The 230,686-nt window shown below is 73.1% G+C and carries 107 protein-coding genes and 5 pseudogenes (1 of these 112 running past the window's edge); 52 read left to right on the forward strand and 60 right to left on the reverse strand.

The features are described 5' to 3' along the window. Positions 1-180, forward strand: the end of a protein-coding gene (gene pip, locus ACFY1H_RS08875; RefSeq protein ID WP_386945582.1) for a prolyl aminopeptidase. Its footprint begins 768 nt before the window's first position; the window shows 180 of its 948 coding nt (coding positions 769-948); its start codon lies beyond the left edge, outside the window; the stop codon is at positions 178-180. A gap of 183 nt (positions 181-363) precedes the next feature. Here pip and ACFY1H_RS08880 read toward each other — a convergent pair whose 3' ends face one another. Both ACFY1H_RS08880 and ACFY1H_RS08885 read right to left on the reverse strand, forming a co-directional pair. Next, the gene (locus ACFY1H_RS08880) at positions 364-702 is read right to left on the reverse strand and encodes a hypothetical protein (protein ID WP_386945584.1); all 339 of its coding nucleotides are present in this window, start codon (positions 700-702) and stop codon (positions 364-366) included. 1 nt (position 703) lies between these two features. Beyond that, positions 704-1,375: a class I SAM-dependent methyltransferase gene (locus ACFY1H_RS08885; RefSeq protein WP_366590144.1), complete on the reverse strand. Its 672-nt coding sequence runs from the start codon at positions 1,373-1,375 to the stop codon at positions 704-706. A gap of 129 nt (positions 1,376-1,504) precedes the next feature. Between ACFY1H_RS08885 and ACFY1H_RS08890 the strand changes: the two genes are divergently transcribed. From ACFY1H_RS08890 to ACFY1H_RS08905, 4 genes are all read left to right on the forward strand, one after another. After that, positions 1,505-1,906, forward strand: a complete 402-nt coding sequence (locus tag ACFY1H_RS08890; protein ID WP_366590142.1) for a DUF6924 domain-containing protein — start codon at positions 1,505-1,507, stop codon at positions 1,904-1,906. Between the two features lie 208 nt (positions 1,907-2,114). Continuing rightward, positions 2,115-6,422, forward strand: coding sequence for a GH92 family glycosyl hydrolase (locus tag ACFY1H_RS08895; protein WP_386945586.1), 4,308 nt, complete (start codon positions 2,115-2,117; stop codon positions 6,420-6,422). Between the two features lie 128 nt (positions 6,423-6,550). Continuing rightward, a complete protein-coding gene (locus ACFY1H_RS08900) occupies positions 6,551-9,694 on the forward strand; it encodes a GH92 family glycosyl hydrolase (RefSeq protein WP_386945588.1) in 3,144 nt (1,047 codons plus the stop codon). After that, complete coding sequence (locus tag ACFY1H_RS08905) at positions 9,691-11,796, forward strand: FUSC family protein (protein WP_366590136.1); 2,106 nt, start codon at positions 9,691-9,693, stop codon at positions 11,794-11,796. The genes ACFY1H_RS08900 and ACFY1H_RS08905 overlap by 4 nt, the downstream gene beginning before the upstream one ends. Here the strand turns inward: ACFY1H_RS08905 and ACFY1H_RS08910 are convergent. Continuing rightward, on the reverse strand, positions 11,780-12,142 hold the full coding sequence (locus ACFY1H_RS08910) for a VOC family protein (RefSeq protein ID WP_366590134.1): 363 nt from the start codon (positions 12,140-12,142) through the stop codon (positions 11,780-11,782). The two genes, ACFY1H_RS08905 and ACFY1H_RS08910, sit on opposite strands and share 17 nt — an antisense overlap. Beyond that, a complete protein-coding gene (locus tag ACFY1H_RS08915; RefSeq protein ID WP_386945590.1) occupies positions 12,142-12,540 on the reverse strand; it encodes a nuclear transport factor 2 family protein in 399 nt (132 codons plus the stop codon). Before ACFY1H_RS08915 ends, ACFY1H_RS08910 begins: the two co-directional genes overlap by 1 nt. A 106-nt stretch (positions 12,541-12,646) precedes the next feature. On the opposite strand from ACFY1H_RS08915, the gene ACFY1H_RS08920 reads away from it, so the two are divergent. The 3 genes from ACFY1H_RS08920 to ACFY1H_RS08930 all read left to right on the forward strand — a co-directional run bounded on the left by ACFY1H_RS08920 (position 12,647) and on the right by ACFY1H_RS08930 (position 14,753). Then, positions 12,647-13,087: a MarR family winged helix-turn-helix transcriptional regulator gene (locus ACFY1H_RS08920; RefSeq protein ID WP_386945592.1), complete on the forward strand. Its 441-nt coding sequence runs from the start codon at positions 12,647-12,649 to the stop codon at positions 13,085-13,087. 81 nt (positions 13,088-13,168) lie between these two features. Next, complete coding sequence (locus tag ACFY1H_RS08925; protein WP_386945594.1) at positions 13,169-14,158, forward strand: malate dehydrogenase; 990 nt, start codon at positions 13,169-13,171, stop codon at positions 14,156-14,158. A 1-nt stretch (position 14,159) separates the two neighbouring features. Beyond that, a complete protein-coding gene (locus ACFY1H_RS08930; protein WP_386945596.1) occupies positions 14,160-14,753 on the forward strand; it encodes an AAA family ATPase in 594 nt (197 codons plus the stop codon). Between the two features lie 119 nt (positions 14,754-14,872). Here the strand turns inward: ACFY1H_RS08930 and ACFY1H_RS08935 are convergent, their stop codons facing one another. From ACFY1H_RS08935 to ACFY1H_RS08945, 3 genes are all read right to left on the reverse strand, one after another. Continuing rightward, positions 14,873-15,907, reverse strand: coding sequence for an RNA polymerase subunit sigma-70 (locus ACFY1H_RS08935; protein WP_386945956.1), 1,035 nt, complete (start codon positions 15,905-15,907; stop codon positions 14,873-14,875). 112 nt (positions 15,908-16,019) lie between these two features. After that, positions 16,020-17,012 (reverse strand): zinc-binding dehydrogenase, encoded by a 993-nt coding sequence (locus tag ACFY1H_RS08940; RefSeq protein WP_386945598.1) that lies wholly within the window; start codon positions 17,010-17,012, stop codon positions 16,020-16,022. A 130-nt stretch (positions 17,013-17,142) separates the two neighbouring features. Next, entirely contained in the window at positions 17,143-18,024 is an 882-nt protein-coding gene (locus ACFY1H_RS08945) for an alpha/beta hydrolase (RefSeq protein ID WP_366590118.1), read from the reverse strand. An 81-nt stretch (positions 18,025-18,105) separates the two neighbouring features. Here ACFY1H_RS08945 and ACFY1H_RS08950 point away from each other — a divergent pair, with 81 nt between their 5' ends. Continuing rightward, positions 18,106-18,630: a helix-turn-helix domain-containing protein gene (locus tag ACFY1H_RS08950; RefSeq protein ID WP_386945600.1), complete on the forward strand. Its 525-nt coding sequence runs from the start codon at positions 18,106-18,108 to the stop codon at positions 18,628-18,630. A gap of 99 nt (positions 18,631-18,729) precedes the next feature. Here ACFY1H_RS08950 and ACFY1H_RS08955 read toward each other — a convergent pair whose 3' ends face one another. Together ACFY1H_RS08955 and ACFY1H_RS08960 are read right to left on the reverse strand one after the other, a co-directional pair. Beyond that, positions 18,730-20,781, reverse strand: coding sequence for a M3 family metallopeptidase (locus tag ACFY1H_RS08955; RefSeq protein WP_386945957.1), 2,052 nt, complete (start codon positions 20,779-20,781; stop codon positions 18,730-18,732). A gap of 109 nt (positions 20,782-20,890) precedes the next feature. Next, positions 20,891-21,598, reverse strand: a complete 708-nt coding sequence (locus ACFY1H_RS08960; RefSeq protein WP_366590114.1) for a histidine phosphatase family protein — start codon at positions 21,596-21,598, stop codon at positions 20,891-20,893. A gap of 286 nt (positions 21,599-21,884) precedes the next feature. On the opposite strand from ACFY1H_RS08960, the gene ACFY1H_RS08965 reads away from it, so the two are divergent. Then, positions 21,885-23,102 carry a glycosyltransferase family 4 protein gene (locus ACFY1H_RS08965; protein ID WP_386945602.1) on the forward strand — a complete coding sequence of 406 codons (1,218 nt, stop codon included), beginning with the start codon at positions 21,885-21,887 and terminating at the stop codon, positions 23,100-23,102. Positions 23,103-23,239: 137 nt separating this feature from the next. Here the strand turns inward: ACFY1H_RS08965 and ACFY1H_RS08970 are convergent, their stop codons facing one another. Together ACFY1H_RS08970 and ACFY1H_RS08975 are read right to left on the reverse strand one after the other, a co-directional pair. Continuing rightward, positions 23,240-24,082 (reverse strand): undecaprenyl-diphosphate phosphatase, encoded by an 843-nt coding sequence (locus tag ACFY1H_RS08970; RefSeq protein ID WP_366582098.1) that lies wholly within the window; start codon positions 24,080-24,082, stop codon positions 23,240-23,242. Further along, a complete protein-coding gene (locus tag ACFY1H_RS08975; RefSeq protein WP_366582097.1) occupies positions 24,082-25,125 on the reverse strand; it encodes an LLM class F420-dependent oxidoreductase in 1,044 nt (347 codons plus the stop codon). Before ACFY1H_RS08975 ends, ACFY1H_RS08970 begins: the two co-directional genes overlap by 1 nt. A 123-nt stretch (positions 25,126-25,248) precedes the next feature. On the opposite strand from ACFY1H_RS08975, the gene ACFY1H_RS08980 reads away from it, so the two are divergent. From ACFY1H_RS08980 to ACFY1H_RS08995, 4 genes and pseudogenes are all read left to right on the forward strand, one after another. After that, positions 25,249-26,217, forward strand: a complete 969-nt coding sequence (locus tag ACFY1H_RS08980) for an aldo/keto reductase (protein WP_386945604.1) — start codon at positions 25,249-25,251, stop codon at positions 26,215-26,217. A 98-nt stretch (positions 26,218-26,315) separates the two neighbouring features. Further along, positions 26,316-27,332, forward strand: coding sequence for a YncE family protein (locus ACFY1H_RS08985; RefSeq protein ID WP_386945606.1), 1,017 nt, complete (start codon positions 26,316-26,318; stop codon positions 27,330-27,332). Next, positions 27,329-27,553, forward strand: a complete 225-nt coding sequence (locus ACFY1H_RS08990) for a DUF5703 family protein (RefSeq protein WP_285967049.1) — start codon at positions 27,329-27,331, stop codon at positions 27,551-27,553. The genes ACFY1H_RS08985 and ACFY1H_RS08990 overlap by 4 nt, the downstream gene beginning before the upstream one ends. A 129-nt stretch (positions 27,554-27,682) precedes the next feature. Further along, positions 27,683-28,405, forward strand: a pseudogene (locus ACFY1H_RS08995) (SDR family NAD(P)-dependent oxidoreductase); the annotation flags it as partial. A gap of 186 nt (positions 28,406-28,591) precedes the next feature. On the opposite strand, the gene ACFY1H_RS09000 reads toward ACFY1H_RS08995, so the two are convergent. The 5 genes and pseudogenes from ACFY1H_RS09000 to ACFY1H_RS09020 all read right to left on the reverse strand — a co-directional run bounded on the left by ACFY1H_RS09000 (position 28,592) and on the right by ACFY1H_RS09020 (position 32,921). Further along, positions 28,592-29,338, reverse strand: a complete 747-nt coding sequence (locus ACFY1H_RS09000) for an SRPBCC domain-containing protein (protein WP_366582094.1) — start codon at positions 29,336-29,338, stop codon at positions 28,592-28,594. A 1-nt stretch (position 29,339) separates the two neighbouring features. After that, on the reverse strand, positions 29,340-29,930 hold the full coding sequence (locus ACFY1H_RS09005) for a helix-turn-helix domain-containing protein (protein WP_366582093.1): 591 nt from the start codon (positions 29,928-29,930) through the stop codon (positions 29,340-29,342). 31 nt (positions 29,931-29,961) lie between these two features. Beyond that, positions 29,962-30,856, reverse strand: a pseudogene (locus ACFY1H_RS09010) (alpha/beta fold hydrolase). Between the two features lie 18 nt (positions 30,857-30,874). Then, the gene (locus ACFY1H_RS09015; protein WP_220240646.1) at positions 30,875-32,197 is read right to left on the reverse strand and encodes a M20/M25/M40 family metallo-hydrolase; all 1,323 of its coding nucleotides are present in this window, start codon (positions 32,195-32,197) and stop codon (positions 30,875-30,877) included. A gap of 49 nt (positions 32,198-32,246) precedes the next feature. Continuing rightward, positions 32,247-32,921, reverse strand: a complete 675-nt coding sequence (locus ACFY1H_RS09020) for a GntR family transcriptional regulator (protein ID WP_366582091.1) — start codon at positions 32,919-32,921, stop codon at positions 32,247-32,249. A 134-nt stretch (positions 32,922-33,055) separates the two neighbouring features. Between ACFY1H_RS09020 and ACFY1H_RS09025 the strand changes: the two genes are divergently transcribed. Continuing rightward, positions 33,056-33,865, forward strand: a complete 810-nt coding sequence (locus ACFY1H_RS09025; RefSeq protein WP_386945609.1) for a carbon-nitrogen hydrolase family protein — start codon at positions 33,056-33,058, stop codon at positions 33,863-33,865. 11 nt (positions 33,866-33,876) lie between these two features. Here the strand turns inward: ACFY1H_RS09025 and ACFY1H_RS09030 are convergent, their stop codons facing one another. After that, positions 33,877-34,488 (reverse strand): enoyl-CoA hydratase-related protein, encoded by a 612-nt coding sequence (locus ACFY1H_RS09030; protein ID WP_386945611.1) that lies wholly within the window; start codon positions 34,486-34,488, stop codon positions 33,877-33,879. A 205-nt stretch (positions 34,489-34,693) separates the two neighbouring features. Between ACFY1H_RS09030 and ACFY1H_RS09035 the strand changes: the two genes are divergently transcribed. From ACFY1H_RS09035 to ACFY1H_RS09085, 11 genes and pseudogenes are all read left to right on the forward strand, one after another. After that, on the forward strand, positions 34,694-35,554 hold the full coding sequence (locus tag ACFY1H_RS09035) for a TetR family transcriptional regulator C-terminal domain-containing protein (RefSeq protein WP_386945613.1): 861 nt from the start codon (positions 34,694-34,696) through the stop codon (positions 35,552-35,554). Beyond that, on the forward strand, positions 35,554-36,447 hold the full coding sequence (locus ACFY1H_RS09040; protein WP_386945615.1) for a 3-keto-5-aminohexanoate cleavage protein: 894 nt from the start codon (positions 35,554-35,556) through the stop codon (positions 36,445-36,447). Before ACFY1H_RS09035 ends, ACFY1H_RS09040 begins: the two co-directional genes overlap by 1 nt. After that, complete coding sequence (locus ACFY1H_RS09045; protein ID WP_366582086.1) at positions 36,440-37,384, forward strand: 3-hydroxyacyl-CoA dehydrogenase NAD-binding domain-containing protein; 945 nt, start codon at positions 36,440-36,442, stop codon at positions 37,382-37,384. The genes ACFY1H_RS09040 and ACFY1H_RS09045 overlap by 8 nt, the downstream gene beginning before the upstream one ends. Beyond that, a complete protein-coding gene (locus ACFY1H_RS09050; RefSeq protein ID WP_366582085.1) occupies positions 37,377-37,811 on the forward strand; it encodes a thioesterase family protein in 435 nt (144 codons plus the stop codon). Before ACFY1H_RS09045 ends, ACFY1H_RS09050 begins: the two co-directional genes overlap by 8 nt. Before the next feature lie 46 nt (positions 37,812-37,857). Then, entirely contained in the window at positions 37,858-39,453 is a 1,596-nt protein-coding gene (locus ACFY1H_RS09055; protein ID WP_386945617.1) for an ABC transporter substrate-binding protein, read from the forward strand. Continuing rightward, on the forward strand, positions 39,450-40,406 hold the full coding sequence (locus tag ACFY1H_RS09060; RefSeq protein ID WP_220240637.1) for an ABC transporter permease: 957 nt from the start codon (positions 39,450-39,452) through the stop codon (positions 40,404-40,406). The genes ACFY1H_RS09055 and ACFY1H_RS09060 overlap by 4 nt, the downstream gene beginning before the upstream one ends. Then, a complete protein-coding gene (locus tag ACFY1H_RS09065) occupies positions 40,403-41,302 on the forward strand; it encodes an ABC transporter permease (RefSeq protein ID WP_386945619.1) in 900 nt (299 codons plus the stop codon). The genes ACFY1H_RS09060 and ACFY1H_RS09065 overlap by 4 nt, the downstream gene beginning before the upstream one ends. 5 nt (positions 41,303-41,307) lie before the next feature. After that, a pseudogene (locus ACFY1H_RS09070) lies at positions 41,308-42,882 on the forward strand (ABC transporter ATP-binding protein). Continuing rightward, positions 42,879-43,979, forward strand: coding sequence for a serine hydrolase domain-containing protein (locus ACFY1H_RS09075; RefSeq protein WP_386945621.1), 1,101 nt, complete (start codon positions 42,879-42,881; stop codon positions 43,977-43,979). Before ACFY1H_RS09070 ends, ACFY1H_RS09075 begins: the two are co-directional and overlap by 4 nt. Before the next feature lie 162 nt (positions 43,980-44,141). Beyond that, positions 44,142-45,092 carry an ATP-binding cassette domain-containing protein gene (locus tag ACFY1H_RS09080; protein WP_386945622.1) on the forward strand — a complete coding sequence of 317 codons (951 nt, stop codon included), beginning with the start codon at positions 44,142-44,144 and terminating at the stop codon, positions 45,090-45,092. A gap of 17 nt (positions 45,093-45,109) precedes the next feature. Then, on the forward strand, positions 45,110-45,943 hold the full coding sequence (locus tag ACFY1H_RS09085) for an ABC transporter permease (RefSeq protein WP_366582078.1): 834 nt from the start codon (positions 45,110-45,112) through the stop codon (positions 45,941-45,943). Between the two features lie 691 nt (positions 45,944-46,634). On the opposite strand, the gene ACFY1H_RS09090 is transcribed toward ACFY1H_RS09085, so the two are convergent. The 3 genes from ACFY1H_RS09090 to ACFY1H_RS09100 are packed head-to-tail and all read right to left on the reverse strand — an operon-like array spanning position 46,635 to position 104,000. Continuing rightward, positions 46,635-67,385, reverse strand: coding sequence for an SDR family NAD(P)-dependent oxidoreductase (locus ACFY1H_RS09090; RefSeq protein ID WP_386945624.1), 20,751 nt, complete (start codon positions 67,383-67,385; stop codon positions 46,635-46,637). Between the two features lie 54 nt (positions 67,386-67,439). Further along, positions 67,440-72,857 (reverse strand): acyltransferase domain-containing protein, encoded by a 5,418-nt coding sequence (locus ACFY1H_RS09095; protein WP_386945959.1) that lies wholly within the window; start codon positions 72,855-72,857, stop codon positions 67,440-67,442. 6 nt (positions 72,858-72,863) lie between these two features. Further along, positions 72,864-104,000, reverse strand: coding sequence for a type I polyketide synthase (locus ACFY1H_RS09100; protein WP_386945626.1), 31,137 nt, complete (start codon positions 103,998-104,000; stop codon positions 72,864-72,866). A 174-nt stretch (positions 104,001-104,174) separates the two neighbouring features. On the opposite strand from ACFY1H_RS09100, the gene ACFY1H_RS09105 reads away from it, so the two are divergent. Further along, the gene (locus ACFY1H_RS09105; RefSeq protein ID WP_386945627.1) at positions 104,175-105,827 is read left to right on the forward strand and encodes a flavin monoamine oxidase family protein; all 1,653 of its coding nucleotides are present in this window, start codon (positions 104,175-104,177) and stop codon (positions 105,825-105,827) included. A 99-nt stretch (positions 105,828-105,926) separates the two neighbouring features. Here ACFY1H_RS09105 and ACFY1H_RS09110 read toward each other — a convergent pair whose 3' ends face one another. Continuing rightward, positions 105,927-106,892 carry an ACP S-malonyltransferase gene (locus ACFY1H_RS09110; protein ID WP_386945629.1) on the reverse strand — a complete coding sequence of 322 codons (966 nt, stop codon included), beginning with the start codon at positions 106,890-106,892 and terminating at the stop codon, positions 105,927-105,929. Further along, positions 106,889-108,295, reverse strand: coding sequence for a class I adenylate-forming enzyme family protein (locus tag ACFY1H_RS09115; RefSeq protein WP_366582072.1), 1,407 nt, complete (start codon positions 108,293-108,295; stop codon positions 106,889-106,891). The genes ACFY1H_RS09110 and ACFY1H_RS09115 overlap by 4 nt, the downstream gene beginning before the upstream one ends. A 223-nt stretch (positions 108,296-108,518) precedes the next feature. Here ACFY1H_RS09115 and ACFY1H_RS09120 point away from each other — a divergent pair, with 223 nt between their 5' ends. From ACFY1H_RS09120 to ACFY1H_RS09135, 4 genes are read left to right on the forward strand one after another with little or no spacing between them, the layout of a single operon-like run. After that, positions 108,519-109,931 carry a glycosyltransferase gene (locus ACFY1H_RS09120; protein ID WP_386945632.1) on the forward strand — a complete coding sequence of 471 codons (1,413 nt, stop codon included), beginning with the start codon at positions 108,519-108,521 and terminating at the stop codon, positions 109,929-109,931. 27 nt (positions 109,932-109,958) lie between these two features. Continuing rightward, positions 109,959-111,017 (forward strand): DegT/DnrJ/EryC1/StrS family aminotransferase, encoded by a 1,059-nt coding sequence (locus tag ACFY1H_RS09125; protein ID WP_366582070.1) that lies wholly within the window; start codon positions 109,959-109,961, stop codon positions 111,015-111,017. A gap of 27 nt (positions 111,018-111,044) precedes the next feature. Next, positions 111,045-112,214, forward strand: a complete 1,170-nt coding sequence (locus tag ACFY1H_RS09130; protein ID WP_386945634.1) for a cytochrome P450 — start codon at positions 111,045-111,047, stop codon at positions 112,212-112,214. Between the two features lie 14 nt (positions 112,215-112,228). After that, complete coding sequence (locus ACFY1H_RS09135) at positions 112,229-112,411, forward strand: ferredoxin (protein ID WP_386945636.1); 183 nt, start codon at positions 112,229-112,231, stop codon at positions 112,409-112,411. Positions 112,412-112,462: 51 nt separating this feature from the next. Here the strand turns inward: ACFY1H_RS09135 and ACFY1H_RS09140 are convergent, their stop codons facing one another. The 5 genes and pseudogenes from ACFY1H_RS09140 to ACFY1H_RS09160 form a co-directional block, all read right to left on the reverse strand. Further along, positions 112,463-112,927: a hypothetical protein gene (locus ACFY1H_RS09140; protein WP_386945638.1), complete on the reverse strand. Its 465-nt coding sequence runs from the start codon at positions 112,925-112,927 to the stop codon at positions 112,463-112,465. Between the two features lie 148 nt (positions 112,928-113,075). Further along, the gene (locus tag ACFY1H_RS09145) at positions 113,076-120,977 is read right to left on the reverse strand and encodes an SDR family NAD(P)-dependent oxidoreductase (RefSeq protein WP_386945640.1); all 7,902 of its coding nucleotides are present in this window, start codon (positions 120,975-120,977) and stop codon (positions 113,076-113,078) included. After that, positions 120,971-129,817 (reverse strand): annotated as a pseudogene (locus ACFY1H_RS09150) (SDR family NAD(P)-dependent oxidoreductase); the annotation flags it as partial. The gene ACFY1H_RS09145 and the pseudogene ACFY1H_RS09150, both read right to left, overlap by 7 nt. A 30-nt stretch (positions 129,818-129,847) precedes the next feature. Next, positions 129,848-157,252 carry a type I polyketide synthase gene (locus tag ACFY1H_RS09155; protein ID WP_386945642.1) on the reverse strand — a complete coding sequence of 9,135 codons (27,405 nt, stop codon included), beginning with the start codon at positions 157,250-157,252 and terminating at the stop codon, positions 129,848-129,850. A 165-nt stretch (positions 157,253-157,417) separates the two neighbouring features. Continuing rightward, positions 157,418-158,452 (reverse strand): GDP-mannose 4,6-dehydratase, encoded by a 1,035-nt coding sequence (locus ACFY1H_RS09160; RefSeq protein WP_366582063.1) that lies wholly within the window; start codon positions 158,450-158,452, stop codon positions 157,418-157,420. 281 nt (positions 158,453-158,733) lie between these two features. On the opposite strand from ACFY1H_RS09160, the gene ACFY1H_RS09165 reads away from it, so the two are divergent. After that, positions 158,734-159,495, forward strand: coding sequence for an alpha/beta fold hydrolase (locus tag ACFY1H_RS09165; protein ID WP_366582062.1), 762 nt, complete (start codon positions 158,734-158,736; stop codon positions 159,493-159,495). Positions 159,496-159,548: 53 nt separating this feature from the next. Here ACFY1H_RS09165 and ACFY1H_RS09170 read toward each other — a convergent pair whose 3' ends face one another. The 6 genes from ACFY1H_RS09170 to ACFY1H_RS09195 form a co-directional block, all read right to left on the reverse strand. Continuing rightward, positions 159,549-162,296, reverse strand: a complete 2,748-nt coding sequence (locus tag ACFY1H_RS09170; RefSeq protein ID WP_386945644.1) for an AAA family ATPase — start codon at positions 162,294-162,296, stop codon at positions 159,549-159,551. A 4-nt stretch (positions 162,297-162,300) separates the two neighbouring features. Next, entirely contained in the window at positions 162,301-162,987 is a 687-nt protein-coding gene (locus ACFY1H_RS09175; RefSeq protein WP_366582060.1) for a LuxR C-terminal-related transcriptional regulator, read from the reverse strand. A 533-nt stretch (positions 162,988-163,520) separates the two neighbouring features. Then, a complete protein-coding gene (locus ACFY1H_RS09180; protein WP_386945645.1) occupies positions 163,521-166,328 on the reverse strand; it encodes an AAA family ATPase in 2,808 nt (935 codons plus the stop codon). 6 nt (positions 166,329-166,334) lie between these two features. Beyond that, positions 166,335-168,980 (reverse strand): AAA family ATPase, encoded by a 2,646-nt coding sequence (locus ACFY1H_RS09185; protein ID WP_386945646.1) that lies wholly within the window; start codon positions 168,978-168,980, stop codon positions 166,335-166,337. A 223-nt stretch (positions 168,981-169,203) separates the two neighbouring features. Further along, complete coding sequence (locus tag ACFY1H_RS09190; protein ID WP_386945648.1) at positions 169,204-172,032, reverse strand: ATP-binding protein; 2,829 nt, start codon at positions 172,030-172,032, stop codon at positions 169,204-169,206. Positions 172,033-172,138: 106 nt separating this feature from the next. Beyond that, positions 172,139-172,900 carry a DeoR/GlpR family DNA-binding transcription regulator gene (locus ACFY1H_RS09195; protein ID WP_366582056.1) on the reverse strand — a complete coding sequence of 254 codons (762 nt, stop codon included), beginning with the start codon at positions 172,898-172,900 and terminating at the stop codon, positions 172,139-172,141. Positions 172,901-173,244: 344 nt separating this feature from the next. Here ACFY1H_RS09195 and ACFY1H_RS09200 point away from each other — a divergent pair, with 344 nt between their 5' ends. After that, positions 173,245-174,153 (forward strand): cobalamin-binding protein, encoded by a 909-nt coding sequence (locus ACFY1H_RS09200; protein WP_366582055.1) that lies wholly within the window; start codon positions 173,245-173,247, stop codon positions 174,151-174,153. A gap of 7 nt (positions 174,154-174,160) precedes the next feature. On the opposite strand, the gene ACFY1H_RS09205 is transcribed toward ACFY1H_RS09200, so the two are convergent. The 5 genes from ACFY1H_RS09205 to ACFY1H_RS09225 form a co-directional block, all read right to left on the reverse strand. Continuing rightward, positions 174,161-175,021 (reverse strand): hypothetical protein, encoded by an 861-nt coding sequence (locus tag ACFY1H_RS09205; protein WP_366582054.1) that lies wholly within the window; start codon positions 175,019-175,021, stop codon positions 174,161-174,163. Positions 175,022-175,056: 35 nt separating this feature from the next. Beyond that, on the reverse strand, positions 175,057-175,911 hold the full coding sequence (locus tag ACFY1H_RS09210) for a LysR substrate-binding domain-containing protein (RefSeq protein WP_366582053.1): 855 nt from the start codon (positions 175,909-175,911) through the stop codon (positions 175,057-175,059). Positions 175,912-175,999: 88 nt separating this feature from the next. Further along, on the reverse strand, positions 176,000-176,368 hold the full coding sequence (locus tag ACFY1H_RS09215; RefSeq protein ID WP_366582052.1) for a DoxX family protein: 369 nt from the start codon (positions 176,366-176,368) through the stop codon (positions 176,000-176,002). Between the two features lie 115 nt (positions 176,369-176,483). Beyond that, positions 176,484-178,844 carry a glycoside hydrolase N-terminal domain-containing protein gene (locus tag ACFY1H_RS09220; protein WP_366582051.1) on the reverse strand — a complete coding sequence of 787 codons (2,361 nt, stop codon included), beginning with the start codon at positions 178,842-178,844 and terminating at the stop codon, positions 176,484-176,486. Between the two features lie 218 nt (positions 178,845-179,062). Further along, on the reverse strand, positions 179,063-180,310 hold the full coding sequence (locus ACFY1H_RS09225; protein WP_386945651.1) for a lipase family protein: 1,248 nt from the start codon (positions 180,308-180,310) through the stop codon (positions 179,063-179,065). 107 nt (positions 180,311-180,417) lie between these two features. Between ACFY1H_RS09225 and ACFY1H_RS09230 the strand changes: the two genes are divergently transcribed. Beyond that, a complete protein-coding gene (locus tag ACFY1H_RS09230; RefSeq protein WP_366582049.1) occupies positions 180,418-181,101 on the forward strand; it encodes a TetR family transcriptional regulator in 684 nt (227 codons plus the stop codon). Here ACFY1H_RS09230 and ACFY1H_RS09235 read toward each other — a convergent pair. Both ACFY1H_RS09235 and ACFY1H_RS09240 read right to left on the reverse strand, forming a co-directional pair. Further along, a complete protein-coding gene (locus tag ACFY1H_RS09235; RefSeq protein WP_386945652.1) occupies positions 181,043-181,819 on the reverse strand; it encodes an SDR family oxidoreductase in 777 nt (258 codons plus the stop codon). The two genes, ACFY1H_RS09230 and ACFY1H_RS09235, sit on opposite strands and share 59 nt — an antisense overlap. A gap of 97 nt (positions 181,820-181,916) precedes the next feature. Continuing rightward, complete coding sequence (locus ACFY1H_RS09240; RefSeq protein WP_386945654.1) at positions 181,917-182,354, reverse strand: winged helix-turn-helix transcriptional regulator; 438 nt, start codon at positions 182,352-182,354, stop codon at positions 181,917-181,919. A gap of 152 nt (positions 182,355-182,506) precedes the next feature. Between ACFY1H_RS09240 and ACFY1H_RS09245 the strand changes: the two are divergent. Next, positions 182,507-183,699 (forward strand): annotated as a pseudogene (locus ACFY1H_RS09245) (thiolase family protein). 60 nt (positions 183,700-183,759) lie between these two features. Next, positions 183,760-185,058: a serine hydrolase domain-containing protein gene (locus tag ACFY1H_RS09250; RefSeq protein WP_386945656.1), complete on the forward strand. Its 1,299-nt coding sequence runs from the start codon at positions 183,760-183,762 to the stop codon at positions 185,056-185,058. A 3-nt stretch (positions 185,059-185,061) separates the two neighbouring features. Here the strand turns inward: ACFY1H_RS09250 and ligD are convergent, their stop codons facing one another. From ligD to ACFY1H_RS09275, 5 genes are all read right to left on the reverse strand, one after another. Beyond that, positions 185,062-186,003 (reverse strand): non-homologous end-joining DNA ligase, encoded by a 942-nt coding sequence (gene ligD, locus ACFY1H_RS09255; protein ID WP_386945658.1) that lies wholly within the window; start codon positions 186,001-186,003, stop codon positions 185,062-185,064. Between the two features lie 35 nt (positions 186,004-186,038). Continuing rightward, positions 186,039-187,556 carry a hypothetical protein gene (locus ACFY1H_RS09260; RefSeq protein WP_386945660.1) on the reverse strand — a complete coding sequence of 506 codons (1,518 nt, stop codon included), beginning with the start codon at positions 187,554-187,556 and terminating at the stop codon, positions 186,039-186,041. A 13-nt stretch (positions 187,557-187,569) separates the two neighbouring features. After that, positions 187,570-189,105, reverse strand: coding sequence for a hypothetical protein (locus ACFY1H_RS09265; protein WP_386945662.1), 1,536 nt, complete (start codon positions 189,103-189,105; stop codon positions 187,570-187,572). Positions 189,106-189,139: 34 nt separating this feature from the next. Next, entirely contained in the window at positions 189,140-190,627 is a 1,488-nt protein-coding gene (locus ACFY1H_RS09270) for a hypothetical protein (RefSeq protein ID WP_366582041.1), read from the reverse strand. 157 nt (positions 190,628-190,784) lie between these two features. Further along, positions 190,785-192,833 carry a DHA2 family efflux MFS transporter permease subunit gene (locus tag ACFY1H_RS09275; RefSeq protein WP_386945664.1) on the reverse strand — a complete coding sequence of 683 codons (2,049 nt, stop codon included), beginning with the start codon at positions 192,831-192,833 and terminating at the stop codon, positions 190,785-190,787. A gap of 149 nt (positions 192,834-192,982) precedes the next feature. Here ACFY1H_RS09275 and ACFY1H_RS09280 point away from each other — a divergent pair, with 149 nt between their 5' ends. After that, positions 192,983-194,095, forward strand: coding sequence for a pyridoxal-phosphate dependent enzyme (locus tag ACFY1H_RS09280; protein WP_366582039.1), 1,113 nt, complete (start codon positions 192,983-192,985; stop codon positions 194,093-194,095). A gap of 12 nt (positions 194,096-194,107) precedes the next feature. Here ACFY1H_RS09280 and ACFY1H_RS09285 read toward each other — a convergent pair whose 3' ends face one another. Then, positions 194,108-195,046, reverse strand: coding sequence for a catalase family peroxidase (locus ACFY1H_RS09285; protein ID WP_366582038.1), 939 nt, complete (start codon positions 195,044-195,046; stop codon positions 194,108-194,110). Between the two features lie 287 nt (positions 195,047-195,333). On the opposite strand from ACFY1H_RS09285, the gene ACFY1H_RS09290 reads away from it, so the two are divergent. The 7 genes from ACFY1H_RS09290 (at position 195,334) to ACFY1H_RS09320 (ending at position 206,576) form a co-directional block, all read left to right on the forward strand. Further along, positions 195,334-196,731, forward strand: coding sequence for an amino acid permease (locus ACFY1H_RS09290; protein ID WP_366582037.1), 1,398 nt, complete (start codon positions 195,334-195,336; stop codon positions 196,729-196,731). Between the two features lie 145 nt (positions 196,732-196,876). Further along, the gene (locus ACFY1H_RS09295) at positions 196,877-197,848 is read left to right on the forward strand and encodes a LacI family DNA-binding transcriptional regulator (RefSeq protein ID WP_366582036.1); all 972 of its coding nucleotides are present in this window, start codon (positions 196,877-196,879) and stop codon (positions 197,846-197,848) included. Between the two features lie 97 nt (positions 197,849-197,945). Beyond that, complete coding sequence (locus ACFY1H_RS09300; protein ID WP_386945667.1) at positions 197,946-199,235, forward strand: ABC transporter substrate-binding protein; 1,290 nt, start codon at positions 197,946-197,948, stop codon at positions 199,233-199,235. Next, on the forward strand, positions 199,232-200,203 hold the full coding sequence (locus ACFY1H_RS09305; protein ID WP_386945669.1) for a carbohydrate ABC transporter permease: 972 nt from the start codon (positions 199,232-199,234) through the stop codon (positions 200,201-200,203). The genes ACFY1H_RS09300 and ACFY1H_RS09305 overlap by 4 nt, the downstream gene beginning before the upstream one ends. Next, the gene (locus ACFY1H_RS09310) at positions 200,200-201,024 is read left to right on the forward strand and encodes a carbohydrate ABC transporter permease (RefSeq protein ID WP_366582033.1); all 825 of its coding nucleotides are present in this window, start codon (positions 200,200-200,202) and stop codon (positions 201,022-201,024) included. Before ACFY1H_RS09305 ends, ACFY1H_RS09310 begins: the two co-directional genes overlap by 4 nt. A 9-nt stretch (positions 201,025-201,033) precedes the next feature. Next, entirely contained in the window at positions 201,034-203,898 is a 2,865-nt protein-coding gene (locus ACFY1H_RS09315; RefSeq protein WP_386945671.1) for a glycoside hydrolase family 2 TIM barrel-domain containing protein, read from the forward strand. Then, on the forward strand, positions 203,895-206,576 hold the full coding sequence (locus ACFY1H_RS09320; protein ID WP_386945673.1) for a glycoside hydrolase family 38 C-terminal domain-containing protein: 2,682 nt from the start codon (positions 203,895-203,897) through the stop codon (positions 206,574-206,576). The genes ACFY1H_RS09315 and ACFY1H_RS09320 overlap by 4 nt, the downstream gene beginning before the upstream one ends. 3 nt (positions 206,577-206,579) lie before the next feature. Here ACFY1H_RS09320 and ACFY1H_RS09325 read toward each other — a convergent pair whose 3' ends face one another. Continuing rightward, positions 206,580-207,266: an NUDIX domain-containing protein gene (locus ACFY1H_RS09325; RefSeq protein WP_366582030.1), complete on the reverse strand. Its 687-nt coding sequence runs from the start codon at positions 207,264-207,266 to the stop codon at positions 206,580-206,582. Between the two features lie 83 nt (positions 207,267-207,349). Between ACFY1H_RS09325 and ACFY1H_RS09330 the strand changes: the two genes are divergently transcribed. Beyond that, positions 207,350-208,351, forward strand: a complete 1,002-nt coding sequence (locus ACFY1H_RS09330; protein WP_366582029.1) for an SPFH domain-containing protein — start codon at positions 207,350-207,352, stop codon at positions 208,349-208,351. After that, a complete protein-coding gene (locus ACFY1H_RS09335) occupies positions 208,348-209,202 on the forward strand; it encodes a hypothetical protein (RefSeq protein WP_366582028.1) in 855 nt (284 codons plus the stop codon). Before ACFY1H_RS09330 ends, ACFY1H_RS09335 begins: the two co-directional genes overlap by 4 nt. Here the strand turns inward: ACFY1H_RS09335 and ACFY1H_RS09340 are convergent. After that, positions 209,135-210,007 carry a helix-turn-helix domain-containing protein gene (locus tag ACFY1H_RS09340; protein ID WP_386945675.1) on the reverse strand — a complete coding sequence of 291 codons (873 nt, stop codon included), beginning with the start codon at positions 210,005-210,007 and terminating at the stop codon, positions 209,135-209,137. The genes ACFY1H_RS09335 and ACFY1H_RS09340 overlap by 68 nt on opposite strands. Before the next feature lie 91 nt (positions 210,008-210,098). On the opposite strand from ACFY1H_RS09340, the gene ACFY1H_RS09345 reads away from it, so the two are divergent. Continuing rightward, positions 210,099-210,926 carry an SDR family oxidoreductase gene (locus tag ACFY1H_RS09345; protein WP_386945677.1) on the forward strand — a complete coding sequence of 276 codons (828 nt, stop codon included), beginning with the start codon at positions 210,099-210,101 and terminating at the stop codon, positions 210,924-210,926. 527 nt (positions 210,927-211,453) lie between these two features. On the opposite strand, the gene ACFY1H_RS09350 is transcribed toward ACFY1H_RS09345, so the two are convergent. Then, positions 211,454-213,664 (reverse strand): glycoside hydrolase family 15 protein, encoded by a 2,211-nt coding sequence (locus ACFY1H_RS09350; RefSeq protein ID WP_386945679.1) that lies wholly within the window; start codon positions 213,662-213,664, stop codon positions 211,454-211,456. Positions 213,665-213,859: 195 nt separating this feature from the next. Between ACFY1H_RS09350 and ACFY1H_RS09355 the strand changes: the two genes are divergently transcribed. Next, positions 213,860-214,336, forward strand: coding sequence for a single-stranded DNA-binding protein (locus tag ACFY1H_RS09355; protein WP_386945680.1), 477 nt, complete (start codon positions 213,860-213,862; stop codon positions 214,334-214,336). Between the two features lie 595 nt (positions 214,337-214,931). Here ACFY1H_RS09355 and ACFY1H_RS09360 read toward each other — a convergent pair. Both ACFY1H_RS09360 and ACFY1H_RS09365 read right to left on the reverse strand, forming a co-directional pair. Beyond that, on the reverse strand, positions 214,932-215,429 hold the full coding sequence (locus tag ACFY1H_RS09360) for a MarR family winged helix-turn-helix transcriptional regulator (protein WP_386945682.1): 498 nt from the start codon (positions 215,427-215,429) through the stop codon (positions 214,932-214,934). Positions 215,430-215,494: 65 nt separating this feature from the next. Then, complete coding sequence (locus tag ACFY1H_RS09365) at positions 215,495-215,857, reverse strand: metalloregulator ArsR/SmtB family transcription factor (protein ID WP_364177866.1); 363 nt, start codon at positions 215,855-215,857, stop codon at positions 215,495-215,497. 67 nt (positions 215,858-215,924) lie between these two features. Here ACFY1H_RS09365 and ACFY1H_RS09370 point away from each other — a divergent pair, with 67 nt between their 5' ends. After that, positions 215,925-216,929, forward strand: coding sequence for a cation diffusion facilitator family transporter (locus ACFY1H_RS09370; RefSeq protein WP_386945684.1), 1,005 nt, complete (start codon positions 215,925-215,927; stop codon positions 216,927-216,929). A gap of 184 nt (positions 216,930-217,113) precedes the next feature. Here ACFY1H_RS09370 and ACFY1H_RS09375 read toward each other — a convergent pair whose 3' ends face one another. Both ACFY1H_RS09375 and ACFY1H_RS09380 read right to left on the reverse strand, forming a co-directional pair. After that, the gene (locus tag ACFY1H_RS09375) at positions 217,114-217,821 is read right to left on the reverse strand and encodes a cation transporter (protein ID WP_386945685.1); all 708 of its coding nucleotides are present in this window, start codon (positions 217,819-217,821) and stop codon (positions 217,114-217,116) included. A 953-nt stretch (positions 217,822-218,774) separates the two neighbouring features. Then, the gene (locus tag ACFY1H_RS09380; RefSeq protein WP_386945687.1) at positions 218,775-219,119 is read right to left on the reverse strand and encodes an ArsR/SmtB family transcription factor; all 345 of its coding nucleotides are present in this window, start codon (positions 219,117-219,119) and stop codon (positions 218,775-218,777) included. A gap of 137 nt (positions 219,120-219,256) precedes the next feature. Between ACFY1H_RS09380 and ACFY1H_RS09385 the strand changes: the two genes are divergently transcribed. Both ACFY1H_RS09385 and ACFY1H_RS09390 read left to right on the forward strand, forming a co-directional pair. Beyond that, the gene (locus ACFY1H_RS09385; protein WP_386945689.1) at positions 219,257-219,874 is read left to right on the forward strand and encodes a hypothetical protein; all 618 of its coding nucleotides are present in this window, start codon (positions 219,257-219,259) and stop codon (positions 219,872-219,874) included. A gap of 10 nt (positions 219,875-219,884) precedes the next feature. Continuing rightward, positions 219,885-220,697 (forward strand): helix-turn-helix transcriptional regulator, encoded by an 813-nt coding sequence (locus tag ACFY1H_RS09390; protein ID WP_366582017.1) that lies wholly within the window; start codon positions 219,885-219,887, stop codon positions 220,695-220,697. Positions 220,698-220,891: 194 nt separating this feature from the next. Here ACFY1H_RS09390 and ACFY1H_RS09395 read toward each other — a convergent pair whose 3' ends face one another. From ACFY1H_RS09395 to ACFY1H_RS09425, 7 genes are all read right to left on the reverse strand, one after another. After that, on the reverse strand, positions 220,892-221,782 hold the full coding sequence (locus ACFY1H_RS09395) for a 2-hydroxy-3-oxopropionate reductase (RefSeq protein WP_366582016.1): 891 nt from the start codon (positions 221,780-221,782) through the stop codon (positions 220,892-220,894). After that, positions 221,779-222,606, reverse strand: a complete 828-nt coding sequence (locus tag ACFY1H_RS09400; protein ID WP_366582015.1) for a TIM barrel protein — start codon at positions 222,604-222,606, stop codon at positions 221,779-221,781. Before ACFY1H_RS09400 ends, ACFY1H_RS09395 begins: the two co-directional genes overlap by 4 nt. A 97-nt stretch (positions 222,607-222,703) precedes the next feature. Continuing rightward, positions 222,704-223,783, reverse strand: coding sequence for an acyl-CoA dehydrogenase family protein (locus tag ACFY1H_RS09405; RefSeq protein WP_366582014.1), 1,080 nt, complete (start codon positions 223,781-223,783; stop codon positions 222,704-222,706). Between the two features lie 121 nt (positions 223,784-223,904). Continuing rightward, positions 223,905-224,828 carry a 2Fe-2S iron-sulfur cluster-binding protein gene (locus ACFY1H_RS09410; protein ID WP_366582013.1) on the reverse strand — a complete coding sequence of 308 codons (924 nt, stop codon included), beginning with the start codon at positions 224,826-224,828 and terminating at the stop codon, positions 223,905-223,907. Positions 224,829-224,862: 34 nt separating this feature from the next. Further along, positions 224,863-226,644 carry an NAD(P)H-dependent oxidoreductase subunit E gene (locus ACFY1H_RS09415; protein WP_386945692.1) on the reverse strand — a complete coding sequence of 594 codons (1,782 nt, stop codon included), beginning with the start codon at positions 226,642-226,644 and terminating at the stop codon, positions 224,863-224,865. 10 nt (positions 226,645-226,654) lie between these two features. Further along, the gene (locus ACFY1H_RS09420) at positions 226,655-228,592 is read right to left on the reverse strand and encodes a molybdopterin oxidoreductase family protein (protein WP_386945694.1); all 1,938 of its coding nucleotides are present in this window, start codon (positions 228,590-228,592) and stop codon (positions 226,655-226,657) included. Positions 228,593-228,624: 32 nt separating this feature from the next. Next, the gene (locus ACFY1H_RS09425; protein ID WP_386945695.1) at positions 228,625-229,611 is read right to left on the reverse strand and encodes a 2-dehydropantoate 2-reductase; all 987 of its coding nucleotides are present in this window, start codon (positions 229,609-229,611) and stop codon (positions 228,625-228,627) included. Between the two features lie 292 nt (positions 229,612-229,903). Here ACFY1H_RS09425 and ACFY1H_RS09430 point away from each other — a divergent pair, with 292 nt between their 5' ends. Next, a complete protein-coding gene (locus ACFY1H_RS09430; protein ID WP_366582009.1) occupies positions 229,904-230,641 on the forward strand; it encodes a GntR family transcriptional regulator in 738 nt (245 codons plus the stop codon). Positions 230,642-230,686 lie beyond the last annotated feature (45 nt).

A 230,686-nucleotide genomic window follows, 5' to 3' on the forward strand; every position in this document is an offset into this window, starting at 1 on the left:
ATCCCGGCTGTGCTGGCGCAGGGTGTGCTCGACACCAGCAACATCGTCGGCACACCGTGGCTGCTGCACCACGCCTGGCCCGGCAGCGAACTGGTGATGCTGGACGACGTCGGACACACGATTTCCGCCGCGTCGATGCAGGACGTGCTGGTCGGCGCGACGGACCGATTCGCCCGGTGACGGACGGCCGCGGTGGGGCGCTCGACGGATGGAGTCCGCGAAGCTGACCGATGCGGGGTATCTGCCCGCCACTGCGGAGGTGACGCCGTTGCAGGCGTTGGCGTGCGCACGCCGGCTCGCGCGGATGATCACGGGTGGTTCTCAGGGAGAGTGTCCGTGCCATGCGGCGACCTTCCGGCGCCGCTAGGCCCGCCAGGCGCCCGGCAGGTTCTGCGGGTGTGTGCGCTCGAGTTCGGCTTCGAGGGTGGCCTGGCGGTGTTCGGCGGCTTCGGCGCTGGGGAGGCCGGGGCGGTCGGCGATGCGGTCCCAGGACCAGCCGCGCCGGCGGGCCTGGGTGATGAACTCGGGTTCGGACTGGTCGACGACGCGGCGGGTGATGACGACTTCGCGGCCCCAGGCGTCGAGGACGTCGTCGGGGACGTCGTGGCCGAGCTGAGCCGTCATGAGCAGGGCGGTGAGCACCTCGGTGGGTGCCAGGTCGGGGAGGTGCTCGGTGAGCCAGCGTTCGAGGATCGGGTTCACGTCAGGTCTCCCGGGTGAACTGGGCCCACCAGCGGCTGCCTTCGCGGACGCGGTCGACGGTGGTGGCCTTGACGCCGTCGCGGGCGAAGGAGTCGAGTTCGGCGCGGTTGAGCGGCCAGGGTGGTCCGGACCAGGTGGCGAGGTCGATGCTCTCCTCGGCGAACGCGCCGACGACGAGCGTGCCGCCGGGGGCGAGGAAGCCGGCCACGGACGCGATCGCCGCGTCGCGCACGGACTTCGGCATGGACTGCACGGTGAGGATCTCGACGACGACGTCGAAGGCGTGGTGCCAGGCGGCGGGCGGGTCGAGCAGGTCGGCGGTGCGGTAGGAGACGCGCGTGTCGGGGAAGCGGTTGAGCACGGCCTTGATCGCGCTGGGCGAGACGTCGAACGCCGAGGTCGCGTAGCCGGACTCGGCGAGCAGTTCCGCGTCGTCGCCCAGGCCGCACCCGACGACGAGCGCGCTGCGGCCCGCGCCGGGGTTCGCCGCCGCCCAGGCCGCGAGCTCGGGGCCCGGTTCGCCCCGGTACCACGGCACGACGGCCTCCCCCGCTTCGGCCGCGGCGTACAGGGGCTCGAACCACCCCGTCGGGTCGCCTTCGGCCAGCGCGGCCTCGGCACGGCGGCGCGCGGCGTCGTCGGCCGCCGCCTGGTCGATCGCTTCAGGGGGCATGCTCCCCTTATACCGGCGGCGGCCATGCGGTGTGCGGGATTTCCGGATGCGCCACCCGGCCGCGTACTCGAGCGCCCCCGCGTGCGTGCGGTGCCGGCCCGGGTGCGCGGCTGCGGTTCACTGATCACCATGGACCGACTGCCCGACCTCCACACCAGCCTGCTGATCCGCACGGACTTCGCCGACCCGGCCGGGTGGGACGCGGTCCGCACCGCGGTGACGACCCCGAACGAAGACGATTTCCTGCCGAACCTGCACGTGGTCGACGACCCGGCCTACCGCGACGCGACCGCCGACCAATTGATCGCGCTGGCGCCGGAGTGGGCGCTGCTGGTGCTGGCGGATCGGACGGCGCTCGCGTCGGCGGAGCTGCCGTTGCTGGTGGTGCGGGTGAGCCCGCGGGTGAACGGGCGCCTGCGGGTGGTCGCGGAGCACCTGTGGTCGATCGAGAACAACATTTCGCTGGCGAACATGGACTGGGAGGAGTTCACGGCGTCGGCGGACGAGGACGGGGTGTTCCGCGGGTTCTGACGCGCCGCGCCGCTCGGCCGCAGTCCGCTCGCCGGCGCGGCAAGGCCGGATGCGCCAGCGGGTACGTCCGGCGTTGTCCGTTTCCGGTCAGGTTTGCCCGCCGGATCTTGACATCGATGTCACGCCCGGGTTTCCCTTCCGTAGCGCCGCCGCCGGGAGGGTTCCCGCGCGGGCGTGCCCGACCCGCCCCGACAAGCTGGGAGCAACGATGCCCCGAAGCGCCAGATCCGTCCGCGCCGCGCTGGTCGCGGTCGTGGCGGCGGCCGGATTGGTCGCCGCGCCGGTGACCTCGACCGCCGCGGCGGACGCCCCTCCGCCGGATTTCTCGTCCTCGTTCGAGCCGTCGGATCCGCAGCCGACGTGGCAGGACACCGTTGACACCGATGCCGCGGGGCAGCCGCGGACGTCGGGGGTCAACGGCGCGAACGGTGCCACGATCCCGGGTGACATCCGGGGCAAGGTGACCGACGTGAGCGCGAGCAGCGAGAACACCGACGGCGGTGAGGTCTCGGCGAACCTGGTCGACGGCACGACCGACACGAAATGGCTTTCGTGGGACCCCACCGCGTGGGCGCAGCTGACGTTGTCGGAGCCGGTCGCGATCACGCACTACGCGATCAGCTCGGCCAACGACTTCCCCGGCCGTGACCCGCAGGACTGGACGCTGCGGGGGTCGAACGACGCGCAGCAGTGGACGGACCTGGACAAGCAGTCGGGCCAGTCGTTCGACGCGCGGTTCCAGACGAACCAGTACAAGCTCGCGGCACCGAGCGCGGCGTACCGCTACTACCGCCTCGACGTGACGCGCAACCACGGCGACGACATCCTGCAGATGTCGGAGCTGCTGCTGGCCAACGACGACGCCCCGCCGCCGCCGTTGCCGAACATGCGCAGCTTCGTCGACTCCGGGCCCACCAGCGGGTACACGAGCAAGAACCGGGTGGGCTTCACGGGCAAGAAGGCGTTCCGCTACGCCGGTACGCAGACCGCGGCCGGGCACGGGTACTCCTACAACAAGGTGTTCGACGTGAACCTGCCGGTGGTCCCGACCACCGAGCTGTCCTACAAGGTGCAGCCGCAGCTCGCGGGCAACGACCTGAAGTACCCGAGCACGAACGTCGCGATCGACCTCGCGTTCACCGACGGCACGTACCTGTCGGGGCTGGGTGCGACGGACCAGTACGGGTTCCCGCTGACGCCGCAGGGCCAGGGCGCGAGCAAGATCCTGTACGCCAACCAGTGGAACCTGGTGCGTTCGGCGATCGGCACGGTCGCCGCGGGCAAGACGATCGACCGGATCCTCGTCGGCTACGACAACCCGAACGGGCCGGGTGCGTTCCAGGGCTGGCTCGACGACGTGAAGATCTCGGCGACCCCGACGCCGCCGGCGAGCCAGCGCCCGAGCGACAACGTGCTGACCACGCGCGGCACGATGGCCAACGGCACGTTCTCGCGCGGCAACAACTTCCCGGCCACGGCGGTGCCGCACGGGTTCAACTTCTGGACGCCGGTCACGGACGCGGGTTCGGACAGCTGGCTGTACAACTACTCGACGCAGAACAACGCGGACAACCGGCCGCAGTTGCAGGCGTTCTCGGCGAGCCACGAGCCGAGCCCGTGGATGGGTGACCGGCAGAGCTTCCAGGTGATGCCGTCGGCGGCGGCCGGGGTGCCGGACGCGAACCGCGACGCGCGGGCGTTGTCGTTCTCCCACGACAACGAGGTCGCGCGGGCGCACTACTACGGCGTGACGTTCGACAACGGGATCAAGACGGAGATCGCGCCGACCGACCACGCGGCGGTCATGCGGTTCTCCTTCCCGGGCAGCGACTCGAGCCTGATCTTCGACAACGTGAACAACTCCGGCGGGCTCACGCTCGACCCGGCCACGGGCACGCTGACCGGGTACTCGGACGCGAAGAGCGGGCTGTCGGCGGGCGCGGGGCGGATGTTCGTGTACGCGAGCTTCGACAAGCCGGTGACCGCCGCGGCGAAGCTGACCGGCCAGGGCCGCGACAACGTCACGGGTTACCTGCGGTTCGCCGCGGGTGCGGACAAGACGGTGACGATGCGGATCGCGACGTCGCTGATCAGCGTGGAGCAGGCGAAGAAGAACCTCGAGCAGGAGGTCTCGCCGACCGCGACGTTCGCCTCCGTGCGTGACGCGGCGCAGCAGGCGTGGGACAAGCAGCTGCGGGTGATCGAGGTGCAGGGCGCGTCGAAGGACCAGCTGGAGACGCTGTACTCGAACCTCTACCGGCTGTTCCTCTACCCGAACGAGGCGTTCGAGAACACCGGCACGCCGCAGGCCCCGGCCTACAAGTACGCCAGCCCGGTGGCCGCCAAGACGGGCGCGGACACCGCGACGCAGACCGGGTCGAAGGTCGTCGACGGCCAGATCTACGTCAACAACGGGTTCTGGGACACCTACCGCACCACGTGGCCGGCGTATTCGCTGCTCACGCCGGACATGGCCGGGAAGATGGTCGACGGATTCGTGCAGCAGTACCGCGACTCGGGCTGGATCGCGCGCTGGTCCTCCCCCGGCTACGCGGACCTGATGACGGGCACGAGCTCCGACGTCGCGTTCGCCGACGCCTACCTCAAGGGCGTGACGAACTTCGACGTGAAGTCGGCCTACGACGCGGCGCTGAAGAACGCCACGGTGACGCCGCCGAACTCGGCGGTGGGCCGCAAGGGCCTGGACCAGTCGATCTTCCTCGGCTACACGCCGAACACCACGGGCGAGGGCTTCTCGTGGGCGATCGAGGGTTACGTCAACGACTTCGGCATCGCGAACCTGTCGAAGAAGCTCTACGACGAGGCCCCGGCGAGTGACCCGCGCAAGGCGGAGTACCTGGAGAACTACCAGTACTTCACCAGCCGCGCGCAGCAGTACGTGAACCTGTTCGACCCGAGCATCGGGTTCTTCCAGGGCAAGGACGCGTCCGGGAAGTTCACCAAGACCGCGGCGCAGTACGACCCGCGCGCGTGGGGCGGGGACTACACCGAGACCGACGGCTGGAACATGGCGTTCACGGTGCCGCAGGACGGGCAGGGGCTGGCGAACCTCTACGGCGGCAAGGACAAGCTGGCGCAGAAGCTGGACGCGTTCTTCGCCGACCAGGAGACCGCGACGATGACCGGGTCCTACGGCACGGTGATCCACGAGATGCGGGAGGCGCGGGACGTGCGGATGGGCCAGTACGGCCACTCCAACCAGCCCTCGCACCACCTGCTCTACATGTACGACTACGCGGGTCAGCCGGCCAAGACGCAGGCGAAGGTGCGGGAGGCGCTCTCGCGGCTCTACACCGGCAGTGAGCTGGGCCAGGGTTACGCGGGCGACGAGGACAACGGCGAGATGTCCGCGTGGTACGTGTTCGGCGCGCTCGGTTTCTACCCGTTGCAGATGGGCAGCCCGAACTACGCGATCGGGTCGCCACTGTTCACCAAGGCGACGCTGCACCTGCCGGGTGGCGACGTGGTGATCAACGCGCCGAAGAACTCGGCGAAGAACGTCTACGTGCAGGGCCTGAAGATCAACGGCAAGGCCTGGACGTCGACGTCGCTGCCGCAGGACGTGCTCTCCCACGGGGCCACGCTCGACTTCGACATGGGCCCGAACCCCTCGGCCTGGGGCACGGGCGCGAACGACGCGCCGAAGTCGATCACCACGGGCGACGCGGTGCCGACGCCGCTGCACGACGAGACCGGCGCCGGCAAGGGCACGCTGTCCACTTCGGACGGTTCGAACGCGGCGGCGCTGATCGACAACTCCTCGCGCACCGAGGCGAAGGTGACCGGCGCGGTGACGTATCAGCTGAACTCGACGGACGAGGCGGTCACGCACTACACGCTGACCTCGCCGAAGGGCGCGGGTGACCCGAAGAGCTGGAAGCTGGAGGGTTCCTACGACGGGAAGACGTGGGCGGTCGCCGACCAGCAGACCGGTCAGACGTTCCCGTGGCGGCAGCAGACGCGGGCGTTCGCGGTGGCCAACCCGGCGCACTACGCCTACTACCGGCTCACCGTCACCGACAGCAGCGGTGGTCCCGCGTCACTGGCGGAGTTCGAGCTGCTGGGCCGGCCGGACGCGTCGTGCACGAAGACGCTGACGGGCGCGCAGAAGGGCCCGCTGACGGTGTCGAGCGGCACGGTGTGCCTCGCCGGCGCCACGGTGTCCGGTCCGGTGACCGTGGCCGCCGGTGCGTCGCTGGTGGTGCGGGGCGGCTCGATCTCGGGTCCGCTCGCGGCGACGGGTGCGGCGCAGGTCGTGCTGAACCGCACGAAGGTGTCGGGCCCGGTGGCGATCACGGGCACGACCGGCTCGGTCTCGGTCGAGCTGACCGACATCGGCGGCCCGGCGACGTTCACGGGCAACCACGGGCCGGTGCTGACCAGCAGCACCGTGGGCGGGCCGCTGGCCTGCACGGGCAACACGCCCGCCCCGACCGACCACGACCTCGCCAACACCGTCCGCGGCCCGGCCGCGGGGCAGTGCGCGAAGCTGTAGCCGGCTGACCCGCCGTGGGGCCTCTTTCCGCATCGGAAAGAGGCCCCACGGTCGTTTCCGGGGGCGGGCGGCGTCAAAGATCATGTCCGTGGCGGGCCGGTGGGCGTCCGAGCGGCTACCGTGTGCGCGTGACCAGCGCCGGGTTCTTCTCATCGTTCGAGGCGGGTGACCCGCAGCCGGTCGCGGCCGGTGTCCGCGTGGACAGCGGGCCCGACCGGTCCCCCACCGCGAAACCGGGCGTGGGGTTCACCGGCGTGCGCGCCCTGCGCTACAGCGGCGTGGCGCGGACGGTGCTGTTCGAGACCGACGTCGAGGTCACCGCCCACAGTGCACTGTCCTACGTGGTCTTCCCGGCCTCGGACGCGACGATCCCCTCCTACCGGAGCACGTTCGTCGCGCTGGACGTGGAGTTCGACGACGGCGGCAGCGCCGGCTTCTCGGCCACTGAGCAGGGGCACGCGAAGACGCTGCTGGTGGACCAGTGGAACCTCGTGCGCCGGCCGCTGTGCGCGTTCGCCGGGCGCCGGGTGCGGCGGATCGTGCTGCTCACCGACGCGCCGGGCGGCCGTGACATCAAAGGCTGGCTCGACGACGTGCGCGTCGGCGAGCACCACCCGCGCACGGGCGACCCGGTCGACCACGCGCGCACCACCCGCGGCTCGCACTCCGGCTTCGCCTTCTCGCGCGGCAACACGTTCCCGGCCACGGCCGTGCCGCACGGCTTCAACTTCTGGACCCCGGTCACCGACGCGCGGTCGCTGGACTGGTTCTACTCCTACCACCGGCACAACACGGCGGCGAACTCCCCGGCGCTGCAGGCGTTCGCGGTGAGCCACCAGCCGAGCCCGTGGATGGGCGACCGCCACACCTTCCACCTCATGCCCGGCACCGGTCCCGTCGAGACCGACCGCCGGCGCCGCGCGCTCACCTTCACCCACGCCGACGAGACCGACCGGCCGCACCACTACGGCGTGCGGTTCTCCACCGGTGTCACCGCCGACATCACGCCCACCGACCACGCGGCGATGTTCCGCTTCACCTTCCCCGACGGCGCCGGCTGGGTGGTCTTCGACAACGCCCGCAACCGCGGCGGCCTGCGCGTGCACCCGTCGACCGGGGTGGTCACCGGCCACACGTGGGTACGCAGCCGCCTGTCCACCGGCGCGCGGCGGATGTTCGTCTACGCCCAAGCGGACGTGCCCGCCTCCGGCGGGGGCCGCGGCTCGATCTGGCGCCGGGTGAGCGGGCACCTGGAGTTCGCCGCGCCCGAGGTGACGCTGCGGATCGCGACGTCCCTGATCAGCCTCGCGCAGGCACGCCGCAACCTGGAGCTGGAGATCCCCGCCGGCACCACGTTCGACGAGGTCCGCGACCGCGCGCGCCGCAAGTGGCAGGACGTGCTGGGCCGCGTCGAGCTGGAAGGCGCGAGCGAGGACGAGCTGGCCACGTTCTACTCCAACCTCTACCGGCTCTACCTCTACCCGAACCGCGCGCACGAGAACACGCCCGACGGCATCCGCCACGCCAGCCCCGTCGCCCGCGGCCGCGCGTTCAGCACCCGCAAACGCACCGGCGCGAAGATCGTCGACGGCGAGCTGTACGTCAACAACGGCTTCTGGGACACCTACCGCACCACCTGGCCCGCCTACTCCCTGCTCACCCCCGAGCGCTGCGGCCGGATGATCGACGGGTTCGTGCAGCAGTACCGCGAAGGCGGCTGGATCGCCCGCTGGTCCTCCCCCGGCTACGCCGACCTCATGACCGGCACCAGCTCCGACGTCGCCTTCGCCGACGCCTACCTCAAGGGCGTGCGCAACTTCGACGTCGAGTCCGCCTACGACGCCGCCCTGAAAAACGCGACCGTCGCCCCGCCGCGCGCCGGCGTCGGCCGCAAAGGCCTCGACACCGCACCGTTCCTCGGCTACACCCCCACCTCCACGAAGGAAGGCCTGTCCTGGGCGCTGGAAGGCTGCCTCAACGACTTCGGCCTCGCCAACCTCGCCGACGCACTCGCCCGCGAAAGCGAAGGCCCCCGCGCCCGCCGCCGCGCCGACAACGCCGCCTACCTGCGCCAGCGCGCCCAGCACTACGTGCACCACTTCGACCCGCGCATCGGGTTCTTCCAGGGCCGCACCCCCGACGGCGGCCGCCACTTCCCGGCCCACGGCTACGACCCCGAAGCTTGGGGCGGCGACTTCGTGGAGACCAACGCGTGGAACACCGCGTTCTCCGTGCCCCACGACGGGCCCGGCCTCGCCGCCCTGCACGGCGGCACCGCCGGCCTCGAAGCCAAGCTCGACACGTTCTTCACCACCCCCGAGACCGGGCAAAAACCCGGCTCTTACGGCGGCCTCATCCACGAGATGACCGAAGCCCGCGACGTGCGCATGGGCCAGTACGGCCACTCCAACCAGCCCTCGCACCACATCCCGTTCGTCTACGCCTTCGCCGGCGCGCCCGCGAAGCTGCAGCGCACCGTCCGCGAGGTCCTGCGCCGCCTCTACCTCGGCAGCGAGCTCGGCCAGGGCTACCCGGGCGACGAGGACAACGGCGAGATGTCCGCCTGGTACGTCTTCGCCGCCCTCGGCCTGTACCCGCTCACGGTCGGCAGCCCCCGCTACGTGGTGTGCGCGCCGCTGTTCCGCCAGGCGACCCTGCACCTGGAGAACGGCCACGACCTCGTGATCCGCGCCCCCGGCGCCGCCGGCCCGGGGGACGCCGCGGACACGCCCTACGTCCACGGCCTCACCATCGACGGCCGGCCCCACCAGTCGGCAACCCTCTCCCACGCTGTGCTCGCCCGCGGCGCCGTGCTCGAGTTCGACGTCCGCAGCGAACCCGGCACCTGGGGCACCGAACCCGTCACCCCGAAGCAGCCCGAGCCGCTGACCGACCTCGTCGGCACCGCCTACAGCTCCCACGGCCCCGCCGCGCTCCTCGTCGACGACACCAGCCGCACCGAAGCCACCTTCACCACCCGCACCCCCGTGATCGAGTTCTCCGTGCACGGCACCCCCCGCGAAGTCACGATGTACACGCTCACCTCGGGCAGCCGCGACGGCGACCCCACCGCGTGGGTACTGGAAGGCTCCGCCGACGGCCGCCGCTGGACCGTGCTCGACCGCCGCGACGACGAGCTGTTCCGCTGGCGCCGCCAGACCCGCCCGTTCGTCCTCGACAGCCCCGCCGCCTGCGAGCACTACCGTTTGCGTGTCACGGCGGCGAACCGCCGCCGCGTCACCCTCGCCCAGTGGGAGCTGCTCGCCCGATGATCGCCGACCTCCGCGACGCCACCCTCGACCGGCTGGCGGCAGCCGATCCCGGCCTCGTCCGCCTGCGGCTGGCCGGCTCCGCCGTGCTGGGCATCATCATCGCCATCCTCGCGCTGCAGCCCCTGCACTTCCCGCTCACCACGTCACTGGTCGCCGCCATCGCCGCCATGATGAGCGCGTTCACCGTCAACGACCCCACCAGCGGCGGCCAAGCCATCACGCTCTGCCTCGCCGCCGTCGTCGGCGCCTGCTCCATCACCCTGGCCACCATCGGCGCCGCCTACCCACCGCTCGACAGCATCATCTTCGTCCTGCTGATCTTCGTCGCCGTCTACGTCCAGCGCTTCGGCCCCCGCGGCACCGCACTGGGCTCCATGGCGTTCTTCCTCTTCTTCTTCCCCATGTTCCTGCAGGCCCACCTCGCCCAGGCCCCGCAGCTGCTCATCGCCATGGCCACCGGCGTCGCCGCCAACGCCCTCGTGCGCTTCGTCCTCCTGCGCCGCAACGCCGAAACCGAGTTCATCCGCATCCGCCGCGCCTTCCGCGCCCGCGTCGCCGCCGCCGTCCGCGCCACCGAGGCCTACATCGCCTCCTCCGGCAGCGACCGCAGCAACCGCCAGATCCGCACCGCACTGGCCCGCCTGCACGAATCCGTCCTCCTCATCGAAGACAACGCCCCCGACGTCGTCGACGCCCGCAACGCCGACCTCCTGCGCCGCCGCGCCATCGAAGTCGAGCTCGCCGTGCAATGGCTCACCATCACCGTCCAGCGCACCTGCTCCCACCCGATGCCCGAAGGCGTCGCCGACGACCTCGTCGCCCGCCTGGCCAAATTCCGCTCCCTGATGGAACGCGACCCCCGCGAACTGCCCCTGATCAGCGAAACCGGCGAGTACAGCCGCATGCTCGTGGAAGGCAGCCGCATCGACGAGAAAGCCCACCCCGGCGACGGCGTCCGCCGCGCCATCGCCGAGCTCGCCGTCGCCGACGACCGCGCCCAGCGCGTCGCCGGCCGCGAAGCCACAGTGGACTACTCCCTCGACGAAGACGACGACGAACCCGAACCCACCAAAGCGTTCGCCTACGACAACCAGACCCGCAGCGCCATCCAGGCCGTGATCGGCGGCGGGCTCGCCGTCCTCGCCGGACAGCTCATCTCCCACCAACGCTGGTACTGGGCCGTGCTCACCGTCTTCGTCGTCTTCGTCGGCACCTCCAGCGCCGGTGCCCGCTTCGTCAAAGGCGTCCGCCGCACCGGCGGCACCCTCATCGGCATCGTCGGCGGCGTCGCACTCGCCCTGCTCGTCAGCGGCAACACCCTCGCGATCCTGGCCCTGATCATGGTCTGCGTCTTCGGCATGGTCTACATGTCCCGCGTCTCGCAGTTCCTCATGGCCTTCTTCGTCACCAGCATGCTCGGCCTGCTCTACAGCCTGCTCGGCACCTTCAGCATCCAAGTCCTCTGGATCCGCGTCGCCGAAACCGCCGTCGGCGCCGCCGCCGGCCTGCTCGCCGCCGTCGTCATCGTCCCCGTCCGCACCCGCTCGGTGATGCTCGACGACATCGCGACCGTGCTCGACGAGCTCCACGACTTCGTCGAATCAGCCGACACGCTCCTCTCGGGCCGCGACAACGTGAACATCATCGAGATGTCCCGCGACCTCGACCGAGCCGTCGAACAGGTCCGCAAGACCATCGAACCCCTCACCCACCCCATCAACCTCCGCAGCGCACGGCGCGACTACGGCTGGCACGTGCTCACCACGCTGGAAACCATCGCCTTCCGCGCCCGCCACGTCGCCGCCCGCGCCCAGCCCGGCCAGCTCGACGGACCCGTCGCCGACCGGCTCGACCTCTTCGCCGGCCGCGTGCTCGCCAACATCGACCTCGTCGGCGAAGCCGTCCGCCACCCCAACACCACACCCACCGAAAAGCTCATCCGCGACGACGGCACCCCCGTCGTCGACCGCATCGACGACGCCGAAACCCGCGCCGTCGTCTCCAGCTTCAGCCACCTCGACGAAGGCGTCGTCGCGCTGGGCCGCGTGTTCAACGTCGACGCGACCCAGCCCGCACCGGCCGGCGCTAACCGGCCTTCGTGAGCAACTCCATGTTGTGCCCGTCCGGATCGTCGAAGTAGAACCCCCGCCCGCCGAACATCCCGTTGACCCCCGCCGTGCGGTGCAACGGATCGGCGTAGATCGCCGTACCGGCAGCAGTCAGCCGCGCCAGCGCGGCGTCGAACTCCTCGTCGCTCACCAGGAACGCATAGTGCTGACCGGCGACCGTGTCGGCCTGCGCGAAGTCCAGCGTCACCCCGTTGCCCAGCACCACCGGCAGGAACGGAGCCGTCTCCGCACCCACGGTCAACCCCAGGACCCCCGCCAGGAACTCCGCCGACGCGCTCCGATCCGTCGCCCACACGATCGTGTGGTTCAGCTCCGCCATCACGCACCCCCGCGCGCGAACGCCGGTGGCGCACCGAGCGGGCTCAGGTGCATCCCCGCCAGCAACCACCGGCCGTCCTCACGCACCAGCACGTGCGTCGACCGGAACCGCCCGTCCACCGCGTTGCCCCGGTGCGTCGCCTCCTGGTCGTGCACGCCGACCGCGATCGCCGAGTCACCGTGCTCGCGCACCTCGACATCGCGCCAGTCCAGCCGGCGCGTGACGAGCCCGCCGCCTTCGTAGCGCTGCAGCCACTGGTCGCGGTCCAGCACGAAACCCAGCGGGCCGACCAGCGTGAAGTCACCCGTGGTCATCCCGGCCAGCGTCGTGGTGTCCCCCGCCGTCTCGGCCGCGACCCAGCGCCTCCCCGAGTCGGTGATCTCTTCGGTGGTGCCCATGATCCCTCCCGTGGTCAGTGGAGCAGCTTGACGCGACAAACGTTAGAACTCGAATCGTTAGATGTCAAACGCTTAGTCTTCGATCAATCTGCGCTACGGTGCACCCGTGCCCCGACCCACCACCGCCCCCATCGGCGTCCTCCTCGCCCGCACCGCCAAAGCCGCGGGCCAAGCCTTCGACCAGGCCCTCGCCGCCGTCGGCGGCTCCCAGCCCGTCTGGCAGATCCTCATCGCCCTCAAAACCCACCAGCACACCAGCCAACGCGAGCTCGCCGACGCCGTCGGCATCCAAGGCGCCACCCTCACCCACCACCTCAACGGAATGGAAACCTCCGGCCTGCTCACCCGCACCCGCGACCCCGAAAACCGCCGCGTCCACCACGTCGAGCTCACCGAGTACGGCGAAACCACCTTCCACCGCCTCGCCGAAGCCGCTGTGGCCCACGACAACCGCATGCGCACCGGCCTCACCGACCACGAGATCGCGACGCTCGCCACACTCCTGGGCCGCCTCGCCGCCAACGTCACGACACCCGCCGGAGAGTGACTGGACGCACCCGAACGAACGCACCCGCGAGTACTAGAGTCGCGGTACTAGCCAAAGTCGTCTCAAGCTGGAGAACCCGCTATGACCCAAGCCCCTGTCAACGTCACCGTCACCGGTGCGGCCGGCCAGATCGGCTACGCGCTGCTCTTCCGCATCGCGTCCGGTCAGCTCCTCGGCCCGGACACCCCGGTGAAGCTGCGGCTCCTCGAGATCCCGCAGGCGGTCAAGGCGGCTGAGGGCACCGCGATGGAGCTCGACGACGGCGCCTTCCCGCTCCTGTCCGGGATCGACATCTTCGACGACCCCAAGCAGGCGTTCTCCGGCACCAACATCGCCCTGCTCGTCGGCGCCCGCCCCCGCACCAAGGGCATGGAGCGCGGCGACCTGCTCGAGGCCAACGGCGGCATCTTCAAGCCCCAGGGCGAAGCCATCAACGCCGGCGCGGCCGACGACATCCGCGTCCTCGTGGTGGGCAACCCGGCCAACACCAACGCCCTCATCGCCAAGTCCCACGCACCCGACGTCCCGGCCGACCGCTTCACCGCGATGACCCGCCTCGACCACAACCGCGCCCTCGCGCAGCTGTCGAAGAAGCTCGACGCCCCGGTCTCGGACATCAAGCGCCTGGCCATCTGGGGCAACCACTCGGCCACGCAGTACCCGATGATCACCCACGGCACCGTCGGCGGCAAGAACCTCGCCGAGGCCGTCAACGACCAGAAGTGGGTCGAAGAGACCTTCATCCCCACCGTCGCCAAGCGCGGCGCCGCCATCATCGAGGCCCGCGGCCTCTCCTCCGCCGCCTCCGCCGCGTCGGCCGCCATCGACCACGTCTACACCTGGGTCAACGGCACCGACGAAGGCGACTGGACCTCCGCCGCGGTCATCTCCGACGGCTCCTACGGCGTGCCCGAGGGCCTCATCTCGTCCTTCCCGGTCACCGCCAAGGACGGCAAGTACGAGATCGTCCAGGGCCTCGAGATCGACGACTTCTCCCGCGCCCGCATCGACGCCACCGTCGGCGAGCTCGCCGAGGAGCGCGACGCCGTGCAGAAGCTCGGCCTCATCTGAGTTGAGCACTGCTTCTTCTGAGGGCCGCCCCGGATCCGTCCGGGGCGGCCCTCGCCTCATTCACCTCAACGGTCCGTCGGGCATCGGGAAGTCCACCGTCGCGCGCCTCTACGCCGACCGCCACCCCGGCGTGCTCGACCTCGACACCGACCACGTCGTCTCCCTCATCGGCGGCTGGCGCGACGACTTCTTCGCCACCCTGCCCGTGGCCCGCCGGCTGGCCGTCGCCATGGCGGAAACCCATCTGCGGTCCGGGTTCTCCGTCGTGATGCCCCAGCTGGCGACGCACCTGAAAGAGGTCGCCGGGTTCGAGGCCGCCGCCCGCGCCGCAGGAGTGCCGTACGTCGAGATCGCGCTGACGGCGGCGAAGCCCCACGCGTTCGACCGCTATTCCTCCCGCTCCAGCGACACCGGGCCGGCCCGCGACATCGACGAGATCATCACCCGCGCCGGTGGGCTCGAGCTGGTCGACCGCGTCCACGACCATCTCGCCGCGTACCTGCGGCAACGTCCGAAGTGCACGGTGGTCGACACGGAAACCCTTGGTGTGGAACAGACCTACGATGCCGTGGTCGAGATCCTCTCCGGTCTTTAGCGTATTTTTGATGGTGCGGCGAAGCGCTCGAGCTGAGGATGATTTTCGCCATCCGGCCCGCCGTATAGGTCGTTATACACTTCTGAATTGACTGCCTACAGGGAGCTGGGCACGGTCGGTCAGGATCCGTCCGTGAGTGATTCGGGAAAGCCGAACAGGGTGACCAGGGCTTCGTCGTGGAACGCCACGACTCGGGCGACCCCGGTGGCGGTCGGAGCCAGGACCACGATGCCGATCCCCCGGAATACGCCGGCTTCGTCTCGGCGGTACTCGACGGCGGCAGGCTGGCCGTTCGCTGTGGTGCGGAGCATTCGCCAGTCCCCCGGCGCGCCCAGCACGTCCGCGGCGAGCATGCGGATGCAGTTGACCAGCCCGGCCTGCCACTCGCGGAACGGGGTCGCCTCCAGCGTCGCGTCCGTGCGCAGGACCTGTTGCAGGAGACCGGCATCCGAGCGTTCGAAGGCCGTGATGTAACCGTCGAGCAGGGCCCGCGCCCGCGGGTCGGCCGGTTCGAGCAACCGCTCCGGCCGTGGTTCGAGCTCACCGAGCCGCGCGCGGGCCCGCTGCAGTCCGCTCTTCACGGCAGCGGTGGTGGTCCCGAGCAGCTGCGCGGTTTCGGCCGCGGAGAACGCCAGCACGTCACGCAGGATGAGGATCGCGCGCTGGCGGGCGGGCAGGTGCTGAAGGCTCGCGATGAGCGCCAGGCGCACTGACTCGCGCGCGACGACCGACGTGGCCGGATCGTCGTCGGCCAGGGCTGTCCTCCGGTCCGGCCACGGCTCCAGCCACGAGACCTCACCCGGCGCACCAGGGTCGGCCGGCCGTTCGGATCGGTTCTGGGGACCGCCCAGGCCCGAGGGCAGCATCCGGATCTTGCGCTGCTGCACCGCGGTCAGGCAGACGTTGGTGGCGATCTTGTAGAGCCAGGACCGGATCGGCGCACGGCCCTCGAACCCGGCGTAAGACCGCCAGGCGCGCAGGTACGTTTCCTGCACCAGGTCCTCGGCGTCGTGCGCCGAGCCGGCCATCCGGTAGCAGTGCGCCAGCAGCTCCCGGCGGAACGGCTCGGTTTCGGCGGCGAACCGGTCCGCCGGTTCCCGCGCCTGGGCCGTCACGCGGCGAGCCCGGGTCGCGGCGCGCGGTTGACCGTGGATCGCCTGGTGACCATGCCTGCTCCTCGTCCGGACCGATCCCGCGGATCGGGACCGTCGCCCACTATGACCCCGGACGCGGCCCGAAGGAATCGAACCGCAGGTCAGCCCGGAGTCAGGGGCGCAGGGCGAGCTTGCCGACGGTCGCCCTCGACTCCAGTGCGGCGAGGGCGTGCGGGCCGTCGGCCAGGTCGTGGACGACCGGTCGTTCGGGCGGAAGGACACCGGCGGCGACAAGCACCGACAGCTCGCCCATGACCTCTCCGAAGATCCGGGGAGCCGCCTGGCTCAGTACCCCGAGATTGAGCCCGACGACGTGGACCTGGTGGCGGTAGACGAGGTCCCAGTTGGTGATCGCGGCCTGGCCGCCGGCCAAGCCGTAGACGACAACCCGGCCGGTGACCGGTTTGGCCGAGGCCAGGGCGGCCGCGAAGCCGGCACCGCCGGCCGACTCCAGCACCAGATCAGCACCGGCGCCATCGGTCAGCCGCCGGACTTCGGCGGCGAGATCGGCGTCCCGGGAGTCCAGGACGTGATCGGCACCGAGTGCCCGCACGATCTCGTGCTTGGCCGGGGACGCGGTCGCGATGACCGTCGCGCCGTAGTGCTTGGCCATCCGCACCGCGGCCTGGCCGGTCGCGCCCGCCGCGGCGCGGACCACCACCGTCTCCCCCGAGGTCAGCCTGCCCAGCGGCTTGAGCGCGGCGAGGGCGGCCGGACGGTTCACGACCAGGCCGAGCACCTGCTCAGCCGACCAGCCGGCCGGCACCGGCAGCGCCGCGGCCGCCGGCAGCAGCGCATACTCGGCGAACGCACCGGAGCCGACACCGACGACCGGATTCCCCGGCTCGAGGCCGGTGACGTCCGGGCCCAGCGCGACCACTTCGCCCGAGGCTTCGAAACCCGCCAGGTACGGCGGCTGCGGGCCGCCTCGGAACAGCCCGCGGGCTTGCGAGAGGTCGGCAAAATTGACCCCGGCGGCCCGGACCCTGATCAGCACTTCACCCCGCCCGGGCGCCGGTACCGGCGCGTCGGTGATCAGTCGCAGGTCTTGCGGTCCCTCGAGCGACGTCTGCTCCAGGGCGCGCATGGTGGCGGGAATGCTCACGGCGATCAGCTCTCTTCCGGCTTGCCGAACCCGGCGAGCTCGGGGCGAGCCGCACCGTCGAAGAGGGAGACCTCGCGCCGAGCCGAAAGGAATCGGCGGTCGTCCGGGTGCCATCCCGCGCCAGTCGTCCTCAGAAGACTGAGCGGATCGCCTCCACGACCGCGTCCTCGTGGTCGAGGTGCATCGTCTGGTGGGCCGCGCCGTCGAGGACGCGGTGCTCACCTCGCGGAACCGAAGCGGCGATCGACGCGTGCAGTGCCTTGATCCCCGCGAGCATCTCCCTCATCAGCTCCGGCGACGCGAACTGCGCCCAGTACGGGTTGGCGCCCAGTGCGCTCAGCACGACGAGAGGGACGTCCGGCAGCCCTCCCCCGGCGCGAACCTGGTCGTACACCGTGGTTTCGAAGTTCTGCGTCTCCAGGACCGCCGTAAGCCACTCCGTGAGGTGCTTGTCCACCAACTCTTTGCGGACGTCGTCAGGCCAGGCGGCGTAGAGCGCCAGCAGGGCGTCGCGGGAGGCGGCCAGCTGCTCGGTCGTCGGTTCAGGCAGGGTGGTGGGGTCGGGTTTGAGGCTCTCGTTCAGCTCCGCGGCCTCCGCCGGCAGGAACTCCAGGATGTCCTCGTGGCCCGGATCGAGGAACACCAAGCCGGCGACCTCCTCGGGGAAGCGCTGCGCGTAGCGGCGGGCGTACAGCGCCCCGAGCGAATGCCCGGCCAGCACGTACGGTCCCGACACGTCCGCGGCCGCCAGCAAGGCCCGCAGCTCGTCCGTCACCTCGTCCGGCGTGCGCGGCAGCCCGGCTGTGGCGCTCCAGCCCGTGCCGGCCCGGTCGTACACCACGCTCGTGGTGAACTCCGCGACGCGCTGCTGCACGTTCAGGAAGTCGTACGCCATCAAGCCCGCGCCGGGCAAGAACACCACCGCGGGGCCGCCCGCACCGGAGCGGTGCAGCAGCAGCCGGCGCCCGGCGATCTCGTAGTGCTCGCCCAGTGGTGCCCCATCGACCTTCATCGCCGAACCTCCCGTCACGGACCCCCAGCGGCCCACCGTTCTCAACATTGAGAACGGTAGCAGATGTGCGAACATAACGGCGTGGACGATCTCGAACTCCTGGTGCACCCGGTGCGGCTGCGCGTGGTGCACGCCCTCTCCGGCGGGCGCCCCCTCACCACCACCGAGCTGGCCGAGCGCATCCACGACGTGTCGAAGGCGACCCTGTACCGCCACGTCGGCCTGCTCGCCGAAGCCGGAATCCTCGAAGTGGCCGAGGAACAACGCGTCCGCGGCGCCGTCGAGCGCAGCTACCGGCTGCGCCGTGACCGCGCGGTGGTCGACGCGGACACGGCAGCCTCGGCGACGCTCGACGACCACCGCAAGGTGTTCGCGACCGCGATGACGACGTTGATCGCCGAGTTCACCGCGTACCTGGGCCGCGCCGGCGCGGATCCGGCCGAGGACCTGGTGGGCTACCGCCAGCACTCCGTCTGGCTGAGCCACGAGGAGCTCGCCGACCTGATCACCGATCTCCGTGAAGTCCTCCTCCCCCGGCTGCACAACGAGCCCGCCGCCGGCCGGCGTCAGCACCTCATCAGCCCGATCTTGTTCCCTTTGGAGTGACCACGGCTGGAACGATGCCCGGCTGTATAGGTCGTTATACAGTCCACAAGAGACAAAAGTGGGGCCGACCGTTCCCGATCGGCCCCACCCCGAAAACGATCAGGCTCCCGCGAGACCCCGGCGCTCCAGCAGCGGCTGGATCTCCGGCTGACGGCCGCGGAAGTTCGCGAACGCCTCCATCGGGTCCACGCTCCCCCCGCGGCCCAGCAGGGTCGAGCGGAAGTGGTCGCCGTTCTCGCGCTTCAGCCCGCCGTTCTCGCGGAACCACTGCACGGTGTCGGCGTCGAGGACCTCGCTCCAGATGTAGGAGTAGTAGCCCGCGCTGTAGCCGCCGCCGAAGACGTGGTTGAAGTACGTGGTGCGGTAGCGCGGCGGGACGCTTTCCAGGGCCACGCCGGTCTTCTCCAGCGCGTCGGCCTCGAAGCGCTGGACGTCGTCGACGCGGTCGTCCACGCCGAGGCGGTGCCAGGCGAGGTCGAGCAGCGACGCGGCCAGGTACTCCGTCGTCTTGAAGCCCTCGCCGTACTGCTGCGCGGCTTCCAGCTTGGCGACCTGCTCGGCGGGCAGCGGCTCCCCCGTCACGTGGTGCTTGGCGTAGTGGGCCAGCACCTCCGGCCACAGCATCCACATCTCGTTGACCTGCGACGGGTACTCCACGAAGTCACGCGGCACGTTCGGGCCGGAGAACGTCGGGTAGACGACGCCCGAGAGCAGCCCGTGCAGGGCGTGGCCGAACTCGTGGAACACGGTGGTGACCTCGTCGAGCGTCAGCAGGGTCGGCTCCCCCGCCGGCGGCTTCGCGACGTTGAGCACGTTGACCACCACGGACTTCCGCCCCAGCAGGTCCGACTGGCTCACGAAGTTGTTCATCCACGCGCCGCCGCGCTTGGAGTCACGCGTGTAGTAGTCCACGAGGAACAGGCCCATGCCGCTGCCGTCGGCGTCGAAGACCTCGAAGGTCCGCACCTCCGGGTGGTACTTGGGCAGGTCGTCGCGTTCGGTGAAGGTCAGGCCGTACAGGCGGTTAGCGGCGAAGAACACGCCGTCGGTGAGCACGCGGTTGAGCTCGAAGTACGGGCGCAGCGCCGCGGTGTCCACCTCGTAGCGCTCGCGGCGCACCTTCTCGGCGTAGAACGCCCAGTCCCACGGCTTCAGCGTCGCGCCGGGAACGTCGGCCTCGAGGTGCTGCTGCAGCTCGGCGGCCTCCGCGCGGGCGTTGGCCACGGCGACCGGCGCCAGCCGCTCCAGCAGGCCCGAGGCCGCGTCGGCGGTCTTGGCCGTCTCGTCGGAGATCACGTACGACGCGTGGTCGGGGTAGCCCAGCAGCGCCGCGCGCTCGGCCCGCAGGCGGACGACCTCGGCGGCGACGGAGTTGTTGTCGTACTCGTTGCCGCGGTTGCCCCGCGAGACCGACGCGGTGAAGACGCGCTCGCGCACGGCGCGGTTCTCCAGCGACTCCAGGGCCGCCTGCGCGGTCGGCAGCGTGAGGTTCAGGACGTACTTGCCCGCTTCGCCGCGAGCCGCGGCCGCCTCGGCGGCGGTGGCGATCGCGCCCTCGTCGAGCCCGGCCAGGTCGGCGACGTCGTCGAGGACCACGGCGAGCTCGTTGGTGTCGCGCAGCAGGTTCTGCTGGAACTTCGTCTGCAGGGTCGAGAGCTGCTCGTTGAGCTTGCGCAGCTTCTCCTGCTCGGCCGCGGGCAGGCCGGCGCCCGCGCGGCTGAAGTCGGTGTGGCGGCGCTCCAGCAGGCGCAGCGACTCGGCGTCGAGGCCGAGGCTCTCGCGGCGCTCGTACAGCGCGCTGATCCGCGCGAACAGCTGCGGGTCCAGGTGGATCGCGTCGGAGTGCGCGGCCAGCTTCGGCGCCAGCTCCGCCTGGATCTCCTGGATCTCGTCGGTCGAGTCGGAACCGGAGACGTTGAAGAACGTGCCGGACGCCCGCTCCAGCAGCTCCCCCGCCCGCTCCAGCGCGGCGATGGTGTTCTCGAACGTGGGCTCCGCCGGGTTCTCGGCGATGTCCCGGATCTCCGCGGCGTGGGCGATCAGGCCCTCTTCGAACGCGGGCCGGTAGTGCTCGACCTTGATCTTGTCGAACGGCGGCAGGGCGTAGGGCAGCTCACTCGGGGTGGCGAACGGGTTGTCCGGCGAAATCATCGGGTTGTGCTCCTGGTTCTTCACGTGCTTTCCCGCGCTGATCCCGCCCACCCTACGGGTTTCGCGGCCCTGGTCGAGCCGCTTTCCGCCGAGGGCGTGTCCGCCCGGCTCAGCGCCCGGTGCTGCCCCCGACCACCGCGTCGCTGTCGCCCGCCTTCTTGCCGCGGGACTTCTTCTTCGGCGGCGGGGGCACGATGCCCTTGAGGTCGCCGCCGTTCTCGTTCACGCGCAGCACGAACGGCCGGGTCTCGGTGTAGCGGACCACCGACACCGACGCCGGGTCCACCACGATGCGCTGGAACGCGTCGAGGTGCTGGCCCAGTGCGTCGGCCAGCACCGCCTTGATCACATCGCCGTGGCTGCACGCGATCCACACCGCGTGGTCACCGTGCTCGGCGGTGATGCGGGCGTCGTGGGCGCGGATCGCGGCCACCGCGCGCGCCTGCATCGCGGCCAGGCCCTCACCGCCGGGGAACACCGCCGCCGACGGGTGCGACTGGACCACCCGCCACAGCGGCTCCTTGACCAGCGTCTTCAGCTCACGACCGGTCCAGTCGCCGTAGTCCACTTCGGACAGGCGCGGCTCCACGGTTTTGTCCAGACCCAGCGCCGTCGCCAGCGGCGTCACCGTCTGCTTGCACCGCAGCATCGGCGACACCACCAGCTCGGCGACCGGCACGCCGGCCAGCCGCTCGACCAGCTTCTCGGCCTGCGTGCGGCCGGTGTCGTCGAGACCGACCTTCGGCGTGCGCCCCGCCAGGACGCCGGACCCGTTCGCGGTGGACTTCCCGTGCCGCAGCAAGATGACCGTACTCACGAAAGCAACAGTAACTGTGTCTTCGGCCTCGGCTCCGCCGAGGCGTGCGAGATCGCTGAGTCTTTGGCCCCGGCTCCGCCGGGGCGTGCGAGATCGCCTTTGAGCCGGCTTCCGGATGGAGCGGTCGGATCGGCCGGGGGCCGATCGCACCGCCCCATCCGGAAGCCGGCGCGATCTCGCGGTGGGGGCGACTTCGGATGGTTCAGCGCGTTGTCTGGTGGGAACCTCGTGTTCGGGTGTTGTTCCCGGGGATGTGCGGTCGGTGTCATGGGTTTGGATCAGCCGAATGACGTCCACGCAGAGCGCGGGATCTTCGTTGCGGGTCCTCGTCGTGACCGAGTCGTACCCGCCGCAGGTCAACGGGGTCGCGCACACCGCGTCGCGGGCCGCGGAGCACCTCGTGCGGCGTGGTCATTCGCCGCTGGTCGTGGCGCCGACCGCGCCGGCCGGGCTGCGGACGGGCACCGACGCGGAGAGCGGGGACTCCCCGGTGGTCCGGGCGCCCGCGCTGTCGTGGCCGGGTTACCCGGACGTGCGCATGGCGCTGCCGACCGGCGTGGTGGGCCGCGCGATCGCCGCGCACCGGCCTGATGTCGTGCACCTGTCGAGCCCGCTGCTGCTCGGCGCGCACGCCGTGCGGGCGGCCCTGAAGCGGCGGGTGCCGATCGTCGCGGTGTACGAGACCGACGTCGCCGCTTACTGCCGGTCCTACGCGCCCCGGGTGCCGGGCGGCTCGCGGTACGTGTGGCGCCGGCTGCGCGGGATCCACCGGCCGGCCGATCGCACGATCGTCTCCTCCAGCGCGTCGAAGCTGGCGCTGGAGGAGCAGGGCATCCCGCGCATCCACCTGCTCCCCCACGGCGTCGACGCCGTGCGCTTCGACCCGCGGCACCGGGATCCGGACCTGCGCCGCCGGCTCGCGCCGAACGGTGAGGTCCTCGTCGGGTACGTCGGCCGCCTCGCGCCGGACAAGCACGTCGAGCTGCTGCGCGGCGTCTGCGGCCTGCCGGGGGTGCGGGTGGTCGTCGTCGGCGACGGCCCTAACGGTCCCCGACTGAGGACGGCGCTGCCCGACGCGACGTTCCTGGGCATGCGCGTCGGCGACGAGCTCCCGCGCATCTACGCGTCACTCGACGTCTTCGCGCACACCGGGCCGTTCGAGACCTTCGGCCTGACCGTCCAGGAGGCGATGGCCAGCGGCCTCCCGGTGGTCGCGCCCGCGGCCGGCGGCCCGCTCGACCTCGTCGAGCACGGGCGGACGGGCTTCCTCGTACCGCCGCTCGACGAAACCGCCCTGCGCGACGCCGTGCGCTGCCTCGTCGAGTCGCCTGCGCAACGCGCCACCTTCGGCGCGGCCGCGCGGTCCTTCGCCCTCCGCCACACCTGGGAAGCCGCCGGCGACAGCCTGATCGCCCACTACCGCCAGGTCCTCGACGAACGCGCCCAGCTCGCGCCGCGCACGCATCCCCCCGAAAACCACGTCACCCTGGCCACGGCGGACTGACGCCACCACAGCGCGAGATCGCGCCGGCTTCTGGATCGGGCGGTGCGATCGGCCCCGGCCGATCCGACCGCCCGATCCAGAAGCCGGCTCAACGGCGATCTCGCACGCGGCGGCGGAGCCAACGCCAAAAACACAGCTCAGCTTCCGACCGGTCCTGCGTTCGGGTCGAGCACGCCGCCGATGATCAGTCCGAACAGCAGCAGGCCGAGCACGATCCGGTAGATCACGAACGGCACGAAGCTCTTGCGCTTGATGTAGGACATCAGCCACGCGATCACCACGTACCCGACGCCGAAGGCCACCAGCGTCGCCAGGATCGTGGGGCCCCACTGGGCGGTCTCGCCGTTCTTGCCGATGTCGGTGAGCTTGTACAGGCCCGAGCCGAACACGGCCGGCAGGGCCAGCAGGAACGAGTACTCCGCCGCGTCGGCGCGGGTGTAGCCCATGAGCAGGCCGGCGCTGGTGGTGCCGCCGGAGCGCGAGACGCCCGGGATCAGGGCCAGGGCCTGGGCGAAGCCGAAGCCGAGGCCGTGCGGCACGGTGAGGTGGTCGAGGGTGCGCCGCTGTGAGCCGACGCGGTCGGCGATGAGCAGGATCACGCCGAAGACGATCAGTGTCGACGCGGTGATGCGCAGGTCGCGGAAGGCCTCGTCGATCTGGTCCTGCAGCAGCAGGCCGAGCACGACGATGGGGATCGAGCCGACGATGATCAGCCAGCCCAGCCGCGCGTCGGGGTCGCGGCGCCAGCTGCGGCGGTAGAGCGAGAAGAACCAAGCCTGCAGGATGCGGCCGATCTTCTTCCCGAAGTACAGGATCACCGCGAGCTCGGTGCCGATCTGCGTCACGGCGGTGAACGCCGCGCCCGGGTCGTCCCAGCCGACGAGCGCGGCCACGATCCGCAGGTGCGCGCTGGAGGAGATGGGCAGGAACTCCGTGAGTCCCTGCACCAGCCCCAGCACCAGTGCTTCGAACCACCCCATCAGGCCACTCCCGCCAGTTCGATCGCTTCCACGGCGGTCCGCAGGGCCGCCTCGAATCCCGCGGACTCCCCGTACGGAGTCACGGACAACGTCGTCACGCCCGCCTTCGCGAACTCCGCCATGCGCTCGGCGATCCGCTCCCGCGGACCGAGCAGCGACGTCGCGTCGAGGAATTCCAGCGGCACGGCCGCCTGAGCCCCCGCGTAGTCGCGCGCGAGGTATTTCTCCTGCACCTCGGCTGCCTCCGCCTCGAACCCCATCCGCACGGCGAGGCGGTTGTAGAAGTTCTGCTTCCGGCTGCCCATCCCGCCCACGTACAGCGCGGCGTGGGCGCGGACGGCGTCGGCGCACTCGCGCCAGTCGTCGCCGACCACGAGCGGCACGGACGGGGCGATGTCGAACCCGTCGAGCGACCGCCCGGCGGCCTCGGCGCCGGCGCGGATGTGCGCGAGCTGCTCGCCCGCGTGCCCGGGCGAGAAGAACACCGGCAGCCAGCCGTCGGCGATCTCGCCCGTCAGCTCGAGGTTCTTCGGCCCGATCGCGGCGAGGTACACCGGCACCTGCTTGCGTTCGGGCCGGAAGGTCAGGCCCAGCGCGAGCCCGGGCCCGTCGGGCAGCGGCAGCTCGAAGTGCTCGCCGCTGAACCGCACGCGGCGGCGCGACTGCACGGCCCGCACGATCTCCACGTACTCGCGGGTGCGGCCCACCGGGTCGGCGAACCGCACGCCGTGCCAGCCCTCCGACACCTGCGGGCCCGAGACACCCAGGCCGAGCCGGAAGCGGCCGCCCGAGAGCGTGTCGAGCGTGGCGGCGGTCATGCTGGTCATCGCCGGCGTCCGCGCCGGGATCTGCAGCACGGCGCTGCCGACGTCGATCCGCTCGGTCCGCGCGGCGATCCAGGTGAGCATCGTCACGGCGTCGGAGCCGTACGCCTCGGCCGCCCACACCACCGAATACCCGAGTTCGTCCGCTCTCCCGGCCAGCGCCAGGTTCGCGGAGTTGTCCCCGGTGCCCCAGTAACCGAGGTTGAGTCCCATTCGCACGGCCGGAAACGTACCGAGGGCACGACTCGCGCCGTGCCCTGGGTGCACCGACGGGGTGGCCGGTCGCGACACGGCGTCACCTTGGTCAAGTACGGGCCGGGCCGACGGCTAGGCTCGGTGGTCGTGGAAAAGCGACAGCTCGGCCGGTCGGGACTGCGGGTCTCGCGCCTGGCGCTCGGCACGATGACGTGGGGCGGCGACACCGACGCCGAGGAGGCGGCCAGCCAGCTCGTCGCGTTCGTCGACGCCGGCGGCACCCTCGTGGACACCGCGGACATCTACGCCGAAGGCGAGGCCGAGCGCGTGCTCGGGAGCCTGCTGGGCGATCTCGTGCCCCGCGACGACGTGGTGGTCGCCACGAAGGCCGTCGCGCGGCGCACCGAAGGCCCCTTCGGCGGCGGGGCTTCCCGGGGCGCGCTGCTGAACGCGCTCGACGGCTCGCTGCGCCGGCTCGGCGCCGACCACCTCGATCTGTGGCAGCTGCACGCGTGGGACGCCGGGGTGCCGATCGAGGAGACCCTCTCGGCCCTGGAGTACGCCGTGACCAGCGGAAAGGTCCGCTACGTCGGCGTCTCCAACTACGCGGGCTGGCAGCTGGCCACGGCCGCCTCGCGCGCGAGCGCGGTCGCGCCGATCGTGTCCTGCCAGTACGAGTACTCGCTGCTGGAGCGCGGGGTCGACCGCGAAGCCGCGCCCGCCGCGCTGCACCACGGCATCGGGCTGCTGCCCTGGGCGCCGCTGGGCCGCGGCGTGCTGACCGGCAAGTACCGCACCGGCACGCCCGCGGACTCGCGCGGCGCGTCCAGCGAGTTCGCCGGGTACGTGGAACACCACCGCACGGACCGCGCGGCGCGGATCGTGCAGGCCGTGGCCACCGCCGCCGACGGGCTCGGCACCTCGCCGCTGGTCGTCGCGCTGGCCTGGGTGCGCGACCGGCCGGGGGTGGTGGCGCCGGTCGTCGGCGCCCGCGACACCGGCCAGCTGACCGGTTCGCTGGCGGCGGAGGAGCTCACGCTCCCGCCCGCGATCCGCAGCGCGCTCGACGACGTGAGCTGCGTCGACGTGGGCTACCCCGAGCGGGGACCGAAATGAGGCGCAGGTGTCTGTTGGATGACGCACACGTGACGGCACGGGAATCGTGGGGGATGCTGGTGAGGACACCTCGCCGAGGAACTGCAGGAGGCTTCAAGGTGCGTCGGCTCACCGCCGCGTCGCGGATCGCGATTCCGCTCGTCGGTGCCCTCGCGCTCTCGGCATGCTCGGCTTCGGGCCAGGACAACTCCGACTCGCTGCAGGTGGTCGCGAACCCCGTGGCCGCGAAGCCGGCGGTCTCCCCGGCCGTGACGACCAAGCCCGCGGGTCAGGTACTGGCGACGCCCGCCGTGTCGGCGATGGCGACCGATGAGAAGACCCGCACGCTCGTGGTCGCGGTCACGCAGCCGCCGTCGGTGCTCGTCTACGACCTCGACTCGCTGAGCACCCCCCGGGTCACCGTGCCCCTGCCCGGACCGGCCGAATCGCTGACGACGTCCGACGGCCAGGCGATCGCGAGCATCCCGACCAAGGGTGAGCTCGCGAAGATCACACTGCCCGGTGGCGGACTGACCACGCAGCCGGTGGCGGGCCAGCCCACCGCCGGGGTGGCCGACGGGCCGGACACGATCGTGGCCGTCCGCGACCGCAAGGCCGTGGAGGTCCTGGCCGGCGGCGCGGTCACCAAGACCATCACCGGCCAGCTCTACAGCGCCGACGACGTCGTGGACACCGGGCAGGGTGTGGTGGTGCTCGACCGCCTGCGCACCGCCGTGTTCAGCGTCGACGTGAACGCCGGGACGATGGGCGAAGGCCTGCGCGCCGGCGACGGCGCGGCTAACGCCACCAGCGACTCGTACGGGCGCGTGCTGGTCACCGACGCCCGAGCGGGCGCGCTGCTCGCGTTCTCCGTCGGCCCGCTGATCCTGCGGCAGCGCTACCCGGTGCCCGGCGGGATCTACGGCATCGCCTACGACCACCAGCGCAACCTGGCCTGGGTCACCCTGACCGGGCAGAACCAAGTGGTGGGCTTCGACGTCCGCGGCGGCGAGCCCACCGAGAAGTACCGATTCCCGACCGTGCGCCAGCCGAACTCGGTGAGCGTCGACGACCGGAGCGGCCGAGTGCTCGTCGGCTCGGCCGCAGGAGAAGGGACCCAGGTGATCCAGCCATGACGACGGTCGACGAGGCGGTGGTCGAAGGGGATTGGGAGTACCGCCGCCTGCGCCTGCCCCCGGGTGTGTCCCGGCGCGCGGCGGCGATCCAGCTCTCGATCCACGCCGAGTTCGCCGGCTGGGAGCTGCGCACGGTGCGGCTCTACGCCGACGGCACCCGGCGGGTCTGGTTGCGGCGCAAGCGCACGGCCGCCGACCGCCTGCCCGGGCTCGCCACGTAACACCAATAAGTCCAGACCAAGATTTTCGCGCGCCTTTTCACCCTGATCCGGCCCGTTAGCGTACGCAGTGGATCTTCGCGTACGACCAGGTCTTCGGCCGGCGGCCGAATCATGCCAAAGAGGGTGAACATGAACAGGCTGGACGGAAAAATCGCCGTGGTCACCGGCGCCACCAGCGGCATCGGGGCCGCCATCGCCCACCGGTTCGTCGCCGAGGGCGCTCAGGTCGTCCTTTCCGGGCGGCGCGCGAAAAACGGTCTCGCGATCGCGGAACGGCTGGGCCCAGCGGCCAGTTTTCACCGGGCCGACGTGTCGGTGGACACCGAGGTCGAGGACCTGGTCCGCTCGACCTCGGACCGGTTCGGCCGCATCGACGTGCTGGTGAACAACGCGGGGGCACCCGCCACCATCAGCTCGGTCACCGACGTCGACCTGGCCGATTTCCGGCGGGCGTTCGACGTGAACGTCTGCGGTCCGCTGCTCGGCATCAAATACGCCGCCGGGTACATGTGCGCGCAGGGCGCGGGCAGCATCATCAACATCGGCAGCATCGCGGGAACGCGGGTCGCCAATTCGGGCCTGGACTACTCCGTGTCCAAGGCCGGCCTCCACCACTTGAGCCAATGGGCGGCCGCCGAGCTGGGCCAGCACGGAGTCCGCGTGAACACCATCAGCGTCAGCGGGGTCACGACCGGGATTTTTGCCAAGGTCGCCGGGTACGGCGACGAAGAAGCCGAGACCCCCGAGGTGCTGGCCGCGGTGGGCGAAAAGATCACTCCCCTGGTCAAGGAGGTCAGCCCGACGCCGCGCGCGGGAACGACGGACGACGTCGCCGCCGCCGCGGTCTATCTGGCGAGCGACGAATCGGGCTACGTGATCGGGCACAACCTGCAGGTCGACGGAGGGCACTCCCTGGGCCAGCCCTACTCGGTGCTGCTGGCACAGCGGGCCAGGATCGCTTCGGCGCTCAAGCCCGGCGCCCGGTGGCCCCGCGAGCCGGCTGACCGGGGCGCCGGCAGCGCGAGCCCGGTGTCCGGGTCAGGCGGCGAGCCGCCCGAGCCACTCCTGCCAGCTCTGCTCGTCGCCCGCCTCGGCGGAGAACACGTGGTGGCAGGCGATGAGCGGGCCGTGGAAGCCCTGCAGGAAGCAGTAGAGCGCGTCGGCTGTGCGCACGCCCACCGTCTGCGGGTTCACGGCGTAGACGACGCCTTCGACGGCCCGGCCCGCCAAATCGATGCGCACGCGGTCGCCCTCCTCGGGCCGGCCCGCCAGTCCCAGCCGGTTCCCGAGCGCCGCCCACAGCCGGTCCCAGTCGGACACCGGCGGGCCGAACACCGTGACCGGGGTGGCCGTGCGGCCGGCGAAGTACGTGACGTACTCGGCGAGGTTGCGGAAGAACAGCGCGCCGCCCGCGGCCATCGCCTCGAACTCGTCCTCCCAGTCGTCGCCGGGCAGGAAGCCGCTGGTGACGCAGCGGACGACCGAGCTGCCGCCGTCGCGGCCCTCGATCAGGAACTCATAAGCGATCCGCCGCCCGTCGGGCTCGGTCTGGGTGCCGTAGACGAGCCGTTCCAGCGGGTCCCACGCGGTGATCGCCATCTCCGGCTCGTAGCCCGCGAACGAGCCGCGCACGACGCCGCCGAGGCCGCCTTCGACCTCGTTGCGGCCCATGTACCACGAGTCGATGCCCGGCCCGGTCGCGATCGCCGCCCAGATCTGCTCCGGGGTCGCGGCCACCTCGGCCGCCCCGGGCAGCTCGAACTCTTTCCCGCTGAACTCCGCCACTTCAGGCCTCCTCGTCCGGCACGCTCGGGTGCACGGCCACGATCACGCGGTGCGCGCGACCGTTCTCCGCTCCCTCGTCGTGGTACTTCCCCACCAGGCTCGTCACGGCCACCGCGAGCTCCTCGGCGAACGCGGCCCGGTCCGCCGCCGAGGCGAACCGCACCTCGCCGTCGAGCGCGAACGTCGCGACGCGCTTGCGCGCCTTGGCGGCACCCGTGATCAGGATCCCGACGTCGCGCACCAGCCGGCCCGCCACGGCGAGCAGCCAGCGCGCCGACAGCCGGTCGGGCGATTGCGCCGGGTCCGGCTGCACCGCCGCCAGCGCCGACGGCGAGATCACGTAGGACGCCGCGGTCGCGCGCATCATGCGCTCGGTGACGTTGCCCTTGCGCCGCTCCTCCACCAGCTCCACGAGCCCGTGCTTCTCCAGCGCGCGCAGGTGGTAGTTGACCTTCTGGCGGGGCAGGTCGACGCGGGCCGCGAGCATGGTCGCCGACGCCGGCTCCACCAGCTCGGCCAGCAGCCGGGCGCGGACCGGGTCGAGCGACACCTCGGCCGCGGCCGCGTCCTCGATCACCGCAACGGGAAACATGCGCCCATCGTGCTGCCGAAAAACGAAGTTGTCAAGAACCACGATGTTGTCGGTACGCCTCGCGTACCTGAGCCACGATCCGGGGCACGACCTGGGCGGCGGCTTCCAGCGGCACGACGTGGCCGACGCCCGGCAGCACCACAGCCGTGCCGTGTTCGAGGCCCCGGACGAGGTGCTCGACGTCTGTGGCCGCCACGATCCGGTCCCGCTCCCCCACGATCGCCGTGACCGGCAGGGCACCCACTCGCGCGAGCGCCGCTTCGCGCGCGTACGCGTCGAGCGCGGGACGGAACACCGCGACGGTGTGCGGCCAGTTGCGCCGGATCATCGTCACGGTCAGCTCCACCAGGTCCGGATCCGGGTCGTCACCGAAGAGCCACCAGCGCAGGCCGGCGCTGACCGCGCGGCTCGTGTGCTCGCGCACCAGCCCGAAGAACTTGGCGCCCAGCACCAGTTCCAGGTCCTGCGCCAGCATCCCGAGCGCGCCCGGCCACGCCGCCGAAGCCTCCGTGGCGAGCCGCCCGGACGACGTCGCGAGCAGCACCAGCCCGGCCACGCGCGCGGCGAACAGCTCCGGATGGCGTTGCGTGAGCGACATGATCGCGAGCCCGCCCATGTCGTGGCCCACCAGCACCACACGGCCCTCGGGCACGGCGCGTGCCAGCACTTCGGCGAGGTCGTCGCCCAGCTGCGCCATGGTCGCCGTGCCGCGGCCGGCGCGGCCGGACTTGCCGTGGCCGCGGTGGTCGTAGCCGACGACCGACAGCGGCTCGTCCACCGCCTCCGGCAGCAGCGGCGCGATCCGGCCCCAGCTGCGGCGGTCGAGCGCGTAGCCGTGCAGGAGCACCACGGTCACGCCGGGCCGACGGGTCACCCCAGCGCACGAGGTGCAGAGGTGTCCCGTCGGCGAGCGTGAACGCGGGCAACGCGGTCGTTTCCGGCGCTCAGGACGAACGCACGAACCGGTCCAGCACGCGCGTGCCGAACTTGAGCGCGTCCACCGGCACGCGCTCGTCCACGCCGTGGAAGAGCGCGGAGAAGTCGAGGTCGGCCGGCAGCTTCAGCGGCGCGAAGCCGAAGTTGCGGATCCCGAGCTGCTGGAACGACTTCGCGTCGGTGCCGCCGGAAAGCATGTACGGCAGCGTGCGCGCGCCCGGGTCCTCGGCGAGCACCGCGGCGGTCATCGCGTCGACGAGCGCGCCGTCGAACGTGGTCTCGACCGGCGGGAGCTCCATCCACTCCTTCTCGATGTCCGGGCCGAGCAGCTCGTCGAGCTCGCGGTCGAACGCCTCGATGCGCCCGGGCAGGATGCGGCAGTCGACCGCGGCCTCGGCGACCGACGGGATCACGTTCGACTTGTAGCCGGCGGTGAGCATCGTCGGGTTCGCGGTGTCGCGCAGGGTGGCGCCGATCATGCGGGAGATGTTGCCCAGCTTGGCGACCGAGCCCTCGAGGTCGTCCTCGGGGAAGTCCCAGCCGGTGATCTCGGTGACGCCGGCGAGGAACTCGCGCACGGAGTCGGTGAGCACGAGCGGGAACTGGTGGCTGCCGAGCTTCGCGACGGCCTCGGCGAGCTTGGTGACCGCGTTGTCGCGGTGGATCATCGAGCCGTGGCCCGCCGTGCCGCGCACGCGCAGCTTCATCCAGCGGATGCCCTTCTCGGCCGTCTCGATCACGTACGCGCGCACGTCGTCTTTCAGCGTGATCGAGAACCCGCCGACCTCGCTGATCGCCTCGGTGACGCCTTCGAACAGCTCGGGCCGGTTCTCCACCAGCCACTGCGCGCCGTACTTGCCGCCGGCCTCCTCGTCGGCGAGGAACGCGAAGACGATGTCGCGCGGGGGCACGATGCCGTGGATCTTGTAGTGGCGGGCCAGGGCCAGCGTCATGCCGACCATGCCCTTCATGTCCACCGCGCCGCGGCCCCAGACGTAGCCGTCCTGCACGGCGCCGGAGAACGGGTGCACCGACCACTCGGCCGGGTCGGCGGGCACGACGTCGAGGTGCCCGTGGATCAGCAGGGCCCCGCGCGACGGATCGGCCCCGGCCAGCCGGACGATGACGTTGTGGCGGTCTTCGCCACCGGACTCGACGTAGGTGATCTCGTAGCCGGCGTCGGTGAGCTGCTCCGCGACGTACTCGGCGGCGGCACGTTCGCCGATCAGGGTGTCGGGGTCTCCGGTGTTGGTGGTGTCGATGCGGATGAGGTCGCTGGTGAGCGTGACGGCCTCGTCAGCGGCGGCGTCGATCGAGTTCGGTTCGGTCACTCGACCTTCCTATCATTCGCACCCGCGGGGCCGCGCCGCTCACGCCCGTTCAGGTGCGGTCAAGAGCCGAGACCACCTCGGAAACCGGCCGCAGGTGCTGGTTCAGGATCCGCAGCGCCGTTTCCGCGTCCCCCGCGTCGAGCGCGGCCACGAGCTGCCGGTGCTCCTCGTCGATGATCGACAGCCGCTCCGGCCGCGCTTCCAGCGCCCGCACGGCCACGCGCTGCTGGCGCGAGCGGAGTGTGTCGTACAGCTCGGTGAGCACGGTGTTGCCGGCGGCGTTCACGATCGCCCGGTGGAACCGGCGGTCGAGCCCGGACACGGCGAACCAGTCACGTTCCGCGCCCGCGCGGCCCATGTCCTCGATCAGGCCGGCCATCTCGGCGGGGGCACCCGCGCCCGCGGCGCAGACCTCGGTGATCGCGTGGCCCTCGATGAGCCGCCGGCTCTGGTAGACCTCTTCCAGCTCCCGCGCGGTCACCGTGCGGACCTGCGCGCCCTTGCGCGGCAGCAGGCTGATGAACCGCTCGGCCTCGAGCCGGTGGAACGCTTCGCGCACCGGCGTCCGCGACACGCCGACCACCCCGGAGACCCACAGCTCGTCGAGGAACCGCCCGCCTTCCAGCTCGCCCGAGATGATCCCGTCGCGCAGCCAGGCGTACACCCGATCCCGAGCCGGTCCGCCGCCCTCGACCGGCACCGGTCCCGGTGCGGTGGTGGTCATGCCTCTCCCCTCGTCGCGCGCCTGCGTCGGCGCGCTGGCGAGCCTACACCGCTGGACCGGGGCCTCATCCGTCATGTATGCACGGAGTACACAGACCGGTGACGGTTCTCGTCGCTCCTGAAAGGACACTCGGCATGGTGCAGGTCGCCGTCGCGCAGTTCGCTCCCACCGACGACAAAGCGGGCAACCTGGCGGTGCTCACGCGGCTCGCCGGTGAGGCGGCGGAGCGCGGAGCCGAGGTCGTGGTGCTGCCCGAGTACTCGATGTTCACGGTACCGGCGATGGACGAGCGGTTCGTCGCCTCGGCCGAGAGCCTCGACGGCGCGTTCGTGACCGGGCTGCGCGAGGTCGCGGCCCGCCGCGGGATCACCGTCGTCGCCGGGATGAACGAAGCCTTGCCCGAAGGCGGGCGGATCTTCAACACGCTCGTGGTGGCCGGCCCCGACGGCGAGCTCGCCGCGGTGTACCGCAAGCTGCACCTCTACGACGCGTTCGGCTTCCGCGAGTCCGATTTCGTCCGCGCCGGGGAGATCACGGAGCCGGCCACGTTCAAGGCCGCGGGCCTGACGTTCGGCCTCCAGACGTGTTACGACCTGCGCTTCCCCGAAGTGACCCGGCGGCTCGCGGACGCGGGCGCGCAGGTCGTGGCGCTGCCGGCGGAGTGGGTGCCGGGGCCGCTGAAGGAGTACCACTGGACGACGCTGGTGAAGGCGCGGGCGATCGAGAACACCGTCTACGTCGCCGCGGCAGGGCAGATCGCGCCGATGGGGTCGGGTTCGAGCCTCGTCGTCGATCCGATGGGCGTGGTGGCCGCGTCGCTCGGCGAAGCGCCGGGCGTGGCCGTCGCGGAGGTCTCGGCCGACCGCGTGGAGCAGGTCCGGACCACGAACCCGGCCTTGGCGTTGCGACGGTTCACGGTGGCGCCGCGGGACAGCGCCTCCTGATCCGCGAGCCGCTACTCGTCGTCCGCGCGGTGCGCGCCGAGGCCGATCTCCTTCACGGCCGCGGCCGCGCCGGGCGTGCCCGCCAGCGACCGCGCAAGCTCCAGCGCGACGCCGAGCTCGGTGCCCGCCGACACGACCCGGTGGACCACACCCCACTTCGCCGCCGCGGCGGCCGTGAGTTTCCCGCCACCGCGGCGAAGTTCGGCAACGGCCTCTTCGGACAGTCGCGCCGGCAGCGCCGTGCCGAGCGGGCCGGCCACCACGAACTCGGCGTGCGGGGCCGCCACGATGAGATCCGTCATCAGCGCCAGCTCGAAGCCGCCGCCGCGGGCGAGGCCGTTCACCGCGGCGATCATCGGCTTGCCGATGCGGAAGAAGTCCGCGACGCCGGCCAGCCCGCCGGCTCCCGGCGCGAGGTCCCAGCCCGCCGAGAAGTACTCGCTGCCCGCGCCCGTGACCACGCCGGCGTGCACCGCGGGGTCGTCACGCAGCCGCGCCCAGGCGGCGTAGAGCTCGAAGCTGACGCGGGAGTCGATGGCGTTCCCGCCGGGCCGGTCGATCGTCGCCACGAGCACGCCGTCGACTACCTCGGTGCGGACAGCACCCGGGGGCGCGGTGGTCATGGTTTTCCCGGTGGTGCGGAGGGATTCGGTCGAGCGTTCCGGACGTTAGCCGCACCGCCGCCGGCGGTCAAACCGGGGCCTCGACTGACCCAGCAGTCAAGCCAGGATCGCAAATCCGGTCCACCGCAACGAAACCCGGCAAACGTTACGCCACAGGTGGCGTGAGTATTGCGATAATCGCAACGCGGGGTTACGGTCTTCCGGCATGGACGAGTCGGAGGAGCTGCGGACCAGGGTCCGGGAGCTGATCCGGTCCATGCCGGGAGCCCAGCGGGAGTTCGCCGCAGCCATCGGGCTCGACGAGACGAAGTTGTCCAAGGCGCTCACCGGCACCCGCCGGTTCTCGCCGCACGAGCTCGTCCGGGTCGCCGAGTACTGCGGCGTCACGGTCAACTGGCTGCTCAACGGCAGCGACGACGCGAAAACCGTGACGGCGGTCCCCGCGCTCGCCGCGCGCCCGGAGAGCGATCCCGAGCACCACACGCAGTCCGAGCCGCGGCGGCGGATCCTCGAGACGGCGTGGCTGCTCATCGCCGAACGCGGGTACCACCGGGTACGCATCGCCGACATCGCGAAAGCGTGCGGCACGAGCACCGCCACCATCCACTACCACTTCCCCAGCAAGGCGGAAGTGCTCAACGAAGCGTTGCGGCGCAACGTGAAGCTCGCCTTCGATCGCCAGGTCGCCGAGCTGCACGCGGTCGCCGATGCCCACGACCGGCTGCTCAAGCTGGTCGAACTGCAACTCCCGGCCGACGGCGTGCTGCGCGCCGAGTGGTCGGTCTGGCTTCAGGTGTGGAACGAGGTGTCCCTCGCCCCGGAGCTGCGGTCGCTCTACACCGATTCCTACGACCGCTGGTACCGGACGATCCTCATGACCATCCGCACCGGCCAGGAGCAGCACGCGTTCCGCGTGGCCGATCCCGAGGCCGCCACCGAGCAGCTCACGGCGCTGATCGACGGTCTCGGCATCCAGGTGCTGACCCGCAAGCCCGGCAGCACCGTGGCCACCATGCGCGCGCACCTGCACGACTTCATCGAAAGGTCGATCGTCAAGGGAGCCTGATGAACCACGAGGTCATCGTCACCTGCGCCCTCACCGGCGCGGGCGACACCGTCGGCCGGAGCCCCCACGTGCCGGTCACGCCGGCGCAGATCGCCGCGAGCGCGATCGAAGCGGCGGAAGCCGGGGCGGCCGTCGTCCACATCCACGTCCGCGAGCCCGGGACCGGGGCCCCGTCGCGCGAGGTGGCGCTGTACCGCGAGGCCGTGCGGCTGATCCGGGAGTCCGGAGTGGACGTGGTCGTGAACCTGACCGCCGGGATGGGCGGCGACCTCGCGCTCGACGAGGAGGATCCGCTCAAGCCGGTCGACGGCACGGACCTGGTCGGCGCTCTCGCCCGCCTGCCGCACGTCGAGGAGCTGCTGCCCGACATCTGCACGCTCGACTGCGGTTCGCTCAACTTCGGCGAAGGCAACCAGCTCTACGTGTCCACTCCGGACATGCTGCGCACCGGCGCGAAACGCATCCAGGAGCTCGGGGTGAAGCCGGAGCTGGAGATCTTCGACACCGGGCACCTGTGGTTCGCCTCGAAGATGGTGGCGGAAGGGCTGATCGACGCGCCGCCGCTGTTCCAGCTGTGCATGGGCATCCCCTACGGCGCGCCCGCCGATCCGGGTCTGCTGCAGGCGATGGTGAAGCTGCTGCCCGAGGGCGCGCAGTGGGCGTCGTTCGCGATCGGGCGCGACCAGATGCCGTGGGTGGCGCAGTCGGTGCTGCTCGGCGGGCACGTGCGCGTCGGGCTCGAAGACAACCTCTACCTCGCCCGTGGGGTCAAGGCGACCAACGGGCAGCTGGTGGAGCGCGCGGTGCGGATCGTCGAAGACCTCGGCGCCACGATCGCGAGCCCCGGCCGGGCCCGCGAGATCCTCGGCCTCAAGGAGCGGGTCCGTGCCTGACGTATCCACTGTGGACACGGTCGCGTGCGTCGGCGCGGGCGTGATCGGCGGCGGCTGGGTGGCGCACTTCCTCGCCCGCGGTTACCGCGTCCGGGCCTGGGACCCCGCACCGGACGCCGCGGCGAAACTGGGACGGCTCGTCGACGCGGCGTGGCCCGCCCTCACTTCGCTCGGGCTGGCCGACGGCGCGAGCCGTGACGCGCTCACGGTCACCGCCACGCTCGCCCAAGCGGTCGAGGGCGCGGGGTTCGTGCAGGAAAGCGCTCCCGAGGACCTGCCGCTCAAGCAGAAGCTGCTGGCCGACATCGACGCCGCCACCCCCGCCGGTGTCGTGATCGCGTCGTCCACCTCGGGCTACGGCATGACCGAGATGCAGGTGGCGGCGAAGACGCCGGAGCGGCTCGTGGTCGGGCACCCGTTCAACCCGCCCTACCTCATCCCGCTGGTCGAGGTCGTGGGCGGCAAGCTCACCGCGCCGTGGGCCGTGGCGTGGGCGAGCGAGTTCTACCGGCACGTCGGCAAGACCGTGATCACGATGGATCGGGAGGTGCCCGGGTTCATCGCCAACCGCCTGCAGGAGGCGCTCTGGCGCGAGGCCCTGCACATGGTCGCGAACGGCGAGGCCACCGTGGAGCAGATCGACACCGCGATCACCGACGGGCCGGGCCTGCGCTGGCCGGTGCAGGGGCCGATGCTCACGTTCCACCTCGCGGGCGGTGAAGGGGGCATGGCGCACATGCTGGACCACTTCGGACCGTCGCTGAAGGCGCCCTGGACCCGCCTCGATGCGCCGGAGCTCACGACCGAGCTGCGCAACGCCGTGGTCGACGGCTGCGAGGACGAAGCCGCGCCGCGCACGATCGCCGACCTCGTGGCCGAGCGGGACCGGGCGATCATCGCCATCCAGCGCGCCGTCGGCGAGGCCCGCCGTGGGTGAAGCCCTGGTCCACCACGACCGCGTCCGTCCCGAGTGGATCGACTACAACGGACACCTCTCCGAGCCCTACTACGTGCTGGTGTTCGGAGACGCCACCACGGCGCTGATGGACGCCGTCGGCCTCGATCCCGCCTACCGCGAGTCCACCGGCGCTTCGCTGTACACCGTGGAGGCACACGTGCGGTACCTGCGTGAGGTCGGGCCGGACGCCGAGCTCACCGTGACGACCTCCGTGCTCGCCGTCGGGGCGAAGAAGGTGCGGCTGTGGCACGAACTGCACGTCGGCGGTGAGCTCGTGGCCACGGAGGAGCTGCTGTGCCTGCACGTCGCCGAGGGCAGAGCCTCGCCGTTCCCCGAAGCCGTCGCCGAGCGCCTCGGCGCCCACCTCGCGCCACTGCCCGACCACGCCGGGCGCGCCATCGCCTGACGCTCTCCCGAACCCCACCCGGCCCGCCTCCCACCGGAAGACACCCATGGAAGAACGATGTGAGCCGAACTCCCTCCCGCGCCGCCGGTTCCTCACGGCGGCGCTCGGCGGTGCCGCCCTGCTCGGCGCCGCTCCCCTGCTCGCCGCGTGCGGCGGCTCGGGCGTCGCGGCCGCCGCGCCGACCGGGCCACCGCGCCGCGGCGGCACCCTGCGCGTCGGCGTGACCGGCGGCGGCGCGTCCGACACGCTCGACCCGCACGTCCCGGTGGCGAACCCGGACATCGCCCGGGTGGTCAACCTCTACGAACCGTTGCTGCTGCGCGACCACGACTACAAGCTGCAGATGCTGGTCGCCGAATCGCTCACGTCGTCGCCGGACGCACGGACGTGGACCGCCGTGCTGCGCGACGGGGTGCGGTTCCACGACGGCCGACCGGTGACCCCCGCCGACGTCGTCGCGACGTTCAAGCGGATCACGGACCCGAAGGACCCCAAGAGCGGGGCTGCCAGCCTGACCATGCTCGGCCGGGTGGTGCCGACGGGCGAGCGGACCGTCGAGTTCCGTCTCACCGAGCCCGATTCCGGCTTCGACGACCTGCTCGGCCAATACTCCCTCGGCATCGTGCCTGCCGACTTCGACGTGAAGCGCCCGATCGGCACCGGCCCGTTCCGGCTGAAGGAGTTCACCGCGGGGCTGCAGAGCACGTTCGTGCGCAACGACCACTACTGGCGGCCCGGCCAGCCCTACCTCGACGAGCTCGTGCTGATCAACTTCGCCGAGGACGACGCCCGGATCAACGCGCTGCTCTCGTCCCAGGTGGACGCCATCGACCAGGTGCCGGTGGCGCTCATCGACGTGCTGCGCAGCGACCCGCGGATGCGCGTGCTGCGCTCGGCCACGGGCACGTGGCTGCCGTTCACGATGCGCGTGGACCGGCCGCCGTTCGACGACGTGCGCGTCCGCCAGGCGCTGCGGCTGGTCGTGGACCGCGACCAGATGATCAACCAGGTCCTCAGCGGCCAGGGCCGGCCCGGCAACGACCTCTACGCGCCGTTCGACCCGGCGTACGACTCGCAGCTGCCGCAACGCAAACAGGACATCCCGGCGGCGAAGCGGCTGCTGGCCGAAGCCGGGCACGAGAACCTCGACATCGAGCTCGTCACCGCGCCCATCCAGGCCGGCGCGGTCGAGGCGGCGCAGGTGTTCCAGCAGCAGGCCAAGGCGGCGGGCGTCACCGTGCGCATCCGGAAGGTCGACACCACCACGTTCTACGGCGAGAACTACCTGTCCTGGGACTTCGCGCAGGACTTCTGGTACACGCGCAACTACCTGCCCCAGGTCGCGAACGGTTCGCTGCCGAAGTCGCCGTACAACGAAACCCATTGGCAGGACCCGCAGTTCACCGACCTCGTCACGCGCGCGAGCGCCACTGTGGACACCGCGGCGCGCACGGAGCTGCTGCACCAGGCGCAGCGGATCGAGTACGAACGCGGCGGCCTCATCGTGTGGGGCTTCGTCGACCAGGTGGACGCCCACCAGGTCTACGTGGCGGGACTCGTGCCGGACCGGACGGGGATCTCGCTGTCCGGCTACCAGTTCCGCGAAGCGTGGCTCGGCACAGCACAGGGAGGTGCGGCATGACCCGGATGATCGTGAAACGGCTGCTCGTGAGCCTCGTGGTGCTCTGGCTGGTCACCTTGCTCGTCTTCGTGGCGACACTGCTGCTGCCGGGTGACCCGGCGCGCGCCATCCTCGGCCAGCAGGCGACACCGGAGCGGATCGCCGCGCTGCAGCACCAGCTGCACCTCGACGAGCCGGTCTGGCAGCGCTACCTCACCTGGCTCGGCGGGCTGTTCACCGGCGATCTCGGCACCTCGACGTCCACGCAGGGCCCGGTGACGACGTTGCTGGGCGACCGGATCGTGGCCTCGCTCGTGCTGCTCGTGCTCGCCGCGGTGATCGCGACGCCGCTCGGGCTCGCGCTGGGCACGTGGAGCTCGATGCGGCGCGGCCGGGCCGCGGACCAGACCGTGTCCGGCATCAGCCTGGTGATCGCCGCGCTGCCGGAGTTCGTGATCGGCGTGGCGCTGATCGTGCTGTTCGCGACCACGGTGTTCAAGGTCCTGCCCTCGGTCACGCTCACCGCGCCGGGTGAACCGGTGTGGCGGCAGCCGAGCCAGCTCGTGCTGCCGGTGGCGACGCTCGTGCTGGTGGTGACGCCGTACATCACGCGGATGATGCGGGCGACCATGAACGAGGTCCTCGACTCCGGCTACGTCGAGATGGCCCGGCTCAAGGGGGTGCGCGAGCGGACCGTGCTGCTGCGGCACGCCTTGCCGCACGCGGTGGGTCCCGTCGCGCAGGTCGTCGCGCTGCAGCTCGCGTGGCTGGCGGGCGGGGTCGTGGTGGTCGAATTCCTGTTCCGCTACCCCGGAATCGGGCAGTCGCTGATCGACGCGGTGAGCAAACGCGACGTCGCCGTGGTCCAGGCCGTGACGCTGATCATCGCCGCGGTGTACATCGTGGTGAACCTGCTCGCCGACGTGGTCGGCATCCTGGCGAACCCCAAGCTGCGGACGGAGGCGAGCCGATGACCGCCGTCGACGACGAGCTCGCGCCGGCCACCACGGCCGGCGAAGCACCTGCCAAGGCCCGCGGGCTCCTCCGCACGGCGTGGCGGTTTCCGCAGGCGAAGGCCGGCACGGTGCTGGCCGGGGTCGTGGTGCTGGTGGCGCTGCTCGGCCCGTGGCTCGGGCCGGTGCTCACCGGCCACACCACCACGGACTTCGCGGGCAAACCGTTCAAACCGGATGGGCTCGCGGGCACCGACGGTCTCGGCCGCGACGTGCTCACCCGTTTCCTCGCCGGCGGCACCACGCTGCTGCTCTACGCGGTGCTCGCCACCGTGCTCGGGATCGTGCTGGGCGCGTTGCTCGGCATGGTCGCCGGCTACGGCGGCGGGTGGCTCGACAGCCTTCTGATGCGCGGCAACGACGTGCTGCTGTCTTTCCCGCAGCTGGTGATCGCGTTGCTCGCGATCGCGGTGATCGGGCCGAAGGGCTGGCTCCTCGTGCTGGTGATCGGCCTGACCCACGCGCCGCGCACCGCCCGCGTCGCGCGCCAGGCCACGGTGGCGGTGCGCGGCGAGGACTACATCCGGGCCGCGGAGATGTACGGCGTGCCCCGCAGCCGGATCCTGCTGCGCGAGATCCTGCCCAACATCACCGGCCCGCTCATGGTGGAGCTCGGCCTGCGGCTGACCTACTCCATCGGCTACATCGCGTCGCTGTCGTTCCTCGGGCTCGGCATCCAGCCACCCACGGCCGACTGGGGCCTGATGATCAACGAGAACCGGATCGCGCTGGTCGTGCAGCCGTGGGGCGTGCTGCTCCCGGTGGTGGCGATCGCGCTGCTCGCCGTCGGCACGAACCTCGTGGCCGACTCGCTCGCCTCGGCCGCGGCCGGGCGCACCCGGGAGGAACGCTCGTGACCGCCGTGGACAGTCCCCAGCTCGCGCTGGAAGTGACCGGCCTGCGCGTGAAGACGGCCGCGGGCCGGCCGGTGCTGCACGACGTCTCCTACCGCATCGCGCCCGGCGAGGTGCTGGCGCTCGTCGGCGAGTCCGGGTCGGGCAAGACCACGGCGGGGCTGGCCGCGCTCGGCCACTTCCGCCGCGGCCTCGTCGAGGACGGTGGCGAGGTGACGCTGCACCCGCGCGCCGGCGAACCCGTCGACGTGCTCTCGCTCGCGACGCCGGAGCGGCGGAAACTGCGCGGCGCGACCGTTTCCTACGTGCCGCAGGACCCGGCTCTGTCGCTGAACCCGTCGTTGCGGATCGGGCTGCAGATCGCCGAGGTGCTCCAGACCCACGGCTACCCCGGCCCGGTCGAGGAGCGCGTGGCCGAGGTGCTCACGGAGGTGGGTCTGCCCGCCGATCCGGCCTACCGGCGGCGGTACCCGCACCAGCTCTCGGGCGGGCAGCAGCAGCGCGTGGGGATCGCGATGGCGTTCGCGTGCCGGCCGAGTGTCGTGGTGCTCGACGAGCCGACCACCGGGCTCGACGTGATGACGCAGGCGCTCGTGCTGGAGACCGTGCGGCGGCTGACGGCCGAGCACGGCGTGGCCGCGCTCTACATCACCCACGACCTGGCCGTGGTCGCGCAGCTCGCCGACCGCGTCTCGGTGATGTACCGGGGTCGCGTGGTGGAGACCGGGACGGCCGAGGACGTGCTGAAGCGACCAGAACACGCGTACACCCGCGAACTGCTGGGCGCCGTGCCCGATCTGGGCGCGGAACCGGGTGCCGCTCCCCCGCCGTCGGACGCGGTGCTGGCCGCGCGAGGCATCCGGGTCTCCTACGGGCGCCAGGAGGTGCTGCGCGGGGTGAATCTGGAGGTGACGCGCGGCGAGTGCGTGATGCTGCTGGGCGAGTCCGGGTCCGGCAAGACCACGCTGTCGCAGTGCGTCGCGGGTCTCACCCGTGGCTTCACCGGCACCGTCGCGCTCGACGGGACCCCGCTCGCGCCCGGCACGCGCCAGCGCAGCAACGACGAGCGGCGGCGGATCCAGTACGTGTTCCAGAGCCCGTTCTCCTCGCTCAACCCGCGCCGCACGATCGCGCAGTCGATCGAGGTGCCGCTGGTGCACCTGACCTAGCTGTCGCGCCCGCAGCGGCGCGAACGCGTGGCCGAGGTGCTGGACCGCGTGCGGCTGGGCCGGTCGCTCGCGAACCGCCTGCCCGACCAGCTCAGCGGCGGGGAGCGCCAGCGCGCGGCCATCGCGCGGGCGCTGGTCACGACGCCCGACGTGCTGGTGTGCGACGAGGTGACCTCCGCGCTGGACGTGTCGGTGCAGGCGACCATCGTGGAGCTGCTCGGCGAGCTGCGCCGTGAGCTGGGGATGGCTGTGCTGTTCGTGACGCACAACATCGCGCTCGCGCCCGAGGTGGCCGACCGGATCGCCGTTCTGCGCGGCGGGGAGATCGTGGAAGAGGGTACGGTCGAAGCCGTGCTGACCGCGCCCGCCCACTCCTACACCGGCGAACTGCTGGCCACCACGCCGCGCCTATGACCGGCCACGGCGAGGTGCGGCCGGGGTTCGAGGCGGTGCGCGAAGCGTTCGACGAGGTCGCCGCCGCGGCCTCGGGCGGCGTCGCGTTCAGCGTCTTCCGGCGGGGCCGTCTCGTGGTCGAGCTGTGTGCCGGATCGGCGGCGCCCGGTGTGCCGTGGACCCGGGACACGCGCGTGGTGCTCTTCAGCGGTACCAAGGGGATCGTGGCCACGCTCGTCGCGATGCTCACCGCCCGCGGCCAGCTCGGCCCGAGCGAACGGGTGGCGCGCTACTGGCCGGAGTTCGCGGCGGCGGGCAAGGCCGACGTGGCCGTGTCGCAGGTGCTCGCGCACACCGTCGGGCTGCCCTATGTGGACGCCGACGTGCCGATGACGGACAACACCGCCAACGCGGCCGCCCTCGCCGCACAGAGTCCTTTGTGGACACCTGGCTCCCGGGTCGCGTACCACGCCCTGACCTACGGTTACCTCGCCACGGAGCTGATCCGCCGCGTCACCGGCCAGCGCGTCGGCGAGCTGCTGCACGAGCTGCTCGCCGCTCCGCACGGGCTGGATCTGCGGCTCGGCACCCCGCCATCGATCCCGGTCGCGACGCTGCAACGCGCGCCCGGCTACCGGATCAGCACGTTCCTCCAGGATGACGAGCGCCGCCGCGTCGTCGAGCGCATGTACCGCGGCCTGCTGGACTCCACCGACACCATGAACTCGCCCGGGTACCGCGGCGCCGAGCTCGCGGCCGGCAGCGGCGTCGGCACGGCCACGAGCATGGCGCGGCTCTACGACCTGCTGCTGGCGGGTTCGCTCGTCCCGTCGGCCGTGCTGACGCAGGCGACCCGCACGTGGAGCGAGGGCGTCGACGCGATCAACGATCGGCCGCTGCGTTTCGGTCTCGGCTTCGAGCTGGCCGACCCGATCGGCACCTACGGCCCGGACGGCGCCGACCCGGGCGCCTTCGGCCACTCGGGCGCGGGCGGCGGCCGGCACGGCGCGTGGCCCAACCGCGGTGTCTCGTTCTCCTTCACCACCAACGAACTGCAGGCCGAGGACGTGGACACGCGCGCCGCGAGGTTGCTGGCGGCACTGCACGAGGCCGCCTGACCGGGGTCTTTCTCTAGCGGTCCACCGAGAGTTTTGCTGATACGGCGCGGTGGACCCCTCGTCGTCCCCGGGTGAGACTCGGCTCGTCGAAGCACCGCCGGCGGCTGTCCGGAAGGACCGAGAAGCTCGCTGCCGGCCCGAGGCGAGCCCCGGAGGGCACGAATGAGCACCGGCGACCCGATGATCGAGGCCACCGGCATCACCAGGACGTTCGGGTCGGTCGACGCGTTGTCCTCGGTGAGCCTGAGCGTCGAGCGCGGCACCGTGCTGGGCCTGCTGGGCCACAACGGCGCGGGCAAGACCACGTTGGTCAACATCCTCACCACCATGCTGCCGGCCAGCTCCGGCACCGCGCGCGTCGCCGGGTTCGACGTCGCGCGCGAAGGCGGTGAGGTCCGCTCCCGCATCGGCCTCACGGGGCAGTTCGCCTCGGTGGACCAAGAGCTCACGGGCCGCGCGAACCTCGTGCTGCTGGCCCGGTTGCTGGGTTCGGCCCGCACGCAGGCGCGGGCGCGCGCCGACGAGCTGCTCGAGGCGTTCAGCCTCACCAAGGCCGCCGACCGCGCGGCGCGCACCTACTCCGGCGGCATGCGCCGGCGGCTCGACCTCGCCGCGAGCCTCGTCGGCCGGCCGGAGGTGATCTTCCTCGACGAGCCGACCACGGGCCTGGACCCGACGAGCCGGCTCAACCTGTGGCAGATCGTCGAGAGCCTGGTCGGCGAGGGCGCGACGGTGCTGCTCACGACCCAGTACCTCGACGAGGCCGACCGCCTCGCCGACATCATCACGGTGCTCTCCGCGGGCGCCGTCGTCGCGTCCGGGACCGCGGCCGAGCTGAAGGCCCAGGTCGGGCAGCGCACGGTCACCGTGCGCCTCGACTGGCTCCGCAGCACCGACCTCGCCTGCGCCGCGCTGCGTGGCGCGGGCCTGCACCCCGCCGTCTCCGAGCCGGGTGTCATCGTCGCGCCCATCGGGTCGTCCCGCGAGATCGCCACCGTCTTCCGCGCCCTCGACGGCGCCGGCATCGAAGCCGACGACGTGGCCCTCGCGGAACCCACGCTCGACGACGTCTACCTGACCCTGGCCGACCAGCACGCTTCGCGCGTCGCCTGAGCTTCCTGGAGTACCCGATGACGTCGACCCTCACCCGCGGCGCACCCACGGCCGCGCCGCCCCGCCCGCGGGGCAGCTCGTTCACCACCCAGGTGGCGGTGCTGACCAGCCGCTCCCTGATGACGTCCGTGCGCGATCCGCAGATGATCCTGTTCAGCCTGCTGCAGCCGGCCGTGCTGCTGTTCATGTTCACGCAGGTGTTCGCCGTCATGGCCACCACGTCGAGCTTCCCGCCCGGCATCACCTACATCGACTACCTGATGCCCGCGATTCTGCTGAACAACGCGGTGCAGCAAGCCATGCAATCCGGCGTCGGCCTGGTGGAAGATTTGAAGAACGGCTTCCTCGCCCGCCTGCGCTCCATGCCCATCCACCGCTCGACACCCTTGGTCGCCCGCAGCTTCGCCGATCTGGCTTACTGCGCCCTGCAACTCGTGGCCCTCCTCGTCGCCGCCGTCGCCGTCTTCGGCTACCGCCCCGGCGGCGGCTTCCTGGGCGGCGTCGTCTCGGTCGCCCTGGCCCTGGTCGTCAGCTACGGCCTCAGCTGGGTCTTCCTCGCCCTCGGCGCCTGGCTGAGGCGGGCCCAGACCATGCAGAACATCAGCATCGTCGCGGTCTTCCCGCTCATGTTCGTCTCCAGCGCCTACGTGCCCCTCGCAGCCCTCCCCGACTGGCTCCGCGCCGTCGCCCAGGCCAACCCCCTGACCTACGCGGTCGACACCATCCGCTCCATCGCCCTCGGCATGCCCGGCGGCGGCTTCTCCGCCGCCGGCACCACCCTGCTCATCAGCGCCGCCCTGGCCGCCGTCGGCGCCTTCGCCGCCAACCACTTCTTCCGCCGCCCCTTCTAACCTCACGGCCGCGCCCTTCCCCACGCCGCCGTGACCGCGCGCGGTGCCCCTCCCTCCGCTCCACTCCGCGCGCTCGGAGCCCCGTCCCAGGTGACCACCCCCTTCACCTGGGCCGGGGCTCTTTCACGCCCACCCACGGCACACCTCGGGCAGGCATTGGCCGCGGTCGGAGTTCGAGCCACGCGGGATGGCCGACGAGGCCAACGAATCGGGGCCCGGCACGCTGGATGAATCGGCATGGCCGGCTAGATCGAATGTGCTTAGCCGGGCCGACGCTTGACTCAGCGCCCTACCTGGCGAGTCAAGCACGCTCGGGCACATCACATGGATCGAACGGCGTGCCACGTCAGGTGAGTCACCGGACCAGGATCGCCAGTCAGCCAGTCACTCAAACCACCCGCCACCCGCCACCACAAACCCACCACCCACCCAGCCAAGCGCGCCCTTGCCCCCACCCAACCACCACCCGGCAACACAACAAACGCTCCCCCAACCCCTCCCCGCAACCTTCCCCCGCCCGGCCCCCCGATTCTTTTCCCCAACACAGTAGAGATCGGCTTGTCAAGGTACTCTTTCCCGCCTTGACAAGCCGATCTCTACTGTCGTGACAATCAAAAATCGGGGTGCCCACCTCCACCACCGACATCCGGCAATGGCGCGCCCCGCGCGCCGAGCCGGACAACTACCTACCTCAACTCAACCCCAACTCATTATCCAACATATCAAACACCTCATCATCCGAAGCCCCCTCAAAATCAAACTCCGAACCAGAACCCCCAGCACCCCCAGCATCCCCAGCCACCTTCCCCCACCGACTCCTCAACACCTCAATCCTCCCGGCAACCTCCTCAACCATCCCCGGCTCAACCACCATCTCCCCCATCACCACCGCAATCCGATCCAACTCCGCCAGCAACGCACCAGCCCCGGCCTCCTCCGGAACCAACCGCTCCCGCAAATACCCCACCAATTCCACCGGCGTCGGATAATCGAACAACAACGTCGCCGGCAACCCCATCTCCACCACAGCCCCGAGCCGATTCCGATACTCGACCGCAGTCAGCGAATCGAACCCCAGACTCTGAAACTCACTCTTCCCCGAAATCTCCCCCGCATCGGCATGCCCCAACACCTCCGCAGCCTGCCGACACACCACCTCGAGCAACACCTCCGTCTGCTCCGCTTCACCGAGCCCACTCAACCGCTCAGCAAGCCGCCCACCACCAGCCACCACAGCCGCCCGCTTCACCGGCACCCGGACGAGCCCACGCATCAACGCCGGCACATCCCCACCAGCCCTGAACACCCCGAACTCAATCCGCGCCGCAACGACCGCAGCAGACGACACCGACAACCCCGCATCCATCAACGCCAGCCCGTCATCAACCGCCAGCATCGGGAACCCGGACCGATTCATCCGCTCGGCCTCATCGGCACCCAACGCACCGACCATCCCGACCTCACTCCACGGCCCCCAAGCCAACGACACCGCCGGCTTCCCCTCGCGCCGCCGCAGCTGCGCCAACGCATCCAGGTACGCGTTCCCCGCCGCATAGTTCCCCTGCCCGGCCCCGCCGAACACCCCGGCCACCGACGAGAACAGCACGAACGCCGACACCTCACCGACCAGCGAATGCAGATTCCACGCCGCGTCCACCTTGGCCCGCAACACCTTCTCCATCCGCTCCGGCGTCAACGACGCGATCACCCCGTCATCGACAACCCCGGCGGCGTGCACGACACCATCCACCGGATACCGCGAGAGCAACTCAGCCAAGGCCGACCGATCCGCCGGATCACACGCCTCCACCAACACCTCGGCCCCGAGCCCGCGAAGCGACTCGACGAGCGCATCAGCACCGGGAGCAGCCGGACCACGCCGGCTCACCAGCACCAGCGACCGCACCCCGTGCTCAACCACGAGATGCCGGGCCACCGCACTCCCGAGCCCACCGGTCCCGCCGGTCACCAGCACCCGGCCACGCCACGAGACGCGCTCCTCCGGCGCGGGCTGCCTCTCCAGCCGAGCCGCCAGCACAGCCCCGTCCCGCACGATCACCTGCGGTTCGCCACCGTCCAGCACCCGGCCCCACGCCTCCGCGGAGACCGGCCCGGAATCCAGATCCACGAGCCCGAAGCGACCCGGGTTCTCCGCCATCGCCGACCGCACCAACCCGTGCGCGGCCGCTGCGGCGAGGTTGTCCCCCTCGACCGCACCACGGCTCACGAACACCACCCGGGTGTCCCCGGTCAACGCCGGCTGCAGTCGCTCCAGCACCGCGTTCGTCACATCGGCCACGGAACCGTCCGGCATCGCCACCACCTCGACCGGCGCGTCGTCCGCCACAGCAACTCCGGCGTCCGAAAGCGACGAAGCAAGAGCAGCATCCGACACCGACACCGACACCGACACCGCGGCCGGCAGCTCTCCACCGGACGTCACCGGCACCCAGCCGACCCGGAACAACGCCGTGTCCTCGATCCCGCTCGGCGCCACGACCCGCGTCCGCAGGTTCGCGATCGACACCACCGGGTTCCCGGCCGGATCGGTCAACGCCACCGCCATCGCATCGGCGCCCCGCGGCGTCAACCGCACCCGCACCGCCGAAGCGCCACCGGCGTGGACCGTCACGCCCTCCCACAGGAAGGGCAGCCCACCACCGTCCTCTTCGGACCCCGCGAGCAGCGAGGCGTGCAGCGACGCGTCCAACAGTGCCGGGTGCACCCCGTACCCACGGCCGTCGACGCCGTCGGGCAGCGTGACCTCGGCGAAGATCTCGTCCTCGGTCCGCCACGCCGCCCGCAGCCCCTGGAACACCGGCCCGTACCCGAACCCGGCGTCCGCGAAGGCCTCGTAACACCCCTCGAGCTCCATCGGCTCGGCCCCGGCCGGCGGCCAGCTCTCGACCGCGGGCGCGGCCGGCTTCGGCGCCACCGCAAGCAGGCCACTCGCGTGCTGCACCCACTCGCTCTCGCCTTCGGGTCGCGAGTGGACGGTCACCGGCCGGCTGCCCGCCGCGTCCGGAGCGCTGACCCGCAGCTGCACCTGCAGCGCGCCTTCCGCCGGCAGGATCAGCGGCGCCGCGAGCGTGAGCTCCTCCACGGTCTCGCACCCGACCTCGGCACCCGCCCGCACGGCGAGCTCCAGCAGGCCCGTGCCCGGCACCAGCACCGCGTCACCGAAGGTGTGGTCGGCCAGCCACGGGTGCGACCGCAGCGAAAGCCGGCTCGTGAACAGCAGCTCCTCACACCCGGCGAGCTCCACCGCCGCACCGAGCAACGGGTGGTCCGGCGCCCCCAGCCCGGCCGCGCGCACGTCCCCGGACGCACCGGCCACCGGGGCCGGCCAGAACCGCTGGTGCTGGAAGGCATACGTCGGCAGGTCCACCTGGTGCGCGCCGCGGAACAGCGGCGCCCAGTCGACTGCGGTGCCGTGGACGTGCAGCACCCCGAGCGCGGTCACCGCAGCCTGTTCCTCGCCCCGGTCCTTGCGCAGGAACGACACCGTCACGGCGTCCTCCGGCACGGAGGCCGCGGCCATCGCGGTGAGCGTGCCGTCGGGACCCAGCTCGAGGAACTTCCGCGCGCCCTGGTCCGCCAGCGCCCGCACGCCGTCGGCGAACCGCACGGCCTCGCGCACATGGCGCACCCAGTAGTCCGCGGAGCACAGCTCGTCGGCCGTCACCGGCGTGCCCGTGAGCGTCGAGACGAACGCGAGCTTCGGCGGGCGGAACGACAACGTCTCCACGACCGCGCGGAACTCGTCGAGCATCGGGTCCATCAACGGCGAGTGGAACGCGTGCGACACGGCCAGGCGCCGGGTCCGGCGGCCGCGCTCGGCGAGCTGCTCGGCCACCGCCGTCACGGCGGCCTCGGCACCGGCGACGACGACCGAGTCCGGACCGTTGATCGCGGCGATCGTCACGCCGTCGGACAGCAGCGGCGCGACCTCGTCCTCGGCCGCCTGCACCGCGACCATCGCCCCTCCGTCCATGCCCCCGCCGCCACTCTCAACGGAGTCGCTGCGCGACGCTTTCCTGCTTCCGGGCAGCGCCTGCATCAGCCGACCGCGTGCAGCGACCAGCGCCGCGGCGTCGGCCAGCGACAGCACCCCGGCCACGTGCGCGGCCGCGATCTCGCCGATCGAGTGGCCCGCGACCAGGTCCGGTGCGACGCCCCACGACTCGGCGAGCCGGAACAACGCCACTTCCAATGCGAACAACGCCGGCTGCGCCCAGCCGGTCTGGTTCAGCTCGGCGTCGTCAGAGCCCCAGACCACGTCCCGCAGCGAGCCGTCGAGGTGCCGGTCCACTTCGGACACCACCTCGTCGAACGCCGCCGCGAACACCGCGAACCGGTCGTACAGCTCGCGGCCCATACCGAGCCGCTGCGCACCCTGGCCCGGGAACAGCACGGCCAGCTTGCCGGTACGCACCGAGCCCGTCACGGCGTTGCCCTCACCGGCCGCGAGGGCGGCCAGCTCGGCGAGCGCCGAGGCCCGGTCCTCGGCCGGGACGACGGCGCGGTGCTCGAACAGCGAGCGCCCGGCCAGCAGCGTCCAGCCGACGTCGGCGGGCGAGAGCGTGTCCTGCTCCGCCAGCGCCGTGTGCAGCCGCGCGGCCTGTGCCCGCAGCGCGGCCGGCGTCCGGGCCGACAGGACCCAGGGCACCAGTCCGTCGCGGGCCGCGTGGTGGCCGGCCGGTTCCGGCTCGTCGTCCAGCTCGGGCACGTGGACTTCGTGCGGCAGCTCGACGATGAGGTGCGCGTTGGTGCCGCTGATGCCGAACGACGAGATCCCCGCGCGGCGCGGACGGTCGGTCTCGGGCCACACCGTCGGCTCGGTCACCAGGCTCACCGCGCCCGCGGTCCAGTCGACGTGCGTCGACGGTTCGGTCACGTGCAGCGTGTGCGGCACCCGCCCGGCCTGCATTGCGAGCACCATCTTGATCACTCCCGCGACACCGGCGGCCGACTGCGTGTGCCCGATGTTCGACTTCACGGACCCCAGCAGCAAAGGGGTCTCGCGGTCTTGCCCGTAGGTCGCCAGCAGCGCCTGCGCCTCGATCGGGTCGCCGAGTGTCGTGCCCGTGCCGTGGGCCTCCACCACGTCGACGTCCGCGGTGGACAATCCGCCGCTGGCCAGCGCCTGCCGGATCACGCGCTGCTGCGAAGGCCCGTTGGGCGCGGTGAGGCCATTGGACGCACCGTCCTGGTTGATCGCGGAGCCACGCAGCACGGCGAGCACGTGGTGCCCGTTGCGGACGGCGTCGGACTGGCGCTCCAGCACCAGCACGCCGACGCCCTCGGCCCAGCCGACGCCGTCGGCCGACTCGCTGAACGCCTTGCAGCGCCCGTCCGGCGAAAGGCCGCGCTGGCGCGAGAACTCGACGAACGCCGCCGGCGTCGACATCACCGCGACGCCACCGGCCAGTGCCAGCGAGCACTCCCCGCTGCGCAGCGCCTGAGCCGCCCAGTGCATCGCGACCAGCGACGACGAGCACGCCGTGTCGACCGTGACCGCCGGGCCTTCGAAGCCGAACGTGTAGGAGACTCGGCCCGAGGCCACGCTTCCGGCACTCCCGTGGCCCTGGTAGCCCTCGTACTCCGACGACGACAGCGTCGAGCTGTAGTCGTTGTACATCACGCCGGCGAACACACCGGTCGGCGAACCACGCAGGCCGGCCGGGTCGATCCCCGAACGCTCCAGCGCCTCCCACGAGACTTCGAGCAGCTGGCGCTGCTGGGTGTCCGTGGTCATCGCCTCGCGCGGGCTCATCCCGAAGAAGCCGGGGTCGAACTCGGCCGCGTCGTGCAGGAAGCCGCCCGAGCGCGTGTAGGACGTGCCGAGGTGCTCGGGGTCCGGGTCGTAGAGCGACTCGACGTCCCAGCCGCGGTCGGCGGGGAACTCGGTGATCGCGTCCGCGCCCTCGGTCACGAGCCGCCACAGGTCCTCGGGCGAGGCGACCCCGCCCGGGTAGCGGCAGGCCATGCCGACGATCACGATCGGGTCGTCGGTCAGCGACGGCATCGCCGCCGCCGGCACCGACGTGCCGTCCGCCGAGCCCGCCAGGTCGCCGAACAGCTCCGTCCAAAGGTGCTCGGCCAGGGCGTAGGAGGTCGGGTAGTCGAAGATCAGCGTGGCCGGGAGCCGCAGCCCCGACACGGCGGTGATCCGGTTGCGCAGCTCGACGGCGGTGAGTGAGTCGAACCCGAGGCTCTGGAACGCCCGGGCCGGCTCGACCGCACCCGCGTCGGCGTAGGCGAGCACCCCGGCGACTTCGCGGCGCACGAGGTCGAGCACAGCTTCGCGCCGGTCGGCTTCAGGCAGGCCCAGCAGCTTCTGCACCAGGGTCGCCCCGGCCGCGGCACCGGCGGCGGCGCGGCGCACGGGTGTGCGCACCAGACCCCGCACCAGCGGCGGGATCTCCGGTGCCGCGCGGAAGGCGCCGAGGTCGAGCCGCGCGGGCACGACGACGGGCCGGCCGGTGGCCAGGGCTTCGTCGAACAGCTCGAGGCCCTGTTCACGCTCGAGCGGCGGCAGGCCCGAGTCCTGCATGCGCCGCAGGTCGGCACTCGTGAGCACGCCGGTCATGCCGGAGTCCTGCGCCCACGGGCCCCACGCCAGCGACACCGCCGGCTGCCCCGCGGCCCGCCGATGTTCGGCGAGGGCGTCGAGGAACGTGTTGCCGGCCGCGTAGTTGCCTTGCCCGGCGCCGCCGAAGAGCCCGGCGACGGAGGAGAAGACCACGAACGCGTCGAGGTCGCTCGTGAGCTCGTGCAGGTTCCAGGCCGCGTCGACCTTGGGCCGCAGCACGGTGTCGAAGCGGTCCGGGGTCAGGGATTCGAGCACGCCGTCGTCGAGGACGCCGGCGGTGTGGACCACGGCGGAGACCGGGTGCTCGGCCAAGACCGCGGCGAGCGCGTCGCGGTCGGCGACGTCGCAGGCCACGACCTCGGCACTCGCGCCGGCTTCGGCGAGGGTCTCGACGAATCGCGCCACCCCGGGGGCGTCCGGGCCGCTGCGGCTGAGCAGCAGCAGGTTGCGCACGCCGTGTTCGGTCACGAGGTACTCGGTGAAGATCCGGCCCAGCCCGCCGGTGCCGCCGGTCACGAGGACCGTGCCGTCCGGGTTCCAGGTCACGGGCTCGCCCGCCGAACCCGCACGCGCCAGGCGCGGTGCGAACAACGCACCGTCGCGCACGGCGACCTGCGGTTCGCCCGAAGCGACCGCCTGGGGCACCAGCACGCTGTCGGTGTCGAGGTCCACCAGGCCGAACCGGCCCGGGTGCTCCGACTGCGCCGAGCGCACCAGGCCCCACACGGCGGCGGCCGCCGGGTCGGCGCCGGTCGTGGCGCCGCGGGTGACGAACACGAGCCGGTCGGTCTCGGCGTGGTCCTCGGTCAGCCAGCTCTGCAGACGGGCCAGGACATCGGCCGTCAGCGTCCGCACGGCGGCGGGCACCGGCAGGTCCGGAGTGGACAGTCCGACGAGCGCGACGACCGGGCCGGCCGCCGTGGCCACCACGTCCGTCGGCACGCCCGCCGCGGCGAACGCGTCGGCCAGGCCCAGCCCGTCGTCGTCGAGAATGACGGCCGCGGCGGGCAGCGGGCTCTCGGCTCCGAGCGGCGCCCAGGCCGGTTCGAACAGCGCGTCGGACCCGGCGCTCAGGCCGGTGCCGATTTCGCGCAGCTTGAGGGAGCCGACGGAGGCGACCGGCGCACCGGTCACGTCGGCGAGCTCCAGCGAGATCTCGTCGTCCGCCGCGCGACTCAGCCGCACGCGGACCTCGGCCGCGCCGGCCGCCCGAAGTGTGGTGTCGCGCCAGGAAAACGGGACCACCCCGCGGTCCAGGCCGGCGAACGCCGCCGGGTGCAGGCACGCGTCCAGCAGCGCCGGGTGCAGGCCGAAGGCGGCCGCGGCGTCCGCGGTGTCCTCGGGCAGGACCACCTCGGCGAACACGTCGGCACCGAGCCGCCAGGCCGCGCGCACACCCTGGAACAGCGGGCCGTAGGCGAAGCCGGCCTCGCCGAACTCCTCGTAGAACCCGTCGAGGCCGATCACCTCGGCTCCGGCGGGCGGCCACTCGGTGGCGTCGAACGACGGCGCCGTGACCGGGCCCCCGGCGAGCACACCGGTGGCGTGCTGACGCCAGTCGTCGTGGCCCTCCGGTCGCGAGTGGACGGTCACGGTACGCCGTCCGGTTTCGTCGGCGGCGCCGGTGCGCAGCTGCACCTGCACGGCGCCGTCTGCGGGCAGCACGAGCGGTGCCGCGAGCGTGAGCTCTTCGACGACCGCGCAGCCGACCTCGTCGCCGGCGCGGACGACCAGCTCCAGCAGCGCCGTCCCCGGCACGAGCACCGCGCCGTGCACGGCGTGCTCGGCCAGCCACGGGTGCGACCGCACCGACAGCCGGCTGGTGAACAGCGCGCCCTCGCCGTCGGCGAGCTGCACGGCGGCGCCGAGCAGCGGGTGGCCGGCCGAAGTGAGGCCTGCGGCCCGGACGTCGCCCGAACCCCCGGTGGCCGCGGCGGGCCAGAAACGCCGGTGCTGGAAGGCGTACGTCGGCAGGTCCACCACACGGGCACCGGGGAACAGCGACGCGAAGTCCACGGCCACGCCGCCGACGTGCAGGCGGCTCAGCGCGGTGAGCACCGAGACGTCCTCCGGGCGGTCCTTGCGCAGCAGCGGAACGAGCACGGCCCCTTCGGACACGCTGTCCTGCGCCATCGCGGAGAGCGTGCCGTCCGGTCCCAGCTCGACGAACACGCGGGCACCCTGGTCGGCCAGCGTGCGGATGCCGTCCGCGAACCGCACGGTTTCGCGGACGTGCCGCACCCAGTACTCGGGGTCGGTCAGCTCTTCGGCCGCCACGAGCTCGCCCGTCACCGTCGAGACGAACGGGATCTCCGGCGCGCGGAAGGTCAGTTCGCCCACCACCGCGCGGAAGTAGTCGAGCATCGGGTCCATCAGCGGCGAGTGGAACGCGTGCGACACCCGCAGCCGGCGGGTTTTGCGCCGCCGCGCGGCGAACTCGTCGGCGATCGCGAGCACGGCGCGTTCGGCACCGGCGACGACCACGGAGTTCGGCCCGTTCACCGCGGCGATCGAGACCTGGTCGGTGAGCAGCGGCGTGACCTCGTCCTCACTGGCCTGAATCGAGACCATCGTGCCGCCACGCGGCAGGCCCTGCATGAGCCGGCCGCGCGCGGCGACGAGCACCGCGGCGTCGGCCAGCGACAGGACACCGGCGACGTGGGCGGCCGCGATCTCGCCGATCGAGTGCCCGGCCACCAGCTCCGGACGCACGCCCCACGACTCGACGAGCCGGAACAGCGCCACTTCGAGTGCGAAGATCGCGGGCTGCGCCCAGCCGGTGCGGTCGAGCTGGTCGGCGTCCTCGCCCCAGACGACCGCGCTCAGCGGGCTTTCCAGCTGCCGGTCGAGCTCCGCGACCGCCGCGTCGAAAGCCTTCGCGAACGCCGGGAAGCGGTTGTAGAGCTCGCGGCCCATGCCGAGCCGCTGCGAGCCCTGACCCGTGAACAACGCCGCCGTACGGCCGCCGAGCACCGTGCCCTCGACCGCGCCCGGCTCCCCCGCCGCCAGCGCGGTGAGCGCGGCGACGGCCTGGTCGTGATCCTCGGCGAGCACCACGGCGCGGTGGTCGAACGCGGACCGCGTCGAGGCGAGCGACCAGCCGAGGTCGGCCGGCGACGAGCCCTCGGCCGAGCCGTCGAGGTGCTCCGCGAGCCGCGCCGCCTGGGCGCGCACGGCTTCCGGCGTGCGGCCGGACAGCACCCACGGCACCACCCCGGCGGACGGCGCCGGCTTCGGCACCGCGACGGCGGGCGGCTGCTCGAGGATCACGTGCGCGTTGGTGCCGCTGATGCCGAACGACGACACGCCGGCGCGACGCGGCCTCTCGACCTCGGGCCAGGGGCGCGGCTCGGTGAGCAGCTCGACCGCGCCCTCACTCCAGTCCACGTGGGACGACGGCGCGTCGACGTGCAGGGTCCGCGGCAGCACGCCGTGGCTCATCGCCTGCACCATCTTGATCACGCCCGCCACGCCGGCCGCGGCCTGTGTGTGGCCGATGTTCGACTTGATCGACCCCAGCAGCAGCGGGGTTTCGCGGTCACGGCCGTAGGTCGCCAGCAGAGCCTGGGCCTCGATCGGGTCGCCCAGCGTCGTGCCGGTGCCGTGCGCTTCGACGGCGTCGACGTCCGCAGTGGACAGTCGGCCGCTGGCCAGCGCCTGGCGGATCACGCGCTGCTGCGCGGGCCCGTTGGGTGCGGTGAGGCCGTTGGACGCGCCGTCGGAGTTGATCGCGGAGCCGCGGACCACGGCGAGCACACGGTGGCCGTTGCGCAGCGCGTCGGACTGGCGTTCCAGCACCAGCATGCCCACGCCTTCACCCCAGCCGGTGCCGTCGGCGCCCTCGGCGAAGGACTTGCAGCGGCCGTCGGCGGCGAGGCCGCGCTGGCGGGAGAACTCGATGAACGTGCCCGGTGTGGACATCACCGTGACGCCGCCGGCCAGCGCGAGCGAGCACTCGCCCGCCCGCAGGGCCTGGGCCGCGAGGTGCAGGCCGACCAGCGACGACGAGCACGCGGTGTCGATCGTCATCGCGGGACCTTCGAAGCCGAACGTGTAGGACACGCGGCCGGACGCGATGCTGCCCGCGCTGCCGCTGCCCTGGTAACCCTCGTACTCCGCGTCGGACAGCAGGCTCGAGTAATCGCTGTACATCACGCCGGCGAACACACCCGTCGGCGAACCACGCAGGCCCGCCGGGTCGATCCCGGCGCGTTCCAGGGCCTCCCACGAGGTTTCCAGCAGCAGGCGCTGCTGCGAGTCGGTGGTCAGCGCCTCGCGGGGGCTCAGGCCGAAAAACTCCGGGTCGAAGGCGGGGGCGTCGTGCAGGAACGCGCCGAAGCGCGTGGTCGTGGTGCCCGGCCGGTCGGGGTCGGCGTCGTACAGCGAGTCGACGTCCCAGCCGCGGTCGTTCGGGAACTCCGTGATCGCGTCGACGCCCTCGGACACCAGGCGCCACAGGTCTTCCGGCGACGACACGCCACCCGGGTAGCGGCAGCTCATGCCGACGATCACGATCGGGTCGTCGCTCACGACCTGCCCGGTCACGGCGGGCACGGCTTCGTCGAGTTCAGTGCCGAACAGCTCGTCGAGCACGAACGCGGCGAGCGCCTCGACCGTCGGGTGGTCGAACACCGCCGTGGCCGGCAGCCGCAGTCCGGTGACGGCGGAGACACGGTTGCGCAGCTCCACCGCCGTCAGCGAGTCGAAGCCGAGCTCGGAGAACGCGCGGGTCGCCTCCACGGCGCTCGCGTCGGCGTGGGCGAGCACGACGGCGACCTGCCCGCGGACGAGGTCCACCAGTTCGCGCCTGCGTGCGGCGCCGTCGAGCCCGGTGAGCCGCTGGGCCAGCGCACCCGCGGTCGCGGCCCCACCGGCGGCGGCGCGGCGGGCCCGGGTGCGGACGAGCCCGCGCAGCACCGGCGGGATCTCGCCGGCCTGCCGCAGGGCGGCCAGGTCCAGCCGGGCGGTGACCACGGCGGCGTCGTCCGCGGCGACACCGGCGTCGAACAGCGCCAGCCCCTGCTCGCGGGTGAGCGCCGGCATGCCCGAGCGGGCCATGCGCCGCATCTCGGCCTCGGTCAGCGCACCGGTCATACCGGCCGCCTGGGCCCACGGGCCCCACGCCAGCGACACGGCGGGCAGCCCGGCCGCGCGGCGGTGTTCGGCCAGCGCGTCGAGGAACGCGTTGCCGGCCGCGTAGTTGCCCTGCCCCGCCCCGCCGAAGGTGCCCGACAGCGAGGAGAAGAGCACGAACGCGTCGAGGTCTCCGGCGAGCTCGTGGAGGTTCCACGCGGCGTCGACCTTGGGGCGCAGCACGGTCGTCATGCGCTCGGGCGTCAGCGCGTCGAGCACGCCGTCGTCGAGGACACCGGCGGCGTGGACCACCGCCGAAACCGGGTGCTCGGCGAGCACGGCGGCGAGGGCTTCGCGGTCGGCGGCGTCGCAGGCGACCACAGTCGCGTCGGCGCCGTGCGTCGCGAGTTCCGCGACCAGTTCGACGACCCCGGCGGCCTCGCCACCGCGGCGGCTGAGCAGCAGCAGCTTCCGCACGCCGTGCTGGGTCACGAGATGCTCGGCGATGATGCGGCCCAGGCCGCCCGTGCCGCCGGTGATCAGCACGGTACCGCCGGGGTTCCAGGTCACCGGGTCGGCGGGCGCGGCGCGTTCGAGTCGGGCCGAGGTCACGGCGCCGGCGCGGATCGCCACCTGTGGTTCGGTGGTGCCCAGCGCGGCGGCGAGCAACGTGGTGTCGTCGTCGGTGAGGTCGACCAGACCGAAGCGGCCCGGGTGCTCGACGTCGGCCGCGCGCACCAGCCCCCACACGGCGCCGGCCGCCACGTCTTCGCCGGTCGTGGCGCCGCGCGTCACGAAAACCAGGCGCGCCGCGGAGAACCGCTCCTCGGCAAGCCACTGCTGCAGCAGCGCCAGTACTTCGGCCGACTCGGCGTGGGCGGCTTCGGGGACGGTGCCGGTGGCGACGCCGGCGTCGACCGGGATCACGACGACGGCGGGCACGGTGTCCACATCGGACAACCGCGCGTACGACGTCACCGCAGTGCAGTGTTCGATCGCGGCCGCCAGACCCAGCGTGTCCGGGCCGACGACGGCGACGTCGCCCGGCACCGCCGGCTCGACCGCGATCGGCGGCCACGCCAGCCGGAACAGCGGATCACGCGATCCCGCGACCGATGCGGTGCCGAGCGCGGAGACCGCGCGCAGCGCGAGGCCGCCGACCGACGCGACGGGTGCCCCGGCCGCGTCGGTCAGGTCGAGTGAGAGCGTGTCGTCACCGGTGCGCGTCAGCCGCGCCCGGACCGTGGCGGCGCCGGACGCGCGCAGCGACACACCGGACCACGAGAACGGCAGCGAGCCGCCTTCGTCGCCGATGCCGAGGTGGCCCGCGGCGTGCAGGACGGCGTCGAGCACGGCCGGGTGCAGGCCGAACTCCGCGGCCGTCTCCTCGGCGCGGCCCTCGGCACCCGGCAGCGTGACCTCGGCGAACACGTCGTCGCCGCGTCGCCACGCGGCGTGCAGGCCCTGGAACGCGGCTCCGTACGCGAACCCGGCCTCGGCGTAGCGCTCGTAGCAGCCGCCGAGGTCGATCGGCTCGGCGCCGGCCGGAGGCCATTCGGCGCTCGAGTAGCCACCGTCGTCGGCCGCGCCGGAGCTGAGCACGCCGGTGGCGTGCAGCGTCCACGCGTCGAGCTCACCTTCGGCTCGCGAGTGGACGGACAGCGCGCGCCCCTCGCCGTCGCCGGGCGCGCCGACGTGGACCTGCAGCTGGACCGCGCCGCGTTCGGGCAGCACCAGCGGGGCCGCGAGCGTGAGCTCGTCCACGTGGTCGCAGCCGACCTCGTCGCCGGCGCGGAACGCCAGTTCGAGGAACGCGGTGCCGGGCAGCAGAACCGTCCCCTGAACCGCGTGCTCGGCCAGCCACGGGTGCGACGCGAGGGAAAGCCGTCCGGTGAAGAGCACGCCGTCGTTTTCGGCCAGCTCGACCGTGCCGTTGAGCAGCGGGTGCTCGGCCGGGCGCAGGCCCACGGCGGCCGCGTCGCCGAGGCCCGGCGTGGCGGCCGGCCAGAACCACTGGTGTTGGAAGGCGTAGGTGGGCAGGTTCACGACGTGCGCGCCGGGGAACACGGCGGTCCAGTCGACCGGCGTGCCGGCAACGTGCAGCCGCGCGATCGCGGCCACGGCGGTGCGCGCCTCGTCGCGGCCCCTGCGCAGCAGCGGGACGAACACCGCGTCGGCGTCCTCCAGCGACTCGCGGACCATGGCCGAGAGCACGCCGTCCGGGCCGACCTCGAAGAACGTGGTGGCACCGAGGTCGGCGAGGGTGCGGACGCCGTCGGAGAACCGGACGGCCTCGCGGACGTGGCGGACCCAGTACTCGGGCGAGCACAGCTCCTCGGCCGTGGCGGCGGCGCCGGTCAGCGTCGAGACGACCGGGATCTTCGGCTCGTGGTAAGTGAGTTCTTCGGCGATCCCACGGAAGGCGCGCAGGATCGGCTGGATCAGCGGCGAGTGGAACGCGTGGCTCACCGGCAGCTCACGCGTGCGGCGGCCTTGCGCGGCGAAGTGCTCGGCCACCGCGGTGACCTCGGCCTCGACGCCGGAAACCACGATCGACGCAGGTCCGTTGATCGCGGCGATCGACACGCCTTCGGTCAGCAGCGGCGTGATCTCTTCCTCGCTCGCGCGGATCGACACCATCGCCCCTCCGCGGGGCAGCGCCTGCATCAACCGGCCGCGGGCGCACACGAGCGCGGCCGCGTCTTCGAGGGTGAAGACCCCGGCCACATGGGCCGCTGCGATCTCCCCGATCGAGTGGCCCGCGACGAAGTCGGGCCGCACACCCCAGGACTCCGCGAGGCGGTAACCCGCGACCTCGACGGCGAACAGGCCCGGCTGGGTCCAGCCGGTCTCGTCGACGGCGGCCGCGTCCTCGCCCCAGATCACGGTCTTCAGCGGTGTGCCCAGGTGCGCGTCGAGCGCGGCGACGGTCTCGTCGAACGCGGCGGCGAACACTGCGAACCGGTGGTAGAGCTCGCGGCCCATGCCGAGCCGCTGCGCGCCCTGGCCGGTGAACAGCATCGCGAGCCGGCCGGTGCGGGCCACCCCCTCCACGGCGTCGGCGTGCGGTTCACCCGCCGCGAGCGCGCCGAGGCCGGCGAGCAGTTCGTCGCGGGTCTCGCCGACCACGGCGGCGCGGTGCTCCAGGCCCGCGCGGGTGGTGGCGAGGCTGAACCCGACGTCGGCGAGCGAGTGCTCCGGCTCGGCCTGCGCCGCGGCGAGCAGCTTGCCCGCCTGGGCGCGGACCGCGTCGGGCGTGCGCCCGGAGACCACCCACGGTACCGGGCCGGTGACCGCCGACGGGGGCCGCTCGGCGACCGGGGCAGCCTGCTCCAGGATCAAGTGCGCGTTGGTGCCGCTGATGCCGAAGGACGAGACACCGGCGCGGCGCGGGCGGTCCGCCTCCGGCCACGCGGTGGTCTCGGCGACCAGCTCGACGTCGCCGGCCGTCCAGTCCACATGCGACGACGGGCCGTCGACGTGCAGGGTCGAGGGCACGAGCCCGGCCCGCATCGCCTGCACCATCTTGATCACACCGGCGACCCCGGCCGCGGCCTGGGTGTGGCCGAGGTTGGACTTGATCGAGCCGAGCAGCAGCGGGGTCTCGCGGCCCTGGCCGTACGTGGCCAGCAGGGCCTGCGCCTCGATCGGGTCGCCCAGGGTCGTGCCGGTGCCGTGGGCCTCCACGACATCGACGTCCTGAGTGGACAGTCGCCCGCTCGCCAGGGCCTGGCGGATCACGCGCTGCTGCGAAGGCCCGTTCGGCGCGGTCAGCCCGTTGGACGCACCGTCCTGGTTGACCGCCGAACCGCGCAGCACCGCGAGGATGTGGTGGCCGTTGCGGACGGCGTCCGACTGGCGTTCGAGCACGACCACGCCGACGCCCTCGGCCCAGCCGACCCCGTCCGCCCCGTCGGCGAACGACTTGCACCGGCCGTCGGCCGACATGCCGCGCTGGCGGGAGAACTCGACGAACAGGTCCGGAGTGGACAGCACGGTCACGCCGCCGGCCAGCGCGAGCGAACATTCCCCGCTGCGCAGCGCCTGCGCCGCCCAGTGCATCGCGACCAGCGAGGAGGAGCACGCGGTGTCGACCGTGACGGCCGGTCCTTCGAAGCCGAACGTGTAGGACACGCGACCGGAGACGACGCTCGGCGAGCTGCCGTTGCCGCGGAAGCCTTCGAACTCGCGGCCGCCGAGCAGGGTGCCGTAGTCGTTGTACATCACGCCGGCGAACACCCCGGTCGGCGAACCACGCAGACCGGCCGGGTCGATGCCCGAGCGCTCCAGCGCCTCCCACGAGACCTCCAGCAGCAGGCGCTGCTGCGAGTCCGTGGCGAGGGCCTCGCGGGGGCTCATGCCGAAGAACGCGGGGTCGAACTCGCCGGCGTCGTGCAGGAAGCCGCCCGAACGCGTGTACGAGGTGCCGGCGTGGTCGGGGTCCGGGTCGTAGAGCGCGTCGAGGTCCCAGCCGCGGTTCTCCGGGAACGTCGTGATCGCGTCGGTGCCCTCGGCGACGAGCCGCCAGAGGTCCTCGGGTGAGCGCACGCCGCCCGGGTAGCGGCAGCTCATGCCGACGATCACCACGGGGTCGTCGGCCGCGGCGCGGCTCGTGACGGCCGCGGCAGTCACTTCCGGTGTGCTGCCGACGAGTTCGTCGTGCAGGTGCTCGGCGAGCACGGCCGGGGTCGGGTAGTCGAACACGGCGGTCGCGGGCAGCCGCAGGCCGGTGGCGGCGCCGAGGCGGTTGCGCAGCTCCACCGCGGTCAGGGAGTCGAAGCCGAGGTCGCTGAACGCGCGCGCCGGGTCGATCGCGGCGGACCCCGCGTGTCCGAGCACGATCGCGACCTGGGTACGCACGAGGTCGACCAGCTCGCGCAGCCGGTCCGCTGTGGACAGTCCGGACAGGCGCGCGGCGAGTCCGTCGGCCGCGGCCGACGTCGCCACGGCGCGGCGCGACGACGGCCGGACGAGCGCGTGCAGCAGGTGCGGCAGCTCGCCCTGCGCGCGCAGCGCCGGGAGGTCGAGCCGGATCGGGTGCAGCACCGGCGCGCCGGAGGTGACGGCGGCGTCGAACAGCGCCATGCCCTCCTCGGCGGCCAGCTCCGGGATGCCGGAGCCGGAGATGCGGCGCAGGTCGGTTTCCGAGAGCGTCGCGGTCATGCCCGAGGTGCTGGCCCACGGCCCCCACGCCAGGGAGACGGCCGGCAGCCCGGCCGCGCGCCGGTGCTGGGCGAGCGCGTCGAGGAAGGCGTTGCCGGCGGCGTAGTTGCCCTGGCCCGGGCCGCCGAAGGTGCCGGACACCGAGGAGAACAGGACGAGCGCGGTCCGGTCGCCGATCAGCTCGTTCAGGTGCCACGCCGCGTCGACCTTGGGGCGCAGCACCGTGGCCATGCGGTCGGGCGTCAGGGAGCCGAGCACGCCGTCGTCGAGGACGCCGGCGGTGTGGACCACGGCGCTCAGCGGACGGTCGAGCCTGGCCAGCAGGGCGGCCGTGGCTTCGCGGGAGGTCAGATCGGCGGCCTCGATCGTGACGTCGGCGCCGAGCGCGGTCAGCTCGTCGCGGAGTTCGGCGGCGCCGTCGGCCTCGGCACCGCGGCGGCTGACGAGCACCAGGTCCCGGACGTCGTGGCGGGTCACGAGGTGGCGGGCCAGCAGGCTGCCGAGCCCGCCGGTGCCGCCGGTGACGAGGACGGTGCCGTCCCAGTCGTGCGTACCGGCACCGGCTTCGGCGCGGACGAGCCGGCCCGCGAGCGGGATGCCGCCGCGCAGCGCGAGCAGGGGTTCTTCGGAGCCGAGCGCCGCGGCCAGCCCGTCGGTGCTGCCGTCGGGCAGGTCGACCAGGCCGAAGCGGCCGGGATTCTCCGACTGGGCCACGCGCACCAGGCCGTGCACGGCGGCGGCGGCCAGGTCGGCGCCGGTCGTCGCACCGCGGGTGACGACCACGAGGCGGGCGTCGGCGAACCGATCGTCGCCGAGCCACTTCTGCAGCAGGGCCAGCACTTCGGACGTGCGCTCGTGGGTCTCGGCGACGACATCACCCGTGGATTCGGCCACGGGCAGCACCACGACGGACGGCACGGCGGCCAGCTCGTCGAGTCCCTCCGCCACGGCGGCTTCGGGCAGCAGGGTGCCCTCGCCCAGAACCGTGAACGACTCGGGCGCCGGCGGGGCCGAGCGCAGGGGCAGCCAGTCGAGGCGGAACAGCGAGTCGCGGTGAACCGAGCCGGTTTCGGGCCCGGTCGTGATCGCCCGCATCGTGAGCGCCGAGACAGTCGCCACCGGCGCGCCGGTGCCGTCGGCGACGGCGAGCTCCACGCTCTCACCGCGCGGCGACAGCCGCACCCGCAGCGCGGTCGCGCCGGAGGCGTGCAGGGTCACGTCGGCCCACGAGAACGGCATGCCCGGGGGCGCGCCGGTGAACGCCGTGGTCTGCGCGGCCGCGTCGAGCAGCGCCGGGTGCAGGCCGAACTCGCCGGGCTCGACCCCGTCGGGCAGCGCGACGTCGGCGTACACGTCTTCGCCCAGCCGCCAGACGTTGCGCAGGCCCTGGAACACCGACCCGTACGCGAAGCCGCCTTCGGCGAAGGATTCGTAGCAGCCTTCGACGGGCACGGACTCGGCGCCTTCCGGCGGCCACACCGTGGTGTCGAACTCGGCGGGCGCGCCCGCGGCTTCGACGAGGAAGCCCGACGCGTGCTGCGTCCAGGCTTCGCCGACGGCGCCATCGGCCCGGCTGTGCACGCTCACCGCGCGGCGGCCCGTCTCGTCCGGGGCGCCGACGCGCAGCTGCAGCCGCACCGCGCCTTCCGCGGGCACGACGAGCGGCGCGGCGAGCGTCAGCTCCTCGACGCGGTCGCAGCCGACCTCGTCGCCGACGCGCACGGCCAGCTCCACGAACGCGGTGCCGGGGAAGATCGCGCGCCCGCCCACCGCGTGGTCGGCCAGCCACGGGTGCGAACGCAGCGAAAGCCGGCTGGTGAACAGCAGACCCGCACCGTCGGCCAGCTCGACCGCGGCCCCGAGCAGCGGGTGCCCCGGCGCCTCCAGGCCGGCGGCGGTCACGTCGCCCGCGCCGTCCCCGGAGCTGAGCCAGAAGCGTTCGTGCTGGAACGCGTACGTCGGCAGGTCGGTGCGGTGCGCGCCGGGGAACAGCGCGGCCCAGTCGACCGGGACGCCGCGGGTGTGGAGGGTGGCCAGCGCCGTGAGGGCGGTGGTCTCCTCCGCGCGGTCCTTGCGCAGCAGCGGAACCAGCAGCGCGCCGGCGGGCACGGAGTCCTGCGCCATCGCGGACAGCACCCCGTCCGGCCCGGCCTCCAGGAACTTGCGGACGCCGAGCGCGCCCAGCGCGGTGACGCCGTCGGCGAACCGGACGGTGCCACGCACGTGGCGCACCCAGTACTCGGGTGTGGCGAGCTCGTCGGCCGAGGCGAGCGCGCCGGTCAGCGTAGAGACGAACGGGATCTCGGGAGCGTGAAAGTTCAGGCCTTCGATCGCCGCGCGGAAGTCGCCGAGCATCGGGTCCATCAACGGCGAGTGGAACGCGTGCGAGACGGCCAGGCGCTTGGTCTTGCGTCCATCTGCAGCGAACCGCTCGGCCAGCGCGAGCGCGGCGCCCTCGGGACCGGCGACCACCACCGAAGCCGGCCCGTTGACGGCGGCGAGCGCCAGGTCCCCGGTCAGGAGCGGGGCGACCTCGTCCTCGGCCGCCTGGATCGACACCATCGCGCCACCGGCGGGCAGAGCCTGCATGAGCCGGCCGCGGGCGGCGACCAGCGCGGCGGCGTCGGCCAGCGACAGGACGCCGGCGACGTGAGCTGCGGCGATCTCGCCGATGGAGTGGCCCGCCACGAAGTCGGGCACGATGCCCCACGACTCGGCGAGCCGGAACAGCGCGACCTCGAGCGCGAACAAGGCGGGCTGGGCCCAGCCGGTCTCGTCGATCGCGGCTTCGTCGGCGCCCCAGACCACCTCGCGCAGCGAGCCGTCGAGGTGACTGTCCACTGCGGACACGGCCTCGTCGAACGCGGCCGCGAACACGGGGAAACTCGCGTGCAGCTCACGGCCCATGCCGAGCCGCTGGGCGCCCTGGCCGGTGAACAGCACCGCGAGGCGGCCCGCCAGCACGGACCCTTCGACCGCGGCGGGCTCCCCGTCGGCCAGCGCCGCCACCGCGGACAGCGCGGCCTCGCGGTCGGTCGCGAGCACCGCGGCCCGGTGCGGCAGGTGCGCCCGTGCGGTCGCCAGCGTGAACCCGACGTCGGCCAGCGTGGCGTCGTCCGCCAGGCCGTCGCGCAGCCGTGCGGCCTGCGCCCGCAACGCCTCGGGCGTACGAGCCGACAGCACCCACGGGACCGTGGCCGGCCCGGTGTAGCTCTCCTCGGGCTCGTCGGCCGGCGGCGCCTGCTCGACGATCACGTGCGCGTTGGTCCCGCTGATGCCGAACGCGGACACCCCCGCCCGGCGCGCGCGGCCGGTCTCGGGCCACGGCGTGTGCTCGGTGACCAGCTCGACGTCGCCCGCCGTCCAGTCGACGTGTGACGAGGGCGCGTCGACGTTCAGCGTCTTCGGCACCAGGCCGTGCTGGATCGCCTGCACGACCTTGATCACGCCCGCGACCCCGGCCGCGGCGTTGGTGTGGCCGATGTTCGACTTCACCGAGCCCAGCAGCAGCGGCCGTTCGCGCCGGCGGCCATAGGTGGCGAGCAGGGCCTGCGCCTCGATCGGGTCGCCCAGCGCCGTGCCGGTGCCGTGGGCCTCGACGGCGTCGACGTCCGAGGTGGACAGCCGCGCGTTCTCCAGCGCGGCGTGGATCACGCGTTGCTGCGACGGGCCGTTGGGCGCCGACAGACCGCTCGACGCACCGTCCTGGTTGATCGCGCTGCCGCGGACCACGGCGAGCACCGGGTGCCCCAGCCGGCGCGCGTCGGAAAGCCGTTCCAGCACGAGGATCCCGGCGCCTTCACCCCACGCCGTGCCGTCGGCGGCGTCGGCGAACGCCTTCACCCGGGAGTCGGGCGCGAGGCCGCGCTGGCGGGCGAACTCCACGAACAGGTCCGGCACCGGCAGCACCGTGACGCCGCCGGCCAGGGCGAGCGAGCACTCCCCCGCCCGCAGTGCCTGCGCCGCCCAGTGCAGTGCGACGAGCGAGGACGAGCACGCCGTGTCGACGGTGACCGCCGGGCCTTCGAGGCCCAGCAGGTAGGAGATGCGGCCGGAGACGACGCTGGTCGCGTTGCCCGTGAGCAGGTGCCCGTCACCGCCTTCACCACCGCTGATGCTGGAGGCGTAACTGGTGTTGAAGGCGCCGACGTAGACGCCGGTGCTGCTGCCGCGCAACGAGTTCGGCGCGACACCGGCGCGCTCGAAGGCCTCCCAGGCCGACTCCAGCAGGAGCCGCTGCTGCGGGTCCATCGCCTGCGCCTCACGCGGCGAGATCCCGAAGAACTCGGCATCGAACTCGGCGGCGCCCGTGAGGAACCCGCCCTCGCGCACGTAGGTCTTGCCGGGCTTGTCGGGGTCGGGGTCGTACAGCCCGTCGACGTCCCAGCCGCGGTCGACGGGGAAGCCGGTCATCGCGTCGCCGCCGTCGAGGAGCAGCTGCCACAGCTTCTCCGGCGTGTCGGCCCCGCCGCCGAAGCGGCAGGCCATGCTCACGATCGCGATGGGCTCGCTGCCCTTCGCCTCGACCGCCTGCAGCCGCTGGCGCGTCTGCTGCAGGTCGGTGGTGACGCGCTTCAGGTATTCCCGAAGCTTGTCCTCGGTGCTGGTCATGGCGCGAAAACCTCCCGGTGTTCCAGGGAATGACGTCTCGACCTACCGGGTTGCTCAGCCGAGCCCCAGTTCCTCGTCGATGAGCGCGAACATCTCGTCGTCGGTCGACACGGCGAGCGCGGTGGCGGCCGTGGCGGCACTTCCACCGCTCAACGCGGCTGCCTGCCCGCCGTCGTGCTCCTCGACCTTCCAGTGCAGTGCGGAGAGCCGTTTGCCGAGCCGCGTCCGCACCGCGGGTTCGAGCGCGGCCGCGGCCAGGGCCGCCTCCAGCCGCTCGAGCTCCGCGAACACGGACCCGGTTGCTTCGTCGTCGGCCCCGGCACCGAGGTCGGCACCGAGCCGGCGGGCGAGCGCGACGGGTGTCGGGTGGTCGAAAATGGTGGTGGCGGGCAGTTTCACGCCGGTTTCGGCGGTGAGCCGGTTGCGCAGCTCGACCGCCGTCAGCGACGTCATGCCCAGATCGGTGAACCCGCGCTCGACGTCCAGCGCCTCCGGCGAGCCGTGACCCAGCACGGTCGCCGCGTGCCGCGAGACGAGCTCCAGCAGGATGGCCTGCTGCTCCCGCGCGCTGCGGCCGGCCAGCTTTTCCGCCAACACCGACCCGCCGGTCTCAGCGGGTGCGGCCGCCCCGGCCGCACGCCGCGCCGGCGGGCGCACGAGCCCGCGCAGCACGGGCGGGATCTCCTCGTGGGACGTGCCGCCGAGCCGCATCGGCACCGGTACGACCAGTGCCGCGTCGACCTCGGCGGCGGCGTCGAACAGCCGCAGCCCGAGCTCGGCGGACAGCGGCAGCACCCCGCCGCGGCGGAACCGGGCGAGGTCGGTGTCCTCGACACCACCGGTCATCGTGCTGCGCTCGGCCCAGAAGCCCCATGCCAGCGACGTGGCCGGGAGACCTTCGGCCCGGCGGCGTGCGGCGAGGGCGTCGAGGAAGGTGTTGGCGGCGGCGTAGTTGGCCTGGCCGGCGTTGCCGAACACGCCCGCCGCGGAGGAGAACAGCACGAACGCGGCGAGGTCCTTGTCCCGCGTCAGCTCGTCGAGTGCCACGGCGACGTCGACCTTGGGCCGCAGCACCGGGCCGAGGCGGTCCGGCGTCTGGGCTTCGAGGGCGCCGTCGTCGAGGACGCCGGCGAGGTGCACGACGGCCGTGAGCGGCTCGCCGGCCAGCAGCTTCGCGAGTGCCGCGCGGTCGGTGACGTCGCAGGCCTCGACCCGGGCGGTGGCGCCGAGCGCGGTCAGGTCGGTGACGAGTTCGCGGGCGCCCGGGGCGTCGAGACCACGGCGGCTGGTGAGCAGCAGGTCGGTCACGCCGTGCTCGGTGACGAGGTGCCGGGCGACGAGCGCGCCCAGGGTGCCGGTGCCGCCGGTCAGCAGCACCGGGCCGGTGCCCCAGCCGGCCGGCTCCGCGGTGCGTTCGGCGCGGGCGAGGCGAGGCACGGTGATCGCGCCGCCGCGGATCGCGAGCTGGGGTTCACCGCTGCCGAGCGCCGGGGTGAGCGCGGCCAGGGACGTTTCGTCGTCGTCCACGTCGACCAGCACGAACCGGCCGGGGTGCTCGGTCTGGGCGGACCGCACGAGGCCCCAGACGCCCGCGCCGGCGAGCCCGGCCACGGTGTCGCCGGGTCCGGCCGCGACCGCGTTGCGGGTCAGGAGGACCAGGCGGCTGTCGTCGAAGCGGTCGTCGGCGAGCCAGGCGCGCACGGCTTCCAGCGCCGCGGCCGTCGTCTCGTGGACGCTGGTGACCAGGTCGTCCTGCGCCGGTACGAGGGGCAGCACGACGAACGGCCTCGGGTCCACTTCGGACACGGTCGCCGCGATGGCGCCGAGCTTCTCGGCGAGCGGGCCGGTGCCCACCGTCGTGTAGTCCGCGGGCCGGCCGGCCGGCGCGGGAGCCCAGTCCAGCCGGAAGAGCGCGGAGCGCAGTTCGGCGTCGGGCGCCGCGATCTTGGCCGGGTCGAGCGGGCGAAGCTCGATGTTCTCGCACGCCACCACCGGCTGGCCGGAACCGTCGATCGCGGTCAGCGCGACGCCGTCGGACGTCCGGCGCAAGTGGACCCGCAGGGTCGTGGCCCCGGTGGCCGCCACGGTCACGCCGTGCCAAGCGGACGGCAGCGCGAGGGTGTCCTCGGAGACGCAAGCCAGCAGCGACTGCAGAAGCGCGGGGTGCAGGAGACACTGCCCGGCGTCCTCCTCCAGGTCGGCCGCGAGCGTGACCTCGGCGAACACGTCGGTGTCGCCCGGCCACACGCCGGTCACCGCCGCGAAGAGCGGGCCGGCCTCGAAGCCGTGGCGGACGGCTCGGCCGGCGAACGCGTCGAGGTCCTCGGCGACGGCGTTCTCCGGCGGCCACGACAGCGCGGGGATCGGCGCGGCCGCACGCAAAGTGCCGCTCGCGTGGCAGGTCCACGGGCCGTCGTCGAATCGCGCGTAGACGGCGACGGTGCCCGTCCCGCCGTCCGGTTCGGCGATGACCTGGACCTGCGCCGCCGCGGTGCCGGCCAGCGTGAGGGGTTCGTGCACGGTCAGCTCCGCGAGCCCCGGCAGCCCGGCCTCGGCGCCGGCCCGCACGGCCCACTCGACGAACGCCGTGTCCGGCACCAGCACCGTGCCCGCCACCGCGTGGTCGGCCAGCCACGGCTGCGCCGCGAGCGACACGCGGCCGGTCAGGACCACGCCCCGGTCGTCGGCGAGCGGCACGGCCGCGCCGAGCAGCGGGTGGTCCGCGGCGGCGACGCCGAGCCCGGTGGCGTCGGCGGCCGAGGGCAGCACCTCCGGCCAGAACCGCTGCCGCTGGAACGCATACGTCGGCAGGTCCACCCGTCGGCCACCGTCGATCGCCGATGTCCAGTCCACCGGCACGCCCCGCACATGGGCCTCGGCGAAGGACGTGTACAGCCGCGCCAGGCCACCCTCGTGGCGGCGCAACGACCCGACGGCGACAACACCGTCGGTGTCGGCGGTGTCTTGGATGCTCATGACCAGCACCGGGTGGGCGCTCGCCTCCACGAACACGTCGTGGTCCTCGGCCAGCAGCGCCCGCAGCGCGGTCTCCAGCTGCACGACGCCGCGGAGGTTGTCGTACCAGTACCGCGCGTCGAGCCCGGCGGTGTCCTGCCACGCGCCGGTGACGGTCGAGAAGAACGGGACCGCCGAGGTCCGCGGCGCGACCGGGGCCAGGTCCCGCAGCAGTTCGTCGCGGATGCGCTCGACGTGGTGGGAGTGCGAGGCGTAGTCCACGGGCACCTTCTTCGCCCGGACGCCGTCGGCTGCGCACGCCTCGAGGAACTCGTCGAGCGCGCCGGCGTCGCCGGACACGACCACCGAGCCGGGCCCGTTGACCGCGGCGATCGACACGCCGTCGTGCGTCTCCAGGCGTTCGGCCACGACCTCACGCGACGCGGTCACCGAGGCCATCCCACCGAGGCCGGACAGCTCGCGCGCGATGGCCTGGCTGCGCAACGCGACCACGCGGGCACCGTCCTCGAGGGACAGTCCACCCGCGACACACGCCGCCGCGATCTCGCCCTGCGAATGCCCGACGACCGCCGCCGGGACCACGCCCGCCGCACGCCAGACCTCGGCCAGCGCGACCATCATCGCCCACAGCGCGGGCTGCGCCACGTCGACGCGGTCCAGGCCCGGCGCGCCTTCCGCGCCGGTGAGCACGTCCCGCAGCGACCAGTCCACCAGCGGCCGGAGCGCGGCTTCGCACTCGTCGATCCGCGCCGCGAACACCGGCGACGCGGCAAGCAGCTCCGCCCCCATGCCGGCCCACTGGGAACCTTGGCCGGGGAACACCAGCACGGTGCGGCGCTCGTCGGGGATCCGGCCGTCGCCCTCGACCACGCCGGGGCCGGGCGTCCCGTCGGCCAGCGAGCGGACCCCGGCCAGCAGGTCCTCGCGGTTCTCGCCCGCGACGACCGCGCGGTGCTCGTGCAACGTCCGGCCGGTGGCCAGCGAGTACGCGACATCGGCCGGGTCCGCGTCGACGTCGAGCAGCGCCCGCGCCTGGCCGCGCAGCGCGGCCTTGCTCCGCGCCGACAGCAGCCACGGCACGACCCCGGTCCGTTCCGCAGACGGCACTGGCTCGACGGCAGGGGCCTGCTCCAGGATCACGTGCGCGTTGGTGCCGCTCATGCCGAACGACGACACCGCCGCCCGGCGCGGGCGTCCGGTCTCGGGGAACGGCACCGCGTCGGTCAGCAGCGACACCGCGCCCGAGGACCAGCCGACGTGCGGCGACGGCGTCTCGGCGTGCAGCGTCTTCGGGGCGAGACCGTGCTTGAGCGCCATCGCCATCTTGATCACGCCGGCGACCCCGGCCGCGGCCTGAGTGTGGCCGATGTTCGACTTGATCGACCCGAGCAGCAGCGGCCGCTCGGCGGGCCGGTCGCGGCCGTAGGTGGCCAGCAGCGCGTCGGCTTCGATCAGGTCGCCCAGCGCGGTGCCGGTGCCGTGGGCCTCCAGCACGTCGACGTCCTCGGTGGACAGTCGCGCGTTCTCCAGTGCCTGCCGGATCACCCGCTGCTGCGAAGGACCGTTGGGCGCCGTGAGGCCGTTGGACGCGCCGTCCTGGTTGACCGCCGAGCCGCGCAGGACCGCGAGGACCTCGTGGCCGTGACGCTGGGCGTCGGAAAGCCGTTCCAGCACGAGCATCCCCGCGCCCTCGGCCCAGCCGAACCCGTCGGCGCCGTCGGCGAACGCCTTGCACCGGCCGTCCGGCGCGAGCGCCTGCATACGGCTGAACTCGACCAGTGGCGCGGCCGTGGTGATCACGCTCATCCCGCCGGCCAGCGCGAGGGAACACTCCCCCGTCCGCAGCGACCGCGCGGCCCAGTGCAGCGCGACCAGCGACGCCGAGCACGCCGTGTCCACCGTGACCGCCGGGCCTTCGAAGCCGAAGGTGTAGGCCAGCCGCCCGGACGCCACACTGCCCGCGACGCCCGTGCTGACATAGCCCTCCAGGTCCTCACGAGCCTCGCTGAGCACCGAGCCGTAGTCCTGGCCGTTGGTGCCCACGAACACGCCGGTCCGCGAGCCGCGCAGCCGCGCCGGGTCGAGACCCGCGCGTTCCATGGCCTCCCACGACGTCTCCAGCAGCAACCGCTGCTGCGGGTCCATCGCGAGCGCCTCGCGCGGCGCGATCCCGAAGAACGCGGCGTCGAAGTCGGCGATCCCCTCCAGGAACCCGCCGCGGCGGGCCACGGGGAACTCGCCGCCGTCGAGCTCGGCGGGCCAGCCGCGGTCGGCCGGCAGCTCGCCGATCACGTCCCGGCCCTCGGCGGCCACGGCCCACAGGTCCTCGGCGGAGCGCACCCCGCCGGGGAACCGGCAGCCCACGCCCACGATCGCGATCGGCTCGTGCGCCTTCGCCTCGAGCTGCTTGTTCCGGCGGCGCAGGCGCTCGACCTCTTTCGCCGCCGTCCGCAGGGCCTCGACGACCTTCTCGCTGGGCGTGGTCATGGGTGTCAGCTCCGTCTAGTCGCGGGTCGGATCGGGATCGGTGAGGAACGCCTGCACGAGGTCGTCCACGTCCATCGAGTCGATCGAGGCCTCCGGGGCGCGATCGTCCACGGCAGGGTCCTCCGGGTGCTGCTCCGCCAGCTCGCGCAGCTGCCGCAACAGGCCGGCGTCGCGCAGGCGGTCAGGCGGGATCGTCGCCAGCAGGCGGGTGATCTCGGCTTCCTCGCTCGGTTCGGCTGCTTCGTCGGTGTCGCCGCACAGCAGCCCGGCCAGGTGCTCGGCGAGCACGCGAGGCGTCGGGTGGTCGAACACGAGGCTCGCGGCGAGCCCGAGGCCGGTCGCGGCGGCGAGGCGGTTGCGGACCTCGATCGCGGTGAGCGAGTCGAAACCCAGGTCCCGGAACGGTTTCCCGGCCGCGACAGCCTTCGGGTCCCCGTGGCCGAGCACCGCGGCCACCTGCGTCCGCACCACGTCCAGTGCGGCGCCCGCACGGTCGGTGACCGGCAGCGTGGCCAGCCGTTCCCGCAGGCCGGACGCGGCTGATTCCGCCTCACGCCTGCCCGCGGCCACGGAGTCGAGGACTTCGCGGGCGGCAGGCAGGTCGCCCAGCGCCGCGTTCGGGCGGACTTCCAGCAGCCCCATCAGGAACGGGCGGTGCTGCAGGTCCGCGACCACGAGCGCCGGGGCGCGATCGGTCACCGCGTGGGCGAGCGCGTCGAGCGCCAGCTCGGGCGGCAGCGCCGCGGCGCCGATCCGGTCGAGCTCCGCCGTCGTGGCCATGCCGCCGCCGGCCCAGGCGCCCCAGGAGATCGAGGTCGCCGCGAGCCCGGCGGTGTGCCGGCGTTCGGCGAGTCCGTCGAGGACCGCGTTGGCCGCCGCGTAGTTGGCCTGGCCGAGGTTGCCGACCGCACTGGAGACCGACGAGAACAGCACGAACGCGGCCAGGTCGACGTCGCGGGTCAGCTCGTCGAGCACCAGCGCCGAGGTCACCTTGGCGCGGTAGACGGAGTCGAACCGGTCGGGCGTGAGACTGTCGAGCACGCCGTCGTCGAGCACCCCGGCGGTGTGGACGATCCCGGTCAGCGGGTGCTCCTGCGGAACACCCGCCAGCAGGGCCGCCACCGCCGCGCGGTCGGCGACGTCGCAGGCCGCCACGGTGACGCGGGTGCCGCCGGCCGTCAGTTCGTCGCGCAGCTCGGCCGCGCCCGGCGCGTCCAAGCCGCGGCGGCTCACCAGCAGCAGGTGCTCGGCGCCCGTGGCGCCCAGCCGCCGGGCGACGTGCGCACCCAGCGCACCGGTGCCGCCGGTGACGAGCACCGTCCCGGACGGCTGCCACGGCGTCCCCTCGGCCGGCCGGGCCGGCACCAGACGGCGGCCGAACATCCCGGTCGAGCGCACCGCCAGCTGGTCCTCACCGGAAGTGCCGGCGACGTCGGCGATCCGGCGCACGACGTCGGCGCCGAGGTCCTCGGGCAGGTCGGCCACACCGCCCCACAGCTGCGGGTACTCCAGCGCGGCGACCCGCGCCAGGCCCCACACGCCGGTCCGGTACGGGTCCTCGACCACGTCGCCGGCCACGGCGGCGACCGCGGCCCGGGTGAAGACCCACAGCGGAGCCCCGATCTGCGCGTCGCCCAGGGCCTGGATCAACGCGGTCGTGTCGACCGCGCCGGACTGCCCCGGCGAGGCCGTGGCCAGCAGCGAAACCACCGCGGCGTACGAGGATTTCGCTGCCTCGCGCAGCGACTCCGCCAGGCAGCCACGGCTCGGGTCCGCGATCTCGACCACGGTGACGTCGCCGAGCGCGGCCACGACCTCGGTGGTCCAGGCGTCGGCCCCGGCCGGGACGAGTACCAGGCGGGGGCCCGGCGTGGCCGAGCCGAGCCGCACCGGGGACCAGGTCTCGCGGTAACGGTGCGCGTCCAGCGCCGAGCGGGCCTGCCGGCGGCGGCGCCACGTGGACAGCGCGGGCACCACAGTGGACAGTGCCGCGCCCTCCAGTTCCAGCTCCAGGCTGGCCGCGAGCGTCGCCAGGTCTTCCTGTTCGACGGCGGCCCAGAACTCCGCGTCGACGGCGTCGGCCGAGCTCGCCGCCACCGGCGCCGCGGCCCGCTCGGGCCAGAACCGCTGGTGGCGGAAGGGATAGGTGGGCAGTTCGACGTGGCCGGCGCCGGTGCCGTCGCCGGCGCGAGCCCAGTCGACGTCCACACCCGCGGTGTGCAGGCGGCCCAGCGCGGCCAGCAGCGACGGTTCCTCGGCACGGTCCTTGCGCAGCGCCGGGGTGGCGATCACGTCGTCGCCTTCGGCCGAGCCAAGCGCGAGCGCCGTGAGGACGCCGTCGGGGCCGAGTTCGAGGAAGGTGTCCGCGCCGGCGGCTTCGAGGGCCGCGACGCCGTCGGCGAAGCGCACGGTCTCGCGGACGTGGCTCACCCAGTAGCCGGGCGTGCCCATCCGTTCGGCCGCGTCCCCGATCGACCCCGACACGGTCGAGGCGATCGGGATCCGCGGCGCGGCGAACCTCAGCGTCTCCACCACTCGCGCGAACTCCTCCAGCACGGGTTCCATCAGCACTGAGTGGAACGCATGGCTGACCGGCAAACGCCTAGTCTTTCGGCCCAGCGCGGAAAACTCCGCCGCGACCTGCGCGACTTCGGCTTCGCGGCCGGCGAGCACGACGGCGTCCGGGCCGTTCACGGCGGCGATCGAGACGCTCTCGCCCAAGCGCGGCGCGACCTCGTCCTCGCTCGCCTGCACGGAGACCATCGCGCCGCCGGCGGGCAGCGCCTGCATGAGCCGGCCGCGGGCCGCCACGAGCACGCAGGCGTCCTCCAGCGTCAGGACACCGGCGACGTGGGCCGCCGCGATCTCGCCGATCGAGTGCCCGGCCAGCAGGTCGGGCCGCACGCCGAACGACTCGACGAGCCGGTACAGCGCCACCTCGATCGCGAACAACGCGGGCTGCGCCCACTCTGTCCGGTCGAGGGTTTCGGCGTCCTCGCCCCACACGACCTCCCGCAACGGCCGCGCCAGCTGAGCGTCCAGCAGCCGGGCGACGGCGTCGAACGCTTCCGCGAACGCGGGGAAACGCGCGTAGAGGTCGCGGCCCATGCCGAGCCGCTGCGAGCCCTGGCCGGCGAAGAGCACCGCCAGCGTCCGCTCACCGCTCTCGCCGCGGGCGGCCTCGGTGACGCCGTCCGTGTCGGCCAGCAGCACTGCGCGGTGCTCGAACGGCGGGCGCGCGGCCAGTGCCCGGGCGACGTCGATCGCGGGGGTTTCCGGGTGGGTGTCGGCGAAAGCACGCACGCGGGCCAGTTGCTCGTCGAGTGCTTCGGCGTCGCGTCCGGAGACCGGCCAGGCCACCACCGATGGCGTCACCGCCGGTTCCTCGACCGGCTCGGCCGGCGGCGCCTGCTCGATGATCACGTGTGCGTTCGTGCCGCTCACGCCGAAGGACGACACGCCGGCCCGGCGCGGACGTCCGGTTTCGGGCCAGGCCCGGGGTTCGGTGAGCAGGTCGATCGCGCCGGTGCTCCAGTCGACACGGGACGACGGTGCTGCCAGGTGCAGGGTCTTCGGCAGCAGGTCGTGCTTCAGCGCGAGCACCATCTTGATCACGCCCGAGACGCCCGCGGCCGCCTGCGTGTGGCCGATGTTCGACTTCACCGAACCCAGCAGCAGCGGCGTTTCGCGGTCCTGGCCGTAGGTCGCGAGCAGGCCCTGCGCCTCGATCGGGTCGCCGAGGACCGTGCCGGTGCCGTGGGCCTCGACGACGTCGACGTCCGCAGTGGACAGTCCGGCGTTGGCCAGTGCCTGCCGGATCACGCGCTGCTGCGAGGGGCCGTTCGGGGCGGTCAGGCCGTTGGACGCACCGTCCTGGTTCACCGCGCTGCCCCGCACGACCGCCAGCACCTCATGGCCGTGGCGGCGGGCGTCCGAAAGGCGTTCGACGAGGATCACGGCGACGCCTTCGGACCAGCCGGTGCCGTCCGCGCCGTCGGCGAACGCCTTGCACCGGCCGTCGGGCGCGAGCCCGCCCTGGCGGGTGAACTCGCTGAACGAGTCGGCGGTGGTCATGACGGTGACGCCACCGACGACGGCCAGCGAGCACTCGCCCGAGCGCAGCGACTGGCTCGCCCAGTGCAGCGCGACCAGCGAGGACGAGCACGCCGTGTCCACCGTGACCGCCGGGCCTTCGAAGCCGAACGTGTAGGCCAGCCGGCCGGACGCGACGCTCGCCGCGAGCCCGGTGCTGACGTGGCCTTCCAGGTCTTCGGCGGCGTGGGCGACGAGGTCGGCGTAGTCCTGGCCGTTGGTGCCGATGAACACGCCCGCGTCGGTGCCGCGCACGGCGGCAGGGTCGATGCCCGCGCGCTCGAACGCTTCCCAGGTGGTTTCGAGCAGCTGCCGCTGCTGCGGGTCCATCGCCAGCGCCTCGCGCGGCGAGATGCCGAAGAACGCGGCGTCGAACAACGGGAGGTCGTGCAGGAAACCACCGTGCAGGGCGTCGCTGCGGCCTCGGCCGTCGCCGTCGCCGTGGGCCAGCAGGTCGAGATCCCAGCCGCGGTCGGTCGGGAACGGCGTGATGCCGTCGCGGCCTTCGGCCACCAGCTCCCAGAACTCCTCGGGCGAGGTCACGTCGCCGGGCAGGCGGCAGCTCATGCCGACGATCACGACGGGGTCGTCGTGGTCGGCCCCCTGGGTGGAAGGACGAGTGCCCCGCGCCGCGGTGCCGGTCTTGCGCTCGCCGAGCAGCTCGGCGAGGAGGTGGTCGGTGAGCACCGAAGCCGTCGGGTGGTCGTAGACGAGCGTGGCCGGCAAGGCGAGTCCCGTCGCCGCCTTGAGGCGTGTGGGCAACTCGACGGCCGTGAGCGAGTCGAACCCGAGGTCACGGAACGCGCGGTCCGGCGCGATCGTCTTGGTCCCGGCGTGGCCGAGGACGCGGGCGACGTTCTGCCGCACGAGGTCCAGCACCACCGCGCGGCGCTCCTGCTCGGGCAGGCCGCGCAGCCGTCCGGTGAGCGCGGATCCCGCCGCGGCGGCCGCGGCGCGCTGGTCGGCCAGCACCTCCCGGGCCTCCGGCAGCCCGGACAGCAGCGGCGACGGGCGCAGGCCCAGCACCGCCTCGAGGAACGGCCGGTGCCGCAGGTCGGCGACCACAGTCGAGGTCTCGTCCGCCGCGACCAGCCGCCGCAGTTCGGTGAGGGCGAGCTGCGGGTCGAGCGCGCCGGGTTCGGTGCCCCACGCGCCCCAGCCGATGGCCGTCGCGGGCTTGCCCTCCGCGCGGCGGCGGGCAGCGAGGGCGCGGAGAGCCGCGCCGGCCGTCGCCTGGGTGGCGTGGGCCGGGGTGCCGACCGAGCCGGAAGCCGAGGCGAAGAGCACGAACGCGTCGAGGTCGGTGGCCAGCTCGTCGAGGACGAGGGCGGGCTCGACGGTCGTGGCCCAGTCGTCGCCGTCGAAGCCCGCGGTGTGGACCACGGCGGTGATGTCGTGGCTCGCGAGGAGTTCGGCAATGGCCTCGCGACCCGGGCTGACCAAGAGCACGTCGTCGGCGCCCCATTCGGTGAGGCTGCGGGCGACTTCTTCGCCGAGTGGGCCGGCGGTGGTCACGAGGACGGTGCCGGACGGCGTCCACTCGCCGCGGTCCGGCGCCGGAGCCGGTTCCAGGCGCCGGGCCAGCACGCCGGTCTCGCGGATGGCGAGCTCGTCTTCGTCCCCGGCACCGCTCAGCACGGCGGCCAGGCTGGCCAGCACGTCGTCGTCGAGCGCGGCCGGCAGGTCGACGAGACCACGCCACGTCGCCGGGTGTTCCAGCGCCGCGACGCGGCCGAAGCCCCACACCGCGGCCTGGGCCAGGTCGGCCCCGTAGTCCCGGGTGACCGTCCACAAGGGAGCGTTCGCGGTGCGGGCCAGCTCGCCCGTCTGCTCGACGTTCGGCAGCAGCGACACGACGCCGGTGACGTTCTCGACGTCGGCCAGCTCATCCGCGGTGACCGGCGTCAGGCCGAGACCGTCGACGATCCGCTCGGTCCACTCGTCGTGCTCGTGGACGACGGCGAGCCAGGTGCCGGTGAGGCTGCCCGTGACGGCTGCCGGGACCCAGGTTTCGCGGTACCGCAGGGAGTCCGCGCGGCTGCGGTTGCGCCAGGCGGCCAGCGCCGCGACGTCACCGCGGTCGACGGCGGCCCAGAACTCGTCGTCGGCCACGTGCTCGTCCGCGCGCTCGGGCCAGAACCGCTCGCGCTGGAACGCGTACGGCGGCAGCACCACGCGGGCCGCCCCGGTGCCGGTGAACAGCTCGGACCACCGCACGTCCACGCCGGCCACGAACACCTCGGCCAGCGCGGTCACCGCGGCCTGCTCCTCGTCGCGGTCCCTGCGCAGCAGCGGAACCGCGACCTCGGCGCCGTTCGCGCGGGCCATCGCGGAGAGGGTGCCGTCGGGCCCGAACTCCAGGAACGCGGTCGCGCCCTGCTCGGCGAGCGCCCGCACGGCGTCGGCGAACCGGACGGTGGCGCGGACGTGCTCGACCCAGTAGCCGGCGTTCGCCGGTTCGGCGAGCGCGCCGGTCACGGTGGAGACCATCGGGATCGCCGGCGCCGAGTACTCCAGTGACTCCGCCACCGTGCGGAACTCGGCGAGCATCGGCTCCATCAGCGGCGAGTGGAACGCGTGCGAGACGGCCAGGCGCTTGGTCTTGCGGTCGGCGAAGTGCGCGGCGACGGCGTCGACCGCGGCCTCGGTGCCCGCCAGGACGAGCGCGGCCGGTCCGTTGATCGCGGCGATCGCCACGTCGTCCGTGAGGTGCGGCGTCACCTCGTCCTCGGCGGCTTCCAGCGCGAGCATCACGCCGCCTGCGGGAAGCTCCTGCATCAGCCGCCCGCGAGCAGTGACGAGCTTCGCCGCGTCTGCGAGGCTGAACACCCCGGCGACGTGGGCCGCGGCGATCTCGCCGATCGAGTGCCCCGCAACGAACTCCGGCGTGACACCCAGCGACTCGGCGAGCCGGAACAGCGCCACCTCCAGCGCGAACAACGCGGGCTGCGTCCAGCCGGTCTCGTCGAGCCGGTCGGCGTCCTCGCCCCACACGACGTCGCGCAGGCCTTCGGGCAGCATCGCCAGGACCTCGTCGAACGCCTCGGCGAAGACCGGGAAGCGCGCGTAGAGCCCACGGCCCATGCCGAGCCGTTGGGCGCCCTGGCCGGCGAACAGCACCGCGAGCGTCCGATCCTGTGCTTCGCCGCGAGCGAGTTCCACGCCGGCGGCGACGACCGAGCGCTGCGCGAACACACTGCGGCCGGCCAGCGTGCGGCCGACGGCCAGCGGCTCACCGGCGACCCGGGCGATCTGCGCGTCCAGCGCCTCCGGCGTCTTCGCGGAGTACACCCACGGCACCACGGTCGGCGCCAGCGTCGCCGGCTCCGGTCGCTTGGCCGCCGGGGCCTGTTCCAGGATGAGGTGCGCGTTGGTGCCGCTGATGCCGAACGACGACACCGCCGCACGCCGCACGCGGTCGACCTCCGGCCACGGCCGCGGTTCGGTGGCCAGCTCGATCGCGCCCGACGTCCAGTCCACGTGCGACGAAGGCGCGTCCACGTGCAGCGTCTTCGGCACGGAGCCTTCGCGCACCGCCATGATCATCTTGATCACGCCCGCCACGCCGGCGGCGGCGAGGCTGTGACCGATGTTGGACTTGACCGAGCCCAGCAGCATCGGCGTCTCACGGTCCTGCCCGTAAGTCGCGAGCAGCGCCTGGGCTTCGATCGGGTCGCCCAGCGCGGTCCCGGTGCCGTGGCCCTCCATCACGTCGACGTCCTGAGTGGACAGTCCCGCGTTGGCCAGCGCGGCCCGGATCACGCGTTGCTGCGAAGGCCCGTTCGGTGCGGAGAGGCCATTGGAGGCGCCGTCCTGGTTCACGGCGGAGCCGCGGATGACGGCCAGGATGTCGTGGCCGTTGCGCTTCGCATCGGACAGGCGTTCCAGCAGCACGAGCCCGACGCCCTCGGCGATGCTCATGCCGTCGGCGGCCTCGGCGAACGCCTTGACGCGCCCGTCGGCCGCCATCATGCGCTGGCGGCTGAAGCCGACGAACGTGCTCGGCGTCGCGACCAGCTGCACACCACCGGCCAGCGCCAGCGTGCTCTCGCCGCTGCGCAGTGACTGGCACGCCAGGTGCATCGACACCAGCGAAGACGAGCAGGCCGTGTCGATCGTCACCGCCGGGCCTTCCAGCCCGAAGACATAGGAGATCCGACCGGACAGCACACTCGAGTCGGCGCCGGTCACGCGGTGGCCTTCGGCCCCGTCGGGAGCTTTGAAGGCGGATGAGCTGTAGTCGTCGGCGCTGGCGCCGACGAACGTGCCCGTGCGGCTGCGGCGCAGCGTCGCCGGGTCGATGCCGGCGTGTTCGAACGTCTCCCACGCCGTCTCCAGCAGGAGCCGCTGGCGCGGGTCCATCGCGACGGCCTCGCGGGGCGAGATGCCGAAGAACTCCGCGTCGAAGTCGGTGGCCTGGTCCATGAACCCGCCGTGCGTGGCGTAGGTCTTGCCGGCGCGGTCGGGGTCCGGGTCGTAGAGGTCGCGGATGCGCCAGCCGCGGTCGGCCGGGAACTCCGTGACCGCGTCGACCCCGGCGCCCACCAGGGCCCACAGGTCTTCGGCCGAGCGCACGCCGCCCGGGTAACGGCAGCCGATGCCGACGACCACGATCGGGTCGCCGTCCAGCGCCTTCGCCGGCGCCGCGACGGCTTCCGGTGCCGCTTGCGCGTCGCCCACCAGGTCGGTCAGCAGCAGCTCGGCGAGCCGCTCCGGCGTCGGGTGGTCGAAGACCAAAGTGGACGGCAGCCGCAGGCCGGTCGCAGCCGTGAGCCGGTTGCGCAGCTCGACCGCGGTGAGCGAGTCGAAGCCCTGCTCACGGAACTCGCGGCGCACGTCGATGGCGTGTCCGGACGCGTGGCCGAGCACCGCCGCCGCCTCCGTGCGGACGAGCTCGGCCAGGAACTTGAGCCGTTCGCCCGGCCGAAGCTCGCCGACGCGACGGCCGAGCGAGCTGGCCGCGCCCGTCGCCGAAGCCTGGGCCGCCGTGCGCCGGCCGCCCGTGACGAGGCCGCGCAGCAACGCAGGGACCTCGTTCTGGCGGCGCAGTGCCGCGGTGTCGAGCTTCGCGGCGACGACGAGCGCCTCGTCGGTGCCGACCGCGCCGTCGAACAACGTCAGGCCGTGGGCGGTGTCGATGGGTGGCAGCCCCGCGGCGCTCATGCGCGCCACGTCGGTGTCGCTCAGTTCACCGGTCATCCCGCTGGCCTGCGCCCACAGCGTCCAGGCGATCGACGTCGCCGGAAGTCCTTGTGCGGCGCGGTGGGCGGCGAGCGCGTCGAGGTAGCCGTTGGCCGCGGCGTAGTTGCCCTGGCCCGGGCTGCCGGTCACGCCGGCGACCGAGGAGAACAGCACGAAGTCCGCGAGATCGTCGTCGCGCGTCAGCTCGTGCAGGTGCCACGCGGCGTCGGCCTTGGGCCGCAGCACCTGCGCCAGCCTTTCGGGCGTCAGGGATTCCACAGTGCCGTCGGCGAGCACACCGGCCGTGTGGACGATCGCGGTCAGCGCGTGCTCGGCCGGCACCGATGCGAGCAGGGCAGCGACGGCGTCGCGGTCCGCGGTGTCGCACGCGGCGAGCGTGACCTCGGCGCCGAGCTCCGTCAGGGCGGCGTGGAGTTCGGCCGCGCCGGGCGCGTCCGCGCCACGGCGGCTGACCAGCAGCAAGTGGCGCATCCCGCGTTCGGCCACCAGGTGCTTGGCCAGCTCTCCGCCGAGCACGCCGGTACCGCCGGTGATGAGGACGGTGCCTTCGGCGTCCCACGCCTTCGGCTGGGTGAGCACGATCTTGCCGGTGTGTTTGCCCTGGCTCATGAACCGGAACGCGTCGCGGGCGCGGCGGATGTCCCACGTGGTCACGGGCAGCGGCTTCAGCACGCCGGCGTCGAACAGCTCCAGCAGCGCTGTGAGCATCTCCTGCGTGCGGTCGGCGCCGGCTTCGACGAGGTCGAACGCACGGTAGCGGATCCGCGGGAAGTCCGCGGCCTCGCGGATGTCGGTCTTGCCCATCTCGAGGAACCGGCCGCCGTCGGTCAGCAGCCGCACCGAAGCGTCCACGAACTCGTGCGCCAGGGAGTTGAGCACCACGTCGACCGGCCCGAACTTCTCCTCGAAGTCGAGCGTGCGCGACGAGGCGATGTGATCCTCGGCGACGCCGAGCTCGCGCAGCAGGTGCTGTTTGCCTTCGCTGGCGGTGGCGTAGACCTCGAGGCCGAAGTGGTGCGCCAGCTGGATCGCGGCCATTCCGACGCCGCCGGCGCCGGCGTGGATGAGGACCGTCTGCCCGCGCTGCACGTCGGCGAGGTCGACGAACGCGTAGTACGCGGTCAGGTAGACGAGGGCGACCGAAGCCGCCTCCTGCGCGGTCCAGCCCTCGGGGACGCGCGCCAGGTAACGCTCGTCGGCCACGGTGACGTCGGCGAACCCGCCGTTGAGGACGCCGAACACAGGGTCGCCTGGCCGTAGCCCGGTCACGGCGGAGCCGACGTCGGTGACCACACCCGAGCCTTCGAGGCCGGGCAGGCCGGACTTGCGGGGGTTCATGCCGAGCGCGTCGATCACGTCGCGGAAGTTCAGGCCCGACGCGGCGAGGCGCACGCGCACCTCACGTTCGCCCAGCGGGGCCAGGACTTCGGGGTTCGGGGTCAGGAACAGGTTGTCGAGGCTGCCCTTCTGACGGGTGTCCAGACGCCACGGCTCGCCGCCGGCGGGCGGGACGAGCGCGGAGCCGGTGCCGAGCCGGGCGAGCCGGCCCGCGAGCAGCTCACCGGCGCGCACCGCGAGCTGTGGTTCGGCGGAACCGAGCACAGTGGACAGTGCGTCGGCGCCCGTCCCGTCGAGATCGACGAGGGTGAAACGGCCGGGGTTCTCCGACTGCGCCGAGCGCACCAGTCCGCAGACGGCCGCGCCGGCCAGGTCAGTGACGTCCTCGCCGTCGCGGGTGGCCACGGCGCCGCGCGTGACGAACACCAGGCGGGTGTCGGCGAAGCGGTCGTCGGCGAGCCAGCGCTGCAGCAGCGCGAGTGCGTTCGTGGTGGCTTCGTGCACGGCCGCGGGGGTCGCGCCGCTGTGGACCGGGACGAGCACGACGTCCGGGGTGGTGTCGACGTCGTCGAGGTCGGTCACCGTGAGCGCGTGCAGTGGCGCGGCCAGGCGATCGTCGCCGAGGACCACGCAGGTGCCGGACGCGGCGTCCGCCGCGACCGGGGTCCACTGGAGACGGAACAGGCTGTCGTACGGGCTCGGCTTCGGCGCGGCACCGGCGGCCCGCAGCAGCAGCGACTCGACGGACACGACGGGCGCGCCCTCAACGTCGACCGCGGCCAGCGAGACCGAGTCGCCGCCGGTCGGAGTGAGGCGTACGCGCAGCGTCTGCGCGCCGGCCGCGTGCAGGGACACGTCGGACCAGGTGAACGGCAGCAGCGCCTTGCCCTCGCCGCCGGGGCCGGGCACGAACTTGATGGCGTGCAGCGCGCCGTCGAGCAGCGCGGGGTGCAGGCCGAACGCGGCGGCGGTGTCCTGGCCGCCCGGCTGGTCGGCCAGCGTGACCTCGGCGAACACCTCCTCGCCGCGCTGCCACGCGGCGGTCAGGCCCTGGAACACCGGGCCGTAGCCGAAGCCGTCGGCCGCGGCGCGCTCGTAGTAGCCGGCGAGGTCGAGCGGTTCGGCGCCGGCCGGCGGCCAGGGTGCCGTGTCGAAGGCCGCGGTCTTCGAGCCGCTCGCCAGCACACCGCCGGCGTGTTTCGTCCACGGCGCGTCGGCGTCGTCGGCCGGGCGGGCGTGGATGCCGAGCTCACGGCGGCCGGCCTCGTCGGGCGAGCCCGCGCGGACCTGCAGCACCACGGCGCGGGCCGGGTCGAGCACGAGCGGCGCCGCGATCGTCAGCTCTTCGACGTGGTCGCAGCCCGCCTGGTCGCCCGCGCGGATGGCGAGCTCGAGGAACCCGGTGCCGGGGAAGAACACGGCGCCGCCCACGGCGTGGTCGGCCAGCCACGGGTGCGTGGCCAGGGAGACACGGCCGCTGAAGACCACGTCGTCGCCTTCGGCCAGTGTCATCGCGGCGCCGAGCAGCGGGTGCTCGGCCGAGGCGAGGCCGGCGGCACTCACGTCGCCCGTGGTCACGGACGGCGCGGGCCAGAAACGCGTGTGCTGGAAGGCGTACGTGGGCAGTGCGACGCGGCTGCCCTCGATGCCCCAGTCGACGTCGACGCCGCGGACGTACAGCTCCGCCGCCGACGTGAGGAAGCGTGCCATCGTGTCCTGGTCGCGCCGCAGCGTGCCGGTCACGACGATCGGCGCCGCGGTGTCCTCCAGGGTCTCCTGGACGCCCATCACCAGCACCGGGTGGGAGCTGATCTCGACGAACACGCTGTGCTGCTCGGCCAGCGCGCGGATCGCCGGCTCGAAGCCGACGCGCCCGCGCAGGTTGCGGTACCAGTAGCCCGCATCCATCGTGGTCGTGTCGAGCCAGGCGCCCTCGGCGCTGGAGTAGAACGGGATCTCGGCCGCGCGGGGCTCGATCGGCGCGAGCAGGTCGGCCAGCTCGGCCTCGATGGCCTCGACGTGCGCGGAGTGCGACGCGTAGTCCACGGCGATCTTGCGCACCCGCACGCCCTCGGCGCCGAGCTGCTCGAACAGCTCGTCCAGGCCGCCGGGATCACCGGCGACGACGACCGAACGCGGCCCGTTGACCGCGGCGATCGACACGCCGCCGGGCAGCCTCGGCTCGACCTCGTCGACGGGCAGCGACACGGACATCATCCCGCCGTGGCCCGCGAGCGTCCGCGCGATCGCCTGGCTCCGCAACGCGACCACCCGCGCCGCGTCCGCCAGCGACAGCGCCCCGGCCACGCAAGCCGCCGCGATCTCACCCTGCGAGTGACCCACCACCGCGTCGGGCGAAACCCCGTGCGAGCGCCACAACTCGGCCAGCGACACCATGACCGCCCACGACGCCGGCTGCACCACATCCACGCGCTCCAACGTCGGCGCGCCCTCGACCTGCCGCAGCACATCCAGCAGTGACCAATCCACAAAAGGCGAAAGGGCCGCAGCGCACTCGTGCAACCGCTCCGCGAAGACGGGCGACTCCTCCAGCAGCCGGGCCCCCATCCCGGCCCACTGAGAACCCTGACCCGGGAACACGAACACCCGCTTGCCGTCGACGTCGGCCACGCCGCGCACGACGGCGCCGGTCGTCTCGTCTCCCCGCAACGCGGCGACGAGATCCGTGGTGTCGTCGCCGACGAACACCGCGCGCCGGGTGAACACCGAGCGGCTCGTGAGCAGCGAGAGGGCGATGTCGGCCGGGTGCTCGGTCCGCTCCTCCAGTTGCGCCGCCAGGTTCACGGCCTGTTCGGCCAGCGCCGCGTCGTCCCGCGCCGAGACGACCCACGGCACGATCCGGGTGGTCTCCTCGCGCTCCGACGCCGGCTTCGCGACGGGCGCGGCCTCCAGCACGGCGTGGGCGTTGGTGCCGCTGATGCCGAACGACGACACCGCCGCCCGGCGCGGGCGCCCGGTCTCCGGCCAGTCCCGCCGGTCCGTCAGCAACGTGACGGCGCCGGCGCTCCAGTCCACATGAGACGAAGGCGCGTCGACGTGCAGCGTCTGCGGCAACACACCGGCGCGCATGGCCTGGACCATTTTGATCACGCCGGCGATGCCCGCCGCCGACTGCGTGTGGCCGATGTTCGACTTGATCGACCCGAGCCAGAGCGGGTCTTCGCGTCCCTGGCCGTAGGTCGCCTGCAGTGCCTGGGCTTCGATCGGGTCGCCGAGGCGGGTGCCGGTGCCGTGGGCCTCGACGGCGTCGATGTCCGCTGTGGACAGTCCGGCGTCGGCGAGCGCGGCGCGGATCACGCGCTGCTGCGACGGGCCGTTGGGGGCGGTCAGCCCGTTGGACGCGCCGTCCTGGTTGACCGCGGAGCCGCGGAGCACGGCGAGCACCTCGTGGCCGTGGCGGCGCGCCTCGGACAGGCGTTCCAGCACGACCATGCCGACGCCCTCGCCCCAGCCGGTGCCGTCCGCCCCGTCGGCGAACGCCTTGCAGCGCCCGTCCGGCGCGAGGCCCCCCTGCTTGCTGAACTCGCTGAAGCCGTCGGGCCCGGCCATCACCGTGACGCCGCCCGCGAGCGCCATCGTGCACTCGCCGGAGCGGATCGCCTGCGCCGCCAGGTGCAGCGCGACGAGCGAGGACGAGCACGCCGTGTCGACCGTGACCGCCGGGCCTTCGAGGCCGAGGGTGTAGGCGACGCGGCCGGACATCACGCTGGAGGTGTTGCCGGTCAGCAGGTGCCCGGCCAGCTCTGCCGCGGCCGAGCCGAGCATCTCCTGGTAGCCACCGTGCGTGGCGCCGACGAACACCCCGGCGCGCCGGCCGCGCAAGGAGTTCGGCGCGATGCCCGCGCGTTCCAGGGCTTCCCACGACGTCTCGAGCACGAGCCGCTGCTGCGGGTCCATCGCGAGGGCTTCGCGCGGCGAGATCCCGAAGAACGCGGCGTCGAAGCCGGCCATCTCCTGCAGGAACCCGCCGTGGCGGGTCTGGCTGAGGCCGAGGAGCTTCTCGACGTCCCAGTTGCGGTCGGTCGGGAACCCGCCGATGGCGTCACCCGCGGTGTCCACGAGCCGCCACAGGTCCTCCGGCGACCGCACCCCGCCGGGGTACCGGCAGCCCATGCCGACGATCACGATCGGGTCGTCGCCGGTGTGCGCCCGGGTGACCGCGGCGGTGTCGGCCTCCGCGGCCACGTCGCCGAGCAGCTCGCCCAGCACGTGCTCGGCGAGGACGCCCGGCGTCGGGTAGTCGAAGACGAGGGTCGAGGTCAGGCGCAGGCCGGTCGCCGCGATGAGCCGGTTGCGCAGCTCGACCGCGGTGAGCGAGTCGATGCCCTGCTCGCGGAACTCCTTGCGCAGGTCGATGGTCGAGGCCGACGGGTGGCCCAGCACGGCCGCGACCTCACCGCGGACCAGCTCGGCCACGAACCGCGCCCGCTCCGCCTCGGGCAGCGCGACGAGCTGGTGCACCAGCGTCTTCGCCTTCCCGGACCCGGCCTTGGCCGCGCTGCGGCGCGCGCCGGTGACGAGCCCGCGAAGCAGCGCCGGGATCTCGTGCTGCCGGCGCAGCGCCTGCGTGTCGAGGCGCGCGGCGACGACCTGGGGTTCGAGCGAGGCGACGCCGTCGTCGAACATCCGCATGCCGAGCTCGGCGTCGATCGGCTGCATACCTGCGGCGCTCATGCGCTGGAGGTCTGCTTCGGTCAGCTCGCTCGTCATGCCGCTGCCCAGCCCCCACGGACCCCAGGCGAACGAGGTGGCCGGCAGCCCCAACGCGCGCCGGTGGGCGGCGAGGGCGTCGAGAGCCACGTTGGCAGCGGCGTAGTTGGCCTGGCCCGGGCTGCCCATCGCGCCGGCGACCGAGGAGAACAGCACGAAGGCGGCGAGGTCGTGGTCGCGGGTGGCTTCGTGCAGGTACCAGGCGGCGTCGGCCTTCGGCGCCAGCACGCGGTCGAACCGTTCGGGGGTCAGGGAATCGAGCACGCCGTCGTCGAGCACCCCGGCGGTGTGGATCACGGCCGTCAGCGGCCGGTCGAAGCCGTCGACGAGCGTGCGCACCGCGTGGGCGTCGCTGGTGTCGCAAGCGACGGCCGAGACGCCGAGTTCGGCCACCAGCTCGGCCGCGCCGGGAGCGTCCGGGCCGCGGCGGCTGGCGAGCACGACGTGCCGCATTCCGCGTTCGGTCACCAGGTGCCGCGCGAGCAGGCGGCCCAGCCCGCCCGTGCCGCCGGTGATGAGCACGGCGCCGTCCGGGTCCCACGGCCGCGGCACGGTGAGCACGAGCTTGCCGATGTGCTTGGCCATGCTCATGAAGCGGAACGCGTCGCGCGCCCGGCGCACGTCCCACGTGGTCACCGGCAGCGGTTCGAGCACGCCTTCGGCGAACAGCCCGGCCAGGGCGGAAAGCATTTCGCGCGTGCGGTCGGGGCCGGCGTCGAAGAGGTCGAACGCACGGTAGCCCGGAGTCTCCTCGCGGACGTCGGTCTTGCCCATCTCGAGGAACCGCCCGCCTTCGCCCTGCAGGCGCAGGGAAGCGTCGACGAACTCGCCGGTCAGGGCGTTGAGCACCACATCGATGCGGCCGCCGGAGACGGCGCGGAACTTCTCCTCGAAGTCGAGCGTGCGCGAGGACGCGATGTGGTCCTCGGCCACGCCCAGCTCACGCAGGATGTGCTGCTTGCCCGCGCTCGCCGTCGCGTAGACCTCGGCACCGAGGTGGTGCGCGAGCTGGATGGCGGCCATGCCGACGCCGCCCGCGCCGGCGTGGATCAGGATCGACTCCCCCGCCCGCAACCCGGCCAGGTCCACCAGCGCGTAGTAGGCCGTGAGGAAGACCAGTGGCACGCTCGCGGCCGTCTCGGCGGACCAGCCGTCGGGCACCTTCGTCTGGTAGCGCTCGTCCACCACGGCCAGGGAGCCGAAGCCGTCGGGCACCATGCCGAACACGCGGTCGCCCGCGGCCAGGTGCTCGACGTCCGGGCCGGTCTCCACCACCACACCGGTCGCTTCGGCGCCGAGCGGACCGGCTTCGCCGGGGTACATGCCGAGCGCGTTGAGCACGTCGCGGAAGTTGATGCCGCCCGCCTCGACACGCAGGCGCACCTGACGACCGGTCAGCGGTGCGGCGAGCTCCGGGTCGGCGGCCAGCACGAGGTCGTCGAGGCTGCCCTTGGCCCGGCTGTCGAGCCGCCACGGCGCGCCGTCCGCGGGCGGCAGCAGGGCCGGGCCCGCGGACAGCTTGGCCAGCCGGCCCACGTGCGCGGTGCCTTCACGCACCACGACCTGCGGCTCGCCCGATTCCACGATCCCGGGCAGCAGCGCGAGCGAGGCCGGGTCGTCGTCCACGTCGACCAGGACGTACTGGTCCGGGTTCTCCGTCTGCGCGGCCCGGATCAAGCCCCACACCGACGCCGCGGCGAGGTCGGCGACGTCGGCACCGTCCACGGTGGACACCGCGCCGCGGGTCACGAAGACCAGCCGGGCGTCGGGGTGTTCCTGCACGAGGCCGAGCACGCGGCTCGTCACCTCGCGCAACGCGCCGGGCAGGTCCGTACCGCCGAGCACGGGGACGATGACCACGTCGGCGTCCGCAGGGTCCGCCACCACGGCGGGCAGCGGGATGTCGAAGTCGGCGCCGAGCACGGCCCAGCGCAGGTCCTCGCCCGCCGGCAGCTGCGGCGCGGCCACCCAGCCGACGCGGTACAGCGACTCGGCCTCCGGGGCCTTCGCCGCGGTCGCCTCGCGCATCACGAGCGTGCCGACGGACAGCACCGGGGCGCCCTCGACGTCGACGGCAGTGAGCGCGACCGAGTCGGGCGCGGTCCGGGTCAGGCGGACCCGCAGCGCGGACGCACCGGTGGCGTGCAGCGACACGTCGTTCCAGGAGAACGGCAGCACACGCTTGCCTGCGGCGTCGAGGCCGGCGAAGGAGATCGCGTGCAGGGCCGCGTCGAGCAGGGCCGGGTGCAGGCCGAAGGCGTCGGCGTCCTCGACACCCGCCGGCAGCGCGAGGTCGACGAACGCCTCGTCGCCGCGCTGCCACACCCACTTCAGGCCCTGGAAGGTCTCGCCGTAGCCGAAGCCCTCGGCGGCCAGTGCCGGGTAGAACTCCCCGAGCTCGACGCGTTCGGCGCCGGCCGGCGGCCAGGTGGAACTGTCGAGCTCGGCCGTGTGCTCGCCGGTCGCGAGGGTGCCCGAGGCGTGCAGTGTCCACATGGGATCGGGCTCGCCGGCGGGGCTGGAGTGGACGGTCACCTCACGGCGGCCGTCGGCGTCCGCGTCGCCGACCCAGATCTGCACGGCCACCGCGCCGGTGAGCGGGAGCACGAGCGGGACGGCGAGCGTGAGCTCCTCCACGCGGTCGCAGCCGACCTGGTCGCCGGCGCGCAGCGCGAGCTCCAGGAACCCGGTGCCGGGGAACAGGACGTCGCCGCCGACGGCGTGGTCGGCCAGCCACGGGTGCGTCGCCAGCGAGAGGCGGCTGGTGAACAGCGCGCCGTCACCGTGGGCGAGCCGCACGGCCGCGCCCAGCAGCGGGTGCTCCGCCGCGACGAGCCCGGCAGCCGCGACGTCGCCGGCTCCGGAGACGAGGTTCGGCCAGAAGCGTTCGCGCTGGAAGGCGTAGGTGGGCAGGGTGACGCGGCGGCCGCCGCCGGTGTGCGGGGTCCAGTCCACGCGGACCCCGGCGACGTGCAGGGCGCCCAGCGCGGTGAGCGCCGAGCGGTCTTCCGGCCGGTCGCGGCGCAGGAACGGCACCACCACGGCGTCGTCGTCCAGGCAGCCGAGCGCCAGCGCGGACAGCACGCCGTCCGGGCCCAGCTCCAGGAACGTGTCGGCGCCGAGGCCGGCGAGCGTGCGGACGCCGTCGGCGAACCGGACCGCCTCGCGGACGTGCCCGACCCAGTACTCGGGCGTCACGAAGTCGCCCGGGCCAGCGGCCGCTCCGGTGCGCGTGGAGACGAGCGGGATCCGCGGTTCGCCGTAGGTCAGGGTTTCCGCGACGGCCCGGAACTCGGCGAGCATCGGGTCCATCAGCGGCGAGTGGAACGCGTGGGACACACTCAGCCGCTTGGCCTTGCGATCGCCGAACTGCTCGGCGACGGCGGTCACGGCGGCTTCGGTGCCCGCGAGCACCACGGAGTCCGGTCCGTTGACGGCGGCGATGGTGACGCCGCCGGTCAGGTGCGGCGTCACCTCGTCTTCGGTCGCCTGCAGCGACAGCATCACCCCACCGGCGGGCAGGGCCTGCATCAACCGCCCCCGGGCGGTGACGAGCTTCGCGGCGTCTTCGAGGCTGAACACGCCGGCGACGTGGGCCGCGGCGATCTCGCCGATCGAGTGCCCGGCCAGGAACGCGGGGCGGATCCCCCACGACTCGGCCAGCCGGAAGAGGGCGACTTCCAGGGCGAACAGCGCGGGCTGCGTCGAACCGGTCGCGTTCAGCGCTTCTTCGTCCACGCCCCAGACGACCTCGCGCAACCCGTCGGGCAGAAGGGTGAGGGCTTCGTCGAAGGCCGCCGCGAACACCGGGAACCGGGCGGACAGCTCCCGGCCCATGCCGAGCCGCTGGGAACCCTGGCCGGCGAACAGGATCGCCAGGGTGCGGTCGGCCGCGGAGCCGCGGGCGACCTCGGTGACGGTGTCCGCGTCGGCCAGCACCACGGCGCGGTGCTCGAAGGCGGTCCGGGCGAGCAGCGAGTGGCCGACGTCGAGACGGTGCGCGCCGGTCAGTTCGGTCAGCTGTGCGACCTGGGCGTCGAGGGCTTCCGGGCTGCGCGCGGAGACGACCCACGGCACGAGGTCGCGGTCCTCGACCGGCGCCGGCTCCTCGGCGAGGGCTCCTTCGAGGACGACGTGCGCGTTGGTGCCGCTGATGCCGAACGACGACACGCCCGCGCGACGCGGCCGGTCCGTCTCCGGCCACACGGCCGCCTCCGTGAGCAGCTCGACCGCGCCCGCGCTCCAGTCGACGTGCGTCGAGGGCGCGCCGACGTTGAGCGTCGGCGGCAGGGTGCCGCGCTGCATCGCGAGCACCATCTTGATCACGCCGGCGACTCCCGCGGCGGCCTGGGTGTGCCCGATGTTGGACTTCACCGAACCCAGCAGCAGCGGCGTTTCCCGGTCCTGCCCGTACGTGGCCAGCAGGGCCTGGGCTTCGATCGGGTCACCGAGCGCGGTGCCGGTGCCGTGCGCCTCGACGGCGTCGACGTCCGAAGTGGACAGTCCGGCGTCGGCGAGGGCGGCGCGGATCACGCGTTGCTGCGACGGGCCATTCGGGGCGGTCAGGCCGTTGGACGCGCCGTCCTGGTTGACCGCGCTGCCGCGTACGGTGGCGAGGACGCGGTGGCCGTTGCGCTGGGCGTCGGAGAGGCGTTCGAGGACGAGCAGGCCGACGCCCTCGCCCCAGGCGGTGCCGTCGGCGTCGTCCGAGAAGGCCTTGCAGCGGCCGTCGGCGGCGAGGCCGCCGTGGCGGGTGAACTCGCTGAAGCCCTCAGGCGTCGACATGACCGTCACGCCGCCGACGAGCGCGAGGGAGCTCTCGCCGCCGCGCAGCGACTGCGCCGCGAGGTGCATCGCGACGAGCGACGACGAACACGCCGTGTCGACGGTCAGCGCCGGGCCTTCGAAGCCGAACGTGTAGGAGATGCGGCCGGACACGACACTGGCGGCGACGCCGGTGCCCGAGTGGCCTTCGAGATCCTCGCGTGCGGTGGCAATGAGGGCCCCGTAGTCCTGGCCGTTGGTGCCGACGAAGACGCCGGTGCTCGACCCGCGCAGCGTTGCCGGGTCGATGCCGGCCTGCTCGAACGCCTCCCACGTCGTCTCCAGCAGCAGGCGCTGCTGCGGGTCCATCGCGAGGGCTTCACGCGGGGAGATGCCGAAGAAGCCGGCGTCGAAGTCGGCGGCGTCGGAGAGGAACCCACCGAGCTGGGTGGCGCTGCGGCCTCGGCCGTCGCCCGCGAGCCGGCCGAGGTCCCAGCCGCGGTCGGCCGGGAAGTCCGAGATCCCGTGCTCGCCGCCGGCCACGAGGTCCCAGAACTGCTCGGGGGTGGCCGCGCCCCCGGGGAACCGGCAGGCCAGGCCGACGATCACGATCGGGTCGTCGGTCACGCGCGTCGTCGTGGTCACCGGGCGCAGGGCCGCGTCTTCGCCCAACGCCGTGGTGATCAGGTGGGTCGCCAGCGCGGTGGCACTCGGGTGGTCGAACACCACGGTGCTGCTCAACGCCAGACCGGTGGCGGTCTCGAGGCGGTTGCGCAGTTCGACGGCCGTGAGCGAGTCGAAGCCCAGGTCGCGGAACGCGCGGTCGGCGCCGATACCGGCCGTGCCGGACAGCCCGAGGACCGCGGCGATGTGCTCGCGGACCAGCGTCAGCGTCGTGGCTTCGCGGTCCTCTTCGGACAGTTCCAGGAGACGGGCCCGCAGGGTGCCGGTGGCCTGCGGGGCCACCAGGTCACGTGCGCCGGGCAGCTCGGCCAGCGACCGCGACGCCCGCGCGGCGACGAGCGGCGTCAGGACTTCGGGGTCGGCCAGGTCCGCGACGACGAGCGTGGGCTCGGGCTCGGCGGCGGCCTGCAGCAACGCGGTGAGCGCGGTCGTCGGCGCGAGGTCGGCGCGCAGCCCGGCGGCCATGCCGTCACCCGCCCAGGCGCCCCAGGCGATCGACGTCGCGGGGCGGCCTTCGGCGTGGCGCCGCTGGGACAGGGCGTCGAGCACGGCGTTGGCCGCGGCGTAGCTCGCCTGGCCCGGGTTGCCAAGGGCTCCGGCGACCGAGGAGAAGAGCACGAATTTCTCGACGTCGCCGGCGAGTTCGTCGAGCAGCAACGCGGCTTCGGCCTTGGGCCGCAGCACCGCGTCGAGCCGCTCGGGGGTGAGGGCGGTGAGCACGCCGTCGTCGAGCACGCCGGCCGTGTGGACGACGGAGGCGATCTCGTGCCGCGCGAACAGACCGGCCAGAGCGTCGCGGTCGGCGACGTCACAGGACTCGACCACCACGTCGGCGCCCGACTCCGCCAGGTCCGCGCGCAGCTCGGCCGCGCCCGGCGCCTCGGCACCGCGGCGGCTCACGAGCACCAGGCGCTCGGCGCCGGCCGCGGCGAGATGGCGCGCGACCTGCGCGCCGAGGGCACCCGTGCCGCCGGTGACGAGCACGGTGCCCGACGGCGCCCACGTCTCGTCCGCGGCCGCGCCGACCGGCACGATCCGGCGGCCGTAGACCCCGGAGGCGCGGACGGCGACCTGGTCCTCGGCCCCGCCCAGCACGGCGGCAAGCCGATCGGCGATCGTCGCGTCGAGCGTGGCGGGCAGGTCGACGAGACCGCCCCACAGCTGCGGGTGCTCCAGCGCGGCCACGCGCCCGAGGCCCCACACACCGGCCGCGCGCGGATTCACCACGGTGTCGGCGGCGCTCACGGCTTCCCGCGTCACCGCCCAGACCCGGGTGCCCGTCTCGGCCAGGATCTGCACCACTTCGGCGGTGCCGGCGGTGTCCACAAGGGACACCACACCCGCCACCTCGCCGACGCGGCCGGCCAGCTGGCCGACGGTCGTGATCTCGGCATCGAGGGCTTCGGCGACGAAGTCCGCGAGCTCGGCGTCCGTCCCGGCGACCACGAGCCAGTCACCGGGCTTGCGCTCACCGGCGGCGATGCGGACCCACGATTCACGGTGCCGCAGCGGCGCGACCGGGTCGCTGCCGGCGGGCGGCTCGGGCCAGTAGCGCTCGTGCTGGAACGCGTAGGTGGGCAGGTCGATCCGGTGTGCACCCGGGAAGAACGGCGACCAGTCGACGTCGGCGCCCGCCACGTGCAGGATGGCCAGCGCCGTGACGGCGGAGAGTTCCTCGGCACGCTCGCGGCGCAGCGCCGGAACGACGACGGCGTCCGGCACGAGAGCCGACGCCAGGGCGGACAGTGTGCCGTCGGGCCCCAGCTCCAGGAACGCGTTGGCGCCCTGAGCCGCCAGCGCGGTCACCCCGTCGGCGAAGCGCACAGTCTCGCGCACGTGCCGGACCCAGTGCTCGGGCGAGGCGAGCTCGGCGGCCGTCGCGAGCGCACCGGTCAACGTGGACACGAGCGGGATCGCCGGCTCACCGAAGCTCAGCTGCTCGACCTCGGCGCGGAACTCGTCCAGCATCGGGTCCATCAACGGCGAGTGGAACGCGTGCGACACGCTCAGCCGTTTCGTCCGGCGGTCCGCGAAACGCTCCACGACGGCAGCGACTGCGTCTTCCGCGCCGGCGACCACCACCGACCGCGGCCCGTTGACCGCGGCGATCGAGACGTCCGCGGTGAGCAGCGGCGTGACCTCGTCGTCGGTGGCCTCCAGCGCCACCATCTCGCCTCCGCGCGGCAACGCCTGCATCAGCTTCGCGCGAGCGGTGACCAGCCGGGCCGCGTCCGCGAGCGACAGCACCCCGGCGACGTGCGCGGCGGCGATCTCGCCGATCGAGTGGCCGGCCACGAACTGCGGCGCGATCCCCCACGACTCGACGAGCCGGAACAGCGCGACCTCCAGCGCGAACAACGCGGGCTGCGCCCAGCCGGTGTCGTTCAGCGCCTCGTCGTCGGTGCCCCACACGACCTCACGCAGGCCGTCCGGCAGCAGCGCGAGAGCTTCGTCGAACGCCGCCGCGAACACCGGGAACCGGGCGTGCAGCTCACGGCCCATGCCGAGCCGCTGCGCGCCCTGCCCGGCGAACAGCACCGCCGGCGTCCGGTCGGCCGCTTCACCGCGGGCGACCTCGGCCCCGTCGACCAGCACCGAGCGGTGGTCGAACGCCGTGCGCGCGGCCAGCGTGTGGCCGACGTCGGTGGTCCGAGCGTCGTGCTCCTCGACGAAGGCACCCAGCCGTGCGGCCTGCGCGGTCAGCGCCTCGGGCGTACGCGCCGAGAGCAGCCACGGGACGAGTCCCGCTCGTGGCTCGACGACCACCGGCGCGGCGACCGGCGGCGCCTGCTCGAGGATCACGTGCGCGTTGGTGCCGCTGATGCCGAACGACGACACCCCGGCCCGGCGCGGGCGCCCGCCGTCGGGCCACGACGTGTCCTCGGTGAGCAGCTCGACGTCGCCGGCCGCCCAGTCGATGCGCGAGGACCGCTCCCCTGCGTGCAGCGTGCGCGGCAACACGCCGTGCCGCAGCGCGAGGACCATCTTGATCACGCCGGCCACCCCGGCGGCCGCCTGCGTGTGGCCGAGGTTCGACTTGACCGAACCCAGCAGCAGCGGCGTTTCGCGGTCCTGGCCGTACGTGGCCAGCAGCGCCTGCGCCTCGATCGGGTCGCCCAGCGCCGTGCCCGTGCCGTGGGCCTCGACCGCGTCGACGTCCGAAGTGGACAGTCCGGCATTCGCCAGCGCCGAGCGGATCACACGTTGCTGAGCGGGACCGTTGGGGGCGGTCAGGCCGTTGGACGCGCCGTCCTGGTTCACCGCGGTGCCGCGGACCAGGGCGAGGACCTCATGGCCGTTGCGCCGGGCGTCGGACAGCCGCTCGACGAGCAGCATGCCGACGCCTTCGGACCAGCCGGTGCCGTCGGCTCCTTCGCCGAACGCCTTGCAGCGCCCGTCGGCGGCGAGGCCGCCCTGCTTGCCGAACTCGGCGAAGATCGACGGGTCCGCCAGCACCGTCACGCCGCCGACCAGCGCCAGCGAGCTTTCGCCGGTCCGCAGCGACTGCGCGGCCAAGTGCAGCGCCACGAGCGACGACGAGCACGCGGTGTCGACGGTGACCGACGGGCCTTCCAGCCCGAAGGTGTAAGACAGCCGGCCGGACATCACGCTGCCCGTGTTGCCGGTGAGCACGAAACCTTCGGCCCGCGCGGCGCCGGTGAGCAGCTGCGCGTAGTCCGCACTCGACGCGCCGATGAACACCCCCGTCGCGGAGCCGGCGACGGTGCCGGGCCGGATGCCCGCGCGCTCGAACGCCTCCCACGCGGCTTCCAGGAGCAGGCGCTGCTGCGGGTCGGCGGCCAGGGCTTCACGCGGGCTCATGCGGAAGAACTCGGCGTCGAAGTCGGCCGCGCCGGCGAGGAACCCGCCGCGCAGGCCGCCGAGGCCGGTCCAGCCGCGGTCGGCCGGGACGGGGCCGATCGCGTCGCCGCCGGAGGTCAGCAGCTGCCACAGCTGCTCAGGAGTGTCGGCACCGCCCGGGAAGCGGCAGCTCATGCCGACGATCGCGAGCGGGTCGTCGCCGGTCACGCGGGTGGTCCGCGTCGCGGCGGTGGACGTGGTGCCGCCGAGCTCGCCCGCGAGGAACGCGGCGAGCGCGAGCGGCGTCGGGTAGTCGAAGACGAGCGTCGGCGCCAGGCGCAGGCCGGTCGCGGCGGCGAGCCGGTTGCGCAGCTCCACCGAGGTGAGCGAGTCGAAACCCAGGTCGCGGAACGGGCGGGAGACCTCGACGCCATCGGCCGAGTCGTGGCCGAGCACGGCGGCGATCTCCGAGCGCACGGTGTCGAGCAGCGCCGCCTCGCGGTCCGCTGTGGACAGTCCGGTGAGCCGGGTGTCCGAGCCGGCCGCCGCGGCGCGGCGAGGTCCGCGCACGAGGCCGCGGAACACCTCCGGCACCGCCGGCAGCGCGCGCAGCGCCGTGGTGTCGACCAGCGCGGGGACGACCACCGGGCTGTCGGTGGCGATGGCGGCGTCGAAGAGGGCAAGCCCTTCGGCCAGGGGCAACGGCGGCTGGCCGTCGCGGGCCAGGCGGGCGAGGTCCGCTTCGGACAGTTCGGCCGTCATGCCGGCCTCGGGTGACCACGCGCCCCAGGCGAGCGCGGTGGCGGGCAGGCCACGGGCGTGGCGGTGGCGGGCGAGGGCGTCGAGGCCGGTGTTGGCCGCGGCGTAGTTGGCCTGGCCAGGCCCACCGAGCACACCGGTGATCGAGGAGAACAGCACGAAGGCGGCGAGGTCCACCTCGCGCGTCGCCTCGTGCAGGGCCCAGGCGCCACCCAGCTTCGGCGCGGTGACGGCGTCGAACCGCCCGGCGTCGAGCGAGCCGACCACACCGTCGTCGAGCACGCCCGCGGCGTGGACGACCGCCGTGAGCGGGTGCGCCGGGTCGACCCTCGCGACGAGCGCGCGAACCGCGTCCGCGTCGGCGGTGTCGCAGGCCGCGACTGTGACTTCGGTGCCGGGCAGCTCCGCCAGCAGCTCGTCGACGCCGGGCGCGTCCGGACCGCGGCGGCCGGCGAGCAGAAGGTGCCGCACACCGTGCGTGGCGACCAGGTGCTTCGCCAGCGCACGGCCGAGCCCGCCGGTGCCGCCCGTGACGAGCACGGTGCCGTCCGGGTTCCAGGCGCGCGGCATCGTGAGCACGAGCTTGCCGACGTGCTTGGCCCGGCTCATGTACCGGAACGCCTCCGGCGCGCGGCGCACGTCCCAGGTCTTCGTCGGCAACGGGGTGAGCGTCCCGGCCTCGAACAGCCCCAGCAACGCGGCGAGCAGTTCGCGCGTGCGTTCCGGGCCGGCCTCGACGAGGTCGAACGCGCGATAGCCGGGCACGCCCGCGCGCAAGTCGGTCTTGCCCATCTCCAGGAACCGGCCGCCTTCGCGCAGCAAGCCGAGCGAGGCGTCGACGAACTCGCCCGCGAGCGCGTTGAGGACGATGTCGACGGGGCCGAACTGCCCGGCGAAGTCCAGGGTGCGCGAGGACGCGATGTGGTCGTCGGCGACGCCCAGCTCGCGCAGCACGGCCTGTTTGCTCTCACTGGCCGTCGCGTAGACCTCGAGGCCGAGGTGGTGCGCGAGCTGGATCGCGGCCATGCCGACGCCGCCGGCCCCGGCGTGGATCAGGATCGCCTCGCCGGGCCGGGCCGCGGCGAGGTCGACCAGCGCGTAGTACGCGGTGAGGAAGACCAGCGGCACGCCGGCGGCGTCGGCGTCGCTCCAGGCGTCCGGGACACGCGCGAGGTAGTGCTCGTCGACAACGGCCAGCGGGCCGAAGCCGCCGTCGAGCATGCCGAACACGCGGTCGCCCGGGGCCAGGTCCTGAACCGCCGAACCGACTTCGGTGACGACGCCGGCGAGTTCGGCGCCGAGCGGACCGGCCTCGCCGGGGTACATGCCGAGTGCGTTGAGGACGTCGCGGAAGTTCAGGCCGGCCGCGCGGACGGCGACGCGGACGTCGTGCGCGCCCAGCGGCGCCTCGGCGGCCGCGAACGGCAGCAGGGTCAGCGCGTCGAGGCTGCCTTTGCGCCGGCTGTCGAGCCGCCACGGGGTGCCGCTCGGCGGGACGAGCGAGGAGGAGAACCGGGCGAGCCGGGCGACGCGGACCTCGCCGGCCCGCACGACGGCCTGCGTCTCGCCGACCGCCAACGCGTCCGTGACCTCAGCCGCGTCGGTGTCGACCAGCGCGAACCGGCCGGGATTCTCCAGGGCGGCCGAGCGCACCAGGCCCCACACCGGGGCGGTGGTGAGATCGGTGATCTCCTCGGTGTCGTCGACGGCGACCGCGCCCCGCGTCACGACGACCAGGCGGGCATCGGCGAACCGCTCGTCGGCCAGCCAGTCCTGCACCACACCCAGCACCTCGGCCGGCGCGGTGTTCTCGATCGGGTACAGCACGACGTCGGCGGGCGCGAGGTCGGCCAGCGTGTTCGCGGTGTGGCTGCCCGGCACGGCGAGGCCGAGCGGGTCCGCGCCCAGGACGCCGACGGTGCCGGTGAACGGCGTGGCCGGCTGCGTGGGCACCCAGTCGAGCTGCCACAGCGGCATCTCGGCACCGTGCACAGCGGACTCGAAGCTCTCCGGCGCCGGGCGCACCAGCAGCGAACCGGCCGAGAACACCGGGGCGCCCTGGGGGTCGGTCGCGTGCAGCACCGTGGTGTCCGGTCCGGCCGGGGTGAGCCGTACACGCAGCGCGGTCGCGCCACTCGCGTGCAGGGTCACGTCGGTCCACGAGAACGGCAGGGTCGCGCGCGACTCCCCCGAGGTGAGCGCGGCGGCGTGCAGGGCGGCGTCGAGCAGGGCCGGGTGCACGGCGAACGTCGCGTCGCCCTGCGCGGCCTCCGGCAGGACGACCTCGGCGAACACGTCGTCGCCGCGCTGCCACGCGGCGGTGAGGCCCTGGAACGCCGGGCCGTAGCCGTACCCCGCGGCGGCGAGGCGGTCGTAGGCGCCGGTGACGTCGACCGGCTCCGCGCCGTCGGGCGGCCACTCCTCGGCGAACGCGAAGTCGGCGGAGCCCGAGGCGACCAGCCCGGTGGCGTGGCGGGTCCAGCCGCCGCCTTGCGGGCGCGAGTGGACGGTCAGCGTGCGGGTGCCGGTGTCGTCGGCCTCGCCGAGCGCGAGCTGCAGTTCCACGCGGCCGTCCGCGGCCACGAGCAGCGGCGCTTCCAGGACCAGCTCCGCCACACGGTCGCAGCCGGCCTCGTCGGCGGCGCGGATCGCCAGCTCCACCAGGCCGGTCCCGGGCACGATGGCCGTGCCGCCGATCTCGTGGTCGGCCAGCCACGGGTGCGTGGTGCGCGAGAGCGACCCGGTGACCACGAGCCCGGCCGAACCCGCGAGGTCCAGCACGGAGTCGAGCACGGGGTGGTCGAGCGAGCCGCCGCGGCGGGCCCCGGCGTCGAGCCAGAAGTGCTTGCGCTGGAAGGGATACGTCGGCAGGTCCGTGTGCCGGGCGCCCAAGCCGGCGAAGAACTCGGTCCACTTCGGACCGTTGCCGTGGACGTGCAGCGCCGCGAGCGCCGCGTAGGCATCGTGGCCTTCGCGCTGCAATGGGACGGCAACGGCTTCGCTCTCCCCGGCCAGCCCCTGCGCGAGCGGACCGGACAACACGGCGTCCGGGCCAAGCTCCAGGGCGGCCGTCACACCTTCTTCGCGCAGTGTCGCCACGGCGTCGGCGAACCGGACGGCCTCGCGGGCCTGGCGCACCCAGTACTCGGGCGAGCCGAGGTCGTGGCGCGCGCCGGTGAGCGTGGAGACGATCGGGATCCGCGGCTCGCGGTAGGCGAGCACGTCGGCGACCCAGCTCAGCTCGTCGAGCGCCGGCTCCATCAGGGCCGAGTGGAACGCGTGGCTCACCGTCAGCTGTTTCGCGCGCAGCCCACGCTCTCGCACCACGGCCTCGATCGCGGCAATCGCCTCCGCCGCGCCGGAAAGCACGACGGAGCCGGGCGCGTTGATGGCGCCGACGCAGACGTCGTCATGCTCAGCCAGCAAGTCGGCGAGGTCGGCTTCGTCGGCGCCGACCGCGAGCATCGCCCCTCCGGCGGGCAGCTGCTGCATCAGCCGGCCGCGGTGCGCGGCGAACGCGCTCGCGTCGGCGAGCGACCAGATCCCCGCGACGTGCGCGGCGGCCACCTCGCCGATCGAGTGCCCGGTGACCACGTCGGGTCGCAGGCCCCACGACTCCACCAGCCGGAACGCGGCGACCTGGTAGGCGAACAACGCCGGCTGCGTGTACCCGGTCAGGTCGAGCAGCGCCGCCTCGGGCGTGCCGGGTTCGGCGAAGACGACCGAGCGCAGCGGCACGTCGAGGTGCAGATCGAGCTCGGCGCACGCGGCGTCGAAAGCCGCGGCGAACGCCGGGAACCGCTCGTACAGGTCCCGGCCCATCCCGGCGCGCTGCGCGCCCTGGCCAGGGAAAACGAACGCGAGACGCCCGTGCCCCGCGGTGCCGGTCACGACACCCGGGTGCGAATTCCCCGACGCCAGCGCCGCCAGCCCTTCGGCCGGGTCGCCGAGAATCACCGCGCGGTGCTCCAGCGCAGCACGCTCGGTGGCGGCGCTGTACGCGACGTCGAGTGCCGAACCGTGGTCCACCACCGCACTCAGCTGCGCGGCCTGGGCCCGCAGCGCCTCCGGCGTGCGCGCCGAAAGCACCAGCGGCACCGCGACCTCCGCCGGCTCCACGGGTTCGGTGAGTTCGTCCGGCGCCTGCTCCAGCACGACGTGCGCGTTGGTCCCGCTGAACCCGAACGACGACACCGCCGCGCGACGGGGACGGCCGGTCTCCGGCCAGTCCGTGTCCTCGGTCAGCAGCGACAGCCCGCCGGCCGCCCAGTCGACGTGCGGCGTCGGCTCGTCGGCGTGCAGGGTGCGCGGCAGCACGCCGTGGCGCAGCGCCTCCACCAGCTTGATCACGCCGACGACACCGGCCGCGGCCTGGGTGTGCCCCAGGTTCGACTTCACCGACCCCAGCAGCAACGGCCGTTCCCGGTCCCGCCCGTAGGTCGCCTGCAAGGCCGCGGCCTCGATCGGGTCGCCCAGGCGCGTGCCCGTGCCGTGCGCCTCGACGGCGTCCACTTCGGACGGACGCAGGCCCGCGTCGGCCAGCGCCTGGCGGATCACCCGCTGCTGGGCCACGCCGTTGGGCGCGGTCAGCCCGGCGCTCGCACCGTCGGAGTTCACCGCCGAGCCGCGCAGCACGGCGAGCACGCGGTGCCCGCGGGCGCGGGCGGTCGACAGGCGTTCGACGAGCACCATCGCGGCGCCCTCGCTCCAGCCCGTGCCGTCCGCGTCGGCACCGAAGGCCTTGCACCGGCCGTCGGCCGAAAGGCCCCGCTGGCGGCTGAAGGCGAGGAACGAACCCGGCGTCGCCATCACGGCCACGCCGCCGACCAGCGCCTGCTCGCACTCGCCTTGCCGCAGCGACCGCGCCGCGACGTGCAGGGCGACCAGCGAAGCCGAGCACGCGGTGTCGATCGTGAGCGCCGGGCCCTGAAGCCCGAGGTGGTAGGCGATGCGCCCGGAGACGACACTGCCGGCCGTGCCCGTGATCAGGTGGCCCTCGGCGCCGTCCCGCGCGTCCTGCAGCCCGGGGCCGTACTCGTGGTTCTCCGCGCCGACGAACACGCCGGTCGCGCTGCCGTGCAGGCTCAACGGGTCGACGCCCGCGCGCTCCAGGACCTCCCACGACGTCTCCAGCAGCAGCCGCTGCTGCGGGTCCATCGCCGCGGCCTCCCGCGGCGAGATGCCGAAGAACCCGGCGTCGAACTCGGCGGCGTCGGCCAGGAACCCGCCGCGGCGCGCGTAGGTGCGGCCCGGCCGGTCGGGGTCCGGGTCGTAGACGGCGGCGACGTCCCAGCCGCGGTCGTCGGGGAACTCGCCGATCGCGTCGGTGCCGGCCAGCAGCGCGTCCCACAGCTGCGCCGGCGAGCTGATGCCGCCGGGAAGCCGGCAGGCCGCGCCGACGATCACGACCGGGTCGTCCGGATCCGCGGGCACCACGGCCGGGGCGGTGTCGTCGGAGCTGTCCCCGCGCAGCAGCCCGGCCAGGTGCTCGGCGAGCGCGCGCGGCGTCGGGTGGTCGTAGACGAGCGACACCGGCAGCGCGAGGCCGGTGTCGGCCACCAGGCGGCGGTGCAGCTCCACAGCCGCCAGCGAGCTCACGCCCAGCTCCGCGAACCCGCGGCCCGGATCGTCCACTCCGGACACATCGCCGTCCAGCGCCGCGGCCAGGTGCTGCCGGACCAGGCCGGTCAGCACCCGCACCGCGTCTTCACCCGCTCCGCTCCCGATGCGCTCCAGGAGCGCCGGTCGGTCGACGTGCTCGTCGAAGGCTTCGCTCGTCATGACGCAGAACCACCCCTAAGCAGGCAGGAGGACACCCATCGTGCCCGGATGTTAGGGACGGTCCCGCTGTACTTTCCCTTAGACGACGGCCCTTTCCCGCCGGGATCTCTCGGGTTTTCCCGGACCGCGCGCCCGCACCATCGGAGGCGATCACCCGGAGAATGAGGTGCCGAAATGACGCTGGCCGCGACCGAGCGGATGACGATGCTCGTGCCCGACTTCCCCTTCGGCTACGACCGCTGGGTGACCCACCCGGCCGGCCTCGGCGAACTGCCGGCCCACCGGCACGGCACGCCCGTGGCCGTCGTCGGCGGCGGGGTCTCCGGGCTGGTCGCGGCGTACGAGCTCATGCGCCTCGGGCTGCGGCCCGTGGTCTACGAGGCGGGCGAGCTGGGCGGGCGCATGCGGTCGGTGACCTTCGGCGACCACGAGCACGCCGTCGCCGACCTCGGCGCGATGCGCTTCCCGCCGTCGGCGACCACGCTGTTCCACTACATCGAGGCGCTCGGGCTCGAGACCCGGCCGTTCCCGAACCCGCTCGCCCCCACGACCCCCAGCACCGTGATCGAGCTGGGCGGCACCGTGCACCGCGCCCGCACCGCGCGCGACCTGCCGACGGTGTACCAGGAGGTCGCCGACGCGTGGGACAAGGCGCTGCAGGATCGCGCCGAGCTCTCGACCATGGAGAACGCGATCCTGCGCCGCGACGTCGGCCTCATCAAGGCCGTGTGGAACCGCCTGGTCGCCGAGCTGGACGACGAGTCCTTCTACGGCTTCCTCGCCCGCTCCGGCGCGTTCGACTCGTTCCGCCACCGCGAGGTGTTCGGCCAGGTCGGCTTCGGCACCGGCGGCTGGGACACCGACTTCCCGAACTCGATCCTGGAGATCCTGCGCGTGGTCTACACCCACGCCGACGTGGACCAGGTCAGCATCGTCGGCGGCGCGCAGCAGGTGCCGCGCGGGCTGTGGACGCATTCGCCGGACACGGTGTTCTGGCCGAAAGGCACTTCGCTCGCCGCGCTGCACCGCGGCAGCCCGCGCCCGTCCGTGACGAAGATCCGCCGCGCGGGCCGCGACCTCGTGGTCACCGACGCAACCGGGCGGTCGGAGGCCTACCCGGCGGTGGTGTTCACCCCGCACGTGTGGGCGTTGCTGGGCCGCGTCGACTGCCACGAACCGCTGCTGACCACCGACGAGTGGACCGCGGTCGAGCGCACGCACTACATGAGCTCGTCGAAGCTCTTCGTGCTCACCGACCGCCCGTTCTGGCTCGACGCCGACCCGGACGGCGGCCACGACGTGATGGGCATGACGCTCACCGATCGCTCGCCCCGCGGCGTGTACCTGTTCGACCACGGCCCCGACCGCCCGGGCGTGATGTGCCTGTCCTACACGTGGAACGACGACTCGGCGAAGTTCGCGACGCTCGACGACCACGAGCGCCTGGCCGTGCTCCTGCGCCGGCTCGAGTCCATCTACCCCGATGTGGATATTGCGTCGCACGTGATCGGCGACCCGGTCACCATCAGCTGGGAGCGCGAACCGCACTTCATGGGTGCCTTCCGCGCCAACCTGCCCGGCCAGTACCGCTACCAGCGCCGCCTGTTCACCCAGTTCCGCCAGCACGACCTGCCGCCGGACCGCCGCGGCTTCTTCCTCTGCGGCGACGACATCTCCTGGACGGCCGGCTTCGCCGAGGGCGCCGTCACCACGGCGCTCAACGCGGTGTGGGGCGTGCTCGACCACCTGGGTGGCACGACTTTCCCGGCCAACCCCGGTCCTGGCGATGTCTTCGCCGAGCTGGCGCCGGTCGAGCTCCCCGGCTGAGCTGCGGCACCCATCGCGAGCTGTATAGGTCGTTATACACAAGTCTCGGTGGACACAGCGAAGGCCCGCCCCCGTGATCGGGCGGGCCTTCGGTGGTTTTCAGACCGGCTGCGTGACCGGCCGCTGGGCGGTCTTCGGCGTCACCGGCACGATGGTCGCGAACGCGCGTTTCGTCGCCGCCAGCTTGTGGAACAGCTGGTCCGGGCCGGTCACGTACGCGGTGGCCGCTCCCCCGGCCGCCAGCGACGTCACCATGGCCGGCCAGTCCACGGGGTGGTCGAAGGTGTCGAGCAGCATCGTGCGGACCTCGGCGGCGGTGCGGAGCACGCGGCCGTCCTGGTCGGCGATCAGCGGCAGCGCCGGGTCGGTCAGGGCGCACCGGTCGACGAACGGGGTGGCCAGCTCGCGCAGCGGCGTGAAGCGTCGGGCGTGCACGGCCGGGCGCATCGTCTGCATCACGTACGCGCCGGCCTCGCGCATCGTGGCGATCACCTCGTCGAGCAGGCGCTCCGGCAGCGACAACATCACCGAGCCGTCGCCCAGCTCCACCGACAGCTCGAGCCACTCCCCTCGTTCCGCGAAGTCCGCCAGCAACGCCGACACGACGCCGTCGGGCACGCGGACGAAACACTGCGTCACGAGTTCTTCGCCCAGCTCCCCGAAATACGCGACCTCGCAGCGCGCGAGGTCCGCCGTCAGCCGCACGGCGTCCGGAAAGGACAGTGCCCCGGCGAGCACGGCGGCCGGGCGGTGGCCGAAGCTCGCGCCCGCGCAGACGTCCGGACGCAGGCCCAGTTCGGCCGTGGCCCGCTCGGCGCAGGCGAGGGACGCCACGAGGAACGCGACCTGGGAGAACGGCCCGTACGTCGACTCCTCCGCGCGGTATCCGGTCAGCAGCGAATCGCCCAGCGCCTCGTCGGCCGCCCGCACGAGTGGCCGGGAGTACCGGTCCAGCACGAGGAACCGCCCGAGATCCGCGTACGAGGCCGCGGCCATCCCCGGGAACACCGCGGCGGCGCCGCCCCCGCCGGGAAGCGGGGACGGCGCCGGGTGGGGCGAGCTCATGCCGTGACCGCCAGTTCCTGCAGCCGCTTGCTGTCGGGCTTTCCGTTGCGGTTGAGCGGGAACGCGTCGATCACCACGACCCGGCTCGGCACCTCGTACGCGGGCAGCACCTCCGCCATCCGCGCCCGCCAGAACGCCGCGTCGCGATCCTTCTCGTCCTCCACGAACGCGATCAGCTGGCTGCCGTAGCGCTCGCACGGCACCGCGACGATCTTCGTCAGGCAGCCGGTCTCGGCCACGCGCCGCTCGATCATGTCCGGGTAGAGCGTGTAGCCGCCGCGGTGCACGGCGCGCTTGCGGCCGAGCACGTGCAGGCTGCCGCCGCGGTCGAGGATCCCGAAGTCGCCGCTGGCGAACCAGTCGCCGAGCACCGGGTCGACCTGGCCGTACTCGTCGAGGTAGCCGGCCATCACGTCGGGCGTGCGCACCAGGATCTCGCCGGTCTCGCCCGCGGGCAGCTCGACGCCGTTGTCGTCCACGATCTTCAGCTCGACGCCGCGCACCGGGCGGCCCGTGGCCACCGGGTTGTCGGTCGTGGCGAACGAGACGTTGCCGAGCTCGGTGCTGCCGTAGCTGTCGAGCAGTGGCTTGCCGAACTCGCCGACGTAGGAGTCGACCAGGCCCGGGATCAGCGGCGCCGCGCCGACGCACAGCATCCGCGCGCGGTTCAGCGTCGCGTGCAGCGCCGGGCGCTTGCGGGCGATGTTGAGCATGCTGCGGTAGGTCGCGGGCGTCGCGTCGAACACCGTGGCCCCGCACAGGTCGGCCATCTTCAGCGCGTGGTCGAGCCGCCGGTAGGGGGCCACCACGAGCGAGCACCGCGTGAGCCACGCGATGAGCAGCATCGACAGCCCGTACTGGTGCGAGAACGGCAGGAACGGCGCCAGTACGTCGCTTTCCCGGTGCCCCACCGCGTCGATGTTGCGGCGCAGGTTCTCGAGGAACGAGCCGCCGGACTTCACGATCGCCTTCGGCTTGCCGGTCGAGCCGGACGACCACATCAGCAACCCGTCGGGCAGCTCGGACCACGAGGTGGTGTCGAGCGTCGCCTTCGGCGTGCGCCCGGCCGAGGCCAGGGCCAGCTCGTAGATCGTGATCCGGCTGACGTCGGTGTCCTCGGGCAGCTCGGCGTTCTCGTCCGTCACGCACAGCACCACGCCGGCCCGGTCCATCAGCTCGCCGGTGGACTCGGCCTTCTCCTGGTGGTCGATGAGCGCGACCGACGCGCCCACGTGCATCAAGGCGAGCAGCGCGGTCAGGTAGCCCACCGAGTTGTCCGCCTTCAGCAGCACCCGATCCGAACGGCCGATCCCCCGCGACGCCAGCTCTTCGGCCATCTTCACGGCGTCGCGTTCGAGGTCGGTCAGTGTGCGGACGGAGTCCGTCCCGCAGATCATCGCCATGTTCGGTGAACCTCTTCCTCGACCCTGCGTGGAATGGGTTGCTCCCCCCGGGCGCCGTCACCGGACGGCCCCACCCGAAGCCCAGTTTCCGCGCGGCGATCAAGGGAAACCCCCAGAAACCGCGCTCCCGGATGCGTTTCGCCGCCGGTTCTAGGGATTTTCCCGGCCCCCGCGTGGGATCACAGAGTCCGGACGTGGGCAGCACCGAGCCGAGGAGAAACCCGTGCACGAGACCGACGACCCCGCCGACCCGGACCTCCGGCGGCCGATCCTGTTCGTCAGCTCACCCGAGGCGGGGCTGCTGAACCCGGTGCTCACGCTGGCCGGCGAGCTCGCCCGCCGCGGCGTGCCCGACCTCTGGTTCGCCACCGACGAGAACCGGCGCGGCGCCGTCGAAGAGCTCGGCGGCGACGGCGCGCGCAGCATCGTCGAGTTCGCCTCGCTCGGCGACGTCGTCCCCGAGATGTCGGCGGTGACCTGGGACGACGAGACCTACCGCGCCGTGACGCAGCGCTCGCGGTTCAAGGCCCACCGCGCGGTCATCGAGCACACGCTCGACCCCGGGCTGCGGGTGGCGAAGTACCGCAAGCTCGAGGCCGCCGTCGACAAGATCGAGCCGGCGCTGATGGTGATCGAGAGCATGTCGCAGTTCGCGTTCGAGCTGGCGATCACGCGCGGGATCCCCTACGTGCTCAGCGTGCCGTTCATGGCGAGCACCATGCTCACGGCCTACACGCCGTTCGCCAAGAGCTACACCGGCCGCGACTTCCCCGTGCCGCACTCGGGCCTGCCTTACCGCATGACCGCGCGCCAGCGCTGGGAGAACCGCCTGTTCAAGCTGCGCACGCTGGCGATGTTCCTCAAGCCGGAGATGGCGAAGCAGCTGGCGAAGGACAAGGAGGTCCGCGCGGAGCTGGGCATCGCGCCCGAGGCCGGCGGCGTGATGTCCCGCATCGACCACGCACAGCTCGTGCTGTGCTATTCCGTCGCCGGCCTCGACTACCCCTTCCCCGTGCCGGAGCACATGAAGCTCGTCGGCGCGCTCGTGCCGCCGCTGCCGCAGGCGCCCGGCGCCGAGGAGCTTCCGGCGTGGCTCGACGCGCAGGACTCCGTCGTCTACATGGGATTCGGCACGATCACGCGGCTCACCCGTGAGCAGGTCGCCTCGCTCGTGGAGGTGGCGCGCCGCCTCGGCTCGCGCGGGCATTCGGTGCTGTGGAAGCTGCCGAGCGAGCAGCAGCACTTTCTGCCCGCCGACCTGCCGCCGACGCTGCGCATCGAGGACTGGGTGCCCTCGCAGTTCGACGTGCTGGCACATCCCAGCGTGAAGGTGTTCTTCAACCACGGTGGCGGCAACGGGTTCCACGAAGGCATCTACTTCGGCAAGCCGCTCGTCATCCGCCCGCTCTGGGTGGACTGCTACGACCAGGCCGTCCGCGGCGCCGACGCCGGCGTGAGCCTCACCCTCGACCGGCCGGACACCTTCGACCCCGACGACGTCACCGACAAGCTGACCCGCGTGCTGGAGCAGTCGCGCTACCGCACGCGCGCCGAGCACTTCTCCCGTGCGCAACGCGAAGCCGGCGGCCGCGAAGCCGCCGCCGACGCCGTGCTCGCGCTGCTCGCGCGCCCCTGACCCCCGAACCCCGAGCGAGGACTCTCCATGGCGTACCAGTACCCGGTGTCCCGGCCGCACCTGACCGGCCACGAGCTCGACTACGTCACCGAGACCATCGGCGACGGCTGGATCTCTTCCCAGGGCCCGTTCGTCCGGCGGTTCGAGGAGGCGTTCGCCGCCTGGAACGGCAGCGCCCACGGTGTGGCGTGCTCGTCGGGCACCACCGCGCTCACGCTCGCGCTGCGGGCGCTGGGCGTCGGTCCCGGCGACGAGGTGATCGTGCCGGAGTTCACGATGATCGCCAGCGCGTGGGCCGTGACCTACACCGGCGCCACGCCCGTGTTCGTCGACTGCGGTGACGACCTCAACATCGACCCGGCCCTGATCGAGGAGAAGATCACCCCGCGCACCAAGGTGATCATGCCGGTGCACATCTACGGCCGCGCCTGCGCGATGGGCCCGATCATGGACCTGGCGCACCAGTACGGCCTGCGCGTGGTGGAGGACTCCGCCGAGGCCCACGGCGTGAAGCCGGTGGGCGACATCGCGTGCTTCTCCTTGTTCGCCAACAAGATCATCACCTCCGGCGAGGGCGGGATCTGCCTCACCGAAGACGCGTACCTGGCCGGCCAGATGGCGCACCTGCGCGCGATGGCGTTCACGAGCGACCACAGCTTCCTGCACAAGAAGCTCGCCTACAACTTCCGCATGACGGCCATGCAGGCCGCCGTCGCGCTCGCCCAGACCGAGCGCCTGGACGAAATCCTCGCCGAGCGCGCCAAGATCGAGGCCCGCTACGACGCCGGCCTCGCGGGCATCGACGGCATCACGCTGATGCCCCCGCGCGACGTGCTGTGGATGTACGACCTGCGCGCCACCCGCCGCGAGGAGCTGCGCGCGTTCCTGGCCGACAACGGGATCGAGACGCGGCTGTTCTTCAAGCCGATGAGCCGCCAGCCCCTGTACCTCGACCCGGTCTGGCCCCAGCTCAAGGCGAACACCTTCGCCGAAGACGGCTTCTACCTGCCCACGCACACCGGGCTGACCGAGGCCGACCAGGACCACATCACGGGCAAGGTCCGCGAGTTCTACCAGGCGGGCTGAGCGCCCGTCCGAAGGGAGACACCTGCCATGCCGAGCGCCGAGTCGACGACCCTCGTCGAGTTCCCCGCCCGCCGGGAGGGAGCGCCGTTCCCGCCGCCGGAATACGCGCGGCTGCGCGAGCAGCCCGGGCTGGTGCGGTCGCAGCTGCCCGGCGGGAACACCGTGTGGCTCGTGACGCGCCACGACGAGGTGCGCGCCGTGCTCACGGACCCTCGGATCAGCTCCAACCCGGGTCACGAAGGCTTCCCCCGCATCGGGCGCACGGGCGGGGTGCCCGACGTGCCCGGCTGGTTCGTCGCCCTCGACCCGCCCGAGCACGGCCGGTTCCGCAAGACGCTGATCCCCGAGTTCACCGTGCGCAAGATCCGCGAGCTGCGCCCGGCCATCCAGGAGATCGTCGACGGTCGCATCGACGCCATGCTCGCCGGCGGGAACTCCGCGGACCTGGTGGCCGAGTTCGCGCTGCCGGTGCCGTCCCTGGTGATCTCGGCGCTGCTCGGGGTGCCGTATGCCGACCACGAGTTCTTCGAGTCGAAGACGCGCACGCTGGTCTCGTTCTTCTCCACCGACGAGGAGAAGGAGAAGGCGGGCAAGGAGATCCTGCGTTACCTGGGCCGGCTCATCACGATCAAGAAGAAGCGCCCCGGCGAGGACCTGATCACGCAGCTGCTGGCCAGCGAAGCGATCAGCCCGGCCGAGATGTCCGGGGTGTCGATGCTGCTGCTCATCGCCGGACACGAGACCACGGCCAACAACATCGCCCTCGGCGTGGTCACGCTGCTGCTGAACCCGGACTGGATCGGCGACGACCGCGTGGTCGAGGAGATGCTGCGGCTGCACTCGGTGGCGGACCTGGTCGCGCTGCGCGTGGCGACCGAGGACGTCGAGATCGGCGGCCAGCTGATCCGCAAGGGCGAGGGCATCGTGCCGCTCATCGCCGCCGCCAACCACGACGGCTGCCCGTTCTCCGACCCGGCTGAGTTCGACCCCGGCCGCTCGGCGCGCCACCACGTGGCGTTCGGCTACGGCGTGCACCAGTGCCTCGGGCAGAACCTCGTGCGGGCCGAGCTGGAGATCGCGTACCGGACGCTGTTCGAGCGCATCCCCACGCTCGCGCTCGACGCGCCGGTGGCCGAGCTGCCCTTCAAGTACGACGGCGTGCTCTTCGGCCTGCACGGCCTGCCGGTGCGCTGGTGAGGAAGGAGACCGTGATGGAGCTGGAGGTGGACCGCGGCCGCTGTGTCGGCGCCGGCCAGTGCGTGCTGAACGCGCCCGACGTGTTCGACCAGGACGACGAAGGGATCGTCACCGTCGTCGCGGAACCCGGGTCGGACGCCGAAATGCGCGACGCGGTGCAGACCTGCCCGTCCGGAGCACTGTCCTTCAAGGACTGAACCTCTTCCGAAGAGCCGCCCCACACGCCGTGGGGCGGCTCTTTCGTGCGATCAGGCGGGCCGGCAGGCGGCGAGCTCGCGCAGCGCGTCGCGGAGCTGTTCGTGCACGCGTTGCGCGGGCAGCCCGGGCTCGACGGCCAGCTCCGCCGCGGTGCGCCGCTCCCGCAACGCGGACCAGAGCAGGCCGCGGCGACCGTGGGGCAGGGTCTGGAACGCGTCGAGCAGCAAGGCGTCGGCCGTCGCCTTGGCCAGGCGTTCCGCCGGCACGCGCGGCCGCAGGGTGTCGTGCAACGCGGCGAGCAGCCGGTCGCGGCCTTCGGCGAGGTGGCCTTCCCGGACCAGCCGGCGGCACAGGCGCGCGGCCGAGCGCCGGGAGATCCCCGCACCGCGGGCGACGCGGAAGACCAGGGCCAGCGACCGGTCGTCCTCGGCGGGCCACGGCGCGCGCACCCAGCCGGGCGCCTGAGCCGACCGGATCCGCAGCCACCCGGGCAGCACCGCCACGGCACTGGTCATGAGGCCTCCCGTCGTCGCGTGTCCGTGATCTCTACCCGTTCTTCCGCCGGGGAAAACCCCGCGACGCGAAAAGCCCGGAACTGGGCCGGGCCTGGTCGCCGCCGGGGTCGAAACGGCGATGACCAGGCCCGAGCTGGGGTGGCGCGGCTCAGAGCGTGCTGAGCCACTCCTCGACCGCCTGCGCGGTCACGGCGGAGTCCTCCTTGGCGAGGGAGAAGTGGTCGGCGGCGACCGTCGTCACGACGTCGGCCGGGACCCGGGAGAGCAGGTCGTCCTGGTCGTGCTCGATCTCGTCACCGAAGAGGTCCACGGCGCACTGCACGAGCAGCGTCGGCGCGGTCGTCTTCGGCGCCTCGAGGTCGGCCATCTTGCTGAACCAATGGCCCATGGCCGAGAGCCGGGCGCTGTTGAGCGTCACGGTCGGGTTCTCGATCTCCGCGAGGTAGAACCGCGTGGTCTCCACGAAGTCGACGTTCTCGCCCGCGCGGTGCTGCATGCTCAGCGTGTCCAGCAGCGCAACGCCGTCCGGGCGCACGCCCCACGTCTGCTCCAGCACGCCCGCGGCGGCGTAGGCCAGCGAGCCGGCGGACGAGTGCCCGACCAGGATGAACGGGTCCCCGTCGCTGGCGTGCAGCACGCTTTCCGCGACCACGCGCGCGGCCGCCGTCGCCGAAGCCGGCAGCGGCTCGCCGAGCGCGAAGCCGACGAGCGGCAGCGCGGACACGTGGCGCTTGCCGCGGAAGTGCGCCGCGATCCGCGCGTACTGGTGCACGCCGCCGGTGACCACCGGGGAGCTGACGCAGATCAGCCGCGGCGAGGCCGGCCCGTCGGCGAGGGTGACGGCCTCGGGCAGGTCCTCGAGCTCCGCCGGTGTCTCGAAGGTGTCGCGGATGGCCGCGACGGCCTTGAGCATGCCGAGCGCTTCGGTGAGCTTGCCGCCGTTGGCGGCGCGGAAGAACAGCCGGTCCAGCGTGTCGCCGGCGACCGGGGCCGCAGTGCCGGGCGTAGGCGCGTTGGCGGCCGCGACGGAGCCGGCCAGCTCGTCGCGCAGCCATTCGGCCAGCCGGGCCGGGGTCTTGTTGTCGAACACCGCCGTGGACGGCAGCCGCAGGCCCGTCGCCTCGCCGAGTTTCGTGCGCAGCTCCACCGCGATGAGCGAGTCGAACCCGGCCTCGAGGAAGTCGCGTTCGGGGTCGACGGAGCTCGCGTCGCGGTGCCCGAGCAGCGCCGCGGCGAAGTCGCACACCAGGTCCTGCAGCAGCTGCCGCTGGGCGGCCGCGTCCAGTCCGCCCAGGCGGTCGCGGACCGACGACGCCGAGGACGAGGCCTTCGCCGCCGCTTTGCGCGGCGTCTTCACCAGTCCCCGCAGCAACGCCGGCACCTCGCCCTGCGGCTTGCCGCCACCGGCGACGCGCAGGGCCGCGATCAGCGGTTCGCGTGCCGCGAGGGCGGCGTCGAACATCGCGAGTCCCTGTCCGGTGCCGATCGTCGGCAGCCCGGCGGCGTCGATGCGCTCGACATCCGCGCGGGACAGCTTGCCGGTGATGCCGCTCGACTCGGCCCACAGGCTCCAGGCCAGTGAAGTCGCGGGCAGGCCGAGGGCCGCGCGGTGCTGGGCGAGGGCGTCGAGGAAGACGTTGGCCGCCGCGTAGTTGCCCTGGCCCGGCCCGCCGCTCACGCCGGCGAACGACGAGAACAGGACGAACGCGGCCAGGTCGCTCTCGCGGGTGAGCTCGTGCAGGTGCCACGCGGCGTCGGCCTTCGGCCGCAGCACGGCGCTCAGGCGATCCGGCGTGAGCGACGGGATCACCCCGTCGTCGAGGATCCCGGCGGTGTGGACCACCGCGGTGAGCGGATGGTCGACCGGCACACTGGCCAGCAGCTCGGCAAGTGCGTCCCGATCGGAGGTGTCGCACGAGGCGATCCGCACGGCCGCGCCCGCGCCGGCGAGCTCCTGCCGCAGTTCGTCGGCACCGTTCGCGTCCGCGCCGCTGCGGCTGACGAGCAGCAAGTTCCGCACGCCGCGTTCACGCACCAGGTGGCGGGCCACGTGGCCGCCCAGCACGCCCGTGCCGCCGGTGATCAGGACCGTCCCTTCGGGGTGCCACGCGGGCGGCGCGGTGAGCACGAGCTTCCCGATGTGCCTGGCCTGGCTCATGAACCGGAACGCTTCCCGCGCGTCGCGCACGTCCCAGGTCCGGACCGGCAGCGGCTCGAGCGCGCCCTCGGCGAACAGCGCGAGCAGGCTCTGCAGCATCTCCTGCACGCGGTGCGGGTCGACCTGGCCGAGGTCGAACGGGTGGTACGCGATGTCACCCAGCGTCGCGGGGTCGCGCAGGTCCTTCTTGCCCATTTCCAGGAACCGGCCGCCGTCGGCGAGCAGCCGCAGTGACGCGTCGAGGAACTCGCCGGTGAGGGCGTTGAGCACGGCGTCCACGCCGCGGCCGCCGGTGGCGCGCGCGAACTTCTCCTCGAACTCGGTGGTGCGCGAGGAGGCGAGGTGGTCCTCGGCGATCCCGAGCTCCCGGAGCGTGTCCTGTTTGGACTCGCTCGCCGTCGCGAACACCTCGGCACCCAGGTACTGCGCCAGCTGGATCGCGGCCATGCCGACGCCGCCCGCGCCGGCGTGGATCAGGACGGACTCCCCCGGCCTCAGGTTCGCGAGGTCCACCAGGGCGTAGTAGGCGGTGAGGAACACCAGCGCGACCGACGCGGCGTCCACTTCGGACCAGGCGTCGGGTGTGCGGGCCAGGAAGCGCTCGTCGGCCACGGCGTGGGTGCCGAAACCGCCGCCGAGCATGCCGAAGACGCGGTCGCCCACCTCGAGGTCGGTCACGGCCGGACCGATCGCGTCGACGACGCCGGCGGCCTCGGCGCCGAACGCGCCCGCTTCGCCGGGGTACATGCCGAGTGCGTTGAGCACGTCGCGGAAGTTCATGCCCGCGGCCGTCACGCGTACCCGGACGTCGCGCCCGGCCGGCTCGTCGAGGAACTCGGGCCGGGGTTCGAGGACCAGGGTGTCGAGGCTGCCCTTGCCGGTGGTGGCGAGCCGCCACGGCACCCCACCCGACGGCGGCACGAGGCTTGTGCCCGTCGCCAGGCGCGCGAGACGGCCCACGCGGACGGCGCCGTCACGGAGCACGACCTGCGTCTCGCCGCTGTCGAGCAGCCCGACGGCGCCGGCGAGAGCACTGAGCGAGGTCGTCGCGCTGTCGATGTCGGCGAGCAGGAACCGGCCGGGGTTCTCCGCCTGCGCGGAGCGCACCAGGCCCCAGACCGCGGCGGCGGCCGGGTCGGGCACGGCTTCGCCTGCGGCCGCGGCGACCGCGCCGCGCGAGACGAACACCAGCCGCGTGTCGGTGAACCGGTCGTCGGCCGCCCAGTCCTGCAGCACCGTGAGGGCCCGGGCGGTCAACTCGTGAACGGCCGCCGGCCCTTCGGCGCCGGTGACCGGCACGAGGCAGACATCCGGCGCGCTCGTCCCGGCGACGGTGCCCGCGAGCGTCTCGGCATAGCCCGACACGATCTCCCCGGCGACCACCACCTCGTCGGCGACGCCGAACGGGTCGGCCCCGACCACGGCCCAGCGGCGCCCGCCCGCGACCGCCGGCACCTCGGCCGGCACCCAGTCGAGCCGGAACAGCGATTCGCCCGCGACGTCCGGCTTCGCGGCCGGGGCGGCCGAAGCAGCCCGCAACGCGAGACCTTCGACAGTCAGCACCGGACGGCCCGTCACGTCGGCAGCGACCACACTGATCGTGCCGGTGTCGTCGCCGGCCAGCCGCACGCGCAGCGCGGACGCGCCGCCCGCGTGCAGCGTGACACCGCTCCACGCGAACGGGATCCGGCCGCGCGCAGCACCCGAGCCGACGAAGGTGGCGGCGTGCAGCGCGGAGTCGAGCAGGGCCGGGTGCACGCCGTACGCGTCGGCGCCGTCGCCCCGGCCGGGCAGGACGACGTCGGCGAACACCTCGTCGCCCCGGCGCCACACAGCCTGCAGGCCCTGGAACAGCGGGCCGTAGGAGGAGTTCTCGTAGAAGCCGGTCACATCGACGGATTCAGCGCCTTCAGGCGGCCACACCGAGGCGTCGAAGGCGGCGGCCGGTGCGTCCTCGGTGAGCAGGCCGCTCGCGTGCTCGGTCCAGGCCGCGTCCGGGTCGTCGGCCGGTCGCGAGTGGACGGTCACCGGGCGCCCGCCCTGCTCGTCCTCCGCGCCGACGCTCACCTGGATCGTCACGGCGTCCTCCGGGCCGAGCACCAGCGGCACCGCCAGCGTGAGGTCCTCGACGCGCCCGGCGCCGACGTGGTCGCCGGCCCGCACGGCGAGCTCCAGGAAACCCGTGCCCGGGAACAGGATCACGCCGCCGAGCGTGTGGTCGGCGAGCCACGGGTGCGTGCGCGCGGAGATCCGGCCGGTGCACACGACACCGTCGGACCCGGCCAGCGCCACCATCGCACCGAGCAGCGGGTGCGCGCCGGGGAACAGCCCGGCCGAGGTCACGTCGCCGGTCATCGCGGCCTTGCGCGGCCAGTAGCGCTCGCGCTGGAACGCATACGTCGGCAGCTCGATCGTGCGGGCGCCGTCGAGCAACGGCCGCCAGTCCACGGGCAGGCCCCGCGTGTACGCGGCGGCGAGCGACTTGAGCGCGCGGACCAGGCCGCCGTCGTCACGGCGCAGCGTGCCGGTGACAAGAGTGCGGGTGGTCTCGGTGTCCTCGACGACGCCGGTGACGTTGGCGGTCAGCACCGGATGGCCGCTGGTCTCGACGAAGGCGCGGTGGCCGTCCGCGAGCAGCGCGCGCACGGCGTCCTCGAACCTCACGACGCCGCGCAGGTTGCGGTACCAGTAGTCCGCGGTCATCGGCTCGTCGAGCTTCGCGCCGGTCAGCGTCGAGTAGATCGGGATCTCGGGGGTGCTCGCGGTGACCTCGCCCAGCTCGGCGAGCAGCTCGTCGCGCAGCACCTCGACCTCGGGCGAGTGCGACGCGTAGCCCATCGAGATCCGGCGCACGCGCACGTCGCGCGCCGTGAGGTCGTCGAACAGCCGGTTGAGGGCCCCGAGCTCACCGGACACCGACACGGACCCGGAGCTGTTCACCGCGGCGACCGCGATCGGCGTGCCGGCCAGCAGCTCCTCGACCTCGTCGAGCGGCAGGGGAATCGCGAGCATGCCACCGCGGCCGGCGATCGTGCGCGTGAGCACCTTCGCCCGCAGCGCCACCACGCGCGCGCCCTCGGCGATGCTCAGCGCGCCCGCGACGACGGCGGCCGCGACCTCACCCTGCGAGTGCCCGACCACGGCGTCGGGCTCGATCCCGGAGGAGCGCCACACCGCGGCCAGCGCGACGGTGAGCGCGAACGACGCCGGCTGCACCACGTCGACGCGCTCCAGCGACGGCGCGTCCGGCCCGCCGCGCAGCACCTCGGCCAAGTCCCACTCCACGTACGGGCGCAGCGCTTCGGCGCACTCGGCGATCTTCGCGGCGAACACCGGGCTCTCGTCCAGCAGCCGCCCGCCCATCCCCGTCCACGGCACGCCCTGGCCCGGGAACACGAACACGGTCTTGCCCGACACGTCGGCCACACCCTCGACGACCTCGGGAGCCGGCCGCCCCTCCTCGATGGCGGCCAGGCCGCCGGTCAGATCGGCCCGCTCCGCCCCGACGACCACGGCGCGGTGCGCGAACGCCGACCGCGTGGTCACGAGCGAATGGGCCAGATCCAGCAGATCGGCGTCCCCGGCAACGCCGTGCAACCGCTTCGCCTGCGCTGTCAGCGCGGTGGGTGTCCGGCCCGACAGCACCCAGGGCACCGCGGCGGGCGCGGGTCGCGCCGGCACCTCGGCGGGCTCGGGATCCGGTGCCTGCTCCAGGATCACGTGCGCGTTGGTGCCGCTGATGCCGAACGACGACACCCCGGCCCGGCGCGGGCGCTCGACCTCGGGCCACGGCCGCTGCTCGGTGAGCAGCTCGACGGCACCGGCCGACCAGTCCACATGGGACGACGGCGTGCTGACGTTGAGCGTCTTCGGCAAGGTCGCGTGCCGCAGCGCCATGACCATCTTCACGATCCCGGCGACGCCGGCGGCGGCCTGCGTGTGCCCGAGGTTCGACTTCACGGCTCCGAGGTAGACGGGCGTCTCCCGCTCCTGCCCGTAGGTCGCGAGCACGGCCTGCGCCTCGATCGGGTCACCGAGGACGGTGCCGGTGCCGTGCGCTTCGACGACGTCGACGTCCTGAGCAGACAGGCCGCCGCTGGCCAGCGCCTGCCGGATCACGCGCCGCTGCGACGGCCCGTTCGGCGCGGTGAGGCCGTTGGACGCGCCGTCGGAGTTCACCGCGGAACCCCGGACGACGGCGAGGATCGGGTGGCCGTTCTTCCTGGCGTCGGAGAGCTTCTCGACGACCAGCATGCCGACGCCCTCGGACCAGCCGGTGCCGTCCGCGTCGTCGGAGAAGGCCTTGCAGCGCCCGTCCTCGGCGAGCCCGCCCTGGCGGGTGAAGCCGGCGAAGCCCATGGCCGTCGACATCACGGTGACGCCGCCCGCCAGCGCGAGCGTGCACTCGCCGCTGCGCAGCGCCTGCCCGGCCAGGTGCAGCGCGACCAGCGAGGACGAGCACGCCGTGTCGATCGTCATCGCCGGGCCTTCGAGCCCGAAGACGTAGGAGATCCGGCCCGACACGACACTCGCGGCGAGCCCGGTGCCGGCGTGGCCTTCCACGTCCTCGCCGGCACCCAGCGCGAGCTCGGCGTAGTCCTGCCCGTTGGTGCCCACGAACACGCCGGTGCGGCTGCCGCGCAACGTCTCCGGGTCGAGGCCGGCTCGTTCGAACGCCTGCCAGCTCGTCTCCAGCAACAGGCGCTGCTGCGGGTCCATCGCGGTGGCCTCGCGGGGCGAGATGCCGAAGAACGCCGCGTCGAACTCGGCCGCGTCGTAGAGGAACCCGCCGACGTCGGTGGCGCTGTGGCCGCGGCCGTCGCCGGCGAGCACGGCCAGGTTCCACTCACGGTCGGCCGGGAACTCGCCGATGCCGTCCGCGCCGTCGGCCACGAGGCGCCACAGGTCCTCCGGCGAGCGGACACCGCCGGGGAACCGGCAGGCCATGCCGACGATCGCGATCGGCTCGCCCCGGCCGGCCTCGGCGTCGGCCAGCCGCTGCCGCGTCTGGTGCAGGTCGGCCGTGACCCACTTCAGGTAGTCGACGAGCTTGCGGTCCTCCGGCATGGTGCGCACCTTCCTGTGGGCGTTCGCGCGGGTCAGCGGTCGGTCAGCCGGCCCAGTTCGTGGTCGATGAAGTCGAGGACCTCGTCGGCGCTCGCGTCGCTGAGCCGGTCGGCGACGCCGGTTTCCGCCTCTTCGGTCTCCGTGAGCGCCGAGAGCATCCGGCGCAGCCGGGCGGCGATGCCGCCGCGCGTCACGCCGTCGGGCGCCGCCGCGCGCAGGCTCGCTTCGAGCCGGTCCAGCTCGGCGTCCAGCGCCGCCTCGGGCGCCGCGCCGTCGGTGAGCTCCTCGCGCAGGTGCTCGGCGAGTACCACCGGAGTCGGGTAGTCGAAGACGAGCGTCGACGGCAGCGGGGTGCCGGCCACCTCCGTGAGGCGGTTGCGCAGCTCCACCGCGGTGAGCGAGTCGAAGCCCAGCTCGCGGAACTCCTGCCCGGCGTCGATCGCCTCGGCGCTGTCGTGGCCGAGCACGGCCGCCGCCGCGGTGCGGACGAGGTCCACCAGCAGTCGGATCTGCTCGTTCTCGCGCAGCCCGGTGAGCTGTTCGGCCAGCGACTCGCGCGGCACCGCCCGCGCGGCCGCCGCCCGCCGTCGGGTGCCGCGGATCAACCCGCGGAACACGGCCGGGACGTCGCCTTCGACACTCGCGAACCCGCCCCGCCCGACGGCCAGCGGCACGATCCGGCCGGCCCCCGAGGCGACGGCCGCGTCGAACAGCGCGAGCCCTTCGGCGACCTCCAGCGGCGGCAGGCCGGTCGAGCGCATGCGGCGCCGGTCGGTCTCGCCGAGCGTGCCCGTCATGCCGCCGGTCTCGGTCCACGGACCCCACGCGAGCGACGTCGCAGGCAGGCCGTGGGCCACGCGGTGGGCCGCGAGCGAGTCGAGGGCGGCGTTGGCGGCGCAGTAGTTGGCCTGACCGGGGCTGCCCATCGTGCCGGCGATCGAGGAGTAGACGACGAACGCCGCCAGGTCCGCGCCGCGCGTCAGCTCGTGCAGGTGCCAGGCCGCGTCGGACTTCGGCGCCAGCACCGCGGCGACACGCTCGGGTGTCAGCGAGCCGAGCACGCCGTCGTCGAGGATCCCGGCGGTGTGGACGACGGCGGTGAGCGGGTGGGCCGGGTCGACCTCCGCCAGCGCGCGGGCGACTTCGCCCCGTTCGGCGACGTCCGCCGCGACGAAGCGCACCGTCGCGCCGAGGTGGGTCAGCTCGTCCTCGAGCTCGGGCGCGCCGGGGGCTTCGAGACCACGGCGGCTCGCCAGGACCAGGTGCCGTACGCCGCGTTCGCGCACGAGGTGGCGCGCCAGCTCGCGCCCGAGACCGCCGGTGCCGCCGGTGACGAGCACGGAGCCGTCCGGGTCCCAGGGCCGGCCCCACGTCGCGGTCTCCCCGAGGCGCGCGAGCCGGCCCGCGAGGACCTCGCCGCCGCGGATCACGAGCTGCGTCTCCCCCACGGCCAGCAGCTTCGGTGCGCTCGCGACCTCGGCGACCGAAGCGGGGTCGGCGTCGACGTCCACGAGCATGAACCGGCCCGGGTTCTCCAGCTGCGCGGCGCGCACGAGCCCCCACAGCGCGGCGGCGGCCGGGTCCTCGATGGGGTCGCCGTCCTCGGCGGCGACGCCGTTGCGCGTCACGAAAACCACGGTGGTGCGGGCGTACTTTTCGGCCGAGAGCTCCTGTACGAGTTTCAACGCGCGTCCGCCGAGCTCACGCGTGGCGGCGAGCGGGTCCGGGCCGAGGCCGGCCATCGGCACGAGCAGCACCTCGGGTACTTCGTCCACTTCGGACAGTGCGGTGGCGGAGCCGGCGCTCAGCACGCCGGCGAGGCAGAGACCGTCGGCCCCCAGCACCGTGCAGCGGTCGCCCTCGGTGTGCTCGCCGCGCACCGGGGTCCAGGTGAGGTGGAACAGCGAGTCGTGCCGGGTGTCGTGCGTGTGGTGCTCGGGCTCCGGCAGCGCCCGGTACACGCAGGTGTCGACGGAGGCGACGAGCTGGCCTTCGACGTCGAACAGCGCCAGCGCCACGGACTCCGGTCCCGTGCGGATCAGCCGCGCCCGCACCGCCGACGCCCCGGCGGCGTGCAGGCTGAAGCCGCGCCAGACGTCCGGCACCGGGTCCGGCTCCACGTCGAGGTCCGCGAACGCGGCGAGCCGCGACACCGCGTCGGCGAGCGCCGGGTGCAAGCCGAACTCCGCGGCATCCGGGACCTCTTCGGGCAGCGTGACCTCGGCGTAGACCTCTTCGCGGCGGCACCAGACGGCCGTGATGCCCTGGAACGCGGGCCCGTGCTCCACGCGGTCGCCCTCGTGCGGTTCGTGGAACCCCGTGAGGTCGACGGCCGCAGCATCGGCGGGCGGCCACTCGCCGAGCGAGCCCCCGGGCACGGCACCGTCGGCGACGTGACCGCGCGCGTGCACCGTCCAGGCGGCTTCCGGGTCGTCGGCCGGACGGCCGTAGAGCGTGACCGGGCGGCGGCCGGACGCCGGCTCGCCCACGCGGACCTGCACCGCCACGGCGGTGTCCACGACGAGCGGGGCGGCCACGGTCAGCTCGTCGACGCGGTCGCAGCCGGTCTTCTCGCCCACCCACGCGAACAGGTCGAGCAAGCCGGACTCGGGGAACACCGTCTCGCCGTCGACGAGCCGGTCGGCCAGCCACGGCACGGTCTGCGCCGAGAGCACCCCGCTGAACACCGCGTCGGCCGAGCCCGCGAGCGGGACCTCCGCCGCGAGCAGCGGATGCCCGGCGACGGCCAGCCCGAGGCCCGCGGCGTCCGCGACGAGCGGGGCGAGCGTCGGCCAGTAGCGCTGGTGCTGGAACGCGTAGGTGGGCACCTCGGTGTGCCGGCCGCCGGCCAGCAGCGGTGACCAGTCCACGGCCACCCCCGCGACGTGCAGCCGGCCCAGCGCCGTGAGCAGCGCGGTCGCCTCGTCGCGATCCTTGCGCTGGGTCGCGACGACGGTCACGTCGTCCACGTTCTGCTGGGCGAGCGCGGCCAGGACGCTGCCGGGGCCGACCTCGACGAACGTGGTCGCGCCCGCGGCACGCAGCGAGCGCACGCCGTCGCCGAAGCGCACGGCCTCGCGGACGTGGCGCACCCAGTAGGCCGGATCGGTCAGCTGCTCGGCGGTGGCGGGCTCGCCGGTGAGCGTCGAGACGATCGGGATTTCGGGCGCGGACAACGAAAGTCCGCGCACGACCGCGGCGAACTCGTCGAGCATCGGTTCGACCAGCGGCGAGTGGAACGCGTGGGAAACGGTGAGCCGGTTGGTCCGGCGGCCCCGTTCGGCGAACCGGTCGGCCAGCGCCAGCACGGCCTGCTCGGCCCCGGCGACGACCACCGACGCGGGCGCGTTCACCGCGGCGATCGACACCTCGGCCGTGAGCTCCGCCGTCACTTCGTCGAGCGTCGCCTCGACGGCGACCATCGTGCCACCGGCGGGCAGCGCCTGCATGAGCCCGGCGCGCGCGGCGACGAGCGTCGCAGCGTCTTCCAACGTCAGCACGCCGGACAGGTGCGCGGCGGTCAGCTCGCCGATCGAGTGCCCGGCGAACTGCGCGGCCCGCAGCCCGAACGACTCCAGCAGCCGGTAGAGCGCGACCTCGAACGCGAACAGCGCCGGCTGCGTGTAGCCCGTGGTGGCCAGCAGGCCGGCCTCGGGTGTGCCGTCGGCGGCGAAGACGATCTCACGCAGCGGGCGGCCCAGGTGGCGGTCCAGCTCGGCCGTCACCGCGTCGAACGCGGCGGCGAACACCGGGAAGCGCTCGTGCAGCTCACGGCCCATGCCCGGGCGCTGCGAACCCTGGCCGGAGAACAGCACGGCCGTCGACTGCTCGGTGGCGAGCCCGCGGCCGGCTTCGGTGATCCCGTCGGGTCCGGCGAGCAGCAGGGCGCGGTGGCCGAAGTGCGGGCGGGCCGCGAGAGTGGCGCCGATGTCGAGGGCGCTCGGCGCGCCGTCCCGGGCCGCGAAGGCGCGCAGCCGTCCGACCTGCTCGTCGAGCGCCGCCGCCGTTTTCGCCGACACCGTCCACGGCACGACGTCCTCGGCGCGCTGTTCTTGCGTCGAAACCTCTTCCGCCTGCTCCAGCACGATGTGCGCGTTGGTGCCGCTCAGCCCGAACGACGACACCCCGGCGCGACGGGGCCGGCCACACCCAGGCCACGGCCGTTGCCGCGTGAGCAGCTCGACCGACCCGGCCGCCCAGTCCACGTGCGACGAGGGCGCGTCGACGTGCAACGTCTTCGGCAGCACGCCGTGGCGCAGGGCGAGGACCATCTTGATGATCCCGGCGACACCGGCCGCGGCCTGGGTGTGGCCGAGGTTGGACTTGATGCCGCCCAGGTAGACCGGCGTCGCGCGGTCCTGCCCGTACGTCGCGAGCACGGCCTGCGCCTCGATCGGGTCGCCGAGCACCGTGCCGGTGCCATGGGCCTCGACGGCGTCGACGTCCTGAGTGGACAGTCCACCGTTCGCGAGGGCCTGGCGGATCACGCGTTGCTGCGAGGGGCCGTTGGGCGCGGTCAGGCCGTTCGACGCGCCGTCGGAGTTCACCGCGGAACCCCGGACGACGGCGAGGACCGGGTGGCCGTTCTTCTTCGCATCCGACAGCCGTTCGACCAGCAGCATGCCGACACCCTCGGACCAGCCGGTGCCGTCCGCGCCGTCGGCGAACGCCTTGCACAGGCCGTCCTCGGCGAGCCCGCCCTGGCGCGTGAAGCCGGCGAACCCGATGGCCGTGGACATCACCGTGACGCCGCCGGCCAGCGCGAGGGTGCATTCGCCGCTGCGCAGGGCCTGCGCGGCCGAGTGCAGCGCGACCAGCGAGGACGAGCACGCCGTGTCGATCGTGAGCGACGGGCCTTCGAGCCCGAAGGTGTAGGACAGCCGGCCGGACACCACGCTGGCGGCGAGGCCGGTGCTGGCGTGGCCTTCCATGTCCTCGCGGGCCATCGTGACGAGGTTCGCGTAGTCCTGGCCGTTGGTGCCGACGAACACGCCGGTGCGGCTGCCGCGCAGGGTGGCGGGGTCGAGCCCCGCGCGTTCGAAGGTCTCCCAGGAGGTTTCGAGCAGCTGGCGCTGCTGCGGGTCCATCGCGAGGGCCTCGCGCGGGGAGATGCCGAAGAAGCCGGCGTCGAAGCCGGTGGCGTCGTCGAGGAACCCGCCGCGCGCGGTGGCGCTGCGGCCCCGGCCGTCGCCGGCCAGCGCGGCGAGGTCCCAGCCGCGGTCGTCGGGGAAGTCGGTGATGGCGTGCTCGCCGGCGGTCAGCAGCGACCACAGGTCCCCGGGCGAGCGGACGCCGCCCGGGAACCGGCAGGCCATGCCGATGATCGCGACGGGTTCGGTGCCGGCCGCGGTGGCCGCGACGATCTCGCTGCCGGCCGCGTCGCCGCCGGTCAGCTCGGCGAGCAGGTGCGCGGCGAGGTCGTGGGGGGTCGGATGGTCGAACACCAGCGTCGAGGGCAGCGTGAGCCCCGTGGCCGCGCCGAGGGCGTTGCTGAGGTCGATGGCGCTGAGCGAGTCGAACCCGAGGTCGCGGAAGGCCTTGTCGGCACCGATCGCGCCCGCTCCGGAGTGGCCGAGCACGGCGGCGGCACGGGTGCGGACCAGCTCGAGGACGGCGGCCGGACGGTCCGCTTCGGACAGTGCGCGCAGCGTGCGGCCGAAGTCCGGTTCGCACGTCTGCTCCCGGCGCAGGTCGCGGGCGCCGGGCAGCTCGTCGAGCAGCGGGCCGGGCCGTACCGAAAGCAGCGCCGACAGCAACCGGGGCTGCCGCAGGTCGGCGACCACCACGGTGGCTTCGGGTTCGGTGACCGCGTGCGCGAGAGCGGTGACGGCCGACGCGGGGTCGAGGGCGGTCGAGTCGGTGTGCCGGTCCGCGGCCACGCCCTGGCTGGCCATTCCGTCGCCGGCCCAGGCACCCCACGCGACAGCGGTCGCGGGCAGTCCCGCGGCGCGCCGCCGCCGGGCGAGGGCGTCGAGCACGGCATTGGCGGCGGCGTACCCGCCCTGGCCGGGGTTGCCGAGGGTGCCGGCGACCGAGGAGAACAGGGCGAAGACTTCGAGGTCCTTGCCGCGGGTCAGCTCGTCGAGCACCAGCGCGGAGGTCGCCTTGGCCCGGAACACGGTCTCGAACCGTTCGGGCGTCAGGGCTTCCAGCACGCCGTCGTCGAGGACACCGGCCGCATGCACGACCGCGGTCAGCGGCAGGGGTTCGATTAGCGCGGCCACGGCGTTGCGGTCGGCGACGTCGCACGCGGCGAGCGTGACGCGCGCACCGAGTGCCTCCAGCTGCGCGGCGAGGTCGGCCGCGCCGGGGGCGTCCGGCCCGCGGCGGCTGGTGAGCACGAGGTGCTCGGCGCCGTGTTCGGCCAGCCACCGCGCGACGTGCGCGCCGAGGGCGCCCGTGCCGCCGGTGATGAGCACGGTGCCGTGCGGCTGCCATTCCTCGGCCGTGGTGGCCGGCGCGGGGACGAGGCGGCGGCCGAAGATCCCGGACGGGCGGACCGCCACTTCGTCCTCTTCGGACTGGCGCAGCGCCTGCGCCAGCAGCTCGATCGTCCGGTCGTCGAGCTCGGCGGGCACGTCGAGGAGACCGCCCCACCCGCGCGGCTGCTCCAGCGCGGCGACCCGGCCCAGACCCCACAGGGCGGCCGCGGCCGGATCCGTCACCTCGGCGTCGGCTTGGGCCGCGACGGCGCCCCGCGTGACAACCCACACCGGCAGGTCGACGCGGCGCAGCAATGCGGCCGTCGCCGGGGCGTCCGGCAGGAAGGACAGCACGGCGTCACGATCCGTCTCACCGAGCTCATCCGGTTCGACGCGGACCACGTCGCCCGCGGCCTCGAGCACCAGGTCCACCCACGCGCCGGCGTCCGGGGGCACGACGGCGAGCCACCGACGCGGCGCGCCCGGGATCGCGGTGACCGGGCGCCAGACCTCGCGGAACCGCCAGGAGTCCACGATGGACTTCTCGACGTCGGACTCGGGCCAGAACCGCTCGTGCTGGAAGGCGTACGTCGGCAGGTCCACCCGCTGGGCTCCGGCCAGCAACCCGCCCAAGTCCACGCGCGCGCCGGCGACGTGGAGTGCGGCCAGCGCGGCCACGAACGTCTCTTCCTCGCCGAGGTTGCGGCGCAGCGCGGGCACGACCGGGATCGCGTCGCCGACGCTCTCGCGCGCCATCGCGGTGAGCACGGCGTCGGGGCCGAGCTCCAGGAACGCCCCCGCTCCGGCCTCGTGCGCGGCGACCACGGCGTCGGCGAACCGCACCGGCTCGCGGACGTGGCGCACCCAGTAGTCGGCGGTGCGGATCTCGTCACCCGCGAGAGCGCCGGTCAGCGCGGACACGAGCGGGATCTTCGGCGCGGCGAAGGAAATCCCGTCGAGCGCGGCGCGGAAGCCGGCCAGCATCGGGTCCATCAGCGGCGAGTGGAACGCGTGCGACACGCTGAGCCGCTTGGTCCGGCGCCCGCGCGCGGCGAACGTCTCCGCGATCCGCGTGACGTCGGCCTCGGCGCCCGCGAGCACCACCGAGTCCGGCCCGTTCACGGCCGCGATCGAGACGCCGTCGGTGAGCTCCGGGGTCACCTCGGCCTCGGTCGCGCGGACCGACACCATCGCGCCGCCATGGGGCAACGCGTCCATCAACCGCGCGCGGGCGGCGACAAGGGTGCAGGCGTCGGGCAGCGACAGCACGCCGGCGCCGTGCGCGGCGGCGATCTCGCCGACGGAATGCCCGCCCAGCACGTCCGGCCGGACGCCGAAAGACTCGGCCAGCCGCAGCAACGCGACCTCGACGGCGAACAACGCCGGCTGCGTCCACCCGGTGCGGTCGAGCAGCCCGGCGTCCGCACCCCACACGATGTCGCACACGGGCCGGTCCAGCTTCGGGTCCAGCTCCGCCGCGACCGCGTCGAACGCCTCCGCGAACGCCGGGAACCGCCCGTAGAGCTCGCGCCCCATCCCGAGCCGCTGCGCCCCTTGGCCGGAGAAGACCACGGCGAGCTTGACCCGCCGCCCCGCGAGCCCGGTCGTGACGCCCGGCGCCGAACCGTCGCTCAGCCAGCGCGCCAGATCCTCCCGCAGCGCCGTGGTGTCGGACCCGACGGCGGCCAGCCGGTGCTCGAACGCCGAACGGCCCGTGAGCAGCGAGAACCCGACGTCGACCGCGGAACCCAGGTCGTGGCCCACCAGGGCCCGGACCTGCCCGCGCAACGCCTCCGGGGTCTTGGCCGACAGCACCCACGGCACCACTCCCCCGGCCGGCTCGGTCTCGACCGGGTCGCTCGCCGGCGCCTGCTCCAGGATCGTGTGCGCGTTGGTGCCGCTCACCCCGAACGACGACACGGCCGCGCGCCGCGGGCGGCCGGTCTGCGGCCACGCCACCTGCTCGGCCACCAGGGTCACCGCGCCGGAGCTCCAGTCCACATGGGACGACGGCGTGCCCACGTGCAGGGTCTTCGGCACCACTCCGTGGCGCATCGCCTCGACCAGCTTGATCACCCCCGCGACCCCGGCGGCGGCCTGCGTGTGCCCGAAGTTCGACTTCACCGACCCCAGCAGCAGCGGGTGCTCGCGCTCCCGGCCGTAGGTCTCCAGCAGGCTGCCGGCCTCCACCGGGTCGCCCAGCGGTGTGCCGGTGCCGTGGGCCTCGACCACGTCCACTTCGGACGGTTCCAGCCGCGCCGCCGCCAGCGCCTGGCGGATCACGCGCTGCTGCGAACGCCCGTTGGGCGCGGTGAACCCGTTGGACGCGCCGTCGGAGTTCACCGCCGAGCCCCGGACGAGCGCGAGCACCGGATGTCCGTTGCGCTTCGCGTCCGACAGCTTCTCCAGCACCAGGACGCCGACGCCCTCGGCCCAACCGGTGCCGTCGGCGTCGTCGGAGAACGCCTTGCAGCGCCCGTCCGGCGCCAGGCCGCCCTGGCGGCTGAACTCCAGCAACGAACCCGGCGTGGACATCACGTTCACGCCACCGGCCAGCGCCAGCGTGCACTCGCCCGAGCGCAGCGCCTGCGCCGCCAGGTGCAGAGACACCAGCGAGGACGAGCACGCCGTGTCCACCGTGACGGCCGGGCCTTCCAGCCCGAACGTGTAGGAGATCCGGCCCGACGTGGCGCTCGCGGCGATGCCGGTGCCCACGCTGCCGTCGGCGTCGTCCAGTGAGCGCACCATGAGGTACGCGTAATCCTGGCCGTTGGTCCCGACGAACACACCGGTCCGGCTGCCGCGCAACGACACCGGGTCGATGCCCGCGCGTTCCACCGCTTCCCACGACGTCTCCAGCAGAAGCCGCTGCTGCGGGTCCATCGAGAGCGCCTCGCGCGGCGAGATGCCGAAGAAGCCCGGGTCGAAGTCGGCGACGCAGTCGAGGAACCCGCCGCGCCGGCTCACTTCCTTGCCGCGCGCGTCGACCTCGCTCGTCTGCAACGCGCGCAGGTCCCAGCCGCGATCGGCCGGGTAGCCGCCGACTGCGTCGCGGCCCTCGGCGACGAGCCGCCACAGGTCCTCGGGCGACCGGACGCCACCGGGGAACCGGCAGCTCATGCTCACGATCGCGATCGGCTCAGCCGCCGCGGCCAGCAGCTCCCGGTTCTGCCGGCGGAGGCGGTCGGCCTCCTTCACGGAAGCCCGCAGCGCCTCGACAACCTTTTCGCTGGACGTGGTCATCTCTTCAGCTCCGTCACTCGCTCGGCTGGGTCACTCGGTCGGCTCTTGCCCGGTCAGCGCGGCCCGCACGAGGTCGTCCACGCCCATGTCGTCGATGTCCGCACCCGCGTCCGCCTCGCCGCCTTCGGCCAGGCGCAGCAAGGTGTCCAGCACGCCGCTTTCGCGCAGCTTGGCCAGCGGCACCGCCGAGAGCAGCGCCCGCACCCGGGTCTCCTCGTCGCCGGCCTCGGCCGCTTCCGGAGCCAGCTGCTCCAGGAGGTACGCGGCCAGCGCCTCGGGCGTCGGGTGGTCGAACACGAGCGTGGAGGGCATCGTCAGCCCGGTCGCCGCCGTGAGGCGGTTGCGCAGTTCGACCACGCCGAGCGAGTCGAACCCGAGGTCCCGGAACGGCTTGTCCGGTCCCACCACGTCGAGGTCGGCGTACCCGAGCACCTCCGCGGCTCGCACCCGCACGAGGTCCAGCACGGCCTCTTCGCGCTCGTCGGCGGGCAGGCCGGCGAGGCGCTCGCGGAACGCGGACGTCTCCTCGGCCGGCGCGGCCGCTGCCGGTTCGACGTAACCCGGCAGGTCGCGCAGCAATGGATTGGGCCGCCCGGGTCCGCCGCTGAAGCCCCCGGCGTCGACCTGGACCACCACCGCCGTCGGACGTGGTTCGGTGACGAGCTGCCGCAGTGCGAGCACGGCCAGATCCGGGTCCATCGCGGCGATCCCGCTGCGGCGCGCGGCAACCTCGGCCGCCGCCCCGGTCGCCATCCCGGCTCCGCCCCAGGCGCCCCACGCGATCGACGTGGCCGCGAGCCCTTCGGCCCGGCGCCGTTCGGCGAGGGCGTCGAGCACCGCGTTGGCGGCGGAGTAGTTGGCCTGCCCCGGGTTGCCGACCACGGCCGACGCCGAGGCGAACAGCGCGAACACCGCGAGGTCGTGGTCGCGGGTCAGCTCGTCGAGCAGGAGCGCCGAACCGACCTTGGCGCGGAACACGGCTTCGAACCGGTCCGGCGTGAGTCCGTCGAGCACACCGTCGTCGAGCACACCGGCGGTGTGGACCACGGCGGTGAGCGGCACGTCGGCCGGGATCCCAGCCAGCAGCTCGGTGAGCGAGGCCCGGTCGGCGACGTCGCAGGCGGCGATCGTCACGCGGGCACCCCGGTTTTCGAGCTCGGCAGCCAGCTCGGCCGCCCCGGGCGCGGACTCGCCGCGTCGGCTGGCGAGCAGCAGGTGCCCGGACCCGGCCTTGGCGAGCCGGCGCGCGACCAGCGCCCCGAGTCCGCCGGTGCCACCGGTGATGAGCACCGTGCCCGTCGGGTCCCAGGTGCGGGCTTCGCCGCCGGCCGGAGCCGGCGCCAGGCGCGCCCCGAACACCGCGGACGCGCGCACGGCGAGCTGGTCCTCCCCCGCCGGGTCCGCGAGGGCACCGGCGAAGCGGGCGGCCGAACGCTCGTCGAGCATCTCCGGCAGGTCGACGAGCCCGCCCCAGCGGTCGGGGTGTTCCAGCGCGGCGACGCGGCCGAGCCCCCAGCAGGCGGCCTGCAGCGGGCTGGTCACGTCCGTGCCGCCCGCCGGCACCGCACCCCGCGTCACCGCCCACAGCGGCGCGGTGGTCCCCGCGTCGCCCAGCGCCTGCAGCAGGGTCGTGGTGGCCGCGAGCCCGTGCGGCACGCCGGACGTCGTGCGTTCGTCGAGGGCGAGCAGCGAGACGACTCCGGTCACCGGACCCGCCGCGCGCAGCTCCTCGGCGAGCGCGGCCCGGTCCTGGCCGCCGACAGCCAGGCGAACCACGTCGGTGCCCAGCGCGGCGACCGCAGCGTCCGTCCAGGCGTCGCCGTCGTGCGTCTCGGGGACGACCGCGAGCCAGGTGCCCGCCGGAGCGGCCTCGGCCGCGCCGGTCAGCGGCGACCAGGTGACGCGGTGGCGCCAGGAGTCCACTGTGGACCGGTCGGCGACGGTCTTGTGCCAGCCGAGCAGCGCGGGCAGGACCTGGCCCAGCGCACCGGCGTCGACGTCGAGCGTGCTGCTGAGGTGCTCGAAGTCCTCCTCCCGCACGGCCGACCAGAAAGCGTCGTCACGCGAGGACTCGGCGGCGGGGGCGGCGCCGAGGGCCTGGCTCTCGGGCCAGAACCGCTCGTGCTGGAAGGCGTACGTCGGCAGGTCCACCACGCGGTGGCGGCCGAGCAAGGCCCGCCAGTCGGGGCTCAGGCCCGCGACGTGCAGCCGGGCCAGCGCCCCGAGCAGCGCGCCCGGTTCGCCGCGGTCCTTGCGCAGCACCGGAACGAGCGTCGCGCGGTCGTCGAGGGTCGCCGCCGCCATCGCGGAGAGGACCCCGTCGGGACCGATCTCCACGAACACATCGGCACCGGCCTCGGCCAGGCCGGCAACACCGTCGGCGAAGCGGACCGCGTCGCGGACGTGGCGCACCCAGTACTCCGGGGTGAGCACCTCGTCGCCGGCCGGCGCGCCGGTGACCGTGGACACGAGCGGCACCACCGGAGCGGCGTAAGCCACGCTCCGGGCCACCCGGCGATAGTCGTCCAGCATCGCGTCCATATGAGGTGAGTGAAACGCATGGGAGACCCGCAAACGCCTAGTCTTCCGGCCCTCGGCCGCGAACCTCGCGGCGAGCGCTTCGGCCTCCGATTCGTCCCCGGCCACCACCACCGCGGCCGGGCCGTTGACCGCCGCCACCGAGATCCCCGGCGTGAGCAGCGGCGTGACCTCGTCCTCGCGGGCCTCGATCGACACCATCGCCGACTCGGCCCCCGGCAGCGCGTCCATCAGCGTCGCGCGGGCGACGACCAGGCGGGCGGCGTCGGCGAGGGAGAAGACGCCGGCCACGTGGGCCGCGGCCAGCTCGCCGATCGAGTGCCCGGCCACCACGTCCGGCCGGATGCCGAGCGAGGTGACCAGCCGCACCAGCGCGACCTCCACCGCGAACAGCGCGGGCTGCGTGTAGCCCGTGCGGTCGAGCAGCTCGGCCTCGGCCGTGCCGGGCTCGGCGAACACGATCTCCCGCAGCGGGCGCTCGAGGTGCGCGTCCAGCGCGGCCACGACCTCGTCGAAGGCCTCGGCGAACACCGGGAACCGGTCGTAGAGCTCGCGGCCCATGCCGGCGCGCTGCGCGCCCTGGCCGGTGAACAGGAACGCGGTGCGGCCCAGTGACCGCGCCCGGCCCTCGCTCACCGACGGGGACGGCGCGCCCTCGGCGAGCGCGGTCAGCCCGGCCAGCAGCTCGGCGGTGTCCGACGCCAGCACCGTCGCGCGGTGCTCGAACGTCGCACGGGTGGTGGCCAGCGCGTACGCGACTTCGGCGGGCGAGAGGCCCGGCTCGTCGAGCAGGCGGTCGCGCAGCCGCTGGGCCTGCGCCTTCAGCGCCCCTGGTGTGCGGCCCGAGACCGGCACCAGTACCGGCCCGGCGGACTCCTCGGCCGAGACCGCGGGCTGTTCGGGCGCCTGCTCCAGGATCACGTGCGAGTTCGTGCCGCTGGCGCCGAACGACGACACCGCCGCGCGCCGCACCCGGCCCACCTCCGGCCAGGCCCGGGACTCGCCGACCAGCTCGATCGCCCCCGCGCTCCAGTCCACCTGGGACGTCGGCGCGTCGGCGTGCAGGGTCTTCGGCAGCACGCCGTGCTGCATCGCGAGCACCATCTTGATCACGCCCGCGACACCCGAGGCCGACTGCGTGTGGCCGAGGTTCGACTTCACCGACCCCAGCAGCAGCGGGTGTTCCCGCTCGCCGCCGTAGATCGCGAGCAGCGCCTGGGCCTCGATCGGGTCACCCAGCTTCGTGCCGGTGCCGTGGGCTTCGACCGCGTCCACTTCGGACGGTTGCAGGCCGGCGCCGGCGAGCGCCTTGCGGATCACCTTCTGCTGCGCCGGACCGCTGGGCGCGGTCAGGCCGTTGGAGGCGCCGTCGGAGTTGATGGCCGAACCCCGCACCACGGCGAGGATCCGGTGGCCGTTGCGCACGGCATCGGACTGGCGTTCCAGCACCAGCATGCCGACGCCCTCGGCCCAGCCGGTGCCGTTCGCCTCGTCGGAGAAGGCCTTGCACCGTCCGTCCGGCGACAAGGCGCCGAGGTCGCTGAACTCGACGAAGTTCACCGGCGTCGACATCACCGTGACCCCGCCGGCCAGCGCGACCGAGCACTCACCGCTGCGCAGGGCCTGGGCGGCGAGGTGCATCGCGACCAGCGAAGACGAGCACGCCGTGTCGACCGACACGGTCGGGCCCTGGAGGCCGAACGTGTAGGCCAGGCGCCCGGAGAGCAGGCTCGACGACTGCGCCGTCTGCCAGTGCCCGCCCTCTTCGCCGAGCACGGGCCGGTAGTCGCCGCTGCCGCCGCCGACGAACACGCCCGCGTCGGTGCCGCGCAGGCCGGCCGGGTCGACCCCGGCGCGTTCCAGCGCCTCCCACGCGGCTTCGAGCACGATGCGCTGCTGCGGGTCCATCACCACGGCCTCGCGCGGCGAGATCCCGAAGAAGCCGGGGTCGAAGTCCGCGACGTCGTAGAGGAAACCGCCCTGGCGCGTCACGCTCGTGCCCGGCGTCTCCGGGCCGCCGGCGAACAGCTCGTCCATCGGCCAGCCGCGGTCGGCGGGCATGTCGCCGACCGCGTCGACCCCGTCGGAGACGAGGCGCCACAGGTCTTCCGGCGACCGGACGCCACCGGGGTAGCGGCAGCTCATGCCGACGATCACGATCGGGTCGTCGGTGACCGCCGCCGTGGTCACCACGCCGGCGCCGCTGTCGTCGGCGCCGAACAGCTCGGCGTCGAGGAAAGCCGCCAGCACCTGCGGGGTCGGGTGGTCGAACGCGAGGGTGGCCGGGAGCGCCAAGCCGGTGGCGTCCCCGAGCTGGTTGCGCAGGTCGACCGCGGTGAGCGAGTCGAATCCGAGGTCCTTGAACGGCAGGTCGGCGGCGACCGCGTCGGCGCTCGCGTGGCCGAGGACCAGCGCCGCCTTCTCCCGCACGGCGGCGAGCAGCCGCCGGATGCGGTCCGCCTGCGGCAGTTCGCGCAGTTCCCCGGCGAGACCGGCCGTCTTCTGCGTGACCGCCTGAGTGAACTCGGGCAGCTCGGTGAACAGGTTCGTGGGGCGCGTCCGGGTGAACGCCGGGGCGAACTTCTCCCACTCCACGTCCGCGACGATCGCGGCCGGGGCGCTCAATGCCGTCACCGCGGCCGCGGGTGGCATCGCGGGAAGACCCGACAGGCGCAGGTGCCCGGCGAGAGCGTCGTCGGTGCCGGCCCAGGCGCCCCAGGCGATCGCCTGCCCGGCCAGGCCACGCAGGCGCCGGCGTTCGGCGATCGCGGCCAGCTGCACGCCGATGGCGGCTTCGTCGGCGCGGCCGGCCGCGCCCCAGGCTCCGGCGAGGGAACCGAACACGAGGAACGCGTCGAGCTCGCGGTCGCCGAACAGGGTGTCGAGGGTTTCGGCGCCGCCGAGCACCGCGGCGACCGGGTCGCCGTGGCCGGTGCCGTCGTCGGCGTGGACCACGGCGGTCACGTCCGCGACCAGCTCGGCCGACAGCTCGGTGACGACCTCGGCCGGCACGCCCAGCTCCGGAGCGTCCACAAGGGACGGTGCCGTGAGCAGGAGCCGCTCGGCGCCGTGCTCGGCGAGCCACCCGGCCACGGCCAGGCCGGTGCCGGTCGTCCCGCCGGTGACGAGGACGGTGCCCCGCGGCGTCCACCGCTCCCCCGCGACCGCGCGGACGATCCGGCGGCCGAACACGCCGCCGGAGCGGACCGCGACCTGGTCTTCGCCGCCCGCCAGCGCTGCGGCCAGCCGGGCGAGGGCACGGTCGTCGGGCTCGGCGGGCAGGTCGACGAGGCCACCCCAGCGTTCGGGTGCGTCGAGCGCGGCCACCCGGCCGAGCCCCCACACCGCGGCCTGCGCCGGGTCGAGGTCTTCGTCGTCGCCGACGGCCACGGCACCTCGCGTGACGCACCACAGTGGAGCGTCGACGCGGTCCAGCAGGCCGGCCGGCGCGACGTCCAGCAGCGACAGCACTCCGGTGAAGTCCGTCTCCGCGGGCAGCGCGTCGAGCTCGGCGGCCACGGCCGTGTCACCCAGGGCGGCCAGGATCGCGGTCACGTACTCGTCGCGCTCCGCCGGGACGAGCACGAGCCAGCGCCCCTCGGCACCGCCGTCGGGCGTGATCGGCCGCCACACCACGTCGTACTTCCACTGCGGCACCCGCGCCTCGTCCTGCCGGCCGCGGCGCCAGCGCGCCAGCGCCGGCACGAGGGTGGCGAGCTGGTCGCCGTCGAGGTCGAGGCTCGCCGACAGCGTCTCGAGGTCGGCGTCTTCGACCGCGGCCCAGAACCCGGCGTCCGCCGGATCCGGCGCGACCTGCGCGTCGAACTCCGGCCAGTAGCGCTCGCGCTGGAACGCGTACGTCGGCAACACGACACGTCGGGCGCCGGTGCCGGCGAAGTAGGCCTCCCAGTCCACGGCGACCCCGCGACCGTGCAGCCGGCCGAGGGCGCCGGCCCACGCGGCTTCTTCACCCCGGCCCTTGCGCAGCGCGGCGATGGCTTCGGTGTCCTGCCCGAGACCGGCCTGCGCGAGTGCGGTGAGCACCCCGTCGGGACCGAGCTGGAGGAACGTCGTCACGCCCTGGCCGGTCAGCGTCGCGACGCCGTCGGCGAACCGCACCGGCTCGCGCACCTGGCGCACCCAGTACTCCGGCGACGCGAGCTCCCCGGCGGCCGCGACCGCACCGGTCACGGTGGACACGACCGGGATCTCCGGCTCGGCCAGGGTCAATCCGGAGACCACGGCCCGGAACTCGTCCAGCATCGGGTCCATCAGGGGTGAGTGGAACGCGTGGCTGACGCTGAGCCGCTTGGTCTTGCGGCCCGTCAGCCGTGCCACCACCGCGAGCACCGCGTCCTCGGCACCCGAGAGCACCACGGCGTCCGGGCCGTTGACAGCGGCGAGCGCCACGTCACCCGAGAGCAGCGGCGTGACCTCGGCCTCGGTCGCCTGCACGGACACCATGGCGCCCCCGGCCGGCAACGCCTGCATCAGCCGGCCGCGAGCGGCGACCAGCGTGCACGCGTCCGCCAGCGAGAACACCCCGGCGACGTGCGCCGCGGCCAGCTCGCCGATCGAGTGCCCGGCCACGAAGTCCGGCCGGATCCCGAGCGAGGCGGCCAGGCGGAACAGCGCCACCTCGATCGCGAACAACGCGGGCTGCGTGTACGCGGTCTCGTCGAGCAGCTCCGAACCCGTGAAAATCACGTCGCGCAGCGGGCGGTCGAGCTCGCGATCGAAGTGCGCGAGCACCTCGTCGAAGGCCTCGGCGAACACCGGGAACCGGTCGTAGAGCTCGCGGCCCATGCCGGCGCGCTGCGCGCCCTGACCCGAGAACAGCACGGCGGTGCGGCCGGTCGTGGCCTTCGTCCGGCCCGCCTCGGCGACACCGTCCGAAGTGGACACCAGCACCGCGCGGTGGCGCAGCGCGGCGCGGCCGGTCGCGAGCGTGTAGCCCACGTCCACCGGCGACAGCTCACCGGCGGCCGCGGTCACCCGGGCGATCTGCGCGTCGAGCGCCTGCTCGGTGCGGCCCGAGACCAGCCACGGCACAGCCACCGGCTCGATCACGGCGGGCTCGGCCGGCGCCGGCTCGGGCGCCTGCTCCAGAATCACGTGGGCATTGGTGCCGCTCACGCCGAACGCGGACACCCCGGCGCGGCGCGGGCGGCCGGTCTCCGGCCACTGCGTGACGTCGTCCAGCAGCGAGATCGTGCCGCCGGTCCAGTCGACGTGCGAGGTCGGGCGCTCGCTGTGCAGCGTCTTCGGCAGCACGCCGTGGCGCATCGAGAGCAGCACCTTGATCACGCCGGCGACGCCCGCGGCGGCTTGCGAGTGACCGAGGTTCGACTTCACGGCGCCGAGCAGCAACGGCGTGGTCCGGTCGCGGCCGTAGGTCGCCAGGAGCGCGCCGGCCTCGATCGGGTCGCCCAGCTTCGTGCCGGTGCCGTGGGCCTCGACGACGTCGATGTCCGCAGTGGACAGTCCGGCGTCGGCCAGTGCCTGGCGGATCACCCGCTGCTGCGCGAGCCCGTTGGGTGCGGTGAGGCCGTTGGACGCGCCGTCCTGGTTGACCGCGCCACCGCGCACGACGCCCCAGACCTCGTGGCCGTGGCGCATCGCGTCGGACAGGCGCTCCAGCACCAGCACGCCGACGCCTTCGGCCCAGGCCGTGCCGTCGGCGTCCTCGGAGAACGCCTTGATGCGGCCGTCGGCGGCGAGACCGTTCTGCGTGCTGAACTCGAGGAACGAGCCCGGGCTCGCCATCACCGACACACCGCCGGCGAGCGCGAGCGACGACGTGCCGCTGCGCAGCGCCTGCGCCGCCCACTGCAGGGCGACCAGCGAAGACGAGCAGGCCGTGTCGACCGTGACGGCCGGGCCTTCCAGCCCGAGTGTGTAGGAAAGGCGGCCGGACAGCACACTCGCCGTGGTGCCGGTGGCGATGTGCCCCTGGATGTCGGCGGACGCGTTCTGCAGCAGCTGCACGTAGTCCTGGCCGTTGGTCCCCACGAACACGCCGGTGTCGCTGCCGCGCAGCCCGTCGGCGTCGATGCCCGCGTGTTCCAGCGCCTCCCACGTGGTCTCCAGCAGGAGCCGCTGCTGCGGGTCCATCGCGAGGGCTTCGCGCGGGGAGATGCCGAAGAAGCCCGCGTCGAAGTCCGCCGCGTCGGAGAGGAACCCGCCTTGCAGCGTGGCGGAGGCTCCGGCGGCCAGCGCTTCGAGGTCCCAGCCGCGGTCGGCCGGGAACGGCGCCACGGCGTCACGGCCCTCGACCAGCAGCTGCCACAGGTCCTCGGGCGAGCGGATCCCGCCCGGGTACCGGCAGGCCATGCCGACGACGGCGATCGGGTCGTCGTCCACCGCGCGTGCGGCCGGGGCCGACGACACCGGGGTGTCGAGCGTGCCCAGCAGCTCGCCGAGCAGGAACGCGGCCAGCGCACGGGGGCTGGGGTGGTCGAACACGATCGTCGACGGCAGCGTCAGCCCGGTCGCGGCGGCGAGCGAGTTGCGCAGCTCGACCGTGGTCAGCGAGTCGAAACCGAGGTCCGCGAACGGCTGGTCGGCCTCGACCTGGCCCGTACCGTCGTGACCGAGCACGGCCGCGACCCGCACCAGCACCAGGTCGAGCACGGCGCGGACGCGCTCGGTTTCGGGCAACCCGGCGAGCGTGCGGCGCAGGGCGTTCTCGTCCTGCTGCTCCGCGACGTCGGTCCGGGCCAGGGCACGGACCTCCGGCAGATCGGCAATCACCGGGTCCGGGCGCACGGTCGCGAAGCGCGGCCAGTCGACGTCCAGCACCGCGAGCGCGGTGTCGCCGGCCTCGATCGCATGCCACATCGCGGTGATCGCCGCGGCGGGGTCGAGCAGGCCGAAGCCGCCGCGCCGAACGCGGTTCGCGATCTCCGCGTCGCCGGCCATGCCGTCGTCGGCCCAGGGGCCCCAGGCGATCGACGTCGCCGGCCGGCCCGAGGCGCGGCGCTGGGCGGCGAACGCGTCGAGGTAGGCGTTGGCGGCGGCGTAGTTGCCCTGCCCCGCGGCACCGAGCGTGCCGGCGACTGAGGAGAACAGGACGAACGCGTCGACGTCGCCGGCCAGCTCGTGCAAGTTCCGCACGGCCGTGGCCTTGGCGGCGAAGACCGTGTCGAACCGTTCGGGGGTCAGGGTGTCGAGCACGCCGTCGTCGACGACGCCGGCGGTGTGGAAGACGGACCGCACCGGGTGTTCGGCGAGCAGGTCCGCAAGGGCGGCGCGGTCGGCGACGTCGCACGCGGCGATCGTCACGCGGGCACCCAGCTCTGCCAGCTCCTCGGCGAGCTCGGCCGCACCTGGCGCATCGGGGCCGCGGCGGCTCGTCAGCAGCAGGTGCTCTGCGCCTTCCGCGGCGAGCCGGCGGGCCACGCGACGGCCGAGACCGCCGGTGCCGCCCGTGACGAGGACGGTGCCGGTCGGCGTGAACGTCGTCTTCGGGTCGGTGACACTGTGCGCGAGCCGCCGGACGAAAACGCCCGACGCGCGCACCGCGAGCTGGTCCTCGTCGCCGGACCCGGCAAGCGAGGCCACGAGCCGTGCGGCGACAGCGGAGTCCAGCTCCGCGGGCAGGTCGATCAAGCCGCCCCAGCGGTCGGGGTGTTCCAGGCCGATTGCCCGGCCGAGGCCCCACACCGCGGCCTGGTCCGGGCTCACGCCGGCGTCGGCGCGGCCCACTGAGATCCCGCCGCGGGTGAGAATCCACAGTGGAGCATCGACGTTCGCGGCACCGAGCGCTTGAACCAGCGCCGCAGCGCTGAGGACTCCGGCAGGAGTATGACCTTCGCCGGTCTCGTCGGGCTCCGACAGCAAGATCACGCCGGCGTAGGGACCGGCGCCGATCTCGTCGACGTTCGGCACCGCAACGGTGTCCGTGCCCAGCGCTTCGACGACGCCGCGGGTCCAGCCGGACTCCGCCGGGACCACCACGAGCCACGTGCCCGACAGGCGTCGTTCGGCGGGCCGGAACGGTTTCCAGTCCACGCGGTAACGCCAGCCGTCCACCGTGGCCCGTTCGGTGCGGCGACGACGCCAGGCCGAGAGCGCGGGCACCATCGGCTGGAGCGTCTCGCCGTCGAGGCCGAGCTGCTCGGCCAGCGCCGTCACGTCCTCCTGCTCGACGGCGGACCAGAAGCCGGCGTCGGCGGGATCGGCCGCGACGGGAGCGAGAGCCGCGGGCTCCGGCCAGTAACGCTTGCGCTGGAACGCGTAGGTGGGCAGGTCGACGACCCGCGCGCCGTTGTCGGCGAACACGCCGTCCCACCCGATCGGCACGCCGTGGACGTGCAGGCGGGCGAGCGCACCGAGCGCGGTCGCGACCTCGTCGCGGTCGCGGCGCAGCACGGGCAGCACGAGCGCCGCTTCGGTCAGCGACTCCTGCGCCATCCCCGACAGCACCCCGTCGGGCCCGAGCTCCAGGAACGTCGTGACGCCGTGACCCGCGAGCCAGGACACGCCGTCGGCGAACCGCACGGCGCGGCGGACGTGGTCCACCCAGTACTCCGGCGAGCACACCTGCTCCTCGGTCGCGAGGTTGCCGGTCACGTTCGAGACGAACGGGATCACCGGCGCCGTGAAGCTCACGGATCCGGCGACGCGGCGGAAGTCGTCGAGCATGGCATCCATGCGCGGCGAGTGGAACGCGTGGCTCACGCGCAGGCGGCGGGTCTTGCGCTCCAGCGCGGCGAAGTGCTGCGCGATGGCCCCGGCTTCGGCCTCCTCACCGGCGATGACCACCGAACGCGGCCCGTTGATCGCGGCCAGGGACACGCCTTCGGTGAGCAGCGGGGTGACCTCGTCCTCGGTCGCCTGCAGCGCGATCATCGCCCCGCCCTCGGGCAACGCCTCCATCAGCCGGCCGCGCGCCGCGACCAGCTTGCACGCGTCCTCCAGCGTCAGCACCCCGGCGACGTGGGCCGCTGCCAGCTCACCGATCGAGTGCCCGGCGAGATAGTCCGCGCGCACGCCCCACGACTCGGCGAGCCGGTAGAGCGCGACCTCGACCGCGAACAACGCCGGCTGCGTGGAGCCGGTCCGGTCGAGCAGCTCGGTGTCGGCGCCCCAGATGACCTCGCGCAGCGGCCGGTCCAGCTCCGCGTCGAAGCAGGCGCACGCGGCGTCGAAGGCGTCGGCGAACACCGGGAACCGCTCGTACAGCTCACGGCCCATGCCCAAGCGCTGGCTGCCCTGTCCGGTGAACAGGAACGCCGTGCGCCCGCGTCCGGCACTGCGGCCGGTCACCAGGTTCCCCGCAGGCGCTCCGTCGCGCACGGCGGTGAGACCGGCGAGCAGCTCGGCCCGGTCGCCCGCGACCAGGCCCGCGCGGTGGTCGAACGCCGAGCGCGCGGCGGCCAGCGAGTACGCGACGTCCGCGAGCCGCAGGCCGGGCTCGTCCGTGAGCCGGTCCAGCAACCGCGAAGCCTGGGCGCGCAGGGCGTCTTGCGACCGTCCGGAAAGGACGACCGGAACGGCCTGCTCGACACCCGGCTCCTCGACCACGTCGACCGGCGGTGCCTGCTCCACCACGGTGTGCGCGTTCGTGCCGCTGAGCCCGAACGACGACACCCCGGCGCGCCGCGGCCGGTCGCCGCCGGGCCACGGCGTCGTCTCGGTCAGCAGCTGCACTGCACCCGTGCCCCAGTCCACATGGGACGAAGGCTCGTCGGCGTGCAGGGTCGGCGGGAGCACGCCGTGCTCCATCGCCTTCACGACCTTGATCAGGCTCGCGACGCCGGACGCCATCTGGGTGTGGCCGATGTTCGACTTGATCGACCCCAGCAGCAGCGGCCGCTCACGGTCCTGGCCGTAGGTCGCGAGCAGCGCCTGGGCCTCGATCGGGTCGCCGAGCGCCGTGCCGGTGCCGTGGCCCTCGACCGCGTCGATCTCGCCGGCCGTCAGGCCCGAGTTCGCCAGCGCCGCGCGGATCACGCGCTGCTGCGCGGGACCGTTGGGCGCGGTCAGGCCGTTGGACGCGCCGTCCTGGTTGATCGCCGAGCCGCGGATCACGGCGAGCACCGGATGCCCGTTGCGCCGCGCGTCGGACAGGCGCTCCACCAGCACGAGGCCGACACCCTCGGCGAGGCTCATGCCGTCGGCCGAGTCGGAGTAGGCCTTGCAACGGCCGTCGGGCGCCATCGCGCGCTGGCGGCTGAAGCCGATGAACGCGTTCGGCGTCGACATCACCGACACCCCGCCAGCCAGCGCGAGCGAGCTCTCCCCGCCGCGCAGCGACTGGCACGCCAGGTGCAGCGCGACCAGCGACGACGAACAGGCCGTGTCGAGCGTGATCGCCGGGCCCTCGAGCCCGAACAGGTAGGACAGCCGGCCGGACAGCACGCTGGAGAGCGCGCCGGTGATCATGTGGCCCTCGGAGTTCTCGGCACCGGCCGCGGCGCTCTCGCCGTAGTCCTGGTAGCTGGCGCCGATGAACGTGCCGGTGAGGCTGCCGCGCAGGGCCGACGGGTCGAGACCGGCGCGTTCGAACGCCTCCCACGCGGTCTCCAGCAGCAGCCGCTGCTGCGGGTCCATCGACAGCGCCTCCCGCGGCGAGATCCCGAAGAAACCCGCGTCGAAGTCGGCGACGTCGTGCAGGAACCCGCCCTGGGTCGAGTAGGTCTTGCCGTTGACGTCGGGGTCCGGGTCGAAGATCGCGTCGGCGTCCCAGCCGCGGTCGGCGGGGAAGCCGGAGATCACGTCACGGCCCTCGGAAACCAGCTCCCACAGCTGCTCGGGTGAACCGACGCCGCCCGGGTAGCGGCAGCTCATGCCGATGATGGCGATGGGCTCGTCGGTCGCGATCGCGGCCGCCGGTCCGCCGGTCGCCACGGTGGCACCGGCGACCTCGGTGCGGAGGAACTCCACCAGTGCCAACGGGTTCGGGTAGTCGAACACCATCGTGGTCGGCAGCGTCAGCCCGGTCGCGGTCGCGAGGCGGTTGCGCAGGTCGACGGCCGTGAGCGAGTCGAAGCCGACGTCGCGGAACGCCCGTTCCTCGGCCAGGTCCGCCGGATCGGCCAGCCCCAGCACGGCGGACGCCTCGGTGCGGACCAGCGCCAGGAGCCGGTCTTCCTGCTCGGCCGGGCTCAGCGCGCGCAGCTGCGCGGCGAACTCGCCTTCCGCCACCGTGCCGGCGGTCTCCTGTTCGGTGGCCTGCAGCAGCTTGACCTCGGGCACCTCGGCGAACAGGTTCGTCGGGCGCATCGCGGTGAACACCGCGTGGTAGCGGTCCCAGTCCACATCGGCCACGGCGACCACGGTGTCGTCGCCGTCGAGCGCCGTGCGCAGGCCCGAGAGCGCGAGCTTCGGGTCCATGAACACCAGGCCGCTACCGCGGATCTGCGCCGGGTCGACGCGGCCGAGCTGCAGGTCGTCGGCCCAGATGCCCCACGAGACCGACGTCGCCCGCAGGCCGCGGGCGCGGCGGTGCTCGGCGAGCGCGGCGAGGAACGCGTTGCCCGCCACATAGGCGGCGTGCTGGCCACTGCCCCACATGCCGGCGGTGGACGAGTAGAGCACGAACGAGTCGAGGTCCTCGGGCAGCAGCTCGTCGAGCAGCCGCGCGCCCACGACCTTCGCGCGGATGACCTCCGCGAACGTCTCAATCGACGTCTCGGCCAGCGTCTGCAGTCCGATGAACGCGGCCGTGTGCAGCACGTTGCGGATCTCGCGGCCCGCGTCGCGCAGCCCGGCGAGCATCGCCTCGACTTGAGCGCGGTCGCTGATGTCGCAGGCCACGACCTCGGCCTCGGTGCCCAGCTCGGCCAGCTCCGCGACCAGCTCGCGCGCGCCGGGCGCGTCGAGGCCGCGGCGGCTGGTGAGCACGACGTGCGGCGCGCCCTCGCGGGCGAGCCAGCGGGCCAGGTGCGGGCCGAGCGTCCCGGTCGCGCCGGTGACGAGCGTGGTGCCGGCCGGCGTCCACGCGCGTTCGGTCGTCCCGGCCGGAGCCCGCACGACGCGGCGGGCGAAGACCCCCGACGCGCGCACGGCCAGTTGGTCCTCCCCGGTCGCGCCGGACAGCACGGTCACCAGGCGCGCGACCGCGCGTTCGTCCGGCTGCTCCGGAACGTCGACCACACCGCCCCAGCGATCCGGGTGCTCCAGCGCGGTGGTCCAGCCGACGCCGTGCACCTGCGCCTGGGCCGGGTGGGTCACGGTGTCGGCGCGGTTGGTGGCGACGGCACCGGTGGTGACCGTCCACAGCGGAGCGTCGAGCCCGGCGTCCCCGAGCGCCTGGACCAGTGCGACGGTGAGCGCGAGGCCACTCGCGAGCTCCGGGAACTCGCCGTGGGGCGCTTCGGCCAGCGCCAGCAGCGAGACGACGCCGGTGATCTCCTCGTCCACCGGCAGCCGTCCGGCGAGCACGGAGCGGTCGCTGCAGGACTCGTCGAGCACGAGGGTCCGCACCTGCGCGCCGGCGGCGTGCAGGCCCCGGGCGATCTCGGCGCCCTCGTGGCCCTCGGTCGTGACCAGCAGCCAGGTGCCGGACAGGATGCCGCTCGGCAGCCCGGTCAGCGGCTTCCAGACCGGCCGGTACCGCCAGGAGTCCACTGTGGACGCGTCCTGCCGGCGCCGGCGCCAGTTCGACAACGCGGGCAGCACGGCGGCCAGCGAGGCACCGTCGACGTCGAGGCTCGCCGTGAGCGAGTCGAGGTCCTGACCCTCCACGGCCGCCCAGAACTCGGCGTCGGCCGGGTCGGCGTGCACCACGGGCTCCGGCTCGGCCGGAATGGCCCAGAAGTGCTGGTGCTGGAAGGCGTAGGTCGGCAGCTCGATGGGCCGGCCGCCGCCGGTGTACGGCGTGAAGTCCACCGGCACGCCACGGACGAAGGCCTCCGCGGCCGAGGTCAGGAAGCGCTGCAGCCCGCCCTGGTCGCGGCGCAACGTCCCGGTCACGGCCGTGCGGCCCGCGCCTTCCAGGGTCTCCTGCACCGGCATGGTCAGCACGGGGTGCGAGCTGATCTCCACGAACACGCGGTGCTGGTCCTCGGCGAGCGCGCGGATGGCGGGCTCGAAGCCGACGCGGCCGCGTAGGTTGCGGTACCAGTAGCTCGCGTCCATCTCCGTCGTGTCGAGCCAGCCGCCGGTCACCGTCGAGTAGAACGGGACGGCGGAAACCCGCGGCGTGATCGGGGCCAGCGCCTCGGCGAGGTCGGTCTCGATCGCCTCGACGTGCGCGGAGTGCGACGCGTAGTCCACGGCGATCTTGCGGGCGCGGACTTCCTCGGCCGTCAGCTCGGCGTGCAGGCGGTCGAGCGCGTCCGGGTCGCCCGCCACCACGACGGACGTCGGCCCGTTGACCGCGGCGATCGAAACGCCCTCGGGCAGGCGCGGCTCCACTTCGGACACGGGCAGGCCCACGGACATCATCCCGCCGTGGCCCGCGAGTGTCCGCGCGATGGCCTGGCTGCGCAGCGCCACCACGCGGGCCGCGTCTTCGAGCGACAGTGCACCGGCCACGCACGCGGCGGCGATCTCGCCCTGCGAGTGACCGACCACAGCGTCGGGCTCCACGCCATGGGCCTGCCACAACGCGGCCAGCGACACCATGACCGCCCAAGACGCCGGCTGCACCACATCCACGCGCTCCAACGTCGGCGCACCCTCGACCTGCCGCAGCACATCCAGCAACGACCAATCCACAAAAGACGAAAGGGCCGCAGCGCACTCGTGCAACCGCTCCGTGAACACGGGCGACTCGTCGAGCAGCTGCGCACCCATGCCCGCCCACTGAGAACCCTGGCCCGGGAACACGAACACCCGCTTGCCCTCGACGTCGGCCACCCCGCGCACCGCGGTGGGCAGGTCGCCCCGCAGGCCGGCGAGCAGCTCGTCCCGGCCCGTGCCGAGCACCACGGCGCGGTGCTCGAACCGGGCCCGCGTGGTCAGCAGGGAGGCGGCGACGTCACGCGGGTCGGCGGTTTCGAGCGTCGAAGCGACGTTCACGACCTGCTCGCGCAGCGCCGCTTCACTTCGCGCCGACACCACGAGCGGAACCAGGCGTTCGGGCTCGTCCGCGTGGTCGGGGACCTCCGTCGCGGGCGGCTCGGCGAGGATCGTGTGCGCGTTGGTGCCGCTGATGCCGAACGACGAGATCGCCGCGATCCGCGGCCGGTCGCCGCGCGGCCACGCGGCGGCCTCGGTCAGCAGCTGCACCGTGCCGGGCGTCCAGTCGATGTGGGCCGACCGGTCACCGGCGTGCAGCGTCCGCGGCAGGACCTCGTGCCGCATCGCCATGATCATCTTGATCACGCTCGCCATGCCGGCCGCCGACTGCGTGTGGCCGATGTTCGACTTCACCGAGCCGAGCAGCAGCGGCTGCTCCGGGTCGCGGTCCCGGCCGTAGGTGGCCTGCAGCGCCTGCGCCTCGATCGGGTCGCCGAGCGCGGTGCCGGTGCCGTGCGCCTCCACGACCTGCACGTCTTCGGTGCGCACGCCGGAGTTGGCCAGCGCCTGGCGGATCACGCGCTGCTGCGCGGGGCCGTTGGGAGCCGAGAGACCGTTGGACGCGCCGTCCTGGTTCACGGCGGAACCGCGCACCACGGCGAGGATCGGGTGGCCGTTGCGCTGCGCGTCCGACAATCGCTCCACGAGCAGCATGCCGACGCCCTCGGCGAGCGTCATGCCGTCGGCGCCGTCGCCGAACGCCTTGCAGCGCCCGTCGAGCGCCAGCGCGCGCTGGCGGCTGAAGGCGACGAACGGGCCCGGGTTGGCCATCACGGTCGCGCCGCCGGCCAGCGCCAGCGTGCTCTCCCCGCCGCGCAGCGACTGGCACGCCAGGTGCAGCGCGACCAGCGAAGACGAGCAGGCGGTGTCGACGGTGACCGAGGGTCCTTCCAGCCCGAAGGTGTACGACAACCGTCCGGAAAGGACACTCGGCTGGGTGCCGGTGACGACGTGGCCTTCACCCGCGTCGCCGGCCCCGGCGCCGTAGTCCTGGAAGGTCGAGCCGATGAACGTGCCGGTCGGGCTGCCGTGCAGGGTCGCCGGGTCGATGCCGGCGCGTTCGAAGGCCTCCCACGAGGTCTCCAGCAGCAGCCGCTGCTGCGGGTCCATCGACAGCGCCTCCCGCGGCGAGATCCCGAAGAACGCGGGGTCGAACCGGCCGGCGTCGTGCAGGAAACCGCCCCGCGTCGAGTAGGTGGTGCCGAGGTGGTCGGGGTCCGGGTCGTAGAGGCCGTCGATCTCCCAGCCGCGGTCGGCGGGGAACTCGGAAATCGCGTCGACGCCGTCGGCGACCAGCCGCCAGAACTCCTCCGGCGTGTCGGCGCCGCCGGGGAACCGGCAGGCCATGCCGATGATCGCGATCGGCTCGTCACTCGCGCCCGCGGCGGCCACGACGTTCGCCGTGGCGGCGGTGCCCAGCACCTCGGCGCGCAGGAACTCCGCCAGCGCCGTCGGGTTGGGGTAGTCGAAGGCCAGGGTCGCGGGCAGCGTCAGGCCGGTCAGCGCGCCGAGCCGCTTGCGCAGCTCGACCGCCGTGAGCGAGTCGAAGCCGGCCTCGCGGAAGGCCCGGCGCTCCCCCACCTCGTCCGAGGACGCATGGCCGAGCACGGCCGCCGCCTCGCCGCGCACCAGGTCGAGGAGCAGGCGCAGTTGCTCGGGCTCGCCGAGCGCGCTCAGGCGAGCGGCGAACTCGCCGGCCTCCGCTTCCGGCTCGTCGGCCCGCACGGCCGCCAGGCCCGCGAGCAGCGGGCTCGGCCGCATCGCCGAGAACACCGGCACGTACCGGTCCCAGTCGACGTCGGCGACGGTCACGACCGGCTCGCCCGCGACCACCGCGCGGCGCAGCTCGGCCATGGCCGGGGCGGGCGCCATCATCCCGAGGCCGCGGCGGCGCAGGTCACCCGCGACCGCGTCGTCGGTCGCCATGCCCGCTTCGGCCCACGGACCCCACGCGACGGCCGTCGCGGCCAGGCCGCGGGCGCGGCGCTGCTCGGCCAGCGCGTCGAGGTAGGCGTTGCCCGCGCCGTACGCGCTCTGGCCCGCGCTGCCCCAGACGCCCGCGATCGAGGAGAACAGCACGAAGAAGTCGAGCGGACGGTCGCCGAGCAGCGCGTCCAGGTTGACGGCGCCGGCGATCTTCGCCGACAGGACCTGGTCGAAGTAGGCCTGATCGATCTCGTTCAACGGCGTCGCCTGGCCGACACCGGCCGCGTGGACCACGCCCGTCAGGTCCGGCAGCTCCGCGAGCACGCCGGCGAGGGCGTCGCGGTCGGCGACGTCGCACGCGGCCACGGTGACGCGCGCGCCCAGCTCCTCCAGCTCCGCGGCCAGCTCGGCCGCGCCCGGTGCCTCGGCGCCGCGACGGCTGGTGAGGACCACGTGCTCGGCGCCGCTGCGGGCCAGCCAGCGCGCGACCTCCGCGCCCAGCGCGCCCGTGCCGCCGGTGACCAGCACGCTGCCGGACGCGGTGAACGCGCCTTCCGGCGGCAGGTCCTGCGCCGCGTGCCGCACGAGCCGCCGGCCGGCGACCCCGTTGGCGCGGATCGTGAGCTGGTCCTCGCCCTCCGCATCGGCCAGGACCGCGACGAGCCGGCGGGCGGCGGCCGGGTCCAGAGTGGACGGCAGGTCGACCAGACCGCCCCAGCGGTGGGGCTGTTCCAGCGCGACCACACGGCCCAGCCCCCACACCGCGGCCTGCGCGGCGCTGGTCACGGTCTCGTCCGGCGTGGTGGCGACCGCGCCGCGGGTCAGGGTCCAGATCGGCAGCGGGCCGTGGTCCTCCAGCGCGTGGACGAGCGCGACCGTCAACGCCAGCGCGTCGTCCTCGGCCGAGGCCAGCGTGGACACGATCCCGGTGACCCCGTCGAGGTCGCCCAGGTTCTCGACGGTGCCGGTGCGCACCTCGGCGCCGTGCTCGGTCAGCGCGTCGACCACGTCCTGCGGCGCGTCGGCGGGGCTGACGACCAGCCAGGTGCCCTCGAGCGCGGGCAGCGCCGAGGGCTGCAGGTGCTGCCATTCGACGCGGTAGCGCCACGAGTCCAGCAGCGATTTCTCGTGCCGCGTCTGGCGCCACGACGAGAGGGCGGGCAGCAACGCGTAGAGCGAGGCGTGCTGCTCGTCCTGCAGACCCAGGATCCCGGCCAGCGCGCCGGCGTCGCCGCGTTCCACGGCGTCCCAGAGCCGCTCGTCGGCCGGGTCCGCCGGCACCGAAGCCGAGGGTGTGTCGGGCCAGAAGAACTCGTGCTGGAACGCATACGTGGGCAGATCGATCCGCCGGCCGCCGACGCCGGTGAAGAACTCCGGCCACGCCACGACGAAGCCGCGCGTGTGCAGCCGGGCAAGGGCGGCGACGAGCGTGAGCTCCTCGTCCCGGTCCGCGCGCCGGGTCGCGACGACTTCGGCGTCGGGCAGGGTTTCCTGCGTCATCGCGGAGAGGATGCCGTCCGGGCCGAGCTCCAGGAACGTGCCGACGCCTTCGGCCGCCAGCGCGCGGACGCCGTCGGCGAAGCGGACGGTGCCGCGGACGTGGTCCACCCAGTAGTCCGGCGAGCACAGCTGCTCCGCCGTCGCGACGGTGCCGGTGAGGTTGGAGACGACCGGCAGCTGCGGTGGCGAGTAGGTCAGGTTCGCCGCGACGGCGCGGAACTCCGCCAGCATCGGGTCCATCCGCGGCGAGTGGAACGCATGGCTCACCCGCAGGCGCTTGGTCTTGCGGTCGAGCGCGGCGAAGTGCTCGACGATCGGCGTCACGGCCTCGTCGTCGCCGGAGATCACGACGGACGCGGGACCGTTGACGGCCGCGATCCCCACACCGTCGGTGAGCAGCGGCGTCACCTCGTCCTCGGTCGCCTGCAGCGCGGCCATCACTCCGCCGGTGGGCAGCGCCTGCATGAGCCGGGCCCGGGCGGAGACGAGCGCCGCGGCGTCGGCGAGGGAGAACACGCCGGCGACGTGCGCGGCGGCCAGCTCGCCGATCGAGTGCCCGGCGAGGAATGCGGGCTTCACGCCCCACGAGCGCACCAGGCGGTAGAGCGCGACCTCGAACGCGAACAGCGCGGGCTGCGTCCAGCCGGTCTCGTCGAGCAAGCCGTCGCCGGCCGCCAGGACTTCACGCAGCGGCCGGTCCAGGTACTCGTCGAACGCGGCGCAGACCTCGTTCAGCGCCTGTGCGAACACCGGGAACCGCTCGGCCAGGTCGCGGCCCATCCCGGCGCGCTGGCTGCCCTGGCCGGTGAAGAGGAACGCCAGCCGTCCGGCCGCCCCGGTCTCGCCGTTGACCAGCGCGGAGTCCGAACGCCCGTCGGCCAGCGCTTCGAGTGCGCGGGCCGCGGTCTCCGCGTCGGTGGCGAGCACGGCGGCGCGGTGCTCGAAGTCCGACCGCGTGGTGACCAGCGAATGCGCGACGTCGGCGACGTGCGCCCCGTCCACAGTGGACCGCAGCCGGGCGGCTTGCGCGCACAGCGCCTTTCCGCTGCGGCCGGAGACCAGCCACGGCAGCACCCGGTCGGTGGTCGGCGCCTCGATCACCTTCGGCGCGGCCGGCTGCTCCAGGATGAGGTGCGCGTTGGTGCCGCTGATGCCAAAGGACGACACCCCGGCCCGCCGCGGCCGGGCGGACTCGGGCCACGCGGTGTCCTCGCGCACCAGCTCGACCGCGCCGGCTTCCCAGTCCACATGGGACGACGGTGCGTCGACGTGCAGCGTTCGCGGGACCGTGCCGTGGCGCATGGCCTCGACCATCTTGATCACGCCGGCGACACCCGCGGCCGCCTGGGTGTGGCCGACGTTGGACTTGACCGACCCGAGCAGCAGCGGCGTCTCGCGGTCGCGTCCGTAGGTGGCCAGCAGGGCCTGCGCCTCGATCGGGTCGCCCAGCGTGGTGCCGGTGCCGTGGGCCTCGACGACGTCGACGTCGCCGGTGTCCAGGCCCGCGTTCGCGAGGGCCGCGCGGATCACGCGTTGCTGTGAAGGGCCGTTCGGGGCGGTCAGGCCGTTGGACGCACCGTCCTGGTTCACCGCGCTGCCCCGCACGAGGGCGAGCACGGGGTGGCCGTGGCGTTTCGCGTCGGAAAGCCGCTCCAGCACGAGCATGCCGGCCCCCTCGGCCCAGCCGACGCCGTCGGCGGACTCGGCGAACGCCTTGCAGCGCCCGTCGGGCGAAAGGCCGCGCTGGCGCGAGAACTCCAGCAGCGACGCCGGCGTGGACATCACCGTGACGCCACCGGCCAGCGCGAGCGAGCACTCGCCCGACCGCAGCGCGTGCATGGCCCAGTGCATCGCGACGAGCGACGACGAGCAGGCCGTGTCCACCGTGACGGCCGGGCCTTCGAGCCCGAGCGTGTAGGACACCCGGCCGGACGCCACGCTGGGCGAGGTGCCGCTGCCCTGGAAGCCTTCGAAGTCACCACCCGCGAGGACCGCGCCGTAGTCGTTGTACATCACGCCGGCGAACACGCCGGTCTGGCTGCCGCGCAACGACACCGGGTCGATGCCGGCCCGCTCGATCGCCTCCCACGACGTCTCGAGCAGCAGGCGCTGCTGCGAATCCGTGGCCAGGGCCTCGCGCGGGCTCATGCCGAAGAACGCCGGGTCGAACTCGGGCGCGTCGTGCAGGAAGCCGCCGCCGCGCGCGTAGGTGGTGCCGGTCCTGTCGGGGTCCGGGTCGTACAGCCCGGCCAGATCCCAGCCGCGGTTGTCCGGGAAGCCGGTGATCGCATCGGTGCCGGACGTGACGAGCCGCCACAGCTCCTCGGGCGAGGTCACCCCGCCCGGGTACCGGCAGCTCATGCCGACGATCACGATCGGGTCGTCGGCCGCCGCGGCGCGAGTGGTGCCCACGGTCGCCGCCGGGGCCGAACCGAGCAGCTCCTCCACGACGTGCGCGGCCAGCGCGGCCGCCGTCGGGTAGTCGAACACGACCGTGGCCGCCAGCCGCAGGCCCGTCACGGACCCCACGCGGTTGCGCAGCTCGACCGCGGTCAGCGAGTCGAAGCCGAGGTCGGAGAACGCGCGGGCCGGGTCGATCGCGTCGGCGCCGCCGTGGCCGAGGACCGCGGCCACCTGGGCGCGGACGAGCTCCAGTACGACGTCGGCGCGTTCGGCCTCGCCGAGCCCGCTCAGCCGCTCCGCCAGGCCGACCGCGGCCGACCCCGCGACGACGGACCGCCGGGCCGGGCCGCGGATCAGCCCCCGGAGCAACGGCGGCACCGCGCCCTGCGAGCGCAGCACGGGCAGGTCGAGGCGGACGGCCACGAGCACGGCGTCGTCGGCGGTGAGCGCGGCGTCGAACAGGGCCACGCCCTGCGCCACCGGCAGCGCGGGCGTCCCGGCGCGGGCCATGCGGCTGAGGTCCTCTTCGGACAGCGTGCCGGTCATGCCGCCGGTGCTCGCCCACGGACCCCACGCCAGTGACACGGCCGGCAGGCCCTGGGCCCGGCGGTACTCGGCGAGTGCGTCGAGGAAAGCGTTGGCGGCCGCGTAGTTGCCCTGGCCCGGCGCGCCGAAGACGCCGGCGAACGAGGAGAACGTGACGAACGCGGTGAGGTCGCTCGTGAGCTCGTGCAGGTTCCAGGCGGCGTCGGCCTTCGGGCGCAGCACGGTGTCGAGGCGCTCGGGTGTGAGCGACGCGAGGACACCGTCGTCCAGCACGCCCGCGGTGTGCACGACGGCGCGCACCGGGCGTTCGACCGACGCCAGGGCCGCGGCGAGGGCCTCGCGATCGGCCGCGTCGCAGGCGAGGACAGTGACTTCCGCGCCCTCCTCGGTCAGGTCCGCGACCAGTTCTGCCGCGCCGGGGGCGTCCGGGCCACGACGGCTGAGCAGCAGCAGGTGCCGCACGCCGTACTCGGCCACGAGGTGATGAGCGAACACCGCGCCCAGTCCCCCGGTGCCGCCGGTGACGACCACCATGCCCTCGGGATCCCACGCGACCTCGTCGGGGGCGACCGGCAGCGCGGCGCGGCTCAGCCGAGCGGCGTAGGTGACGCCCTCGCGCACGGCCAGGTCCGGCTCGTCACTGGAGTAGACCTCGGCGGGCGGCTCACCGTCCGCGTCCAGGTCCAGCAGGCCGAAGCGGCCCGGCAGCTCGCTCTCGGCCGCGCGCACCAGTCCCCGCACGGCCGCGGCCGCCGGGTCGGTGACCGGCTCCCCCGCCACCGAAACGGCACCGCGCGTCACGAAGACCAGACGCTGGTCGCCCGAAGCCGCGTCCTGGAGCAGCCGCAGGGCGTGGGCGGTCAGCGAGTGGGCGTCGCCGATCGGGTCGCCGGTGCCCTCGATCGGCACGAGCACGACATTCGATTCGTCCACCTCGGAGGCCTGAATCCCACGCGGACGGACCCACGACACGGCGAAGAGCGCATCGCGCTGCACGGTCGCGGCGGAGTTGAGGTCGTCGGCCGACATCGGCCGCACCGTCAGGGCTTCGACCGAGGCCACGGGCGCGCCCGTGCTGTCGGCGACCGCGATCGACACCGCGTCGCTGCCCGCGGGCGAGAGCTTCACGCGGACCGAAGCCGCACCGGCCGCGTGCAGGGCCACGCCCTCCCACGAGAACGGCAGGCCCGCCGGGCCACCGTCCGGGCGGCCGAGCAGCAGGGCGTGCAGCGTCGCGTCGAGCAGCGCCGGGTGGATCCCGAACGCGCCGGCGTCGGCTCCGGGCCCGGCCGGCAGGGCGACGTCGGCGAACACGTCGTCGCCGCGGCGCCACACCGAGCGCAGGCCCCGGTACGCCGGGCCGTAGGCGAAGCCGGCTTCGGCCAGCCGGTCGTATCCGCCGTCGAGGTCCACGGGTTCCGCGTCGGCCGGTGGCCAGGCGGCCGCGTCGGAGGCGACCGACGCGGTGCCCGGGGAAACGGTGCCCGCCGCGTGCTGGGTCCAGGGCTGCTCGTCCTCGCCGTCGGACCGCGAGTAGACGTTCACGCCCCGGCGGCCGGCCGCGTCCGGCGCGCCGACCCACACCTGTACCTGCACGGCGCGGTGGTCGGGCAGCACGAGCGGCGCGGCCAGGGTGAGGTCTTCGACGAGGCCGCAACCGACCTCGTCACCGGCCCGCAGCGCCAGCTCGAGGAACGCGGTGCCCGGCAGCAGCACCGCGCCGCGCACGGCGTGGTCGGCCAGCCACGGGTGCGTCCGGGTGGACAGCCGGCCGGTGAGCAGCAGCCCGTCGGAGTTGGCCAGTGTCACCGCGGCGGCGAGCAGTGGGTGGTGCGCCGCGCCGAGCCCGGCGGCGCGCACGTCGTTGAACTGCGCCATCCCGCCCTTCGGCCAGAACCGGCGGCGCTGGAACGCATAGGTGGGCAGGTCGAGCCGGCGCGCGGCGGTGCCGGCGAAGTACCGCGCCCAGTCCACGGTGATCCCGCGCCCGTGCACACCGGCCAGCGCGGCGGCCATCGACGCGTCTTCGGGCCGGTTCGCGCGCAGCAAAGCGAACGCCTCGGCGTCTCGGACCAGCGAGGACAGCGCGCTGTCGGGGCCCAACTCCAGCATCGTCGTGACGCCGTGGCCGGTGAGCCAGTCGAGGGCGTCGGCGAAGCGGACGGTGCGGCGGACGTGGTCGACCCAGTAGTCCGGAGTGGACAGCTGCTCGGCGGTCACGGGCTCGCCGGTCAGCGTGGAGACGATCGGGATCCGCGGAGCTTCGGCCGCGAGACCGGCGACGACGGCGCGGAACTCGGCCAGCATCGGGTCCATCAACGGCGAGTGGAACGCGTGACTCACCCGCAGGCGCTTCGTCTTGCGGCCCAGCTCGGCGAAGTGCGCCGACACCGCGAGCACGGCGTCCTCCGCACCGGAGACGACGACCGTGCCGGGGCCGTTCACAGCGGCGATCGACACCTCGCCGGTCAGCAGCGGCGCGACTTCGTCCTCCGCCGCGGTGATCGAGACCATCGCGCCGCCGGCGGGCAGCGCCTGCATCAGCGTGCCGCGCGCGGCGACCAGCTTCGCCGCGTCGGCCAGGGAAAACACGCCGGAGACGTGGGCGGCGGCCAGCTCGCCGATCGAGTGGCCGGTCAGGTGGTCGGGCGTGACGCCCAGCGACTCGACGAGGCGGAACAGCGCCACCTCGACGGCGAACAACGCGGGTTGCGCCCAGCCCGTCTCGTTCAGCTTCTCGGCGTCCTCGCCCCACAGGACCTCGCGCAGCGAGCCGTCGAGGTGGCGGTCCAGCTCGGCGGCGACCGCGTCGAACGCCTCGGCGTACACGGGGAAACGCCGGTAGAGCTCACGCCCCGCGCCGAGCCGCTGTGCGCCCTGCCCGGTGAACAGGAACGCGAGCTTCGTCTTCGCCGGCACGACGCTCGCGGGCGCTTCCCCCGCCGCCATCGCGGTGAGCCCGGCCAGCGCGGCGTCCCGGTCCTCCGCGACGACCGCTGCCCGGTGCTCGAACGCGGACCGCGTGGTGGCCAGCGACAGCGCCAGGTCGGCCACGGCCGCGTCCGGGTTGTCTTCGAGGAACTCCACGGCGCGGGCTGCCTGGGCCCGCAGCGCTTCGGCGGTGCGCCCGGACACGAGCAGCGGCACCGCACCCGCCGCGAGTGGTGCGGGAGCGGGTTCCTGCTCCGTCGCTTCGGCTTCCGGCGCCTGCTCGATGATCGTGTGGGCGTTGGTGCCGCTGATGCCGAACGACGACACGCCGAACCGTCGCGGCTCGCCCGTCTCCGGCCACGGCGTGGCCTCCGTGAGCAGCCGCACGGCGCCCTCGGTCCAGTCCACATGCGACGACGGGGCGTCCACGTGCAGCGTCTTCGGCAGCACGCCGTGGCGCAGGGCCATGACCATCTTGATGATGCCCGCGACACCGGCGGCGGCCTGCGTGTGGCTGATGTTCGACTTCACCGAGCCGAGGTAGAGCGGCTTGCCCGCGTCGCGGCCGCGGCCGTAGGTGGCCAGCAGCGCCTGCGCTTCGACGGGGTCGCCGAGCGTGGTGCCCGTGCCGTGCGCCTCCACCGCGTCGACCTGCGCGGCGGTGAGGCGGGCGTTGAGCAGCGCCTGCTGGATCACGCGTTCCTGCGAAGGACCGTTCGGCGCGGTCAGGCCGTTGGACGCGCCGTCCTGGTTCACCGCGGACCCGCGGACCACGGCCAGCACCTCGTGGCCGTGGCGGATCGCGTCCGACAGGCGCTCCAGCACGAGCACGCCGACGCCCTCGGCCCAGCCGGTGCCCGACGCCGAGTCGGCGAAGGAGCGGCAGCGGCCGTCGGTCGCGAGACCGCCCTGGCGACTGAACTCGGCGAACGTGGCCGGGCTCGACATCACGGTGACGCCGCCGGCGAGCGCGAGCGAACATTCCTTGGCGCGCAACGCGTGCGCGGCCAGATGCAGAGCAACGAGCGACGACGAGCACGCCGTGTCCACGGTGACGGCGGGCCCCACGAGACCGAACACGTACGACAGCCGGCCGGACATCACGCTCGTGGTGTTTCCGGTGAGCTGGAAGCCCTCGACGCCGTCCTCGGGGCCGACCGCGTAGTCCTGGGCCATCGCGCCGACGAACACGCCGGTGCGGCTGCCGCGCAGCGCCGCCGGGTCGAGGCCCGCGCGCTCGAACGCCTCCCACGACGCCTCCAGCAGCACACGCTGCTGCGGGTCCATCGCCAGCGCCTCACGCGGTGAGATGCCGAAGAAGTCGGCGTCGAACTGCGGGGCGTCGTGCAGGAAGCCGCCCGACAGCGTCGAAGACGCGAAGTCGCCGTCGAGGTCCCAGCCGCGGTCGGCGGGGAACTCGGTGATGCCGTGCTCGCCGGCCTCGACCAGCCGCCACAGGTCCTCCGGGCTGGTGACGCCGCCGGGGTAGCGGCAGCTCATGCCCACGATCGCGATGGGCTCGCTCGCCGCCGCCTCCAGCTCCTGCACCCGCTGGCGCGTCCGGCGCAGATCGGCACTGGCGCGCTTGAGGTAGTCCCGCAGCTTCTGTTCGTTGTCCATGCTCAGCTCAACCCATCTGGACGGCCGCGCGGCGGCACACGTTCGGGTCACGATCCCCACCGAGTCTCGACCGGGCGGGCCTGGGAAATCCCTAGTTCACGTCGGTTTTCCCGACAGCAGAAGGCCCCCGCCGCGGGCAGCGGCAGGGGCCGGGGTGCGAGTGGTTCACCAAGCGGCGGCCAGCAGCACGTCGCCGTAGTCGCGCTCGCGCGCGGCCTGCTCGATGTCGGAGTGGACCATCATCGTCATCAGCTCGGTGAAGTCGACGCTCGGCTCCCAGTCCAGCGCCTTGCGCGCCCGGCGGGAGTCGGCACACAGCGTCTCGACCTCCGCGGGCCGCACCAGGGCCGGGTCGACCACCACGTGCTCCTCCCAGTCGAGGTCCGCGGCCGCGAAGGCGATCCGCACGGCGTCGCGCACCGAATGCATCTCGCCGGTGCCGATCACGTAGTCGCCCGGGTCGTCCTGCTGCAGCATCAGGTGCATGGCGCGCACGTAGTCGCCGGCGAAACCCCAGTCGCGCACGGCGTCGAGGTTGCCCAGCGCCAGCTTGTCCTGCAGGCCCAGCTTGATCGCCGCGACGGCGAGGGTGATCTTGCGCGTCACGAACTCGGCACCGCGGCGCGGGGACTCGTGGTTGAACAGGATGCCGGACACGCCGTACATCCCGAAGGACTCGCGGTAGTTCTTGGTGATGTAGTGGCCGTACGCCTTCGCCACGCCGTACGGGCTGCGCGGGTGGAAGATCGTGTCCTCCGACTGCGGCGTCTCGGCGACCTTGCCGAACATCTCCGACGAGGACGCCTGGTAGAACCGGATCAGGCCGTCCTTCGACGCCGTGCGGCTGGCCGAGAGACCGCTCACCATGCGGATGGCTTCGAGCATGCGCAGCACGCCCATGCCGTTGACCTCCGTCACGAGCTCGGGCTGCTGCCACGACATCGGGACGAACGAGATCGCGCCGAGGTTGTACACCTCGTCGGGCTGCACCAGCTCGATCGCGGACACGAGGCTCCGCTGGTCGATCAGGTCACCGTCCACGAAGGACACGTCCGACATCAGGCGGGCGATCCGCGACCGGCGCGGGTTCGCCTGGCCCCGGATGAGTCCCCACACCTGATAGCCTTGCGCGAGCAGGTGCTCGGCGAGGTATGACCCGTCCTGCCCGGTGATCCCGGTGATCAGTGCGCGCCTGGACATGCTGTCCCCTTCCACCTACGGAAAAGCCACCGCGGCGGTGGCCGGGTGACGCCCCGGACCGGGGCTGTCATCGGAAAGAAGTTGCCGGAAAGCCGTTGCGACACCGGGGAATCGTCCTCGGCGGCTCGGCTCCGACGCTCGCAGCCGCCCCGCGCCGTTGTCAACGACCGGCGCCGGATGCTGGGGAATCACCGAGTTTCGCCCGCGGAAAGACTGCACACTTCCCGGTTTCCGGCGTGCTGGACTGTCCACGAAGGAGCCGCCCCGACGAAAGGACAGCCGTGAACGCCACCACCGGCCTCGACCCGGCACTCTGGCTGCGCCGCTTCCGCCCCGCCGAGCAGGCCGCGCGCCGGCTCGTGTGCTTCCCGCACGCCGGGGGCTCGGCCAGCTTCTACCACCCGGTGGCGGTGGCCCACTCCCCCGGGACCGACGTGGTGGTGCTCCAGTACCCGGCCCGCCAGGACCGCCGCCTCGAGCCCGCGATCACCGGCATCGACGGCTACGCCGACGCGGTCGCCGAGGTGCTCGCCACCCAGCCCGTGAAGCCGACCGTCTACTTCGGACACAGCATGGGCGCCGCGATCGCCTACGAGGTCGCCCTGCGCCTGGCCGGCACCCCGCACGCGCCCGCGTCACTCGTGGTCTCCGGCCGCCGGGCCCCCGGCACCATACGGGACGAGCGCGTGCACGAACGCGACGACGCCGGCCTGCTCGCCGAGCTGAAACGGCTCAACGGCACCGATTCGTCGCTGCTGGACAACGACGAGATCCTCAAGATGACCCTGCCGTCGCTGCGCAGCGACTACCGCGCCATCGAGACCTACCCGACGCGCCCGGGCCGCCCGGTGGCGTGCCCGATCCTCTCGCTCGTCGGCGACGCGGACCCGAAGGCCACGACCGAGGAGGCCGGACGCTGGCGCGAGCACACCACCGCCGGGTTCCGCCTCCGTACGTTCCCCGGCGGCCACTTCTTCCTCACGACGGCCGCGGCCGAGGTCAACCAGGAGCTCGCGCAGGAGCTGGACGCACTCGACTTCTGAGCACGCACGAGGAGGGCCCGCCGCTCGAGTCGCGGCGGGCCCTCTTCGTGCGGTCAGTTCCCCTCGGCGGGTTCCAGGATGTGCGCGACGTCCGGCAAGCCGCCCCGACCCGCGATGCCGAGCTTGCGGTACACCTTCGTCAGGTGCTTCTCCACGGCCCGCACGCTGATCTCCAGGTCTTCGGCGATGCGCTGGTTCGCCTGGCCCGCCAGCACGAGCCGCGCGACGCGGCGCTCCGACGGCGTCAGGTCGGCCGGGTGCGCGCCGGACGTCGGGTCGCCGTGGGGTCGTACGTCGGCGACACCGCAGGCTTTCGCGAGCTTCTCGCCGCGGGCCAGGTGTTCGGCGGACGCGGCACGGTCGGTGGACGCCAGGCGCCGGCCGAGCAGGATGTGGGCCTTCGCGAGCTCCAGCTGCCCGAACGAGCCGTCGAGGACCTCGATCGCCTCGCGCGCCAGGTCCAGGGCGCGCGGGCCCTCGGTCATGCTCGCCCACACGCGCAGCGCGCGGCCGTGCGCGGTCGGCGCGCCCCACGCGGCGGCTCGTTCGTGTTCCTCCTCGATGAGGTCGTGGGCCAGCTCTTCGGCGCCGAGCCGGTGGTGCAGCCGCGCGGCCCAGGTGCGCCACGGCAGCACGGCCGGGTTGCCCCAGCCCATGAGGTCGTACTCGCGGCCGCAGTCGAGCAGGTGCTCCAGCGCGGCCTCCGCGTCGCCGTTGGAGGCCGCGACCACGCCGTCGACGAGGTTGCCCAGCCAAGCCGGGATCAGCGCGTTCTCCCGCGCGCGGTAGGCCGACAGCGCCCGCCGCGCCAGATCCGGGACCACGGCTTCGGCCACGATCAGCGCGAGGGTTTCGCAGCAGCGCACGGCGACGGCGGTGAACGCCGGGTCGGCGCGTTCGAGCGTGCGCGCGGCCAGTGTCGCGGCTTCGGTGTGCCAGCCACGGCGGGCGAGCGAGTACGCGCGCTCGGCCTGGGCGACCAACGTCTCGGCCGCGTTCTCACCCCACTGCCGGCGCGCCAGCACCGTGAGCGAGGTGAGCCACGAGTCGGCCTGGTCGAGCAGGTCCAGCGCCAGCATCGAGCGCGCGGCGAGTGGCACGGCCGTCCGCGCGTCGGCGGGCGAGGGCGGCTCGCCGAGCACGACTTTCCGCGCGATCACGCCGCACCGCTCGGCGTCCTGCCCGGCGAGCGTCGCGGCGTGCACGAGCACGGCGGCCTGGTCCCGTTCGGCGCGGGAGCCCGGGGTGGCCGCGGGATCGAGGCGGGCGAACCCGGCCAGGGCGTCGGTGAACGGGCGCAGCTCCCCCAGCCGCGCGTACCGCAGGCGGGCCTCCAGGGCGAGCGCGAGGTCGCGATCCGCGGGGACGCTCAGCTCCGCGGCGGCCGCGGCGAACTGCGCGGTGAGCGAAGCCGGTGCCAGCTCCAGGGCCAGCGGCGGCAGCACCGCGAGCTCCCGGGCCCGGCGGCCGCGGCCGGTGAGTCCCGGCAACGCCTGGGTCAGGTGCCGCAGCGAAGCCACGGGCGCGGACGACCGCTCCACAGTGGCCAGATCCACGAGCAGCTCCGCGCGGTCGGCACCACCGGCCGTCACCCCGAGCAGCGCGCGCAGCAGGCACCGGCGCGCGGTGGCGAGATCGCCCCGCTGCAACGCGTCGCGCCCCGCGGCCTTGAGCAACCCGATCGCCCAGCCGGTCGGCGGGCTCTCGGCGGCGAGCAGGTGGCGGGCGACGTCCTCGGGCGGCCGGCCGGCTTCGGCGAGCACCCGGGCCGCCCGCAGGTGGCGTTCGGCGGTTTCCGAGGCGGGCAAAGAGTTTTCGACGGCGTCGGCGATCGCCGCGTGCGCGAACCACGCGGGTTCGTTCTCGTCGACGAGGCCGGCCGCGGCGAGCGCGGCCAGAGCCGCGGCGCAGTCGTCGGCCGCGAGCCCGGTCAGCGGCGTCAGCAGTCCGGGGCCGGCCGGTTCGCCCAGCACAGCCAGCGCGTACGCGGTTTCCTTGACCGGCGGGCATTCCACGGCCAGCGCCTGCGCCGCCCGCGCGCCGATGGCGGCGGGGCGGCACGTCCGCACGGCCTTGACGGCACCGGACTGGGGCCGCCGGCCCGCGGCACGCTGGCTCCGCACGAGAGCGGCGAGGAACAGGGGGCGGCCGTGCGACACTGTGGTGCACGCGCGGACGAAAGCCCCGTCGCCTGGTTCACCGAAGCAGTCGGTGATCACCTGCTTCACCCCGGCGCGCGTGAGGGGGCGCAGCGCCAGTTCGTGCGCGGTACGGCCGTAGATCCGCGCCAGCGGACCGGTTTCCGCCACGCCGGCCCGGTCGTGCCGGCCGGCGACGACGAGGACCACCGGACGGTCCTCAGCGGACTCCGCCAGCAGAGCCAGCCACCGCGCGGAGCACGGGTCGGCCCAGTGGAGGTCGTCGACGAGGACCAGGAGGGGCCGGCCCGCGGCGTGGGCCAGCACCTCGTCACGCACCCGTATCGCGTCGGCGTCGGCGAGACCTCCCGCCGTCCGGGCACGATCGGGCAAGCGCACCGCCGTCTCCGGCAGGACGTCGAGCATCCGGCGCAGCACCCCGAGCGGGAAGTCGCGTTCGGACCGCACACCGCCGGCCCGCAGCACGAGCACCGCTTCGGGCCCGCTGTCGAGCACGGCCGCCTCGGCCAGGGCGCCGAGCAGGGCCGACCGGCCGATGCCGAGCGGTCCCGAGACGGTCACCACGCAGCCGGTACCGCTGCGTCGCGTGTCGTCCAGGATTCGCGCGACCAGCGCGGTCTCCTGCTCCCGCTCGGTGAGCACGGGCTCAGCGGATGTATTCCGGGCGCACCCGCGGCGGCCACTGGCCGATGCCGAGGATGCCCATCGAGTAGCCCTTGGACACCAGGGCCGGGCGGTTGGTGACCTTCAGCTTCCGCAGCAGCGTGGTCACGTGGTACTCGACGCCGCCGCGGGAGAGGAACAGCTTCGCGGCCAGCTGCACCGTCGACTCGCCGGCGGCCACCCCCTCCAGGATGCGGGCGTCGACCTGGCTCAGGAGCTTCTGCTTGCTGCTGGCCAGCTGCGGCGCGGAGTCCGCGTCGTCCGGCTTCACGAGCACCGTGATCGTGTCGACGCGGCCGCCGCTGCGCACCGCGATGCCGGTCAGCTCGCCCGCGAACACGGAGTCGCGCGGGCCCACGGCCACCATCTGCTCGGCGAACCGGGCGTGCTGGCCCTCGGTCAGCCGCGTCAGCTGGTGCTTGAGCTTGCCCTGCACGCTCGGGTGCAGGAAGTCGCAGAAGCTGCGGCCGTACACGTCCTTGGCGGTGCGCCCGAACTGCCGCGAGAACGGCACGTTGGCTTCCCGCACGCGCAACCCCAGGTCGAGGTTGGCCATGCACATCCCGGACTGCTCGAAAAGGGAGGTGTAGATGTCGCGGTATTCATCGGAATTCCGGGCCATGGTGGTGGCGGAAGGCGCCGGCTTGGCGATGACTGCACTGGAATTCATCGGTATCGACCATTCCTCTCAGGTCACGCGAGGCCATGATCTGCCGACCGGAAGCGAATCGGCCGACATATGACGTTTCATTTGTTGATCTCAGTCTATGGATGGAAAACCAACCAAGTCAACAGCGCCGGAGCCTCCCCGCTTAATCCTGCGGTACCCCCACACGATGGTTCGGTACGGTGCGGTCGGACGCGGTACGGTTCCCTCTGACCAGCCAAAACCGAAATCACTCAGCCGAAGTTCACCTCGCGTTCGCCCGCCGGCCCCGACCACCGGTGCGGGCGCGCGGTCCCACACGGACGAACATAAACCCACATCGCCCACCCTTGCCCGTGAGACCACCGGTATGTGCCCGTTCTTCGGAGTTCCCGAAATGCCACGGCCCGTTCCCCCGCGGACCTGAAACTTCTTCGGAAACCCTGTTCCCATTCATTCGGTTCGGCGCATAACTGTGACATTCCCCGATTACGCGCACCAGTTCGTGGCGGTACTTCTGCCGTCAATTCCCGGCCAGCGGCACAACGCGGCCCGGTTCAGCCGATTTCCGGGTCGCCGCCGAGCGCCGCGGCCAGCTCCGCGCGGCCGTCGATGCGGAGTTTCCGGTACGCGCTCGTCAGGTGCTTCTCGACCGCGCGCCGGCTGGTGCCCAGCTCGACGGCGATGTCGGCGTTGGTGAGCCCGCGCGCGGCGAGCTCGGCGACGGTGGCCTCGCCACGTGTCAGCTCGGGGCGGATCACGGGCGCGGCGGTGGATCCGGCCGGGGCCGCGAACAACCCGTCGGCCTCGGCGCCGAGCCAGTGGGCTCCGCACTGCTCGGCGAGCCGGCGTCCGCGCGCCAGCACGCGCTCCGCCTCGTCGCGGTCGACATCGCGCAGCACCTCGCCCAGCTTGATCAGCGCTTTCGCCTGCTCGAACCGGTCGACCGAACCACGCAGCACCTCGTTGGACTCGCGCAGCAGCTCCAGCGCGCGGTCGCGGTCGGGGTGCACCGAGGCCCGGATGCGCAGCGCCCGCCCGAGCGTGGTCGGAGCGCCCCACTCGAGTGCGCGTTCGTAGTTGTCCTCGGCGTGGCGCACCGCGTCGTCCTGGCGGCCCAGCCGGTGCGACAGCACCGCCGCCCACGTGCGCCACGGGTGCATCGCCGGGTTGTGCCAGCCGGCCCGGTCCAGCCGCCGCCCGCTGTCGAGGAACTGCGCGAGCGCCATCTGCAGGTCACCGCGCTGCGCCGCGAGCGCGCCTCGCAACGAGCGGCGGATCTCGAACAGCCGCAGGTCCCCCGGCGGCGCGCCGTCGAGCACCCGCGCCGCGAGCGGCCGGTCCCGCAACGCGAACGCCACCAGCCCGAGCACCACCGACGGCAGCAACACGGCGTCGGGCCACGAGCGGTCGACGAGCTCGAACGCCCGCACCGCCTCCTCCCGCGCCTCGACGAGCCGCCCGCAGCCCAGCAGGAGCAGGCCGCGCTGCGCGCCGACGAGGGCCTGCGGTGTCGGGTTGCTGTGGCGTCGGGCGTTGTCGTACGCGGCTTCGAGCCACGACCACCCCGCGTCCACCGCGTCGGCGGCCATCAGCACGGCCGGCAGGGTCTGCAGCGCGGCGAGCGCGCCGTAGGTGTTGGTCGGATCGTGGGCGAGCAGCTTCCGGGCCTGGCCGGCGATCACGTCCGCCGTGGTGCCCGAGCCCAGGGTGGCGGCCATCAGCAAGACCACGCGCAGTTCGCGTTCGCCGGCGGTCGGGCCGTGCGGGTGGTCGCGCAGCTCGGCCAGCCGCCGGGCGGCCGCCGCGAGCTTGGCTGGTTCGCCGAGACCGGAGAACCAGACCCGGGCCTCGAGCCGCAGCGCCAGCTCGCGGTCGTGGCCGGACAGCTCCTCGGCCGGGCCGAGCCGGTCGGCTACGTCGCGGACCAGCTCGGCCACGAGCGGGCCCTCCCCGGCCACCGGCAAGGGAATCCAGGTCGCCACGGTGGCGCGGTCGCGCACCGTCGGCATCAGCGGCGCCGCCTGCGCGAGGTGACGGACCGCCGAACCCGGGTCCACGTCGAGCTCGGCCGCGGCCAGCTCCACGAGCAACCGCGCGCGCTCCCCGCTGTCCGGCGACAGATCCAGCAGCGCGCGGCGCAGGTAGCGCCCGGCCGGCGAAGGCGCGGCGCGACGGCGGGCTGCTTGCGCCGCCGCCCGCAACCGCTCGACCTCCCACCCGGCGTTGATCACGTCGACCTGGAGCAGCTGCGCGGCGACCGCCTCGGGCGGGTAGCCGCTCTCGTCGAGCAACCCGGCCGCTTTCCGGTGCAGCGCCGAGCTTTCCCGCGCGTCGAGCAGTTCCTCGACGACGCGGTTGAGCGACGCGTCCCGCACGGTGACGCGGTCGCCGGCCACTTCGAGCCAGCGGCCGCCCAGCGCGGTGAGCGCGGCCATGCGGCCCGGCGCGTCGACTTCACCCAGCCGCAGCACCAGGTCCAGCTCGGCGTCACCCCCGAGGACCACCAGCGCCTTCGCGAACGCCGCGACGCCGGGAACGCGCCGCAGCAGGAACTGCAGGCGCTCGCGCCGGAACGCCGTGCCCAGCTCGTGGATCCGTTCGCAGTCCGAAGCCTTGCCGGTGACGCGGTGGGAGACGGCGCGGTCGAGCAGCGTGCGCAGTTCCTTCGGGCTGCCGGAAGTCACCTCGTGGCAGGCGAGCGCGAACTCCGCGGCGTGGTCCGCGCCGAACTTGCGGCCGACGAGCCGCGCGGTCGCCTCCGCCGAGAGCGGGGCGGCCCGCAGGTGGTAGCGGGCGACGTCGGCAATCTCGCGGATCAGGGGCTCACGCCCGGCGGTGCCGTCCTGCAGCACCGCCGCGATCAGCACCCGCATGCCCGAAAGCCGCCCGGCGAGGAAGGCCAGCGCCCGCAACGACGGCTCGTCCACCCAGTGCAGGTCGTCCACCAGCACCACCACGGGGCGCTGCGCGGCCAGCCCGACGAACAGCGTGTGCAGCCCGTGCAGCACGCTGGCCGTCGCCGAGCGGGCGGGGTCGTCGCCCACGACCGGCGGCCGGCCGCCGGTCAGCGGGTCCAGCAGCACCCGCGCGACCGGCGCCGCCACCGGCGGGCCGGGCACCGACAGCAGCGGGAGCACGAGCTGGCGCACGACGCCGAGCGGGAAATCCTGTTCGATCTGTGCGCCGCCCGCCCGCAGCACCCGCGCGCCGAGCCGCGTCGCCGACGACCCGATCTCCCGCAGCAGCGCGGATGATCCCGCACCGGCCGGACCGCCGACCAGCAGCACGGCCCCCTCGCCCGACTGCACCTCCAGCACGGCCTTCTCCAGCACGGCCAGCTCAGGTTCGCGTTCGAGGAGCACCGCCGCTCACTCCCCCCGCCCCGCCGGCGCCCACCGGGCCGCGAGCTGTGCGCGGCCGCGGATCCCGAGCTTGCGGTAGGCCTTGGTGAGCCGCAGCTCCACGGTTCTCGTCGCCACAGAGAGCGCTTTCGCGATGTCCCGGTTCGCCATCCCGCCGGCGGCGAGCTCCACCACCTCGCGCTCGGGCTCCGACAGCAGCCCGCCGGTCGTGTCGTCCTCGTCCCGCGGGGCCGGCAGCCGCAGTGCCGGCCGGGCCGCCGGCGGGTGGATCGCCGCGCCCGCACCGAGTTTCGCGAACGACACCTCACGCATCCAGTCGAGCAGCTCGCTCGCGCCCCAAGCTTCGCCGAGCGCCTTCTCCTCGGCGATCAGCTCCTGCGCCGCGGCGCGGTCACCCAGCCGCAGCTGCGCGACGGCCGCGATGGTGCGCCAGCGGGACAACATGGGGTTGAGCCAGTGCCGGCCCCGCAGGATCCGGCCGCACTCCAGCAGCGCCGTCAGCGCGCCTTCGACGTCACCGCGTGCGAGGCGCAGCCGGCCGCGTTCGTAGAGCAGGAACGCCCAGCCGGCCCCGCGTTCGGCTCCGGCCGGCAGCGGCGCCGCCTCGGCTTCCCGCGCCTTCTCGACGTCACCCTGCTGCTGGTACGTCGCCATCTCCCCGGCCACGTGCCGCGCCACCAGCGTCGGGTGCCAGCAGCGCACGGGCAGCTCGCGGCCGGCGGTGTAGAGATCGCGGCGCGCCTGCTCGGCGCGGCCGAGCCAGCCCGCGGCGAGCGCCCGGTACAGCAGCGCCTGCGCCGCGATCGCGCGATTGTCCCGGATGCGCGCCTGGATGAGCACGGCGTCGAGGCCGGAGAGCGCCTCGGCGGGTTCGAAGCAGCACAGGAGCGCGCGGCCGGCCATGAGCTTGGGCATCAGCGGGCCGTCGTCATCCGGGTTGGCGAGCGCTTCGCGCGCGAGCGCGCCGGCGCGGGGGCGGTCCTGCCCGCGGGTGGCCAGCAGCCACGCGAGCGCGCCGGCCTGGGCCGGGTCGCCGTCGGCGGCCGGATCCGCCGGCGCGGCCAGGGGTTCGACCGGCACCTCGGGTTCGGCCGGTCCCTCCTCCTGCGCGATCCAGCCGATCACGCCCAGCGTCGTCAGCGACGGTTGCGGGATGATCCCCGCGCCGCGCTCGCACATCACCGACACGACCTGGCGCGCCGTTTCGTTGTCGCCGCGGCCGACGAGGAGGTCGGCGGCTTCGAGCACCGAGGGCCACGAGCGGGTGCACGGCGGCGCGGTCAGCACCTGCCGCAGCCGGGTGTCACTGGCGTCCGGGCTCTGCGCGACCTCCAGCGTCGCGAGCCGCGTGAGCACGCGCGCCCGCTGCTCGGAGCCGAGGGGTTCGCCCAGTGCGCGGCGCAGCGCCGTGACCGCCGGACCGGAGCGGCCCTGCCGCGACCGCAACGCCGCCGCGTCCGTGAGCGCCGTGCCGGCCCAGGCCCGGCCCACCGGCGGCGCCGCGGCGAGCAGGTCGGCGATCGCGCCCGAGCCCACCCCGGTGCGCCGGCCGAGCGCCGCCGCGCGCACGAACAGGTCCTCGCGCTCGTTCGCCGGCATCACCGCCAGCACCTCGCCGGCCAGGTGCGGTTCGGCCAGCCGCGGCGGGTCCGGCACGGCGAGCCCGGTCGTCACGAGGATCTCCAGCGCCTGCGCGGGTGAGGACTCGGAAAGCCGCGCGAGCGCGACGGCGAGCTCGAAGTCGAAGTCCTCGCCGCACACGGCAAAGACCTGCAGCAGCGCGATCGCATCGGCCGGCAACCCGCGCGCGACGCGGCAGGTGCTTTCCGACCACACCGCCCGCGCGGCCGTGACGAGCGCAGGCGTCCGGTCCGCGACGGGCGGCACGCCCTCGGCCTGCAGCCGGTCGAGCGTGCGGGCCAGCACCGCGGGAAAGCCGCGAGTCGCGGCCATGGCGGCGGACGCGAAGGCCTCGTCGACCGGTTCGCCCGTGGTGTTCGTCAGGAACGCTGCGGTCTGGGCCGAGCTGAGCGGTTCGAGGCCCACCTCCTGCAGCTCGACGGGCCAGGCCGCGTCGAACGCGGCGTCCGTGCCCAGGTACCGGCCGAGCGGGCCGTGGGAGGTCGTCGCGATCAGGATCGGCGCGCCGGCGACGCGGTGCAGCATCGCCTCGAGCCAGCACAGCGACCAAGGGTCGGCCCACTGCAGGTCGTCGAGCGCGAGCGCCAGCGGGCCGCGGCGGCTCAGCGCCGCGAACTCCGCGCAGACCAGGTGCACCGGCGAGGTGCAGGACCCCGTCTCGCTGCTGTCGCGCACGCACAGCTCCACGAGCTCGGCGAACCGGGCGGGCGTGCACAGCGCGGCGAGCAGCTGCGTGACGGCGCTGTAGGGAATGTCGGTCTCCACCGGCGAACACCGCGCGACGGCCGTCGCGGCCCCGCTCATCGCGGCCGCCTCGGCGACCCGGCCCAGCACCGCGCTGCGGCCGACGCCCAGCGGTCCGATCACGCTGAGCAACCCCGGGCGGCCCTCGCCGAGCGCCGTGACGAGCTCTCCGGCCGTCCGCAGCGCCGATTCGCGGCCCAGGAGCGGGCCGGCGGACCCGCCGCCGCTCACCACACCGGTCACGAAGCGTGTTCGGAGGTTCTGCACACCCACCTCCCCGGCCATCCCATCCAGTGACGCTCAGGCTACCGATTCTGCACTAAAGGTTATCCCCGGAGAATGACTATCGCTGTTTCCCACGTTAGGAGGTAGTGAATTTCTGCCCCTGCGCGCCCGACAGCGCCGGACGCGGGGGCAACCGTAACGATCGGTGACCATTCACGGCGGTACTTCTACCGTCCTCAAGCCGTCACGGAGGGTGTAGAACGCTTCACGGCTGCTCACTCAGCGCCTCGGCGATCTCCGCCCGCCCCTTCAGCCCGAGTTTGCGGTACACGCCCGTCAGGTGCAGCTCGACCGTACGCACCGTGAGGAACAACGACTCGGCGATCTCCCGGTTCGTCGCGCCCTCGGCCGCCTTCTCCGCGACGCGCCGCTCGCTGCCGCTCAACGCGTCGGCCGGCGACGCCGTCCCGCGCCGCATCCGGCCGCCCGCCTCGGCCAGCGCCGGCAGCGACTGGTTCAGCTGCAGCTTGTCCCGGCACAGCACGGCGACGTCGATCGAGCGGCGCAGCCGGTCCCGCGCGCCCTCCGCGTCGCCGCGGTGGAACAGCCGCCTGCCGAGCAGGAACTCCGCGCGGGCGTGCTCCAGTTTCGCCGGGGACGGAGCCAGGATCTCGGCGGCCTCGGCGAGCAGGTCGATGCCCGTGTCGCCCGGCGTCAGCACGCCGCGCGCGGTCCGGACCATGCCGAGCGCGCGGGCGGTGCCCCACCGGGCCGCGCCTTCTTCGGCTTCTTCGATCCCGGCCCAGCCCTCGTCACTCCGGCCCAGCCCCGCCAGCACCTCGGCCGCCTCGTACCACCACGGCGCGAGCACCGGGTTGGCGATGTCGGCCTCGGCCAGGCTGTCGCGGCAGCGCAACAACTGCTCCAGCGCGCCGGGCCCGTCGCCGGTGGCGGCGAGCGCGCGGGCCCGCGCCATCAGGACCCAGTGGTACTCCAGCGTGAACCGGTCGAGCCGCGGCCGGCGCACGCTGTCGAGAACCTGCAAAGCCCGGGCGGGTTCACCGTGGCGGATCAGCGCCGCCGCGAGCGCCGCCTGCGGCATCGCGCCCGCGTCGCCCCACGCCTCCTGCGTGATGATGTCGTGGGCGAACTGTGCGTCGGAGAGGCCGTCGGCGGAGTTTCCCGTCCACAGCAACACCAGCGAGCGGGTGCTGGCCCCGAGCGTGTAGGTCCACGCCTCGCCGCGGCGCTGCGCGTGTTCCATCAGGTCGCCGAGCGCGGCGAGCGACGGCTCGACGTCGTCGGCGAGGTACAGCGTGAGCACCGCGCCCAGCACGGCCCAGCCGCCGGGCGTGACGTCGCCGATCGAGAGGACCTTGCGGGCGTGCCCGGCGAGCTCGGCCGCCGGTCTGCCCTGCAGCGTCCCGAGCGAGGCGAGCATCGCCAGCAGCTGCCGTTCCTCGGCCGTGTCTCCCTGCGGCGGCACGGCGTCGCGGAAGCGCTCTCCGACCTGGCGCACGGTGGCCTTCTCGTCCATGCCCGACAGCAGCAGCACCGACTCCAGCAGCGTCCGCGTCGACCGGTCCTGTGCCGACGGGGTGCCGCCGACGGCCTCGTCGAACCGGTCGAGCACCGACTCCGCCAGCGCGTAGGCGCGCAAGGAGTTCTGCGACGTGAGCGAAGTCAGCGCGTACTGCACCGCCAGCGGCACCCGGCGCCGCGGATCGGTCACGAGGTCCAGCGCCCGTTCGAGGTGCCCGAGCGCCGCCTTCGGGTCGACCTGGGCGAGCACCCGGGCGACGTGCCCGAGCACGGCCACGCTGTCCTCGTCCGCCGCGAGCGCGCGCGTCAGGTAGCGGGCCGCGGCCGCCGGAGCGCCGCGGTTCTCCGCGACGACGGCCGCGTCGCGCAGCACGTTCACCATCCACGGCTGCGGCCGCCCGCTGAGGAGCAGCAGCTGCACCGCGACTTCCTCCGGCGCCCGGCCGTTGTCGTTGAGCAGCGTGGCCGCGCGTTCCCGCAACGCGTGCAGCTGTTCGGCGGAGACGGCGTCCACGACCGCGTGGCGGATCAGGTCGTGGGTGTACTCCAGCCGGTCGGGCAGCAGCAGGTCGTCGGCCCGCAACGCGCGCACGGCGGCCGCCGCCGGCCCCGGCTGGGTGCCGGCGAGTGCCGCGATCAGCTCGAGCTCTTCCCCGCCCAGCACGGCGATCGCGCGGGCGACGGCGAACGCGGCGGCCGGCAGCCGGTCCAGCACCGAGCGCGCCACGACCTCGCGGCCGTGCTCGTCGAGCGCCGGCACGTGCGTTGCATCAGGCACGACGCGCGGATCGGCACTGCCGCGCAGCTGTGTCACCACCCGGTCGAGCAGGAACGGGTTCCCGCCCGTCACCTCCACGCACTTGCGCACGAAGGCGTCGTCCGGACTCGCGCCGAAGCGCGCCTGCAGCACCTCGGCCACCGCTTGCGGCCCCAGCGGTTCCAGGTCGAGCGTGAGGCAGGTCAGCGTCGCCCCGATCTCGCCGAGCACCTCCGGGCGCGGTGCATCACGGCCGGTGCGCTGGGTCATCACCACGAGCAGCGGCAGGTTCTCCGCGCGGCGCAACAGAAAACCCAGCCACCGCAACGAAGTCTCGTCACACCACTGCACGTCGTCCACGGCGAGCACCACGAGCCCGTCGGCGGTGAGCCCCGCCGTGAGCCAGTGCAGGCCGTGCATCACGGCGTACGTGTCGGCCGCCGCGCCCTCGGCGCCGCCCGGCTCCAGCGCGGGCAGTGCGAGCCGGGCACTCCCGTCGGGCAGGCCGGCGCCGGTCAGGTCCAGCGGCGCGAAGAGCGCGCGAACCGCTTCGTACGCCGACGAGCCGCTTTCCGGGCAGGTGACGGTGAGGACCGTGGCGGCGACGGTGTCGAGCTCGTCGAGCGCGGCCGCCACCAGCTTCGTCTTGCCGATGCCCGCCGGGCCGCGCAGCAGCACCGCCTGGCCTTCGCCGAGCGCGGCGTCGCGGGCTTTCCGCACGAGCAGCGAAAGTTCCCAGTCCCGCCCGGCCAGCTCGGTTCCGGGCACCGGCCGCAGGCCACTCCGAAGGGCCACCGCGCCTCCTCCACGCATCGCGGGCGCTCATGCCCGGCGGGATCTTGCTGCCGGTGCCACTGTGCCAGCTGTCGATCAACCGGGTGGGACAGCAGGGCGCTCGCGGTCACACAGTGAGCACCTTCGTACCCGTGTGGCGGATCTCGTCGAGGGCTCCGGGGTCGACGTGGTCGTCGGTGATGAGCGTGTCCACGTCGTCCAGATCGCCGAAGCGCGCGAAGTGGTCGTTGCCGATCTTCGTGTGGTCGGCGAGCACGATCGTCCGGCGCGCGGCCGCGATCGCCGCGCGCTTGACCATCGCCTCCGAGGAGTCCGGGGTGGTCAGGCCGCGTTCCACGGACACGCCGTCGGTGGCCATGAAAGCCACGTCCACGTAGGTGTCGCCGAGCGCGCGCAGCGCCCAGTTGTCCACGGCGGCGAGCGAGCGGCCCTTGACCCGGCCGCCGACGAGCATCACCGTCACGTTGCCGCGGCCGCTGAGGGTGACCGCGATCGTGACCGCGTTGGTGACCACCGTGAGCTCGCGCTCCACCGGCAGGATGCCGGCCAGCTCGCCGACGGTGCTGCCCGCGTCGAGCAGGATCGCGCCTTCGGCGGGCACGAGGTCCAGCGCCGCCTTCGCGATGCGCCGTTTCTCCGCGGCCATGGCCGAGTCGCGCACAGGCAGGCCGAGTTCGGTGCCCCCGCTTTCGACCGGGATCGCGCCGCCGTGGACGCGGCGCAGCACCCCGCGGCGTTCGAGCGCGGTCAGGTCCCGGCGCACGGTCTCCGTGGTGATGTCGAACTGCGTCGCCAGCCCGGCCACGTCCACCCGGCCGTTTTTGCGCGCCATGTCCAGGATCGTCTGATGGCGCTCCTCGGCGTACATTCTCCCGCTTCTCCCCTGTCGGTAACCCGAGAGCCTCCCTTTCGGTTTCCCGAAAGCCGCACGCTACCCACGGTCACACCGGCCACACAACAAGGTCGGCCGGTTTTGAGGGAGATCCCGGTCTTTCGACAGATTCCCCCAGACCACCGTGTTCACGCGCGCCGAGCGGGATGTGTCCTGCGTAACACTCCCGGCGCCACAACGGCTTGACCTGTCACGGTGCGCGCCCGTCCGGACACCGCGCGCAGTCAGTCCACAGTGGACTCGACGCGCGGCGCTACCCACGGTGATTGCGGTCCGGCCTCCCCCGCGCGGGGCGGTCCGGCGCGGGCTAGGTTCGAACCATGCGGATCGTGTCACTGCTGCCCGCCGCCACCGACCTCGTCGCGGAGCTCGGCCGCCTCGGTGACCTGGTCGGCCGCACCCACGAATGCGACTGGCCGCCCGGCGTCGAGTCGGTGCCGGTCGTCACCGCGGCCGAGGTGGACGACGCCGTGCTGACCAGCCGCGAGATCTCCGACGCCGTCGGCGGTTCGGCCCACCGCGGCTCGTCGCTGTACTCAGTGGACACCGCGCGGCTGGCCGAGCTCGCGCCGGACCTCGTGCTCACCCAGGACCTGTGCGAGGTGTGCGCGGTGTCCTACACCCGCGTCGCCGAAGCCGTGCGGATGCTCGACGCGGGGCCGAAAGTGCTCAGCCTGGAACCCCGGCGGCTCACCGAGGTCCTCGACTGCGTCACCACGCTCGGCGACGCGCTGGGTGTGCCGGAGCTCGCCGCCGAGCGCGTCCGTTCGCTCGCCGCCCGGCTCGACGCCGTGCGCGACCGCGTTGCCGGCAAGCCTCGGCCCCGTGTGGTCGCGCTGGAATGGCTCGACCCGCTGTGGCCCGCGGGCCACTGGGTGCCCGAGCAGATCACCGCGGCCGGCGGCGAACCCCTGCTCGCGGCGCCCGGCGAGCACACGCACCCGATCCCGTGGGACGCGGTGGTCGCCGCGCGCCCGGACGTGCTGCTCGTCCTGCCGTGCGGCTTCAGTCCCGACCGCACGGCGGCGGAGTTCGACGTCCTCACGGCGTTGCCGGGCTGGGCGGAGCTCCCGGCGGTGCGGGCCGGCGCGGTGTGGCTGCTCGACGGTCCGGCCTACTTCAACCGTCCCGGCCCGCGCGTCGTGCGCGGCGCGGAAGTCCTCGCCCACGTGCTGCACGGCGTCGAGGCCGACCCACCGGTGTCCCCCGCCGAGGCGCGCCGGGCCTGAACCGCCGTCAGGCGAACGCGACGTCCGCGGTCGCCACGGCTTCCGCACGCGCGGAGTCGACCTGCAGCGCCGCGCCTCCTTCGGCGGGCACGCCCGTCGCAAGGAGGTGCTCGCCCGCGAACACGGGGCGGCGCAATCGGTAGGACAGCGAGGGGATCGCGCGTTCCGGCGCGCGGGTGCGCGCGAGCTCCAGCAGGAGCAGCACGAGCAACGGGCCGTGCACCACGAGACCCGGGTACCCCTCGGTGCCGGTCACGTACGGCTCGTCGTAGTGGATGCGGTGCGCGTTGGCCGTCAGCGCGCTGAACCTGAACAGCAGCACGGGATCCGGCGTCCACACCTGCTGCCATTCGGCGGCCGACTCCGGCTCGCCGGTCACGTCGAGCGCGGCCAGTGCGGTGCGCCCGGCGTCCTCGCCGGAGCGGTAGACGATGTCCTGTTCCTCGACCACGCGCACGGTCCCGTCCTGGCTGATCTCCGACCGCACGGTCACGAACAGCATCTCGCCCGTGCGGCCGTGCTTCACCGCGACGTCGCCGAGCGACCGCGTCCGTTCGGCCGGCGTGCCCAGCACGAGCGGCGCCCGGACCTCCAGGCGTCCGCCGGCGAACATCCGCCGCCGGTCCGGCAGCGGCGGCAGGAAGTGGCCGTCCGCCGGGTGGCCGTCGGCGCCGATCTCCGCCTGCCGCGGCCATTCCAGGAAGTACAGCCAGTGCCACAGCGGCGGCAGCGCCTGCCCTGCGACGGCGGCCGGCCGCGGCAGGTCCAGCGCCGCGGACAGCGCGGCGGCCGGTCCGGCCGGGAGCGCGTCGGTGTCGGTGACCGGTTCGGGAGACCACGACTCGACGTACGAGCCCAGCGCGTTCATGGTCTTGGCCTACCACACGAGCGCGCGCCCCGCAGTCAGGCTGTGACGAGCTCCGCGAACTCGTAGATCAGCCGCGAGCGCCGCGCGGCGACCCACGCCAGGGCGACCTGGCCCGGCGGCAGGTCACCGACCGGCACGTGGGTGACGTCCGGGCGCGTGTAGTACTCCGAAGTGGACAGCGGCACGATGGCGATGCCCAGACCGGCGGCCACGTGCTCCAGCTTCTCCTCGATGCTGCGGAACCCGCGGGGCCGCGCGGCGCCGCCGGTGCGCAGCTCGGTCGCGACGGCCCGCCACTCCGGCACCGCGTCCGGGTCGTTGAGCAGGTGCTCGTCGGCGAGGTCGGCCACGTCCACGGACTCCTTGCCCGCCAGCCGGTGCGACACCGGCAGGATGGCCACGCGCGGCTCGCTGAACATCGGCCGCACCGTGAGCCCGCGCGGGTCCACCGGCAGCCGGACGATGCCGACGTCGGCGCGGCCGTCGTGCAGCACCTGGGTCTGGTCGTCCCACGTGGTCCGGACCAGCTCGACGTCGAGCCCGGGATGGCGGTCCGTCAGCGCCCGCACGGGTTCGGTCACGGTGATGCCCGGCATGAAACCGATGGTGAAGGTCGAAGCACCGCGCGCGGCCAGCGCCACGCGTCGCCGCAACGCGTCGGCCGACGCGAGGATCGGCCGGCTGTCCTCGAGCAGCTGCCGGCCGGCGGCCGTGAGCTCCGTCGAGCGCCGGTCGCGGACGAACAGCTGCGCGCGCAGCTCCTCTTCGAGCGCCCGGATCTGGCGCGACAGCACGGGCTGCGCGATGTGCAACCGCTCCGCCGCCCGGCCGAAGTGCAGTTCCTCGGCCACGGCGACGAAGTAGCGCACCTTCCGCAGATCGACGTCCACCTAGGGCCTCCCGTCCGTCGCCGCGTCCAGCCTAGGCCAGCCGCGGCGCCGGAGACCGGTCGAGACCGACGCCCGGGTGAGGGTCCGCTCAGCCGGCGAAGCGGCCCACGGCGACGAACACGGTCAGCACCAGCAGCACCACGTTGACCGGCACGGCCTTCGGCTCCTTGCGCCGCGCGTGCACCACGATCGCCCCGAAGGCCACGATCGCCAGGCCCACCGCCGCGATCGGCGTCAGCACGGGCGCGATGTCCAGGGCCTGCGGCAGGATCAGGCCGATCGCGCCGAGCACCTCCGCGAGCGCGATCAGCTTGACCGAGGTGTCCGAGAAGTCCTCGACCCAGCCCATGTTGGGGTTTTCCAGCAGCTTCTTCCGCGGCGTGGCGAGCTTCATCCCGCCCGCCCCCAGGTACAGCACTGCCGAAATCCCCGCCGCGATCCACAACGCGATGTTCATGCCCGCTCCCGATCCGTCCGACTCATGTAGTTGAACGCTACACTGTTCGAGGTCGAACCGACGAGCGGCACGGGCGCCGGAAGGTACGGACGGGAACCATCCGGCGCCCGTCCGGTCACCGCGGGGTGACGGTGACCGACTGGCCCGGACGCAGCCGGACCTGCTGCTTCCAGCTGCCCGCGCGCAGTTCGGTCTCCGTACCGCCGACGCTGCGCACGACCGCCTTGGTGACCTTGCCGCGCCGCCACTCGAGGTCGACCTCGAACCCGCCGCGCGCGCCGATGCCGGTCACATGGCCGGACTCCGCCCAGGCCGACGGCAGCGCGGGCAGCAGCTCGATCACGCCGGAGCGCGAGTACAGCAGCATTTCCAGCACCGCGGCCGGCCCGCCGAGGTTCGCGTCGATCTGGAAGATCGTGTAGCTGCCCTGGCTGTACATGTCGAAGAAGTTGGCCGCCGTGCCGTTGCCGTTGTTGAACGAAGGCCGCAGCACGGTCAGGAAGAGCTGATACGCGCGGTCGGCATCCTTGAGTCGGGCCCAGCACGCCGAGCGCCACGCGCAGCCCCAGCCGAAGGTGTCCATACCGCGGGCGATCAGCAGGTTGCGCACCCCGTCGATCAGTTCCTTCGACGCGGTGTCGGTGTTGATGCGGTCGCCGGGGAAGAACCCGATGAGCGGCGAGAGGTGCCGGTGGGTCGTCTCCCCCAGGTTCTCCGGCGAGAGCCATTCCTGCAGCCAGCCGGTGACCGGGCTGACAGTCGGCAGGTGCAGCCGGTCGCGCATCCCGGTGATCGTCCGGCCGTAGTCGCCGTCGCGGCCGAGGATCTGCGTCGCCTGCGCGAAGTGGCCGAACAGGTCGTGGACGAGCTCCTGGGAGTAGGTGTTGCCCTGCGCGTCCGGGCCGTGCTCCGGCGACCAGTCGGTGTCGCTGACGAGGTAGTCCTTGCCGTCGATGGTCTTGGTGACCAGGCGCGCCTCCCAGAACTCCGTCGCGCCCTTGAGCACCGGGTAGACCTTCGCGAGGTAGGCCTTGTCCTGGGTGAACTCGTAGTGGTCCCACAGGTTGTTGCACAGCCACGCGTTGCCTGCCGGGTGCCAGGCCCAGCCGGAGCCGCCGTAGATGTTGGTGGAGAACGCGATGGCCCAGCCGGCGATCTTGCCGGTGCTGTTGCGGAACCGGTTGCGAGGATCGTTGAACAGCCGCTTCGTCGTGTCGGTCCACGACGGCAGCTGCGCGAGGCAGTAGTCGGCCAGCGCGGTGAAGCACTCCTTCAGGCCCGCGCGGTCGGCGAGCCAGTAGTTCATCTCCAGGTTGATGTCGGTGTGGTAGTCGCTGTACCAGTCGGGCGAGTTGTTGTTGAGCCACAAGCCTTGGAGGCTGATCGGCAGGCCGCTGCGGGAGCCGGTGATCGTCAGGTACCGGCCGAACTGCACGTAGCTCGCCTCGAGCTCCGGGTCGGGCGTGCCCGGGTCGGTGTTGCGCACCGCGATGCGCGACCACGAGTCGAGGGTGCGCCGGTTGGCCGGCGACTGCCCGAGGTCGACCTTCATGCGGTCGAACAGCTTGCGGTAGTCCTGCACGTGCGTGGCCAGCAGCGCCGTGCCGGAAGCGGCGGCCGCGGCCTTCACCTTGCCGACGGCCACGGAAGCCGGGTTCGCCCCGGCGTCCAGGTAGTGCCGCGCCGCGTCGGGCACGTAGTTCGTGCCGCCGCAGACCACGATCACCACCTCGCCGCAGCCGGTGAAGGTCACCTCCGTGCCCGAGACGCTGACGCGCCCGCCCTTCGACGCGGCGGTGACGGCGGTGCTGTACTTCAGGCCGTTCGCGAAGGTGCCGCCCAGCGACACGGCGCCGCCGCCCGCCGTCGGCTTCTCGTCGCGAGTGCCTTCCAGCGTCACCGAGCCGGTGTAGGAGCCACCGCCCTGCTGCGTCAGCCGGATCACCACGACGTCGTCGGGATAGCTGGCGTAGACCTCGCGCCGGTAGGTCGCGCCGCGCAGGCCGTAGGTCGCGGTGACGAGGCCGTTGCTGAGGTCCAGGGTTCGCCGGTAGCCGCTGACACCGGTGTGGGCGGGCAGCTTCAGCCGCACCTTGGCCAGGAGGCCGAAGCTGCCGAAGTCGTCCTTGCCGTAGGGCAATTGGCCGTCGTCCTGCACCGTGTCGTTGAGCCCGCCGGTCCAGAGCGACGAGTCGGTGAAGTACACGTAGTCGGCCGCGGGGTCACCGCCGACGAGGCCACCGATCCGACCATTGCCGATCGGCAGCGCCTGCTCGATCACGTGCGACTCGACGGCCGGCGCGGGGTACCACAGGGTCGTCGCGGCGGCGTCGGCCACGAGGTCGGCAGAGGGCGGCCGCACGGGCGACGCTTGCGCCGTGAACGGGCGAAACCCGCTCAAGGCGAAGCCCGCGCCGACGGCGCCACCGAGCTTGAGAAAGGTCCGACGGGAGGGCGGGGAGGAGAGGTCCGACATGACAGGTCCGTTCGTCGTCGAAGGCGGAATCCGGCCGTGAGCGAGGCCCGAAGCTCGCCAAACATAGGATGTCTGCCCGAACCTGGTCAAGATTCTTCGGAATTATTTGCCGCCAACGACGGAGGCGGATCGGTTTCCGGCGCAACCGGATCAAAGCCGTCGGACGACTCGGGTGGCGGCCCCTCCCCCCTCCGGCGGGACCGCCACCCGTGCGCGCCTCAGCAGGTGCTGGGCGCGGGCTTGCCCGCCAGCCGGTCGGCGAGGTAGGCCAGCGCGCCGGGGGCGCCCTGCACCGCCACCGTCACGTGGTCGCCGATCGGGATCCGGTGGTACTGCACGGAAACCCCCTGCGCGCAGTACGTGCGCACCAGTTTGTCCACCGGCGGCGAGAACGCCAGCTCGTCGAACACGCCCTGGTAGACGTAGACCGGCGAGCCGGGCTTGAAGCGGCCCATGGTGTTCTCGGCGATCACGCGCTTCACCGCGGGCACGTCGAGCAACTGCGGCACGGTCGTGTAGTCGCGCATGCGCCGGAACGCCTGCCCGACCGTGAACTGCGCGATGCACTGCTTGCCGACCTCGGCGAACGCCTGTTTGCCGCGCGCGTTGAGCAGTGCGTCCGTGTCGATCTCCGGATACGCGCGGGCGAGCCCGACAGCGGCGCCCACGTAGATGCCCGCGAACGGACCGCCGTCGATGTGGCGCGCGATGTAGTCGAGGTCCGCGGGCACGCCGCCGGCGGCGACCCCGGCGAACCTCAGCTCCGGCGCGTACTGCGGCTGCAGCTCGTTGGCCCATTCGCTGGCGAGCGCGCCGCCCGAATAGCCGATCAACCCCGTCGGCGTGCTCGGGCCGGCGAGCCCGGCGGGCGGGAACGACTGTGCGGCGCGGATCCCGTCCAGCACACCGTGGGCGGTGTTGGCGGCGGCCGCCCACTCGGAGTCCGGGCCTTCGTAGTCGGCGGTCACCACGGTGTACCCCGCCGCGACGAGCGGGAGCATCAGCGCGAGCTCCTCGGCCGGCGGCGCCGTGCCCGTGGTGAGGACGGAGGAAGGCGCGCAGTCGGTGGTCAGCCCGTCCTGCGCGGTCTGGTACGACACGAGCTTGCGCGCACCGCCCGCCGGCGGGTTCACCGGCTGCATGATCGTGGCGACGTCGGCGATGGCGGCGCCGTCGGTGTCGGTCGAGCGGTACTTCACCTGCCAGGCGCGCACCGGCACGGGCAGGGCCAGCGCGCGGATGGTGACGGGCCGCGAGTCGAGCACGGTGCCCGGCGCGACGTCGGGGAACGGCGAGGGCTGGGCGTAGAACGGGTCACCGGCGGGATTTCCGGGCGACGGCGCGTCGGCGGCGGACGGCGCGGCGGTGGCGGACGGCGCGGCGGCGGTGAAGACCGTCGCGGCCATCGCGGTGACGACGGCGAGGGCGGAGAGCTTTCGGCGGATGTCGACGCTGACAGTGGGCACGGGACCTCCAACTCAATACCAACCGGTATCGGGTCAGAGGCTTACCAGATGACCTGGATCACAGTCAACGAAAAACGTCCAGGTGAGGGAGCTGTAGTCTCCGGCCCATGGCCCCTTCGCGGACCCCGCGCCGTCGCCCGAGCCGCGCCGAGACCCGGCGCAAGATCATCGACGCCGCGGGCGAGGTGTTCGCCCGGCAAGGCATCGCGGCCACGTCGCTCAACGACATCGCCGCGGCGGCCGGCCTCACCAAGGGCGCGGTCTACTCGAACTTCGAGGGCCGCGACGACCTCGTGCTCACCATCATGGAAGAGCACATCGTGGAGCGGATGCGTTCGGCCACCACGGCGTTCGACGAGCTGAGCGATCTCGGCGAGGCCACCGCGGAGGCGGGTGCGCGGCTGGCCGCGGGCGTGGACACGGACGCGACCTGGCACCGGCTCCTGCTGGAGTACTGGGGAATCGCGATGCGCAACCCGGCCGTCCACAAAGGACTCGCACTGCGCCGGGCCCAGCTGCGCGACGCCATCACCGCGGCCATCACGCGCGCCGCGGCCCAGCACGGCGTCGAGCTGCCGCTGCCGCCGGAGCAGCTCGCCGTGGTGGTGCTGGCGCTGTCCAACGGGCTCGCGGTGGAACGCGGCGTCGAAGCGTCGGCGGTGCCGGACTCGCTCTTCGCCGACGTGCTGAAGTTGCTGGTCACCCCACGCGAAGTCGGTGGTGCCAGTGGTGTCAGTGGTAGCGCAGCGCCGCCGGATTCGCCTGCTCCGCCAGGTACTGCCGGAAGGTGATCACCCCGTCGGAGTGGCCGGGCGCGAGGTTGCCGCCCTCGGCGTAGGCGCGGAACAACGCGCCGGGCAGCCGCACCGGCACCACGCGTTTCGTCCGGCTGCTCGCCGCCAGCACCGCCTTCGCCAGGTCCGTCGCCGCCAGCACCTCCGGTCCGCCGAAGTCCGGCGCCCGGCCCGCGGGCTCGGCCTTGGCCAGCTCGCCCAGGCGCACCGCGAGGTCCCGCACGTCCACCGGCTGGAACCGCCAGCGCGGCACCGGGACCATGGGCAGCCGGGCCGCACCCGCGAGCACGGCGCGCACGAGCGAGTGGAACTGCGTGGCGCGCTGGATCGTGTGCGGCAGCCCGGAACCCGCGAGCACCTCCTCGGCCGCGAGCTTCGCCGCGTAGTAGCCGAGCGGTACGCGGTCGACACCGACGATGGACACGTACACGACGTGCGGCGGGTTGCCCGTCCACCGCGCGGCCTCCACGAGCGTGCGCATCGTGGCGACTTCGTGCCGGTAGTCGGTGGCGCAGTGCAGGACGACGTCGCAGCCGGCCAGCGCCGTGTCGATGCCGCGACCGGAGCGCAGATCGCCGACCACCCATTCGGCGCCGCCTCCGCCGCGGCGCCGGCGGCTCAGCGCGCGCACCTGCTCGCCCGCCGCCACCAGGCGGTCGACCACCACACTGCCGAGCTGACCGGTCCCGCCGGTCACCAGGATCCGTTCCGGCACGCCGCCCCTTCCCGGCACCACCGCCCGGCCGGACGGCTTCCGCGGCCATCCTGGCACGCGCCCGCCCGGCCCGGAAGCCGTGTGCGTCAGGGGAAGATCAGTGCACCGCGCCGAGCCGGACCGCGTGCAGGCCCGTCGACGCGATCGCCTCGCCGCAGTGCGCGCACACGCTCTTCAGCCGGAGCTCTTCACCGCACTCGTGCTCGTACACCGTGGGCGGCGGGCCCTGGCGGATGAACCGGTCGCCCCACTGCATGAGGCCGAGCAGCACCGGCTGAAGCGCCTTCGCGGACTCCGTCGGCAGGTATTCGAAGCGCGGCGGGTGGTTCTCGTACTGACGCTTCTCGAGCACGCCGGCGTCGACCAGCTTGCGCAGCCGCGCCGCGAGGATGTCGCGGCTGGCCCCGGTGTTCTCGGCGATCTGGTTGAACCGCCGCTCGCCCAGCATGATCTCCCGGAGCGCGAGCAGGCTCCACCGCTCGCCGACCACCTCGAGCGCGTCCGCGATCGAGCATTCCCGGCCTCGCGCCGTCATCCGTCCCACCTCCGTTACGCCCCAGCAGGAATTTCCAACCTAGCACGTCACCTGGGCGGTGTGAGGTGGCCGACAGCGCTCACGCAGTGAGTTGTGTTATCCAACTCGGTGGGCGTACAACGGGATCAAGCGGCTATGCGAGGAGGCAGGTCATGAGGGACGCGGTCATCGTCGACGCGGTGCGGACACCGATCGGCAAGGGCAAGCCCACGGGCAAGCTGGCGGGGGTCCACCCGGTCGATCTGCACGCGCATGCCATCCGGTCGCTGGTCGAGCGCACCGGTATCGACCCCGCGCTGATCGACGACGTGATCAGCGGCGCCGTCGGGCAGATCGGCGAGCAGAGCATGAACACCGCGCGCTGGGCCGCGCTCGCCGCGGGGCTGCCGGAGTCGGTGCCCGCGGTGACCGTCGACCGCCAGTGCGGCAGCAGCCAGCAGGCGATCCACTTCGCCGCGCAGGGTGTGCTGAGCGGCGCGTACGACATCGCCATCGCGTCCGGCATCGAGTCCATGGGCCGCGTGCCGATGGGCAGCCAGATGGCCGGCAAGGACCCGTTCGGCGCCGGGGTCGCCGCGCGCTATCCCGAAGGTCTTGTGCCGCAGGGCATCAGCGCCGAGCTCATCGCCGCCAAGTGGGGTTTCTCGCGCGAGCAGCTCGACGCGTACTCCGCCGAGAGCCACCGCCGCGCCGCCCAGGCCTGGGCCGACGGCAAGTTCGCCGGCGAGGTCGCCGCGCTCAAAGCGCCGGGCCCCGACGGCACGCTCGTGGACGTGACGACCGACGAGTCGGTGCGCCCGGGCACCACGCCCGAGGTCCTCGCGGGCCTCAAGCCGGCGTTCAAGGCCGACCTGTGGTCGGAGCGTTCCCGCAGATCGACTGGCGCGTGACGGCCGGCAACTCCTCGCCGATCAACGACGGCGCCTCCGCTGTGCTCATCACCAGCAGCGACACGGCGAAGAAGCTCGGCCTCAAGCCGCGGGCGCGCCTGCACTCGTTCTCGGTGGTCGGCGACGACCCGCTGTACATGCTCACCGGCGTCATCCCGGCGACCCGCAAGGTCCTCGACCGCGCGGGCCTGAAGCTGTCGGACATCGACGCGTTCGAGGTCAACGAAGCGTTCGCCAGCGTCGTGCTGGCCTGGCAGGCGGAACTGGGTGCCGACCTGAACAAGGTCAACATCAACGGCGGCGCCATCTCCATCGGCCACCCGCTCGGCGCCAGCGGTGGACGGCTCATGACGACGCTCCTGTCGGTCCTGGAGCAGACCGGCGGCCGCTACGGCCTGCAGACGATGTGCGAGGCCGGCGGCCTCGCCAACGCGACCGTCATCGAACGCCTCTGACCCGGGTCCCGGGACGCCCGCCATCCCCCGGCGTCCCGGGACCGCCGCTACGTTGGCGGCATGGGGTGGAATCTGGGCGAGCTCATCGGGAAGTACGACGTACCGGGCGCGCAGGTCGCCGTGCTGGCCGATGGGGAGATCGAGGACGAAGCCGCGGGCGTGCTGAGCCTGCACACGCGCGTCGAGGCCACGACCGACTCGGTCTTCAAGATCGGCTCGATCACCAAGCTCTGGACCGCCACCTTGGTCCGGCAACTGGTGAACGAGGGCGTGCTGGACCTCGACCATCCCGTCCGCGAGTACCTGCCCGGGTTCCGGCTCAGCGACCCGGCCGCCACCGCGTCGCTGACCGCCCGCCACCTGCTCACCCACACCGGTGGCCTCGACGGCAACCACCCGGTCGACAGCGGGCGCAACGACGACGCCATCGAGAAGTTCGTCGCCACCCTCGCCGAAGCCGACCACCGCTTCCCGCCGGGCACCGTGTTCTCCTACTCCAACAGCGGCTACGCGCTCCTCGGCCGGCTCGTGGAAGTCCTGCGCGGCAAGCCTTTCCACGACGTGCTCCGCGAACACCTGGTCGCTCCGCTCGGCCTGCGCACCGTCGCCGTCGACCCGTACGAGGCGATCCTGCACCGCGCCGCCGTCGGCCACGTCGAGGCGGACGGGCAACTCGTGCCCACCACGTCGTGGGCGGTCCGCTACCACTGCGTGCCCAGCGGCTCGCACCTCGCGCTGAGCGCCCGCGACCTGCTGGAGTTCGTCCGCCTGCACCTCACCGACGAGACGCTCTCGCCGCTGCGCGAACCCCAGCTCGACTCCGTCCCGGACTTCGGCGGCGGGATCGTCGGCTGGGGGCTCGGCTGGATGCTCCACCGCGACGGCGTGCTCGGCCACACCGGCGTCTCGAAGGGACAGAAGGCTTTCGTTCGCGTGGCGCCCTCGGCGGGCGTCGCGGTGGCCGTGCTCACCAACAGCTCGGGTGGGGAACCGATGGCCTACGAGATCTTCAGCGCGGTGCTCCGGGACCTCGCCGGGGTCGAGACGACCCCGCTGCCCGTGCCGCCCGCGAACCCGGCTCCGATCGACCCGGACCGCATGGGCGGGACCTACCGCACCACGGCGTACGACATCACCCTCGCCGTCGAGAACGGCCGCGCCTTCCTCACCCACCGCCCCCGAAGCTCGTCCGCCGGCACGCCCCGGAACCGAGCCGAGGTGGTCCGGCTCGGTGACCGCGCGATCATCACCGTCGAGCCGGAATCCGGAGTCCACCAGGTGCTGTCGCTGGTCGGTTCCGACGAGTACGGTCGCGCCCGGTTCCTCCACAACGGAGCCGCCGCGTACCGCATCGGCTGATCGTCAGGAGTCCTCGGCTTCCAGCCCGTCGCGGTCGGCCCACTCCAGCAGCGGCTCCAGGGAGAACACGGCGTCGTCGATGCCCGCGTGCAGGTCGCCGAGCTCGGCGAAGCGCGCGGGCACGGTGGCGATGGTGCACTCGCGCGGCTCGACGTCGTCGACCTCGTCCCAGCGGATCGGCGTCGACACGGTGCCCTCCGGCACTCCGCGCACGGAGTACGCGCTGGCGATCGTGTGGTCACGCGTGTTCTGGTTGTAGTCCACGAACAGCTTCTTCGGGTCCCGGTCCTTGCGCCACCACGTGGTCGTCACCTCGTCGGGCGCGCGCCGCTCCACCTCGCGCGCGAAGGCCAGCGCCGCGCGGCGCACGTCGGCGAAGCCCCAGCGAGGCTCGATGCGGACGTAGACGTGCAGCCCGCTGCCGCCCGAGGTCTTCGGCCAGCCGACGGCGCCGAGCTCGTCCAGCACCTCGTGGGCGACGTGCGCGACCCGGCGGACCGTGTCGAAGGGACAGTCGGGCATCGGGTCGAGGTCGATGCGCCACTCGTCCGGCTTTTCCGTGTCCGCGCGCCGCGAGTTCCACGGGTGGAACTCCACAGTGGACATCTGCACCGCCCACGCCACGTGCGCCGCCTCGGTCACGCACAGCTCGTCGGCGTAGCGCCCGTAGCGGGGGAAGTGCACGCGCACGGTCTCCAGCCACGGCGGCGCGCCGTTCGGCACGCGCTTCTGGTGCACCTTCTCCCCCGCGACGCCCGAGGGGAACCGGTGCAGCATGCACGGGCGCTCCCGCAGGGCGCGGACGATGCCCTCGCCCACCGAGAGGTAGTAGTTCACCAGGTCCAGTTTCGTCTCGCCGCGGGCCGGGAAGTACACCCGGTCCGGGTTGGAGATGCGCACCATGCGGTCCCCGACCGCGACCTCCACCGCCGAGTCTTTCGCCATGCCGTGACGGTAACCGTTGCGCGGCGCGGGCGCGATCAGATCCGCACGAGCCGCACCCAGCCGTCGCCCGTCGCCGGTGACCGCAGGTGCCAGGTGTCCGGCCCGGAGATCGGCGTCCAGCTCCAGTCGAGGCGGTAGTCCACGGGCCGGGGCCGTCGCGCGCGGTCGAGCCAGTGGTAGTCGAGCCGCAGCAGGAACCCCGGAACCGGTCCCGCGGCCGCGATGCGCTGCGCGACCAGCGGGACGACGCGGCCGTGGTCGGAGAACGTGTCGACCATCGTGCACTCGCAGAAGTACGCGAGGGTGCCGATCTCCGGCGGGGCCGCCACCGTCGCGCCGCCGACCCGCGCGCCGATCTCCCGGCCGACCCGGGCGTAGTCGGCCGCCGTGGCCCAGTTGCCGAAGATCGGCGGCGCTGTCCAGGGCACTCCGCGGTGCACGTCGAGGTACGCGGCCGGCAGCACCGCCAGTGCGAACGCCAGGCTCGCCACGCCCACCCGGAACGCGCCACCGCGGGCCAGCCATCCGGCGCCGACCACGAACACGACGGTGAGCGCGACGATCGGCGCCACGTAGTACCACTGGTAGGGCGGCACGCCCAGCAGCGAGTACGCGCCGTAGTACGCCAGTCCGCCCAGACCCAGCACGCCGACCGGCCCGAACCGCGCGGCCTGGTCTCGGTGCACCACCAGCCACCCCAGCCAGCCGAGCAGGACCACCAGACCGGCGACGGCCGGGGCGAACGCCACCAGCGTCGCCTTCCAGCGCTTCGGGTCGAGGTAGTACTCCGGCCCGTTGCCGTAGGTGTATTCGCCGAACGCGCCCTGGGTCGTCTTGATCAGGAAGGTGTCCGGGATCGCCGAGCCGAGCGCGAACCAGCTGAAGACGAACCACGGCAGGCACACCGCGAGCGCCACGCCCGCCACCGGCAGCAGCCGGCGCCGCAGCGCCCCGGCCCCCAGCGCGAACAGCACCACGAAGACCACCAGATCCAGCCGCACCAGCACCGCGAGCCCGGCCACCACGCCGAACCCGATCGCCCGGCCCTCCACCGCGTACGCCGTGAGCAGCACCAGCGCCGCCGAGATGAGGTGCACCTCCAGCCCGGTCGCCGACAGCACGAACGGGTTGACCAGGATCGCCGCCGTCCCCGCCACGGCCGTGAAAAACGGCAGCCGCAGCGCCCGGGTGATGCGCGCGAGCCCCCAGCCCACGGCCGTCATCGCCGCCACGAACACGAGTCCCGCGCCGGCCACCGGGTGCACCTGGCCGCCCGCGACCCGCGTGAGCGTGCCGCCGAGAGCGAGCAGCAGGACGTTCAGCGGCGAGGTCGCCGAGTTCGCCGTCTCGGCCTCGACCAGTCCCCAGTGGAAGTGTTCGGCGAGGTTGCGGGCGTAGGAGAGCGTGATGAACGAGTCGTCGATCAGGCTTCCCCTGACGCCGAGGAACACCACGGCGGAGACCAGGGCCACCGTGGCCGGCCACAGCAAGGCCCGGCCACGGCCGCGTCTCGCGGGCTCCCCCGGCTCGGCCGGGAGACGCGCGGCGGCCACGGCCCGGCCCACGTCAGGTCCCGTCGCCGCGCACGAGGTAGAGCACCTGCTCGCCGGCCCACGGCGACGCGATCCGCCACTGCGCCAGCGCGTTCGCCGGTGCGGCCGCGCCGACCTGGGTCGGCACCAGCGCGTATTCGGGCTTCACGGCCACCGCGCCGTAGTCGAAGTAGTGGAAGTTGAGGTCGACGAGCTTGCGGCCCAGCGAGCCCATCGTCGCCTCCCGTTGCGCGATGGCCGGGCCGACCGCGCCCCGGTCGTCGAACAGGTCCACGATCGAGCAGCCGCAGCTGTAGGCGAGCACGCCGATCTCGCCGCCGCTGCGCACGGTGCCCGTGCCGACGAGCCGGCCGAGCTCCGGCCCGATCCGCTCGTACTGGGCGGTGGTGGTGTGGTTGGACATGATCGGCGCGAACGGCCGCGGCAGACCGCCCCACGCGTAGAACACCGCGCTGACGACCACGAGCCCGACCGCCGCCAGCACCGCGGGCGCCCCGGCAGTCCAGCGGGCCACCGCGGGCGCGCGCCCGGCCACGGCGGCGACCGCCGCGGCGAAGAACAGCGTGGTCACGGCGATGCTCGGCCCGTAGTACCAGTGATAAGGCGGCACGTGGAGCCGCGAGTACGCCAGGTAGTGCACGGCCCCCGCGGGTACGAGCGCCACGAACGGCAGCAGCGTCCGCGCCGCGGGGCCGCGGCGCACCAGCGTGAGGAGCCAGCCGAGGAAAGCCACCGCGCCCAGCGCCGCCGGGAGGAACGAAAGCCAGGTGGCCCAAGGGAAAACGCCCTCGTACAGCACCGGGCCGTTCGAGAACCCGTAGGCGCCCCACGACTTCTGCAGCGTTTTGATGATCAGCGTGTCCGGCACCGCGGAACCGAGCACGAACCAGCTGAACACGAACCACGGCAGCGCGACCACGACCGCCGCCAGCACCGACTTGCCGAGTCCGGCCCAGAACCGCGCCCGCAGCAGGACCACCACGAGCGCGATCAGCACCAGGTCCACCCGGATGAGCACGAGCACGCCGGTGGCCACCCCGACGAGCACCGGCCGCCGCTCCGCCGAGAACACCAGCAGGGCCACCACCGCCGCCACGCCGAACTCGACCTCGAGCCCGATCGACGAGATCAGCAGCGGGTTCACGGTGAGCAGCGCGACGGCCAGCGGCGAGAACCACCGCGGCAGGCCCGCCCGGTCGCCCAGGCGGGCCAGGCCGACGGCGATGACGACCTGGCACAGCACGTACAGGATCGCCGCCGCCAGCACGGCGTCGCGCACCACCAGCGTCAGCCCGGCGAGCACGAGCACGCTCAACGGTGACGTCGCCGTGTTCGACGTGCCCAGCTCGATCAGGCCCCAGTGCCCGTGGAACGCGAGGTTGCGGGCGTAGGACAGCGTGATGAAGGTGTCGTCGATCAGGTGGTCACGGAACAGCGCGAACGCGCCGGCCGAGAGCACGGCGACCACGAGCGCGAGCACGCCGTGGCGGCGCGGTGCCGGTCCGGCGTCCTCGACGTCGCCGGGAGCGGTGGTGCGGGTCTGTGCCACGGGGACTCCTCGTCGGGAGGGGTCGGGCAGGGTCTCAGCGCGCGGGCACCAGCGTGAAGTGCCCGATGCCCTTGGCGGCCGAATACACCGTCCACGAGTCGGGTCCCGAGGCCGGGCCCTTGCCGTAGAGAAGCCGGTAGTCTACCTGGCGCGGCTGCTGGTTGCGGTCGAACCAGTGGTAGTTGATGCGCAGGCCGAGCCGCGAGACGGCCCCGTCCTCCGCGATCCGCTTGCGCACGATCGACGCGACCTGGCTGCGGTCGGAGAACACGTCGAGGATCTGGCAGTCGCAGTAGTACGCGAGCGTGCCGATCTCCCCCGGCCCCGCCACCGACGCGCCGTTGAGCCGCTGCCCGAGCTCCCGGCCCACGCGGGCGTAGTCGGTCGAGCTCGCCCAGTTGCCGAAGATGACCGGCGACGGCCACGGCACGCCCTGCGCGAGGTCGATCGAGACCATGCCGAGCGCCGTCACCCAGGCCAGGCCCAGCGCCGTGAGCGGCGCGGCCTTGCGCAGGCCCGGCCGCCGGCCCGACTCGGCCAGCCAGATGCCGGTCATCAGGACGGCGAACGAGCCGATCGTGGCCGTCGGCGTCACGTAGTACCAGTGGTACGGCCCGACGCCCAGCGTCGAGTACACGATGTAGTAGACGACGCCACCCAGGCCGAGCCCGACGACGGGCGCGAGAGCCGGGAAGTCGTCCCAGCGGCGCGCGAAGCGCAGCCCGAACCACGCGAGCAGCACCGCGGTACCCGCGACCGCCGCGGCGAACGTGAAGATCACCGTCACCGGCTGGTACAGGAAGTACATCACCGGGCCGCTGAAGTAGCCCCAGGCGCCGAAGAGGCCTTCCTGGTCCTGCTTGATGACCAGCGTGTCGGGGATGAACGAGCCGAGCGCGAACCAGCTGAACAGGAACCACGGCGCGGCGACGAGCACGGCGGTGCCGAACGCGCGCCAGAAGTGCTGCCGGATCGCCCGCGTGCCGAACGTGATGATGAGGACGAACACGACCAGGTCGAGGCGCGTGAGCACCGTCAGCGCCGCGAACACCCCGAACAGGACCGGCCGGCCCTCGACGGCGAACACCGTGAGCCACAGCAGGATCGCCGGCACGAGCAGGACCTCGAGGCCCGTGGCCGAGAGCAGGAACGGGTTCACGACCACGATCACCACACCGAGCAGCCCGACCCACGTCGCCAGCCCGAACGAGCGCGCCAGGCGCTGCCACGCCCAGCCGATGGCGGCCGACGACACCACGGTGAGCGCGCCGAGCGCGAGCACCGGGTGGGCCGCGCCGCTGATGCGTGTGACAAGCGTGAGCAGCCCGAGCAGCAGCACGTCGAGCGGCGAGGTCGCCGAGTTCGCCGTGGTGCCCGGCACCAGCGCCCACTCGCCGTGGAGCGCGAGGTTCTTCGCGTAGGCGAGCGTGATGTACCCGTCGTCGGTCAGGCTCCCGCGCACGAGGAGGAACGACAACAGGCCCAGCAGGGCCGCGGCCCACGGCAGCCAACGGAAGCGCACGGAGCGTGACCGTACGGCACTGCTGGACCGGGGCTCGACACGGCTGTCCGCGTCTTCCGGGATCGTGACCACTGACTCATCCACCGACATGGTCCGGGAACAATAGGGGGTGTTCGTTCCGGCGATGTTAACGCCCCGCCCGTAACGCCCGGGTTTTTCAGACCAGTGCGTGGCGGCCCGTGCGCTCGGCGTCGGCGCTCTGGTCGAGCACGCGGGCCGCGACCCGGCCGATCGCGGCGTCGAGCTCGGCCCGGTCGCCGGTGCCCCAGTCGGCGAGCCGCTCGGCCAGCCAGTCGCGCCAGGCCTGCACCAGCTTGCCGAACTCCTCGCGCCCGGCCCCGGTGAGCGCCCAGCTCCCGCCGGAGAACCTGAGGTAGCCGGTGAGTTCCAGCCGCGCGAAGGCGGGTTCCAGCACCTGCGGCGGCACGCCGTAGTGCTGCCCGATCGCCGTGAGCGTCGCCGGTTCGCCCCGGCGTTCCCGCAGGTGGACCTGCACGAGGCACCACAGGCCGCCGTGGTCGAGCTCGGAGCCCGAGCGGGCGGCGATGGCGGGTGCGACCTTGCGCCGCTCGCGGAAGAACAGCGTGGCGATCGCCCGTTCCAGCTCGCGGTCGTGGTCGCGCGCCTCGGGCATCGCGAACCCGTCGCCGAGGTCGGGCGCGGCCGCCCGGGACGTGTCGCGCAGCGGCACTTCCTTGAGGAAGAACGCCAGCGCCAGCGCGACGAGACCCACCGGAGCGGCTGACAAGAACACCACATGCAGTGAATCGCTGTACGCGGCGATCACGGGCTGTGACACCGCCGGCGGCAGCTGGTGCAACGCCTGCGGCACTTGCGTCGCGCGGGGATCCACGCCCGGGGGCAGGGGGTGCGCCGCGAGCGCGCCGGCCAGGTTCGGGCCGAGCTGGTTGGCGTAGACCGTGCCGAAGATCGCCGCACCGAACGAGCTGCCGATGGACCGCAGGAAGGTGACGCCCGACGTCGCGACGCCGAGGTCGCGGTAGTCCACGCTGTTCTGCACCGCGATGGTGAGGACCTGCATGCCGAGGCCGATCCCGAGGCCCAGCACCGCCATGTACAGCGCCGACTCCCAGAAGCCGGTGTCCGGGCCGAGGCGGGAGAGCAGGTAGAGCCCCGCCGTCATCAACGCGGAGCCCACGAGCGGGAAGACCTTGTACCGGCCCGTGCGGCTCACGAGGTTGCCGGACAGGATCGACGCGAACAGCAGCGCCAGCACCATCGGCAACAGGCGTACGCCGGACGACGTCGCCGAGACACCTTGCACGTACTGCATGTAGGTGGGCAGGTAGGACAGCGCGCCGAGCATCGCGAAGCCGACGACGAAGCTCATGATCCCGGCCACGGTGAACACCGGGTTCCGGAACAGCCGCATCGGCAGCATCGGTTCCTCGGCCCGCAGCTCCACCAGCACGAAGAGCCCGAGCAGCACGACCGAGCCGATCGCCATCGCGATGATGGTCGGCGAGCCCCACGCGTACGTGGTGCCACCCCAGCTCGTGACGAGCGTCAGCCCGGTGGCGGCGAGGCCGATGAGCAGGATGCCGAGGTAGTCGATCACGGGCTTGAGGACAGCCCGGGCGTTGGGCATCGCGGACGCGGCCACCATGAGCACCACGACGACCAGCGGGATGTTCACGTAGAACGCCCAGCGCCACGACAGGTGGTCCACGAAGAAGCCGCCCAGCATCGGCCCGGCCACGGTCACCACGCCGAACACCGAGCCGAGCGCACCCTGGTACTTGCCGCGTTCGCGCAGCGGCACGACGTCGGCGATGAGCGCCGTCGAGGTCACCATGAGGCCACCGCCGCCCAGCCCCTGCACGGCCCGCCACACGATGAGCCACACCATGCTGTCGGCGAACCCGCAGAAGAACGACCCGACGCCGAAGATCACGACGGACAGCTGGAACATCAGCTTGCGCCCGAACAGGTCGCCGAGCTTGCCGACGACCACGGTCATGATCGTCTCGGCCAGCAGGTACGCGGTGACGACCCACGACAGGTGCCCCGCCCCGCCGAGGTCACCGACGATGGTGGGCAACGCCGTGCCCACGATCGTCTGGTCCAGGGCCGCGAGCAGCATTCCGAGCAGCACCGCGCCGAACACCGCGTTGATCTTCCGCCGCGACAACCCGGCCCCCAGCGCGGCCGGCTCCTCCTGCGTCACCTCGGCGGTGGCCGTCATGCGCCCTCCTCGTCACCCGCTCGGCGGTCGTTCCCGCGGGTCCACCGTAGGGCGAGGTGTCCACTGTGGATAGCCACTCGTTCCGGTGACGGGGCCACCCGGGACGCGTCACATTGACCGGACGGGTGGGCGTCGCCAGAGTGTCCCTCGTGGACTACGTGGACGAACGCTCCGGCCGCCGCTACCCGCTCGACGCGCTGCGCTGGTGCGGCGACGACGGCGCGCCGCTCACCGTGGAGGCGCTGCCGGGCATCACGCGCGAGCAGGTGGACACCGCCGAGCGGTCGCTGTGGCGCTACCGCGCCGCGCTGCCGGGCGACCTGCGGCCGATCTCGCTCGGCGAGGGCTGCACGCCGCTGGTCGAGCGGCCGTGGCGCGGGCACGACACACGGTTCAAGCTCGAGTGGTTCAGCCCCACGGGGAGCTTCAAGGACCGCGGCAGCAGCGTGATGCTCTCGGCGCTCGCCCAGGCCGGCGTGCGCGAGGTCCTCGAAGACAGCTCCGGCAACGGCGGCTCGTCGGTGTCGGCCTACGCGGCCGCCGCGGGCATCGCGGCCACGATCCTCGCGCCGGAGTCGACCTCGCCCGCGAAGATCCTGCAGAGCCGGGCGTACGGCGCGACGGTGGACCTCGTGCCGGGCACGCGCGACGACACCGCCGCCGAAGCCCTGCGCCGCTCGGGCGAAACCACGTACGCGAGCCACAACTGGCACCCGTTTTTCCTGCAGGGCACCAAAACGCTGGCGTACGAGCTGTGGGAGGACTTCGGCTTCACCGCGCCGGACACGGTCGTGACCGTGGCCGGCGCGGGCAGCATCGTCCTCGGCCTCGACCTCGGGTTCGGCGAGCTGCTCGCGTCCGGCGCGATCGCGAAACGGCCGCGCCTGCTCGTCGCGCAGCCCGCCAACTGCGCGCCCATCGACGCGGCCTTCCGTGCCGGGGCCGAGCACGCCGTGCCGACGGAGTTCGCGCCGACGATCGCCGAGGGCACCGCCATCCGCGAGCCCGTCCGCCTGCCCGAGGTGCTCGCCGCGATCCGCCGCTCGGGCGGGACGACGGTGGCGATCGCCGAGGACGAGATCGCCCGCGCCGCGCGGGAGCTCCCCCGGATCGGCCTCTACGCCGAGCCGACCAGCGCCACCGCGGCGGCCGCCGTCGACGTCTTCCGCGCCGGGGGCGTGCTCGCGCCCGGGGAGACCACCGCCGTCATCCTCACCGGCTCCGGGCTGAAGGCGGCCACCACGATGAGCACGCTGCTCTGACCTCGTGCCGGCTCAGCGGTCGTGGCTGCGCCGGTCGTAGGAGACCGCGTAGATCGCGCTGCGGGCGGCCAGGATCGGGTCGTCGGACAGCTCGATGCCCGCGGTGAGCAGCGTGGGGTCGAAGACCTGGGAGTTCCAGTGCTTCTGGTCGGTCACCTCGGCGGTGATCGCCAGGCGCCCGGCCGTGATCTCCGTGCGTTCCCCGGGCCAGACCAGCGTGGCGTCGTTCGTCGGGTCGCCCGGCTCACCGAGCTGCACCTTCAGCGTGAACTCGACGGGGCCGCGCGCCAGCCGCTCGCCGAGCTCGCCGGTGAGGTGCTCGGCCGACCAGTCGCCGCCCTCGCCGGCGGCGAGCACGTGGTCGCCGGCCTCGGGCACCCAGCGGTAGCGCACCGGGCGCAGGGAGCCGTCGGCGGCGCGCCAGAAGAACGCGTGGATGGCCCAGTAGGTGGTGGTGCCGTAGCTGACCGGCGTCGGCAGCTGCGACGCGGTGAACAGGCCCGGGCCCGCGCTCGGGTGCGCACCCACGTGGGCCTGCACCTTGCCGAGGTCGGGCGCACCCGTGGCCGGGTCGGGCTCGGCCGACTTGAGCAGCGCGAGGAAGTCCTCGGGCGTCGCGGCGATGAACCGGTCGAGGTTCACGCCGACGATGTCGGTGTTGCTCCCGTCCGGGAGGTGGAACTTCACCGCGAGCCCGCGCACGGCCGTGCCGGCGTCGGGCAGGTGCGGGTTGGTGTCGGTGTGGGAGAACCGCACGGTCGCGCGCACGGGCTCGCCCTGCAGGTGCGCGGCCGTGGTGAGGTCGGCGGCGACACCGGACGGGACGAAAGTGGCGTCGTAGCAGACGCCCCGGGCGTGGGCCCGGCGGTAACCCGGGTAGGTCCCCTTCAGCTGCTCGATCTCGTCCACGATGGACACGGAGAGCTGGGAGGCGGGCAGTTCGGTGGTCATGTCGCGAAGGTAACGGCCGTCGCGCGGGCGCGCCCGCCGCACTACCCTCCCGGCCACCGAAGTGTTCCTGAAGTTTCCCCGCGAACCCGAGAGATATTCCGAAATCCCGGTCAGCGGAATCGCCGGACCTCGTGAATCAAGCCTTGATCAAGTCGCCGGAGGAATGGCGCGGTTGTCAAATCGAGGGAGCGTTTTCTGCGGATTTCCCCCGAGTGAGGTGTCGCACACCTTAAGTCTTCCTTGGTGTGCTTGGTCACGCGCACCCCGACCGCTAGCGTCACGCAACCATGGATTCCACAGTGGCCGCCAAAGACGGCGACAGCTACACGAAAGCACTGGGCAACCGCCAGGTGCAGATGATCGCGATCGGCGGCGCGATCGGTGTCGGCCTCTTCCTCGGGGCCGGCGGCAAGCTCCAGCAGGTCGGCCCGTCGCTGGTGCTCTCCTACGCCATCTGCGGCATCGCCGCGTATTTCGTCATGCGGGCTCTCGGCGAACTCGTGCTGCACGAACCGAGTTCCGGCAGTTTCGTCACCTACGCCCGCAAGTTCATCGGGCCGTGGGCCGGGTTCGTCTCCGGCTGGATGTACTGGGTGAACTGGGCGATGACCGGCATCGCCGAGATCACCGCCGTCGCGATCTACGTGCACAAGTGGCTGCCCGACGTGCCGCAGTGGATCACCGCGCTCGTGGCGCTCGGTGTGCTGCTCGGCGTGAACCTGGTGAGCGTGAAGCTGTTCGGGGAGCTGGAGTTCTGGTTCTCCGTGGTGAAGGTGCTCGCGATCGTGGTCTTCCTGATCACGGCGATCGGGCTCGTGTTCGCGGGCGCGAACATCGGCGGTACGCCGGCCGGCGTGCACAACCTCACCGACCACGGCGGCTTCTTCCCCGCGGGCATCGGCATCGCGCTCATGACCCTGCAGGCCGTGATCTTCGCCTACTCCGCGATCGAGGTCGTCGGCATCGCGGCCGGCGAGACCAAGGACGCGCGCAAGGTGCTGCCCAAGGCCATCAACGGCGTCGTCTGGCGGATCGGTGTGTTCTACGTCGGTTCGGTGCTGCTGCTGGCGATGCTGATGCCGTGGTCGTTCTACAGCGGCGCCGAAAGCCCGTTCGTCACCGTCTTCTCGCGCCTGGGCATCGGCGGCATCGGCGACGTGATGAACGCCGTGGTGCTCACCGCCGCGCTCTCGTCGTGCAACTCGGGTCTCTATTCGACCGGCCGCATCCTGCGGGCGCTGGCCGACCACGGCGAGGCGCCGAAGTTCGTGGGCCGCATGAACAGCCGGCACGTGCCCTACGGCGGCATCCTCTTCACGTCGATCGTCTACGTGCTCGGCGTGGTGCTGAACTACATCGTGCCGCAGGAGGCGTTCGACATCGCCATCGCGGTGGCCTCGCTCGGCGTGGTGGCCACGTGGGCCACGCTCATCTACTCGCAGATGCGGATGCGCCAGGCCGCGCTGCGCGGCGAGGTCGAGCGGCCGAGCTACCGCATGCCGGGCGCGCCCTACACCGGCTGGGCCACGCTCGGGTTCCTCCTGCTGGTGGTGGTGCTCATGGGCTTCTCCGACGGCGCCGAGAAGATCGCGTTCTACTCCATCCCGGTGCTCGCGATCGTCCTGGCGGTCGGCTGGCGGATCGTGTCGCGCCGGCGCGGCGCGCGTGTCGGCGACAACGCCTGAGCCCGGCGCCGGACCGCACCGCACACGCCCGGCCGGGCACCGTTCCCGGCCCGGCGTGTGCGGTGCGGGCATACTCGGATCCGGCGGCGCGGACGCGCCGCGCGGCGGGAGGTCCGTGATGGTGTCGTCGGAAACGTCCCGGAAGGTGACGATCCACGACGTCGCCCGCAGCGCCGGGGTGTCGCGCCAGACCGTGTCGCGGGCGCTCAACGACAAGGCCGAGATCGACGGCACCACGAAACAGCGGGTGCTCGACGCGGCCCGCGAGCTCGGCTACCGGCCGAGCCGGTTCGCCCGCGGCCTCGTGCGCCAGGACACCACCACCATCGGGCTGGTGATCCCCGACCTGCTCAACCCGTTCTTCACCGAGGTCGCCGCCGCCGCGCTCGAGGCCGCGCGCGCCCGCGGCTGGCACGTGGTCGTGTACGACACCTCCGACAGCGCCGAGGAAGAGCTCGGCACGCTGCAGGTGATCGGCTCGCAGGTCGACGCCGTCGTGGGCTACTTCAGCCGGCCCGAGGACGAGCTCGACCGCTTCACGCGCGGGATCCCCGTGGTCCTCATCGGGCGCGAGCACCACACGCCCCGCTTCAGCTCGATCCGGGTCGAAGGCGCGGACGGCGTGCGGGCCGCCATCACCCACCTCGTGCGCGCCGGGCACCGGCGCATCGGCATGCTCGACCACGCGGGCCGCGCCGAGCCGAGCGTCCGGCGCGACTGGTTCGCCGCCGCGGTCGCCGAGCACGGTCTCGAAGCCGAAGTCGTCGAACGAGCCGCCCAGTCGGTCGACGGCGGGGCCGCGGCCCTCGAGGCGCTGCTGTCCGAGCATCCCGACGTGACCGCCGTGTTCACCTTCAACGACATCATCGCCATGGGTGCCCTGCGCGCGGCCCGCCGTCTCGGGCGCCGGGTCCCGGACGACCTCGCCGTGGTCGGGTTCGACGGGCTGCAGCTCGGCACCGTCGTGGACCCGGCGCTGACCAGCGTCGCCCTCGACACGCGCCGGCTGGGCGCCCTCGCGATCGACCAGGCCGCGCGCCTGCTCACCGGCGCCACCCCCCTGTCGGCCGACGAGCTCGTGATCCGGGCCGAACTGCTGGTCCGCGAATCCGCCTGAACCGCTCCGCTTGACACCCCACGGCGCCTCGCGCACACTTCCGGGCAATTCGTGAACGTTCACGGGAGCGTTCACGGAGCTCTCCGGAGGGTCCCCGATGACGTTGACTCGACGACGGTTCCTGACCGGCGCGGCGGCACTCGGCGCCGCGGCGTTCGGGACGGTTGCCTGCACCAGTCCCACGACCGCGAACCCAGGGCGGATCACGCTCTGGTACACCTCGAACGGCCTGTCCGACGCCGTGCTCGGCGAGGCCGTGAAGCGGTTCGCCGCCGACAAGCTGACCCCTTCGCAGGTCAGCGGCGAGCTCAAACAGCGGCTGCTCGCCGCCCTGGCCGGCGAGGCCTACCTGCCCGACATCACCATGCTCGGCGACGACATCGCCACCTACTTCGCCGACACCGACCACTTCGTCGACCTGAACACCCTCGGCGCGGGCGGCGTCCGCGACCAGTACCTGCCCTGGAAGTGGCAGGCGGGCACCAGCCCCGCCGGGTTCCAGCTCGGGTTCCCCGTCGATGTCGGCCCGGCCGCGCTGTACTACCGCCACGACCTGTTCGCCCAGGCCGGCTTGCCCAGCGAGCCCGACGAGGTCGCCGCGGTCGTGTCCACGTGGGACGACTACTTCACCTTCAGCGCGCAGGTGCAGAAGAAGCTGCCCGGGCGGTACATGATCACCGACACGAAGACGGTGTTCACCTACTCGCTCGCGCAGGAGCCGCGCAAGTACTTCGACCGCGCCAACCACTACCTCGACGACCAGTCTCAGGTGCGCCGCGCGTGGGACCGGGCCGTGCAGGCGTTCCGGATGGGGCTGACCGCCGGGTACGCGGGTTCGCAGAGCGTCAACGGCCAGTCGATCGACCGGCACGCGGCCTGGAACAGCGGCAAGGAGCTCAGCTTCGTCAACGCCTCCTGGATCACCGGTGAGCTCAAGGAGTCGGCGCCGGGCACCTCGGGCAAGTGGCGCGTGTGCCGCCCGCCCGGCGGCGCGGGCAACCAGGGCGGTTCGTTCCTGGCGATCACGAAGTACTGCCCCGATCCGCACGCCGCCTTCGAGATCGTGAAGTGGCTTCAGTCGCCGCAGAACCAGCCGCAGACCTTCCTCGACCTCGGGCTCTTCCCGCCCAGCCCGTCCGCATACACGGACCCGCGGCTGCTCGCGCCGGAGCCGTTCTTCGGCGGGCAGGTGACGATGGACGTGTTCTCGAAGATCGCGCGGGAGGTCAAACCCGTGTACTTCAGCCCGTGGGACATCACGATCAGCGACACGTTCACCGACGAACTGACCAATGTGGAGAGTGCGGGCAAGGACCCCGAGACCGCGTGGCAGGACGCCCGCGCCTCGGTGGAACGCCTGCTGCGCCGCCAGGGGGTGCTCTCGTGACCGCGATCCTGCCCGCCGAGACGACCGGCGCCCGCCGCGCCCCGATCCGCCACGCCGCCCACGGCCGCCGCAAGCGGTGGCGTTACCTGCCGCAGTACCTGGCCGTCGCGCCGTTCTTCGTGCTGTTCGCGATCTTCGGCGTCTACCCGGTGCTGTACTCGCTCTACCTCGCGCTGCAACGCTGGGACGGCGTCGGCCCGATGAAGTTCGTCGGGCTGGAGAACTTCGCGTTCCTGCTGTCGGACACCACGTTCTGGGACTCGATCGGCAACACCCTGATCATCTGGGTGATGTCGACGGTCCCGATGACCGCGCTCGCATTGCTCATCGCGGTCGGGCTCAACTCGTCGGTGCGGTACAAGGGTCTGCTGCGGGTCGCGTACTTCCTGCCGAACGTGACCTCGATCGTGGCCATGTCGCTGGTGTTCGGCTCGATCTTCTCCGACGAGTTCGGGATCCTGAACTGGTTCCTGGGCCTGTTCGGCATCGGCACCGTCGACTGGCTGAGCGACCCGTGGGCCATCCGCGGCGCGATCTCGATCATGATCATCTGGCGCTGGACCGGCTACAACGCGATCATCTTCCTGGCCGGCCTGCAGGCGTTGCCGCCGGACGTGTTCGAGGCGGCCCGCATCGACGGCGCCGGCCCGGTGCAGACGTTCTTCCGCATCACGCTGCCGTTGCTGCGGCCGGTGCTGCTGTTCTCGGTGGTGATGTCGGCGATCAACGGCCTGCAGATCTTCACCGAGTCGCAGGTGCTGCTCGGCAACCGCGGCGGCCCCGGCGGCGCGGGCATGACGATGGTCCTCTACTTCTACAACACGGCCTTCGCGGACAACGACTTCGGTTACGGCGCCGCGATCGCGTGGGGCATCTTCGTGGTCGTCGTCCTGTTCTCGATCCTCAACTGGCGGCTCGTGATGCGGCCCGAGCGCGGCCAGGTCCAGACCAAGGGAGCCGGCCGATGACGACCAGGCGCGCACGGGTGCTGACGCTGGTGGCGCTGATCGCCGGCGCCCTGATCACCCTCTTCCCCTACTACTGGCTCGCCGTGATGGCCTCCAACACCACGGCCGACATCTACGCGACGCCACCGCGGCTGACGTTCGGCGGGCACCTGTTCGCCAACATCGGCGAGGTCTTCGCGAAGATCGACTTCTTCGGCTCGCTGCTCAACACGCTGATCGTCGCCGTGGTCACCACCTTGCTGGTGCTGTTCTTCGACTCACTGGCGGCGTTCACCTTCGCCAAGTACGACTTCCCGGGCAGCAACGTGCTGTTCGGCATCCTGCTCGCGACGTTCGTGGTGCCCACCCAGCTCTCGGCGATCCCGCAGTTCACGCTGATGGCGGACTTCGGCTGGGTCGGCGACCTCAAGGCGCTGATCATCCCGGCCGCCGCCAACGCGTTCGGCATCTTCTGGATGCGCCAGTACGCCCGCGGCGCCATCCCGGACGAGCTGCTGGAAGCGGCCCGGATGGACGGCGCGGGGTTCTTCCGCACGTACCTGTCGGTCGGGCTGCCGGTGCTGCGCCCGGCGCTCGCGTTCCTCGGCATCTTCACCTTCGTCAACGCCTGGAACGACTACCTGTGGCCGCTGGTCGTGCTGATCGACTCCAACCACGTGACGCTGCAGGTGGCGCTTTCGCAGCTGCAGGGCGTGTACGTGAAGGACTACAGCGTCGTGATGGCCGGGACGCTCGTGGCGATCGTCCCGCTGGTCATCGTCTTCCTGTTCGGTGCCCGGCACTTCATCCGCAACATCGCGGCCGGCGCCCTCAAGGGCTGAAAGGAACCCATGTCGTCGTCGTACGTCGAAGACCCCGCCCCCGGCCACGGCTCACTGCCGCCCCGCGCCGCGTTCTCCTCCGACGCGCGGTCGGTGAGCCTGGCCGGGACGTGGCGGTTCCACCTGTCGCCCTCCGCGCCGGCCGCGCCCGAGGGGATCGCGCGCGACGACTTCGACGACAGCGGCTGGGACACGATCACGGTGCCGGGCCACTGGCAGCTGCAGGGCCACGGGAAACCGGCTTACACCAACGTGCACTACCCGTTCCCGGTGCAGCCGCCGCTGGTGCCGTCGGACAACCCGACGGGTGATCACCGGCTCCCGTTCGACCTGCCGCCCGGCTGGCCGGACGAGCCGGCGCTGCTGCGGTTCGACGGCGTCGACTCGTGCGCGAAGGTGTGGCTCAACGGCGAGGAGCTCGGCGTCACGCGCGGCAGCCGGCTGCCGTCGGAGTTCGCTGCCGGCCACCTGCTGCGTCCCCGTGGAAACGTGCTGGCCGTGCGGGTGCACCAGTGGTCCTCGGGCAGCTACCTCGAGGACCAGGACATGTGGTGGCTCTCGGGCATCTTCCGCGGGGTCACGCTGCTCTCGCGCCCGGTGGGCGGGGTCGAGGACTACCGGCTCCACGCCGGTTACGACCACGTCAGCGGGCTCGGCACGCTCTCGGTCGCCGCGGCGGACGGCGTGCTGCTGAGCGTGCCCGAGCTGGGTGTCGAGAACCTGCCGGCCGGCTCGGCGGTGGAGCTCCCCGTCGAGCCGTGGAGCGCCGAATCGCCCCGGCTCTACCACGGTGAGGTGCACACCGCGGCCGAACGCGTGCCGGTGCGGATCGGGTTCCGGACCGTGGTGGTCGAGGACGGCCTGCTCAAGGTGAACGGCCGGCGGGTGCTGTTCCGCGGCGTCAACCGGCACGAGCACCACCCCCGGTTCGGCCGCGCGCTGCCGCGCGAGTTCGCGCTGGCCGACGTGCTGCTCATGAAGCGCCACAACGTGAACGCGGTGCGCACCAGCCACTACCCGCCCGACCCGTACTTCCTCGAGCTGTGCGACACCCACGGCCTGTGGGTGATCGACGAGTGCGACCTCGAGACCCACGGCTTCGGTGACCTGGGCTGGGCGGGCAACCCGAGTGACGACCCGCAGTGGGGCGAGGCATACCTCGACCGCATGCGCCGCACCGTCGAGCGCGACAAGAACCACCCGTCGATCGTGCTGTGGTCGCTGGGCAACGAAGCCCACACCGGCCGGAACCTCGCTGCGACGGCCGCGTGGACGCGCGAGCGCGACCCGTCGCGTCCGGTGCACTACGAAGGCGACTTCGAGTGCAAGTACGTGGACGTGCACAGCCGCATGTACGCCGACCACGCCGAGGTCGACCGGATCGGCCGCCGTGACGACCCGAACGAACGCCGCCGGTCGCTGCCGTTCCTGCTGTGCGAGTTCGCGCACGCGATGGGCAACGGGCCGGGCGGGCTGCTGGAGTACCGCGAGCTGTTCGAGCGGTATCCGCACGTGCAGGGCGGGTTCGTGTGGGAGTGGCTCGACCACGGGCTCGCCCGGCGCGATGCCGCCGGTCACGAGTACTTCGCCTACGGCGGCGACTTCGGCGAGCAGATCCACGACGGCAACTTCGTGATCGACGGCCTCGTGCACCCCGACCGCACGCCCTCGCCGGCGCTGGCCGAGTTCGCGAAGGTCTTCGAGCCCGTGCGGATCGGCGCGAGCGCGGGGGGCGTGCGGATCTCGAACCACTACGACGTGGCCGGGTCGGCGCACCTGGTGTTCCGCTGGAGCTGCGAGGACGACGGCGTCGAGGTGGCGGCCGGTGAGCTGGCCGTGCCCGAGGTCCCTTCCGGACAAAGCCTCGACGTGCCGCTCCCCCGGCTGCCCGAGGTCTCGGGGGAAGGCGTGCTCACCGTTCGGGCGGAGCTGGCGGCCGACACCGCGTGGGCGTCCGCGGGCCACGTCGTGGCGTGGGGACAGCTGCCGGTCACGCCCGCGGCCGACCCCGGGCCCGCTGCGGTGGGTGCACCGCTGCTGCGCGAACGCGGGCTGCTGCGCCTCGGGCCCGGCGCGTTCGACGCCGCGACCGGCCGGCTGGTCGCGCTCGGGGGCCACCGCGTCGAGGGGCCGCGGCTGGACCTGTGGCGCGCGCCGACCGACAACGACCGGGGTTCCGACTACCCGGAGGCCACGCGGTGGCGAGCCGCGGGCCTGCACCGGCTGCAGCACCGGGTGGCCGAAGTGGACGGACGAGCGTCGGCGCTGGTGGTGCGGACGCGCGTCGCGCCGCCCGGGCTCGCGTTCGGGATGCTCGCCGAGTACCACTGGAGCGCCGACGACGACCGGCTGCGCCTGCGCGTCGAGGTGGAGCCCGACGGCGAGTGGCCCTGCACGCTCCCCCGCCTCGGCCTGCGGATGGCGGTGCCCGGCGCGTTCGGCGGCGTGGAGTGGTTCGGCGCCGGCCCGGGTGAGGCCTACGCCGACAGCCGCCAGGCGGCGCGGCTCGGCCGGTTCTCCTCCACTGTGGACGCTCTGCAGACGCCGTACGTGTACCCGCAGGAGAACGGCAACCGCGCCGACGCGCGCTGGCTGCGGCTCACGTCGGCGGGCGGCGCCGGGATCCGGATCGAGGGCGAGCCGGTGTTCGACTTCACCGCGCGGCGCTGGACTTCCGAGGATCTCGACGCCGCTCGCCACACCGTCGACCTGGTGCCGGGTGAGCTCGTGCACCTCAACCTCGACCTCGCCCAGCACGGGCTCGGCACCGCCTCCTGCGGGCCCGGCGTGCTGCCGCGTTACCGCCTGCACGCCCAGAAGGCGAGCCTCACCCTCACGTTCTCCCCGATCACGCCCGAAGGAGCCGCCCGATGACCGGTGCGCCCGAGGTCCGCCTCGTCCCGCACACGCACTGGGACCGTGAGTGGTACGAGCCGTTCCAGCGGTTCCGCCTGCGCCTGGTCGACCTGCTCGACGAGGTGCTCGACCGCGCCGAGGCCGACCCGCGGTTCCGGTTCACGCTCGACGGGCAGATGGCCGCCGTCGACGACTACCTTCAGGTGCGGGGCGAGAACCGCGACCGGGTGGCCGCGCTGGTCGCGGCCGGGCAGCTCGCGGTGGGGCCGTGGCAGATCCTGCTCGACGAGTTCCTGGTCTCGGGCGGGAACATCGTGCGCAACCTGGAGCTCGGCTGGGCGCGGGCCACCGAGCTCGGCGGCGCGATGCGCGTGGGCTACCTGCCCGACGAGTTCGGCCACTGCGCGCAGATGCCGCAGATCCTCGCCGGCGCCGGGTTCGAGCACGCGTGCCTGTGGCGTGGGGTGCCGTCCGGAGTGGACGGTCACGCGTTCCGCTGGACGGCGCCGGACGGCAGCTCGGTGCGCGTGGAGTATCTGGCCCGGGGCTACGGCAACGCGGCCTACGTGTTCTCCGACCCCGGCTTCTTCGCCTCCCGCATGGCCGAGCTCGGTCGACGGCTGCGGCCGGAGTTCGGCGCCGACCCGGTGCTCGCGATGTACGGCACCGACCACTCCGCGCCCGTCGGCTCGCTCGTGAAGCTCGTCGCGGGCCTCGACCCGGCGTCGGTCGACGTGCAGATCGCCACCCTGGCCGAGTACATCGGGGAGCGCGACGCCGCGGACCCGTCGCTGCCCGTGGTGCTCGGTGAGCTGCGCAGCCACGCGGCGGCCAACATCCTGCCGGGTGTCCTTTCGGTGCGCCCGCAGCTCAAGCAGGCGATGGCCCGGGCCGAGCGCGTCGTGGAGCGCTACGCCGAGCCGTTCGCCGCGCTGTTCTCGGCCGAGTGGCCGCAGCGGTTCCTGGACCTGGCGTGGTGGCGGCTGGTCGACGCGTCGGGGCACGACTCCGTGACCGGCTGCGGCGTCGACGAGACGGCGACGCAGGTCTTCGCGCGCGTCAGCGAGGCGGAGCACCTCGGGCAGGCGGTGCGCGACCGCGTCACCGGCCGGCTCGCGCGGTCCGTGGCGCGGGATTCGCTGCTGGTGCTCAACCCGACGCCCGCGGCTCGCCGCGACCTGGTGACGCTCGACGTCGAAGCGCCGTGGGACGAGGTTTCACTGGAGCTGCCCGACGGCACGCGCCTGCCCGCGCAGGTGGAGGCGCGCAGCGGACAGTTGCTGCACGAGGAAGCGGCTGCGGGCCCCGACCTGCCGCTCTTCCTGCCGCGCATCCACGGGCGAGAGCTGTTCGGCAGTGAGATCACGGGCTGGCGGTGCGACTCTTCGGCACGGCTGCTGGAGTTCTCCGTCGCTCGGCACGGCGGCGCGGACCCGTTCGACGTCGAAGCCGTGCGGGCGGCGGTGACCGGCGCGACGGGTGCGTGGACGATCCGCATCCGCCAGGCCGAGCGGCGGACGGTCACCGCGCTGGTCGACGTCCCGGCCGTCGGGTGGACGACCGCGCGCGTGGTGCCCGGCTCGGTTGAGGTCGCCGTGCCCGTCGTGGCCGGCCCGTCGCTGAGCAACGGGCCGGTGACGGTCTCGGTGCTCGACGACGGCACCCTCCGGATCGCGTCGGCCGACGGCACCGTCCTCGACGGGGTCGGCCGCATCGTCGACGGCGGCGATCGCGGCGACTCCTACAACTACGCTCCGCCGGGCACGGACACCCTGGTCACCGAGCCGGACGCGGTGCGGGTGACGCCCGGGGTCGAGGGCCCGCTGCGCTCGACGGTCACCGTCGAGCGGACCTACTCGTGGCCGACGGCGATGGACTGGGACGGCGATCGCCGCGTTGCGTCGGCTTCCCGCGGCACGGTGACCATGGCCGTCGAGCTCCGCACGGGGGAACCGTTCGTCCGCCTCGACCTCACGATCGACAACGCCTCGCGAGACCACCGCGTGCGGTTCCACGTCCCCCTCGCCCGCGCCGCGCAGACCTCGCACGCCGAGGGCCAGTTCGCCGTCGTCGAACGCGGCCGCACCGCCGAGGGTGGCTTCGGCGAGTACCCCATCCCGACGTTCCCCGCCCACGGTTTCGCCGACGCCGGCGGCGCCGGGCTGCTGCTGACGCAGGCCTGCGAGTACGAACTGCTCGACGACGCGCTCGCCCTCACCGTGCTGCGCACGAGCGGCCGGCTCAGCCGCAACGTCCACCCGTATCGCGAAGAACCGGCCGGCCCCCAGATCCCGACCCCGCTGGCGCAGCAGATCGGCATCACCACCGTGCAGCTCGCCGTCCTGCCCCACGCGGGCGACTGGCGCGCCGGCGCACTGCTCTCGGCGGCCGAGCGCTACCGCCACCCCCTGCACGCGACCCTCGGCACCGGCCCGCTCGACGCACCGCCGGCCTCGCACTCCGGCCTGTCCGTCGACGGCGCGGTGCTCACCAGCGTGCGCCGCCGCGAAGACGCGCTGGAGGTGCGGCTGGTCGCGCAATCTCCTGAGGCGGCCACGGCCGTCGTGCGCGGGCCTTTCGCGTCCGCGCGGCGCGTGGACCTGCTCGGCCGCCCCGGCGATTCGGTCCCCGTCACCGAGGGCGAGCTGCGGCTTTCCTTGCGCCCCTGGGAAATCGCCACCGTCCGCCTCTCCTGAACCTCACCCCCGCGTCCGCAGCATCGGCGGTGACAACAGCTCGGCCGGCCCCCTCCGGTACAGCCGGGCGGGCCGGCCGCCGTCGCGGGTCGTCGTGGTGCCGACGGGCTCCAGGAGGCCCTCGGCGCCCGTGACCTTGCGGTGGAAGTTGCGCGGGTCCAGGTGCGTGTCCCACACCAGCTCGTACACTCGGCGCAACTCCGCCACCGTGAACTCCGGTGGGCAGAAGGCCGCGGCGAGCGGGGTGTACTCGAGTTTCGCGCGAGCGCGTTCGAGGCCGTCGGTGAAGATCTTCGCGTGGTCGAAGGCGAGTGTCCCCGGGTCCAGGGTCGCGACGGGCGTCCAGCGCGCTTCGGCCGCGTCGGTCCCCGCCTGCGGCACCGGCAGGTCGGGCGCGAGCGCCAGGTAGGCGATGGTCACCACGCGCAGCCGCGGGTCGCGGCCCGGGTCGCCGTAGCCCGCGAGCTGTTCGATGTGGACGGTGCCCGGCGCCAAGCCTGTCTCCTCCGCCAGCTCGCGTCGCGCGGCCGTGTCGAGGTCCTCGTCGGCGAGGACGAAGCCGCCGGGCAGCGCCCAGGCGTCGCGGAAGGGCTCGATCCCCCGCCGCACCAGCAGCACGCACAGCTGCTCCCCGGTGATCGTGAGCACGACGAGGTCCACGGTGACCGCGCTGGGCGGGAACTCCTCCATCTGCCGCACACTACACCTTAACCGTCAGCTTGACGAAAAGACCGGCGAACCCATATCGTCACGGCGACGATAAGGAGGTCCCCATGGTGGACATCAAGCGCCGGTTCGGGTTCCGGCACCTGCGAGGGGTGCCGACCGCGCACATCCGGCACCTGCGCGGCGGCAAGCTCGTGCACGACGGCACCGGGCTGTCGTTCTGGTACCGGCCGCTGGCCGCGGCCCTGTCGGAGATCCCGGTCGACGACCGCGAGCTGCCGCTGCTGTTCCACGCCCGCACGGCCGACTTCCAGGACGTGACGGTGCAGCTCGCCCTCACCTTCCGCGTGGTCGACCCGGCGCTCGCCGCGCAGCGCATCGACTTCTCCGTCGACCCGGACACGGGCCGGTGGCGCGGCGACCCGCTCGCGCAGATCAGCGGCCTGCTCACCGAGAACGTGCAGCAGTACGCCCTCGACGTGCTCACCCGCACGCCGCTGGCGGAGGCTCTCGTCGACGGCGTCGGTGCCGTGCGCGACCGCATCCGCGCCGGGCTGGCCGAGGAGGACACGCGGCTCGCGCAGACGGGTTCGGCCGTGCTCGACGTGCGGGTCGTCGCGATCCGCGCCGAGCCCGAAGTCGAGAAGGCCCTGCAGACGACCGCGCGAGAGAAGGTGCAGCAGGAAGCCGACCGCGCGACCTACGAGCGGCGGGCGCTGGCCGTGGAACGCGAGCGCGCGATCGGCGAGAACGAGCTGCAGAACAAGATCGAGCTCGCCCGGCGCGAGGAGCAGCTGCTGGCCCAGCGCGGCGCCAACGCCCGGCGTCAGGCCGAGGAAGCCGCGGCGGCCGACCACATCGAGACCGAGGCCCGCGCGAGCCGGGAGACGCGGCTGGCGCAGGTGAAGGCCGAGGCCACGCGGACGCTCGGCGAAGCGGAGGCGGCCGGTGAGGCCGCGCGGCTGGCCGCGTACCGCGACCTGCCGGAGCCGGTGCTGCGCGCGTTGGCCGTGAAGGAGCTGGCGGCGAACCTGCCGAAGATCGACAGCCTCGTGCTCACGCCTGACCTGATCGCGCCGCTGCTGGCCCGGCTGGGGATCGGGTCGTGAGCCTCGCCCCGCGGGCCGTGGTGGTGCACCGGCGCACCGAGCTCGACGAGCTGCTCGCCCGCCACGGCACCCTCGGCCAGGCCGAGTTCTTCCTGGCCACGCGCGGCCGTTCGCTCGACGACGTGGTGGCGCAGGACGCGGCGCTGCGGCGGGCGCTGACCGCGGTGTCGGCCGCCATCCCGCTGGACTGGCGCCGCGGCAGCGTCGAGCGAGCGGACCTGTCGCGGTTCCTGTTCACGCCCGAGGACGTGGTGCTCGTCGTCGGGCAGGACGGGCTGGTCGCGAACGTCGCGAAGTACCTCGCGGGCCAGCGCGTCGTCGGCATCACGCCGGGTGAGCCGGGCATCCTGGTGCGCCACCCGGCCGAGGCCACGGCGGACCTGCTGCGCTCGCGGGACTCGGTCGAGCCCCGCACGATGGTCGAGCTGACCGCCGACGACGGCCAGAAGCTGCTGGCGCTCAACGAGATCTACCTCGGCCACCCGAGCCACCAGACCGCGCGCTACCGCCTGGGTCCCGAGCGGCAGGCGTCGTCGGGCCTGCTGGTCGGCACGGGCACCGGCGCCACGGGCTGGTGCCGGTCGGTCTGGCAGGAGCGGCACAGCGCTTTGCGCCTGCCGGCCGCCGACGAACGCCGGCTCGTGTGGTTCGTCCGGGAGGCCTGGCCCTCCCCCACCACCGGGACGTCGCTCACCGAGGGCGAGCTCACGACGTCGGCGCTGACGGTCGACGTCGAGTCCGATCACCTCACCGCGTTCGGCGACGGCCTGGAGAACGACGCGGTCACCGTGACACGCGGGCAGTCGGTGACGTTCGCCCCGGCGGCGCGGGCGTTCCACCTGGTCCGCTGACGTCTTCCGCCAGCTTCCGCAGGGCATCGGCCGACCGGGTGCCGGGCTCGGCGTGGTAGATCACCATCAGCTGGTCTTCGGCGCCGGTGACGGCGAACTTGTCGTACTGCAGCTCCAGCTCGCCCACCCGCGGGTGGCACAGGTGGTGGGTGCCGCCGCCGGGCTGCGGGCGGACGTCGTGGCGCGGCCAGAGCCGGCGGAACAGCTCGCTCTCCGCCGACAGCTCCTCGACCAGCCCGGCCAGCCGCGGATCGTCCGGCTCACTGGCGGCCCGCAGGCTCGCGACGAGCCCGCCGACCCGCGCCTCCCAGCCGGTGAAGAACTCCTGCGCGGCCGGGTCGAGGAGGACGGCGCGCAACAGGTTGGTGCCCGGCGTGTACACGGGCGACAGCGCGGCCGCGATGGGGTTGGCGGCGAGGACGTCGAGATGCCGGCCCTGCACGTACGCCGGCGTCAGCTCCCACGACGCGATCAGCCGCGCGACGCTGGGCCGCACGTTTTCGTGGCTCTGCGGCGCACGGCGACGGCGTGGCGCAGGGTCGGCGAGGTCGTGGAGGTACGCGGTGGCCTCGCGGTCGAGGCGCAACCCGCGGGCCACGGCGTCGAGTACCTGCGCCGACGGGTGGCGGTCGCGGCCCTGCTCCAGCCGCGTGTAGTACTCCGTGCTGATGTCGGCGAGCATCGCCAGCTCGTCGCGCCGCAGGCCCGGCACGCGCCGGTGGCTGTTCACGGTGATCCCGACGTCCTCCGGCCGCACCTGCTCGCGCCGTGCGCGCAGGTACTCGCCGATCACGTTGCCCGCCATGCCCTCCACGATAATTCGCCGAAGGTGGCCCTGGCGGCACCCCTGTCGGCACGGTCTGGTCGGCCGGGTCGAGACGGCCCAGGCTGGCGGCATGACACGAACCTGGTTCATCACGGGCGTGAGCACCGGCTTCGGCCGGCACCTCGCAGAACAGCTGCTTTCCGCCGGCGACCGCGTCGCGGGCACCGTCCGCCGTCCCGGCTCGGTGGCCGACCTCGTCGAGTCGTACGGCTCGGCGTTCCACGTCTCCCTGCTGGAGATGACCGACACCGCGGCCATCCGCCCGGTCGTCGACGCCGCGCACGCCCACTTCGGGCGCCTGGACGTCGTGGTCAGCAACGCCGGCTACGGCCTCATGGGCGCCGCGGAGGAGCTCACCGACGAGCAGGTGCGCCACCAGCTCGACACCAACCTGCTGGGCTCCATCCAGCTCATCCGCGCCGCGCTGCCCCACCTCCGCGCCGACGGCGGCGGCCGCATCCTCCAGCTCTCCTCGGTCGGCGGCCAGGTCGCCTGGCCGGGCGGCTCGCTCTACCACGCGACGAAGTGGGGCATCGAAGGCTTCGCCGACGCCCTCGCCGACGAAGTCGCGCCCTTCGGCATCGGCGTCACCCTCGTCGAACCCGGCGGCGCCCGCACCGAGTTCCGCTACGGCAACTCCCGCCTGGCCCCCAAAATCGACGCCTACGCGGCCTCCCCGGCCGCCCGCATCCGCCAGATCCTGGAAGAACGCACCACCCTCGCCCCCGGCGACCCCGCCCGCATGGCGGCGGCCATGATCGCCACCGTCGACCACACCCCGGCACCCCGCCGCCTGGTCCTCGGCAGCGACGCGTGGACCGCGATCACGGCCGCGCTGGAGGCCCAGCTGGCGGAGGTGCGGGAGCAGAAGAGCGTGGCGTTCTCGACGGATCTGTAGGAATTTCGGTGCTCGATATCGGCCGCGGTGCCGGTTTTTGACCACCGGAGGCGCGTGAGGTGCGGGCCGCACTGCTCCAGGTGCGTATTCGGGGAAGGTGCCGCGCCGGTCCCTTCGCGCCGGCGCCGCGTCCTCTGCTGTGCCGTTCCGGCCGACCCTCGAAGGAGACGTCTTCGAGGGTCGGCTGCATTTCGCCCCGAAGCGCCAGGAGGCCGAGCCCGCCCGCGCCGGGCCGCGCCAGTCGCGTTCGCCGAACGACAGCCGCCACTCGCGCGGGCCGCGTTTCAGCTGCCGAGGCAGGCTCGCACGTCGAGGGCAAGGTGAGGTTGCCGCGGCGCCCATCGCTGCGCCCGCGACGCGGCCGACCTCGGCAGCGTCGCGGGCCAAGCGTCAAGGGCGTCCGCGGTGCTTCGCCGCCGAAGTCACGCGAGCCGGCGCCGCATCCGCCGTGCCGGTCCATTCCGACCCGAAGCGCTTGCGGGCCGAACTCGTTAGCAATGCTTCGCGCCGGCCGCGGCTTGCGGACCTCAGCTGCCGTACCGCTCCTTCACCACCGAAGGCGTGTCGAGGTTGTGCCCCGCGTCCATGCTCTGGGCCAGCCGCAGGTACTGGCCCTCCGCCCACATCAGGGGTGCGGCGCTGCCCGTCGGGCGGCCGAGGGCGAAGCAGCCGCTCGCGCGGTCCCACACCTGTTCGGGGATGAAGTAGCCGTCGTTGGCGGCGTCGGCCATGGACTTGAGGTAGACCGCGGCCGAGCGGCCGTTGGCGAGCTCGTACTCGCCGCGCTCGCCGGACAGCACGGGCCACAGCCGCCCGAAGCGTTGCGGGCCGCCGGCGGGCCAGCCGGTGCACGCGGAGGTGCTTTCGCCGTAGTTGTCGTGCGGGTAGCGGTGGAAGTAGACGTCGCCGTTGGGCAGGGTGACCTGCATCGGTGCGTTGCCGTCCGACGCGGCGGCCGTCGGGGCGATCGAGGCGGCGATCGTCGGGTCGGCCGGCGCGCGCACGCCGAGCCGAACGAGGTCGAGGAAGCCGAAGTCGACCACGTCGTGCTCGTAGAAGCAGCCTTCGTCGAAGCAGATCTGCCCGCCGTCGTTGGGGTCGGTGCCCTTGTCGAGGCGCTCGTAGTACGTGTGGCCGCCCCAGAAACCGGACGTCGTCACGGTCCACGAGTCGAGCGAAGCCCGCCACGAGTCCGCTGTGGACTCCCACGTGGTGGCGCTCGCGGTGTCACCGTTGGCCCGGGCGATCGCGCCCGCCGTCACCAGCCCCGCGATCTCGGCGGCGATCGACGAGGGCGACCGGCCGTACTGTTCTTCCCAGCGTTCGGTCGTGGCGGGACCGCTCGTGCGCAGGTGCTCGGCGGTGACCTTGACCTTCGCGTACGTGGCGGCGTCGGTGAGACCGGTCAGCCACGCGAGCACGATCGCGTCGGCGTCCTGGTCGAGCTGCTCGCAGCACCCGAGCTGCTGCGCACTGGCGCCGGCGACGCCGCTCACGGGGCTGTAGCGGGGGAACGCGCCGGCCGGGTACGTCGTGCCGTCGCCGGCGGTCGGCGAGCCGATCCACTGCGAGTTCCACAGGAACTGCGCCATGCGTTTCGGCTGCGCCGTGTCGCCGGCGGCCAGGAGACCGGTGGCCTGTTGGTAGAGGTCGCGACCCCACACCCGGTGGTAACCGTCGCCGAGGCTGTCGCCGTTGACGACGTCGCCCCACGGCGTCGCCAGTCCGGCCACGCCGGCCCCGCGGAACGTCTTGTCCTCGGCCGCGTGCAACGCCATCGCGGCGACGTAATACGCGCGCCGCCGCTGCTGGTCCCCCGCGACGTTCGCCGGGGCGGGCTTGAGGCTGCCGACGTAGGAGTTCCAGCCCGTACGGTAACCGGCTTCCAGCGCGCCGAACCCCGCGGTGAGTGAGCCGGTTGCCGCGCTCGTCGCCGCCTGCGCGGTCGATCCGTAGCCGAGGGCGACGGTGAAGGTGGTGTCCGCGGCGACCGGGATCTGTCCACACTGGACCACGTTGCCCGCGCCCGAAACCGCATCGAACCCGTTGTCCAGCCGGTGATCCGCGCGCAGGTCGACGAGACAGTCGCTGGCGGCGCCGGAGTATCCGTTGTCGTGCGCGGAAAATCCGGTCGACGCGCGCAGTGAGGACACGACGGTGGTCGTCGTGCCGAAGAGGTTCTCCGTACCGCTCGCCACAAGCCCATTGCCGTCCCACGACGCGGTGTCCCCGCCCGCGCCGCCGGCCATGGACGGGTTGGCGAGCAGGTAAAGCCGATACGTGCCACCGTCGAGCGCCTGGAACCGGGTCCGGGTCACGAGCGTCGCGCGGGCCGGGTCGGTGACGTACGTGGTCGTGATGCGGTAGCGGCCGCTCTTCGCGGTGTTGGTGACGGTGTATTCGAGCGACTTCTCGTCGGGCATCGAGACGGCGTGGTCGGTCGCGTCGCGCTCGAGGTCGACGAACGAGGAGCCGTCGGTGACGACGTACTGCATGTCCTGCGTCTCGGGGACGTCCACGCGCGGGTAGAACACCTCCGACGTCACGCCGTCCGCGACGGTGAACCAGACCGGGCTCTGCGTCGTCGCCGAGGTGCCGAGCGCGGACTTGTCCCCGGTGGTCCACGACGAGGGGCCACCGCAGCAGTCGGTCGCGGTGCCACTCGCGGGGGTTGCCGCGGTGCTCCCCACCAACGCCAACGCCAGCACTGCCGCGCGGGCCTTCCGCCAGATCCTCATCCGCTCCCTCTCCACCGCCTCGGCCGCCTATCGTGCCGTGGCCGCGCCCGTCCGGGCACGGCCGAAGGAAGGGTTCCGGCACACCACCTGATGGGGTGACGGCCGCTGCCGGAGAAACTGTCGTACCCGGATGGTCTCCTGAATCCCGGAAGCGGCCCCCACCCCGGGGCGCCGCCGGAACCCGAGGAGAACACCATGGCCGGAGACACGGTCGTCACCATCGTCGGCAACCTCACGTCCGACCCGGAGCTGCGCTTCACCCCGTCCGGCGCCGCGGTCGCCAACTTCACCGTCGCGTCCACCCCGCGCACCTTCGACCGCGCCACGGGCGAATGGAAAGACGGCGAAGCCCTCTTCTTACGCTGCTCGCTCTGGCGCCAGCCCGCCGAAAACGCCGCGGAATCCCTCACCCGCGGCGCGCGCGTCATCGTCCAGGGCCGCCTCACCCAACGCTCCTACGACACCAAGGAAGGCGAACGCCGCACCGTCGTGGAACTCCAGGTCGACGAGATCGGCCCCTCCCTTCGCTACGCCACGGCCAAAGTCAATCGCGCCAACCGTTCCGGGCCGCCGTCCGGCGATTCCCCGGAAAGCTCGGGCAGTTCCGACAGCCCGTGGTCCCCGGCCGCCCCGATGCCGGTCACCGCGGGCGCGGGGGATCCGCCGTTCTGACGTCGCCCGCCGGCACACGCTGGGGCGTTCGGCTCGGCCGCGGTGCGTTGCCGGGCGCGGTGGCGTCGGGCAGGCCGGGATGGACGTTTCGTCGTCGCGCGCCAAAGGGAGGATCAGCAATCGCGCGATTCCGGCTTGGAGGATGAGCACTGCGACTTGCGGATGCCGCGGATCGGTTGCGACGACACCGCTTTAGTGCTGAGGCACCCAGTCGCAGACCCGACCCCGATCATCGGGACTGACCGGAGCGCACCGCCGACAGTCCGGCAGTGGCCGCCACAGAGGCCGGCTGCCCTCGGCACCACACCCGACCGGCGGGCGGGCTTGAACACCGCCCGGCCGTTGCGGAGGTTCGGTGGCCGGCTGCTGGCGTTCGATCGTCGGCGATCCGTGCGGCCTGCACCGTCGTCACGTGTCGTCCCGTGTGGGATGGCGCTGCGGGCCATCACCGTGGCCGGACCGCGGTCGAGCTTGCCTGGCCGCAGCCATGCGGCTGCCGGTCGATGCGGTCATCCGACGACCGCCGCGGTGGTTGTCCGCGATCAGCCGCCGCCAGGTCCGTCCATACAGGACGGTTCGGGTCGTCCGCCGGTCCTCAACGGAGTTCCGCAAGCATCACCTTGAGGATGCGGCTCAACGTCGCCGCGTCGTCGGGGGTCGTGGCCGAAGAAAGGAGTTTCGCGAGACCGGCCGCGTGGTCGGTGAGGGTCGCGTCGATGACGTCGCGGCCGGCCGGGGTGAGGGTGATGCGGAAGCTGCGGCGGTCGGCCGGGTCGAGGCTGCGCTCGACGTAGCCCGCGGCCTCCAGGCGGTCGAGGCGGTTGGTCATGCCGGCGCGGGAGGTCATCAGCGCGGCCGAGAGTTCGGAGGGGGTGAGGGTGTAGGGCGAGCCCGTGCGGCGCAGCGCGGCGAGCACGTCGAACTCGCCGGGGCGCAGGCCGTGTTCGGTGAACACCCGTTCCACGACGGACTCGACCACCCGGGTCAGCTGGGAGAGCCGGCCGAACACGTCCATGGCGGACAGGTCGAGGTCCGGCCGTTCCTGCCGCCACTGAGCGATGACCTCGTCGACGGCATCGCAAGTCTCACTCACACTTGAAGTCTAGGCGAACGAGAGGAGTACCCACCGCCCGAGACACACCCCGGCGCCGCCGCGGTTTACCCGGCCTCACCCGCGCGGTCCGCGACCCCGAGCCGCAGGTGCTCGCTGTGGTAGACGGCCTCGTCGAGCAACTGGGCGACGTGGTTGTCGTGCAGGCTGTAGACGATGCTGCGGCCGTTGCGGGTGCCGACGACCAGCCCGAGGTTGCGCAGCAGCCGCAGCTGGTGCGACACGGCCGACTGCTCCATCCCGACCGCGGCCACCAGGTCGCCGACGGCGAGGGGCTGTTCGCGCAGTGCGCTGAGGATGAGCAGGCGGCTCGGGGTCGCGAGGGCCTGCAGTGTGGTGGCGACCGCGGCCGCGGTGGTCGCGTCGAGCGGTCCCGCGGGGCGGCGACGCCCTTCGACCCCGTGTCCCATGGAGAGGAGACTAGAACACGACAGGAGACATGAACATATCTTCATTCGTTCTGCTACCGTTCCGGACATGGAAAGCGCAGGACACGGGCATGGGCACGGCCACGGGCACTGGAGCCAGCTCAAGCACGCCCTGAAACCGCACAGCCATGAGTCGGCGGAGCTCGTCGACGACACGCTCGAGGCGAGCCGCTCCGGGATGCGCGCGTTGTGGCTGTCGTTCGCCGGGCTGCTGGCGACGGCGGTCGCGCAGCTGGTGGTCGTGGGGTTCACCGGGTCGGTCGCGCTGCTCGGCGACACGCTGCACAACTTCGCCGACGCGCTGACCGCCGTGCCGCTGGCGGTCGCGTTCCTGCTCGCGCGGAGGCAGGCGACGCGCCGCTTCACGCACGGGCTCGGGCGCGCCGAGGACCTCGCGGGTCTGGTGATTCTCGTGGTGATGGCCGGGTCCGCGGTGCTCGCGGGCTACGAGGCGATCGACCGCCTGCTGAACCCGCGGCCGATGACGGGCGCCGGATGGGTGGCGCTCGCCGGCGTGATCGGTTTCGTGGGCAACGAGCTCGTCGCGCGCTTCCGCATCCGTGTCGGGCGGCGGATCGGGTCGGCGGCGCTCGTCGCGGACGGGCTGCACGCGCGGACCGACGGGTTCGCGAGCCTCGCCGTGGTGCTCGCGGCGGGCGGGGCACTCGTCGGCTGGACGTGGGCGGATCCGGTGGTGGGGCTGCTCATCACGGTGGCGATCGTGCTGGTGCTGCGCGACGCCGCGCGCGAGGTGTTCGGCCGGCTGCTCGACGCCGTCGACCCGCACCTGGTGGACGACGCCGAACACGCGCTCGCCGAGACGCCCGGCGTGCTGGGCGTCGACGTGATCCGGTTGCGCTGGATCGGGCACACCCTCGCGGCCGAGGCGGAGGTGTCGGTGGACCCCGGCCGCACGCTGGCCGAGGCGCACGGCATCGCGCACGCCGCCGAGCAGCGCATGGCGACGGCCTTGCCGCGGCTCGCGCGGGCGTTGATCCACGCGCATCCGGCGCGTGACGTCAACGTCGTCGCCGCGGGCGTCAAGGAAGCGTGAGCGCCGCGCGCGAGCCGGGCGCCGCCGTCGCACGCTGGGGTTCGTCAGGGTGACGCGTGGGAAGAGAGCGTGCGGTGAGTGATTTCGACGGTTCGGTGCTGCTGGTGGGCGTGTTCATCGCGTTCGCGGTCGTGCTGCGGGGGTTGCAGTGGTGGCTCGCCCGCGACCGCGGGCTGAGGCGCACTCAGCAGCAGTGCTCCCCGCGCCAGGCCTCGCGGCCTTCCCGCACCGCGACCGCCGCGATGACCAGCGCGACGACCGGGTCGGCCCAGTACCAGCCGAACAGCGTGTTGAGCAGCAGCCCGGCCAGCAACACCGCCGAGAGGTAAGTGCACAGCAGCGTTTGCTTGGAGTCGGCCACGGCGCTCGCGGAGCCGAGCTCGCGGCCGGCCCTGCGCTGCGCGGCCGACAGCACCGGCATCACCGCCAGCGACACCGCCGCCAGCACGATGCCGACGGTCGAGTGCCCCGCCTCGCTCCCCCGCGCCAGCGCCAACCCGGCATCGGTCACGACGTAGGCCGCCAGCACGAAGAACGACACCGCGATCACCTTCAGCGCCGCCCGCTCCCGCCGCTCCGGATCCGCCCCGGCGAACTGCCACGCCACCGCGGCCGCCGACGCCACCTCCACCACGGAATCCAACCCGAACCCCACCAGCGCGCCCGACCCCGCCGCCTCCCCTGCCACCAGCGCGACCACCGCCTCGACGACGTTGTACGCGATCGTCCCCGCCACCAGCCACCGCACCCGCCGCGCCAACACGCGCCGCCGCTCCTCCGCGACGACAGGCACCCGACGGTCGCCCGCTGGCTCCTCGGCCGAACAGCAGCCGGCGCCACCGCAACACTCGTCGACCGCCTCGGGTTCGACCCGCGCCTCGTGACTCACCACGCCACCTCCACAGCAGCCACACCTTCACCCACGCAACCCACCGCGCCCACGCCGCGCCCGACCATCCACAACCACCGGCGCGGGCACGCAACAACCAGCACCGCCACGCCTCTCGACAACAGCCGCCGGCACGCGCCTCAGATCCGCCCGAGGCGGCGGGTTCGAAGACACAGCAACCGGCACGGCCCGCGCGCGCAGCCCATCCGCCTGAGACCTCGGTTCCGGCACGTCGCAACCAGCACCGCAGCTACACCGTCGCCGACCCGCCCGAGGCCACCGGTTCGCGAGTGTTGCAACCAACACCGCAGGTACCCGTCGCCGACCCGCCCGAGGCCACCGGTTCGGGAGTGTCGCAACCAGCACCGCAGGCGCACGCCTCCGATCCGTCCGAGGCAGCCGGGTCGGGGACGTCGCAACCGAAAGTGCGGGCGCGCAGCGCCGATCTGCCTGAGGCCACCGGTTCGCGAGCATCGCAGCCAGAAGTGCGGGCCCGCGGCGCCGGTCGTCCGAAGCCGTCGGTTCGGGCGTGCAGTAGTCGGTACCGCCGCGGTCGTCGTCAGCGGCCGACGGTTCGGGCCGCGATTCATAACGCATCGAGCCACCTCCCTGCCAAGCCGGTTCTCGCCCGCGCGAACGGCCGCAACCGCGACGCCGCCAAGGCGGCAGGAGCATGCGGCGCGGCGGAAGAGATCCGGCGCCGGTCCCAGACGACAGCCGTCGGCGCGATCTGACGGGCGTCCGGCGCACATCCGCTGGCGCCACGCTCTTCGACAGCCGCCACCGACTCCGCCCGCAGGTCACGACTCATCAAGCCGCCCCTCTGCCGAGCCGGTCCTCGCCCGCGCGGGCGGCCACAACCGGGCAACCCCGCTCGGCGGGGGCGATGGTCCACGCGGAAGAACGTCCGCCGCCGCGGCCGTCGGCGCGATCCCGCGCAAAGCGCAACGCGGGAGTCATCGGGTGGCCTCCACTGCGGGTACGTCCTCATCCGCGCAGTCGGGGGTCGGGGCGACGGCGAGGACGACCTGCGTCAGTTCGGAGAGGGCGTGGGCCAGGTGGGGGTCGGCGAGGGTGTAGCGGACCTGGCGGCCCTCGTAGGTGGCGATGACGAGACCGCAGCCACGCAGGCAGGACAGGTGGTTGGAGACGTTGGACCGGCTCAACCCGAGCGTCTCGGCCAGGCGTGCCGGGTAGGCCACACCATCGAGCAGGGCGACGAGGATGCGGCAGCGCGTCGGGTCGGCGAGGGCGCGGCCGATCCGGGCGAGGGCTGATTCGCGGGTTTCACAGCTCAGCATGGGCCGAACAGTACAGCACCGGCTGATCTATTGGACAGTCCCTGAACCGAAGACCGAGACAACGGCGAACGCGGGCCGCCGTAGGATTTGCGAGCCGGCGCGTGAAGCGGCGGATCCCCCACGACGCGAGGAGATCGATGTCGGCGACCGGCACGGTGCAGCGGGGCGCGGCGCGCGTCGCGACGGAGGTGCTGGCGCCGTGGGTGTGGGTGCTGGGGTTGCCGCTCGCGGTGGCGTGGGAGGTGACCGGGCACCGGGTCGGGGCGACCGTGCTGTGGGGGCTGGTCGTGGGGGTGACGGCTTCGCTGATTCCGATGGCTGTCATCGTGCGCGGGGCGCGGCGCGGGAAGTGGGACTCGCACCACGTGACGAACCGGGCGGGGCGGGTGGTGCCGTTCGCGGTGTGCCTGGGCTCGCTGGCGGCGGGGTTCGTGGTGCTGATCGCGGGCGGGGCGCCGCGGGAGCTGATCGCGCTGACGGCGACCGAGCTGGCGTGCCTCGCGGTGGCGGTGGCGATCACGTTCGCGCTGAAGTTCAAGATCTCCATCCACGCCGAGGTCGCCGCGGGCGCGACGGTGATGCTGGTGTGGGTGTACGGGCCGTGGCTGCTCCTGCTGGCGCCGTTCGTGCTGTGGGTCGCGTGGTCGCGCGTGGAGCTCGGTGACCACACGGTGCCCGAGGTGACCAGCGGCGCCTTCGTCGGCGCGGTGGTGGGCGGCGCCGTCTACTTCGGACTCCTGGCCGCGCTCTCGTAGACTGGGGCGCGTGGACAACCTCCTCGGCGACTACCTCCGGGCGCGGCGCGAGCTCGTCTCGCCCGAAGACGTCGGCCTGCCCGCCGGTGGGCGCCGGCGCGTACGCGGCCTGCGCCGCGAGGAGCTGGCTCTGCTGGCCGGAATCAGCAGCGACTACTACATGCGCCTCGAGCAGGGCCGCGACCAGAACCCGTCCGCGCAGGTCCTCGACGCGCTCGCCCGCGTGCTGGGCCTCGACGACGACGCCACGGACCACCTCCACAGCCTCACGGCCCCCGCGCCCGCCACCACCGCGGGCCCGGCGCCGGTGGTGCCGCCGAGCATCGCCGAGCTGATCGACACGTGGCCGACCACCCCCGCGTACGTGCAGGACCGCCTCACCAACGTCCTCGCCGCCAACGCCATCGCCACCGCGCTTTCCCCGCACTACGCGGTCGGCCACAACCTCCTGCGCGAGGTCTTCCTCGACCCCGCCGAGCGCGACTTCCGCGTCGACTGGCACGAGACGACCGCCGACGGCGTGGGCGGCCTGCGCGCCTCGCTCGGCCGCGACGTCGGCGACCCCGCCGCCACCGAACTCGTCACGGAACTCTCCGCGAAGAGCGAGCGTTTCCGCGAACTGTGGTCCCGCCACGACATCAAGCCCCGCACCGGCCACCTCGCCCGCTTCCGCCACCCGGCGGCCGGCCCCCTCGACCTCCACAGCGACAAACTCAACCTCCCCGGCCCGGACGCCCTGTCGCTCGTGGTCTTTCACGCCGCCCCGGGCACCGGCCACGCCGAGGCGCTCGCGTCGCTGGCCACGCTCGTCGAGAGCAGGTAGCAGGCAACGCACTGCCGTGGGCGGGCCCCGCACACCCGGGCCCGCCCACGGCAGAAACTCACCTCGCGCTCGATCACGGGCCCTCGACAACCGGCCGCGGTGCGCTCGGCTTCCGAGTGCCCACAACCGACGAGTGGATCAGCTCGATCACGGGGCCTACGAGAACCGGTCGCCCACCACGACCGGGATTCTCGTCAGACCTCCGCCGACTCGCGGCCCGAGAGTTCCTCGACGACCTTCAGCAGCGCCGAGTGGTCCAGCGACCCGTGGCCCATGGCGCGCCCGGCGGCCACCAGCTGGGCGACCAGCCCGGTCAGCGGCAGGGCGACGTCGGCCTGGCGCGCGGCCGCGAGCGCGATGCCCATGTCCTTGTGGTGCAGGTCGATCCGGAAGCCCGGCTGGAACTGCCGCGCGACCATCGACTTGCGCTTGAGCTCCAGGATCCGGCTGCCGGCGAGCCCGCCCGCCAGCACGTCGAGCCCGGTGCCCGCGTCCACTCCGGACGCCTCCAGCAGCACGATCGCCTCGGCGACCAGCCCGTAGATACCGCCGACCACGAGCTGGTTGGCCGCCTTCACGACCTGGCCCGCGCCGTGCGGTCCCACGTGGACGATCGTCTTGCCCAGCACCTCGAAGATCGGCTTGGCCGCCTCGAAGTCCTCGGCCTCGCCACCGACCATGATGGACAGTGCGGCCTGCTCCGCGCCCGCCTGGCCCCCGGAGACCGGCGCGTCGAGCACCCGGATCCCCCTGGCACCACCGGCCTTGGCGACGGCGATCGACGTCTCCGGCCGGATGGTGCTCATGTCGGCCAGCAGCGTGCCCGGCTTCACGACGTCGAGCACCCCGCCCGCCGCCAGCACCACCTGCTCGACCTGCGGGTGGTCGGGCAGCATCGTGACGACCACGTCCGCCTCGGCCACCGCGTCGGCCACATCGGACGCCGCGCGCCCGCCCGCCGCAGTCAGCTTCGCCAGCGCGTCCGCGCTCAGGTCGAAGCCGCTCACGTCGTGTCCCGCACCGGCCAGGTGCGCGGCCATCGGCGTGCCCATCACGCCGAGACCGATGAAGCCCACCTTGCTCATTTGTCTCCCCTTCGCTCTTCCGGCAGCCAGGCCAGCGACGCGAGTGTGGGACCGTCCGGTTTGTACTCGATCCCCACGTGCCCGCGGTAGCCCGCCGCCTCCAGCTTTTCCAGGTGTCCTTCGAGGTCCAGCTCCCCCGTGCCCGGCTGGTGCCGGCCCGGCGCGTCGGCGATCTGGACGTGCCCGGTGCGCGGGGTGTACCCGGCGATCACGGAGTCGAGGTCGTCGCCGTTCACCGCCAGGTGGTAGAGGTCCGCGAGCAGCCGGACGTTGTCGAGCCCCAGCCGGTCCATCACCGCCACGGCGTCCGCGGCCGTCTTGAGCGGGTAGGCCGGAGTGCCCGAGAGCGGCTCCAGCACCAGCCGAGCCCCGATCTTGCCCGCCGCTTCGGCGGCCGTCGCCAGGTGCTCCAGTGCCAGGGCGTCCTGTTCGGACGGTGCGACGCCGTCGAGCCGGTTGCCGTACAGCGCGTTGAAGCTGCGGCAGCCGAGCCGCTCCGCGATGCCGATCGCGATGGTGAGGCTCACGGCGAACTCCGCCTCGCGCCCGACCCACGACACGAGCCCGCGCTCGCCCGCGGCCATGTCGCCGGCGAACAGGTTGAGCCCGGTCAGCCGCACCCCGGCCTGCTCGATGGAACGCACGAACCTCTCGACCTCGACCGGGCGCGGGTCGGCGCCGTCGAACGGCCACCAGTACTCGACCGCGGTGAAGCCCGCTGCCCGAGCGGCCTCGGCGCGCTCGAGCAGCGGGAGCTCGGTGAACAGGATCGACAGGTTGGCGGTGTAGGGCAGCGAGTGCCGCACCCCGGCGGGACCGGTCATCGGATACCTCGGCTCATCGGATTGCTCTGACCTCTTGATTTCGTATCGTGGAAGCTTTCTTCCGTAGTTCGAGAATAGCCGTCAGAGCTGTGCCGGGTCAACGGGCCGCGTGCAGTTCCCGGCTCGCGCCGTCGCCGTTCACACGGGCGGCGAGGTCCACCACGGTGTCGACAGTCGGCTCCAGCGCGCAGTGCGCCCGCGCGTCGCGGAAGCAGCGTTCGAGCACCGGGTCACCCGGGTAGCCCGAGCACAGCCGCAGCGCCACCTCGGTGGTCGCCGTGACGGTTTCCGCGGCGGTGAGCCAGAGGTGGAAGAACTTCGGCAACGCGTGCACGGGATCCCAGCTGTAGGTGGCGAACGCGTCGGCGGCCAGCACCCGCACAGCGGAGGAACGCAGGCGCAGGCGCGCGAGATCCGCGCCGGACCCGTCCCGCGAGACCCGCTCGATCGCCGCCTCCGCGAGGCCCAGTGCGACCGCCGCGCCGAGGCCGAGGAACCACGGCAGCGCCAGATCGAGCACCACCTCGGCTCCGTCGCCGTCCCGGCCGAGGACCGTGTTCTCCGGCAGCTGCACCGGATCCGCGCACACGGTGGTGGTCGCGCTCGCCCGCAGCCCCAGGCCGCCACCGGCGGCGGGCACGAACAGCCCGGGCGCGTGGCCGGGCACGAACCACACCGAAGCGCCACCCCGGCCGCTCGCCGGCCGGCTCGACCACACGTAGCTGTCGGCCTCCCCCGCCGCGATCACCCCGGCCTTGCGGCCGGTCAGGTCCACGACCCCGCCGTGCGCACCGGCCCCGCCGTCCGGCGCGAGCAGGCGGCTGCCGGGCCCCGCGTCGACGAGCGCCAGCGTGCTGAGGTGGCGGCCCGCGGCGAGCTCCGCGCGCACGGACTGGTCCGCGTGCGCCTCCAGCACCGCGACGGCCGCGAAGTGCGAACGCAGCACCGTGGCCGTGCTCGCGCACGACCGCGCCACCACCTCGACCACCCGCGCGGCTTCGGCCAGCCCGTGGCCGCCCCCGCCCTGCCGCCGCGACGCCGTCAGCGCCAGCACGCCCTTGCGGCTCAACGCGGCCATCGCCCCTCGCGGGAACCGCGCGAGCCGATCGGCCTCGGCCGCGGCCGGTGCGACAGCGGAAGTCACGACTCGGGAGATTTCTTCGACGGAAGGCACCATTGCCCCCTTCGCTCAGGTTTTCGGCAGGGAAAGAGCGCGCGGGACCCGCCGCCCGCGCACGTCGGCTGAGGCAGCCGGGACGGGGGACGGCGGGTCCGGGGCAGGCGGGTCGGGGCTGCCGTCAGGTGTTCTGCACGTGCTGCCAGCCGAAGCGGCCCTTGATGCAGAGGTTGCCGTGGGTCACAGAGCTGTCGTGCGGGCTCGTGACCTTCACGATCTCGTTGTCCTGCACGTGGAGCGTGAGGTTGCAGCCCACCCCGCAGAACGTGCAGACCGTGGTGGTCTGCGTCTGCGCGGACTCGTCCCAGGTGCCGTCCTCGCGTTTGTCGTGCTCGGCCTTGAAGCTCAGCGCGCCCGTGGGACAGACCTCGACGCAGTTTCCACAGTAGACACACGCGCTGTCGGGCAACGGCGTCGCGAACTCCGTGGAGATCCGCGCCCCGAAGCCGCGGCCGGCCACGGAGATGGCGAACGAGTTCTGCCACTGGTCGCCACAGGCGTCGACGCACTTGTAGCACAGGATGCACTTGCCGTAGTCCCGCACGTAGAGCGCGTTGTCGACCTTGACCGGCTGACGGACGGTGGCCGCGGTGAGGCCGTCGACGGGCTCGTGCTCGCCCGGCAAGGCGTCGTCGCGCTCGTCGGAGGGCGGGGCCGGCGGGCCGAACCGCTCGGGGTCGGCGCCCGTCTCCGCCATCCACTCGGCGACGCCGGGCGTGGTCGACAGGTCCGTGGCCGAGCCGAGCAGCTCCAGTACCACCTTGCGGCTCGTGCGGGTGCGTTCGGAATCCGTGTGCACGACCATGCCCGGCTCGGCCTTGCGGGAGCACGACGGCACCAGCGTGCGCGAACCCTCGACCTCGACCATGCACACCCGGCACGCGTTGGCGGGTTTGAGCGTGTCGCCGTAGCAGAGCGTGGGGATCTCTTTCCCCGCAGCCGAGCACGCGTCCAGAATCGTCGCGCCCTCGGGCACCCGGACGGTCTCACCGTCCACAGTGAACTCGACCAGCCGCTTCGGCAGGCCTATCTCGACAATGGTCATGACTCCTCCGCGGGAGGGAGTGTGTCGTCGGTAGTCATCGCTGTCCTCCGTCCAACGCGCCCAGCCGCTCGACGGCCGACTCGATCGCGTTCCACGCCGTCTGCCCCAGCCCGCAGATCGACGAGTCCCGCATCACCTGCCCGACCTCGCGCAGCAGCGCCAGATCGTCGGCACCGGTGCTCAGCTTGCGGCCGCCGACGATGCGGCTGACGGCCTCCTCCTGCCGGACCGTGCCGATGCGGCAGGGCACGCACTGCCCGCACGACTCGTCGCGGAAGAACGACGCGATGCGCAGCAGGAACCCGCCGAGGTCGGCCTGATCGTCCAGCGCCAGCACCACGCCGGAGCCGAGCGTGGTGCCGGCGGCGCGCGAGTCCTCCATCGTCAGCGGCAGGTCCAGCTCGTCGGGCCGCACGAACCCGCCGGCCGCGCCGCCCAGCAGCACCGCCCGCAGCTCACGGCCTTCCGGCACGCCCCCGGCCAGCTCCAGCAGCTCGCGCAGCGTGGTGCCGAACGGGACCTCATACACGCCGGGCTTGCGCACGTTGCCCGAGAGGCAGAACAGCTTGGGCCCGGCCGATTTCTCCGTGCCGATCTCCCGGTAGGCCGCGTAGCCGGCGGTGAGGATCAGTGGCACGTTGACCAGCGTCTCGACGTTGTTGACCACCGTCGGCTTGCCGAACAGGCCCTGCTCCGTCGGGAACGGCGGCTTCGACCGGGGCTCCCCGCGGAAGCCCTCGATCGAGTTGAAGATCGCCGTCTCCTCGCCGCAGATGTACGCACCGGCGCCGCGGCGGATCTCGATGTCGAACGAGAACCCCTCGTGCCCCATGATGTCCGCACCGAGGAACCCGCGCTCCCGGGCGACGTCGATGGCGTTCTGCACGAGCCGGCGTGCCCGCGGGTACTCGCCGCGCAGGTAGAGGAAACCCCGCGTGGCACCGGTCGCGAACCCGGCGATGGTCATCGCCTCGACCAGCGCGAACGGGTCGCCCTCCAGCAGCACCCGGTCCTTGAACGTGCCGGGCTCGCTCTCGTCCGCGTTGCACACCAGGTAGTGCGGCAGCGCGGGCTGGCGGGCCGCGCCCTCCCACTTGCGCCCGGTCGGGAACGCGGCGCCGCCGCGGCCCATCAGCCCCGAGTCGGTGACCTCGCGGATCACGCCGTTCGGCCCGAGCCGCAACGCGTTGCGCAGGGCCGCGTAGCCACCGGTGGCGCGGTAGTCGTCGAGGCTCTCCGGGTCGACCGCCCCGACCCGGCGCAACAGCCGCAGCGACGCCCGGTCCGTTTGGTGCAGCACCGGCGCCGGGCCGTCCTCAGTGGACGGCGACCGGCGCGCGGCCAGCACCACGGACGCGCCGGTGGCGGGCGCGAGCAGCTCGCTGCCCGGCGGGTCGCCGGCCTCGAACGCCAGCGCCGCGGGCGCCTTCTCGCACACGCCCAGGCACGGGCTGCGCAGCCACGTCACTCCCCCGCGCGCCTTGCCCGCGGGCCCGACGTGCTCAGTGAGCGTGTCGCACACCGTGTCGGCCCCGTTGACGCGGCACGCGAGGTCGGTGCACACGTGCACCACGCGTTCCGGCCGTTCGGTGAGCGAGAACAGCGAGTAGAAGCTCGCGACGCCGTACGCCTCGGCCGGCGGCACGTGCAGCTTCTCGCAGATGTAGTTCAGTGCGCCCTGGCTGATCCAGCCGACGCGGTCGTTCACCGCGTGCAAGGCGGGCAGCAGCTGGTCCCGGGCCGCGCCCTCGGGCAGCGCGTCGATCGCCGCGCGTTCTTCGAAGGAAGCCTTGGCGTCGAGGAACTGGAGATCCATCCCCGCCCCCTCAGCCCGCGACCGCGTCGGCGGGCAGCTTGTCCACGCGGATGGCCGCGGCCTTGTATTCCGCGGTACCGGCCACCGGGTCCGTCGCCTCGATCGTGATCACGTTGACGTCGATCTCGTCCGGGAAGTGGAACGTCATGAACGCCAGGCCCGGGCGCAGCCCCTCGTCGATCCGCACCGGCGCGACGATCGCACCGCGCCGCGACGAGATCTGCACCAGTTCGTCCTCCGCAACCCCGAGCTGCGCGGCATCGGCCGAGCACAGGTCGAGCGTCTCGCCCCGCCGGAGCGGCGACGGGAACCCGCCCGACTGCACGCCGGTGTTGTACGAGTCCAGCCGCCGGCCCGTGGTGAGCCGCAGCGGGAACTCGTCGTCGAGCACGTCGACCGGCGGGCTGTGGCGCAGCACGGTGAACGGCGCCGGGCGGCCACGCTCGGCCGGGTCTTCGGCCCACAGCCGGCCGTGCAGGTACGACGGTTCCAGCGTGTCCTCGCTGTAGCACGGCCACTGGATGCCGCCGAGGTCCTCGAGCCGCTCGTAGCTCATGCCGGCGTGCATCGGCGAGAGCGAGCGCAGCTCGTCCCACACCTCGCGGCCGTCGTCGCCGCTGTAGTGCCAGTCGTGGCCCAGCCGGCGGGCGAGCTCGCTCAGCAGCTCGATGTCGTCCCGCGCGCCGGCCGGCGGGTTCACGGCCTTGCGCACCCGCTGCACGCGCCGCTCGCTGTTGGTGAAGGTGCCGTCGCTCTCGCACCACGCGGCCGACGCCGGCAGGACCACGTCGGCGAGCTGGGCGGTCTTGGTGAGGAAGATGTCCTGCACCACCAGGTGCTCGATGTTCGACAGGCGCTTGATCGTGTGCTCGCAGTCGGCCTCGGACTGCACCGGGTTCTCCCCGATCACGTACACGCAGGTGATCAGGCCGTCCTCCATCGCCTCGAGCATCTGCGTGAGGTTCTTGCCCTTGTGCGGAGGGATCTGCGAGCCCCACGCCGCGTCGAACTTCGCGCGCACGGCCGGGTCGAGGATGTCCTGGAACCCCGGCATCCGGTCCGGGATCGCGCCCATGTCGCCGCCGCCCTGCACGTTGTTCTGCCCGCGCAACGGGTTCAACCCGGCGCCGTAGCGCCCGACCTGCCCGGCCAGCAGCGACAGGTTGATCAGCGACAGCACGTTGTCGGTGCCGTTGTGGTGCTCGGTGATGCCCAGCGTCCACGACATCTGCCCGCGGTCGGCGCGCGCGTAGGTGTGGGCCAGCTCCTTGATGAGCTCGGCCGGCACCTTGGTGACCTGCTCGGCGACCTCGAGCGTCCACGGCTCCACGGAGGCGGCGAACTCCTCGTAGCCCTCCGTGGCCCGCTCGATGAACGTGGTGTTGGCCAGTCCGGAGTGGATGATCTCCCGCGCGATCGCGTTGGCGAGCGGGATGTCGGTGCCCACCTCCAGCTGCAGCTGCCGGTGCGCCCACTTCGCGGTGCTCGTCTGGCGCGGGTCCACCACGAAGAGCTTCGCTCCCTTGTGGACGGCCTTGAGCACGTGCTGGAAGAAGATCGGGTGTGCCTCGCGCGGGTTGCCGCCCCAGATCACGATCACGTCGGCGTCTTCGATCTCCGCGTACGACGAGGTGCCGCCGCCGCTGTCGAACACCCGCGCCAGCCCCGCCACGCTGGGCGCGTGACAGGTCCGGTTGCACGAGTCGACGTTGTTCGTGCCCATCACCGCGCGGGTGAACTTCTGGGCCACGAAGTTCATCTCGTTCGTGGCCCGCGCGCAGGAGAACATGCCGAACGCCTCGGGGCCCTTCGTCTCCAGCGTGCGCCGGAACCCCGCGGCGGCGCGGTCGAGCGCCTCTTCCCACGTCGCCGGCCGCAGCACACCGGAGTCCCGCACCAGCGGCTCCGTGAGCCGGGCGTACGGCGTGGTGTCCTTCCTGCGCTTCATCTTTCTGCCTCCAGGAGGTGGTGGGATGGGTGTCAGCCGACCGGCACGGCGGTGGCCGTGCGGTTCAGCAGGCCGATGGCCGCGTGCACGTGACGCAGCGCGGGCGCGGGCACCCCGGTGAGCTCGGCCAGCTCCACGACGGCGCCGATGATCGCGTCGATCTCCAGCGGCTTGCCGGCTTCGAGATCCTGCAGCATCGAGGTCTTGTGGTGCCCGACGCGCCAGGCGCCGTCGATCCGCTTCTCCACGGAGACCTGGGGATCCGCCCCCGCGGCCCGGGCGATCGCGAGGGTCTCGGTCATCATCGTGGCGACGAGCTCGCGCGTGTCGTCGTGCTCGCACATCTGCGCCATCGTCGCCCGCGTCAGGGCGCTCAACGGGTTGAAGGCGACGTTGCCCATGAGCTTGACCCAGATGTCGTCGCGCAGGTTCGGCTCGACCGGCGCCTTGAGACCGCCCTCGATCATCGCCTCCGACAGCGCGACGCAGCGGGGTGAGACCCCGCCCGCCGGCTCGCCCAGGGAGAACCGTGTGCCTTCGAGGTGGCGGATCACGCCCGGCTCCTCGATCACGGTGGAGCAGTAGACGACGCACCCGATGGCGCGCTCGACGGCCATCACCCGGCTGGTCTCGCCGTCCGGGTCGACGGTCTCGACCCGGTGGCCTTCCAGCGGATGTCCGGTGAGGCCGTGGAAGTACCACCACGGGATCCCGTTCTGCGCCGCGACGAGCGCGGTGTCCGGGCCCAGCAGTGGCTCGAGCAGCGGGCCGCTGCTCGGGTAGGAGTGGGCTTTGAGCCCGAGGAAGACGAAGTCGACCGGGCCGATCTCGGCCGGGTCGTCGGTGACGTGGGGATGCGCGGTGAAGTCGCCGCGGGGACTGAGCACCCGCACTCCGTGTTCGCGCATCGCCTCGAGGTGCGCCTTGCGCGCGACCAGATGGACCTCGGTGCCGCCTCGGTGCATGGCCGCACCGACGTAGGCGCCGATCGCGCCCGCGCCCAGAACAGCAACCCGCATGGTGTGCCTCCCGCTCGGTCGAACACAGCGATTGCATACAGTATCCCGAGAAACCGTGCGATGCCAGGATCCGGTGATGGGATTCGCCGATGACACCCAGGCGGAGCAGGCACACCCGATACTGATTGTCATTTCAGGCCTGTCCGATTGATCCACTTCGGGTGAGATCCAGGCCACAGAGTGAAGAGTTGGGATTTTGCATACCAAAACCTGTATTCTTGCCTCAGCTCCACGAACTCCCGCGGTTTCCCGCATTCGGCCGGACCGCGTCTACCCGGACCAGAGGTGCCCCGTGACCCAGACCGCCTCTCCCCTGCCCGAGCGCGGGCCCACCGGTCGGCGGACGGCCAAGGGGTCGCTCGCGGCCAAGTCCGCCCAGCGCGTGGAGCGCCCGGCGCCGCTGCGCCAGGTCGTGTACGACGCGCTGGCCGAGCTCATCATCAACCGCACGCTCGAACCTGGGCAGCACCTCGTCGAGGCCGACCTGGCCGAGTACCTCGGCGTGAGCCGCCAGCCGGTGCGCGAAGCGCTGCAGCGCCTGCAGACCGAGGGCTGGGTCGACCTGCGGCCCGCGCAGGGTGCGTTCGTGCACATGCCCACCGACGAGGAGGCCGACCAGCTGCTCGGTGTCCGCGCCGTCCTCGAGACCCACTCTGCGCGGCTGGCGGCCGCGTGCGCGACCGAAGCGGACGTCGCCCGGCTGTGGGAGCTGCAGAACGCCGGCCTCGAAGCCCTGGCCGCCGACGACAGCGAAGGCCTGGTCTCGGCCAATGCCGACCTGCACGCGTTCCTCACCGAGCTGACCGGCAACGCCGTGCTGGCCGAGCTGATCGGGCTCGTCGACCGCCGCGTGCGCTGGTACTACACGCCGATCGCCCGGCCCCGCGGCCACGACGCGTGGGCGGAGCACGCCGAGCTGATCGAAGCCGTCGCGGCCCACGAAGTCGAGAAGGCGGAAAAGATCATGGCCCACCACACGGAACGCACGCGTCAGGCGTTCCACGAGCGGCCCGAAGCAGCCCGGGAGTGACGGGGCGGGCGTCAGCCGCCCCCTCACTCCCGGGCCCTGTACCGA

The sequence above is a fragment of the Amycolatopsis sp. NPDC001319 genome (assembly GCF_042896185.1).
Taxonomy (GTDB): domain Bacteria; phylum Actinomycetota; class Actinomycetes; order Mycobacteriales; family Pseudonocardiaceae; genus Amycolatopsis.

Bases quoted from the DNA above. Each gene is read 5' to 3' on its own strand.
- ACFY1H_RS09005 (WP_366582093.1), bottom strand. From the start codon at position 29,930: ATGTTTCCCGTTGCGGTGATCGAGGACGCGGCCGCGGCCGAGGTGTCG.
- ACFY1H_RS08970 (WP_366582098.1), bottom strand. From the start codon at position 24,082: ATGGGGTGGTTCGAAGCACTGGTGCTGGGGCTGGTGCAGGGACTCACG.
- ACFY1H_RS09140 (WP_386945638.1), bottom strand. From the start codon at position 112,927: ATGACCAGTGCCGTGGCGGTGCTGCCCGGGTGGCTGCGGATCCGGTCG.
- ACFY1H_RS09385 (WP_386945689.1), top strand. From the start codon at position 219,257: ATGTCGGCGACCGGCACGGTGCAGCGGGGCGCGGCGCGCGTCGCGACG.
- ACFY1H_RS09285 (WP_366582038.1), bottom strand. From the start codon at position 195,046: ATGACCACCGAACTGCCCGCCTCCCAGCTCTCCGTGTCCATCGTGGAC.
- ACFY1H_RS08965 (WP_386945602.1), top strand. From the start codon at position 21,885: ATGACGTCCACGCAGAGCGCGGGATCTTCGTTGCGGGTCCTCGTCGTG.
- ACFY1H_RS09110 (WP_386945629.1), bottom strand. From the start codon at position 106,892: ATGAGCTCGCCCCACCCGGCGCCGTCCCCGCTTCCCGGCGGGGGCGGC.
- ACFY1H_RS09420 (WP_386945694.1), bottom strand. From the start codon at position 228,592: ATGAAGCGCAGGAAGGACACCACGCCGTACGCCCGGCTCACGGAGCCG.
- ACFY1H_RS09090 (WP_386945624.1), bottom strand. From the start codon at position 67,385: ATGACCAGCACCGAGGACAAGCTTCGGGAATACCTGAAGCGCGTCACC.
- ACFY1H_RS09135 (WP_386945636.1), top strand. From the start codon at position 112,229: ATGGAGCTGGAGGTGGACCGCGGCCGCTGTGTCGGCGCCGGCCAGTGC.
- ACFY1H_RS09130 (WP_386945634.1), top strand. From the start codon at position 111,045: ATGCCGAGCGCCGAGTCGACGACCCTCGTCGAGTTCCCCGCCCGCCGG.
- ACFY1H_RS09230 (WP_366582049.1), top strand. From the start codon at position 180,418: ATGGCCCCTTCGCGGACCCCGCGCCGTCGCCCGAGCCGCGCCGAGACC.
- ACFY1H_RS09365 (WP_364177866.1), bottom strand. From the start codon at position 215,857: ATGGGACACGGGGTCGAAGGGCGTCGCCGCCCCGCGGGACCGCTCGAC.
- ACFY1H_RS09350 (WP_386945679.1), bottom strand. From the start codon at position 213,664: ATGAGGATCTGGCGGAAGGCCCGCGCGGCAGTGCTGGCGTTGGCGTTG.
- ACFY1H_RS08915 (WP_386945590.1), bottom strand. From the start codon at position 12,540: ATGGGCACCACCGAAGAGATCACCGACTCGGGGAGGCGCTGGGTCGCG.
- ACFY1H_RS09215 (WP_366582052.1), bottom strand. From the start codon at position 176,368: ATGAACATCGCGTTGTGGATCGCGGCGGGGATTTCGGCAGTGCTGTAC.
- ACFY1H_RS09205 (WP_366582054.1), bottom strand. From the start codon at position 175,021: ATGAACGCGCTGGGCTCGTACGTCGAGTCGTGGTCTCCCGAACCGGTC.
- ACFY1H_RS09315 (WP_386945671.1), top strand. From the start codon at position 201,034: ATGTCGTCGTCGTACGTCGAAGACCCCGCCCCCGGCCACGGCTCACTG.
- ACFY1H_RS09085 (WP_366582078.1), top strand. From the start codon at position 45,110: ATGACGTCGACCCTCACCCGCGGCGCACCCACGGCCGCGCCGCCCCGC.
- ACFY1H_RS08945 (WP_366590118.1), bottom strand. From the start codon at position 18,024: ATGAAGGTCGATGGGGCACCACTGGGCGAGCACTACGAGATCGCCGGG.
- ACFY1H_RS08905 (WP_366590136.1), top strand. From the start codon at position 9,691: ATGATCGCCGACCTCCGCGACGCCACCCTCGACCGGCTGGCGGCAGCC.
- ACFY1H_RS09100 (WP_386945626.1), bottom strand. From the start codon at position 104,000: ATGACGAGCGAAGCCTTCGACGAGCACGTCGACCGACCGGCGCTCCTG.
- ACFY1H_RS09330 (WP_366582029.1), top strand. From the start codon at position 207,350: ATGGTGGACATCAAGCGCCGGTTCGGGTTCCGGCACCTGCGAGGGGTG.
- ACFY1H_RS09025 (WP_386945609.1), top strand. From the start codon at position 33,056: ATGGTGCAGGTCGCCGTCGCGCAGTTCGCTCCCACCGACGACAAAGCG.
- ACFY1H_RS09310 (WP_366582033.1), top strand. From the start codon at position 200,200: ATGACGACCAGGCGCGCACGGGTGCTGACGCTGGTGGCGCTGATCGCC.
- ACFY1H_RS09415 (WP_386945692.1), bottom strand. From the start codon at position 226,644: ATGGATCTCCAGTTCCTCGACGCCAAGGCTTCCTTCGAAGAACGCGCG.
- ACFY1H_RS09380 (WP_386945687.1), bottom strand. From the start codon at position 219,119: ATGCTGAGCTGTGAAACCCGCGAATCAGCCCTCGCCCGGATCGGCCGC.
- ACFY1H_RS09275 (WP_386945664.1), bottom strand. From the start codon at position 192,833: ATGACGGCCACCGCCGAGGTGACGCAGGAGGAGCCGGCCGCGCTGGGG.
- ACFY1H_RS09195 (WP_366582056.1), bottom strand. From the start codon at position 172,900: ATGTACGCCGAGGAGCGCCATCAGACGATCCTGGACATGGCGCGCAAA.
- ACFY1H_RS09160 (WP_366582063.1), bottom strand. From the start codon at position 158,452: ATGTCCAGGCGCGCACTGATCACCGGGATCACCGGGCAGGACGGGTCA.
- ACFY1H_RS09030 (WP_386945611.1), bottom strand. From the start codon at position 34,488: ATGACCACCGCGCCCCCGGGTGCTGTCCGCACCGAGGTAGTCGACGGC.
- ligD (WP_386945658.1), bottom strand. From the start codon at position 186,003: ATGGCGAAAGACTCGGCGGTGGAGGTCGCGGTCGGGGACCGCATGGTG.
- ACFY1H_RS09425 (WP_386945695.1), bottom strand. From the start codon at position 229,611: ATGCGGGTTGCTGTTCTGGGCGCGGGCGCGATCGGCGCCTACGTCGGT.
- ACFY1H_RS09175 (WP_366582060.1), bottom strand. From the start codon at position 162,987: ATGAATTCCAGTGCAGTCATCGCCAAGCCGGCGCCTTCCGCCACCACC.
- ACFY1H_RS09405 (WP_366582014.1), bottom strand. From the start codon at position 223,783: ATGGTGCCTTCCGTCGAAGAAATCTCCCGAGTCGTGACTTCCGCTGTC.
- ACFY1H_RS08895 (WP_386945586.1), top strand. From the start codon at position 2,115: ATGCCCCGAAGCGCCAGATCCGTCCGCGCCGCGCTGGTCGCGGTCGTG.
- ACFY1H_RS09125 (WP_366582070.1), top strand. From the start codon at position 109,959: ATGGCGTACCAGTACCCGGTGTCCCGGCCGCACCTGACCGGCCACGAG.
- ACFY1H_RS09410 (WP_366582013.1), bottom strand. From the start codon at position 224,828: ATGACCATTGTCGAGATAGGCCTGCCGAAGCGGCTGGTCGAGTTCACT.
- ACFY1H_RS09355 (WP_386945680.1), top strand. From the start codon at position 213,860: ATGGCCGGAGACACGGTCGTCACCATCGTCGGCAACCTCACGTCCGAC.
- ACFY1H_RS09065 (WP_386945619.1), top strand. From the start codon at position 40,403: ATGACCGCCGTCGACGACGAGCTCGCGCCGGCCACCACGGCCGGCGAA.
- ACFY1H_RS09105 (WP_386945627.1), top strand. From the start codon at position 104,175: ATGACGCTGGCCGCGACCGAGCGGATGACGATGCTCGTGCCCGACTTC.
- ACFY1H_RS09290 (WP_366582037.1), top strand. From the start codon at position 195,334: ATGGATTCCACAGTGGCCGCCAAAGACGGCGACAGCTACACGAAAGCA.
- ACFY1H_RS09320 (WP_386945673.1), top strand. From the start codon at position 203,895: ATGACCGGTGCGCCCGAGGTCCGCCTCGTCCCGCACACGCACTGGGAC.
- ACFY1H_RS08910 (WP_366590134.1), bottom strand. From the start codon at position 12,142: ATGGCGGAGCTGAACCACACGATCGTGTGGGCGACGGATCGGAGCGCG.
- ACFY1H_RS08925 (WP_386945594.1), top strand. From the start codon at position 13,169: ATGACCCAAGCCCCTGTCAACGTCACCGTCACCGGTGCGGCCGGCCAG.
- ACFY1H_RS09060 (WP_220240637.1), top strand. From the start codon at position 39,450: ATGACCCGGATGATCGTGAAACGGCTGCTCGTGAGCCTCGTGGTGCTC.
- ACFY1H_RS09080 (WP_386945622.1), top strand. From the start codon at position 44,142: ATGAGCACCGGCGACCCGATGATCGAGGCCACCGGCATCACCAGGACG.
- ACFY1H_RS08990 (WP_285967049.1), top strand. From the start codon at position 27,329: ATGACGACGGTCGACGAGGCGGTGGTCGAAGGGGATTGGGAGTACCGC.
- ACFY1H_RS09400 (WP_366582015.1), bottom strand. From the start codon at position 222,606: ATGACCGGTCCCGCCGGGGTGCGGCACTCGCTGCCCTACACCGCCAAC.
- ACFY1H_RS09075 (WP_386945621.1), top strand. From the start codon at position 42,879: ATGACCGGCCACGGCGAGGTGCGGCCGGGGTTCGAGGCGGTGCGCGAA.
- ACFY1H_RS08955 (WP_386945957.1), bottom strand. From the start codon at position 20,781: ATGATTTCGCCGGACAACCCGTTCGCCACCCCGAGTGAGCTGCCCTAC.
- ACFY1H_RS09340 (WP_386945675.1), bottom strand. From the start codon at position 210,007: ATGGCGGGCAACGTGATCGGCGAGTACCTGCGCGCACGGCGCGAGCAG.
- ACFY1H_RS09300 (WP_386945667.1), top strand. From the start codon at position 197,946: ATGACGTTGACTCGACGACGGTTCCTGACCGGCGCGGCGGCACTCGGC.
- ACFY1H_RS08885 (WP_366590144.1), bottom strand. From the start codon at position 1,375: ATGCCCCCTGAAGCGATCGACCAGGCGGCGGCCGACGACGCCGCGCGC.
- ACFY1H_RS09370 (WP_386945684.1), top strand. From the start codon at position 215,925: ATGGAAAGCGCAGGACACGGGCATGGGCACGGCCACGGGCACTGGAGC.
- ACFY1H_RS09395 (WP_366582016.1), bottom strand. From the start codon at position 221,782: ATGAGCAAGGTGGGCTTCATCGGTCTCGGCGTGATGGGCACGCCGATG.
- ACFY1H_RS09250 (WP_386945656.1), top strand. From the start codon at position 183,760: ATGGGGTGGAATCTGGGCGAGCTCATCGGGAAGTACGACGTACCGGGC.
- ACFY1H_RS09345 (WP_386945677.1), top strand. From the start codon at position 210,099: ATGACACGAACCTGGTTCATCACGGGCGTGAGCACCGGCTTCGGCCGG.
- ACFY1H_RS08890 (WP_366590142.1), top strand. From the start codon at position 1,505: ATGGACCGACTGCCCGACCTCCACACCAGCCTGCTGATCCGCACGGAC.
- ACFY1H_RS09220 (WP_366582051.1), bottom strand. From the start codon at position 178,844: ATGTCGGACCTCTCCTCCCCGCCCTCCCGTCGGACCTTTCTCAAGCTC.
- ACFY1H_RS09240 (WP_386945654.1), bottom strand. From the start codon at position 182,354: ATGACGGCGCGAGGCCGGGAATGCTCGATCGCGGACGCGCTCGAGGTG.
- ACFY1H_RS09020 (WP_366582091.1), bottom strand. From the start codon at position 32,921: ATGACCACCACCGCACCGGGACCGGTGCCGGTCGAGGGCGGCGGACCG.
- ACFY1H_RS09115 (WP_366582072.1), bottom strand. From the start codon at position 108,295: ATGGCGATGATCTGCGGGACGGACTCCGTCCGCACACTGACCGACCTC.
- ACFY1H_RS09035 (WP_386945613.1), top strand. From the start codon at position 34,694: ATGGACGAGTCGGAGGAGCTGCGGACCAGGGTCCGGGAGCTGATCCGG.
- ACFY1H_RS09155 (WP_386945642.1), bottom strand. From the start codon at position 157,252: ATGGACAACGAACAGAAGCTGCGGGACTACCTCAAGCGCGCCAGTGCC.
- ACFY1H_RS09200 (WP_366582055.1), top strand. From the start codon at position 173,245: ATGCGGATCGTGTCACTGCTGCCCGCCGCCACCGACCTCGTCGCGGAG.
- ACFY1H_RS09325 (WP_366582030.1), bottom strand. From the start codon at position 207,266: ATGGAGGAGTTCCCGCCCAGCGCGGTCACCGTGGACCTCGTCGTGCTC.
- ACFY1H_RS09055 (WP_386945617.1), top strand. From the start codon at position 37,858: ATGGAAGAACGATGTGAGCCGAACTCCCTCCCGCGCCGCCGGTTCCTC.
- ACFY1H_RS09040 (WP_386945615.1), top strand. From the start codon at position 35,554: ATGAACCACGAGGTCATCGTCACCTGCGCCCTCACCGGCGCGGGCGAC.